This window comes from Flavobacterium sp. 120, from assembly GCF_003633605.1.
GTDB lineage: Bacteria > Bacteroidota > Bacteroidia > Flavobacteriales > Flavobacteriaceae > Flavobacterium > Flavobacterium algoritolerans.
Genome location: NZ_RBKZ01000001.1, coordinates 1,672,476 through 1,903,161 on the forward strand (window position 1 = coordinate 1,672,476; position 230,686 = coordinate 1,903,161).

The following is a 230,686-nucleotide window of genomic DNA, read 5'->3' on the forward strand; positions in this document are numbered from 1 at the left end:
GTGTGCTTTTCTATGACTGCAAGGATTTCCATCGTAATCATGGCGTACATCCATAGGAAACGTTTTATTAGGAACCTCCATAACCGCAGGTTCATTCATATCGTTCCACACTCCTTTTACTCCAATATCTGAAATTAATTCTTTGAATAATCCCGCCCACCATTCTCTTACTGCTGGATTTGTATAATCCGGAAAATTACATTCTCCTGGCCAAACTTTCCCTTTCATGTATGGACCATCAGCTCTTTTGCAGAAATAATCTTTTTCTAAAGCTTCTTTATATATAGCGTATTCTTTATCAATTTTTATTCCCGGATCAATAATAACCACTGTTTTAAAACCGTCTTCGGCTAATTCAGCCACCATTCTTTTTGGATCTGGGAAATATTCTTTGTTCCAAGTGAAACATCGAAAACCTTCCATATAATCAATATCTAAATACAGTGCATCACATGGAATTTTCAACTCTCTAAATTTAGCTGCAACTTCTTTTAAATTACTTTCCGGATAGTAACTCCACTTACATTGGTGGTATCCAAGTGCCCAAAGCGGCGGTAATTCAGGTTTTCCGGTCAAATCAGTATAGGTAGTAACAACATCTTGCATTTGTGGTCCGTAAATGAAATAGTAATTCATTTCTCCACCTTCTGCCCAATAACTCGTTACGTTTCTTCTTTCATGACAAAAATCAAAATAGGTTCTAAACGTATTATCAAAGAAAATACCATAAGATTGTTTGTTTTGTAATCCAATATAAAACGGAACTACTTTATACAACGGTTCCTGGTCTTTTTGAAAAGCATATTGATCCGTTGCAAAATTTTCCAGTCTCTTACCTTTCAAATTCATTTGGGTTGCTTTATCACCAAGTCCGTAAAAGCATTCCCCATCTTTTGAAGCCTTACTCATTTTTACGATATTTCCCCCGTATTCATAGCTTTCTTCCCAATGGAAACCCAATTCATCCTCTAAAATAATATTGTCCTCCAAATCAAAAATAGACAACCTCATATCTATTTTTTGAATTCTACATTTTACTTTACTGGTTTTTATCTGATAATAATCCTCTACTTCAGAAACCTCAAGAAAATTATATCCATGAGAATGACTTTTATCAACTGCATAAGAAAAATCGTTACTAAAATACCCTTTTGTCGTAAATCTAAACCGGATTAGACTATCTCTTAATACGGTTACTTTTAATATGACACTATTATCGGTATGAAAAAATATTGAATCTACTTCATGCTCAAAAGAAGTTATTTTTGTGGGATATAAATCGCCTTTATATTCTAATTCTGTATTTGTAATCATTTTATATGGTATTAATTTTAATCTTTTCCTAGAACTCAAACTTACAAAATTACTTTGTAAACAGTTATATATGTGGGTTTTATTCGCGAAAACGTTATAGTGTATTTTAATATAAAAATCAACTATATATAATAATGGTTTCCATTATAAATGAAAACCATTAGTTATTCTTATTTTAAAAAAAGAACCCTTTTATACTTATGAAATTTTAAAAACGGTTACACTTAATGGCGGTAAAAGCAACTCTGTCGAATAATCTCTTCCATCGTAAGGCATAGCCTCAATTGCTATTTTTTTAGCGTTAGAAACTCCGCTTCCTCCATAATTTGCAGCATCACTATTAAAAATCTCTGTCAATTTTCCTTTTTTAGGCAAACCAATTCGGTAATTAGGGCGAACAACTTGTGTGAAATTACACACTACAATTACATCCTCTTTTGGGTCATTTCCTTTACGAATAAAAGACATTACCGCATTTTGATGATCAGAATAATTAATCCATTCAAAACCTTCCGGACTAAATTGTTTTTCATGCAATGCAGGTTGTGTTTTATACAATTTATTCAAATCTGTAATCAATAGTTTTACCCCTTCATGATACGGATATTGCAACAGATGCCAATCTAAACTTCCTTCAAAATTCCACTCACTACTTTGTCCAAATTCACTTCCCATAAACAACAATTTAGTTCCGGGATGCATAAACATGTAGCCGTATAGTAATCTTAAATTCGCGAATTTCTGCCATTCATCTCCTGGCATTCTTCCCGCTATCGATTTTTTCCCATATACTACTTCGTCATGCGAAAGCGGTAACATGAAATTTTCTGAAAAGGTATAGGTCATCGAAAAAGTCAAATCATTTTGATGGTACTTTCTATACACCGTATCTTTTTGAAAATATTCTAAAGTATCGTGCATCCAACCCATCATCCATTTCATACCAAAACCTAAACCACCAACAGATGTAGGTCTGGAAACCATTGGGAACGAAGTACTTTCCTCTGCTATAGTTTGAGCACCTTCATAATTTAGATAAACGGCTTCATTGAATTCTTTCAAGAAACTAATCGTATCCAGATTTTCTCTACCTCCGTAAATATTGGGTTCCCATTCACCATCATTTCTGGAATAATCCAAATACAACATCGAGGCAACTGCATCTACTCGTAAAGCATCTGCATGATAATGATGTAGCCAAAATAATGCATTACTGATTAAAAAGGAACGAACTTCATTTCGTCCATAATTAAAAACTAAACTTTTCCAATCCGGATGATAGCCTTTTCTTCGGTCTGGATGTTCAAAAAGATTCGATCCGTCAAAAAATCCTAAACCATGGGCGTCATCTGGAAAATGAGAAGGAACCCAGTCGAGAATTACTCCAATTCCTGCTTCGTGTAATTTATCTACTAAATGCATGAATTCTTGCGGATTCCCAAAACGAGAAGTTGGCGCAAAATATCCTACCAATTGATATCCCCAAGAAGGATCGTAAGGGTATTCCATAATTGGCATAAACTCCACGTGAGTAAAACCAGTTTCTTTTACATAATTTACTAAATCTTCGGCAAATTCTACATAGGTCAAAAAACGATTTCCTTCTGTATGGCGTTTCCAAGAACCTAAATGGACTTCATAAACAGAATAAGGTTTGTCTAAACCATTATGATTTTGACGCGTTTTCATCCAGTTTTTATCTTTCCATTTATACTCTAAATCCCAAACTACTGATGCCGTATGTGGGGGTTTTTCACAATAAAAAGCAAACGGATCGGCTTTCTCTGTTATTATCCCACCATTATTGGATTGTATTTTATATTTATAGGTTGTCCCCTTTTTGATGTTTGGAATAAATCCTTCCCAAATACCGGAAGAATCCCAACGGACTTGCAACAGATGCTCTCCTTGTGTCCAAAAATTGAAATCTCCAACAACCGATACCGAATGAGCCGTAGGAGCCCAAACGGCAAAATAAACACCATCTACTCCGTCAACCGTTATAAGATGTGCGCCTAGTTTTTCGTATAGCCGGAAATGTTTCCCTGATTTGAATAAATCGATATCAAAATCGGTAAAAAGGGAATGCGAGATAACTTTACTCATATAACAATTGTATAATTCTATTTTTAGAAAAAGAATAGAATATTATTTTTAAGAAAAAACAGTTTATAAATTTATTTTATGATGTAATTATCCGGTATAACTGCTCCTTTTTTAATAACAACAATTCCGTCTTTAATGGCATATAATTCATTCGAAAAATCTTCTAAATGACTTCCTCCATTGATGTAAACATCATTACCAATTCTGCAATTTTTATCTACAAGAGCATTGTTTATAAAGCATCTTTCCCCAATACCAATCAATTGTTTATTGCTTTTAACGTCCTCATTCATATCATCAATATTCTGATAGAAATCATTCCCCATAACGTAACAATTTTGAATGATAGTTCCCTCACCTATTCTGGATCTGATACCAATAACAGAATGGTTTATTTCTTTGGCATTCAAAATACAGCCTTCGGAAATTAATGATTTATCAATCATTGTTTTTTGGAATTTTGAAGGCGGCAATAATCTTGGTCTGGTAAAAATTTTATTGTCGTTATCGAATAAATTAAATTTAGGTAAATCTTCTGTCAGTCCAATATTCGCTTCAAAAAAAGAATCAATATTACCAATATCAGTCCAATATCCTTCATATTGGTAACTTAATATCTTTTTATGACCTACCGCTTGTGGAATAATTTCTTTACCAAAATCTTTGGTTTCTTTGTTTGACATGATATCTACCAACAGTTTTTTGTTGAAGATATAAATTCCCATTGAAGCTAAATAATGCTTGCCTTCACTCTTCATTTGCTCACTCACATCCGATTCCCAGTCTGGCAATAATTCCTTAGCAGGTTTTTCAATGAAAGATTCAATACAGCTTTCGGAGTTTGTTTTTAATATTCCAAATTCAGGAGCATCTTTTGCATTTACAGGCAAAGTAGCTATTGTAATATCGGCCTCTCTCTTAATATGCTCTTCTACCATATCATTAAAATCCATTTGATACAATTGATCTCCGGAAAGAATCAAAGCATAATCAAAATCATGGTTCAGGAAATGAGGCATACACTGTCTTACAGCATCGGCCGTACCTTGAAACCAAGTTGGATTGTCTGGAGTTTGCTCTGCAGCAAGAATATCAACAAAAGCATGGCTAAAAATACTAAAATTATAAGTGTTTTTTATATGGGCATTTAAAGAAGCAGAGTTGAATTGTGTCAAAACAAACATTCTGTAAATATCTGAATTCATGCAATTTGAAATTGGAATATCGACCAATCTATATTTACCTCCTATTGGCACAGCAGGTTTAGACCTTGTTTCTGTCAATGGATATAATCTGGATCCTTGTCCTCCACCTAAAATAATTGCAATAACATTTTTCTTTTTAGCTTTCATTTTTTGTTAATTATTAAATTGTACATTTCTATATATTCCAGACAAACTCTTTCCCAAGAATGATCAGTACTCATTCCTTTTTTTATAATTTTATTTAAATGTTTTTTATCGTCATATAAATTTACTGCCCTTTGAATCGAATAACAAACATCGCCCACAGTTGCTTGGTCGTGACAAATTCCGTTTCCATCATCTCCAAAATCAATTACTGTATCTCTCAGTCCGCCTGTTCTTCTTACTACAGGTATTGTACCATATCGCAACGAGTACATTTGGTTTAAACCACAAGGTTCCACTCTTGAAGGCATTAATAAAAAATCAGAACCTGCATAAATCAAGTGAGCTAATTCCTCATTGTATCCAATAAATGTATTGTAATTGCCTTTGTAATCCGATAATAAGCCATTCAATTGATTCTCAATAGCTGTATTTCCTGAACCTAAGATTAAAATATTAATTTGTTGAAAATTTTCAGATAAAGCTAGCGCTGCAGCATGAGGCAATAAATCGCCTCCTTTTTCTTCTAATAACCTACCAATAAAACTAAAAAGTGGTTTTGTTGGATCCAAATTAAAAAGCTTGCATAATTTTTCTTTGTTTTCTTGCTTTCCTTTTTCGAAATTTTTAATCGAATAGTTTTTTTCTAACATCGCATCTTTAGCAGGATCCCAGACTTCGATATCAATTCCGTTCAAAATACCTCTGGATTTATAGCGAACCAGATTAAACAACATTTCTAAACCATTAGCCGAATAATTAATCTCATTCAGGTAATTAGGAGAAACTGTGGTAACAGCCCAAGCACATTTTATGGCTACTGCCAATGAATTGATACAATTATCCCATTCTAAAACTTTGACATGGGCCAAATCAAATTCTGGCAAATAATACAATTTATCAAAACCAAACTGCCCTTGATACAAACCATTATGAATGGTAATCATGGATGGAATATTTCGGAGTTTTTCGTATTTATGACAATACAACATCATAAATGGAATCAAACCAGTATGATGATCATGACAGTTAATTACATCCGGAACTTCATTTCTGCCTATAATCCAATCCAAAGTGGCGATTTGAAAAGATAAAAAGCGTTCAATATCATCTTGATATCCATAAACATCTTTTCTATCAAATAATTCCTGGATTTCAACCAAATACAATTCAAATCCTAACTTATCCGTTTTTTCTTTGAGAACACTAAAAGGAAAATTAAAATTCCCCAATTTCACATGTCCCCAATGAACACATTCAAAATCATTTTCTTTTTTGAATTTTGTATCATAACAAGGTATCACTACCCGCACTTGATGTCCTGCATTATTTTGATATTTTGGCAATGCACCCACAACATCAGCTAAACCGCCTACTTTAGCTACCGGGTAACACTCTGCACTGATATGAAATATTTCCATTTATGAAATTTTGGTGTTTTTAGTTAATACGAATTATTTAATATTTCCGCCTTTTATGTTAATCCCAACAAAAAACTTTATAAAAAATACTACTTTTATGTTTTTCTAAATTTACTAAAAAAATTATAATATAATTACACGCTTGAAAATTTATTGAAATGACAAAAAAAACTTCTAATCATACCCAATCATTGAAAATTCCTAGGATTATCTTATTAACCAGTAAATTAATCTCTTTTATTTCTCCAAAACTAATTACACTATTTGCTGCTAAACTCTTTACAACACCCATAAAACATAAAATTCCAAAAAGAGAATTAGAAATGGATAGCAATAGCATTCAAAAATTAATCCCAGTTCCTGCAATTAATAAAGAGGTTGTTTTGTATCAATATGGAAAAAGTGAGAAGAAAATTTTATTGGTTCACGGTTGGTCAGGACGCGGAACACAATTATTCAAAATAGCCGATGAGTTGCTTAAGGCAGGATATTCCACTATTAGTTTTGATGCACCAGCTCATGGAAAATCACCTGGAAAAACTACCATTATGGTCGATTTTATCGCTACAATTTTAGAAATAGACAAACAATTCGGACCATTTGAAGCAGCAATTGGCCATTCATTAGGAGGAATGTCCGTTTTGAATGCTATCAAAAAAGGATTAAAAGTAAATCATGCCGTAGTTATTGGCAGTGGGGATATTGTAGAAGATATTATGGATGATTTTGTAGCAAAATTAGAATTGAAACCAATAATAAGCACTCTTTTACGTTTGCATTTCGAGAAAAAATACCAAGAAAAAATGAATAGCTATTCTGCTTTTTTAGCGGCCAAAGAAATTGCTATTCCAGTTTTGGTAATCCATGATAACAATGACCCTGAAGTTCCTGTAAAGGCTGGAATTCACATTCATAAATATCTGAAAAACGGAGAGCTATTATTAACTGATGGATTAGGACATCGAAAAATTCTAGGAAATCATAAAGTAATTGAAAAAACAGTTCAATTCATTCAAAATAAATAACTGTATTACAATATTATACATAAAATAAAAAACTTAAAATCATGAAATATCCTGTAGAAAAAACCGAACAAGAATGGAAAGAACAGTTAGGAGAAGAACGCTACCGAATTCTTCGCCAAAAAGGGACTGAATACCCTCACACCGGAACCTATAATTTGCATTATGAAAAAGGAACATATTGCTGTGGTGCTTGCGGAGAGCCTTTATTCGAAAGTAACTCTAAATTTGATGCGCATTGCGGTTGGCCATCATTTGACGAATCCATTCCAGGAAAAGTACAATACATTTCCGATACGACACATGGCATGAAACGTACTGAAATTCTTTGCGCTAATTGCGGCAGCCATTTAGGGCATGTATTTGATGATGGACCTACAAAAACCGGACAACGCTATTGTGTGAACTCTTTATCTGTTGATTTTAAAGAATAAAACTATGAATTTATTTGAAAATGCTACTGATTGGACTACAAATTTAGATCCAATTCTAACCAAATATAAAGGAAGAAAACATCCCCTTGAGTATCATAATTTATATCAACTTATGGTGATGGTCGTTTTATCCGCACAGGATTCTGATGCCAATATTAATAAAATTGCCCCTATCCTATTTGAAGCATATCCTAACATGGAAAGTTTAGCTGTTTCTAATGTGGAAGCATTAATTCCGCACATTTCAAAAGTCAGGAATTTTGGAACCAAAGCCAACTGGCTTATAGAAATAGCGCAAACCATACAAAAAGATGAAAATATTCCACTTACTATGGACGGCTTAGTTGCCTTAAAAGGAATCGGACGAAAATCAGCCAATGTAATTCTTCGCGAAGCAAAAATTCCGGCAGAAGGAATTATCGCTGATTTACATGTTATTAGGGTTGCTCCCAGAATTGGATTAATCCCAGAAACTAAAGACGGAATCAAAGCCGAAAAACAGCTAATGCAAGTGTTACCAAAAGAAATTTGGGGAGAAATCGGGATGGCTATTTCATTTTTAGGAAGAGAAATTTGCCGCCCACAACCTAAATGTCCAGAATGTCCAATTAACTCCATCTGTGAATATTATAAAAATATAAAAGGGTAAAAAGCGATTCACTCTTTACCCTTTTAAATATTTTTTAATCTAATTTATTACAAAAAAGAAGGTTTCAAAGCTGGTTTTAAGCGCTTTTTAGAAGCTTGCTCATAAGCATAACCCAATCCTATTAATTGTCCCTCAGTATACGGAGTTCCGAAAAAAGATAAACCAACAGGAAGATCATAAACCATCCCATTAGGAACCGTAATATGTGGATATCCACTTGCAGCAGCAGGAGATGTCAAAGAATATCCTCCCCAACGATCGCCGTAAATCACATCAATACTACAAGCAGGTCCCATCGTTATTCCACAAATGGCAACCAGCTTATTTTCTTTAAAAACAGTATCTAAAACACCTTTACTTCCTTCAAAACTTACAGTTAATGCATCTACATATTTTTTATCATCCAATCCTTTTTTAAGGTTAGAACTCTCTAGTGTTTCTTGTTTAAAATAAGGCATTGCTTTATCTTCATTAGCAGTATTAAAATCAATGACCTCTTTTAAATTTTTTACTTTTGCATTGGCTGTAGCCAAATAATTGTTCAATCCATCTTTAAATTCGTACTGTAAAATTTCAAATTCGGCTTGACCAAAAGCATTAATTTTATCCAAATAGTCAATTTCGATAATGACAGCTCCTTGCTTTTTTAGAAGTTTAATGGCATCGTCTAAAAGTGCATTAATATATTTATTATTTCCTTGTGGCTTTTTCTCAATCCCAATGCGTTTGCCTTTCAATGCATTTACATCTAAAAAAGTGGTATAATCCTTCTGCGCTTTTCCTTTGCTTTCAAGCGTTATAGCATCATCTTGGTCAACAGCTGCCATTGCGCCTAATAAAATAGCCGCATCGGTTACAGTTCTCGCCATAGGACCAGCTGTATCTTGTGTTTTTGAAATTGGAATAATTCCAGATCGACTGACCAAACCTACAGTTGGTTTAATGCCTACAATTCCATTTACCGAAGCCGGACAAACAATAGAACCATCCGTCTCGGTTCCAACAGCAACTACACAAAGATTCGCTGACACAGCAGTTCCTGAACCCGCACTGGAACCACATGGATTATGATCTAAAATATATGGATTTTTAGTCTGACCACCTCTGCTGCTCCATCCGGAACACGATTGGGTAGAACGAAAATTCGCCCATTCACTCAAATTAGTTTTCCCAATGATTATTGCGCCGGCCTCTCTCAGTTTTTGTACTACAAAAGCATCTTTTGAAGCAATATTTCCTGCCATTGCCAAAGATCCCGCAGTTGTTTGCATTTTATCCGCTGTATCGATGTTATCTTTTATTAAAACTGGAATTCCATGTAAAGGTCCTCTGCTTTTACCAGCTTTCAACTCTTTATCCATAGCAACTGCAATAGCAACTGCGTCAGGATTGACTTCTATGACAGAATTCAATTGAGGTCCATCTTTATCAATAGCTTCAATACGTTTTAAATATAATTGTACTAATTGCTCCGAAGTATATTTTCCAGAAGCTAATTTTTCTCTTAAACTGCCGATGGTTTCTTCATCCAATTCAAAGATCGCATTGGAATCTTCAACTGATACTGAATCTTCTTCCTTTTTAGTACCAGAAGTACAGCCTGTAATCAAAAGTGTGGTAAGACCTGCAGACGCTAAAGTTGCAGTAGTTAAAAAAGATCTTCTTTTCATAGATTAATTGTTTTTTGGATAACGATTTATTAAACAATTAACTAAAGTACTTTTTTTTCACCAAATGCAATAAACTATTAAGTGGAACAAACGTTAAAGTTTAATAATTTATCAACAACTTCTTAAATATCTAAAATGAACCGTTAATTATAAACTAAACTTTATTACTTCTAAAAACAGCATTATATGATAAGTATTTATCTTCATCAAAGATGAAAATATTAAATACTTATCCTTTCAATGAACATTGCATTTCAAAAATGTTAACTCCACTATGCAGTACGCTTCGAGTAAATATTTGTAAAATATAACTATCATAGAATGAGTTATAATACAAAAATCAAATAAATGATGAGAATTCTTTATTTTTAAAACAAAAAAAACTTCAGTCAGCGTTAGCCAATTGAAGTTTTTGTACTCAGAGCGGGACTTGAACCCGCACGAACATTGCTGTTCACTGGATTTTAAGTCCAGCGTGTCTACCAATTTCACCATCCGAGCATTTTGTGGTACCTCCAGGGATCGAACCAGGGACACATGGATTTTCAGTCCATTGCTCTACCATCTGAGCTAAGGTACCAGTATACTTTTCTTATAATGAAGAAGTATGAATAAAAAACCCCGTTCGTTAGAACAGGGTCTTCAAAGAAAGGCGACGACATACTCTCCCACATAACTGCAGTACCATCTGCGCAGGCGGGCTTAACTACTCTGTTCGGGATGGGAAGAGGTGAGCCCCGCCGCAATAACCACCTTAAGAGGTTATAATTGCTTTGGGCAATTATTGTAACAATTAACAATTTATCATTGATAATTAATCACATAATATCTTAACATACTGAGATAAAGAAAAAGTATTGAAGTTCCTGAAATAAATTCAGGATAAAAGAAAGTTTCTTCTCCCGTCCCGAAAGACGGGAGAAAAGCGTACATAAGCTTACGGGTTATTAGTACTACTCGACTATGACATTACTGCCTTTACATCTATAGCCTATCAACGTGGTCATCTCCCACGACCCTTAAAAGAAATCTCATCTTGTGGTGGGTTTCGCGCTTATATGCTTTCAGCGCTTATCCCTTCCAAACGTAGCTACTCTGCGATGCCACTGGCGTGACAACAGATACACTAGAGGTTTGTCCAATTCGGTCCTCTCGTACTAGAATCAGATCCACTCAAATTTCTTGCGCCCACAGTAGATAGAGACCGAACTGTCTCACGACGTTCTGAACCCAGCTCGCGTGCCACTTTAATGGGCGAACAGCCCAACCCTTGGGACCTTCTCCAGCCCCAGGATGTGACGAGCCGACATCGAGGTGCCAAACCCCCCCGTCGATATGAGCTCTTGGGGGAGATCAGCCTGTTATCCCCGGCGTACCTTTTATCCTTTGAGCGATGGCCCTTCCATGCGGAACCACCGGATCACTATGCTCTACTTTCGTACCTGATCGACCTGTATGTCTCTCAGTCAAGCTCCCTTATGCCATTGCACTCTACGCACGGTTACCAAGCGTACTGAGGGAACCTTTAGAAGCCTCCGTTACTCTTTTGGAGGCGACCACCCCAGTCAAACTACCCACCAAGCAATGTCCCCCGCATAACGGGGTTAGGCCTCAGATAAACAAAGGGTTGTATTTCAACAATGACTCCACAACGCCTAGCGACGCCACTTCACAGTCTCCAACCTATCCTACACATCATTTATCCAAGGTCAATACTAAGCTATAGTAAAGGTGCACAGGGTCTTTTCGTCCCACTGCGGGTAAGCGGCATCTTCACCGCTACTACAATTTCACCGAGCTCATGGCTGAGACAGTGTCCAGATCGTTACACCATTCGTGCAGGTCGGAACTTACCCGACAAGGAATTTCGCTACCTTAGGACCGTTATAGTTACGGCCGCCGTTTACTGGGGCTTCAATTCAATGCTTCTCCGAAGATAACATCTCCTCTTAACCTTCCAGCACCGGGCAGGTGTCAGGCCCTATACTTCATCTTACGATTTTGCAGAGCCCTGTGTTTTTGATAAACAGTCGCCTGGACCTCTTCACTGCGGCCAGCATTGCTGCTGGCGACCCTTCTCCCGAAGTTACGGGTCTATTTTGCCTAATTCCTTAGCCATGAATCTCTCGAGCACCTTAGGATTCTCTCCTCGACTACCTGTGTCGGTTTGCGGTACGGGTACTTATTACCTGAAGTTTAGAGGTTTTTCTTGGAAGCCCTTAGGCGCACTATCTCTTTGTCCGAAGACTCCGAGTACTATCGTATTTCCCCAAGCCGCGTGGATTTGCCTGCGCAGCTTATAGGTAGGTACTTCAACGAACTATTCCGTCAGTTCGCGGCGCTTTCATCACTCCGTCACCCCATCACAGTAATAACTAGTACGGGAATATTAACCCGTTGTCCATCGACTGTCCCTTTCGGGTTCGCCTTAGGTCCCGACTAACCCACAGCTGATTAGCATAGCTGTGGAAACCTTAGTCTTTCGGTGTGCGGGTTTCTCGCCCGCATTATCGTTACTTATGCCTACATTTTCTTTTCTAACCAGTCCAGCATGCCTTACGACACACCTTCTACCCTGTTAGAATGCTCCCCTACCACTTGTAATAAATTACAAATCCATAGCTTCGGTAATATGTTTATGCCCGATTATTATCCATGCTCGTCCGCTCGACTAGTGAGCTGTTACGCACTCTTTAAATGAATGGCTGCTTCCAAGCCAACATCCTAGCTGTCTGGGCAGACAAACCTCGTTCTTTCAACTTAACATATATTTGGGGACCTTAGCTGATGGTCTGGGTTCTTTCCCTCTCGGACTTGGACCTTAGCACCCAAGCCCTCACTGTTATGAAACATTATATAGCATTCGGAGTTTGTCAGGAATTGGTAGGCGGTGAAGCCCCCGCATCCAATCAGTAGCTCTACCTCTATATAACTTTACGCATAACGCTGCACCTAAATGCATTTCGGGGAGTACGAGCTATTTCCGAGTTTGATTGGCCTTTCACCCCTACCCACAGGTCATCCGAAGACTTTTCAACGTCAACCGGTTCGGACCTCCACACTGTGTTACCAGCGCTTCATCCTGCCCATGGGTAGATCACACGGTTTCGCGTCTAACACTACTGACTAAAGCGCCCTATTCAGACTCGCTTTCGCTACGGATCCGTGGCTTAACCACTTATCCTTGCCAGCAACGTTAACTCGTAGGCTCATTATGCAAAAGGCACGCCGTCACCCCACGAAAGGGCTCCGACCGCTTGTAAGCGTATGGTTTCAGGATCTATTTCACTCCGTTATTCACGGTTCTTTTCACCTTTCCCTCACGGTACTGGTTCACTATCGGTCTCTCAGGAGTATTTAGCCTTAGCGGATGGTCCCGCCAAATTCAGACAGGGTTTCACGTGCCCCGCCCTACTCAGGATACCACTATCGTTATCTTCTATTACTTATACAGGGCTATCACCTTCTTTGGCTCTACTTTCCAGTAGATTCTAATTCTATCCGCAACAAATAACGTGGTCCTACAACCCCAACATTGCCGTAACAACATTGGTTTGGGCTAATCCGCGTTCGCTCGCCACTACTTACGGAATCACTTTTGTTTTCTTCTCCTCCGCCTACTTAGATGTTTCAGTTCAGCGGGTTTGCCCACCTATCGGTGTACTATGTCTTCAACATAGTGGGTTGCCCCATTCAGGTATTTACGGATCGTATCGTGTGTGCCAATCCCCGTAACTTTTCGCAGCTTATCACGCCTTTCATCGCCTCTGAGAGCCAAGGCATCCCCCATACGCCCTTATTTTGCTTATTGTACCAATCTCGTTAATTAAAACGAGACCGTTTCTTTTACTTGTCTAATGATAAACAAGTAAAAAATGCTTTCTACTTTTTATTATTTTCTTATCTCAATATGTCAATGAACTTTTTTCTAGTGATTAGCCCTTAGTAATTAGTGATTAGTTTTTGACTAATTACTTTTTACTCTTTACTACTCACTCGAATAGTGGAGAATAACGGAGTCGAACCGTTGACCTCCTGCGTGCAAGGCAGGCGCTCTAGCCAGCTGAGCTAATCCCCCAATCTAATTATGAATTGTGAATTATGAATTATGAATTTATATTTCATAACTCCTCAACTCTAGAATTTCTTCTTTTATTTAAGCTTTAAATAGTTGTCTCGGACAGACTCGAACTGTCGACCCCTACATTATCAGTGTAGTACTCTAACCAGCTGAGCTACGAGACACTCTTATTCTTAAATGGTATTATTTGAACTAACAGCAAGAGTAATAAAACGTTGGGATTTGTTTCCAACTTGAACTTTCGTCTTCTTTCTTTAGCGTGCATATAGCTAACACTAAAGCTCTAGAAAGGAGGTGTTCCAGCCGCACCTTCCGGTACGGCTACCTTGTTACGACTTAGCCCTAGTTACCAGTTTTACCCTAGGCAGCTCCTTGCGGTCACCGACTTCAGGCACCCCCAGCTTCCATGGCTTGACGGGCGGTGTGTACAAGGCCCGGGAACGTATTCACCGGATCATGGCTGATATCCGATTACTAGCGATTCCAGCTTCACGGAGTCGAGTTGCAGACTCCGATCCGAACTGTGACCGGTTTTATAGATTCGCTCCTGGTCACCCAGTGGCTGCTCTCTGTACCGGCCATTGTAGCACGTGTGTAGCCCAAGGCGTAAGGGCCGTGATGATTTGACGTCATCCCCACCTTCCTCTCAGTTTGCACTGGCAGTCTCGTTAGAGTTCCCGACATGACTCGCTGGCAACTAACAACAGGGGTTGCGCTCGTTATAGGACTTAACCTGACACCTCACGGCACGAGCTGACGACAACCATGCAGCACCTTGTAAATTGTCTTGCGAAAAGTCTGTTTCCAAACCGGTCAATCTACATTTAAGCCTTGGTAAGGTTCCTCGCGTATCATCGAATTAAACCACATGCTCCACCGCTTGTGCGGGCCCCCGTCAATTCCTTTGAGTTTCATTCTTGCGAACGTACTCCCCAGGTGGGATACTTATCACTTTCGCTTAGCCACTGAAATTGCTTCCAACAGCTAGTATCCATCGTTTACGGCGTGGACTACCAGGGTATCTAATCCTGTTCGCTACCCACGCTTTCGTCCATCAGCGTCAATCCATTAGTAGTAACCTGCCTTCGCAATTGGTATTCCATGTAATCTCTAAGCATTTCACCGCTACACTACATATTCTAGTTACTTCCTAATAATTCAAGTTTAGCAGTATCAATGGCCGTTCCACCGTTGAGCGATGGGCTTTCACCACTGACTTACTAAACCGCCTACGGACCCTTTAAACCCAATGATTCCGGATAACGCTTGGATCCTCCGTATTACCGCGGCTGCTGGCACGGAGTTAGCCGATCCTTATTCTTACAGTACCGTCAAGCTGGTTCACGAACCAGTGTTTCTTCCTGTACAAAAGCAGTTTACAATCCATAGGACCGTCATCCTGCACGCGGCATGGCTGGATCAGGCTTGCGCCCATTGTCCAATATTCCTCACTGCTGCCTCCCGTAGGAGTCTGGTCCGTGTCTCAGTACCAGTGTGGGGGATCTCCCTCTCAGGACCCCTACCCATCGTTGCCTTGGTAAGCCGTTACCTTACCAACTAGCTAATGGGACGCATGCTCATCTTTCACCGTTGTGACTTTAATTATAAAGTGATGCCACTCTATAATACTATGAGGTATTAATCCAAATTTCTCTGGGCTATCCCTCTGTGAAAGGTAGATTGCATACGCGTTACGCACCCGTGCGCCGGTCTCTAGTTCCGAAGAACTATACCCCTCGACTTGCATGTGTTAAGCCTGCCGCTAGCGTTCATCCTGAGCCAGGATCAAACTCTTCATCGTATATTGTGTGAGATCAGATAAATCTTCTCTCTTTGTTTATTCGACTAAATTCTAGTGGTTTTTTCAAATCTCTCGATTCTATTACTCTCATTCTTTTGTTTTGAAATCTCTTTCAAAACGGCTGTCAATTCAATATGTCTAGGAACGTGTTCTTCTTTGTTTTTCCCTTCGTTAACACTACTTAAAGTGTTTCTCGAAGCGGGTGCAAAAGTACAACTTCTTTTTTAACTGGCAAGAAAATTTTGAAGTTTTTTTTGGAAATTTTTATCTCCGTTTTACTACCGTTTTCTTATCAGCTTGTCAAGGAACTTTGCGCGATTTGCGGGGTGCAAATGTAATAAGCTCTTTCTAATCTCACAAGCTTTTCTGAATCTTTTTTTGAAAATAAATTCCCTCTCTCAATCCAGTTTACTTGTCAGTATTCTAAAGAACGTCTGCGTCATTGCGGGTGCAAAAGTAGCACCTTTATTCACTTTTACAAGCTTTTTTAAACCTTTTTTTTCATGTTTTCTTAACCTATCCTTTAACTCGCTGAAAACATGATTCTTGAATAGTAAAGTTTTTTATGATAAACTGCCTTTTAACTCCCGATGAATGGGATTTCAAATCAAAACCTCCTATTCCAATAAAGATGGGCAACTTTCAACTGCCTTTACCTTCTTTATAAAAGTATAGGGAATTCTGGTTTTTTGTCTTTTCTACAGCTCTTCGATGTGCTTTAATCCTCCAGAAGCTGCTTTCCTTACTAGTATTTCAACAGAATAGATCAATAAGTTAAATGGTTTTATACTATACCTCATATAATAACAAACTTCTCTTTTCTATTCTATCCTATATATAAGGTCCCAAAATACACATCAAAACGACAAAAAGCTCTACTTAACCAAAGTTCGCGTTAGGGATAGCAGCGAAAAGCCCACAGTCTCGCCTTTTTTGGCGGGACGAGGACTTGTAGCACATAGCCCGACTCCTTAATATAAAGAAAGGCGACTCTCCACTAAGAGAATCGCCTTTCTTTATATTAAAGAGGAACGCACAAATTGTTATGTTATTTTTTCAGCTTCTCAGCTCTGGACTCCCAGGAATCAGTTAGATTACTATAATCAACCGGTTTTGCAGGATTCTGGTTTTGCAATCTTCCGGAATCAAATGCCCGTACTAATATAGTTTCTATCAGATAGTCTTCATTAACATCGAAAGGCGCATACTTTGTTTTTAAATTAATGTCAAACATACTTGCCGCTGTGTTAGACCAAAATGCTTTCCAACCGCTTTTAAGGTTTTTCACCAACTCATAGGTTGTGGTTCCTGTTTGACGATGTATTAATTTTACCAATATTTGGCCTTGTTTACGAGAAAGCTTTTTGAGTTTAGCTTCGAACTCGTCACTCAAATAGTTTTCTACTATCTTAAAGTATCTTTTTTTCTCCTTATTTGTTTTAAGGTTTGCCATTCCTTTATTTAGATTTGACAGTCTCTCAGAAGCCAGCTTTGCATAAGGATAGGTTTTATAAACACGATTTTGAAGGATTAGGAATTGCTTTCTTGCTTCGGGATCCATTTTCTCCTTATATATTAAGACTTCCGGTAATTGGATCGTATCATTAAGAATTGATTCGTCATCTTCTAACTCATACCCCATCTTTGTGGTATCCTGAGGTATTACCTGTGCATTAACCGACAGGGTGACAAATAGACAAAACAACAGAAATTTAATTAGCTTCATATAGGAAAATTTAATTGCCAAAATTATACATTATATACACAACTGTAATGCCAAATTTATAATTTAGCAAAAAAATAATTTTATGAGTACTAAATCAATATTAAACAAGTCATCGCTTGAGTTTTTAGAAAACTATCTTAATAATGCATCACCTACCGGATATGAAAGTGGTGGACAGAAATTATGGATGGACTATTTAAAACCTTATGTGGATACTTTTATAACGGACACTTATGGTTCTGCTGTTGGAATTATAAATCCGGATGCACCTTATAAGGTAGTGATCGAAGGGCATGCTGACGAAATTTCATGGTATGTAAACTATATCACTGATGATGGATTAATCTATGTGATTAGAAACGGTGGTTCAGATCACCAAATTGCACCTTCAAAACGTGTCAATATTCATACTAAAGCAGGAATTGTAAAAGGTGTTTTTGGTTGGCCGGCTATTCATACTCGCAATAGAGGAAAAGAAGAAGTAGCAAAAGTTGACAATCTATTTATTGACATTGGTTGCGAAACAAAAGAACAGGTCGATAAAATGGGTGTTCATGTAGGTTGTGTAATTACGTATCCTGATGAATTCATGATTTTGAACGATAACAAATTTGTTTGTCGCGCAATTGACAACCGTATGGGTGGGTTCATGATTGCCGAAGTAGCTCGATTATTGCACGAAAACAAAATAAAACTTCCTTTTGGATTGTATATCACGAATTCGGTTCAGGAAGAAGTAGGTCTTCGCGGTGCCGAAATGATTACCAAAACCATCAAACCAAACGTTGCTATTGTTACTGATGTTTGTCATGACTCCACTACTCCAATGATCGAAAAGAAAATTGAAGGTGACACAAAAATTGGTAAAGGTCCTGTAGTAACGTACGCGCCTGCTGTTCAAAATAATTTGAGAGAATTAATTTTAGAAACTGCTATGGCAAAAGAAATTCCGTTCCAAAGATTGGCTTCGTCACGTGTTACGGGTACAGATACCGATGCTTTTGCTTACAGTAATGGTGGCGTGGCTTCGGCTTTGATATCCTTGCCGTTGCGTTATATGCATACCACGGTTGAAATGGTACATCGTGATGACGTTGAAAATGTGATTAAATTAATTTATGAAACCTTATTGAAATTAGAAAACGAAGAAACATTCACTTATTTCAAATAGCTTTTGGAGCTAATCCCGCTATCCGTTATAATCTTTTCCTTAAAAAAAAAGGAAAAGGATTTCCACTTTTATCGGGGCTAAAAACCGCAGTTCAAATTATGGATTGCGGTTTTTTTATTAACTTTACTTAAACAATTCTTAAAAATGCAATCAACCGCCACCACAGTTTCCGCTTATTTAGAAGAAATCCCCGAAGAAAGAAAAGATACTCTTAAAAAACTTAGAGCAACTATTCTAAAAAATATTCCAAAAGGATTTGTTGAACAAATGACATACGGCATGATTGGTTATGTTGTTCCACATTCTATTTACCCAAATGGCTATCATTGCACTCCTGAATTACCGTTACCATTTATGAGTTTTGCTTCCCAGAAAAATTTCATCGCGATATACCATATGGGTATTTATGCTAATCCTGAATTACTGAATTGGTTTGTCGCCGAATATCCAAAACACAGCACACAAAAATTAGACATGGGAAAAAGTTGCATCCGATTTAAGAAGGCAAATCAAATTCCATTTGAATTAATTGCTGAGCTCGCACAAAAAATGTCTGTTCAAGAATGGATTACTTGTTACGAATCTCAAATTATAAAATCAAAATAACCATTAACTTAAAATTAAAAATCATGAACATCATCAAGAAAATTCTTTTAGGATTATTTGGAATCATTGTTTTGGCATTATTAATTGCTTTATTTCTGCCAAAAGAATATGCGGTAGAAAGAGAAATTACAATTAACAAGTCCAAGGACAGTGTTTTCAACTATATAAAATATTTGAAAAATCAAGATAATTTTAGCGTTTGGTCTTCAAAAGATCCTGCAATGAAGAAAACATTCACCGGAACTGACGGAACCGTTGGTGCCATTGCGGGTTGGGATAGCAAAGATAAAAATGTAGGTGTTGGCGAACAGGAAATCAAAAAAATCGTTGAAGGCAAACGCATCGATTTTGAACTGCGCTTCAAAGTTCCGTTTGAATCTACCGATAATGCCTACATGATAACCGAAGCTATTTCTGCAAATCAAACCAAAGTAAAATGGGGTTTTGAAGGAAAAATGCCTTATCCAATGAATTTAATGTTGCCGATAATGAATATGGAAGAAATGCTTGGAAAAGATTTGCAAGATGGATTGAATAACCTAAAAGCAGTTTTAGAAGAATAACCGTATTTTCAATAAAAACAAAAACCGTTTCGTTTTTAAAACGAGACGGTTTTTTTATTTGCAAAAAGTATATTATCTATTGGCTAGATATTCCAATACATTTTTCTCGATTCTTTCATCTATATTGGTGATATCTGCTTTTACAAATTTCTCTCCTAAGATATTTTCGTATAATTCGATGTATCTTTCAGAAACAGTTTCAATGTATTCGTCAGTCATATTTGGAATTTGTTGTCCTTCCAATCCTTGAAAACCATTTTCGATTAACCAACGACGAACAAACTCTTTTGACAATTGCTTTTGTTCTTCACCATTATTTTGTCTTTCTTGGTATCCTTCAGCATAAAAATAACGAGAAGAATCCGGTGTGTGAATTTCGTCAATCAAGACAATTACACCTTCTTTGGTTTTACCGAATTCATATTTGGTGTCAACCAAAATCAAACCACGACTGGCAGCAATTTCAGTTCCTCTTTGAAACAAATCTCTTGTGAATTTTTCTAAAACAACATAATCTTCTTCAGAAACAATTCCTTTCGATAAAATATCCTCACGAGAAATATCAGCATCGTGCTCTCCATTATCCGCTTTGGTAGTCGGCGTAATGATAGGTTCAGGAAATTTATCGTTTTCTTTCAAATAGTCAGGCATTGTCACTCCACAAATTTCTCTTTTGCCAAGCGCATATTCACGTGCGGCATGACCTGAAACATATCCACGAATTACCATTTCTACTTTGAAAGGCTCACATAAATGACCAACAGCTACATTAGGATCAGGAGTTGCAATCAACCAGTTTGGAACAATATCCTCTGTCAATTCCATGAATTTAGTAGCAATTTGGTTAAGAATTTGACCTTTATATGGAATTCCTTTTGGTAAAACTACATCAAAAGCCGAAAGCCTGTCTGTAGCAACCATAACCAAAAGTTCATCATTGATATTATAAACTTCTCTTACTTTACCGCGGTAAACCGATTTCTGGTTTGGAAAATTAAAATTTGTAGTTGTGATTGTATTGCTCATTATAATTGTTGTGTGTGTGTGTGTTTATTTTTTGTTCCTGCAAATTTAAAACTATTTCATAGAGTTACGCAAAGAACAGAACTCTTAAATTTCATTTTTATCTCTAAAGTTATTTTTTAAGCAATGTATCGTTGAATAAATTTAAGATTCGGCTGTATTCATCAACCCAAGAATAGGTTTCTTTAAAACCATGTGCTTCCACAGGAAAACTGGATAAACTCCATTTTTTCTTGCCTAATTCGATAAACCGCTGTGACAAACGAACAATATCTTTGTACTCTACATTGTCATCTACCATTCCGTGAAGCATCAATAAATCTCCTTGTAAATTATCTGCAAAATAGATTGGTGAACTTTTTTTGTAGGCATCCGGATCTGTTTCCGGGAAATTAAGAATGTTTCCGGTATACCCATGATTGTAATGTGCCCAATCAGTTACAGAACGCAAAGCAGCACCAGAGGCAAACTCTTTAGGAGTAGTCAGCATTCCCATCAACGTTATGAAACCACCATAAGAACCTCCATAAATACCAACTCTTGACGCGTCAATTCCATGATTTTCGACTAGATATTTCTTTCCGTCTATGTGATCTGTTAAATCTTTTCCGCCCATAAAACGGTAAATTCCTGTTCTAAAATCACGCCCGTATCCATCACTTCCTCTATAATCAATATCCAAAACAGTATAACCCAAATCAACCAATAAATTATGAAACATGTATTCTCTGTGGTAAGTACTCCAATAATTATGCGCGTTTTGCAAATAACCGGCACCATGAACAAACAAGATTGCAGCTTTATTCCCATTGGCAGTTTGTGGCTTGTATAATCTGGCATTTACAGGAGTTCCATCCTGAGCTTTAAAAGTAATTACTTCCGGTTCACGCCAAGAATATCCTTTGAAACTTTCCGATGTTGAAGACGTTATCTGATTTAAATTTGTATTCTTTTTATTAGGCGCTACATACAATTCCCAAGGTTTATTTTTAAACGAATAACGCACCAATAATGTGCTTTCATCTGGAGACAAACTCACTTCATGAGCGCCATCTTTAGTTAAAATAGGTTGTAAAACGGCATTAGAAACTTCCAATTTATAGAAATTTCTGTTTCCCGGATGCGTAGTCGTTGTGGTCAAATAAAAAGACTTTTTATCTTTTGACAAACTCACGTTACGCACTTCCCAATTTCCTTTGGTCAGCTGTGTTTTCTTTTTTGACTTTAAATTGTAAGTGTACAAATGAGAATAACCGGTTTCTTCAGATTGGAAATAAACAGTTTCGTTGTCGCCCAAAAATCCTAGCGTTCCTCTTCCGTATGAATTTGAAGGGATTCCGGGTCCGCCAATCCAAGCTTCATCATGTTGATAATCTAATTCCTGGAAAGTTCCATTTTCTAAATTTAAACTGACAATCCATCGGTCTTTGTTATCCTGACTCCTGATTTCGGCAATGGCATAAGAACCATTTTCATTGTAAACAGGTTCCTGAACCACAATTAGTTTGTTCTTTTTTTCTGCAGATTTTGATTTTTCATACAACTCAAAATATTTAGGAACATCCTGGATGTGGCTTAATGATGAAAAATTTACGAAATAAACAGAATCTTTGACAATGTTATACACTCCGAATTTGGTTGCTAACAGATTATCTACTGAAACTTTCTCCTTCGTATCTTCAATTTGATTGTACCCATCGGCAGTAATGAAAAGTTCCATTTTTTCATTCTTACGTTCTGAATCTTCTATTAATCTGAAAGTCGCAAAATTACCTTTTGGATCTACTTTTAAGTTTCCAAAAGTGTTTTTTCCATAATAATACGGTTTTGGAAAATCAGATTTTGTAGTTTTTGATTTTGCTAAATTCCATTTTTTCAACGCTTCTTGATCTCTGACAAATTGGAATAATTCCTCTTGTTGACTTTTTAAAAAAGATTCTTTTTCCACAGCTGTATCTTCTCCTTTGCCTCTTCTGAAATTAGTGATTTGAATAATCGACCCTTCATTGGTATTGAACTGAAAGAGGTTTTCATTTTGTCTGAAATAAAGTATTCCAGGCACTGCACCCATTTGCAAATTAGCAATCGGACTGCTTTGTTGGTAAAGTTTTTTTGAGGTTTTGCTTTTTAAGGAATACGAAAATAATCTTCCTTTATCGATATAATAATACAAATCTGGATTGGTTGTCTTTTTCAAATCTAATTTTGAAAAAGCAGCTTCATTTGGCGATGCTAATTCGGGTTTTGATAATCCATTTTTCCAAAAATAAGTACTTGTACCCAATTCATTATTTGGATTCCAATCAAAATAAACTTTTTGACCATCTAAAGACCATCTTTCACTTTCTGGTTGCGCACCAATAAAAGCATTGCCTTTCATGATTTCTTCCAGTTTTAGCGTTTGGCTTTGGAATGTTATGGAAAACAAAATACAGATAACAAGGATTATTTTTTTATTCATTTTACTATTTTTATTAAAAAAGGGATTCTAAAATCATTTTAAAAAGTACTTATTTAAAGACTTTTAACTATTTAATATTTGCTCTGCTATATATTTTGCAACTCCTTCATTATCATTAGTTGAAATCACTTCTAAATGAGAAAGTTTATCTTTCAAACTATCCGGTGCATTTCCCATAACTAAACCTTTACCAGAAGATTTAAGCATGTTTTCATCATTATATCCATCACCAAAAGATATTGCTTCCTGAAAAACAAGATTTTCTTTTTCTAAAATTTTTGCAATCGCAACACTTTTGTCTACTGATTTGTCCATAAATTCCAAACAAAGCGGAAGACTAAAAGCATGACTGAAAAGGCCTGTATGATTTTCTAAAATTTGATCTCTTAATTCAATTAATTTCGAATGTTTTTCGTGTGTGAAGAATACTTTTATAGCGCTCAAATCTTCTAAACTATCAAAATCCACAAGCTCAGGATGATAATTTACTTCTGGTTGAAATTTATTTAGTTTTTCATTATTCTTATTCGTTTGCCAAACATTTTCTCTGAACAATACTGTTGTAATTTCAGGGTCAATATCTAAAGACAAGACCGATTTAACAGCGTCACTTTCCATATTAAAAGAAAACAGAAGTTCTTTCTCAGGAGAATGGATGCGTGCTCCATTTGAGGTAACCAAATAAAGTGGAACATTCAATCCTGCAACGATAGGCATTGCATCCAAGTGATGGCGTCCAGTTGCTACAATTATTAAATAATTTTGATTGTGGAGTTCTTGAAAAACAGTTTTGGTATATTGGGAAATTTTGTGATCTGAATTGAGTAAAGTTCCATCTAAATCACTAATTACTACTTTAATTTTTTCTTTTAAAATCATTTCTTTTCGACTGACATTTTATTAATTCCAAATTTATTGCATTTTGAAGAGATACAAAAGGAATCGATTGATTTTTATTTTAATCCGTAAAGAAAATCCATTTTTACTTTAAAATAGTGAAGCGAAAAGCAAATCATTTTTCTACTGAAAATGAACTCGCTTTCCGCTTCGTAAAAACTTTGTATCTAAGTAACTTATTTTTTCTTAATCGTTATTCTCAATCATCTTATAGGCATCAATCACTTTTTTGACTAATCTGTGACGTACAATGTCTTTGTCATCCAGATAAATGATTCCAATTCCATCAATATCTTTCAAAACCAATAAAGCTTCTTTGAGTCCGGAAATGGTTCTTCGTGGTAAATCAACTTGTCCAGGATCTCCGGTAATCATAAATTTAGCGCTTTTACCCATACGTGTTAAGAACATTTTCATTTGGGAATGTGTAGTGTTTTGTGCTTCATCCAAAATTACAAAAGCATTATCTAACGTTCTACCACGCATGAATGCCAATGGCGCTATTTGAATAATTCCCTTTAAAATATAATCTTCCAGTTTTTCGTTAGGTAACATATCGCGCAAAGCATCATACAAAGGTTGCATGTAAGGGTCTAATTTTTCTTTCATATCGCCAGGTAAAAAACCAAGGTTCTCCCCTGCTTCAACCGCTGGACGTGTCAGTATAATACGTTTAACTTGTTTTTCTTTTAATGCTTTCACGGCCATAGCAACACCGGTATACGTTTTTCCGGTTCCGGCAGGTCCTACAGCAAAAACCATATCATTCTTTTCCATGGTATCCACCAACAATTGTTGATTGGGTGTCATAGGTTTAATGATTTTTCCTCCTACTCCGTGTACTAAAATTTTATCATGTCCCAAGGCTCTTCTCTCGTCTTGACCGTCACTTAGAATAACACGTTCAATAACATTGTCATCAATAGTGTTGTAACGTGTAAAGTGAAGCATTAACCGCTGAAAACGTTTTTCGAACTCGTCTAAAACCTCTTTTTCTCCAAAAGCTTTTAAAGTTGTTCCCCGAGCGACAATCTTTAATTTTGGGTAGTATTTTTTAATTGTTTCAAGATGAGTGTCTTGAGCGCCCCAAAAGTCTTTTGGAGCGATGTCTATGAGCTCGATTATTCTTTCGTTCAAATGAGGTAGTTTTAAATTAGAATTAATTTTTTTATAAATCAATTGGCTGTCGGGTATATTTCTTGTTTTTAAATAGAAATTGTTTTTTGTTTTTCGTTTTTTGAGTTTACTATTATTAGCTTTGCACTTCTCAAATTTAATAAAATTAGGTTTACATAACACCAAATAGTTATAAACAAATTTATGTCAATAATTACCCTAACTACCGATTACGGCTTGAAAGATCACTTTGTAGGTGCGTTGAAAGGGAAAATTTTGTCTGAGTATTCCGAAGCATTAATTATTGATATTTCACACGATATTGATCCATTCAACACGGTAGAAGCAAGTTACATTATTGGAGCATCCTACGCGAGCTTTCCAAAAGGCACGGTTCATCTTGTAGGAGTGGATATGGAATCGAATAAAGAGAATCAACATATTGTGATGCAATGGAACAATCATTATTTTATTGCCGCCGATAATGGGATTTTAAGTATGCTTTCGCAAAAAATTGTTCCTCAAAAAATGGTTGCAATTAATATTCACGATCGTTTGCCAAGTGAAGCTACTGATCTTGATGTATTTGTAAAAGTTGCCTGTCACTTAGCCAAAGGCGGTTTAATGAACGTCATTGGTAAAGAAATAAATACGATTAAGCAAGTTACAAATCTGCAAGCCACAATTTCGGATGATGGGAATTCATTAAAAGGTCATGTGATTTACATTGACCATTTCGGGAATGTAATTACCAATATTTCTAAAAAATATTTTATCGAAGTTGCCAAAGGAAGGCCATATGAAATTGTTTTGAAAACTAAAAATATTAAAACAATTTTGCCCAACTATTCCGCAATTGCAAGTTCAGATAAATATCCTATCAAGTCCTACGAAGGCGAAAAATTAGCCATTTTCAACGAAGCCGGTTTTCTTGAAATTGCAATTTTCAGAAGCAATCCTTCTAAAGTAGGTTCGGCAAATAGTTTATTGGGATTGAGTTATAGAGATATTATAATTATAAAATTTGTTTAAAGTTTAAGGTTTAAAGTTGCTCAACTTTAAACGTATTGAACTTTAAACTTTAAACAAAAAAAACAATGTTTGTAAGGATAGTAAAATTGAGTTTTCATGAGGAACATATTCCTGCATTTTTAGAAAACTTTGAGTTATTGAAAGATAAAATACGAAATGCGCCCGGAAATCGTTTCTTAGAATTGTATCAGGATAAAAATAATAAAAGCATTTTCTTTACCTACAGCTATTGGGAAACCGAAACTGATTTAGAAAATTACAGAAATTCCGAACTTTTTTACGATGTTTGGACATTCACCAAGAAATTATTCAACGACAAACCAGAAGCGTGGAGCGTGGATAAAATAGTTACTTTAGAATAAAAAATAGTTTAAAGTTTAAGGTTTAAAGTTGTTGAATTGGGAACTTTAAACCTTAAACATTTGAAACTTTAAACAAAAAAATAAATGAAATCAATAGTATTACGAGAGATAAAATCCTTTTTCGGTTCGCCTATAGGTTATTTAGTTATTGCCATTTTTCTAATTATTAACGGATTGTTTCTTTGGGTTTTCGAAGGAGATTATAATATTCTGAATACCGGTTTTTCTGATTTGACTCCGTTTTTCACTTTGGCGCCCTGGATTTTGATATTCTTGATTCCTGCGGTAACCATGCGTAGTTTTTCGGATGAAAAAAAACAAGGAACATTAGAATTATTATTGACTAAACCATTAAGCATTTGGCAAATCGTAAACGGAAAATTTCTTGGCGCTTTGCTTTTAATTGTAATGGCAATTATCCCAACATTCATTTATGTAGCCGTTATTTCTAATTTAGGAATACCGGAAGGTAATCTCGATATGGGAAGCACAATTGGTTCTTATTTTGGATTATTATTCTTGATTGCTGCGTATTCAGCTATTGGAATTTTCACATCAACATTATCTGATAATCAGATTGTAGCTTTTATTGTTGCCGTATTTTTATGTTTCATCTTCTATTTTGGATTTGAAGGTTTGGCTTCTGTTGTTCCAAATGTATCTTCCATAATCGCGTCTTTAGGAATGCAAGATCATTTCAAGAGCATGAGCCGAGGCGTATTAGACACAAGAGATATTCTTTATTTTACAAGCATAACCGTTGTCTTTCTTTCATTTACTGTTTATAATCTAAAATCTTTCAAATCGTAATGACTACTTCTAAGAAAAATAACCTAAAATCAGTATTGATTATCCTTGCAATTGTAGTGCTTGCGAATGTAATAGGAAGTTCCTTTTTTCATCGTTTTGATTTAACAAAAGATAAAAGATACACGCTTTCCCCTACTTCTTTGAATATCATCAAGCAAGTACAAAATCCGTTGTCTATAAAAGTATATATGCAAGGTGATTTGCCGGCTGAATTCAAACGTTTACAACAAGAAACGAAGCAATTATTGGAAGAATTCCAAGCATACAACAAAAATATTGTTTTTGAATTCGTAGATCCTTTGGAGAACGAAGACGCCAGCATGGACAATATTAAAGATTTGTATCGAAAAGGGCTTACGCCAATAAACATAACCGTTGACGATAAAGGAAAACAATCTCAAGCAATGGTTTTTCCTTGGGCAATTGCCGTTTATGATAATAAGGAAGTTAATATTCCATTGTTGAAAAACATTATGGGAGCTACAACTACCCAAAAAGTGATTGGATCAGTTCAGCATTTGGAATACTCAATTGCCGAGGCTTTGAATAAAATTACTAAAGCAAAGCAAAAGAAAATCGCTGTTATCAAAGGAAATGGAGAATTGCAAGATATTTTGATGGCTAAATTTCTTTTGCAAGTGCGCGAAAGTTACCATATTGGCCCATTTACATTAGATTCGGTTGCCAAAAGTCCAGTAGAAAGTCTGAAAGCTTTAGAAAAATATGATTTGGCAGTTATTGCAAAACCTACCGAAACATTTACCGATGCGGAGAAGCAGGTTTTGGACCAATTTATCATCAACGGTGGAAAAACATTGTGGTTGATTGACCAAGTTACAGCAGAAATGGATAGTTTGTACGATTCATCCGGAGCCACTTTGGCCTATCCAAAAGATTTGAATTTGAATGATATGTTCTTTAAATACGGAATCCGAATCAATCCTGATTTAGTAAAAGATGAACAAGGAAGTCCCATAAAACTGGCCACCGGGGAACAGGGAAGTGCGACTCAATTTCAGGAATTCAACTGGAAATTTGCACCTCAAGTGTATTCAAACAGTTTGCATCCGATTGTGAAAAATTTAGGTGGAATCAAATTTGATTTTGCGAGTCCAATTGACACCTTAAAAAACGGAATTAAGAAAACCATTTTGTTGCAATCGTCACAATATTCGAAAAAAATAGGAACTCCAACAGAAGTCAATTTGAATATCGTTACCGAAGAAACTTCGCCTGCTGATTACCTGAACAAAGGAAAGATTCCATTATCGGTTTTATTGGAAGGCTCTTTTCATTCCATGTTTGAAAATAGAGTGTTGCCATTTGAGCAAAAAACATTTCAAGCCACAGGAAAAGAGAACAAAATGATTGTAATATCAGATGGGGATTTGATAAAAAACCAATTGGATAAAAACTTTCAACCTATAGAATTGGGCTACGACCAAAGGTCTGGAAATTTGTATGATAATAAAGATTTCCTCATAAATTGCGTGAATTATCTATTGGATGATACTGGACTTATTAACATTCGAAGCAAAGATCTTGATTTACCTTTATTGGATAAAGAAAAAGTTTATGAAAACTATACCCGAACACAAATCCTAACTATCGGGCTTCCAATTCTTATTTTAGGTCTTTTTGGAGTCGTATTTACTTTCCTTCGAAAAAGAAAATACAGCAAATAGATGTTAATAAAAAAGTTTCCAAACTAGAATAGTTTACGATATATTTGTAAAATGTATCGTATTTCTGAATTAAAGAAATACCTTAAAAAATAAAACAAAACAGATGAAATTTATAGTATCGAGTTCGTACTTATTGAAACAATTACAAGTTTTAGGTAACGTTATCAACAGCAGTAATACTTTGCCTATTTTAGATAACTTTTTATTTGATTTAGACCATAATGTGCTAACGGTTTCTGCTTCTGATTTAGAGACAACCATGTCTGCTACTTTAGGAATTGATTCAGAAAGTAAAGGAAGCGTTGCTGTCCCTGCAAAATTGCTTTTGGAAATCCTTAAAACATTCCCAGAACAGCCTTTAACTTTTACGGTTGAAGAAAACAGTACGATAGAAATCAGTTCTAATTCTGGAAAATATGCTTTAGCTTATGCTCCTGGAGACGAATTTCCAAAATCGGTAAACTTAGACGATCCATCTGTAACACTTGTTCCTGCAGATGTTTTGGCAACAGCCATAAGCAAAACTATTTTTGCTGCCGGAAACGATGATTTACGCCCGGTAATGTCTGGTGTATTCTTCCAGTTTTCGCCACAAGGATTGACTTTTGTAGCCACTGATGCTCACAAATTAGTGAAATATGCGCGTACTGATGTAACCGCTTCTCAAGTGGCTGATTTCATTATGCCAAAGAAACCTTTGAACATCTTAAAAAATATTCTTGGAACTTCAGATGCTGAAGTAAAAATTGAATATAACGATTCTAATGCTACTTTTTCTTTTGACAATTATGTTTTAATGTGCCGTTTAATTGATGGAAAATATCCAAATTACGAAGCGGTCATTCCAAAAGAGAATCCAAATAAATTAATGATAGACCGTTCTCAATTTTTGAGTTCTGTACGTCGTGTAGCTATCTTTTCGAACAAAACTACACACCAGATTCGTTTGAAAATCGCTGGTGCTGAATTGAATGTTTCTGCTGAAGATATTGACTATTCTAACAAAGCCGAAGAAAGATTGACTTGTGATTATCAAGGGGATGATATGCAAATAGGGTATAATTCTCGTTTCTTGACTGAAATGTTGACTAACTTACAATCGGATATGATTATGCTTGAAATGTCATTACCAAACAGAGCCGGAATCCTTACTCCTGTTGATGGATTAGAAGAAGGTGAAACTGTTACCATGCTTGTAATGCCAGTAATGCTGAACAGTTAACATTATATTTTTAAATTGTTATATTTTGATTTTTAAAATTGAAATATAATACTTACCATTGCATAACAAATACGCTATTAACCAAACCATTTTTATATTTAAAAAACCGTCTCGATTTATTGAGACGGTTTTTTGCTTTTATTACTTTTGTATTTTTGTCATTCCGACGAAGGATGAATCTCATATCGTAATTACATCTTCAATGATTAGCTATGATTGCTCGTGTTAGTGGGTTTGCTTCCGTTCCTCGCAAAGACAAACTGAACACTGAATACTAACTAAATCACTCCCATTTTTTTCATCAGGAACGTAGCACTTCTGTTTTTACAAATTCCGTCTCGAAGTTTGTAGTCAAAATGGAGTTCATTATTGATAATTTCTACTTCAAAACATTTATTAGTCAATATATTTGGGTATTCATTTGTAGTCAGGCAAACTTCAATATCGTGTGTAGCAATGGCTCCAACTGCTTTTTTACCAATCACTTTTTTAACTACTTCGATTGTTCCATTTCGTTTATCATCTGAATTGGTTCCGCGTAATATTTCATCTAGCAAAACAAAAGCGGGTCTGTCTTCCAGTTCATCCATAATTTGCTTTAAGCGTTTAATCTCAGCAAAAAAATACGATTCACTATCAGACAACGAATCCGATAATCGCATGGAAACTAAAACTGGTAACGGATGCACATTTGCTTGGCTGGCACAAACCGGTGAACCCATTCCTGACAATACCATATTAATTCCCAAACTTCTCAAAAATGTACTTTTTCCTGACATATTAGAGCCCGTTAAAATCATAAATGATTGCGGTTGAAAACACACATCATTCCCAATTCTGGTTTTTTCATTTAGTAATGGATGACTTAAATCTGTAAAATCAATTTCAAAATTCGTGTTCAATGTTGGATATACAAACTCCGGATTATTATAAGAAAGATTGGCCAAACTGTTCAACATTTCGAATTCACCGATAACTTCCAACCAATCTTCCAACGCCGCCCTATGGTCGTTTTTCCATTGAACTAAAGATTTTAAAACATGCAGATTAAAAAGAAAAGTTCCATTGAATACAACAGCGGTTACTAAATTCGAGATACTGTCCATTTTCGAAAATAAATCGGCTAATTGTTTGAAATGAACGCTGGCATTTTCTTTTTTAAAGGTTAGTTTTTGTTGTAAATCGATTAGTTTTTCCGACTGAAAAGACTCTTCTTCAATCTTCTGAAGCAACAAACTATATTGATGAATGGTTTTATCAATATTAGTAGAATTGGTAATTTCTATTTGAATTCGCTTTATAAATCGACCCAAAACGATTAAATTAAATACAAACAAATACGATAAAACAGAAGCAAAAATGATATTAGAAGTCACTAAATAGACAATCAAAACCCCAAGAAAAAGAAGTGGTGAAAAATAAGATATAAAAACACTTATTTTAGATAAAGGCGAACTATTAAATATACTCCACTTGAGCAAAGTCTCATAATTCGATTGACTATCATTACTTATTTTGGCGAAAGCCAAAAATTCCTGACGCCAATCTATTTTTTCAGATAATTCTTTTACTGCTTTATGATTTCTAACAATTTCGTCATTTGGTAAAAGCGTTAAAAGTTGGTTTGCCAATGTTTTTTTACCAATATAAGTAGCAGTTCTATTCAGGTTTTGGAACAAAGAATGTTCTCCGAAAATATCTAAATCATACGCATACGGATGGTGAAAATCATTGAATTCTTGTCCGTTTTCGAAAGGGATTTTATTTCTTTCCAGATAGGAAATTTCATTCTGATTGATTTCCAATAGCGCTTTATTGACTTGCTTTCGGAAAAGTAATTTGGTGTGAATGCGCATCAAGAATACAAATAATCCAAAAAGAAGCACTGACAAAACAATGAAAATAATTTCGCTGTTTTTGATGTAATAATACATGGATACCAAAAAAAATACAATAGCCAGCAATCGTAATATGCTTATACTATTGTACTTTTTATTAATTCCATTTAATACTGTTGAAAACGCTTCTTTTTTGACTTTGTATATTTCCATAATTCATTTGAATGAATGACAAATATAGCAAATTAGATCTCGGGTGAAAACCAATTTAATACACTAATCAACATGAATCGCTAAAATTGGAATATCAAAATTTGTCGCTATTTTTTTTGTCAGACTAGGTTTGAAAATCGCTTCAAAAAAACCTCTTTTATAGGTGAGCATCGTCAAGATATCAATCTCTTTATACATGATAAAGTCCAAAATTGTTTCTTTGACTTCATCGCTCGTTATCACAAAAAACTCTACAGGTTCATTAATAAATTCTTCTTCCCATTTAGCCACAGTATCTTTTGAAACATCAGAATCACTGGTTTTTACATAAAGACATTTCACTTTGGCTTTTGTTTTTTTAGCAATATCCAAAACCATTTTTAGTGCTTTTTTATCTTTGGTTCTAAAACGGGTTGTAAATCCGATGATTTCTATTTTTTTGAATTTTGCTTCAGCTGGTACACACAACATAGGGACATCAATTCCTGAGATTACAGCTCCCGCATTTGTGCCTACAAAAAAAGCATCCCATCCGGTAGCTCCAGAAGTACCCATTATTACAAAATCTATTTTGTCTTCTTTAATCGATCTTTTGATGTTAAAAAGTAAATCTCCATCCATAAGCCTGTGTGCCATTTTAATTTTATCCAGATGACGTTCTTCGGTTATGGCGCGCAATTTTGGGATTTCGTCCTTAAACATATCAAATTGGGACAACTCTAAAGAATCATAAATGACAGCATAATTTTCAGGAAAAAACTGATTGTCATATATTGGCAATTCAAATGTGTGCAATAAAACGAGTTCTCCCTGAACTATTTTTGCAAATTCTAAAGCATGGACAAAAGCATTTGTGGCGACTTCAGAAAAATCTGTTGGAAATAGAATTTTTTTCATTTTATTAAGTATTAAAATAGTTCATTTACTAAAATAAATTACTGAATTATTTTTTTCGATTCTTTAAATAATATCAAAATTAAATTCACTCGTGAATCGCCAGAATAGGCACATTGACATGAAATGCTAATTTTTTTGAAAGACTGATTTCAAATAATTTTTGAAAGAAATTTTTATGATACACATGCATTGCAATCATATTAATTTTATGTAAATCCATGAAATTTAATATTATACCTTCAACATCATCGCCTGAAATGGAATGCAAAGTAATATTGTGGTTTTTAATTAAATCATTCCAATCTTTCATGTAATCATTCTTACCATTATGATGTGGCGATTCTACACGCAAACAATCAATATGGGCCTGAAATACTTTGGCCAAAGCCATAACCCGTATAAAGGATTCAATATCTTCAGGTTTATATTCAGTAATGAAAAGTAAATTTTTTATGGGTTGGTATTTACAACGCTCAGGAATAGCCAAAACAACTGCTTTTACGTCATTCATCACTTTTGTGGCGACAGTCCCTAAAAAAGTCTCTTTTAAACCCGTCGCGCCTTTAGTACCCATGACTATAAAATCTATATTTTCATGCTTCGTAATTTTTTCGATTTCATGAATTAAATTCCCTAAAATTAAAACATGGCTAATTTTTACTTTACCCAAATTATTTTCTTCGGCAATATGCCTTAAAATGGGAACTTCATCTTTGTAGTTTTCAAAATTACTCAACTCTGTAACATCATAAATTTCATGTAAGTATTCTGAAACATTAACATAGTTCGCCTGTGGTAATTGATAAACGTGCATAGTAATAATTTCAGCATCTATAGAATCTGCCAATTTTAATGCGTAAATAAATGCATTTTTAGATACTTCTGAAAAGTCTGTTGGAAATAGAATTTTTTTCATAATATTTACTAATTTACTGCAAATCAATAATCTATATAAATTTACGAAAGAAAAAATAAAATAATATGATAATTATCAGTTTGGCTAATTTTTAACAAAAAATAAAGTTAATGGTTTAATAAGCAGGTCTTGTTGCGTTGTCAATTTTACTTACTTTTGCATAAAATTGAATAAAAATATGATACCTCAAGATTCCATAGTAGCACTGGCAACTCCTTCGGGAGCCGGAGCAATAGCCGTAATTCGAATTTCCGGCGAGGATGCCATTACTATTGGTGATTCTGTTTTTCGATCCATTAAAAACAAAAATTTACTAACACAAAAAACACATACGTTGCACTTGGGCCATATTGTGGACAATAACAAAACTTTGGATGAAGTCTTGGTGTCTATTTTTAAAGGCCCGAATTCTTATACCGGGGAAAACACGATTGAAATTTCCTGCCACGGTTCGACCTATATTCAACAACAAATTATTCAGTTATTGCTCCGAAAAGGTTGTCGCATGGCTGATGCAGGTGAATTTACGCTACGCGCATTTTTAAACGGAAAACTTGATTTATCACAAGCAGAAGCGGTTGCCGATTTAATCTCATCAGACAATGAAGCCTCGCACCAGATTGCGATGCAGCAAATGCGTGGTGGTTTTTCTAATGAAATAGCGAAACTGAGAGAAGAACTATTGAATTTTGCGTCACTAATCGAACTCGAATTAGACTTTGCTGAAGAAGATGTAGAATTTGCCGACAGAACACAATTTCATGAATTATTAAACAGAATTGAATTTGTTCTAAAACGATTAATCGATTCGTTTGCGGTGGGGAATGTCATCAAAAATGGAATTCCAGTAGCTATTGTTGGCGAACCTAATGTAGGGAAATCTACTCTTTTGAATGCTTTATTAAATGAGGAACGCGCCATCGTTTCGGAAATTGCAGGAACAACACGTGATACTATTGAAGATGAATTAGTGATTGGCGGAATCGGATTTAGATTCATCGATACGGCTGGGATTCGTGAAACTCAAGATGTGGTGGAAAGCATTGGAATCAAAAAAACGTTCGAAAAAATAGAACAAGCTCAAGTAGTCGTTTTTCTGTTTGATAGTTCGGAGTTTAAAGTTTCAGGTTTAAAGTTGAAAGTAGAATTGGAGAAAATTAAAAATCAATTTCCATTGAAACCGCTTGTAATTATTGGTAATAAAGCCGACAAACTAGAAGACAGTGAAATCCAAAATATAAAATCTGAAATTCCCGAAATCTTACTTATTTCTGCAAAAGAAAAACTGGGCGTTGAGGATTTAAAAAATCAATTGTTATCATTTGTCAACACTGGAGCATTACGTAATAATGAAACAATTATAACTAATACAAGACATTACGATTCATTACTGAAAGCTTTAGATGAAATACAAAAAGTAAAATACGGACTGGAAACCAACTTGTCCAGCGACTTGATGGCTCTGGATATTAAAGAGTCCTTATATCATTTTGGGATGATAACCGGGCAAGTAACCAATGATGAATTGCTTGGTAATATTTTTGCTAATTTCTGCATCGGAAAGTAGCAAAACAAAAAATCCCAAAACAACATCAAACAAACGAGTTAAGATATTAATAAACGATATCTTAACTCGTTTTTATTTATGCTCTGTTTTGAATACTCCCGGATTAATTTTTTAGCCTAATTTATACAAGTATAACCTAGACAATCAAAGTTATTAATAACGTCTCTTGGTTTTAAATAAGAAGCCTCAACTCGCTATATTCTGTTACAATGCTCTAAATTAAAATTGAGTTTATAATCCGGAAGTTTTTGAATGATTCATATTAATAATCGATTCAATTTTATTGCATAACTAATATTTTATATGAATAAACTGTAAAAAAACTAAAATCACATTAAAAATAATATTTTTATTTAGTAAATTTACTACTTACACAATGTAAAGCATACTTCAGGATTGACATGTATTCTAGAAAAAATAATTTTATAAACATGAATGAGCAATCAAGATTAAAAGAATTATACCGTTACAATATACTCGATACCAAACCCGAGGTAGAGTTAGATGAACTAGCAGAGATTGCATCTATTATTTGCAACACTCCTATCTCATTAATAAGTATGGTTGACAAAAAACGTACCTGGCATAAATCAAAATATGGATTCGATGTTGAAGAGGTCCTTAGAGGAGATTCATTCTGTCAGCATGCATTACACAATTCAAAAGAAGTGTTAGTGGTTGAAGATGCCCAACTAGATGAAAAGTTCAGTAAAAGTCCTTTTACGAAAGGAAATAATGCAATACGTTTTTATGCAGGAGCCCCTCTAGTTACGCCAAATGGCTATGTATTAGGCACCTTGTGTGTAGTAGATACACAACCAAAAACAATATCTGAAGTTCAAAAAAAAGCATTACAAATTCTCTCCAAAAAAGCAATGGAGTATCTTAATTCAAGAAAACTTATACTACTACAAAACAGCAACATAGAATTAAATGCACATAAACTAAAAAAATTAACAGACCTTGCTCCTTGCATCATCTACCAGCTACAAATGTCTGAAAAGGGTAAAATGAAATTTGATTTTTTAAGCGCAGGAATTAATAGTGCGCTTCCATATTTTAGCGCAAAAGTTAAAAAAGAATCTCCTGAATTTTTTTTCGATTATATACATCCCGATGACTTGCCGTACGTAAAACAAAGTATAATAGAATCCACTACTGCTCTAACTGAATGGCACATTGCCTATAGGGTAAAAATTTCTGATAATAAAACGGAATGGCATTTGGCTAGAGCCTTACCTGAAAAAACAAAAGAAAAAACTGTTATTTGGTATGGTACCATTCAAAACATAACTAGTATTATTGAGTACGAAAAGGCAATGGAGCAAATTATGTTTGATATTTCACATGTTTTAAGAAGACCAGTAGCCAATCTTTTGGGATTAACCACCATGATTGAAAATGAAAAATTTAACGAAATAAATTTTAAAGAATATGTTGGTTACATTAAAACAGTATCTGACGAACTCGATAACTTCATAAAAAAATTAAATCAAACATACAGGCAAAAAAATAAAAAAATAATTGGATACAACAGTAACTTGCCCCTAGCTGGAAAAAAATAATAAAATCTGAATAGATTATGACTGAGAAACAGTTTTAATTTATCACCAATTATTTAATGTCTACATCCTAAATATTTGACAGTAAAATCCAAACATTAATATACTTGCTTTTGAGAAGCTTATTGGATTGATAGAAAAGAATGAAAAATTAATATCATTCATTATTTAAATGCCATCAAATCTTTACTACTACAAGCTATTTATGCGTAAATTAGCAATCCTTATTACTTTTTTATAAACTAAACATTTACTATTATGAAAACTCCAGTTCTTTTTTGTTTGCTGTTTGCTTGTATAGGATTCCAAAGCTGTAAAAAAAATCAAAACGAAGAAGTCGTTAAGGCTAAACAAATCCTGGCTGAAAAACCGATAAGTGTCCAATGCTATAAAGCTTTGTATGAAAAGGATACTATAGATTTAAAAATGAACACTTTAAAAAACGGAAAAATAACCGGCGATATGGTGATGAAATTTTTTAACACACCCCAAAAAGTTGGCAAAATTGCAGGAGAATTCAGTGGAGATACATTATTTGCCAGCTATACCTTCATTCAGGGCGATAATAAAAAAGTAACATTTAAAAACCCAATGGCATTTCTAAAACGAGGTAACCAACTTATTTTAGGTAATGGAGAAATGCAAACCACTATGGGTGCAACTTATTTTGTCAAAGGCTCTCCTATAGATTTTGAACGTGTAAAATTTAAATTCACAACTATTGATTGTATCTCTGAATGATAAAACGGATAAGGGAATTCTATGTTTTTTCTGAAACAAATAATTAAACTAAACACATAAAAGTACTCTAGAAATAGAAAAAAGTTATAATTATACTTCTATTTAGTTTAGTATACAACTTATTATGTTTATTTTACTGTACTACCAGGCTATTCAATACAAGTCCGCAGGAATAAGTCCATAAAACAAACCCTTAAACGAGCTTCTTACAGTCGCTGTTTAAGGGTTTGTTTTATAAAAGGCCATACTCCTTTACGGGCTTTTCTTTACTATCCTTGACAGAGAAACTGCACACCCAAACAATCTGATTACCATAAAAATCAAATGATCAACCGCGAAAAAACAGTATCTTTAGTATATGAAAAAACATCACACTATTATTATAGCCGGAGCCGGTGGCATTGCCGAAGCTGTAGGTTTATTATTGATGGAATGGAGCGAAGTAACTCCTAGTCTTTTTATTGGTGACAGAACCCATTCAAAAGCAAAAAAAGTTGCCCAATGGATTCAAGAAGGAACTACAAAATCGGGATTTATTCAAGATTTTCACCTTGCCGAAAAAGACCTTACGGATGAAATGATAGCAATCTTACGTCAAGGAGATATCATTCTAGACTGCTTACCGGGTAGCCAGGCACCACGAATAGCACAGTTTGCCAAAGATTATAAGCTTCATTACGCCAATCTGACGGAATATGTAGCAGAAACAGCAGAAATAATAGCTTTGGCAAAAGATGCCAATACCGGGTTTATACTCCAAACGGGGTTAGCTCCTGGTTATATCGATTTACTCGCAAATGGTCTTTTTCAACAGTTTTGTACTGACTTTGAAGTAGATAAAGTTGATAAATTAGAATTTAAAGTTGGCGCACTGACCAATCATGCCGTTGCACCACATTTTTACGGATTTACTTGGAGTCCCGTGGGCGTAGCTACCGAATATATGGAAGATACCATTGTACTTAGAAACTTTATTAAAACAACCTTACCTTCTTTATCCGAAAGAAAAAACATTATTATTGATGGAATCACCTACGAAGAAGATTTGACTTCAGGAGGAGCCGCAGATTTGCCTGATGCATTATCTGGAAAGGTTTGTTCACTTGATTACAAAACCTTACGTCATCCCGGACATTATGCTTGGATACAAGAGCAAATTACTAATTTAGGAAATACTGCTGACGCAATCAAAGGTTTACAAGAAAAAATGGAAGCTGTAATTCCTCATATTGAAGATGACAAAATTGTTTTGTATGCGGCCGTAGAAGGCAAAGATGCAACTGGAATTTTGCGCAGACGAGAGATTGCAAAATGCATACTTCCACAAAAAGTGGGAAAACATCAATTGAGAGCCATCCAAACAACAACCGCAGCACCACTAGCTCAAGCAGCACAATTATTACTCGAAACTCCTCATAACGGAGTTATTTTGCAAAGCCAAATAGATTCAAAATCTTTTTTAAACGGGAATTATATTTTAAACGTTTACGGAAAAATATAAATGGTAAGGTATGGAAAAACAATATTCTGTTGCGATATATCCTTCGGAAGCAGTTATTGCTTTAGCTAAATCGATGAAAGAACAATTGGCCGAGGAAGTGGGCTGGTATAACAGTAAAAATTCTGTGGCTCATATTACGATTTGTGAATTCATAGCTACTGACGCTTCAATTGAAATTATCAAAAATAAACTAAACCTGTTATGTGATTCTTTTGAACCTTTTGAAATTTACCTGAATGATTTTGATTCATATTCCAATGGCGCTTTTGTTATTACTCCTAATGAAGATTCCAAAATCAAGCTAAAAGTGATAATGAAAAAAGTTACTCAAGCGCTTCGTTCCCTAAAAATGGAAAAAAGTAGTAATCCTCATATATCAATTGGCCGCAAACTTAAACCTGAAAATCTTGAAATAGCAAAACACTTATTTACGACAATAAACACTTCTTTTTTATGTGATACTATTGTTTTGCGAAAATTTGATGATACTATAAAACAGTTTGTAGTAACTGATTCCTTTAAATTCAACAACAATCCAAAAACAGAAGGTATACAGGGAACACTTTTTTAGGAATATTAATCACTCTTCAACCAACCTGTAATACTCATTCTGGTATTTTGGGTTAGCAAAACTTCGTGAACCAGTTCGTCACTTTTAAAGAAAACCGTTTTTCCTTGTGTAGGAGCAATTTTTTGATTGTTATCTGCTTGATGAATCAGCAATTCGCCACCGTCACTTTCTTGCCAATTGCTATTTAAATAACTAATCATAGAGTATTTTCGGCTGGGATTGTTTTTGAATTGATCCAAATGCTTTAAATAAAAATCACCCGATTCATACAACGAATAATGAAATTCATAACCCGTTATTCCTGCATAACAGCTTTGGTTCAGATAGATAATAAATGCTTCTATTTGAGCAAAAAATTCGTTTTCGAATGCGTTGTTGTGCTTTTTATCCAACCAATAAATAGAATCACTTCGTATCGCGCCATCATAAGAAACTTTCTCAGAATTGCCAATTCCTGCTTCCATCAACAGGCTTTTCTGATTCAAAACAATCAAATTTTGTTTTAGATTATTGGCCAAATTGGTACTCAAAAAATGTTCGGATATACCTACCTTATTTTCAATATAAGTAGCAATCAAAGCTTCAAAGCTATTTTCCATGTCTGTTTTATTGACTGCTTAGACGGCCAACGGGACAAGGTAGACTAATAAAAACCGTTAGAGACTGATTATGAAATAAATAAAATTATTTATTTCTAATTCATTCTTTTCATTGTAATAAATTATAAGAAAAAAGGGTTTAGAAATGAATCCAAACCCTTTTAAATACTTATAATTTACTGATAAAGCTTCCGTAAATATCCTTGAACTGATAGCCTTCGGAGAAACGGTCTTTACTCAGTTTCTTGTATTCTACCAATCCCCAAAGAATAAATTCTTTCATGAAAAATTTATCTTCTTTTTCCAATTGCGGTTGGTATTTCTTGATTAAAACTTCAAGTGGCACAATACTTCCAAGGATTCTTTCATATTCCTCATCGGAACAATCATCTAATAATTCGAAACCACTTTCAGCAAAAAACCATTCAATGATATCTGTGTAAGGTGTTTTCTCGTCTTGTTTCTCTAATTTCTCAATTTTTGGAAAATAAGCAGGGAAAAAAGTATGAATGGCATCACCTAATAAATGCTGTGCCACAGCGGCCGCTCCTTCCTGCTCTCCTTCATAAACCAATTCTACTTTACCGGTAATAGCAGGAATAATTCCCATAAAATCAGACAAACGCAAAGTAGTTTTATCTGCCCCTGACTTCAAGGCTCTTCTTTCTGCTGTGCTTAATAAATTCTCAAAAGCCGTGATACTCAATCGGGCACTCACGCCACTTTTGTTATCAATGTATTCGCTTTCTCTTGCTTCAAAACTGATTTGTTCCAATAAATCCCTTGCCAAAGAAGGAACGTAAACCATATCATTTTGTACTGCATCCAGTTTAGCTTCTTGCTCCGTAATAGTTCTCGCAATTTTTATTGTATCTGGGTAATGTGTTAAGATTTGGGAACCTATTCTGTCTTTTAATGGTGTTACAATACTGCCACGATTGGTATAATCCTCTGGGTTTGCGGTGAAAACAAATTGCATTTCCAGTGGCATTCTTAATTTGAAACCACGAATCTGAATATCTCCTTCTTGCAAAATATTAAACAACGCTACTTGAATTCTCGCCTGTAAATCAGGTAATTCGTTGATTACAAAAATACAACGATTGGCTCTTGGAATCATCCCAAAATGAATCACACGATCATCAGCATAAGATAGTTTCAAATTGGCTGCTTTTATAGGATCTACATCTCCAATTAAATCTGCAACAGTAACATCTGGTGTGGCTAATTTTTCAAAAAAACGATCGTTTCGGTGCAACCAGGAAATTGGAGTTTCATCACCTTTAATCTCAATAATATCTTTAGCAAAACGCGAAATTGGTTGTAAAGGGTCGTCATTAATTTCTGAACCAGTCACAAACGGAATGTACTCATCCAATAATTCAATCATTTTGCGTGCTAATCTTGTTTTGGCTTGACCGCGAAGACCTAATAAATTGATGTTGTGACGAGACAAAATAGCGCGTTCTAATTCAGGAATTACCGTATTCTCAAAACCGTGAACGCCTTCAAATGTTGGCTTTCCTGATTTTATTTTTTCTCTTAGGTTGGAACGCAATTCGTCCTTGATCGTTTTGCTTTCGTAACCTGATTTTTTTAATTCTCCGAGTGTTTTTATATTTTCTATTTTCATTTTTTTACTTTATTGTTATTTATGGGATCAACTGAACACTAAAATCTGAATACTGATCACTTATTTAATTCTTTTCTTTCTATTGGTTTCATAATCTTGAAAAATCATTTCGCCCAAACCTTTTAATCCGGTGTAAAACGCTTTTCCTTGATTGGCTTCTGTAAATCGATCGACAAATTGCTGTAAATACGGATCGCTGGCAATCATAAAAGTTGTTATTGGAATGTGCAATTTTCTTGCTTGTTGCGCTTGGGAATAGCATTTATCCACAATATATTCGTCGAGTCCATTACTGTTCATATAATAGGAACCATCTTTTTCACGAACACAACTTGGTTTTCCATCAGTAATCATGAAAATTTGTTTGTTCGTATTTCGTTTTCTGCGGAGAATATCCATGGCTAATTGTAAACCGGCAACCGTATTGGTATGAAAAGGCCCGACTTTTAGATACGGCAAATCTCGGATTGCAATCGTCCAAGCATCATTTCCAAAAACTAATATATCTAAAGTATCTTTTGGATAACGTGTCGTAATCAACTCAGCAAGAGCCATTGCTACTTTTTTAGCTGGTGTAATTCTATCTTCACCATACAAAATCATACTGTGACTGATGTCAATCATCAAAACCGTACTCATTTGGGATTTGAATTGGGTTTCTTCAACAACCAAATCATTTTCGGTCAACATAAAATCAGCAACTCCATTATTGATTTGGGCATTCCGTAAACTTTCGGTCAAAGAAATTCGTTCCAGTCCGTCACCAAAATGAAATTCCCGAAATTCTCCCGTATGCTCATCTCCGTTCCCGGAATGTTTCGTTTTATGATTCCCGCTTCCCGATCGTTTTAAGTTACCAAAAATGTTATCTAAAGCTTGTTGCCGAATGGCACGTTCGGTTTTGGCTGTAATACCAATTCCAGAAGTTCCATCATCTTTGAGTTCATCGCGGATGTACCCTTTTTTCTTTAAATCTTCGATAAAATCATCAATAGTATAATGTTCATCGGTGAGTTTATATTCTTTGTCCAATTCACGCAACCAGTCTATTGCTTCATCAAAATCTCCCGAAGTATGTGTAATTAATTCTTTGAAAATCCCAAAGAGCTTATCAAACGGAGACTGAAATGGGGCTTCGTATTGCTTGAAATAAAATCCTTTTTTATTGTCATTTTTCATAGACTTTAAAATTACATCATTTTAAAATGTTGTCTATACAAACGTTTATTAATTTTTAGTTAAAAACATAAAGACAAGATGTAAACTGGATTTTATTCGAAAAGAAACTAATCAAAAAATTTTCCGTCGACATAAAACCAACTTCCGTTTTCGAGTTTGAAAGTAGAAAATTCGTGATGAATTTGTTTTTGTAGTTTGTTGTCCAAGAAATAAGCTTTGAATTCCACCGTATTTTCTGTAGCAGCGACAATTTCTAATTGAAGCCATTGATTTGAAGTTGCCCAATTCAGAATTTCAGATTTCGAATAGTATTTTCGCTCTGAAATATGGGTTGTTGCCAATAGGTAATCGGCGGCATGGGTTGCGTAAGCCGAGTAGCGGGAACGCATTAATTCTAAAGCTGTTGGTGCTTTTTCAGTTCCATTAATAAATGGTTCACAACATTCATCAAAGTTTTTTGGAGAACCACAATAGCATTTTATTTTTGTCATTTTATATCAAAAACTATTAAGAGCTATACATTACACTTGTCCGTCAAGTGCAATTATCTTTTGCTGCAATTGATTCAATAGTACCTGATACTTACTAATTTCGATTAGATCTTCATCTTCTTCTGCAAAATCCAGCAGTTCATCTAAATCTTCACTGACATCAACTAATTTATTATTAGCCTCTCTCCCATTTCTACTGGCAATCAAATCAATTATTTCCTGAACACCTTTTTTTAGCTCCGCAAATTTATTGTTTTCCATCTTTAATTATTTTCTGAATCCTTAGTCTCGTTAAACTTTTTGGTAATTTGTTTTAGCTTTTCTTTGCGCAACATTTCGGCTTGTTTTACTTTGTCCTGCGCTTTATGCAACTTGTCATTGTGCTTTTTTATATTTCTTTCGTTATTTCTACCCATGTCATTTTTTTTTAAATTATCAAATTAACTATCTAATCTGAGAACTCCTGCAAAGTTCGGGTTATTTATTGAAATTCAAATTGTTTTTAATTGGAGAGTTTAACATTTTGAAAATACTCGGTTTAAACCTCTTTTCTATTGACTCTGATTATTTCTGTTTTTTTTAACAAGACATTATAATTTTTCTTAAAAATATTAGTTTTTATATAATTTTTGATGTGACAATGAATATAAACAATCATATAAGACATTTTAAAAGGCTAAAAACTAAGAATTTAACTATAATACTAAAATATTATGGTGTTCTATTATTTTTATCTATATTTATTTATTAAAAAATTAAGCTTTCTCTATCCCTCCAACTAGCACAAATGGACAATAAAAAATACCCTAAATTTATCAGTTGGTTCTTAAATAAACCGAAAACTACGGGCTTCATTACGTTCTTATTTCTCAGCTATGTTGTAGGATTTCTTGTGTATCAGCAATATCAACTTATAAAAGAAGATGAGCAAAGGGAAATGAACAATATCCTTCATATTGTTAATCAAAATTTAGAGCAATCGCTAAAAAACTGTTACACAACCACCTTAACATTAGCATTAACCATCAATGATAAAGGTATTCCTGAAAACTTTGATTATGTAGGCAAAAAGCTGATGGAATCAAATAATAGTATCAGTGCCGTACAATTGGTTCCAAACGGAGTGATAAAGTATATCTATCCTATGAAGGGTAACGAAGCAGCTATTGGTTTAAATATTTTAAGAACTCCTCATCTTAAAGAGGAAGCTTTGAAATCTGTTGCCTCTCAAAAAATGTATTTTGCCGGTCCTTTAAAACTAAAACAAGGCGGAATGGGAATTGTGGGAAGATTTCCCGTTTTTCGAAACAATATTTTTTGGGGATTTTCTGCTGTAATTATTAAGTTAGAAGATTTATTGAAATCTTCAGGAATTAATACTGTTGATGATTCAAAATATTATTTTCAGTTTTCAAAGGAAAATATAGTCACCAAAAAGGAAGTTTTTTACTTGCCAAACAAAAGTGATTTTTCTAAAAAATACAATATCTCTACAACTATTCCTGATGGAGATTGGAAATTATACTTAATATCTAAACATCAGAATTATTTTTATGCACAAATTATAATCCCTGGCATTATAGGTCTGATTTTAGCTGCGCTTTTTGGTATTTTGATTTATACTTTATTAAAAATTCCAGAAGAACTTCAGTCTCTGGTAAATATTCAAGCCACAAAACTTTTTAATTCTGAAATAAAATTTGAAGCAATTTTTGATCAGGCAGCTGTAGGAATAGCGCATATAGATTCATTTACAGGTAATTTTATTGAGATAAATAATCAATATTGTAAATTATTGGGGTATTCCGAACAAGAAATGAAAGAGAGAAATTTTCAATCGATAACACACCCAGAAGATTTAGAAGAAGATTTAATGAATTTAGAAAAACTCCGAGATGGAAAAATCAAAGAGTATTCTATGGAAAAACGATATTACACAAAAGCAGGTGCCATTATCTGGATAAATCTTACTGTATCGCCACTGTTTAAAAAAGACAAAAAAGTAACGACCCACATTTCTATAGTTGAAGATATTTCATTAAAAAAAGAAGCTCAAAAATTAATCAAAAAAAGTGAAACCCGATTCCAAAGTCTATTTGAAGATTCCCCAATCCCTTTGTGGGAAGAAGATTTCTCCGAAGTTAAAAAGTATCTTCAAAAATTAAATCTTATCAATGAAAGTCCGGAGACCGTTTCTCTTTATCTAAAAATGCATCCTGATGTGGTTCATCAATGTATTGATTTAGTAAAAATCATTGATGTCAATACAATGTGTTTGAGCCTACACAAAGTCAGCACTAAAAACGAATTGATTACTGATCTTTCACAAATCATCGATAAAGATTCGATTCCCGATTTTACAAAACAACTGATTGCCATAACACAAGGTGAAAAACAATTAATTATTGATACCAAAATAAAAAATAAAGATGGCGAATATCGTGACGTAAATTTAAGATGGAATGTAATTCAGGGATATGAAAAATCGCTGGAAAGAATCATAGTTTCCACAGAAGACATTACAGACCGAAAATTATCCGAAAACATAATTCTTTCATCGCAACAAAGAATTGAATCCTTAATAAATACTATTGATGGAATCGTTTGGGAATGTGATGCTAAAACATTTGCCTTTAATTTTATAAGTCAAAAAGCCGAAAAAATATTAGGCTATACCGCAGAAGAATGGCTGTCGAGTAAAACTTTTTGGTCAGACCATATTCATCCGGAAGACAGACAGTGGACAATCGATTATTGTACTTTAAAAACAAAAGAAAATTTAAATCATGATTTTGAATATCGGATGATTGCTAAAAATGGAGCTGTTGTCTGGTTAAGAGATATTGTAAATGTAATTTCCGAAAATGACCAAGCTCTTAGTTTGCGAGGTATAATGATTGATATTACAACTACAAAAGAAGCCGAAAAAGATTTAAATGACTCTTTCAATTTAGTAACCGAGCAAAACAAAAGACTGCTTAACTTTTCCTATATAGTATCTCACAATTTAAGATCGCATACCAGTAACATCGCGTCTATTATGTCATTGATAGAATCTTCGGAATCTGAAGAAGAAAAAGATGAGATGATTCAATTATTAAAATCTGTTTCGAATTCCTTAAACGAAACCATGATTCACCTTAACGAAGTCATAAATATAAGAACCAATATTGGTCTGGTGTCAGAATCATTAAACTTACAGCAATATTTAGAAACTGTTCAAAGAGTGCTTTCTGAACAAATAAGCTCAAAAGATGTTTCTATTTCTACCATCATGCCAGATGATGTGATGATAAATTACAATCCGGCATACCTCGAAAGTATACTTTACAACATAATTTCTAACTCTATCAGATACAGTCATCCAGAACGAAAACCCACGATAATCATTAAGTGGATAACTGATGACGAAAACAAAATCCTTCAGATTTCAGACAATGGTGTTGGGATAGATCTTGTTAAGAATGCTGATAAAATTTTTGGAATGTATAAAACATTCACTAATAATGCTGATTCAAAAGGAATAGGATTATTTATTACAAAAAATCAAATTGATGCCATGGGCGGAAATATCACTGTGGAAAGTGAACCCAATATAGGAACAACATTTAAAATCTATATCCAATGACAAAAAAAGCAATCTGGGTAATCGACGATGATGCAATTTATCAAATCATCATAAATAAAATCATTCAAAGATCTGAAATGTTTTCAACCATTACTTCTTTCAAAAATGGAAAAGAAGCAATAGATGCTTTGCATGATACAGTACATAATAAACCGGATAACACTGACGTACTTCCAGACATAATCCTATTGGATATTAATATGCCAATAATGGATGGATGGGAATTCATGGAAAAAATGGGACTGCTAAAATCTAAATTCAGCAAAAACATCATCGTATATATTGTAAGTTCTTCTATTGCCACTGAGGACAAAAACAAATCAAAAACGTATTCTGATATTTTAGGTTACTTATCTAAACCGGTCACCATGAATGATTTAGAATTAATTACTTCGAATGATTAAAAGACAGCTATTTGAATAAATAATTACTCACCTTTATTTCAATTCTCTTTTTATTTCTTCCAATGATTTATTGGTAAAGATTAATTCATCTATGATTTTTTTTCTTAAAATATCCAAATCATCATAATCAAAATACTTAGCCCAAGAAGTCAGCGTAAATAAATTACGAACTTGCTTAATTCTTTTTGTAGTTTCAAAACTAGTTCTAAGAATGGCTTTATTATCATAATTTGGATTCTTTTTATGCTGATAATTAACCGTTTTCTTCAGATAATTTGCCTCTAAATAATATAATTCATCGAGAGCATTGTCAGGATAAAAATTAGTCCAAGGTGCAAAACCTAATTTTATTTTAGAATCGGTTTCTGGTTCTAATGGTTCTAAACGCCATTTGCTGTTCGCCAATCGTCCCCAATGATTTGACAATCGATACATTCCATCTTTAGTATAAAAATATTTACTTCCTGATTTGCTGTCATATTGAAGTTCTAATCCTTTTATGCTCTCCAAAGACGCTTCGTGAAAGACACAAAAAGTATTTTTGAATGAATTGGGGTTGGGACGAAATATTTTTTCCATTAAACAAAGGTAATCAGAAAGTCTAAAATTGAACAAGACAAGTAATATTTGATTAACTTTGCCAACTAGAATTAGTAAAAATAAATTGATTATGACCAAAGCTTCTGAAGAAAGAATGTTACAAAAAGGTGTTTATACCGGAATTATGGAAAAAGATGAGAACAACAACTTTTTTTGTGGTGAATATCTTTTAGACTATAAAATGGCACAAAAACATACTGTTGGTGATTGGATTACAATAAAATCAATAATTGAAAACCCAAGCGATATCAGTTATAACAAATATCCAAAAAAATCGAAAAACTTCGATAAAGCTAATAATAAACCTCAGCAATAATATTTTTGCATGCTACTTTTTTAAGCAAAAAATAGAAATCAAATTCTTTTTTTTGAATATTTTTTTGTCACAAACTAAAAATTTAAAAAAAAGTGTACCTTTGCAAAAAATTTGTCGATTTTGAAATCAAATTACATTGATTTAATAGTAAAAGACAAGTAGTTACCTTATTTATGAAAAAAATAGTTGAATACCGCAAACTGCTAAATGTAGATAAAACTGCAGAGCTGAAAGATTTGAAAACGATTTATCGCAACGCTATGAAAGAAGCGCATCCTGACAAATTTCAGGGCGATGAAGATGGATTGAAAGCTGCAGAAGAAAACAGTAAAAAAATCATTGAAGCATACCATTTCTTGGTAAGCATCAATCCTGAAACGATTAAACAAAATTTACCAGAATATACGGAGACGATCTCAACTTCTACCATTACAGATTATAAATTTGTTGAAGGTAGATTGATTATCAACTTTTCAAATGGTAGTGTTTACGAATACATTAGTGTGCCTAAAGCGACGTATGTAAAAATGGTAAATGCTGATTCTCCTGGAAGATTTGCAAAAAGACATATCCTAAATTCTTTTACTTGGAGAAAAACAATCAACCAAGACTAGTTTTTTACAAAATCAAAAAAACAACTAAGCATCCTTCATCAGGATGCTTTTTTTATTTCACAACTCTGAGTTATTTTAATTTAACTTACTCACAAACAAATAGTTAAAATAACAAAATATACGTTTTGAATCAAAATTTAAAATTAAAGGAATCATCATTTACTTTACAAAACATCTACAAATAAAATACACGATACCTTCTAATTAAGAATGAAAAATTATAACAAAAATTTAGGTTGCAAAATAATTTGTATTTTATATTTTTTAAATACTTTTGCAACCTTAACTTAATTAACTAATTAATAATGAAAAAAATAATTTTATTACTTTCGGCTGCTGTTGTTTTAATTTCTTGTAGCAAAGTTGGCAAAGATGAATACATCATTTCGGGGACTGCAACAGGAATTGAAAATGGTAAAACAATTATCTTGGAAACACAAGATGCGAGTGGAATGATGTTACCAAAAGATACTGTAAAGGTTGAAAATGGTAAATTCGAAATGAAAGGAACCATAACAGAACCTGCTTTCTACACGATTCAATTAGAAGGAGCACAAGTAAAAATACCTTTCATATTAGAAAATGCAGAAGTAACTATCGCCATTAACAAAGACAGTATCCAAAAATCTAAAGTTTCAGGAACTTATAACAATGACGAATACGTAGCATTCAATGAAGAAATCACTAAAGTTCAAAAGAAACTTATGGATTTCCAAAATAAGAACATGAAAGCTATGGAAACTGCTCAACAAACTAAAGATACAGTTGTTATCAATAAGTTGATGCAAGAATTTTCTAAAATTCAAGAAGAAGTTGGTGTAGCTTCAAAAGCTAAATATGTAACTTATGCTGAAACACATCCTAAAGCATTCATTTCTGCTTTGATTATCCAAGGTATGTTAAATGATCCAACTGCTGATGTTGCAAAATCTGAAAAATTATACAACAGCTTAGAAGAGTCATTGAAAAAAACAAAACCAGGTATTGCTATTAAAGCTAAGCTTGCTGAATTGAAAACGCCAGCTGTAGGAGCTGCTCCAGTTGCACCAGCACCAGCTGCTGAAGCTAAATGAAGAACAGATTTTTCTGGTCCTAATCCTCAAGGGAAAACAATTTCTCTGAAAGAAAATTTAGGAAAGGTTACAATCGTTGATTTTTGGGCTTCATGGTGTGGACCTTGTAGACAAGAAAATCCAAATGTTGTAGCAATTTACAAAGAGTTACACAGCAAAGGTCTTAACATAATTGGCGTATCTTTAGATAAGGATGCCAAAGCTTGGAAAGATGCTATTGCAAAAGATAAGCTAACTTGGAATCATGTTTCAAATTTAAAATTTTGGGACGAACCAATAGCTGCTCAATATAAAGTAGAATCAATACCGGCTACTTTTATTCTGGATGCGTCCGGAAATGTAGTCGCAAAAGATTTAAGAGGTGATGCGCTTAGAGCAAAAGTTATTGAACTTCTAGCAAAATAATTGCATTTATACCTATAAAATAAAAAATCTCCCTAGTGGAGATTTTTTTATTTTATTCAATACCAATGCATTAAAAATAATAGTAAAATTAAGTGTAAAATTAGTTTGCAGAAACCAAAACTGTTTCTATATTTGCAACCGCTTACAATAAATAAGTGTTGTACTCAAAGGCTTCGGGGAGATACTCAAGCGGCCAACGAGGGCAGACTGTAAATCTGCTGTGTAAACTTCGCAGGTTCGAATCCTGCTCTCCCCACGATTGAGAATTCATTCAATCTCAAAACCCAGTAAATCTTATGATTTACTGGGTTTTTGTTTTTCTGACAACTTCAAAATATTCATTCAATCTTAAATCTTAAGGGGCAAAATCGAGACCCTAGAAAAAATTCAATTCTAGGGTCTCGCTTAATCTTCTTAAGGCTTGCAAACACTGTACTTCCAGCCTGTTCATTATGCAGTTCAAAAGATGTACATCTTGTTTGTTATTACTCAGTAATATAAATTGAATAATAATTAAAAGGTCACCACTATGAAAACAAAAATCACTTTACATTTTTATGCAAAAAGTACAAAAATGAATGTTAACGGCAATTTGCCTATTTATGTTCGGTTAACCATTAATGGCGAACGAACTGAATTTAGTTCTAAAAAATTCATAGACAAAGCGAAATGGTCACCGGAGCTAGCGAAAATGAAAGGGAACACAGAAGAAGCCCGTTCAATAAATAGTTATCTCGATATGATGAGGTCAAAGGTTTTAAGTGCCGAAATGGACTTAATTCATAAGGACGAAGATGTATCTCTCCAAAACGTACAATCGATAATTAAAGGATTGTATAAAAACCATAGAACACTTATTCCCATATTTCAGGATCATAATGACAAAATGAAAGAATTGGTGGGAAAAAAGTATGCATATGGAACTCTGCAGCGCTTTGAGGTTACTTTAAATCATATTCAAAATTTCCTGTTGTGGAAATATAATGCTTCCGATATTTTAATTAATAAGGTTGATCATGCAATGATAACCGACCTTGAATTTTATCTTAGAAGTATTAAAAACTGCGCCAACAATACAGCAGTAAAATACATCCGGAATTTTCGAAAAATCATTAAGATATGCCTGAACAATGATTGGCTGGAGAAAAATCCTTTTAGCAAATATGAAGGCAAAGTTTATGAAATCGACAAAGAGTTTTTAACAGAAGAAGAAATACAAAAGATTTATGCAAAAAAATTTATGAATACACGCTTGGAACAAGTTAGGGATATCTTTATTTTCTGCTGTTTTACCGGTTTAGCATACATCGATGTGCAGCAGTTAAGAAGTGACCATTTAGGAATAGGCATTGACGGAAATAAATGGATTTTTAAAAACCGACAAAAGACAGATACAAGATCTAAAATACCTTTACTCCCAATTGCAGAAGATTTGATTCATAAATATTCTAACCATCCTAAATGTATTAATGAGGACCGTATTTTGCCTGTACTAAGCAACCAGAAGATGAACAGCTATTTAAAAGAAATAGGAGACGTATGCGGCATCCAAAAAGAAATAACCTTTCACATGGCAAGACATTCCTTCGCAACCTCTATAACCCTAACAAATGGCGTTCCTATTGAAAGTGTGAGCAAAATGTTGGGGCATAAAAATCTACGCACGACGCAACACTACGCTAAAGTTCTCGATAGAAAAGTAAGTGACGACATGAACTTACTGCGTGAGAAATTTAGTTTACCAGTAATTAAACAAGATATAATTTAAGCAACCAAAACTTAAAAAGCATTGCAAGTAAATTGTAATGCTTTTTTTTTGAAATTCAGGTCCAAATGAGGTGTGTAATTCCCGAATTGCACACTATACTTCTTGATTCAGAGAATTGTATTGTATAGTTTTGTCACCACTTCCCCACTCCATTCCGACAAATCTCCACTAATACATCATCATGGAAAATCAAAGAACACAGCAGCGCATAAAGATGATTTACCAAATGCTTTTTGAAATGGCAACCGGTAATCTCACTTTTAGAATTATCAAAACAGATCAAAATGACGAACTCGAGAAACTGTCTGAAATACTTAACAATCTTGCAGGACAATTGCATGATATTATACTCCAATCAGGTCACGTTAACCCGCATTACAGTTATCAAAACTTGGTGCAAACAACATTTATCTTAGACGATAACTTTATTATCAACAATTTTAATACGCACGTACCAGAAGCACTATACTACGAATCTGAAGAATTATTTCAGGTTGACTTTGGAAAATTTATTGCGCCACAGTCCTTCAGTATTTGGAATCAAAAAAAGATGGAAGCTTCACTAGATGATAATTACCATAGCACTTTTCAGCTTATTTATATAACGGGTAATAATAAATTACTTCCAACTTTTTGCACCATATCACGACTGCGCTACAGTGACAAAATAATCGTAAACTCTGTTACTACCATCTTGCAAGAACTGCTGTCAGATACAAAATATGTGATAAAAACAGCGACAGAAAAACAATCCGAAGCAGTGATCATACAAAATCTTTATGATTACATATTAAATCATTTGGAGCAACCACTCCCAACCCTGAAAGAATTAGCTGTTCAGTTTGATAGTAATGAATACAGATTGAAATTTGGATTTCGCGAATTTTTCAAAACAAGTATCTATAATTTTTATCATGAAGAAAGACTAAAAAGAGCACATTTGCTGATTCAGCAAACAAAGATTCCTCTCAAGGAAATTGCCATAATGAATGGTTTTAACACCTACCTCAACTTTTATAAAGCTTTTAAAAAAAGATTTGAATATACTCCAAGTGAAGTAGATCGTGGTCCGAGTGCTGATGTTTAATTTTTAAATAGCTTAACATCAGTTTTGGATAACGAAAGTTCTGATTTGCATATCATTACAAATTTAAATGGTAGAATTTTACAAAACCAAATAAAAGCATAGTGATATGAAATATACGGAGAACATAAAAAATGGTATTGTAATTTTTGTAAGCTATAGCTATGCTTTTTTATTTATATATGCTGCAATTAGTAAAATCATCGATTTTGAAAATTTCCGAATTCAACTCGGCCAATCCCCTTTATTAAGTTCTTTTGCAGCTCTAATTGTCTGGACAATACCCGCAATTGAATTATTAATTTCAGTTTTCTTATTTTTTAAAAACCATAGATTAAAAGCGTTGTTGACTGCATACAGTCTCATGATAATGTTCACCACTTACATCTACATTATACTCAACTACTCCTCTTACATCCCCTGTTCATGTGGTGGAATCCTTGAAAAAATGGGATGGACCGAACACCTCATCTTCAATTTATTTTTTATAATAATGGCAGGGATATCCATAATATTAATTTCAAAAACAAAAGTGATGTATGCTACAATAGCTGCGACAACAATTTTAAGCATGTGTAGTATAGGACTACTTTATGTTATTTCAGATGATATTTCTCGGCACCATAATAGTTTTATACGGCAGTTTTTTCAGTCCGCTTCTTTAAACAATCAAACACAACTTACTTATAATTCTTATTATATAGCAGGAGAGGATAATGGCACTATATATTTAGGCAACACAACTAATCCTTTAAAAATAATTAGTATGGACAGTACTCTTAAAATCAATACAATAAAACGAATTACTTTAACAGATACCTCACTGCCTTTTCGCTCTGTAAGCGTAAAAATTAATCCACCATATTTTTATGTTATAGATGGAACGATTCCATGTATTTTTCGGGGAAATATTGCAGATTGGAAAGCTTCGCTCCTTTTGAAAAGCAACACTTATTTTTCACATCCGCAAATCGTTGATTCTACTACAATCGCATTCAGATCAGAAACCGAAACCGGGAAAAGTACAGTTGGTATCCTTAATTTCCAGAATAATGTGGTCAATTACGGGTACAACATAATGCAGCAACAAATAGACGGCAATTTTGACAGCGATGGATCACTACATTATGACAAAAAAACAAAACAATTCATATTCCTATACCGCTATCGGAACCAATATACAGTTGCCAATCACATGATGAAAGTCAAGTACCGCGGAAATACCATTGATACTATCTCAAAGGCACAAATTTCAATAGCAGAAGTGAAAAGCCGGGGCGAGAAAAAAATGTCTAAACCACCGCTGATAGTCAATAAAGGAAGTGCTGTGGATAATGGCCTTCTCTTTGTAAATGCAGGACTTATTGGGCGGTACGAACCCGAATCGATGTGGAATGATGCCAGTATTATTGATGTGTATAATCTAAAGAAGCGATCATACATTTCTAGTTTTTACATTTATGATGTGGATGGCTCCAAGCTCAGAAGTTTTATAGTACGAGGTAACAAATTGTATGGTATGATCGGGAGCAATATTGTCAGTTACAAGATTAGTGATAAAATTATTTCTCAAGCGAAATAGCAAACTTAAATAGTGCGTGCCGGACGCCAGGGGAAGACCGAAAACCTGTAAAAAAGAGTAGGTCGCTAATTTTAATTTTATTTATTATGAAAACAAATTTTTTAAAATTAATTATGCCTGTAGCAGTTGTATTGCTTGCCACCGGCTCTGCTTTGTCAACAAGTGCCATGAATAAAAAAGCTGATACCGCGCCGGTACAAGGCTATGTTCATGTGTTGACGGAAGATGATTGTGATGAATCCATCATGTGTTCTGACATCGAAGGTGATCTTTGTACTACAGGATCAGAACAGGTTTTTGGTAAAAATCCTGCAAACAAATGTACAGTTCGTTTGTTTAAAAACCAGTAATCGGTTTCTTTAAACAAATGCAATGCAGTCCATGATGGACTGCATTGTTTTTTATTTTCATCTGGGTGTAAAATCAGTTTCCATCCAGTAAACCGTAGGTGCGTTACTTAAGTAATAATCGAACCATTCTCTTATTTTAGTACTCAAATCCTTCCTGTTGGCGGTGTTCATTAGTACATGCCCTTCTTTGGGATAGAGGAGCATGATATGCTTTTTTCCCAATCTCCTTAACGCATTATAAAATGCAATAGACTGAAATGCATTTACCTGATTGTCTGCTTCACCTGACCAAGACAACAAAGGGGTAGTTATATCCTTGGCATGCAGCACAGGTGAGTTTTCCATATAAACGTTGGTGATTTCATAAAGCGAACCGCCCATTTGGTAGGGAAAACTTTCCATACGCCACATATTAGACATACTATTATTAGTATTATAATACAGGTAACTGCTCACCATATCACTTATCCCCGCTCCCGAAACGGCTGCGGTAAATAAATTAGTTTGTGTGATGATATAGTTCGTCTCATACCCCCCGAAAGAATGACCTATCAATCCCAGACGGTTGGCGTCTATCGCTTTTTCCTTAAGGGCAGCTTTCACTGCTGAACTGACGCATGCAACTGCCGACATCCCCACTTTTCCTTTTTCATAAACAATATCAGCTAACAAAACGAAATAACCACGCGCAGTATAATCTGTGATATTAAAGCCTCTGTTATTGGCTGTGGAAGGATTATGATACTGGTGGTATTTGTGCGATTGCTTCTGGTAAATATGCACAATCATTGGATATTTCTTTGTAGCGTCGTATCTGGCAGGATAATACAGTATTCCCTGTAAATGTTGTCCATCGGGCGCATCATAAAATATCAATTTTTCGCTTCCCCATTCAAAATGTTTTTGCTGAAGATTACTTTCAAACAAGGGAACCGATTTTGTACGACCCACTTTCTTATAATGTAAAGAGGGAGAGCAATCGTAGCTTTCAGTAGTATAGGCGTATCCATTCGCAGCTACAGCCTTTACCAATTGCCCCACCAGAAAAGCACCATCGTCCAGAAGCCGAATCCCTTTATCTTGATTGTATTCATAAAATGCCGTCGCACCGCTCACCAAATGACGCGAGCTGATAACCCATCCGGTGTTACTATCAAATCTTCCTGCCGTATATCCATTTTGATACAATTTTACGGACTGTTCATCTGTAGTTTCCACCACACGAAACACAGTTCCGCTTTCCCTGCCTTTAGTGAGCCGAAGTGCGTTTCCGTCTGGATCAAGTTTCCAAATATCGTATTGGTCGTAAACAAGCATACTAGCATCCTTGTCTTCCCATCCGGGATGTCCAAAGGGTTCTCCTGTAGCACTGTCATAAAATGAAACTCCAAGACTGCCTGTTACATTTCGATGTTTCTTTGTAAACAGATTGTATGTCCACCAATTGCCATCCCTGAAATAACCAATGTATTTTCCAGCAGGAGATGACAAAAGCTGACCATTGGCTCCCAATTGTCCCTTCAGCAACAATTCTTTTGTATTACTCTCCAAGTCCGTGATATAAAAATCACTAACAGCATTCTGCCGAAATTGAGGCTCTTCTTCCAATGGGTTGTTAGTGACGGCGAACCGTCCATTTCCCGCCAACAGCAATTTTGATTGTTCTTTGTTAGTGATCTGGAGAAACCTTCCCTTCTCCGGGAACCAGACCGCTACCCTATCCACATGATCATTACCGCCTGTCATTTCCCTTGAAGGATATAGCATCTTATCTGCGGAATTCCATACCTGTACTGAAGGAGGACTTGTCTGAATATCCTTCATTTGTAGGTTAAAGAAGATACATTTTCCCTCAGATGCAATCCGTAACGAACGCAACAATTTGCTATTGACCTGCATTGATCTCGGAAAGGCTGCTGTCTTTTCCGGTTCAAGACTAAAAAGTTCACGGCTACCGATACTGTAAAATTGGATCTGAGGATCTCTTCCCTCTGCATTAGACATCCATGCGGTCGATAATGATTTTTCGTGCCAAACAAGAGCAGAAAAAACAGACGAAGCACTTTGAGTAATTAGGGTACTGATCGGTTTATTTTCTAAATTCAGAAGAACTACAGAATTGGTATTTTCATCTTTCGTTGTACAAAGCAAGCTATTTCCAGACGGAGAAAGTTCCCATTGGTTAACACTGACAATAGTTTTAACCCATTCACCTGTGGGTTTGCGTATTTCTAAATACTTATGTTTTCTTTCATCATAACGTTCCAGAAGCAAGTACTTTTGGTTACCCGAAAACGTATAAGCAGAAACTCCTTCAAAAGATTGCATCTTGCCATTTTGGAGATAAATCAACTTAAAGTTTTTTTCTATATCAAGGCACGCAAACACTTGTTTTCCATTAAACTGCCCCTGTTTTGATTTAGGAAATACGAAACGCTTTCGCGTGCTGGTATTGGCTACAAAAAGTGTATCAGAACCGTTTTCATAACGCATGTAAAAACTGACCCAATCCCCTTTATCCGAAAGGGTATTCACTGACAGTGTACCCCAAAGTGGATAATCTTCTGCACGCAGTATTTGCTTTTGTTTACCCTGCCCCGTTACGAGGCAGCTAACGAAACAACAAAAATAAACCGTTAGGCGGCAGAAATCCAAAATAACACCCCGCCACATATCAGTAACCGGGATTTTGAGGCAAAAGATTGGGGTTAACCAATAATTCGGTTTCAGGTAATGGCAACAGACTGTCTGTAACCTCCCATCCGGGTTTTACCACTGATAATACCGCATTAACAGTCCCGTAGCGTTTAAGATCAAAGAAGCGGTGGCCATATTCAGTAAACAGTTCCACCCTGCGTTCGCGTAACACAGCATCGATAATCGCTATATCAGTTACCGCTGTGGTATTAACAAGTCCTGCTGCAGTACGAATTACGTTTAGGTCTTCTTTTGCTCCAATCAACTCTCCTTGTCTTGCTCGGGCTTCTGCACGTATCAAATACTGTTCACTAAGGCGTAAAACAACGGAATACTCAACCGAAGTACCCGAATTACCCTTAGTTTTATACTTGTCAGCATGATACCAAGTACTACTTGCTTTTGTAACCGCCTTTGTCCAAGTGCTTTTTCGCAAATCTCCCGCTTCAAATGCTGACATCAGCGAAGGCGACAGTGCAACCAATGGCGGTGGTCCCGCAGTAAAAATAAATGTCGTGGCTTCGTCAGTATTCTGTCCGGCCACACCCGGCATAAATTGCCAGATAGTTGTCGTGGACTGCTTTTTAAAGGTTGCAGCGAGATTGGGTACCGGTCGATACAAATCAGTATGGTTTAATACTGCCGAGGCCTCGTTGGCTGCTTCCGCCCAATTACCATTATACAAATATACCCTAGCTAATAGTGCCCTTGCGGCAAAACGATTCGGGCGAACACGATCAACGCTGATATAAGCTTCTGGAAGCAATGTGGAAGCTTCTTCAAGGTCGGCAATAAGTTTTGGATATAAATCCATAACGGACATCTTTGTGGCCTTACTGTTTATCCTGTAATCGGTACTGGTGATATAAGGTGTAGCTCCATAAAGCTGTACTAAATATAAATGCACCAATGACCTCGCAAACAATGCTTCACCGCGAAGCTGATCTCTATCAGTTTGTAAGAGAGCAGTAGATTTCTGTATACCCTCCAGTACCGCATTGCTACCATAAATTTGGCTGTAACTAGTATTCCATAACGTTGAAACATCTCCAAAAGAAGGAAGCAATGCATTAGCATAAAAAAAAGAAATCCCTTTGGTATCATCACCAAAATAATCCAGCTCGTCTGAATAAGCACCAATCGCAACAGACACTCCCGAAGAAGTCCCGCTGAAGATACCCGTTTTGCGCATCTTGGCATATACTTCTACCATGGCAGCGTTAGCACTCATTTTGTCCTCAAAAACGGCGGAGGCTGTCAATTGTGTAGGAGGTAAATCCACCGTTACATAATCATCACAACTGCTAAAAGTTAAAAATGTTAGAGCACAAACAAAACTTCTGGAGACAGCCTTTTGAGAGCCTGCCTCTATATAATTCCATAAATTCATAATAGTAGTCATTAAAGGTTAAAAAGTAAGTTGTACACCCGCACTAAGCATGCGCAACGGTGGAAGAAATCCTGTCGTTTTAAACTCAGGATCTGTTCCTTCATAAGGCGTAAAAGTCAATAGGTTTTGACCTTCTACATACAAACGACATTGCAGTTGTCCGATCCAGTTTTGTGGCAGATCGTATGACAGTGATACATTTTTCAACCTGATGTAGGACGCATCGGTAACCACGCCGTCACTCGCTTGGAAATTGTTGAAGGCTTTACCAGCATCAGAATTGGAATTGGTAGTGTACATCTGATAGGGTGTTATATCCCCAGCCTTCTGCCAGCGGTCTGTAACCGATACCGGTTGGTTTGATAATAATCCCGGACGTGCAAAAATATAATCGGTACTGTAATTTTGCTGTTTTACAAACTGAAAAAGGAAATCCAGCCTTAAACGCTGATAGCGCAACTGATTTTGCAACCCTCCGTAAAATGATGGATTGAAGTCGACTATGGTTTTCTTATCTTTCTCAGCCGTCAATACTCCGTCACCGTTTACATCTTCAAAAGTATAAGCTCCTGTCTCTGGATTGATACCCGTGTAGTGATACAACAATTTTATGTTTATTGGCTCTCCTATTACGAACTGATTTCTATAAGTAGAAGCTGCAAGGTTTGGGAACGATACCAACTTATTTTTCATAAAGGAAATATTGAAATCGGTAGTCCAGGAGAAATCCTTCTTTTGTAAATTAACAGTGCGCAAACTCAGTTCTGTACCGGAGTTGACAACAGTTGCATCAAGATTGGCTTGTATAGAAGTAAACCCCGTGGTACCCGGCAGTGGGACTCCTACCAACTGGTTCGATGAGCGATTATCATACCATGCCCAAGTGAGGAAAATACGATCTTTGAGAAAACCTGTTTCTAGTGCAATTTCCAGTTTTCTATTGGTTTCCCAGCCAAAATCAGGATTATATAACCGTGTGGGTTGAATACCCGTGATACCTTGATACCCATTTGAAGTGGTGCTGTAAGTATCCAAAAACTGGTAGTCTCCAATTTGGTCACTGCCCGTTGTTCCATAACTGACTCTTAGTTTTCCAAAACTTAAGATACTGTTATTTGTAAAGAAGGCTTCCCGAGAAAACAGCCATGCAGCGCCCACAGCTCCAAAAGTAGCAAACTGTTTTCCGGGACCAAATCGGCTTGAACCATCACGACGCCCGGTTAAGTTCACAATATAGCGGTCTTTATAAGTATAGTTTGCCCTTGCAAAGAAGGCCTGATATTTGTATTGCGATGCATCATCCGCCGCGACATAAACGGCACTTGCAGCTGCAAGTGTATTCAACAGACTGTTGCTTGTAAAACCATCTGCAAATAATAGCAACTGATTACCTTCTTGCTGTTGGAACGTTCCTCCAACCAAGACGGCAATCTTTGAATCATTCCATTGCCTGTTGAAATCCAATTGAGGCTCTATACTGTAGGACTGACGGTTATTGGTATTGCGATACAGTGAAGAGTAACTGCTGCCATATCCCAGTGAGGGGTTATTTAGGGTCGAAGGATTGGTTCTTCGCTCATTGTGACGCAAATCAGTAAAGCCAAAAGCGGTGCGAAACTCCAATCCTTCCACAATACGGTAGGACAACTGTGAATTAGCAATCAAACTTTGTGATTTCGCTAGATAAGAAGCGTACAATAATCGCAGTGGGTTATTCCAACTCCCATTTTCCCAATTCAATTTTCCTTCTGCGTCATACAAGGCTGGCGCATTGGGTGCAAGAATGCGGGAATCACGTGTCAAATCTGTTGCTGGTAGATCATTACCCTGCATAGTATATCCTACTGAAAAATTAGCACGAAAACGTTCGTCTTCTGAGGCATGGCTAAAGCTTCCTCGTACACTTGTTCTGTTGAAATTAAAATCTCCCGGGAAAACCGTAGTTTCTTTATGGTAGTTGGCTCCGAGATAAAACTGGTTGCGCTGGCTTCCTCCTGTTACACTAGTCTGTACATCGGTCAACTCAGATGTGCCACCAGTGAGTTCCCGCTGCCAATCGGTATAACGGGTTGGACTCCAAGTTCCATTCACATCGTAAGCACTTGTAGGGAATGTTGTGATACCGTCATTGGCAAAAGCCTCCTTTCGCATTTCCAAATATTGTTGTGTATGCATCAAATCCATAAAACGGGTAACAGTTCCAGTTCCACGGGACACATTGGCGGTATATTGTGTTTTTCCCTGCTTTCCTTTTTTAGTGGTAATAAGCACAACACCATTGGCACCACGAGAGCCATAAATGGCTGTAGCATCGGCATCTTTTAGAATTTCAATACTCTCTATCTCGGTTGGACTGATAATGCTGAGTGGACTTGCTGATCGCGGCAGTACACCAGTAGTATTGCTGTTACCAATGACTTCCGAAGCAAACGGAACACCATCTACAATGTATAATGGTTCGTTTCCCCCAGCACGCAGACTATTCTGTCCTCGTATCTGGATATCAAAACCGCCTCCCGCAACGCCTGTTGTCTGGGTTACGTTTACTCCTGCCATCCTGCCCTGCATAGTAGCAAGTACATTGGTTACAGGTTGTTTTTCTATGTCCTTTGCTGTGATTTTCGCAATACTTCCGGTGCGCTCGCTTTCTTTAACGGAATAATAACCCGCATTAATTTTCACTTCCTGCAGTTGGGTAGCATCCTCTTGTAGGTGTACGCTGACTACTGTGCGTCCCGCTATAGGAATATTTAATGTGGTATACCCTACGAAAGAAAATACAAGAATATCAGTGGCCGTGGCCGTTATACTATATTTACCTTGATAATCCGTGATGGTGGCTGTTGATTTTCCCTGAACCGATACAGTAACACCAGGCAGTACACCCTGACTGTCACGTACAGTTCCGATAATTACAATAGATTGTGTCATCCCGAGCGCAGTCGAGGGAATTACTTTATGACTTTCGATTTTTGACTTTACGACACATATCGAACCGTAAGAAAATAGTGGTGTAAAAATAAGGTAGACCCATAGAAAAATAGGAATCCACCATTTACCCTTGTAAAATGAAAATTTATTCATAATATTGGTTTGGTTAATTAAGACGTTAGTTTTTGTTTAGCTATTGGTCCTCTATGCAGTTGTCGAGACGGTTAGAGGACCTTTTTTTGTTTTGTTTTTAATAGCCTGCGCTGAAATACTAATTCAAAATAAAGAAACAGCGCAAACATTAAGTAAGTAGTATTTTGTATTTATTTCATAGGCATGCGGGTTTTAGCGGTTAAAACTGCTGCGAGACTATGAAAAAGGATGAAGAAGTGCTAAGAATCTAAGGAAAGTATTGTGCCTATTGAAAATAAAAAGGCATGGAACTCAGCATAAACGTCTCTGGTACTTGGCATACCTACCACGAATAAGTGAGCCCACGCCTATAGACGTGAGCATCTTACTTATCATCTCGTGGTTTTAAACTGCCAAGTTTCGAGCCGAGATTCAAAGCGAATGCTTCAAATGTTTTATATGAAGAATCGCAAATATATGTATTCAAAAGCAAATATAGTAAAAACATATTGAATATGGACTATAGTCCATTGATAAAGATTAGAATTATATGGCTCTTTGTAAATATGATAAGTGAAATAGATAAATATATAATTCAGCGCGTTAGAGAGATTAGGGAGTCACAAGGGTTAACCCAAATGGATCTATCTCTTAGACTTGGCAAAGGTGTTGGTTTTATTGGCGACATTGAAGCCCCTTCTAAAAAAGCAAAATATAATGTCAAACATTTAAATGACATTGCCAAAATATTTGGTTGTTCTCCCAAAGAATTTTGGCCAAATAAACCACTATAATATGAAGATGCCGAGAAGCATCTTTTTTATTTTTAGAAAACTCCCGAATTGCATATTGAATTTCCGGAATTGCATAACGCATAGAAAATAAAAAGCATATTTTGAACTTAATTAAAGATTCAAAATATGAAATGGTATGAAATTATAGGACTAATTCTGGTATGGGTTTTAGGTCTTTATGTATCAGGGAAGTTTTATAAGCACTCGAAGAATAGGCATTATAATAATAGCTGGAAGAATAGGAAAAATAATCTATCTTAGTCACCACATAGGGATAATCTAGTTAAATATTCAGATTTTTACGGAATACCTGTTCCTTTCACCCCATTGAATTTATACTTATAGGGTTTTACAAATTTTCTTTAATTGTAATTAGTATGATTTGCCAATGATGGTATAATTCAAATAACTTGCTTTTCATTACGAAAATAGAGGTAATCTTATAATAATCCTAACTGATAGGAAACAAAAAAACCTATCAAATTAATGATAGGTTTATAATGTAAATGCTTTTAAATTTGTCTACTCAAATAACAGTAATTTACTTTTTTTCTGAGCTTTTGGAAGGTTTCAGCGATGGTGTATTGCCAGGTGTGCTTTTATTATCATGCTGACGTCGGTCAGGTTTACCTGTTGAATCTGCTATTCTTTTTGGTCCTGGTTTAAGTGCCATAATTTAAAAAATTTAGTTGGTTAAATATCTCAAATATAGTCAATTTTTAGATAGGAAAATACATATTAATCAATTCTCTTTGCTGTTAGCTGTTAGCTTTGATATACTTCTCTGTAGTTCCAGGCCACTTATGTCCCGCTAGCTCCTTAACTTGTTCCAAAGGCTGTTTCTTTTCATTTAACCAGTTACAAATAACACTCATATGGATGGTTTTGGGGTTGAGGTTCTTATCTGATACAAAGGCTTTAAGGGCTGAATTATTGCGTGGATAATGTCAGCGGTGATGGGTTTACCTCGATGGCGCAAAATTGCATTCGGTGACTATCATATACAACACCTACTATATCTCAAAATGCAAGAGTCCTTTTTATAAAAACACTAGAGTACATATGTTTTACCATTTAAATTTAAGTATTCAATTCTCGAATCACAAACTATACTGTTTGTGGCTAACTCGATAAAATTAAAGGTTTGGGGTCTTGATCACATCTGCAATCACAATGCAGTGGTATGAAATTATTATATCTATACTCGTTACAATTGCTGGTGACTGCATCCGGACTAAAATCTACGAGCATAAAAGAGCTGGTATAAAAACTGTAGTAGAAAAAGTAGAAAAAAAAATATTATAAGATTTTTTAAGGTCACCTGTTCCTGTAGACCTTTTGAATTAATACTTATAGGGTTCTGCAAACCTTCTCTATACCAGCTACACCTTGATAAAAAAATTTCAACATAAACAACGTGCGAGTACATTTTTCAATATTACGAAAATAAATGTAGTTTATTTATTTTCGTAATAATTTCTTACTTTTAACCAATAAAAAAAGCCCTCACTAGAAGGCTTTAGTTTTTTGACTTACAAGATTATTTCTATATGGTTTGTGTTTAACAGCTTATTTGTTCCATATAGAATTCCCCTAATTAACTTACTCTAACATCAACATTTACTAATGAAACCAACTCTATTGGTAATAGAGCAGGAAATTTAGATAATATACTTGAATATAAATCGACATCTGATTTTGGTGAAGTCACAGTTAATATTAAAGCAAATTTAACTTTTAAATCTTCTAATCTTGAACCTCTCCCCAAAGCATGAATATGAAAAGATGGATTTCTTATACCATTAGTTTGTTTCACTATTTTTCTAGTATCTAAAGTATCCCATTTTAAATCATTCCGTAGATCAGATTCTGTTTTAAATTGCTTTTTAGGAGAATTTGTTACAGGAAACTTACTCTTTGTCCAGCCTAAGGAAGTAAGGACTTTCGCTCTTTCGGGATCTAAATCAATATCAACAGTTTCGCTTTTTTTAAGAACATTATCAATTAAAGAATTATTTACATTTTTAAAAATGTATTTGTTTTTATTAGGAAAGAATGCTACTTCAATTGTTGAAGATGTATAATCATCAGGACTCAAATGATCTACATCAGTTAAAACAGCCAGTGTCCATTTAAAAGAAGTCGATCCTTTACTAATAGAGTTATCCCAAGGAATCGCAAATTCCGCATATTTCCCTGTATCTAGTTGCCCTTGATATATAACTGTATATGACTTATCTATACAATTTACTATATCATCAATATCTTCAGAAACAATTCCATGTCCCATTTCGTTGGTATGTAAACTAGATTTTTCTGTTGTAGAATGAATAATTAATGCCTTTGCAATTAAAGCGTTAATATTACCTTTAGATTCACCAATTAGTCTACCGGCAACAGAAGCTACTATTGGGCTTGAGAAACTAGTGCCAGCACTTAATACTTTTTTTCCATCAACATCAGATATCAAATGGATTGGATTGTTATCACAACCTCCAAAAGCTACAATATCTGGCTTCATTTTACTACCCTCTCTACCTGGCCCAATACTACTATAAGGCGCTCTAATTTCTTTGCCATCTTTTTTTGTATATGCACCTACTGCCAAGCAATTAACAGAATCCGAAGGAGATTGAATTCTATCATAACCAACTACTTCTCCATCGTTACCAACAGCTATACAAAATAAAATGCCATGTTCGTAACTTAATAAATCACAAGAATAAGTAAATCTGGAAATGTTATCATCTAAAATAGGTCCACTTGGACCTAGACTTAAATTATAAACAGAAATATCTTTGTTTAATGGTACAATTTTTTCTATCGCATCTATCGCATCATATAAATCGGGATCAGTTGTTTCTGACGAAAGCACTCCAAAACTTTTAACAGAAACATAAGGTTCAGCGATTACATCTGTTGATTTATATTTATTTAATGCCCCATATAAAACTACTCCAGATACCTGAGAACCATGATCTAGATATTCACTTATCGGATTTCCAGACACAGGAAATTCAGATTCTACATAATTAACTAAATATGGATTAGAAATATTGACTCCTCCATCAATAACTCCAATTACAATTGGAGACTTTTTTATAAATACAGGAGCTTTAGGTCCGTTACTAGCAGAAAATGTTCTACCATAACTTGGCAATTCTCTAACTTTTAATGGATGAATTGTTCGCAATGGATTATAGCCTGAAATAGATTTCAAAATTTCCCTATTACCGTCAAAGCTAATAAAAGTTACACCACTATGATATTGTTTGTACTTTATACTCTCTATATTTACTCCAAATGCATTAATCTTTTCCAAAAAATGCGAAAGACTAGTGTTTCTATCAATATCAAATGGGTGCAAAACAGCTTCAAGTTTTCCACCACTCCAATCACTTGAAACTCCTAAAATTTGATCGTCCGATTCCAACAAACCAAAAGAAGATATTTTTCTAATATCATCTTGAAAACCTTTAGTTAAAGAACTTACTCTTGAATTTAAGTGATTTTCTAATCTTTCCAGACTGCCTTCAGTAGCTCTTACAAAATACATTTTTGAGTTATTTTTATCTGAATTTTGGGAATTATCTTTTTTAGATCTCCAAACTCTTGACCCAATCTCCTGTATTCCAAATTTTTCAGTACCGTTATTATCAAATAATGATGTTGGGTAATACGATTTTGCGGTAAATTCGGGATGAACAACGAAGCTCAATATTATTTCATTTGGCATTCGCAATGAATCAGGTAATTTCTTTATGATTGATCTAGTAGTAGAAATATCTCTAAGTAAATTATCTTTAGCATCTTCATAAGTATAAGGTATTGATTTTTCACCAAAACCACTTTTTTTTGTTACAGCATGAGAATAAACTTCTCCATTATATAATATTGGTCTTCTATTATTTGTATTTTCACTCATGGTTTTTTGTTTTTGAAATATGATGATTCACCCCACTTATACTTAATCCTGTTAACTCAGATAGTTCACGCATTGTTAGTGCGCTCCCTAGTAAGTCTTTAGCAATTACACAAAATTTTGCTCTTAATTTTTTATCATTTTGAAAATCTTCAATTTCATTGAATAATGAATTTAAAGGTTTTTCGTCTCTTAATATAAAACGCCTTTTTACATTATTTGCATATTTACACAAATCAGCTGCACTCTTACCTTCAAACATTTCAGATATTGGTTTTAATATATCTGCTGAAGTTCCATTTAAAATTAAAAAGTCTTTTAATTCGTCCTCAAGAATTGTAAGTCTCAAATCTTTTTCAGGCATTGGGAAATTAAGAGTATGGTCGAATCTTCTCCATATTGCTTTATCCAATAACTCTGGATGATTTGTTGTTGCAATAAAAATTGAAGAAATTGGCCAATCTTCAAGTTCCATTAATAATATATTTACAACCCTTTTTATTTCTCCTAAATCAGTATTATCATCCCTTTTTTTAGCAATTGCATCAAATTCATCGAAAAGTAATACTGATGCACTTTGCTTTGCATACTGAAGTACTCTTTTAAGGTTTGAACCAGTTTTACCCATCAAACTAGACATACTAGAAGATAAGTCTAAAACAATTAAATTTTTATTTAAAACTGATGCTATATGTTTTGCCAACATTGTTTTTCCAGTTCCCGGTTGCCCAATTAGCAAAAGACTTGTAGAAGGCTTTATATTATTTTCAATAAGAATATCAATTTTATTTCTTTCATCAATAAAACCATTAACCCTGTCCATTAAATTAGCAGGAAGAATTGGCAAAACATTTAATTCTGCATCAGGCTCATAAATAATTGCCATTTCCAGTTTAGAATCACCATCAATTGGAATTGGAGAAGTTCCAGCACTTCTTATATTCGCACCTCCTGTTAAAGAATAAGAACTAAGAGTATTTTTAATATTGTCAAACATTTCAGGACTATCATTCTTAACAGATCGAGCTAAACTCAAAGCTGCTAATTCAACTCTTTTTGTTTCTCCAATTAATCCTGCGTGTATCAAATCAATGATTATTTTTTTCTCTGTAGGTTTCAATTTTTTTGTTTTATGTATTATACATTCATATACTGCAAAACAAAAATACTTATTAAATAACATATCGAAGCTATTTTTTTCTGTTTTTTTATATTTAACTCAAAAACAGAAAAATATATTTAAAACAATACTAATATTTTTTTTGACATACCCGATAGCGCGGCTCCCCTGCTGACGCGAGCGCCTCGTCTCGCTCGTACACAATTCTAACTAAATTTTCAGCATATGGTTTACCAATTTCTTTTAAGACAAACTATGTTCGTTATAAAACATCATAAATATTATTTTATTCTATTTGAAATACAGTAAACAATGCGTAGCGTATTGCAAATAGAATAGTTATAAAGTTTACTAATTCAAAATAAAGTAAATGACACCGGATTTATTACTGGTGATTGAATTAAGTTTACAAGACGATGTAAATAAATTATTTCAAAAAAAAGCATCCATAGGAATAGAATTATCTAAATTGTTTTTGATGGATGTGTCAGGAATGCTTCTTAAATATTCTACAAAATTTACAGTTTCATAGATAACTTTAGCTCCGACATTCCAAGTAGGATAACCCCAAATAAGTGTTTTAACTATGTAATTATTTTTAATTAATTGAACAACTTCAGCTTTTGTTTTTTTTGCTCCATTTTTAAAATTGCTGTCGTCGATCACTTCGTGTAACATTACATCTGTAATTCTCTGTTGTGCATCTTTCCATACACCTGTAATGTAATAATGACTTGATTTACTCATGATTTTTTGTGTTTTATTAATTCTTATTTCTTTTCGAGTTTTTCATTATCCTGTACACATAATCTTTTTTGTACTACTTAAAAGGCTCTCCACAAATAGCTGACCAATCTTCCCAAATACTGGCAACACATCTTTCTAATTCAGTGTTCAGTTTTTTACATACATTTTGAACTTCAATCCGGACTATCTCTGGAGTTTTAGTAGGATGATATAATGTAGTATTGGGAAAGTAAATTATTTTACAAGTATTTCCTTCTATTTGGTCTTTATAACCTAATACAAACATTTCTTTTTTGAATTCCACATGTTTGGATGAAATGTCATAACTAACTATTGATGCCATATTATTTTAAATTTATTATTCAGCCCGTTCATATTTTACGCAATTAATGCAAACAATTAAATTTAATCTTCCCAGCCACATAGTGTTAGTCTGTAGCTCTGAGCTTGAGAAAGTGATGTTTTTACTTTTTCATGCTTACAGACTGTCAACCCTCGACAATTTTCAGTATAATGGTATTTCTTTGCTCCCCTTGGCCCGCAGATGTAAACTTTAGTCTCTACTGGGTGAAAAGAAGTCAGAGAAATAAAAAGAGCGATAATAATAGATTTCATTTTAATTATTTTGATATTAATAGTATTAATTCACTTGTAGATTGTATTCATTTCCGTCCTTGTCAACCACTTTTAGTTTACCATAATCAATCCATTCTGCTGTGATCTCAATTTCTCCTCCAGTAATATTGGTTAGTATACCGGCACCGCATTTCCCTTCTATGTTAATGTTTCCATATACCGAATCTCCGACAGCATTATATCCACTTACATCATAATTATACTCGTAATGTCCTGATTTACCAGTTCGGTATTCATATTGACGATGTGCATCACTATGATACGTTTTTGCTTCTTCAGGTGTAATCGTTTTTCGATCATCCGGTTGGATAACCTCCTTATAAAATGTATTGATTTTTTGAGGAGGCTTTTCTTTTTTACAGCTAATGATTCCCAAAGCCATCATTATAATTAATATTCTAAGATTGCTAAGCATTTTCATTTATGGAGTTAAAATAAATATTGATATGAAATGGTTACTTTTTATTGACGATTTGTATCTATTATAAAATCTTTAATAATTGCATTCAGATTATAGGGTAGGTTCGCAGTTTTAATTTCAAAATATTTTATTTTTATTTCTATAAACCATTTAAACCAATAGGCCCTGATTACTTTTTCTTCATAAGACCTGTTTATATTCGGGTTTATTCAAAGATAAAACCATTAAAATTCAACTCCTTACGGTAAACCGTAATCCGACTCATTATTTTATTTGAGCCATAAAAAAAGCCCCCGAAGGAGCTAAAATGCGAATAGTAAATGAGGGTATGCTACGAGTAAAACTTTAAATAATTCCTAAATCCTTGGCTATAGCCACAAGATGTACAGTATTATTTGCTTTGAAATAAATTTTGAGTTTATTGATATGTTTTTCAATAGAACTTTTACTGTTAGGACTAATGCCTTCTTTTTTAAATTCCGCTTCTATATTTTCTTGAGATATTCCTATGGAGAGATACTTGATTAACTGCACGTCATAATTGTCTATTTCACTTGTAGTCTTATCTTGAAGCAGATACAACAATTCAGGAGAAATGTTTTCTGGTTCATTATTGTAGGTTTTTTGAATGGCTTTTTTTAGGTCGTATATTGTGTTTCTTCCTTTTATTACATAGCCATCTATATTAAGCTCGTCAAATAGTAATTTGACACGATGTGCTCTGTCTTCAATCGAAAAAACAATTATTTTAATGTTAGGACACTGCTTTTTAACTGCAGCTATTAATTCTTCACCCGAATTGAGTTGGTTCAATTGGTGATCCGCCTTAAAGGACAAATCAGAAATAAGCAGTTGAAAAGGAGCACCGTCTAAATGTGCTTTTTTAACCTTTAACAAAGCTTCATCACAATATTTTGCGTATTGAATTTCAAGAACATCTAGTTCATTTAGTATCTGGGCAGCACCCAAATCATTAAAATCAATATCATCCGCAATTAAAACTTTTGTAAACATATTTATATATTATTTTGGAACTAAAATTTTAGCTTTGAAACCTTTATTGGTTTGAGAATCAAAAGTAAGTATTCCATTTACCGTATGAATACGGTTTTCCGCATTCTGGAGACCATTTTTTAAAATTAGTTTTTCTGAAAAACCAATTCCATTATCTGAATAGTCAATTTTAAGAGAATTTTGTTCCATATCAAAACCAATGACCACAAAACTGGCTTGACTGTATTTTTTCATATTAACCATAAGTTCTTGTAATACTCTTTGTATAGCGATCTTTTTCTCCGTTTGAACTTTTGACCAATCTATTGGGGTACCATTTTTAATAATAACTTCGGTACTACTACTTTTATAGTTATTGAGCATTTGTTTTAAATTTTGTTCAAAACGTTCTCCTGTTTCTATAGGACTATTCGCTTTAGAAAAATTTCGTGTTCTAACATATATTTTATCAAGATTATCTAAAAGAGTTTCTTTTTTTATCGGATTCTGTAAATCTTGAGTTCCAGCAAAAGTCATGGCATAAAAAACATCATTAGCCAATTCATCATGGAGTTCTTTAGAAATTCGGGTTTCGGTACTATAACTTGCCTCTAAACGTTCTCGTTTGGTTTTACTTTTATAGTAATTGATTATAAGTACAATCCCGCCAAGTAGTGCAAAAAACCCAAAAAATAACAAGTACTTTTGGTTCTTTTGCGTTTCAAGTTCCAAAAGGGTTTCCGCTCTTTGTCCCTTATATTTGATGCTTTCCAGAATGGCTTTTCTAGAATCATATCGAATTTTAGCAAATTGATTTTTAGCATTACTACGTACTTTTTTAATACTATCGTTTAGATTTATAAATAATCTGGCGTAACTATTTTCTCCTTTTCCTTGATTATGTGACATTAAAAATGCCAAGGCTTCCAATCGTTCGTCAATACTTTGATGTTTCGTTGCTTGATCATAAGCATGTAGTGCAAATCCTTTTGATTTTTGATAATCTTTATTTTGATAGTAATCCGCTAAATGCAAATAGCTTTCAATACTTCCATAGGAATCGTTAATTCTAGTTCTGATGGCTAAAGCCTGATTCATTAATGCTAGTCCCTTTGGGATCTGATTGTCTTTATAATAAGCAAATCCTAGATTGTCAATAATTCTCGCTTTTTTATTCTGTAGTGTATCTAAAATGGCAGACTTTAAAAATGGCTCTAAGAGTACTATTGCTTTTCTGTACTTTTTTTGTTCCATATAAACTGTAGCAATATTATTGAGAACAGCCACTCTAGCTACAGAATCTTTGACAGTTTTTAAAACTGTACTATAATAACGAACGGCGTCATCGTAATTTTTTAGTTCTTTTGCTGCAATTCCAAATAAATTATTTGCCGCCACCTGATATTGTGCATCATTGTTTATGTACGGTAAAGCTTCGGTTAAAGTTTCTTCACTGCTGTAATAATCGCCATAGGTCTGTTGGATTTGTGCCATTCCAACTAGATTATAGGCGATATATGCGCTGCTGCCCTCCTCTTTAAATAATTCTGTAGATTTTAAATAATAATAGAAAGCACTATCCAGTTTATTATCCCTACTAAAGGAATCACCTAATTCTGAATATTTCTGGGCTACAATTTCTTTTTGGCTTTCTTGTTTTTTAGAAGTATCAATACCTGTTTTTACACTCTTTTGACAAGATCCGATGGAAAGCAAAAGCACTACAATAAAAAACGGGGAACGCAACATATAAAGTTTCTTTCCCCGAAATTAGTATTTAATTGCAAATTAATGCACCTTATTATGGTTTTTTTGGTGGTGTTATAATAATTACTTCATCGCCAGGGCCATCACTAGCCATAGGACTACTTGTATTAGACAAGGGACTAGTATAACTTTGATTGAATTTCTGATCTGTTTTTTGAACTCCAAAATCTTTTGCTTGAGCACTTGTACTATCAATCGCATCCGCATCACATGATACCATAACTAAGCCCGATACTGCAATAGCAGCTATAAAAAATATTTTTTTCATTACTTTAATTGTTAAAAATTTGACATAGGTTTGGCCGTTCGATATCTTTAATCGAATAATTAGTAAAGGCCAAACCATTAAAATGAGAACAGTTTTTTTTGTTTTCGGGAAGTAAAGTGGGCTAGTACGGAATCGTTTAATTATACTTCCCGGAATAAAAATTCTGTTCTGTATAGCCTCACTTTTATAGAAGTAGTTTTGTACATTTGTCCGTATCGCGAAATAGAACAAGAACTAATTCTGAAGCAAAGTAATGACGCTTCTGCAGTAAAATTGATGCGGAATTCCTATGATTCCCAGCAATGCCGAGGATTCCTGAAAATTCCTAAAAATTCCTTTAAGCTTATGGTGAAAAATACTTTAGAAGATTATAAAGCAGCAGTTAAATTGAAGTATGAGATTGAAAAGGTTGGCACCCATTACAGTTTTTTGCTAAATCCTTCTCGTGCCAAATTGAGGAAATTGTGTGGCGAGTTATTTAAGAATAATGCTAGCGTTGATGATTTAAAAAGCTTTTCTGCTTTTTTTCAATTTGATTTTATTTTAAATTGCTCCAACAAATTGAAAGACCAAACAGATAAATTCAGGCCTATTGAGACATTTTTCAAAGGAGAGACTGATTTAACTGATATTGAAGCAGTTAATATTGCAGCAATACTAGTCGATTTTAATCCGCGACCTTACCTGAAATTCTCAAGACAGGAGGCTTTTAAAAAAGAGAATATCATCATTAATAGTATTGAAAGTCTAGATAAAGAAGATGTTGCTGGAGCATCTACGATTATTAAAAATAATAACATTAGTCCCTACCAAGCAATTCAACCATCATCCTTGAAAAATAAAGAATTACGTATTTTTCAAAAAAGGCTACTTATTCCTGGACTGATAGTAGTTACAATGTTGTGTGGTTTTGGATACGTTTTTTTACCCAAAAAAGAGTGCATGCAATGGCAAAAAGACCATTTTGAAGCAGTTGATTGTGAAACCAAAGCAGTTGGTATTGTAAACTTGTATTCAACCATGCCTCTAAATAAAAATATGCTGAATTTTAGAAAAATTGAAATTTGTGATACCACAACCTTTTTTAAGCATAATAAACCAATATTGTGGTATTGTAAAACTGGAGATCATCTGGATTTTTTTAATGGACCGGGCTTTAACCCTGAAAATGAAAAACCTTTAAAACCGATTACCCAGTATATGATTGATAAATATATTAAGTAAACCAGATAGTGCACGTTTGCTGTACGTACAAGTTCACCCTGCTGGCGCGAGAGTCTCGCTCGTGCCCACAACGTAAACATGACTCCCCCTGCTCCCCGAGGTCTCCCGACCTCGAACCAGGGTCTTTTATCCGAAACCGAACATTACAGATCAAAACTGACAATTTAGCTACGAAACATAAGTACTGTAGTTATGCGGATGTATAATCTTCAAAAAATAATTAAAAAATTATAGAATATACGGTTAAATAGTAATCAACTTATAGGATGTACTCCTACCGCTTCCTTCTTGTTCAATAATACCTTTACCCATTAAATCTTGAATATCTCTAAGGGAGGTATCAGTAGAAACTTTAGTGATTTTGGCATATTTAGAAACAGTCAGTTTACCAAAAAAAACATCAAGAAGCAGTTGAAGTATTTTTTGTTGACGTGGGTTAAAGTTGGTAGTACGGTGAGTTTCCCAGAATTGAGCACGCTTTAAGATTGCAGCAATAGTTTCATCGGTCTGTGCCATAGAACGCAACAAACAATCAAGAAACCATTCCAACCAGTCAGTAATATCCAAATCACCTTTTTGTGTACTTTCCAATATAGCATAATACGTATCACGTTCAGCTTGAATTTGAGCGGACATCGAATAAAATCGTTGTTTACTTTGGTCGGCACGAGCAAGTTGCATATCGGTTATAGCTCTTGTGATACGTCCATTACCATCATCAAATGGATGTATAGTAACAAACCACAAATGGGCAAAAGCGGCCTTTAATACAGGATCAATATCTTGATTTGAATTAAACCAATCTAAAAAAACATTCATTTCTGTAGGTACTTTATCTGCGCTTGGTGCTTCAAAATGTATAGTTTCTTTTCCCATTGGACCAGAAGTAACCTGCATGGCATCATCTCTCCAGGCTGCGGTTTTTATTTTATACATGCCACTTCGCCCGGTCGGAAAAAGAGCAGCATGCCATCCAAACAAACGATCATCACTTAAAGGTTCTTCATAGCGTTGTGTAGCATCCAATAGCATTTCTACAACACCTTCTACATGGCGTTCCGCAGGAACAGCACCGGCTATTTCAATACCTAAACGTCTTGCAATGGAAGAACGAACCTGTTCTGGATTTAATTGCTCTCCTTCAATTTCGCTCGACTTTAGTACGTCCAAAGTCAATGTTTTAAGCACTGTTTCCTCTTGCAATCGAAATCCAAGTCCTTGCATCATTCCAAGTATTTTGCCTTGCCTATGTCTAACAGTTCCTAGCAAGGGTGTAATTACATCTGCATCCCAAGTGAATTTTGGCCAATCATTTTTTTGATGAATATACATATTTACCGCATTTTTGCGGTAAATATAGGGCTTATTTACCGCAAACAAAAAAATATGCGGTGATTACTTTCATTTATCACCGCAATTTTGCGGTAAATATAAGGCTTATTTACCGCATTAGTATCAAAAAACAAAGTATGCAATTCGGGAATCGAGCATCTCAAGAGCTAGCCAATAGATTTACCACCAGAGCAGAGTGCTTAGCACGGATTGCTGAGTCTCAATACGAAAATCCATTCGATGATTTTCGGTATTTAAACAGTAAGGCTTGAAATTGAAGCTCATGAATACCAAAAAACAATAATAAATCACGAATATATTTTCTTTACTTTCTTCCTCACATAAAACAACAATAGCAACAACTTATCCTCTACCCGCCCTTATATTTTTATCCAAAAAATCACGGTAAGGATTTTAGCGTTGGCCGTTAGGGAGTGACCCCGGAGCCGAGTGTGAAACACGAGCGGCTGGGGTCGCGATAGGAAAATGCGTCCGATGTTTTTTGGGATAAAAATATTCAGGCTTGATTTTTTGTTTCTTTTGTATCAAGACAAAAGAAAAACAATCTCGATCATCTCCGATGGTGGGAAATTACATTACTTGACTATTGCCATTTAACTTAAACAATTATCATAGACGCTAAAAAAAATCAAATTATTACCACTATGCAATTCGGGAATTTTACTATGCAATTCGGGAATTGCACAAATAAACATTTGCTAAAATGCAGACGTCCAGATAGATTTGCTAACCAAAAATATAATAATGGACAGCATTTAAATCATTAATTAGAAGTGAATCAAATGAAAAACTACTCAAATTCGGTAATGGCAGAATTAGAAAGTCAATTAAAAATAACCCATTCCACTGAGGATAACCTAGTACACTGTACACAGCAGGCTATTAAAGCAACAATAGCAAGCCTAGAGCAATTGAAATCGTTTTTCAAAAAACATAGTTTTACAAGCAAATCAGAAGAAATAGAATTTTTCAAGGATATTAAGCCACAATTGGCAAGTAAATTAATTTTCTACAATGAAATCTATAATATTGAGATCAGCAAGCCATCCGGTTCTGATAAAACCATCCGGAAACATTACAATAAAGAATTAAGCAAACTAAAAAGCTTCTTTGATGAAAATTTGGAATTTTATAAATACTATCGTACAGGAAATACATGTTTGGACAAAAAATATTTTCTGCGAAGAAAGCACGACATTAGGATGACTTTGGACAGCTCCTATTTTCAATCGGATTATGATTTCGCAACTTCACATGATTTTAAAGTAGCCAAAATAATAGCCAATGATAATATTCAGGTATATTTAGAATCCAATCTCAAAAAACATCAAAATGGAATTCAAGACAAACAACATACGGAGGCAAATCATAAAGGACTCAGGTGGACAGGTTCTAAAGTAGCTCTGGTTGAACTAATGTATGCACTACATGCTGAAGGGGTGCTAAATAATGGTAATCTAAGCTTAAATGAAATTGCTAAAAATATCGAATCAGCATTCAATTTAGATATCGGACAATTCAATAGAATCTATTTAGAAATTAGGAATAGAAAGACAATGGAGAGAACTAATTTTCTAAATTCGCTCAAAGACAACTTAAGAAAACGCATGGAAGAAGCGGATGAAAAATAAAAGGCCACTCTTTATAAAAAGAGCAGCCTTTTATGGAAACAGTTTCTGGATTTAGCTAATGAATTTTGTCAGTTTGACAATCAAAATCGATTCAAACCTCTGAACCTCAAAAAAACTATTCATTCTCTGCAATACCGGTAATCAATGACATTACGATTGCTTTTTCAAGACTCTCAGTTGAACCTTCAGTTCCTCCTGCGATATTTCCAACCAACAAATCCCACTCTGGATCGGTATTTTTCTTAGGTCGTTGTATTATCTCATAAACAGAATACCTTGCTATAGAAGTGGTAGTCAGGATAATTTTTTTATCCGATAGGGAAAAGGTACTATTCTCAGAAATTGCATTCTCATAAGTGACTACAAAATCATAGATTACTGCATAATCAGATTCCGTTTTACAAAGTAATAGCAGAGAATTTACAAAAGTATTAAAACTAATTTTGGCTTCATTGCCAGCTAGTGAGTTATTAATAATTCCGGGAGCACAATTATCGATATTAGACAGAATGTAATTAACCCGGCCATTGGACTTAAACGAATAATTTATACCGGCTAAGGCAGTAAAAGACTCGTTTTCATTTGCAAGCATAGTAACGCGATCCGCTACATTAGCAACACTACTACTCAAACTATCCTCAGCATAATAAACAGCATACAATTCGGCGTGCAATTGTCCAGCAATATCATACGGATTTGCATTATTTACAGGCAATACTGTACTACCTTTCTTTGTAATTAAACGACTGGATGATTTAGAAACGCGAGCATTAGTGTCTGATACTGCTACATCAGGAGATTCACTACAAGAAATAAAAAATGGAATTACGATTAAACATAAATAAATAAATTTCATAAAGATTAATTTTTAAAATGGTACTGATTACTTTTTTCGTCAGTTCATTTCGCCCGGGGTAATTTGAACAATGTGGTGTTTACAACTAGCAAACGGTTATGAATTCGAAGCAAAACTACTCGTCCAATTCAAGCCCAACAAGCCATTATCTATGCAATTCCCGAATTGATGATGTGTAATTCCCGAATTACACACACTATAATTTATTGCAAATAGTAAACTATCAGCTCTCTAGCATTCAGTTTCGTTTTAACCAGTTTATTTAACAATTGATTAATATTAATATAATTTTAGCTACATTTATTTCAAAAAATTAAGCACAACTTACGTGCTTTTTATATGCGTTACTATATATGAAAAACAGGAAAAAGTTATATTTAATTCTAATTTTAGTAGTGCTATCTCAAAAAAACATTGCACAGCATAGTGACTTCAAAATTCCTGACAGTCTCAACAATAAAGACTATTCATATTTTAGTAATGGAGTTCTCGTAAATAAAAAACAAAAACACAAAGCAATTCTTTATGCTAAGTCGTGGTTGTCAAAATCAAAGTCGGAACAAAATTGGAATCAAATGGCACTGGCTTATAAAGCTATTATGTACAATGCAGATAAGGCACAACTGCTCTCCTATTCTGATAGCGTCCTTGTAGCAGCAAAGAAATCGAAAGATGTTGCTTTGATAGGAACTGCATATCTAACAAAAGGTATAGTATATTATGATCGTAAGGAACACACAAAAGCTTTGGATAACTATTTAATAGCCGATAAATACATTTCACAGACAGATGATAGTTATGCAATACATAAAGTAAAATATGCTATTGCTCAAACTAAATATTACTTAGGATTTTATCATGAAGCCATTGCACTACTCAAAGAATGTATTAAGTACTACGAATCAGAAAATGATCGAGCGTACTTGAATTCAATTCACTCCCTGGGACTTTGTTATAATAAGGTAAACAACTATAAATTATCATCTTATTACAATAAGTTGGGGCTGGAAGAAAGCAAAAAACTGGAAAACAGCGAAATGGACGTCTATTTTAATCATTCAGAAGGCATAAATCACTATTTTAAAAAAGAATATACGCAAGCCATTGCTACATTAAACAAGATTCTACCGGGACTAAAAAATAAAAATGATTTTGCAAACGAAGCAGTAGCAAACTTCTATATCGGTAAAAGCTATTGGGATTTAAAGCAGTATAATCGAGCATTACCGTTTCTTTTGAAAGTCGACAAGATTTTTGTGGAAGAAAAATACACAAGACCCGATTTAAGAGAAAACTTTGAATTATTGATTGACTTTTATAAAAATCAAAATAACATTGCTTTGGAATTAGTGTACACAAAAAGACTAACAGAAGTGGATATTATTCTCATTAAAAATTACAAATACCTGTCAAGAAAAATATTCAAGGTGTACGATACTAAAAAATTGCAATTGCATAATTTGGAATTAGAGAAATCCACGGGATCTAAAAATCAAATAATTTACATACTAACTGTATTATTTTCAACTATTATAGCTTTCTTGGCTATCAGGCATTATAGAAGCAAAAAGTATTATCGTCAAAAATTTGAAGAGTTAATGGAATCTAGTACTGATACAAAAAAGGCAACATCTATTAACTATAGCAATGTGAATGAAGGTTTAGACATCAATCCAGAAGTCATTGCAATGATTCTAAAAAATCTGGAAAAGTTTGAAAAAAATAGAAAATACTTGGAGAAAGACATGAACTTATCCCGTCTTGCTGCACTACTTAATACCAATTCAAAATATGCCGGCAAAGTTATTCACAAATACAGAGGTCAAAAAATCATTGATTATATCAGCGATCTGAAATTAAATCACATCATAACCTTACTTAAAAACGAGAATAAATACCGATTATATACCAATGAGGCATTAGGTGAAGAAGCTGGTTTTAGCTCTACTCAAAATTTTACAAGAGCGTTCAAAAAGCATACAAAAATTTCTCCAACGTACTTCATTCAAGAACTGCAAAAACCAATTTAATAGTTTATAATAAACATTTTAAACTTTTTTCTGTCACAACTTGTGAAACGCTTGTGATATAAAACAAATCAAAACGATCACCATCGTAATAGTAAAAATAAGCATGCATTTACAAGCTCCTCACCGCCCTTAAATAAAAAGCATCGAAAAACAACGAAGAAGTGAAGTGTCAGCAGTCCGCGAGTTGAGGACGAAGGACGAACGGCTCGGGCTGCGGACTGGAACTTCGAGGTAGTTTTCAAGCATTTTATTTTCAGGCTTGATTTTTTTGTTACTTTTTTCATCAAGGAAAAAAGTAAAAATCATCTTCTTCATTAAAAACGTTTTGTGGTCGAAATTCACGAACTCCAATAAATTATTAACTCGTGAGTAATCAAGACAAAATAAAAAGATCTCCTTCAAGATATAAAATAGTACGTACAACAAAACGCTCTTATAAACCCTCTTCGGATCGCCCTTATATTTTTCGACCAGAAAATCACGGTTAGTATTTCAGCGCTGGCCGTAGGGAGTGACCCCCGAGTTGAGTGCTTAGCACGAACGGCTGGGGTCGCGATAGGAAAATACGTCCGATGATTTTTGGTGTAAAAATATTCAGGATTGAAATCGAAGATTCATGAATACCAAAAAACAATAATAAACAATGAATAATTTTTTGTTACTTTTTTCATCAAGGAAAAAAGTAAAGATTTCCTTCAAATAAAAAATCAGTACCAACATAAACGGACTTCTTATAACCGCCCTTATATTTTATTAAAAAAAAGTCAATATCCACAACCACTTCAAAATAAAAACCATTTTTTCTGTCACAACTTGTGAACCACTTGTGATATAAAACAAATCAAAACAAACACTTTTGTGCCATAACAAACTAAAACATAAGTTATGGCGCTTGAAAACAACAGTTCAGCGAACTTCACTAAAAACAGAATGTATCGCGAACAATTAATTACAATGGAAGACTTAAACGAATTTCGCAGTCTTCTTCTTAATGATTTAAAATCAATCATTCAATCCAAACCATTACAGCAGAAACAATGGCTCAAATCCAATGAAGTCCGAAAGCTGCTAAATATTTCGCCAGGTACTTTACAAAACCTTAGAATTAACGGAACATTGACATATACCAAAATTGGCGGTATTATGTATTATGATCATACTGATATCGAAAAACTTTTAAACGGAAATAAAGTGAATGCCCTTCCTACCCTTTTCAAGTAAAGTCATTGCTAGGAACGAAGTAATCTAATTCCTTTTCACCACTCACTGTCATCTCGAGCGCAGTCGAGAGATACTACTCACTTTTCACTACTCACCATCATCTCGAGCGCAGACGAGAGACACTATTCACTAATAAAATGAATTACATAAAACACCTAACCGGCTTTTTTGAAAAAGTAGCTGTAGATAAAGCGCTCAATCCAACACACGTAAGTTTATACATGTCGTTATTTCAATTCTGGAATTGCAATCGTTTCAAAAATCCAATCAGTATCTCTCGGGATGAGTTAATGCGAATTAGTAAAATCAGTTCGAAAGCTACCTATCATAAATGCCTTAAAAACTTGCATTCATTAGGCTACATTAACTACGAGCCATCATACAATCCATTCAAAGGTAGCCATGTCTACCTCTTCAATTTTTCAGACGATTTAAAACCAATCCCAAAAAGCGAAAAAATAACAATACCAAAAAACGAACCTGCTTTTGAACTAGTCGATGAACAAGCTGTGGACAAGTCCTGTACTACTAATGAGACAGGATCTGAACAAGCACTGGTATCTTATATAAACAATACAAACATACCAAACATTTCAAACGATTTAAAGTGTGCAAACGAAGACAAGCAAGTACAAAATTTTGAAATTGAAGATAATATTTTAAAAAATGTTGATACAGAACAAAAAGAAAAAAGTTTCGCCAAAAAAGAAAAGTATGTAACTACAAGCGTATCATCCCGAGCGTGTCATCTCGAGCGCAGTCGAGAGACGAACGTCGATAAGCCAACAATTGAAAAAGTAAAATTCTATTTCCTTGAAAACAATTTTCCGGAAATCGAAGCCAATAAATTTTTCAATTATTTCTCCAGCAACGGCTGGCTTGTGGGTGGAAAAACACCCATGATCGATTGGCAAGCCGCAGCACAAAATTGGATATTAAACGCACCAAATTTCAAATACAATACGGAAACAGCACCGGAAAACCGTGCAAAACACCTCAACACCGGAATAGACAAAGACTACTCGGAACCACTTTAAGCTGAATTCATTTCAGGTTCTTGTCATACTGAGCTTATCCAAGGACGGATTATCGTCACTTCCAGTGATTTTTAAGTTTTTTACTTAAAAATTGTATCGAGAAGCTCTCCAAAAACTAAAAAGCACTAAAATGGAAACAGAAATAAAAACCCATTACAATTATTCAGAGATAATTGTTTGGCTCGAAAAAAAAGGAGTGGAACTTTACGGCAATCATTTCAAAATCCTTGAAACTGATTATCTAATAATCTACAAACTCATCGCCTATTTTCTAAAAGATGAGCAAACCTGTTTTCAATATGGAATCAACCTCAATAAGGGTATTCTCCTTTCTGGCCCAGTCGGTTGTGGTAAAACGGCATTAATGAATATAATGAAACACCTCACAAAAACAGAGCATAAATTTTCGGTAAAACCATGCCGAGACATCAGCTTTGAATTTATACAGGAGGGTTACGAGGTAATCCACAAATACAGCAAAGATTTGAAATTAAAAGGTGGACAGCCCGTAGCTCTCAGGTATTGTTTCGATGATCTTGGTGTGGAGCAAAATCTAAAATATTTCGGAAACGAATGCAACGTAATGGCAGAAATTCTATTAAGCCGGTACGACATTTTCACAACAAAAAAAATCCAAACCCACATAACTACAAATCTCTCAGCAAGTGAAATCGAAACCCACTATGGAAACCGTGTTAGAAGCAGATTGAGAGAATTATGCAATTTGATAGCGTATGATAGACATGCAACAGACAAACGAAAATAAATTACATAACTATTCACCGTCATCCTGAGCGAAGACGAAGGACACCACTCACTATTCACCACTCACAACAACAAAAATGAAAAAAACCAACAATTTCTGGAACTGGTTCTTTGACAACCAATTCACCATCAAAAATATACTAAAAGAACCCCTTGAAAACCAAGAATCAATCTGCTATTGGATAAAACAAAACCTCAACTATTATTGTTATGATATTGATTTCATTCTGGTCTTGCCAAATAATGATAATAAAATCGATTTCATAATCACTGCAAATGGGAATCCGGAATTCTTCAAACAGGTAATAGCTCTAGTTGACAGCGCACCAATATTGAAAGGATGGAAATTCACGGCTTTTATTACAACGGATGAAACTATTGAGAAAAGACTGAACAGACTCGATCAGCATTATATTATTCATGACATCAAGCTGAAAGAGGATTTATCAGAATACATTCCAATCAATCTGGAGAGTTGCCCTACAATACAGACAATTCACATCCATCTAAAAAACTATACAATCCGCTGCAGCAACAAAACAATTTGGCAATCGATATATTATATTTTCGAAGAAATTTTAGGAGATCTTTTTTTATACGAAACTATACATTTTGTTCAAGAGACACAAACCATTGAACAGGAAATACTGCTAATTAATTTGTATGAACTACAACGATATAACGATAACTTCAACATAAAACAAAACCAACCAGCTAAAATCTAATTTTTTAGGATTGAAAAAATAGTAATTTATTCAAAAAAATAAAATATTAAATAGCACTAGAAGTGGGTACTATAACATCATTGGATGCCACGATTATTTACATTTTAACAATTAAAAGACTATATTTTAATTCAAAACAAAAGGGAATAAACTCCAAATTAGATATTTATTTTCTTCATATGTGGAAAACCGTAAAGAATAGTTTTTTATTGGGTGTAGGTTTGGTCTGATTAAAATAATACAAATGGTATGTTCAAAAAATTATAGCCGAATCTGTCTATAAACAAGAACTTTCATAACAAATATAAATATGGAGCCCAGAAACCATTAAAAACGGGGAGTAACCGAAAAGCCTTATGAGTAGGACCAAATCAAACTTTTTTACATGAAAAATAAATCAACAGCAGCAATTTTAGCTTTCTTTTTAGGCGGTATCGGCGTTCATCGTTTTTACCTTGGACAAGGTGGTCTTGGAATACTATACCTTATATTCTGTTGGACATTCATACCAGCCATAATAGCTTTCGTTGACTTCATTATTTTCTTGACAATGGATGAAGATAAGTTTAATGCTAAATATAATCAAGGCAAAGTACTTAGTGCAACAAGAAATGTCAATACTGCTGAAGAATTAGAAAAATTGCATGGATTAATGGAAAAAGGAATAATAACTGGAGAAGAATTTCAGATTAAAAAAGCAAAATTACTATAGATCTATTTCTGCGATAAATTAAAAATTATCTCATTAAAATGCTATACGGAAGAACTTTATTACGAGTTACTCTTCGCATAGCTTAATTTTTATAAATTTCTAAAAATGCTGCGATAATACTGAGATCCCTACATAAATAAATATTTTTCTTGCGTTTTACGGTTTCCCGTAAAGAGGCTGGTTTTAATCAATGTAGATTTGAAAAATATCAACAATTAAATTTAATCTAGAATTATACTTGTAAATTTTATGTTTAAAAAAACTTTTTCCTTTGACGGTAGAATAAGAAGAACTGAATATGGCTTAAGCCTAATTTTCTACTTTATAACTGTTTCATTAGTAAATGTAGTTGTTGAGCAATCTCACGGTGATGGCAAAATATTTATTTTAGCTTATATCCCTGCACTGTGGTTCTTATGGGCACAAGGCGCTAAGAGATGTCATGACATGGACAAAAGTGGATGGTTCCAAATAATTCCATTTTATGTCCTATGGATGTTATTTATTGAAGGAGATTCCTTTTTAAACAAATACGGCGGAAATCCAAAACTAGAAAGAACAACGCAACATAATATTAGTGTAGTTAAAAGTTCAGACCCCGTACAACTAATAATACCGGTCATATATAATGATTCAACAATACAAAACAATGTTACTAACATGGAAGTTCGAAATGTAAACTATAGTAATTTCCAAGATGTACTGCGTCAACTACGAAACATACCTTTTGTTAAAAGTTTAAATAATACCCTGTTAGATTCTACCGGGTCTATTGTAATAACGCATGATAATACTACACAATATCTTTCTAATGAATTTAAAAAAACTATAGAAGGTATTAATATAGTAGACGTAAGTGAAGGAATTATTATTATTAAAATAAAATAACCCCAATGAACAAACTATTTCGATTCTTGATGCTGGCCCTGCTCTTAACTACCATTAGTTGTAATGATAAATACGATCTCTTTGAAGATTCTTTATTAGAATACTCTAAATCTGACTCCAAGATAACTACAGATGAATTTGGCAAATTAACTGATCTTATAAAACCTTTTGAAAACGAAAGAAAATTTAAAAAATTTTTTACAAATGGAAATTTTGATGAAACAAAATTGATTTCATTTTTAGAGAAAAAGGGCGAAAAAGTTGATAAAATGACTGACACTAATGAGTCTAAAGATTATTTTGTAAATGTTTATATAGAAAATTCAGGTAGTATGAATGGCTATGTGCAAGGAAACACTCAATTTAAAGGAGCAATTCGTGATTTATTAGTAATGCTAAAGTATTATTATGATGAAAAGAACTTAAAAATAAATTTTATCAATTCTGCCATTTATCCTACTAATATTGAAGGTAATATCGTGAATTTTTCAAAATCTCTTAATACAAAAACATTCAAAGTAGGCGACACTTATTCAAGCAATTTGAATAACATTTTCAAACAAATATTAACAAAAACATCTCAAAACACAATTTCAATTCTTTTATCAGATTGCATTTATTCTATAGAAGGAAATAAAACAGAGGATTTACTAAGTGACCAAAAAAGTTTAACCAAAGATGCTTTTTTGACAAAATTCAAAAACAAAGAGCTTTTGGCTACAACTATTGTGAAATTGAACTCGTCATTTAATGGCACCTATTATGACAAAGACAATAAAAAAACACAATTAAATAATATATCTAGGCCCTATTATATGAGTATAATTGGAAGTGAAAAAGCGATGACGAAATTTAATTCAAATATTGAGCTATCAAAAAACAAAGTAGAAGGATTTGAGAATAAATACAACTTAACATTAAAAGACTATTCTAAAGAAGTTTATTATTCTGTAATAAATACTAAAGAAGATTCGGGCAGATATAAACCTGATAGAGAATACAAAAATAATGGAGCAGTGCAGGGCATTGAAGACGTAGACATAAATAGTAGAAATAGCTCAAGTTTTATTTTTTCAGTTGCCTTAGACTTAAGTAAAGTGCCTATCGAAGATAGTTATGTTTCTGATAAATCTAATTATAGTATTAGAGAAGGTGATTATAAGATAAAAGGCATCTATAAGTATGACAAAAAAAATGTTGGAGCTTCTTCAGTAAATATGATTGCAAAAGCAAATGTAAAACCAACTCATTATATCGTATTTGAATCGACTAAACCAAATTTCACAAATTTAACTTTCACTTTAAGCAAACAAATACCAAGGTGGGTTTATGCTACCAGCACTAATGATGATACTGATATTTTAAAAAGTCCTAATAGGACATTTGGACTTAAATACTTGATTGAAGGAATTAGTGAAGCCTACGAAACAGAATCAAAAAGTAACAACTATCTAGAACTAACCATTAACATTAAAAAATAATTATGAACGATTTTTTCGCAACCTTATATGATGGATTCCATCCTCTAGATTTATTTTATATAGAAAATTTTTCCGATGATATGTATAATTCAGGAATCTTTTCAATAATAGGAGTTATCATGCTTTCCACTTCATTAATACTTATGGCAAGCTATTACTATTTCATTTCTAATTATAATGGATTTTTCAAAAAAAGGTTTTGGCTTATTTGGATTTTGGTAATTGGTTTAGTGAACTTTATTTCGGCGTACTATTATAGTGTTATTGCAATGGAAGATTTTTATTCTACATCCTCAGATGGTAGTCCTTACACGACTGAACATATCAATTTCTCAATGGTAAACTTGTTGTGGTCTGTAATTTTCAGTTTCTTATTTTCAATAGTATTAAAATTCAAAAGTGTTCAAGCAAGCAAAACACCTTTTTAAAAAATAAATTATGGCAAAATTATATGTATTTGGAATTGGCGGAACAGGTTCAAGAGTGATTAAATCGCTTGTAATGCTTTTGGCTACTGGTGTAGAAATTAATCAATATGAAGTGGTTCCAATTATTATTGATCCTGATGAAGCTAATGGTGACGTTACACGTACAATCGATATTTTAAAAAACTACCAAAACATTCACAGTAAGTTGAGTTTTACTGATGCAGATAAAAATCAATTCTACAAAACTAAAATTTCTAACATTACCCAAAACTTTAGACTTACATTAAGTGATGTTAAAAACGATAGATTTAAAGATTATATTGAATACAGTGGATTAGACGACAATAATAAAGCTCTAATAAATTTATTATTTTCCGAAGAAAACTTAAACTCTGATATGGAGGTAGGTTTCAAAGGGAATCCAAATATCGGAAGCGTAGTCCTAAACCAATTCAGACAATCTGAAGACTTTCTCAAATTTGCATCATCTTTCAATCAAGATGATAGGATTTTTATCATAAGCTCAATTTTTGGCGGTACTGGAGCTGCTGGATTTCCATTATTAGTAAAAAACATAAGAGGAGCAGATCATAATTTGCCAACATGGAAATATCTTCAGGATGCACCTATAGGTGCTATCACAATGCTTCCTTATTTTGGGGTGGCTCCAGATGCAGATAGTAAAATTGATAAATCGACTTTTATCTCAAAAACAAAAGCCGCTTTATCGTATTACGAAGAAAACATTAGTGGTAATAATTCAGTTAATGCTTTATATTATTTAGGTGATGACTTAACAAAAGACTATCCAAATGTGGAGGGTTCTGTTAACCAAAAAAATGATGCCCATTTCCTTGAGGTTGTTGCAGCACTTTCTATAATTGATTTTGCTAAAACAGAATCATCCAATTTAAACAATTATGAAGGAAAAGCAGAAAATCCAATCTATAAAGAATATGGAATTAAATCTAATTCTCAATCTGTAATTTATGAGAATCTAGGAGATCTAACTCAAATACTTCTAAAAAAACCATTAACTCAGTATACTCAATTTTTACTTTATCTCAATAATAAAATCCAAGATAGTTCGGATCAAAATTGGGCAAAAAATTTAAATATCACTACCCTTTTAACACAACCATTCTATAGTAATTATTTAAAAAAATTCAATCAATATTATTTGGAATGGTTGAATGAAATGAATTACAATCAAAGAGGTTTCTCTCCTTTGAACTTAGATGTGAATGACACCAATTTATTTGATATGGTAAAAGGTGTTACACCTAATATTGGATGGTTAGAATCCGGTGGAAAGAACTATAATAGGTATAATTATATGCTTTCTAAACAAGATAAAACAACAAGTAATAATGGATCATCTGAACAACAGTTTATGGATTTGTTTTACACTACAACAGAAGCTTTAGTAACAGAAAAATATAAATTTTAAGTAAAATGGCAAAAGTATTTAGATTCCATGATGGCAGCAATAATATTGAAGATTGGCAAACATCAACTGCCTATGGTAAAAATGCCATAGAAGCAATTCAAGATCCTAACGGATCTTCTGCAAATAAAGAAATCACTTCCATACCTAGTCCTTTTGCGAGAATAGATCTGGTTAAAACTGCATTTGAAAACTTAGTCGATACAAATCAAGTTGATGGTAAAACTATTTTCCATAAGATGGTTTCAGATTGTTTTGATGTTGGTGAAATTTTCTTTAACATCGATACCTTAAAAGAAAAAGTAAATATCATAATTTGGGATAAAACCAATGATTTAAATAAGTTATTACAATCTCCAAACAAGAAACATCAATTACTAGGAGAAACACTTAAACTGTATTTAGAGCAAGACGCAAAAGCCTACAATTTTGATAAAATTGAAAGACTTTATCTCTTAAATTATAAATTAGGCGAAAATGAACTCAATATTATTGGAGGTACATCACCTGCAAGTTTATTTTTTACTTCTGCGAATAAATTAAATGTAGATATTAGATTTGGAACTGATATTGTTTTTGATGATCTGTATCAGCCATTATACAAGAGGGATTTTAATTACGTTAAATTTATTTTCGGTATTCGAAAATTCATGCCAAGATTTAATCCGCTTTTTAAAGCTGTAGATGATTATTTGCAAATGAATTATACAATGCTAACTCATGATCAAAGAAACATTTTAAACAATTACACTTTAGAAAATTTCAATACGGAATTTGAAAAACTAACTACTGGCTCAGATGGAAGTATTGTTGAAATCTTAGACTTTCCACTCCGCAAGAAGACTGAGCGTCCATCAAATATTCAAGATAATAGTGGTTTTGTTATTGATTCCAAAAAATGTAAAGACGGTATAAAACCCTTAGTGCTGCCAATTGATGATTTTTCTGAAAAAATAATTTATACTACTGCTCTTTGGGACAAAAAAAATAGAGCAGAGGTATTTGATGATAAACCATTAAAAGAAAGAAAGCTCCCTTTCTCTAATTCAATTTATCCCTACTTAACTATTAGTGATCTATTGGAGCCTTATATTATCAGAACAATTTATCCAATTCATAAAGAAAAATTCTTCGATGGTAACTTTTCGTTAAATTCCGGTGAGATTTCTAAAGGTTTTTTGTTACCGATCAAAAAAGAATATTTTGACTATTTTAATATTGAAGATTTACAAGGAGTTACAGCAGATGGAAAAAAAACACTAGAAATAAAACAAGCTTCAACAGGCGGAGTCCATGTTACGCTTCGAATTCCAATTCAAGATAAAAAATACGTAACCTATGAAAGAACCTATTATCCACCAGCGAATGAATACCAAATTACAGAGCCTGATTTAAACAGAAATCGAGGTGCGATAATTGAAAATCAATTTGGATTGACCTTATTCCCTTTTATAAAATTAGCTGATGACAGACAGAACTTCTATAGAGTAGCCTTTATGGATAGAGATATTCTTGAGCACAATAAGAATAACAAATATGTACTTCAGTTCTATAAAAACGACCAAAATAAAGAAGTAAAAGAAAAAGCTGCAAAACAAAGAAGTGAAAAATCAATTGATTTTATTTCAACAAAATATTATGTAATTGAAGAAGGTTTTGATTATATCGAAGTAAAAAACAACTGGGCAAATGGTATAATAATTCCATTATTTAAGACTTTACCTCAAGGTTCTTCTGAATTTACTTTTGCGGTCGATTTTGGCACTACAAACACACATATTGAATATCGTAAAGATAATGGTGATCCAAAACCTTTTGAAATAAATGAAAATGATCTTCAGACTGCAACTTTATATGATTCAAAAAACCCAGCGACAATAAAATCTATAAATGCGGTAAGAGCTAATAATTTAACTGATTTAATTTTTCAAGAATTTATACCCCAGGAGCTAAATAAAAATTCTGAATTTCACTTTCCCCAAAGGACTATTATAAATTCAAAAAAGCACTTGGATTTAAATAAGGATACCTACGCTTTATCGGATTTTAACATTCCTTTTGTTTATGAAAAATATGTAATCCCAGACAGCTCGTGTATAAGAACAAATCTAAAATGGTCAGACTACACTACTAATCCAAATGAAATTAAAGTAATCGATGCCTATTTTGAAAACCTTTTGTTCTTAATTCGAAATAAAACATTGTTAAATGGAGGAGATTTGAATCGTACAAAACTGATTTGGCTTTATCCTTCAAGCATGTCAATGTATAGAATAAGACTTCTTGAAAGTAAATGGAATGAGCTATTTAAAAAATATATTAATACATCCATTGCTCCTGAAAAAATTTCAGAATCTATTGCTCCGTTCTATTACTATAATACACATCTTGGGGTAAATGCTTTAGCTAACCCAGTAGTGTCTATCGACATCGGAGGAGGAACAACGGATGTTGTAGTATATACTAATAACAATTCTGAACTTTTAACTTCTTTCCGTTTTGCGGCAAACGCCATATTTGGCGATGCTTTTGGCAGATCATCAAAAATAAATGGGTTCATTCTAAAATATATAGATCAAATTAAACATTTGTTAGAGTCAAACAATCAGTATGATTTACTAAAAGTACTTGATGCTGTAAAAAAGGATGGGAAATCTGAAGATATTATCGCGTTTTTCTTTTCAATTGAAAAAAACAAAAAAATAATTGATAATAATATTCCAATTTCATTTAGCAAGGATCTAAAACTGAATGGTGACTTTAAAATTGTGTTCCTTCTTTTTTACACTTCGATTATTTATCATATCGCCAAACTAATGAAGTCAAAAAAATTAAACCATCCACGATATATAACCTTTAGCGGTACAGGTTCTAAAATAATAAACATTGCAGATAGTAGTGATAAATTAAATGCATTAACTGAATTAACTCAGCTTATTTTTAAACAGGTATTTGAAGAGAACTTAGTCTCAAAAATAGAATTAAAACAAGATGAAAATCCAAAAGAAATTAGCTGCAAAGGAGCTTTAATGTTTCCGCATAGCGAAAAAACTAATATCGAAGTTATTAAATCAGTATTGCTGGGTTCGAAAGAAGAAATGTTAATTCCTGATACTTCAAAGTCCTACAATCAAATTGATTCAAAAATAGAAAATGATGTTATTGAAGAATACAACAATTTTATAGATTGGTTTTTTACTCTAAATAAAGAATTAAGTTTTAAAAATAATTTTGGGATAAATCAAACTCATTTGGAAGCTTATAAAGAGTGCCTTAAGGAAAATGCATTAGATAATTTGAAAATTGCTTTACAAGAGAAGAAAAAAGAGTTAAAAGGTGATTTAGATGAAAATATTGATGAAACATTATTCTTCTATCCACTAATTGGCGGAATAAATCATCTCGTTTATAATATCCATTCAGAATTAAACAGTCAAACAGTATGAGAAAAATTTATATAATAATTCTATTGGTATTTGGTACAACCAATATTAATGCCCAAAATAGAGAATCAGCTGATGTAAACAGTATAATTGATTATGTTACTTGCGTATGCGTAAATGATGCATTACCTGATAATAGAAAAATCGATTGTGACAATGAGCAATTAACTTTAAGTACTATCCCTGTAGAAGAGAAAAGTACAGTCGATTTATTTAATGAGTTTCAAAAACTAAAAGAAAAGACAAAAACTAGCGACAATTTACAATTCTTTACTAATGACGTTTTTAATGATAAAAAACAATATGGTAAAATATATGCCTTTGCGGATAGAAGAAAAGGCAATAGAATTGAGGATTTAAAATCAAAAATAGAAAAATTTATTCAAAATAAAGGAACGAATGAAACTGGACCAGATGTAAATTCGGATGTGAATACTAATACAGAAACATCCGGAAATAATGGAAATGACAATTCACAATCTAACTTAACAGTTGATGATGAGGTAAGAAATAATACAACTCCTCCTCCATCTTCATCTTTTTTTAGTTATAATTTATGGACAATAGTATTAACAGTACTTTTTATTGTAACTATTATTTCACTTTTTATTTTAAATAGAAGAATATCAGGACTTGAAAAGGATCTGAAAAATGAGATTGGGAAATTAAAAAACGGAAAAAATACGATGCCAATAAATAATTTATCAATTGATTATTCATCAAAAATTAGAAATCTGGAAAACAGTATTAATAATATTGAATCTCAATTGCAAAATTCAATACAAAAAAATCTTTCAAACAACATAGTAACTGATAGTAGTATTCCAAAAATAAATAATGAGATCAAATTAGAAGTTCCGCCAAAACCCATTCAAGAAGTATTCTATATGGCTACACCCGATCAAAATAACTTTGATATAAGCAGTCTTTCAAATACTTTCAAACCTACCCAATCCTTATATGAGTTTAAAGTAGACAATTACGATAAATCAAAAGCTTCCTTTACGTTTTACTCTGATGAAATAGGAATTCGAGATGCAGTAAACTATCCACATACGTACTTAGATCCTGTATGTGAATCACAAAATGCATTAAATCAAAATGCCAAAAGTATCAATACAATTAAGCCAGGTATTGCAGAAAAAAGAAACGATAAATGGGTCGTAACAACAAAAGCTAAAATTAAATACGAATAGATATGCATGATTACATTATAGGCGCACTGATATTAATTATTGTTGTTGCACAGATACTAGTGGCATTAACCACTTCTAAAAAAATAGCACTTTTCAAAACTATTTTACCCAATGCAAATGAATTTGAAACGGTAAAAGTCTTTATCCCTGAAGATCAGATAAAAACGATAACAACAAGTGAAATACTGAACAATATAAGTAGTTACAGTGGTTTATCTTCATCTATAAAAATAGTACCGAAAAAAAATATAAGTGAGGGAAAAAATCTAAAAATTCAAAATATTATTGAAAGTATTAAAAATAAAAAGAACAATGACACATTAATAATTAATGATGAGTTTGATTCAGATTTATTTGGTGAAACAATTACTATAGAGGACACAAAAGAAGGAATGATTTGGATGGTAAAAGGTAATTTAGAAGAGAAAATTTCCAAAAAACAAGTATATCAGTATGAAGATTTGGGATGGTCTAAACTGAAGGACAAAAAATACGTGTCTTAAAAACAAATAAAAATCATGGAACAAAAATATATTGAAGTTACCTTAATAAAATCAACTGGTGAATCGAATGTCATTTTCGATAAAGTTCTGAACTCTGTAAACACCTATTTAATAAGAAATAAAGGAGCAGTAAGTGACTTTAATTTAATAAAAGATGTTGTAGAAAGAAATACTGATGCTGTTGATGAAGAAATTAACACATTGCTGCCAATCCCTCTATATTTAGGACTGATGGGGACTATGTTAGGAATAGTCGTAGGACTGTTCGCTATGCCAAGTATTAGCGATGAGAATTTTGAAAAAGCAATTGACATACTAATTGGTGGGGTAAAAATTGCAATGATTGCTAGTTTTACCGGTCTTTTACTCACCGTATTACTTTCTGGATGGAAGTATAAAGGAGCAAAATCACAGGCTGAAAGTCTTAAAAATGATTTCTTTACTTGGATTCAAACACACCTTTTACCTGTTTTATCACAAAACACCACTTCAAGTATTTATTCATTACAAGCTAATTTATTAAAATTCAATGATACCTTTTCTACTAATGTAGTTAGTTTTAATGGAGTGTTAAGTAAAATCCTGGAATCTTTTGACAGCCAGGTTAATTTAATGAATGAGCTTAAAGACGTTGATGTTGCACAATTAGCAAAAATTAATGTTACCGTTTTGCAAGAATTAAGAACGAGTACTAAAGAATTTGAAAAATTTAATACGTACTTACATCAGGTAAATTCTTTTGTAGACAATGCTCAAAAATTAAATTTTCAGATAGGCAATCAATTAGAAAGAACACAATCTATAGAATTAGTTGCTGAAGCAATTGGTACAAATATTACTGCAAATAGAGAAATCATTACCATCTTACAATCAGAATTACAAGAAGTTTCCAATAGAAAACAATTTGTTTCTGATGCGGTCATAGATGTAGATAACTCAATTACGAAAAGTTTAGAAAAACTAAAAGAACATATTGATGCTCAAATGGAATCAATTAGAAATATTACGATAAAGGAAGAAAGCTTTTTAGAGAATTTGTTGGGGAACGATAGAGGGAATCTAAATGAACTTAAAAAATTAGGTAAATTAGAAAAAACGATGTCAAATATTGGAAAATCAACCACCACGCAAAATGAGAAATTAGATAAATTAGGGGACAGCGTGATGGAATTAACAGAAGTCTTAAAAAATCAAAAACAAATTGATTTCCAGTTACCTAAAAATATCAAGTATCTTTCTCTTGCCTTTTTCGGATCTGGAGCTACTATTGGAATTGGATACTGTTTATGGTCAATTTATAAATTATTGGTTAATTAGTTATGTCAAAAAAAACAAATTTTTTCTGGGCTAGTTATGCCGATTTAATGACCAGTTTATTTTTTATTATGCTTGTTTTATTTGTTTTAACTATTGCTATGATGAAGAGACAGCAGAAGGCAACTGTTGAGCAATTAAAAAGAATTGTTGAAATTCAGAACTCTGTAAAAGAATTGGACAGCCGTTATTTTTACTATCAGGATGAGTACAAGCGGTTTTCCTTAAAAGAACAAATTCAATTTGCTGCTAAATCTAGTGTAATACCAGTAAAAAATGAAGCATACTTATTAGAAGTTGGTAAAAACATTGAAAGCTTAATCAAGAGGTTAAAGACAAAATATAGTAATCAAAATATAAAATACATGATAATTATTGAAGGTATGGCTTCTAATTTTGTGTACTCCAAAAATGACGAATTAAGTTACCTGAGAGCATTATCACTATATAAATTGTGGCAGAAAAATAACATCTATTTTGATCCCGCTTTTTGTGAACTACAAATAGCAGGCAGTGGTGTGCGAGGTGTTGGAAGACATACAGGCAATAAAGAATATAAAAACCAACAATTTTTGATTCAAATTATTCCAAAAATAGGAAAAATAGAAAATTAATATGAGAAAAATTTTATTTAGTGTTTTGACAATTATCTTGTCTATGCTTTTTGTTGACTGTAATGGTTGTTCTCGGTCTGGAAGAAATAATTCAAGAGAACAGCACTCTCAAACATCCTCTTCTCTTAGACATGGCAAAACGATGATTGTAATGTCGGAAGAACAGGGTATATACAAAATTCCTGTTGAGATTAATGGCAGTGACATGAATTTTATTTTTGACACAGGTGCATCTGATATTACTATTTCAAATGTAGAGGCAATGTACTTATATAAACAAGGTAAACTTTCAACAGAGGATATCTTAGGGTCACAACAATATCAAATTGCAGATGGTAGTATAGCCGAAGGAACAATAATAAATCTGCGAACCGTAAAATTAGGAAATAGAACCTTAAAGAATGTAAAAGCTTCAATTGTTCATAATAATGAAGCTCCTTTATTACTAGGACAATCAGCTTTGGCTCAATTCGGAAAAGTGTCAATTGATTATAAAAAAAATGAAATCACTTTTGAATAAAGTCAATAGAATAACATTCCTGTTTCTTTTATTTTGCACTACTACTCTATTTTCGCAAGTTAAACTAGTGTCATGGAATATTCAAAATTTTGGAAAATCAAAATCTGAAATTGAAATAAATTTCATTGCAAATACTTTAAAGAACTACGACATTATTGCCATACAGGAAGTTGTAGCTGGTTATGGTGGCGCACAAGCCGTAGCCAAACTGGCCGATGAATTGAATCGCAAAGGAAGTAAATGGGATTATGTAATAAGTGATCCTACATCCAGTAGTGCCTATAAGACGGAACGTTATGCTTTTATTTGGAAGACAGCCAATCTAAAGAAAATTGGGAGAGCCTGGTTAGAAAAAAAATATCATTTAGAAATCGATAGAGAACCCTTCTATTGCACCTTCGAATATAAAAAAAATAAATTTACAGTAGTTAATTTCCATGCAATTACCAAAAGCAAACAACCTGAAACTGAAATAAAATATTTTAAATTTTTACCTGGAGAATATCCCAACCTAAATTTGATATTTGCGGGCGATTTCAACTGTCCACAATCACATACGGTATTCATCCCTTTAAGGAAAATGGGCTACCAGTCAATTCTGGTCAACCAGAAAACTTCGTTGAAACAAGAAATCAAAAAGGGTAAATACCTGGCTTCCGAATATGACAATATGTTTTACAACACCGCCAAAATCAATAGAATTGATAAAGGAATAATTTCTTTTTACAAGAATTTTGGTTCTTTAAAAGAGGCGAGAATGATTTCGGACCATATCCCTATCTGGTTTGAGTTTTCTTTAAACTAAGATTCGCTTTGATCTAATATAAAACAGCGTTTAACAGGAGACAAAAAGTAGTTTTCATTTAAATCATTATGGAAAAATCATTAAAAATAATACTGGCGACACTGCTCCTTCTCTGCCTTCTCGACATGCCTTACGGCTTCTACCAATTTGTTCGTTTCGCAGCAACAGTTGGTTTTGCTTATCTAGCTTATTCAGCAAATGAAAAAAACAGAAAAAATGAGGTGTTTGTCTATATCGTCTTAGCCATTTTATTTCAGCCATTTATCAAGATAGCATTAGGAAGAACAATTTGGAATATAGTGGATTTGATTGTTGGTATAGGATTAATGATTTCCGTTTTTACTGTAGTAAACAAATCAAAAATTGATAAATTTTAATACTTTGTTTTGTACACAAATCCATTAGACATTTTTTTAAAATAAGTAGATTTAGCATTTTTGTTGTATGTCTTTTTTGTTTTGTCAGTCGCAATTAGGGACAGCTAAATAATTGTTATGCGATCAAATCAATTATGCTCCTTACGGATTCCCGTAAAGCAGTCACAAAACTTTACAGTATCATTGTTGCTAAAGAATATTCGCACTTAAAAATGTTGTTTATAGTATATAAATCAACAATTTTTTTATCTTTAAACCAGATTAATAGTCTAACCAATTTAATGATCAACCAAAACCCCGAACAAATCGCCAGAGATAATATCGACAAACAGTTGATCGCTTGCGGGTGGATTATTCAGGATAAAAAAAGAATCAACTTAGCCGCTGGTTTGGGAATTGCCATTCGCGAATACCAAACGGATATTGGCCCAGCGGATTACGTTTTGTTTGTTGACAAAAATGCGGTTGGAATTATTGAAGCCAAACGAGAAGAAGAAGGCATTCATTTGACTTCTGTTGAAGAACAATCTTCTCAGTATGCCAATGCAAAACTCCGATTATTAAACAACGATCCTTTGCCGTTTGTGTATGAAAGCACAGGTGAAGTGACACGTTTTACCGATTATAGAGATCCAAAACCACGTTCTCGAAATGTATTTACCTTTCACCGTCCAGAAACATTTTTGCAATGGTCGAAAGAAACCAAAACTTTACGAGCGCGTTTACATGATATTCCTGTTCTGCCTATTGACGGTTTGCGAGATTGTCAAATTACTGCAATTACCAATTTAGAGCAATCTTTCAAAGAGCAAAAACCAAAAGCCTTGATCCAAATGGCGACGGGTTCCGGCAAAACCTTTACAGCGATTTCATTTGTGTATCGCTTACTGAAATATGCCAAAGCCAAACGGATACTCTTTTTGGTGGATACCAAAAACTTAGGAGAACAAGCCGAAGGCGAATTCCGTTCCTATACGGCCAGTGAAGACAACCGTTTGTTTACGGAATTGTATGGCGTAACCCGTTTGAGTAGTTCGTTTATTCCTAACGACAGTCAAGTGTATATTAGTACGATTCAACGGATGTATTCTATTTTGAAAGAAACTGACTTAGACGAAAGTGCCGAGGAAGAAAACCCGAACGAACGCACATTCGAAGTCAAAACGGCTGTTCCAGTGGGTTATAACGAAAAAGTGCCCATTGAGTTCTTTGACTTTGTAGTTATTGACGAATGCCATCGCAGTATTTACAATTTATGGAAACAAGTATTAGACTATTTTGATGTCTTTCAAATTGGATTAACCGCAACGCCAGACAATAGAACATTTGGTTATTTTAATCAAAACTTGGTTTGTGATTATGGTTATGAAAAAGCCGTAATTGATGGTGTTTTAGTTCCCTACAATGTGTTTACTGTAGAAACCCAAATCACCAAAGAAGGCAGCGTCATCAAACTGGGCGAAAAAGTTGACAAACGAAAAAGACTTACTCGTAAGAAATTCTGGGAAGCCATAGATGAAGACGAAGTTTATTCGGGCAAGCAATTAGACAATGACATTGTAAACCCAAGTACCATTCGCACCATTATCAGAGCAGTCAAAGACAATTTACCCGCCATGTTCCCCGACCGTGTCGATGAAAAAGGTGTTTTTGAAGTGCCTAAACTATTGATATTTGCCAAAACCGATTCTCATGCCGAGGACATTATCGAAATGGTACGCGAGGAATTTGGAGAAGAAAATAAATTCTGTAAAAAAATAACCTATAAAAGTGAGGAAGACCCTAAATCAGTCTTGCAGCAATTTCGTAACGATTATTACCCACGTATTGCGGTAACGGTCGATATGATTGCTACCGGAACGGATATTCGTCCGCTTGAAGTCTTGTTGTTTATGCGTGATGTAAAAAGCCGTTCGTATTACGAACAAATGAAAGGGCGCGGTACCAGAACCTGCTCTGTAGAAGAATTGAAAGCCAAAGGAACACCTTCGGCAAAATTTAGTAAAGACCATTTTGTAATTATTGATGCCATTGGTGTCGAAAATTCTCAAAAAACAGATAGCCGACCTTTAGAAAAAGCACCTGGTGTTTCCCTGAAAGAGGTGCTGGCTAATGTGGCTATGGGAAACACCTCCGAAGATATGTTGACTACCCTTGCCAATCGCTTGATTCGTCTAGAACGCCAACTTTCCGAGAAAGACAAACTCAAGTTTGCCGAGCAAGCCAATGGTTTTACGATTAATCATATTGTGAAACAATTGCTGCATGCCTACGATCCTGATGCTATCGAAAAAGTAGAACACGAAACCAAAGGCGCTATGCGAGGATTTCCTCCAATAGAAATTGATGCGGCTATAGCCAAAGGCAAAAAGCAGTTGATTGATGATGCCGTTGCCGTTTTTCATAATCCTGATTTGCGTGATTTCATTGTAGATATCCGCAAACAATACGACCAAATTATAGATGTGGTGAATATGGATACGATTACCAATATAGGTTGGGTAAAAGACCAAGACGAAGCGGCAACTAAAACAATAACCGATTTTAAAAATTGGATAGAAAGTCACAAAGACGAAATTACGGCTTTACAAATTTTCTACGCCCAGGACTACCGCCACCGTACTTTTACATATAAAATGATAAAAGACCTGAGCGAAAAACTAAAAACAGAAAAACCATTATTGGCACCATTAGCCGTTTGGCGTGCTTATGAACAACTGGAAAAAACCAATGGCTCGACGAAAAGCGAATTGATAGCTTTGGTTTCCTTAATACGCCGCGTTGTGGGTATAGACAGTATTGTAACGAGCTATGACAAAACAGTAGACAAGAATTTTCAGGATTGGGTGTTTAAGAAACAAGCGGGAACTTTAAAATTTACCGAACCCCAAATGCAATGGTTGCGGATGATGAAAGACTATGTAGCCAATAGTTTTAGTATAGACAGAGACGATTTTGATCTAAGCCCTTTTAATGCCGAAGGCGGATTAAGCAAAATGTGGCAGTTGTTTGGTGAAGAAATGGATGTGATTATTAATGAATTAAATGAAGTGTTAGCGGCTTAAAAAAATACAATATTTATGATAACAAATGAAATTATTAGTGGATTAATTGGTTTAATCGCAGGTGCAGGAATATCTATTCCTATCACGATTACAATTACTAAATCAAATTTAAATAAAGTTAAACAAAAAAAGATTAAAACAGGCGGTGGTGATGTTACTGGAAGAGATAAGTTTACTAGATAATTTCATATGGATTTTAACAATGTAAGACAAGAAAACATAAATTCTGAAGGAGGAGATGTTGTAGGCCGGGATAAAATAGACAATCGTACAATATTTAATAATCATATTAGACCTGCGAATCAATACATGCAGGATTTGATTAGTAAATTCAAAGAAGATGAAAAAAATAATTGTCGAATAACAGATATAATTGATAATCTAAATCATTATAGTGTAAATATTGACGATGATGAAGTTTTTGATTTACAATATAAATTAGAAGCTGGTGGACGTAGTTCAGAATATAAAAGAGCGGCTTTATTAAAAGAAAGAATTTCAAAAAAAATTAAATTAAATGAGCAAAGTGAAGCTGCACAGGAAATTTATGCTTACGTTCTTTCTCAAATATGTTCAGATTTTCATCTTTACGTAAAACCACATTTATCAGAAAATACAATTCCAAATATCAATATATTGATTGACGAAAAGGTTATTAAGCCTGCTATGGAAACATTAGGAGAAAACGTTTTACGTTTATTAAAGGATGATATTAATGGAATGATATATTTTTTAACTGGAAACTGTCACATAAAATGGGTATAATATGCTAATATATAATCAAGCCTACGATTTATACCATACAATTTTTAGAATGGTGTTGATATCTTCGAAGCTTTCAAAACCGGTAGAAGTAGATAAGTTGAGGATTTTGGATTTTTATTTTGTTTATCCAACAGAACTCCTAGACATTAAAAAGCCAACTTGGTTTAGAAAATATGAAAAGTTTTTAAAGCCAGAAATAAATAAATATGATACCATTAGAAATCCTAAAAGAATATTTTATAGAATGAATACAATTCAATCACAAGCTATAAAAGTTTTAGTTGCTTACGGATATTTTGAAAATGAATCATTTGAAAAAGGCTCAATAGTAAAAACAAATAAAATATTGCCTTCTGAACTATTAACTAAAATTGAAGAGGCAAATGAAAAAAATTTTAATATCATATCCTTGCTTGCTGGACCACTATCCGATATTGATTTATATGGTCATTTAGGTTTAAAAGAAAGAACAGGTTTAATAGAATTTAGATATGATACAATATAATCCCTCCTTAAAATTAAACAAGCTTTTAATTTTTACAAATGACGGAAAAATAGCTTACAATCAATCATTTCATGATGGTGTCAATATAATTCGCGGGCATAATAGCTCAGGGAAATCAACAATAGCAAATTTTATATTTTATGTATTAGGTGGTGATTTTAATAAATGGACTGCAAAGGCTTTTAGATGTAAAGAAGTTATTGCTGAGATTGAAATTAATTCGGCGAAGATTACTTTGAAACGAAGCATATCTGATAGAGGGATGCAACCAATGTCATTGTTTTGGGGAAATTATGAAGAATCTAAAATTGCTGGAAGTGAAAACTGGGAAATATATCCATACAAAAGATCGGAAACAAAAAAGAGCTTTTCTAATGCTTTGTTTGTCGCTTTAGGTTTTCCGGAATTACGAGGTGATGTAGATAGCAATATTACAATGCATCAAATTTTAAGATTGATATACATAGATCAAAAAAGCTTAACGGGAGACTTACTTCTCACAGATAATTTTGATTCCTCTATAACGAGAACAACTGTTGCAGATTTAATGTTAGGAGTATATGATGACTCATTATATGCTGATAAGCTTTCATTACGGGAAAACGCAAAAACTTTTGAGATAAGTAACAAACAATTTGAAGGAATACAAAAAATATTTTCTTCTACTGGTGCCGAAACAGACTTTAATGTAATTAATGCTTCGATAGCTCACAACTTAGAAGAATTAAGGAGAATTGAAGATGTGATTAATAAGGATGAGGATGAAAATTATAGTGTTGAAATTGATAAGGTAGAGAAAGATAATATTGAAATTTTAAAAAAAGAATTACTTGCAGAAAAAAGAAATTATTCTGAAATACTTGAGCAAATAGAATATTATGAATATGAAGTACTAGATTCAAATGAATTCATTTTAAGTTTACAAAAAAGAAATGAGGCCATTGACGAGTCATTAGTAACTAGAGAATTATTAGGTGTTATTGATATTACACATTGTCCTCATTGTTTGAATGTATTAACATCTGTTGAAAATGAAGATGACTGCAAGCTATGTAAACAAAGATTGCCAGAAGACACTATTAAGTCGCATCATAAAAAAATGCAACAAGAACTAGATAATCAAATTAGGGAATCAAAAATGCTACTAAAAGATAAAGAGAGCACTCTTCAGCAATTAAAATCAGAAGTACCATCGTCAGTTAATAAAATCAGAAGTATACAAAATGAGGTAGATGAGTTATTAAATCATTATAAAAGTAAACGAAATAGAAATTTAGATTCACTCATAGAAAAAAAAGGCGAACTAAAATCTAAAAATCAATTTCTAATTCAGCAGCAAAAAGCTATAACTCAAATTGATGTTTTAAAGAAAGAATTAAAAATATTGACAGATAATATTAATAATTTAAAAGCATCAATTAATACAAAAGAAAATGCTCAGAAAACAAAATTACTGCAAGCCTATCATGATATCCAATCGTTTACATTAAAGATTTTAAAAAGTGATCTAGGACGACAAAGAGAGTTTTCTAATGCTAGAAAAGTTGAATTGGATTTTGCTAGAAACACTTATTCTTTAGATGGTCAAAATAATTTTTCAGAAAGTTCAAACGTATATTTAAAAAACAGTATTCGTTTTGCAATCTTCTTTGCTTCACTAAAACACCCGTTCTTAAGATTTCCAAGGTTCATTTTGTGTGACAATATAGAAGATAAAGGAATGCAAGCAGATAGAAGTAAAAGTTTCCAGAGAGAGATTGTTAGATTATCTCAAGATTCAAATGTTCAGCATCAAATAATACTAACAACATCCATGGTAGATGAAGAATTAAACATGACTAATTTGTGCGTTGGTGATTTTTATAATGAAGATAATAAAACTTTACAGAATTTAGATGGTTAAGAAAATATTAGTATCACCAAAATGGGAACAAAAGACTCTAGGAGAAGTCTGTGAAATAAAAAGCGGTAAAAATCAATCCAAAGTTATCAATCCAAATGGGAAATATCCAATTTATGGAAGTAGTGGAATCTTTGGATATGCAGATGAATATATTTGTGATGAAAACACAACTATTATAGGACGAAAAGGAACTATAAATAGCCCAATTTATGTAACTACAAAGTTTTGGAATGTTGATACTGCTTTTGGTCTATGTGTAAAAGAAAACTTGAATAGCAAATTTTTATACTATTTCTGTTTAAGTTTTAATTTTAAAAAATTAGATAAGAGTACCACAATACCAAGTCTTTCAAAAGGAGATTTACTTGCTATTGAACTACCAATACCCCCACTCGAAACGCAAACCTTCATTGTTTCCAAAATAGAAGAACTTTTTAGCGAGTTAGACAAAGGCATCGAGGATTTAAAAACAGCACAACTGCAACTTAAAACCTATCGACAAAGTGTGTTGAAATGGGCTTTTGAAGGAAAATTGACGAATAAAAAGTTTAAGGAAGGAGAATTGCCGAAGAGCTGGGATTCGGTCAAAATTGAATTTCTTTTATTTGATACAAAAAAAGGAATGAGCACTGGACCATTTGGTACAATGTTAAAAAAATACGAGCATCAAAAAGATGGAATTCCAGTTTTAGGTATTGAAAATATTGGAGAAGGTGTTTTTCAACTCCCTAACAAAATATTTATAACTTCTGAAAAAGCAAAAGAATTAAAAAACTTTGTAGTTATTGAAAATGATATAATAATCTCTCGTTCTGGGACTGTTGGGGAAATTTGTTTGCTTCCTAAAAAAATGGAAAATTCAATTATATCAACAAATCTTATCCGTGTAAGGCTAAATCAAAAAATTATAAATCCTAAATACTTTGTTTATTTATTTCAAGGAGGTAAGGTAAGGCAAGAAGTATTTGATCTTTGTAAAGGTTCATCAAGAGCATTTCTAAATCAAACAATTTTAAAATCACTTAATTTTCCATATTGCGAAATAAATGAACAAAACAGAGTAATTCAAGAAATAGAAAGTCGTTTGAGTGTAGCAGATAAAATGGAAGAAAATATTACCCAAAGTTTGCAGCAAGCAGAGGCATTGAGACAAAGTATATTGAAAAAGGCATTTAGTGGGGAGTTAGTTTAAAAAAATATAGAAATTATGATTGATGAGATGATTCGTTGTAAAGACCTTACTGCTTCAAATGAAATTGAAAGCCTTCACGAGTGGTTCTATAAATGTCCACCACAAGGAAAGGTAAAACATTGGAAAGATGGAAGAAGTGCCAAAGAAACAGCTAAACACTGGGCACATACTATCCCTCAACCATTTAAAGATTTATTAGTATCAAAACAGTTGAAATATATGCTTTGCTCTCCTGAATATGTGTCAACATTTGACACCAATGGAGGAAATGGCAGGAATCACGATTTATTGATTTTAGCAAAAGATAAGGACTCTAAAAAAGTTGTTATTTCTATAGAATCAAAAGTTGATGAATCGTTTGGAGATACTGTTGCAAAAACGATAGCAAGTGCTAAAAAAGCAAAAGACAAAAACAACAAGTCTAAAGCATCAGAAAGAGTTAATGAACTGAGAGAGGGTCTTTTTGGTGAGAGAAATGATAATCAATTAGATTTGAGGTATCAATTGTTAACTGCTGTAGCTGGAACAATAGCCGAAGCAAAAAAACAGGGAGCTAATTCTGCTTATTTTTTAGTTCAAACTTTTGTTTCTGATGAGATTAATGACAATAAGCACAAACAAAATCAAAAGGATTTAAATGATTTTTTGAGTGTTTTTACCAAAGAAAATTATTCTAAAATTGAAAACAAAGATTTGTTAGGACCTTTTAAAATAGAAACTAATAATGAGTATTTATCAAGTGACATTGATTTGTGGATTGGGAAATATGAGATTGAAATATAAAAAAATTAGAATATTTTAATAAGGAAAGAGGATTTTAAAAAAGTCGTTTAGTGGGAAGTTGGTTTAACATTAATAATAAGAAAATTGATAGAAGCAAATTTTAAATTTCATCCTATAGGGCAAGGATGTTTTTATACAGGTAAAATTGAACTTCACAATACTAATGAAACAGAATTTAATTTTGTTTATGATTGTGGTACAGACTCAAAAAAAGTGTTCTTAAACAACGCAATCGATTTATATAAAGAAACTTTAACAAATAAAACCCTTGATTTATTGATAATTTCTCATTTTGATCAAGATCATGTAAATGGGGTTGTTAATTTACTCGATGGTATAAAATGTAAACGTTTGATTATTCCATATTATACCCCTATTGAACGTTTGTTATTATTTACTACATTAATTGAAGAGGATGAACAATATAGATTAATGCTACAAAGTCCAATTAACTTTTTTAGTAATGACCGTTTTAATATTGACGAAATCATTATAATTGGTAGCCCTGCGGATGAAAATGGAATACTTACTAATGAAAGCCCTAATGACATACCTCCTAAAGAATTCGATGAAATTAATTTTAACGATTTAAAAAATATTGAATTTACTGCAGAATATCTATCTGATATAGAAAAGTCTAATGTGATTTCTAAAATTGAACTTCTAGAAGGTAAGCTAAAAAACATTCAAAAATTAAAATTTTTAAATCTTCTTAATAGTGTAAAAATCAACTTTTGGGAGTTTGTTTTTTATTTAAAAAAACATGAGAATTACATCTTAATTAATAAGTTCCAAAAAGATGTAAATCTAATTTTAGTCAAAGAAAATATAACATTATTTGATATGTTTGATGAAGATTTTGTTATACAATTAAAAAAAGCTTATCGTCAACATTTCGGTCAAAATTTAAATAACACATCATTAGTTACTTATCATGGTGCATTAGTTAATTTTAAAAAACACTACCATTATTTTTCAAGATTTATTAATTATTGTGATGGATATTCTGAAAATTGTTTAGGAACATTACTTACTGGTGATATTGATATTAAAAGCAAACTACAAACTAAAAAAATAATTGATTTTTATCTGGGATATATTCCTCGTGTTTGTTTTTTTCAGGTGCCCCATCATGGAGCGAAAGCAAATTGGAATTTTAATGTTAATAATGGATTAAATTCTTTTTGTAATTACATTGTGAATCATGGACTAGGTAGAATTCATCACCCGTCAGTTGATGTGATTCAATATATTAAAACAAATTGTCCAGTAGGTAATATACATCTTAACAATGAAGCTCAGGATTTTGAATATGGGTTTCATATATTCAAATAATATTCAATAAGTATATGTACATAATAAGATAGGGTATGTTGAAAATGACAATTGCAATGACTTGGTTAAAAAATAAATTATGAAAACATTTGATAAAAAATTCTGGATAATTTTTTTTCCATTTATTGTTATTATTTTAATGATATTATACTTTCCATATTGGATTAGGGATAAATTATTTTTTTATGACTTCAATGATATGGGGCAAATTGGAGACACGTTTGGAGGTATAATGAGCCCATTTATTGGTATTGCTGGCGCAATACTTACTTTTCTTGCTTTCTGGGTACAATTTAAAGCTAATGAACAACAAAAAGACGATTTAAAAGATCAAAAAAAAAGAGACTACTTAGAAAGATTTGAAGATCGTTTTTTTGAAATGATTAATATTCATCGAGAGAATATTAATCAGTCCAAATATTCAAAATATGACCCAGAAAGTGGTAAAATTTCATCTTCAGAAAATAGAAAGGTTTTTAAACTTATTTTTCAAGAATTTAAAGAATGTCTTTATGATGTTAGAAGATTTTCTAATTCAAACAATCCTGAAGACTACTTACATCCAACATATCACAAAAAAGTTAAAAATAGAATTAAGCAAATTAATCCCTCAATAAATCTTATTGAATTCATTACTATAGATATTGCTTACAGTATTCTTTTTTATGGAGTAAGTGAAGAAGGAGAAATAATATTAAGACCAATTTTTCAAAATAAATATAATAATAATTATTACTTTAAATTAATAAAATATATACAACTTAAACCTAAAAGAGAAAATAAAGAATTATATAAAAAATGGGAAGAAATACAAAAACTAAATCATGAAGAGCGGTCTTTTATTTTAGATGAAATTTATAATTATAATAAAGGAACAAATCCTATTAAAGAAATTTCTGAAAAGTCAACGTTTTTTATGCCGCTAGCAAAATACTCTAAATATTATGGAGGTCATCAACATAGGTTAAGTCATTATTTTAGACATCTATTTCAAAGCTTCAAATATTTAAGTAGCCAAGACATATTGGACAAAAAAAATAAATATTTCTATGGTAAAATTTTCAGAGCTCAAATTTCAACACATGAGCAAGCAATTATATTTATAAATAGCATTACACGTTTAGGTTATAACTGGGAATATACATCTAAATATGAAAATATAAACAAATTATCTGGTGAAAAGTTGAAACAAAAAGAGGAAGAATTAAAATTCATCACATATTATCAACTAATAAAGAACTTACCAGGAACACATTTAATTGGAATAAAACATAAGGATTATTATCCTAATGTGAAATTTGAAATAGAGAATAACTAAAATTATAAAATGGACATATCACCAGACAAACAAAACATTGATAGAGTGTTTTCTAACACAACTTATTATATTGATTTTTACCAAAGACAATACAAGTGGAATGAAGAGCCGGTTAAAAGATTATTAGAGGATGTTTTTTATAAATTTAATGAAGAATATAAAAAACATAAAGATTCTGATATTCCTTTAGATCAATTAATTTCTAAATACTCTTGGTATTATTTAAACACTTATGTAACTAATTTAGTTGATGGTAAAATCTTTATAGTTGATGGTCAACAAAGGTTAACAACTATAACGCTAATTTTGATTAAATTAAAACATCTAGCTGAAAGTAATAAGTCAGATTTAACTGACTGGGTTAAAAATAAAATTACAGGACATTCTGGATTTAAAAGAGAATTTTGGATGAATCATGAAGTTCATAAGACAAGTATGCAAGGGTTATTGGATGGTATTTCTTATGATACAATTGATACTTCGAGTGGAATTACTGCTCAAAACATGGTGTCAAACTATCAAATAATATCCAAATGGTTAGATGCAGAATTCTTGAGTGATGTGCATAAATTAGAATCTTTTATCTTCTTTTTCTTAAATAGATTAGTATTGATAAACCTATCTGTTGAACAAACAGAAGTACCCATGGTTTTTGAAGTAATTAATGACAGAGGTGTAAAACTAAAACCGTATGAAATTTTAAAGGGTAAATTATTAGGGCAAATCGAAAAAGATGAATTACTCACTCTAAAACTTAATGAAATTTGGGAAGAACAAGTCAATAAAATTAATATTTATAAAGATGATGAAATTGATGAATTTTTCACTTACTTTTTAAAAGGAAAACTTGCTGACACCAGAGGTCTCGCTCAAAAATTTGATAAAGATTATCACAGGGTTATGTTTGATGATGAATATGATAAAGTTTTAAAACTTAAACATAATCCGAAGGTAGTTAAGAAATTTATACTCAATGATTTTATCTATTATACTAATTTATATCAAAAAGTATTTGAGTATGCAGTAACATACAATGAAAAACAGCCTTACACATTTTACAACAATCTAATCGACATGAATACACAGTGGCTTTTAATCATGTCTGCTTGTAAATTGAATGATGTTGATGAAGATGAAAAAATATATGCAGTTTGCAGACAATTAGATAGAATGTTTTGTTTGTTACAACTACAAAGAAGTTATAATAGTAATGCATTTGCAACTGTTATTTATAAAATAAGTTCTGAAATCCGAAATCAAACAGTATTAAAAATATATGAGGTATTTGAATCTAATTTACTACAACTTATTTCAGATTATAGAGGAGTAAATGTTGATGATATTATTAACTATTCATTTTTTAAAGAAACAGGTATCGAATTAGAAAAAAGGTTTAAAAGATACTTTTTTGCAAGAATAGAGAAATTTATTGCTGACAATACTAAAATGAATATGAAGCATAATTTTTATGACTTAATACAAAACACAGGCTCTAAAAATGGTTTTCATGTTGAACATATTTTATCGTACAACAAAGAAAATTTAAATTTATTCGATAATGATGAAGAACTATTTGAAAGAGAGCGAAACAGATTAGGAGGATTATTAATTTTAAAAGGTGCAGATAATATTTCAAGTAACAATGAAACCTATAAAAAGAAATTAAAGTCATATGCGAATACTCTTTATTGGAACGAAACTTTGAGAGAAGATACTTATAAGTCAAAGTTAGACTTTACAAAAATGATAAATAATTATGATTTAAAGTTTAGACATATCGAACAATTTGGGAGAGAAGAATTAGAGGAACGTCACAAACTTTTGTTTGATTTAATTAAAATAATCTGGAACTAAAATGAGCAAAGAAAATTCGGCCAATACCTCGAGTATAGTAAGTAAAGTATGGGCATTTTGCCAAACCCTTAGAGACGATGGTGTGGGCTATGGCGACTACTTAGAGCAATTAACCTATTTGTTATTCCTAAAAATGGCAGACGAATACAGCAAACCACCATACAATAGAGAAATGCCTATTCCTGCTGAATTCGCTTGGAAAACCTTGACTACCAAAAGCGGAACAGAGTTGGAGTCGCATTACAATATTATGTTGCGTGAATTAGCTAAAGAAAAAGGTATCTTGGGGCAAATTTTTGTAAAGAGCCAAAACAAGATACAAGATCCTGCCAAGTTGTACAAACTCATTGCGCTCATCAATGCTGAGAATTGGATCTTGATGGGCGTGAAAGACAAAGGCGATATTTATGAGGGTTTATTAGAGAAAAATGCCGAGGATACTAAAAGTGGTGCAGGTCAGTACTTCACCCCTCGCCCATTAATCAAAGCGATGGTCGAATGTTTGCGTCCGGAACCGCTAAAAACGATTGCAGATCCAGCTTGTGGCACCGGAGGATTTTTCCTTGCCGCTTATGATTGGATGGTTGATAATCGTGATTTAGACAAAGAAGCTAAACAGTTCCTGAAGTACGAAACCTTTTTCGGTAATGAGATTGTCGCCAGTACAAGACGATTGGCATTGATGAATTTGTTTTTGCACAACATTGGCGATATAGATTCGGACAACTTTATTTCTCCCAACGATTCCTTGATTACAGATTCGGGTACGCGTTACGATTACATCTTAGCGAATCCTCCTTTTGGTAAAAAGAGCAGCATGACCTTTACCAATCAAGACGGCGAACAAGAGAAGGAAGATCTAACCTATAACCGTCAGGATTTTTGGGTTACTACGAGCAACAAACAGTTGAACTTTGTGCAACATATTCGTACCATGCTTAAAACAACCGGAATGGCAGCCGTAGTATTGCCGGATAATGTTTTGTTTGAAGGTGGTGTGGGTGAAACGGTCCGTAAAAAGTTGTTAGAAACTACAGACTTGCACACCATATTGCGATTGCCAACAGGTATTTTCTATGCCAATGGTGTAAAAGCCAACGTTTTGTTTTTTGATGGAAAACCATCCAGCAAAGATGTTTGGACAAAAGAAACTTGGGTATATGATTACAGAACAAACGTGCATCATACCCTAAAGAAAAATCCTTTAAAACTAAGTGATTTAAAAGATTTTATAAAATTGTACAACCCTGAAAATAGACACAAACGCACTGAAAATTACAATGCAGCAACCAACCCCGAAGGGCGCTGGAGAAAATTTACGTACGAGGAAATCATCGCTAGAGACAAAACGAGTTTAGACATAACTTGGCTAAAAGACAAATCATTAGCAGATTTAGATAATCTACCCGACCCTGATGTTTTGGCTTTGGAAATCGTGGAGAATATAGAAGCGAGCTTGGATAGTTTTAGAGCGATTATAGCTAGTTTAAAGTAAATATGGATACTAATATGTTTTTTAATATTATTTCTTCGGTGTGTTTAGTACTTGCAACTGTTCTTACCTACAGAAACTTTATCGTGCTTAAAACGATGGAAAATGAAAATCACTTTTATAAGCATAAAATGGACAATGCTCAATCATTGTTGTTGGGCATTATGAAGCTAATGGATGATTATCAGAACATCTTAAGTGACTTTCATGAGAGTGAAAAGTTAAATAAACTTGACTCCATAAAAGAAAAGGAAATAGACATCCAAATTGATCAAGTAACTGAGGTCTTTAGAAAAACTATTATTCAACATTCTTTGTTTTTACCTCAAAACATTCTTGATTTGATTGAAAAATTTTATGACGGATTATTTGATGAAGAAAACAAAGCAAAAGATAACTCAGATGTCGATAAATATATAGATACTAAGCTGGAAGAAATTGAGAATTTAGCGTATAAAATTAGAGAAGATTTAGGTATTGAAAAACTAAATATTGGTCTAAAAAAAAGAATTAGGTCAAATATAAAAAAGAGTTGAAAATAAATAAAGATTATCTTCATCTTTAATTTCAAATCCTAAGACATTAATAATATTCAAAACCTGATTTATGATTACATTTTTATGACTTAAACAATTTTAGATAAAACTTGTAGTGAAATAAAAATCCAATATTGCTCAGATCTACATCTTGAATTCCCAAATAAAAAAAGCATATTCTTCAAAGCCCAATAAAACCAACCTCTCCGAAGTCTCTGACTTCGGTTTTTCCTTTATATGCATAGCCTTCACTTATATCTAACGCTTAATTTTTAAATCATTAATATCCCTTTTCAACTCCAAAAACATATCTGTCACACTTGCCATTTCCGTTAATTCCTGTTTTTCATCTGTGAGTCCAATGTTGCAAACGAATTCCCAAATCTCAAGAATATCAGAAACCTTGACTTCATAAACCGGGTAAAAACTATTGTCTGATTCCACAAACAGTACATTTTTTTTGTTTTTATTCAAGCGCTTATAGACCATACCTTCACTTTTGGTTATCAGTATGTAAGTCTTGCCATCCTTGACATCTCCCAACTTTTCAATGTACTTCCCTACGATGATACTGCCATCCTCATGCGGTGGCATAGAATCTCCTTCAACCGGAAATCCCCTATGCTTTCCGGGTCCCAAAAAAGGCAATGAAATTTGCTGTAGACTTTCAATATATTCCGGATCGGCATACCCATTCAAATACCCGGCTTTTACTTTTTGCGTAACGACTTCTATAAAGTTATCTCCCTTATTATCTACCGTAATTGGCAACACCAATCTGTTATTTTCCAATTGCAACAAATCGTCCAAAGGAATTTTCCGTATATCCACAGATAGCAACAGATCTATACTGATGTGATAGTAATGCGCTATCTTCTTCAATATTTCATACGGGGCTTCCGAGGTTCCGTCTTCATATTTAACATACCTGCCCCTGGTTATCCCTAACGATTCCGCCAGCTTTTCCTGCGAAATTTTATGTTGCACCCTAAGGTTCCTGATGTTGTCGGAAAATAAAGACATAGGTATTTTGTTATAATTTGTAACAACAAATATAGTCAAATTTGTTATCATCTGTACTAATTTTGTAACGTATAAAAAAGAAAAGAAGATGGAAAGAGCAATTGTACACATGGATTTGGATACTTTTTTTGTATCCTGCGAAAGACTGGGAAATTCAAAACTGGAGGGAATCCCTTTGATTATTGGTGGCGGGGATCGTGGCGTTGTCGCTTCCTGTTCCTATGAGGCCCGAACTTTCGGAGTGCGTTCTGCGATGCCTATTAAAATGGCCCTTAGGCTCTGCCCACAGGCAAAAGTAATGAAAGGTGATATGGAATTATACTCTAGATTATCACATGACGTTACGGAGGTAATCCAAGTGAACGCCCCAGTGGTTGAAAAAGCCAGCATCGATGAATTTTACCTCGATATTACCGGTATGGATAAATTCTATGGGGGCTACAAATGGACTAACGAACTGGCGCATTCCGTTACCAAAGAAACAGGATTACCCATCAGCTTTGCGTTATCGATAAACAAAACCGTTTCTAAAATTGGTACCGGCGAAGCCAAACCCAAAGGAAACTTAGAAATACCCGAAAATAAGGTACGGTCTTTCTTAAATCCACTTTCGATTCAAAAAATCCCCATGGTGGGCGATGTGACTTTTCAGTTGTTATCGCGAATTGGAATCCGTACCATTCAGACGCTTTCAGAAATGCCTGCCGAAGTATTGCAACGAATGATTGGCAAGAATGGCATCGACATTTGGAAGAAAGCTAATGGTATCGATAACAATCCGGTGGAGCCCTATACGGAAAGGAAATCCATTTCAACGGAGCATACTTTTAGTCAGGATACCATCGACATTCCAAAATTAAAATCGATACTGATTGGAATGGTAGAAAAATTAGCATTCCAATTACGTTCCGAAGAATGGCTGACTTCCACTGTAGTGATCAAAATTAGATATTCCAATTTCGACACCGAAACCAAACAATGCAAAGTCCCCTATACCTCAGCTGATCACACGCTGACCAAAACAGTTACCGATTTATTTGATAAAGTATACCAACGTCGCATGCGACTCCGTTTAATCGGAATTCGTTTCAGTGGGTTGGTTCGTGGCACGTATCAAATTAACTTATTTGAAGATACCGAAGAAATGCTGTCTTTGTATCAAGCCATGGACAAAATGAAAACACGCTATGGATTTGATGCAGTAATGCGGTGTGCCGGAGCAACATTCAAACCGAATAACAAATCCGAAATTTTAAAACGCAAATCATAATCCATGTACCTTAACTGCCATTCTTTTCATTCCCTGCGCTACGGCACCATTCCGCTGTTGGATCTTATCCAGCAGGCTGTTGTTTGTGGGGTTAAGACAATGGCATTAACGGACATCAACACGGTTACTGGTATCTATGATTTTACAAAAGCTTGTAACGAAGTTGGGATTAAACCACTCGTCGGAATAGAATTTCGTTGCAACCATCAATTGCGCTATATCGGTTTGGCTAAAAATGCCGATGGGCTTGCTGAAATGAACCGCTTTCTGACCAACCATAATTTTGAAGGTACTGCCTTGCCCTTAGTCGCACCATCATTTAAGGACGTATGCATTATTTATCCTTTCGAAAATAAGCCAGTAGAATTAAAAGACCATGAATATATCGGGATTGCGCCCGATCAGCTTCCCAAATTATTTCTACCGGAATGGAATACTTTGCTTGACAAAATGGTGATTTTGCAATCCGTTACCTTCAGAACTAAAAGAGAATTCAACCTGCATAAAATCCTGAGAGCTATTGATACCAATGTTATCTTGTCTAAATTGACTGTGGACGATTATTGCAAAACATCTGAAGTAATGATTCCTTTGGAAGAACTGCTTTCGAAATTTGAAGAGTATCCACAGATTATCGAAAACACACAAAAGCTGATGGATCAGTGTCATTTTGAATTTGACTTCAAAACGCCCAAAAACAAAAAATACTATTCCGGAAGTAAGGAAAGCGACATGGAACTTCTAACGAAGTTAGCACACGAAGGATTAATCAAAAAGTACGGTGCCGATAATCCGCAAGCGTTAGCAAGAGTCGAAAAGGAATTAAAGGTGATTGATAAATTGGAATTCAGTGGCTATTTCCTGATTACGTGGGATATCATTCAATACAGCATGAGTCAGGGATTTTTACATATCGGTCGAGGTAGCGGTGCCAACAGTATCGTGAGTTATTGTCTAGGAATAACGGACATCTGCCCTATTGAATTGGATTTGTATTTTGAACGGTTCCTCAATGTGAACCGCAAGAGTCCTCCCGATTTTGACATTGACTGGTCCTGGAAAGAACGCGATACCATTCTCCGATATATTTTTGATACTTATGGTGCCGATCATGTGGCTTTTTGTGGAACTAATGTGGAATTTAAGTACCGCTCCATATTTCGGGAAGTGGGTAAGGTTTTCGGTTTGCCAAAGGAAGAATTAGATGCATTAGCTAAAAACCCAATGGCGTTACATGATAAAAACCAAATCGTAAAGCTAGTGCAGGAATACGGCATGTTACTCGAAAAATACCCCAACCAACGCAGCATGCATTCTTGTGGTATCTTGATTTCAGAAGAACCTATTACCAATTACACACCATTAGAAATGCCGCCAAAAGGGTTTCCAATAGTGTTGTTCGATATGCACATTGCAGAGGATATTGGTTTTGAAAAGTTTGATATCCTAAGCCAGCGAGGGATTGGTCATATCGATGACAGTGTGAAGTTGATTGAGAAAAATCAGGGGATTAAAGTCGATATCCGAGATACCGCTATATCAAAAAATGAGGCGAAGGCGAATCATTTTCTAAGCCACGGAAAAACCATTGGATGCTTTTATATCGAAAGCCCCGCCATGCGTGGCTTGTTGCGCCGACTGAAATGTGATAATTATAAGACTCTCGTAGCTGCCTCATCCATAATCCGTCCGGGTGTCGCCCAATCGGGTATGATGAAAGAATACATTTTCAGGCACAACCATCCGGATCGTTTTGAATATTTTCATGACGTTTTTAAGGAACAACTCGGAGAAACATATGGGGTGATGGTCTATCAGGAAGACGTAATCAAGATTGCTTTGCATTATGCAGGACTTCCCGCAGCCGATGGTGATATTCTGCGACGTGCCATGAGTGGGAAAGGACGCTCCAAAGCAGCATTGCAAAAAGTAAAAGACAATTACTTTGCCTGCTGTGCCCAAAAAGGACATCCGGTAAAGTTGAGCGAAGAAATATACAGACAAATCGAATCTTTCGCTGGCTACTCTTTTTGTAAGGCGCACTCCGCATCTTATGCTGTCGAGAGTTATCAAAGCCTTTACCTAAAGGTCTACTACCCTATTGAATTCATGGTAGCCGTGATCAATAATCAAGGTGGTTTTTACCGTACCGAAGTATATGTTCATGAAGCCAAAATGTCGGGTGCAACCATTCAGAATCCTTGTGTCAATAAGAGCGATTATGAAACTACGGTATACGGTATCGACGTCTATCTCGGTTTCATGCATTTGGAAGGGTTGGAAAGTAGACTAGCGCATTTTATAGTTAAAGAACGTCAGGAACGGGGCGAATTCAACTCGTTGGAAGATTTTATCAACCGCATTCCAATAGGTATTGAAGGGATACAGATTTTGATTTTTATCGGAGCATTCCGCTTTACAGCGAAAACAAAAAATCAATTGCTGGTGATTGCCAGACTTATTCTGGTCAACTTCAAACCCAAAAACAGAAACCTAATGCTGATACAAGAACCAATCAAGGAATATACGTTACCAGTATTGGAACGCTCTCCTTTTGAAGATGCTTTTGATGAAATCGAACTACTGAGTTTTCCGGTTTCCTGTACTCCTTTCGATTTATTGCAGACAAAATATCGAGGGGACGTAATGGCGAAAGATTTATTAAAGCACCATAAAAAAACGGTGAAGATGCTCGCCTATCTCATTTCCAGAAAGCACGTGCCCACCAAAATGGGTGCCATGTATTTTGGAACTTGGGTCGACATCGAAGGCGAATATTTTGACACGGCACATTTTACTAAAAGTCTTAAAGAATATCCGTTCCAAGGCGGTGGCTGTTACTTGCTATTAGGAACTGTAGAAGTGGATTACCACTTTCCTACTATTACCATTTCCAAAATGGCAAAAATGCCGTTCATCCCGGATCCAAGATATTCAAACACTTCTGATAGGCAATATAAAGTGCACGAACAGATTCGGGAAGATGTCAGCATGACCTATCGAGCTCCATATCCTCAGGAACATGAAATTAACTTGCCAAGGCACAAAATGGAGGTGGGCGCAAAAAAAGAGTCTGTTTGAATATTTTAGAAAATGAGACTGCAATGCTTTCAACTTTTACACAAGAATAACAATACAATTTACGTTATATACCAAATGAAAAAACAGGAATACGCAATAGTAGACATAGAAACCACAGGCGGTAATGCCAGTGGCAGCCGCATTACAGAAATTGCCATTATTATCCATAACGGAACTAGTATAATCGACCGTTGGGAAACGCTCGTCAACCCAGAAAAGGAAATACCGCTTGCCATTTTTTCGCTAACCGGAATTAACAATGAAATGGTACGGGACGCACCCATTTTTGATGCCATTTCTGAAAAAGTTTTAGAAATGCTTACCGGACGTATTTTCGTTGCCCATAATGTGAACTTTGATTATTCGTTTGTTCGGCACCAACTCGAAGCAAGCGGATTCAAATGGACTGCACCAAAATTGTGTACCGTTCGCGCCGCTAGAAAGATTAAGTCCGGACTAGCTTCATACAGCTTAGGCAGACTTTGCCAATCCTTAGATATTCCTTTGACAAACCAACACCGGGCAGGCGGTGATGCAGATGCCACAGCCATCCTATTTTCTCGTTTGCTGGAATGGGACGTTGAAGGAGTAATTGAAAAAATGATGAAAAAAACTTCTCAAGACCAACGCTTGCCTCCCAACCTACCGCCTGCTGATTTTGAGCAGTTACCGGAAAAAGCAGGGGTATATTATTTTTACGATCAGACAAGAAAAGTCATTTACGTAGGAAAGGCAATCAACTTAAAAAAACGGGTGGCCTCCCATTTCAGTGGTCATAATATCACGCCACAAAGGCAAAACTTTCTGAGAGACATACATGGTATTTCCTTTGAAGTCTGTGCTACCGAATTAATGGCGCTATTGCTGGAATGTACTGAAATTAAGAAACTGTGGCCCACCTACAACAGGGCATTAAAACGCTTTGACCCTAAATATGGACTGTATGAGTATGAAGCCCGCAGCGGTTACCGATATTTGGCCATTGGAAAGCTGGGCAAATTTCAGACGTGCATTGAATCTTTCAATAGTTTATACAAAGGCATCAATGTATTGCGCAGCTTATCCGAACAATTTGGTATTGATAATCGATTCTGCAATTACGGCATGGACGACCATGGAGAATTTATCCCTAAACCGGACCGGAACGATTTACCTGACATGGAACAACACAACGAACAAGTCGAAAACGCTATTGATTTTTTAGTAAAAAACAGACCCAGCTTTGCCATTATAGACAAAGGAAGATCTCCCGAAGAACGCAGTTGCATTTGGGTAGAAAACGGTCACTTTTATGGCATGGGATATATTGCTTCGGATGTTGGAATTACAGATCCCTCTGAGATAAAAGATCATGTCACTACTCATAAAAGCAATCAATACAGTGTGGATTTAATCCTTGCGTATGCAGAGAAATATCCCGGTAAAGTACTTTTTAAACAGAACCAGAAGGAATGATAGTTTATCGCAACTGCATCTAAATATTTACGAGAAGTGGTGGTAGCGGAAAAAAATTTATTGACATTCCGGAAACGAAACTTGCACTGTTTTTTACTCAACATATTGTATCTTTAATTGTAATTTTTAAAGAAGTATATTTTATGGAAACCATCGAATTAACTAGAAAAGAATTATACGATATAGTATGGTCAACAACACTTACAAAGTTGACACAGCAATATGCATATACGAATGACGGAATAAAGAAATTGTGCAAACAATTTGAAATCCCAATGCCTGATGCTAGTTACTGGTCCAAACTCAAATTCAATAAAAAGTTCAAAAAAGAAAAACTGAATCCAGTCTTTGGTGGAGTTGATAAAATCGTTTTAACGATAAGGAAAGAAGGTAATCCAATTAATGTGGACCAAACACCGTTAACCGTAAGAACCAAAGAAATTGAGAATGATCCTAATGCACCTTTAATTGTTCCTAATAAAATCATAAAACCAGATATTCTGACCATACAAACCAAACAATATTGGCAAGGCAAAATTTCTTTCACTTCATATCGCGAGGACAATCGAATTACATACCCAATTAGAGTTGAAAAAAACAATCGGGAAAGAGCATTACGATTTATGGATACGTTTACGAAATTAATTAGATATAGAGGACATATAATTTCTAAAGAATATAGTGATACAGGAGTACTTATAGATGGAATTTTTATTGAAATAGATTTAAGAGAAGCATCTAAAAGAGTCCCGGCAAAACCTCCTTATAGCGGTACAACATTAGAACCGATAGGCGAATTTATTTTCAAAATAGGTAAATACTCTTGTGAAAAAGAATGGAGAGATGGCAAAGTGAAAATTGAAGAACACTTGGCAAGAATTGTAGCAAAACTTGAAATCGAAGCCCAAAAAGAAAAAGAATGGAAAGAGCGTTCTCGAATAGCGAATTTAAAACGAGAAGAAGAGGAAAAACGTAAAGCAGAAATTAAAAAACGTAGGGACGACGAAGTGGAAAAATTCAATAGATTAGTTAAACTTTCAGAACAATATGACAAAACCCTCATAATTAGACAATATATCGAAGCTGTAAAACAAAAGGCAATCAATACCAATAATCTAACTCCTGAAATACTAGAATGGATTGATTGGGCAACTAACAAAGCTGATTGGGTTGATCCATTAATCAATAAACCGGATGATATTTTAGATTCGTAAATTACGTACTGAAAAGACATGTTGTGTTCCATAGTTTTAAATTTGAGTTGCTACACCAATTCTTTAACTTAAATCAATGTAAACATGAACCGGGAAAAAATCACAATTCTGTTTGTAATAAATACAGCCACAAGCAATCAAAAAGGACTATGTCCAATCAATTGCAGAATAACACTAAACAAAGCACGAAAACAATTTGCTACTGGACTTTTAGTAAATCCAAACTACTGGGAAAACAAACTCCAAAAAGTAACTATTCAAGAAGCAAACCACAAATACATAAACGCTCAATTAGAGCGAATTCAAGTCAAGATTTACAACATTGCTTTGGTATTTCAACTTCAGGGAATAGAATGGAAACTAGATGATATTTTTAATGAATACAAAGGAATACCACTCAAAAAGGAAGAATATATGTTGTCATGTTACAGGAAATATGTTGCAAGAATCCAAAAATTGGTAGGTATAGAGATAAAAGAAAACACCTATGAAAAATTCGTTTATGTTGGAAACCACTTAGAAGCATTTATAAAATGGAACTTCAAAAAATCAGATTTCCCTCTAAAGGAATTAAACTTGCGGTTTCTCGACGATTTCGATTACTATCTAAAGACAGAAAAACACATTAAGCAAATCACGATTAATAAAATTATTCAAAGGCTAAGAACACCTATAAAACAAGCTATTTCGGAAGGTTATTTAGATAGGGACCCATTTATATTATACAAATCAAAAAAGGTACACAAAGAGGTTATATTCCTTACTACAAAAGAACTTAAAATCATTGAAGAATCGGCATTCCAACCAAAAAGATTATCCATAATTCAGGACTTATTTGTTTTCTGTTGCTACACAGGACTAGCCTTTAATGAAATGGCACATCTTAAAACAAAAAATATCCAAATAGGTTTCGACAACATGAATTGGATCCAGATGAAGCGAGAAAAAACTCAACGTCAAATCTCCATTCCATTACTTCCAAAAGCACAAGAAATCATCGATAAATATTCATTGGTTACTAATTACATATTCCCTGCGGTAAGCAATCAAAAATTCAATGCCTACCTAAAAGAAATTGCCATAATTACAGAAATAGATAAAAGAATTACACACCACACGGCCAGAAAAACATTTGCCTCCACTGTTTTACTATATAATGATGTCCCAATGGAAATCGTGTCAGAATTATTAGGTCATTCCAACATGACAATCACTCAAGAAAGCTATGGAAAAGTGGTTCAAAAGAAAGTAAGCGAGGAAATGCAAAAATTAAAATTAAGAATAGATAACGTTTAAAAATATTTTCGCTGCAAAACAAAGGATAAAAACACTGTTACGAAATAATCTTTTTTTGGAGTAAAATAGTAAAATGATTGGTGTCCATATATTACTAAAATTCACCATCTAATTCTTAATGTGAGGTTTCATCGCTTCTCAGCATGTAATAAACTAACAGTCTGATGTTTCATACTCACTTCTTATCTAATAACACAGTTGATTTTGAGAACTACTTAAGTACTTATAATTCCGCTTTTAAGTTATTTTCACCCTTTACGGTTTCCCGTAAGGATTTAATTTGACAACCTATTAATTTTACGTCTTTATGTAACATTATATTCTGTAAACAAAGTATTAATTTACTGTTGATTATTTTAGAAATAACAAAAGATAAAAAATGGACACCAATAAGTACATTTGATTATTGTGGAAGTAATGTTAATCTGCTTCCTTAATATTTATATCAGAATAGGCATAAAATAAAAAGTATATCGATTTTTTTATCCGTCACATTTTGTCGGACTAAAATAATACTTTAGCATAATTAAAAAATAAACCTATGGCAAAAGTAATATTTTACAAACGCTATCTATACATCGTTGATCGATTAAAATCGGTTCCTAGTAATTTTCAGGATTTACATAAACTGGTGATGACTAAACTTGAAAATGAGGATTTGAGTGCTAATTTTGAATTTTCAGCTCGTACTTTCGATAGAGATAAAAAAGACATACTGGATTTGTTCGGTATTCTTATCCAGTACAATCGAAAAGATAAGGTGTATTATATAGATGAAGACGTTGAAGATCCTTCAGTATCAAGAATGATGGAGGCATTTTCCATTCATCAGGCACTTAAAGAAGGAAATAAAATCGCGCCAAGTATTTATTTGGAAAACAGAAAATCTTCAGGAACTCACCTTATAAATGGCATTTTACATGCTATTCAAAACAATTTACAAATCACATTTACCCATACCAAATTTTGGGAAATGGAAATCAGCAAAAGAACGGTAAAACCGATAGCGATAAAAGAATCCCAACACCGCTGGTACCTGATAGCGGAGGACAATAGAGATGACAGAGTGAAAAATTTCGGATTTGACCGAATTTCGGATTTAAAAATTTTGGATGACAAATTTAAACCCATCGTTTTCAACGTGGAAAAAGATTACCAGCACGCCTTCGGGATTGAAACGTATGAGCCGGCGCAAAAAGTGATTTTAGAATTTTCTTGGCAACAGGGCAATTACATCAAATCGTTTCCGCTACATGCTTCACAAAAAATCATTTCTGATACAGATGATGCCTTGAAAATTGAATTGTACATCCACCCTACCACTGATATTGTCATGGAGTTGATGAAATATGGTTCAGAAGTTAAAGTTTTTGAACCCAAATCGCTTCAAAAGAAAATTAAAGACCGAATAGTAGAAATGACACAACTATATCAATAATAATGGAATCTCAACTCCGACTTACAATAACTTTCACACATATAATATTTGTAAAACAAATTTTATTAACCTGTGCCAAGAACATAGTATTCCACTGAATCACTACATGCCGTGAGCCTACGCCAAGACTTATGCTGAGGAGATTATAAAAAAAAGATCAGTTTAAAAAATATTTATAAAAAACAAAAACCTATGGAACAACAAAAAACATTTGGAGAGATTATCAAACCTTATTCGTTTACAATTCCTGATTATCAAAGAGCTTACTCGTGGGGTGAAAAGCAACTTATCCCTTTTATGAATGACATTTTAGAGTATTATGATAGAACTGACGATGATAAATCAGATGACAAAAACTATTATCTCGGTCATTATATTTTAGAAGGAAAAATTGGATCCAATGAATATGAAATAATAGACGGGCAACAGCGTATCAGTACTGTTTATTTATTTTTGTTAGTATGTAAACATCTGAAAAAAGATTGTGAATACTACAAACAGATTAATTTATCACCTGTCTCTTATGACAAAGAGGGATTAAATATTATTATTAATATTCTAGAAGCAAGTGGTGGAAATATAAATAAAAAGCTAACAGAATTATTAGACAATACGAGCACAAAGACAATGTCTTTCATAAGAATGATAGAAGCTGTCAAGTTATTTATTGATGCTTTTTCGGGAGAAAAAAAGTTACCAAAATTGGAAATTGATAAGATTGATAAATACATAGATGTAATAGACAAAGCTCATTGTTCTGTTGCATGCTACAATGACAAAGCGGTCGCTTCTCAGATTTTTGAATTACATAATACGCGAGGGATAGCACTTTCTGAGACAGAAAAAGTAAAAGCTCTGTTAATGAAGAATGTTTATATTAATTCAGAAAATCCTAATGCAGAAATCGAAAAGATTCAAAATGCTTTTGCAGGCATTTTTGAAATGGAAGAAAAAGCAAGTGATGTATGGCTACGTGGTGACTTATCATTAGACAATATTTTAATGTATCATTTACAAGCTGTTGAAGACGGTTATAAAAATGAAAATTTTAGTTTACCACAATGGGGGGCTGGAGATAATGGTTCTTTTGAATATGTTAAAAAAGCTTTATTAGAAAAAAGGGACAAGAGTGAAATTGTTAATTATGCAATAAATGTTGCTGAGCAATTTGAGAAATCAATGGATATCCTTGTAAATAAAATACCAAAAGCTGATTCAGAAAACCATCTAATTGGTGATGTTTTGCTATTAGATAAAAGCCGAAGTATTATATTCTTGCTTCGAGCTTTCAGATCTGGAAATCCAATTGAAAATAAACTAATCGAGCGTTGGGAAAATTTTCTAATTTGTTATGAAATAATATATTGGAATGGTTATTATTACAATGCAAAAGCATACCGAAGTAAATTTCAAAGTATTTATAAATCAATTGAAAACGGTTCAAACTTGACTAAATGCAACGATTTGCTATCTCGCTTTTATAAGGGAGAAAAAAACTTTTCATATCATTGGGAGCATTTAGGAAATAATACAAATAAGTTGTTTGAAGTAGAGAAAAAGAAATGGATTAAACATGCATATGGTTGGAACAAAACTGCCTATTTTTTATATAAATATGAAATAGAACATGGAGCAAATTACCAAATTATAAGAAAGAAAATTTATAAAAATGATTCTATTTCAATAGACCATATCGTTGCTAGAAGTATCGAATGGAAAGATCTAGGGATTGAAAATTATTCTGAAAACAAAGAACAAGCGGATGTAATATGGAAAGAAATTACGAGTGTTATTAATGGTATTGGAAATCTATCTTTATCTACATCAAGTGCCAATTCGTCTGATTCAAATGGATTGCCAAGTAAGCATTTAAATTCTTTCGAAAAATTTGGGTTGGTCAAAACTGTTGAACAAGTGAAATTTTGGAATAAACCGGAAGAATTTGCTTCTAAAATTTCAGAAAGAAGTGAATCCATTCGAACTTTTATTAACGATAAAATCATAAACAAAAAAGATATTTGGAATTAGATTTTTCAACACTTTTTAAATTCATTTCTAAAAAACCTTTGTCAAAGTTCAAACTTTCACAAAGGTTTTTTTATGTCTTTTCTCAAGCTAAAAACTAAGAATGAAAACTTTTTCCACGGCCGTCTTTTGGCACTCTCCCCATTTAGATTTGCGATTAACAATCAAAACAAAATTAGTATGAAAATTTTATTTTTGGGCAGTACAGATACAGGATTTGCAAACGCTATTAGAAGCTCGAAACCGATTTTATTGTTGTTTTTTATTTTTATTATAGGTTGCAAGAACAAACCAGCAAATAAAACGATTCAAATTGAATTTGCGAAACCAGTGAATGGCTTTAGGGCTAAAATTTATTGGACACCACAGTACATCATAACTAATCTTGACGAAAAAGAAAGGAAATGGGTAGTTGGGAAAGCAATTTTAGAATTAGAAAGAATTGCAGACAAAGTGAAGTATAGAATAGATTATAATCTTTCGATAGGCACTCTCGTTGATTCTGATTTTAAAAAATCTGTTTATGAAAGTTTTATGAATCACGATCTTCCGGGAGTTATAACTGTCCAAAATAAAACAGAAAAAGGAATTATAAATAAAGAGGATGCTCTCTTTTATGAAAGAAATGAAGCGTTCTTTTTCTTTAAGGATGTGAATTTTGATGGCAAAGATGATTTATTGATTGTTGAAGAAAGCTTAGAAGCTAATGATAAAAACAAAGTACATCGTGTTTATGAATTTCAAGATAACGAACTAGTAGAATTTCAATATTTTCCTTCTCTTGTTTTTACTTACAGCAGAAATTATATCGGAAAAATCGATTATAGTAAAAAAGAAATTAGTGTTAGTTCGTATTACTCTTGTTGTGAGTACGATATTGATTTTTATAGACTTGATGGCAATACCACGAATAAGTTTATTCTTTATAAAAAAGAAAAAATCAATTTGAACAAACCGATTATCACAAAATATTACAAAGAGTAATTCTATCGTCAGTCAGGCGGAATTCGATACTGATTTTATTTCCACCGCCGTCTTTTGGCACACTCTCCATTTAGATTTGCGCTATAAATGATTTACTTAAAAAAATTTCAGTGATGAAAATTTTCAAACCTTAACTATAAATAATCAAATAAAAAATGAATTCAAACGAAATTAAAATTATCGGAGTTGGTGGAGGCGCACATAATGTATTGATTTCTATTTCGTTAAATGCTATCGAAAATGTAGATTACATCGATTGCAATACAGATAACAATAGTTTGAAAAATAGTCAACTGGAAAATAAACTACAGATAGGAGTTGCGATGACTAAGGGCATCGGAGCTAACGGAAATGTTGAACTAGGAAGGCTTTCGGCAATAGAAAGTAAAGATCAAATAGAACAATTGTTTGACAAAAATTCAAAAACGGCAATTTTTATTGCTGCTTTGGGAGGCGGAACTGGAACTGGAGCAACTCCGGTAATGGTAGAAATAGCTAAAGAAAGAGGATTATTTACAATAGTTATTACTCTTATTCCATTCGAATTCGAAGGTGAAACACGATACAAAACAGCGCAAAAAGCAGTTGCTGAACTCCAAAAAAAAGCTGATTTTATTTTGGTAATTGATAATAATAAAATCCGTCAAGCCTTTGGGAACTTTGGTCTTAAATCAGGATTCGGAAAAGCGGATAGGGCAATTGGACAATTTATTAAAATGTTGATACCAACATATTCATCGCAAATTGGTAGCATTGGAATAAAAAACATACTAGGAAAAATACAACAAGGTAGCTCTGTTTTTTTTGGATTTGGAGAAGCGGAAGGCAAATTTAGGGATCGAAAAGCAATTGAAGATGTTTTGAAAAACGCTTTATCTGACAGAGACGACATTGATGGAGTTCAGCATGTGTTTTTGCATATTAGTTTTGGTGATACCTTAATCTCAAATGATGAGATTGCACAAATCAATAATTCTGTTTTACAAAATGCTGGTAGTAATGCCACGATTATAATATCGTCTGACTACAATAGTAGCCTTGGCGACTCACTTTCAGTTGTACTTATCGCTTACTGATGTTTAAAACTACGTAACTAATTTAATTGTAACAATCAAAACTAATATTATGGATAATGTATTTTATGAGAAAAAAGAGCACCAAATCTTGTTTTGGTTATTGAGCAATGCTGAGTTTACCGCTATTTTGATCTATTTGATAACCCGCAAAGAACATCAAAATTTGCAGGTAATAAACTATAACCAATCAATTGAGATTTGGAATGATCACTTGACAATTGTTATTCTATTATCTGTAGGAATTCAAAACAGAGAATATCTGGATATTCGGAACAACCGGAATTTGCATTTCATTACATTTTCGGGCTTCTATGCAGATGAATCTATATTTAAAGATGTTTACATCAAGATTATCGATCTAAAAGAATGGTTTAATGAAATAATGAAACGCTCGAAAAACGAAGAGATAAAAAGATTGTATGAATTGAGTAAATTGAAAATTAGTATGGTTCAGGAATAACAGATTGAATAACTAAGAGAAAACTGCGAACGTAAACTTGAAAATATTTAAATACCACAATACATTCGTCATCACGTGCAATCAAGCGGTCTCTCTCCGGTCGTTCTCTTTGTTCCGTTCGGCAGCTCCAGTCAGTAAACCTTACCTTTTCATAAGAACCTTTTGGTAAATAAGCAATTTATTATTTCAGTTCATTAGTTAGGTTTCCCTCCATTCCGCAGACACTTCACAGCACTAAAAAAAACAGTAGCTTGAAAATAAGCAGCTGTTTTTTTGCACTGTTGCGTTCCTCATCTTCACACGTTCACTTCCTGCGTTCGACAGGGCTATTACATCCACAATACCGCTTCATTCCGTTGCACTCCGCAGGCTCTGTTCCACTGCATTCCAGCAGTATCATGTCTGTCGCCCTTTACTTTTTCAGCGGTTGCTCCTTCGCACAGCCATCGGGGTTGGCGCCGTTCCGTAAAAACGTCACTTTGCCCTAAATCAAGGAACGCCTTCGGCTGTCTTATGTTTTTTCCCCGCCGTTTCACGCTCTTTCTCCTTCATTTTGCGTCTCGTACCTCGCCAGCTGCAATTCTCGGCTTCAGGTGGCTGTTCGATTGCCGCAACCCCGCCACTGCGCTCCTCGTCTTGTCCGAAAAGGACAAGACTGCGGTGCTTGGGGGTGTTTGATTGCCGTTTTCATAATAACGTCCCCCAAAGAACCTCAGCAAGACGATGGTGCAATTTCTTGAAAAGAAAAAGAAAAAAATCCAGCAAACATAGCATCCTTTCCTCACTTTCAGTCGGTCGATCCTCCCTCCATTTTCGTTCGTCATTTCTGCTGTTTTAGTGGCTTTCTTTTTTTCTCTTTTTTCTTTTCAAAAAATTAATGTTTAATTTTTAATACCAATCCACCATGCCGAATTTCATTATTAAAACACACCAAAAAAATGCAGTTTACAGAGCAAACCAAATCTTTATACTCAATAAAGGGATGAATAGCGGAAAGCCTCAAAAAGAACCTTTTACAAATAGTTTTGTAATCCTTTTTCAAGACGAAAAAGATGCTGAAACAGTGTATTGGTTAGCTTATAGTTTGTGGAAATCTAAGTTTTGGTACCAATCTTTAGTTGGGTCCGTAATTCCATTTTTACGACTTCCTGACTTCAAGAATGAGTTTTATCCAAAAGCGAGTTTTATGATGCAAGAACATGATGAACATATTAAAAATGTTGCCGCTCTCAAACTTTTAGAGCAAAAGGAAAAGCAATTTCATGAAAATATAAATCTTATAAATGACTTACGTAGAGTCATTTTACACCGGTATTTCCGGAAATAATTATAAACTGAAAGCTATTAAAAATGAAACTTTTTATTTTATACCAAACCGATAATTGGAAAAGCAAAGCTTCTAGAATATGCTTTGGAGTTTTTGACACTAGAGCTAAAGCGAATGAAAGCGCAAAATGGCAGGAGCTTAGCAACTGTAATTCTAAAGTTGTTGTTCTGGAGATAACATTGAATATTTTTGAAGAAATCTAAAACCAAAAAAGCCCATTCCTTGCGGAATGGGCTCAGTATGATCTAATTCAAAGGTCACCACAACTGGAATTAGACTATTTTTTGTGCTTCTTAATGAAAAATTTGAGAATCAAAGATATTGTAAAACTAACAAACGCACCAACAGAAGCTAGCACAACCGTTTTTAAAACATCTTCCGAATGCAAATTCGGTAATACACTTAAAAATGTACCGCCAGCGGTACCCATAAATGTATGATTACTTGCCTGCATTACTTCTCTCCTCCGTTGTCGTCAATTGGCTAACTGCAGATAGAACACCTCCCGCCACAGCCAAATAACCTCCTACCGTAGTTATCAGAACTGGCAATGCAATTGGTGCAGCTAAAATAGTTCCTCCGACAGCTGCCAATGCCAAACCAATATTTCGAAGCACTTTGAAAAATTTTGGTGTTGGAGTTTTCACTCTTTTTATAATATTCATAATTAGATTTTTAAGATGAAACAATCAATCCTATACTTTCTCTGGTCTCTAATGATTTATAGACTAAATCTTTTAACTTTTTAAAAGATTTTCGAGACATTAAACCTAAACCAGGTCCAGAAATTTTAGTTACTGTAGCAATACATCCATTTAATTCTTTTTGAGCATTATTGGCAGGATGAAATAAAATCAAACTTCTATTTTCTACATCCAAAATCTCCAAATGCCACTGGAATTTTTTACTATATCGCTTTTTTATAAAATATTTCCCTTCTGGAATGCAGGAAACCTTCGTTTCGTTATCCTTCCAAGGTAATTCAATGGTATTACAAATGAATTTACCCTCGCATTCGAGTTTCCCATTAGTTCCATCGGGGAAATAAGTTCTGGTTATCCTGATAACCATTATACGCCACTATCTACTTTCACAATTGATAATGGGTTGTAAGAGCCATTTTTTAATGGATACATTTGCCCATTCACCTCTTGGTAAAACTCAATACCCAAAGCCAAAAACAAAGGCTTTGTACTTGCCGGAGTAACCGGATTGGAATGGTTTATAGCTTCCGACGGGTTTATATCCCAAGGTACAATGTCACTTTCTGAATTTGAAACTACAAAAGTTTCTGCTTCAAAATCAATTTCTGCCCCAGCTGAAATAACTTTAAAATGGGTAGTTCCACTTGGTGCAGCAATCATTTTCGATGGGATAAATGAAACTAAATCAACAATAATATCACCAGCAACACGATCAATTGATGCAACAAAAGGAGCAAATAAACTGGTGCCTAGTTTACCTCTAATATTGAATTCAAACCCCGCTAAAAGTTCCGCTTCACCATCAAGAACATTTCGCAATCCTCTCACACTTACAGCGTCAGCTTGAATAACTTTAATCATTTGTTGCGTCAATCGACTTACCATTCTTCCATCAGCTGAATTTATTAAAACAGCTCTCAATGCCGTTCTTAAAATTTTACCGGCCTTCCCTGCTCTACCAAATTCGGATCCGTTCTCACGCGTTCTTTGAAACGCTGGATCATTGGCAATTCTATTGGCGTCAATACCGCCTTTTTCTCTTGCCAAATGACCATCTTGCGTTTTGTAAAAAGTAATATCTCCGATTGTACCTTTTAATTTGATTATGCCTTTCTGTCTTGCCATAATTCCTTAACTTTTTTGATTAATAATCGTTTTCATATTTCACTTTCATTTCGATAATCGTTGCAACTAAATCCCAAATGATTTAAACAAAGTTTCAGGTATTAAAATCACAATTCAAACACAAGACATTAGAAACCAAATAAAAACATATAAAATCGACTAAAATAACATGCGATATTTATCAGAAATTATTTAGATTTGTAATAACTCCCAAAGGTTAGGCAAACCCTAGTCAAAGGCATAGTTAAAGCATTAAAACTTAAAAAAGTGATACCAAGCAACACGAGGGTATGTATATATCCAAAAGACGTGCAGCGCATCATGGGAAAAGAATATGCTCAGGCAAGATTATATTTATTGAAGATAAAAAAACATCTAAATAAAGAACCTTATCAGTTAATCGCGATAGAGGAATTTTGTGAGTATACAGGGCTTAAAATCGAACATGTGGTGCGATGTATAGTTGGATAACAATTGAACAGCTAAAAGTCTGTAATCCCTTCGAAACCAATCAAAACTAGTTCAAAATTTAGTATGATTTTCAAGGTAATAATTTGGTAACATTCTCAATAATCATTAAATTTACATCATAAGATTAGATGTTTTTTGCAGTTCAGATGCAAAATCGAGACCCTGTTTTTCAAAATAACACAATGCGTTATATATCAACGGATTAGCAAGATGGTTCGAATCCTGCTCTCCCCACTAAAACGTTTCAAGCAATTGAAACGTTTTTTTTTGCAAACAATTTAGCAGGTTCTCCCGAAGCTTCGGGACTGCTCTCCCCACGAAAACTCTTCAAGCAATTGAAGAGTTTTTTATTTACACTAATTGATACTCTTATCACACTTAGGATATAGTTGATTCAAAAAAATCCCATCTCATTTTATCTGAGATGGGATTTTAAAATATAATTTTTAGCTTCTTTATTCTAAAATAAAACTCACTGTCACATTAGCCGTAATATTGATCTCTCCTACCGCTAACGTTTCTCTTGGAGCACTAGCATCACTACTTTCCATTGTTTTCATTGCTGCATACATCGGTTGCGGATAATAGGTTTGTGAATTATCAGATATAGTCATGGCACGCCCTACTTTTTGTCCTAAAACAGAAACATAATCTTCGGCTTTCAATTTTGCATCTTTCATCGCTAATTTTCTAGCTTCAGATTGATATTGTGCTAATTTTGAAGATTGGAATGTTACCGCATCAATTCTATTAATTCCTTGATCTACCAAACCTTCCATCAATTCATCATATTTAGATAAATCTCTCAATAGAATTTCAATTGTTTGAGTAGCATTATAACTGTGTTTCTTTTTTTCATAATCGTATTGTGGATTCAATGAAACACGTTGCGTCTTATAATCTGCCGGCGCCAAATTCATTTTTTTGATAAACTTTAGAACAGCATCTATCTTTTCATCATTTTGTTTTTTTACATCTTTGGCATTATTCCCTTTTGTTTCAACTGTTACTGCTATTGTAGCCTGATCCGGAATAACTTTTACTTTTCCTTCTCCACTTACATTTATTTGAGGAACTTGCTTAATTTCTTGTCCATAAGACATCGAAATAAATAGAACAGACAGAATTAATAGTGCTTTTTTCATTTTTATATAATTTAATTGTTTGTACTAATTCCTTTTCAAAAGTTGTGCCATTATAATTTTCCCATTTTTTCCATCACGAAAAGAATGACTATTGGAATAGCTAATAATATCACCATTAAAGTATGATCTACTAACAAAGTAGGTTCTTTTAGTAAAGTAATCAAATAACCTCCTACAGCACCTCCAAAATGGGCAGTATGACCAATATTATCATTCTTAGCCTTCATTCCGTAAATAGAATACAATAAATAAAGGATTCCAAAAATGTATGCAGGCATTGGAATAACAAAAAAGATTCCCAACATCATGTCTGGCTGCAATAATATTGCCGAATATAAAACTCCCGTTACTGCTCCAGATGCTCCTACAGCTCTGTAACCATAATCATTTTTATGAAAAACCATGGTCAGTAAACTTCCAAAAATCAAACTCCCGAAATAAACCAATATAAAGGAAAAATCACCCAAATAACTTATGACAACCGGAGCAAAAAACCAAAGTGTCAGCATATTAAAAATCAAATGGGTCATATCTGCATGAAGAAAACCAGAGGATAACATCCTAATTTGTTCTCCTGAACGAATACTTCCAACATGGAACTCATATTTTCTAAAAAAAGAAAGGTCATTAAACCCTTTGTAACTAATTAAAACATTTACTACAATTATTGCTATTAAAACGGTATTCATAAAGTATATTTATTGTGAATTGTAAAGATAGTCATTCTCAAATACCGATACAGTAAGCTGTCAAAATTTATATCAGTCTATATTTTTGGCTTATATTTGCAAGAAAAATAACGGCATGCAATTTCTTGTTTTTATCTTAACTTTTCCGTTTTTATGGATTATTTCCATTCTCCCATTCCGGATTTTCTATTGGTTTTCTGACTTCATCTATGTAATTGTTTATTATATCATTGGCTACCGCAAAAAAACTGTAAAGGAAAATTTAGCTCTGGCATTACCTCATCTTAGTGACAAGGAACGTCTTGTAATCGAGAAAAAATCGTACCACCATTTGTGTGATATGTTTTTGGAAATGATTAAAACGATGACTATTTCAGCTGATGAGATGAATAAAAGATTTGTGATTACCAATATCGAATTGGTAAAAGAATTCGAGAATAAAAACAAAAGCACCGTTTTATTAGCCTCTCATTATGCGAGTTGGGAGTGGTTATTATCTTTCAATGCAAAAACAAATTTTAAAGGAATAGGCGTTTATAAAAAAATTGCCAATAAATATTTTGATAAACTAATACGAGACATTCGATCCAAATACAACGCTGAATTAGTAGAAACTAAAAAAGCGATTCCGTTGATGGCCGAAAACCAAAAAAATGGAATTCTCAGCATGTACGGACTTGCCAGCGATCAATCTCCTAAATTAAACAGAGCTTTTCATTGGGATAAATTCATGGGTGTAGAAGTTCCCGTTCATACAGGTGCCGAAATGCTTGCCAAAAAATACGATTTGACTGTTCTTTTTGTAAAAGTAAAAAAAGTAAAAAGAGGTTTTTATGAAGCTACTTTTGTTCCCATTACAGATAATCCCAGATCAATTCCTGATTTTGAAATTACCAACACCTTTTTACGAGAAGTAGAAAAACAAATTCTGGAAGCTCCTGAATATTATTTCTGGACGCATAAAAGATGGAAACACAGGAGATAATAATTAGTGTTTTCAGTAAAAATAAAAATCCCACATTATAAATGCTATTGTTTATAATGTGGGATTTTTTAGTTTATTAAAGCTTCAACTTTTATATAGAAAACCAGTTTTTTACTAATTCATCCTCTAAAGGTTGCGCGTTCTTATTTACAAATTCATTAGTCGCCGAATTATAATCATAATCCAAAGCCCATGTTTTATGGTTTTCAGCCAATGCTTTTATTCCGTTACAAACAAATTCAATTTCAGCATTTGTAGTTGTAGGATGAATCGACATTCTAATCCAACCCGGTTTTCTGATTAGATCTCCAAGACTAATTTCATCAATTAATTTATGGGATGTTTCTTGATCTACGTGTAATAAAAAGTGACCGTAAGTTCCAGCACAACTGCAACCGCCACGAGTTTGAATTCCGAATTTATCATTCAGTAATTTCACGCCTAAGTTAAAATGCAAATCTTCCACAAAGAAAGAAATCACTCCTAACCTATCATGATGTTGTCCAGCAAGAATTTTAATATTGGAAATAGTTCCTAATTCTGAGAAAATATAATCCACTATTTCGTGCTCTCTTTTCAAGATATTTTCAATTCCCATTTGCTCTTTCAACTGAATCGCCAATGCTGTTTTAATTACCTGAAGAAAACCCGGAGTACCGCCATCTTCCCTATCTTCGATATTATCAATGTACTTATGTTCTCCCCAAGGATTCGTCCAACTTACCGTTCCTCCACCCGGATTATCAGGAACTAAATTTTGATATAATTTTTTATTAAAAACTAAAACGCCACAAGTCCCGGGTCCGCCAAGGAATTTATGCGGTGAAAAGAAAATGGCATCCAAATAACTTTCGGCATCTTCAGGATGCATATCAATTTTTACATAAGGACCTGAACAAGCAAAGTCTACGAAACAAAGTCCGTTGTTTTGATGCATTATTTTTGCCACTTCATGATACGGAGTTCTAATTCCCGTAACATTCGAACACGATGTAATCGAAGCAATTTTAAAAGGTCTTTCTTTATATTTTTCCAATAATAATTCCAGGTTTTCTATGCTGAACAATCCATCTTCCGAAGAAGGAATAACCTCAACATCGGCAATAGTTTCTAGCCAAGACGTTTGATTAGAATGGTGTTCCATGTGCGAAATAAAAACAATTGGTTTCTTTTCGGCTGGAATAGTGATGAAATTTTTTAAGTTTTCGGGTACTTTTAAACCTAAGATTCGTTGGAATTTATTCACAACTCCAGTCATTCCAGTACCATCGGTAATCAGAACATCGTCAGCACTTGCATTCACATGATGTTTAATAATGTGACGCGCCTGATGATACGCTTTAGTCATTGCAGTCCCGGAAACCGTAGTTTCTGTATGGGTATTGGCCACAAAAGGACCAAATTGATTCATTAATTTTTCTTCAATAGGACGATACAAACGACCACTGGCTGTCCAATCCGTGTAAATAATTTGTTTGTGACCGTAAGGAGATTCAAACCCTTGATCTATTCCGATTATGTTATCGCGAAACTGCTGAAAGTATTGCTCTAATTGTGTTGGCGCTTCTTTGGTAATCATTGTATGTCTAATTTGAGTTCAAAGATATTGATTTTTACTAAATAGTCTTTTTCAAATTTTGTTAATACTGATTTTTAAATAAATTTATAAACATGGTCTAAATGTAAAGTAGCTGACAAACTGTGATTTTCATTCGGTTTATATTTGATTAACGAATTAAAAAACATTTTAGCCATGAAAAAAATTGTTTTTCTACTACCTATTTTCTTGCTTTTTATTTCTTGTGAAGTTGAAGGCGATTTGACCCGTGATGCTGAGTTAAGCACTCCAATTCCTGATAATACTCCTCCTGTGGCTACCGGTAATTTCATGCCAACCTCAGGAATTAAAGTTACCGGTTCAGCTAAAATTTATTTGAATGGAAATCAAAATGAAGTTCGATTGGAAGATTTCAGTGTTTCCAGTGGTCCCGATTTGAAAGTATACCTGTCTAAAAATGCCACACCTACAGATTTTGTGAATCTGGGAAATTTGACATCTTCCACAGTGTATGCAATTCCAACTCAGGTTAATGTTTCTGCCTATAAATATGTACTGATTCACTGTCAACAATACAGTCATCTTTTTGCAGTGGCGCAATTATCTCAAAATTAAAATCTGATTTATGAAAAAACTACTGCTAATCATCGCTATTGGAATATGCTCTAACTCGTTTGCGCAAGGCTGCAGCGATGCCGGAATTTGTTCCATAGGAAACGGTTTTCAAACTACAGATAAGGAATTAAAAAACGGAATTGAAGTAGGAAGTATTTTTGGTGCAGGCGAAGCTGATGTCACTTATTTTTCACCTTACATCACCTATACCAGAACTATAAACGAACGATTGTCGTTAAGTTCTAAAATCACATATTCCGTTGCTAGTGGAAGCTTTGGCCAACGAGGTGCTTTTGGTGATGCCTATTTGATAGGAAATTACAATTGGAAACCAAAAACAAATACACAATGGAGTTCACTTGTGGGTTTTAAAATACCTTTTACGAGTTCAAATCTGAAAATAAATGAGTTTTCTCTTCCTTTAGACTATCAATCCAGTTTAGGAACTTTTGATTTGATTGCAGGATTGAATCTTAACTATAAAAAATGGGATTTTAATACGGCAGTCCAAATTCCCGTTTTCAATAACAATAAAAATTCGTATTTCAAGGAGTTTTCTGATACGGATGATTTTCCTTCCACTAATTTATTCGAAAGAAAATCAGATGCTTTGTTTCGAACAACATATACGTTTCAAACTTCTAATAAAAAGTTCACTTTTAAACCCAATATATTATTCATTTATCATCTAGGAGAAGATAGTTTTGAGAATGCTTTTGGAAATAGAGAAACGATACAAAACTCTGATGGATTGACCATTAACGGAAATATAATTGGTGCGTATGCCATTAATACTAAAAACAGTATCGAATTATCTTTAGCCACACCATTTGTAGTTCGAGAAGTTCGCCCTGACGGATTAACTCGGGAATTCACCGCAGGAATAATTTACAAAGTGTCTTTTTAAAAGATAAATCAGAAATTTCACTTTCGAAAACACATAAAAAAATGCCCAAGAAATTTTCTTGGGCATTCTGCTTTTGATAATTATTTACGATTATAAATCAAATCCTAATGAGAATTGCAGCACTCTGTTTTGAGCTTTACCTTCATCGTATAAATCTCCTAAACCTAAATGATAGCGCACTCCTAAACTAATACCTGAATCCGTTTTAAATCCTCCTCCAAAGTTCATTCCCCAATCAAAATTATTAGGATCATATTCTTGTGAACCGCTAAAAAGTCCATCGTATTCTTCTTTGTGCGAAACTGCTAATCCAATTTGTGGACCCGCTTCCAAAAAGAAATTTTTAGAAGGATACGCTTTTAGCATTAATGGTAAGTTTATGTAATCTAATTTTTGGGTAAAAGTCCCACTGCTATTTGTTATTTCGTATCCTTGTTGCGAATACATTAATTCAGGTTGAATAGAAAAGCTTTCGCTAATAAAGGACTCGCCATAAACTCCTATATGAAAACCATGTCGTTGCTCCGTTTCTCCATCTCCGTCAAAACTTACGGCTGCTAAATTATAACCTCCTTTTATTCCTCCATTCGATTTAGGAATAGTATTGTCCTGTGCATTCATTGATGTTATTACACCAAAGAGTAAAGCTATTGTTATCTGTTTTATTTTCATCTTTTTTGTTTTTGATTAATCAAATTCTACTTTTATTTCCCTCCATTGGCACGAAGATCTGCAATACATTGCGCATCTAATTGTGGAGCTGCACCACCTGAAACCATATTAGAAATACCGCCTCCTGTTTCTGAAGACCAATACATTAAACATGTTTTTTCAATACAATGTTTTGGATGTTCTGCATCTTCGTGATTGCTTTGCAAGGCTGTACCAAGATTTGTCAATCCTAATATATGTCCAAATTCATGGGTAATAACTGTTGTTTCTAATAAACTTCTGTTTGGTTCAAATGGACTGTCACTCAAACTATGAATAGTTTGTTCGTAAATAACAAAAGAAGTATTTCTATAAGCCGTTCCAAGAATAACTGATGTATCAGTGTCTTTTGAAGATTTCCCATCAGTGAAAAATGCCCAAACCGCTATTTGATCCGAAGTGTTGTATTTTGTTCTGTTCGCATCTTCAATACTTACAATCTCCTCATTCGTATAAGGCGAAACCCCTGGAGATGGTATGGAACGTTTTATAACACTAATGCCGTTTGGTTTATATGTTCTTGCTGTAAGAAAGTTTACAAAATTATTGATAGCAGTACTGCTTGGTTCAAAACCCGCTACATACACCACTTCAATAACCATACTTTTGAACTTTTTATCAGATAACAAATCGTTCGAAGAACTTCCCGTTTGCTGTTTATTCGTGTTGGGATTTACTGCAACTGGATTATCTAAAGGATCATCTTCTTTTGAACAGGATGCTACTGAGAGGAACAAACCAATCGTTAGTAGAGAAATTACTTTTTTCATTATTATATTTATTATTAAGTTTATTTATATAAGAACAGCTACACTATTTTAGGCAGCTGTTCTTACTAAACTACCAACTTAAATCCAGCTATATTTGTTTCAATACTAATGTTACTGCTGCATTAGTAGAGCTTTGTAATGTGATTGTCGAAGCAGTAAAACTTGTTACTTTCCATGAATTATTCAATAAAGTAAATGAAGCATTCCCTGAAAAATTTAGTTTTAGAAAAACATCTAATTCCGAGCTTACCGCATAAGTTCCATTTACAGTTGTATTCACAAGATTTACAGCAGTTATCGATAAATTATTTGCAAAATCAATCGTGAAATCTTTATAACTCGTTGCTGAATTTACTCCTGCATTTATATAGGAATCTACCTTAAACTTTCCATTAACTAAAATCGTTTCTAACTTTTTTCCGTTTTGAACAGCTGCTGCTATCGCTGCTTCTGTTTTTAAAGATGCACTGATGGCTGCTTGCAATTCAGCGTCACTGGAAATCGTCATTTTTGTTCCGTCCGCAATTGTCACTGAAATTGGATAGTTTACTGAAAATAATTCCGTGCTACTTACATTAGACATATACGCATATAATTGTTGTTCGGATGTGATGACAACACTTCCTGTTTGTTGTAAACTTAAATTATACGTTAAAATTGTAATTGGGAAGCTGATATTTACTGAAGAAATAGCATCTTGACTAGAAGCTTCTGCTGATGTACATGCATTAAGAATCGCATTATACTCTGTTTGATTATTAACAGTCACCTCTGTATAATTACTTAATTTAACTTTTAAAGGAAATTGTAATACAACAGTATCTTGATCATTGTTAAGCTGTCCAAAAATAGAAATAACTTGTTGATAGTCTAATTGACTTAGAATAGAAACCTGAACACCGTTAACTTTTGCAGTAGCTGGCAATACAATAGAGGAACAAGATGCTCCATCCAAGAAATCGTCAAATGAACCATCGTACATCGAAGTACGTTTCAGGTTAGTTGTTGTAGTTGAATTAGCCGAATTCGTATTTGGATTTTCTCCTTGTACGTCATCAATTTCACTTTGGCATGATGTAAAACCTAAGATAGCCATCAATGCAATTCCTGTAACAATTTTTAATTTTTTCATAATTTTCAAATTTAATGTATTTTTATATTTACAAGCGATGTTTTTAGCGCCTTTCTATTAGTAAGACAACTACGCTTATTTTTACCCTACGGAAATTTTAAAAAAAATATAAAATTTTACAAATTAATTTATAAAATACTACAAATCAATAAATTAAAATTTAAAATATTTTTCATAAAAAAGCAATTATAATTTACACAACTGCTTTTTGAAAAAATAATTTACATTTACAACCTACAAAAAATGAATTAACACTCCATGAGCGACGAAAAAAGTACCCTTTGCGAAGAAAATCACTTTAGAGACTTTTACTTAAAGCACGTGCAATCAGCAAATAATTTTGCGTATTACAAATGTGGTGATGATGAAGCTGCATTAGATTTGGTGCAAGATGCGTTTACCAAAATTTGGGAGAATTGTTCCAAAATTGATTTTAGTAAAGTCAAAACCTATTTGTTTACCAGCATTAATAATTTATTCCTGAATAACATAAAGCATCAAAAAGTGGTATTGAGGTATGCTAAAGATGCGCCTAACTTAGATACGAATAATCAAAGCCCCGAATATTTATTCGAAGAAGAAGAATTCAAACAAAAACTCACAAAAGCAATCGCATCATTAAGCCAAGTGCAACGAGAAGTATTTTTATTGAATCGAATAGAGGGAAAAAAGTACCGGGAAATAGCTGAATTACTCGATATTTCTCAAAAGACGGTAGAAAAACGAATGTCTGGAGCACTCCAAATTTTAAAAGCTCAAATAGAAAATATATAATTAATCATTTAGCTGTAGGGTAATTTAAAAGTTAGTTGTCTTATAAACATAGAGATATAAAATGAAAAACGAAAAAGAGATATTAAAATGGTTAAATAATGAGCTTTCAAGCCAAGAAATTGAAGATTTAAAACAATCTGAAGATTTGCAAACACTTGAAAAGATTGCTCATTATGCATCACAATTGGAAGCTCCAAAAGTAGATGCGCACGCTGCTTTGGAAGCTTTTAAAGCCCGAAACCATTCTAAAAAGAAAACAAAAGTAAGAACTTTAAACTTCAAAACATTTTATAGAGTAGCCGCAGTTCTTGCCGTTATGTTAACCTCTGCTTATTTCTTGTTTTTTAATAACATTACCTCTTTTGAAACCAAAATAGCGCAAACAAAATCAGTAACGTTACCAGATAATTCTGAAGTAATATTAAACTCTGCTTCAAAATTAAGTTTTAATGAAAAAAAATGGGCCGACAAAAGAGCTTTAACGTTAGAAGGAGAAGCTTTTTTCAAAGTTCAGAAAGGGCAAACTTTTAGTGTAAACACAACTGCGGGAGTTGTTACCGTTTTAGGGACGCAATTTAACGTAAAAGAACGCAAAAACTATTTTGAAGTAAATTGTTACGAAGGTTTAGTGAGTGTAACATATAATAACGAAACCATTAAACTACCTCCCGGAAAAACCTTCCGAGTTATAAATGGAATTATCGAAAATGTTGAAGATTTTAACGCTCAAAATCCTTCGTGGATTCAACAAGAATCAAGCTTTAATAAGATTCCTTTAGATCAGGTTATTGCAGAATTAGAACGTCAATACGATATAAAAATTAAAGTGGAAGGTGTTGATACTTCAAAATTGTTTACGGGAAGTTTTACACATACTGATAAAGAAATAGCACTTCAAGCAGTAACAATTCCGCTTAAATTAAGTTACAAGATTCAAGGCAAAACCATTATATTTTACAACTATGGTGTTAAATAAATGGCTGATTTTTCTGTTACTTTGTATTGGCAGTATTTGTTACGGACAAAATACAACTAAAAAAACACCTTTAAGTGCCGTTATTATTTCCCTAGAAAAACAATTTAATATCAAGTTTTCGTACGCAGTTGAAGATGTAGCCACAATTAAAATTGACAAACCGAATACTACTTTTACATTACAAGAAACAATTGATTATCTAAACTCGAAAACACTTTTAAACTTTAAAGCTTTAGACGATCGCTATGTTACCGTTTCTGTTTTAAACAAAACAATATCGGTTTGCGGAGCTGTTTTATCCGATGAAAAAAAATCTCGTTTAGTTGGCGCTTCTGTACTGGTAAACAACGTTGGAAGAAGCACAATCACAGATGAAAACGGTAAATTTAGCTTCACAAATATTCCAATAGATGCAACGCTTACTGTTTCTTATGTGGGTTTTGAATCCAGACAATTTTCGGCTAACGAATTGTTTTCGGCACAAAATAATTGCAAAGAAATTGTCCTTTCTACAAAAAACGAAGAATTGAATCAGGTTTTGATAAATGTTTATTTAACGCCCGGATTACAAAAATACCTGGATGGAAGCACCGTTTTAAACACTAAAAAATTCGGTATTCTTCCCGGATTAATCGAACCTGACATTTTGCAATCTGTTCAAGCGCTTCCCGGTGTAGAAAGTACCAATGAAAGCATCGCTAATATCAACGTGCGCGGTGGAACTAACGATCAGAATTTAGTGCTTTGGGACAATATCAAAATGTATCATTCCGGTCATTTCTTCGGGCTAATATCTGCTTACAATCCCAATCTTACCAACAAAGTTATCGTCAGTAAAAACGGAACAAGCTCTGAATACAGTGATGGCGTTTCCAGTACAATTAATATGTACACGAAAGATCTAGTTACCAATACCTTTTCTGGTGGCGCAGGAATTAACTCCATTAGCGCCGATGCTTTTTTAGAAATTCCAATAACTAAAAAATTAGAATTACATATTTCAGGACGTCGCTCAATTACTGATTTGTTTAAATCGCCTACGTACACAAAATACTTTGATCGTAGTTTTCAAGACACTGAAATCAATGCGGATAGCGACCGGCACGATACGTCTTCTGATTTCTACTTTTATGATTATACTGCTAAATTACTTTTTGATTTGAATGAAAAACATCAATTTAGAGTAAATATTATTGGTATCAATAACGCTTTGGATTATTCGGAACGTCTCACAAATTCAAACGAAACCCAATCCAAAACCAGTACTTTATCCCAGAAAAATATTGGTTACGGCGGAAATTGGAAAGCACAATGGAATTCAAAATTAAGTTCAAACTTCATTACTTACTTTTCCAGATACAATATTGATGCTAACGATTACAGGGTAGAAACGGATCAGCGCTTGACAGAAGCCAATGAAGTACAGGAAACTGGAGTAAAATTAAATACCTATTACAAAACAAATCACAACCTAAATTTCTTGTTTGGATACCAATTCAATGAAACGGGAATGTTAAACCAAACCACCGTTAGCGCTCCGTTTTATTCCAGTACTAAAAAAGATGTTTTATTAAATCACGCCTTATTTTCTGAGGTGGAATACAATAAAAACAATACGTATTTAAGAGTTGGAATGCGTTTGAATTATTTTCAAAAATTCGAAAAGCTTTTGATCGAGCCAAGAATAAACATTCGACAAAAATTATCAGATCAATTTGCTTTAAAATTAGAAGGAGAATTCAAAAATCAATCCACTACGCAAATCGTGGATTTTGAAGATGATTTTTTAGGTGTCGAAAAAAGACGTTGGGTTTTAGTAAACGATAAAGACATTCCGATTGCGACGAGCAAACAAGGTTCTTTTGGTGTCGAATTCAATAAAAATAAACTAAATATTGAAGCTACAGGATTTTATAAGATAGTTGACGGCATCACAGCTTCTAATCAGGGTTTCTACAACAGCTTTCAGTTTAATAATGCAAATGGAAGTTACACCGCCAAAGGTTTTGAATTTTTGGCCAATAAAACAGCGCGTCAATACAGCGTTTGGGTAAGTTATACGTTTAGTACAAATGACTATGAATTTGATACTTTTACGCCTTCTACTTTTCCTAATAATGTAGATATAAGACATTCTGTATCGCTCGGTTTTTATTACGATATTCTTAAAAACCTAAAAATAGCGGTTGGTGGTATTTGGAGAAATGGTCAGCCGTATACAAAACCAATTGATGGAAATGAAACCGTTCAAAACGGAAATAACACCATGGTAAATTATGATTCACCAAACAGTGAAAACCTAGATAATTTCATGCGATTGGATGCTTCTTTAAATTATAATTTCAATCTATCTGAATCTATTAAAGCTTCGTTTACTGCCGGAGTAATTAATGCTACCAATCAAGATAATGATATCAATCGCTATTACAAAGTCAATCCAAATGACTCTAATGATGCTATTCAAGTAGATAATAAATCGCTGGGCTTAACGCCAAATGTAAGCTTTAGAGTGAATTTTTAATTCCAATTTTACTATATTCTAAAAAATAAAACCCTTTCAAAATAGAATTTGAAAGGGTTGTTTTTATATATGAATGCGAAATTATATTCCGGCAATTGCTTTTATTTCGTCAATGATTCGTAATGCCAAAGCATCTGCTTTTTCTTGTGAAGCCGCTTCAGTATAAATACGAATAATAGGTTCAGTATTCGATTTTCTTAAATGAACCCAATTTTCAGCAAAATCAATTTTCACACCGTCAATAGTGGTTATATCTTCATTTTTGTATTTCTCCGTCATGGCAACTAGAATCGCATCAACATCAATTTGTGGTGTCAATTCGATTTTGTTTTTGCTCATATAATATTCCGGATACGAAGCACGCAAAGCAGAAACTGTCATTTTTTTGTTGGCCAAATGCGTTAAAAACAACGCTACTCCCACCAAACTATCACGACCATAATGCAATTCAGGATAAATGATTCCACCGTTTCCTTCACCACCTATCACAGCATTATTCTTTTTCATCAATTCCACTACATTTACCTCTCCTACTGCACTGGCTTCATAGCTTCCGTTATGTGCATTTGTAACATCACGCAACGCACGGGAAGACGACATATTAGAAACCGTATTCCCCGGTGTTTTACTCAATACATAATCGGCGCAAGCCACTAAAGTATATTCTTCGCCAAACATTTCACCGTCTTCGCAAATGAAAGCCAAACGATCCACATCAGGGTCAACTACGATTCCTAAATCAGCTTTTTCTTTTACTACCAATTCTGAAATATCAGTCAAATGTTCTTTCAATGGTTCTGGATTATGAGGAAAATGTCCGTTTGGCTCACAGTATAATTCTACTACTTCAACGCCCATTAATTCCAGTAATCTTGGGATAATAATTCCTCCAGAAGAGTTTACACCATCAACAACCACTTTAAATTTAGCTGCTTTTACTGCATCAACATCTACCAAAGGCAAATTCAAGACTTCATCAATATGAATATCCATGTATGCATCGTTAATCATAATGGTTCCCAAATCATCCACATCCGAGAAATCGAAAGCTTCCGCTTCTGCAATTTCAAGAATTTTTAGTCCTTCTTCACCATTCAGGAATTCTCCTTTTTCGTTCAATAATTTCAAAGCATTCCATTGTTTTGGATTGTGCGAAGCAGTGAGGATAATTCCGCCTTCGGCTTTTTCTAACGGAACGGCCACTTCAACAGTTGGCGTTGTCGAAAGCCCCAAATCAATCACATCAATTCCTAAACCAATTAAAGTATTTACCACCAAATTGTGAATCATTGGTCCCGAAATACGGGCATCACGACCTACAACAACAGTAATTTTTTCTTTTCCAATATATTTTTTCAACCAAGTTCCATACGCCGAAGCAAATTTAACTGCATCAACAGGTGTCAGGTTATAACCTACTTTACCTCCTATTGTTCCACGAATTCCCGATATTGATTTTATTAAAGTCATTGATTAATATTTTAATTTTTGAATTATAAATTTTAAATTGCTCACAAATATAATAATTGACGGTTTATAAAAGTCATTTAGAATTCAAAATTCACCATTTAAATTCCTAAATTAGGCGAATGAATTTTCTAGCACACATCTATCTTTCCGGTGACAATGATTTAATCAAAATTGGCAATTTTATGGCCGATGGAATTCGTGGAAAACATTTTGAAAGTTATCCTTTAGAAATTCAAAAAGGAATCATTCTGCACCGCGCCATTGATACTTTTACCGATGCTCATCCCATTTTTAGAAAAAGTACTAAACGCCTTCATGAAAAATACCATCATTACGCAGGTGTAATTGTGGATGTTTTTTACGATCATTTTTTGGCTAAAAACTGGAACACATATTCTGATGAAAAACTGGATGATTTTGTAGCACGATTTTATCAATCCCTGCACGATAACCATATTAATCTTTCGGAAAGAACCAAGGGAATGATGCCTTACATGATTGAACACAACTGGCTGGTGAGTTATCAAACCGTTGAAGGAATTAACCGGATTTTGACGCAAATGGATCAACGTACCAAAAACGAATCTAAAATGCGATTTGCCACTAATGAACTTTCTGAATTTTATCCTGAATTTGAAGAGGAATTCACCAATTTCTTTCAAGAATTAATCCTATTTTCGAATACTAAAATAATCACTTTATGAAAAAAATACTTTTTCTGCTTGCCTTTGCCGTTTTAGGTTGTAAATCGAATGAAAAAACTGTTGAACCAACAGGTTTAGTAACTTCAAAAGCTATGGTAGTTTCAGCCCGTGAAGAAGCCTCTCAAATTGGAGTTGAAATCATGAAAAAAGGCGGAAACGCTTTTGATGCGATGGTTGCCACGGAACTGGCATTAGCAGTTTCACATCCACAGGCAGGAAATATTGGCGGTGGCGGTTTCATGGTTTTCAGAAAAGCAAATGGTGAAACTGGAGCTATCGATTACAGAGAAAAAGCACCTTTAGCAGCGTCTAAAGATATGTTTTTGGATGAAAAAGGAAATGTAATGGAAGGCAAAAGTAGAGAAACTGCTTTGGCATCCGGAATTCCGGGTACCATTGCAGGAATATTTGAAGTGCATAAAAAATACGGTTCTTTACCCATAAGCGAAATTCTGAAACCTGTAATTGCCTTGGCCGAAAGAGGTGTTGTTGTCACAAAATTTCAAGCCGAAAGTTTGGCTTATTACAGAGCTTCCTTTATCAAAAGCAATGGCAAGAATAGTTTGTTTTCTAGAGCATATAAAGAGAATGACACTATAAAATATTCAGCATTAGCAGCAACATTAAAACGAATTGCACAAAACGGTCGTGAGGAGTTTTACAAAGGAGAAACGGCTCAAAAATTAGTTGCTTTTCTTGCCAAAAAAGGCGGAAATGCCACATTAGAAGATTTGAACAGTTATAATGCAAAATGGAGAACTCCAATTACTTTTCAGTATAAAAATTTAAAAATCACTTCTATGTCACCTCCAAGCAGTGGCGGAATTTGTTTGAATCAAATCATGAAAATGATTGAGCCTTTCAACCTTTCACAAATGGGACACAACAGCGTAAAAACGATTCAAGTAATTACAGAAGCTGAACGAAGAGCCTATGCCGACAGGAATTACTTTTTAGGTGATCCAGATTTTGTAAAACTTCCTATAAAAGAATTACTAAGTCCATCCTATTTAGAAAAAAGAATGAATGATTTTTCATTCGATACAGCTTCAAAATCCTCGGATATTGCCCATGGAACAATCAAAGGATATGAAAGCAACCAAACTACGCATTATTCTATTGTAGATTCAAAAGGAAATGCAGTTTCGGCAACGACCACTTTAAATGATAATTATGGTTCTAAAATATATTGCGACGAATTGGGTTTCTTTTTGAATAATCAAATGGATGATTTCAGTGCCAAACCAGGAGTTCCAAACTTATATGGATTGACTGGAAGTGAAGCTAACAGCATTGCTCCCGGAAAAAGAATGTTGAGTTCCATGACACCAACGATTGTAGAAAAAGACAATAAACTGTTCATGGTTGTAGGTACGCCGGGAGGTTCCACCATTATCACATCGGTTTTACAAACGATATTGAATGTGTATGAATTTGATATGAGCATGCAAGAAGCGGTAAATGCGCCACGTTTTCATCATCAGTGGCTACCGGATGAAATTACTTTTGAACCGAATTCATTTGATAAAGAATTATTAACTAATTTGAAGAAAAAAGGATATTTAATCAATGAAAAAAACAAAGAAATCATTGGCGAAGTCGACGCGGTTTTGATTCTTCCAAATGGAAAATTGGAAGGTGGCGCAGACAAAAGAGGTGATAACAAAGCCGTTGGTTTTTAAATTTTACTATTCGAATGAAAAAAATTATTATTCTATTGAGTGTTTTTTCTATTGGTTGTAAAACCCAAAATGTAATGGTTCAACCCACTGGACTTGTTGCCAATGACGCAATGGTTGTTTCGGCACGTGAAGAAGCTTCAAAAATTGGAGTTGAAATCATGAAAAAAGGCGGAAATGCTTTTGATGCTATGGTGGCAACCGAATTGGCTCTTGCAGTTGCTTACCCGTTTGCAGGAAATCTTGGAGGTGGCGGTTTTATGGTGTACCGAAAATCAAACGGTGAAATTGGTTCTTTGGATTACCGAGAAAAAGCGCCATTAGCTGCAACTAAAGATATGTTTCTAGACGAAAAAGGAAATGTTATAAAAGGAAAAAGTACCGAATCTTCTCTTGCTATTGGAGTTCCCGGAACGATTGCCGGTGTTTTTGCAGTACATGAAAAATTGGGTTCCTTGCCGATTGAAGAAATTCTGAAACCTGTAATTGAACTGGCCGAAAGAGGTGTCATTGTTACCAAAAAACAAGAAGACCGATTGGCTGCTTATCGAGCCAAAATCATAAAAGTAAATGGTGATAAAACGTTATTTGCAACTGCATTTAAAGAAAATGATGTTATAAAATATCCTGCGCTGGCAGCTACATTGAAAAGGATTTCAAAAAATGGCAGAGATGAATTTTACAAAGGGAAAACTGCTGAAATATTAGTTAAATATCTTCAGGAAAAAGGAGCAATAATCACCTTGGAAGATTTGGCTAAATACGAAGCCAAATGGAGAACGCCACTCACATTTGATTACAAAGATTTAAAGGTAATTTCTATGCCTCCACCCAGCAGTGGCGGAATTTGTCTGGCTGAAATTTTCAAAATGATAGCGCCTTTCGACCTGGCTAAAATGGGACATAATTCAACAGAAGCCATTCAAGTTATCGTAGAAGCCGAAAGAAGAGCCTATGCAGACAGAAGTTATTATCTGGGCGATCCTGATTTTGTAAAAATTCCTTTGAAAGCCTTAATGGATGATGAATATTTGAAACAAAGAATGTCGAATTTTAGTTTTGAAAAAGCCACTTTATCATCGGATATAAAGGAAGGAAAAGTAAATTATAATGAAAGTACCGAGACCACCCATTATTCAATTGTGGATCAGTTTGGTAATGCGGTTTCGTCAACTACAACATTAAACGACGGTTATGGTTCTAAATATTACTGTGATGAATTAGGCTTTTTCCTAAACAATGAAATGGATGATTTCAGTGCCAAACCAGGTGAACCTAATATGTTTGGATTAGTGGGAAATGAAGCCAACAGTATTGCACCACAAAAACGAATGTTGAGTTCCATGACGCCAACTATTGTAGAGAAAAACGGAAAATTATTTATGGTTGTGGGTTCTCCGGGCGGTTCTACAATTATCACATCGGTATTGCAAACTATATTAAATGTTTACGAGTATCGTTTGAGTATGCAGGAAGCCGTAAATGCGCCTCGTTTTCATCACCAATGGTTACCGGATTTAATCACTTTTGAACCCAATACTTTCGATACAAAAACCTTTGAAAACTTGAAATCAAAAGGATATATCATTAATGAAAAAACAACACCCGTAATAGGAAAAGTAGATGCTATTTTGGTTTTACCAAATAAAAAACTCGAAGGTGGCGCTGATTTTAGAGGAGACGATAAAGCGGTTGGATTTTAAAAAAATAGCAATTCATGAACTTTATACTTGCCTTAGAAACCGCTTTTACAGCAAATAAAAATCCTGAAAATGCTTTTGCAATGGCAAAATACATGAAGAATAACTTTCCGTTTTTTGGAATAAAAACCGAGGAACGAAGACGTATTTTCAAGGAAATTTGGAAAGAAAACAAGCCAGATGTTTCAGCAAACGCAAGAGTTATTGCACTAAATTTATATTCGAAAAAAGAACGGGAATTTCATTATTGTGCGATTGAAATTTTGATAAAAGAACTCAAAGGAAATTATATAAAAGAAGATATTCAACTGATTGAAAAACTGATACTAAATAACTCTTGGTGAGACAGCGTCGATACTATTGCTAAGTACATTTTGGGTGAATATCTTTTGGAATTTCCATTAGAAACCAAAAATGTAATAGAACGATTTTCAAATTCAGAAAATATGTGGTTAAACCGAAGTGCTATTTTATTTCAATTGGGTTACAAACAAAAAACGAATACTGATTTTTTATTTTCAGAATGTCTTAAACAAGCTCATTCTAAGGAATTTTTTATTCAAAAAGCAATTGGCTGGGCGTTACGGGAATATGCAAAGTCAAATCCCGAAATTGTGAGACAGTTTGTAAAAAACAGTAATTTAAAACCATTAAGCACAAAAGAAGCGTTGAAAAATATTTGTTGAAATTAAAATAATAGTAGTTTTGCACCCCTTTTAAAAATTATCATGTTCAAAAAATATATTTCGAAATTAGAAACCATAATAGCTTTTGCGCAATCTATGTTGACGCCAAAGCAGTTTATATTTTTATCAGCGGTTTTGGTTGGTATTTCTGCCGCTTTTGCTGTTATCGTTTTAAAAACTTTTGCGCACTGGGTCTTTTCTTTTGCTACCTATGTCAGTGGAATTTTAAAATTGGGATTCATCAATAGTATTTTGCCGATAATTGGTATTCTGCTTACTGTTTTTGTTGTCAAAAGAGTTTTAGGAGGAACTATCCAAAAAGGAACTTCACAAATTTTATATGCTGTTGCAAAAAAAGCGAGTATTATCCCCAAAAAACAAATGTATGCCCAAATCGTCACAAGTTCCCTGACAGTTGGTTTAGGAGGTTCTGCAGGTTTAGAAAGCCCGATTGTAATTACTGGTGCTGCTTTTGGTTCGAATTATGCCCAAAAATATAAATTAAGCTATAAAGACCGAACGCTACTTATCGGTTGTGGTGTTGCTGCTGGAATTGCTGCTGCTTTTAATGCGCCAATTGCCGGAGTTTTATTTGCCATCGAAGTACTGTTGGTTGATGTTAGTATTGCAGCATTTACACCCATTATGATTGCAGCTGCAACAGGTGCTTTAGTTTCAGTAATTGCATTAGATGAAGAAATTTTGCTTTCGTTCAAGCAACAACAAAGTTTCGATTATCATAACATTATTTTCTATGTTCTTTTAGGTTTGTTTACCGGATTTATTTCAGTTTATTATTCCCGTAATTTTCAGAAAGTAGAACATTTTTTCGCAAGACTTAAATTATCACCTTATAAAAAAGCGTTGTTTGGTTCTTCTATTTTAGCTATTCTTATTTTTATTTTTCCGACGCTTTTTGGTGAAGGTTACGAAAGCATTAAAACATTATCTGACAATGATCCAGGGAAATTATTGGAAAACACATTGTTTAGCGGTTTGCGAGATAATAGTTGGGCTTTATTAGTATTTGTAGGTTTGACCATGATGTTGAAAGTATTTGCAACTGGAATTACTTTAGGCAGCGGTGGAAATGGAGGGAATTTTGCTCCTTCCCTATTTTTGGGATCTTATGTTGGTTTCTTTTTCTCTAAATTTTTAAATCTGACAGGACTTACTAAATTACCTGTCAGTAATTTTACTTTGGTTGGAATGGCCGGAATTTTAAGTGGTTTGTTTCATGCTCCTTTGACTGCGATATTCTTAATTGCTGAAATTACAGGAGGATATAACTTGATGATTCCTTTGATGATTGTGGCTTCCATTAGTTTTGCGATTTCAAAACGATTTGAAAAACATTCTATGGATGTTAAGAATTTAGCCAAAAAAGGGCATGCTTTTACCAGCAATAAAGACACTAATATCCTTTCGACTTTAGAGACGACTTCCATAATTCAAACGGATTATTTAACGGTTTCCCCTGATGAGAATTTAGAAAGACTGGTAGATTTAATTTCGCATTCCAATCAAGTGATTTTTGCAGTGGTTGATACTGAAAAAAACTTATTGGGTATTGTTCACTTTAATGATATTCGAGAAATAATATTCAATACATACCGAGTAAAATATACTTTGGTTAGAGAAATAATGATAGAACCTACAGAAATCATTTCTCCTGATGACAGCATGGAAATGGTCATGAATAAATTCGAAAAATCGAAAAAAGCCTTCTTACCCGTTCTTAATGACGGAAGATATTATGGTTTTATTTCTAAATCTGTGGCGCTGGAAGCCTATAGAACAAAACTAAAATCAATGACGATAGAATAATTTTAATATCGGATAGTGTTAAATTGTAAAATATCCGATAATAAGAAGTATCTTTGTGGTTATGTGGAAGATAGACCTAAACTATAGAGAAGAATTTCAAACAACTTTTGAAAGATTGTATGAAAAAAAGCAAGTTCTGCAAACCAGCAGACCATTGCCAAATATCGCTTTGCATAAAATCAGAGAAAGCCTTTCCATTGAATGGACCTATAACTCTAATAGTATTGAAGGAAATACAATGAGCCTTCGGGAGACACAAATGGTCATTCAAGAAGGTATTACCATTAAAGGTAAATCGCTTAGAGAACATTTTGAAACTCACAATCATGATAAAGCCATTGACTATTTATATTCTATTGTAAATGAAGATTATAATTTAAGGAGTATAGATATTTTGTCTTTGCATGGTTTCGTTTTACGTTCTATAGAAGATGACTTTGCGGGACGCATTCGTAATGGAGGTGTACGCATTACTGGCGCTAATTTCACACCGCCAAATGCAAATAAAGTTTCGGATTTATTGGATGAACTAATTGATTTTATCAATACAAATCCATTAGAGCTTAATGATATTGAACTAGCAACCGTCTTTCATCATAAATTAGTTTGGATACATCCTTTCTTTGATGGAAATGGTCGTACGGTTCGATTGGCAATGAATTTATTACTGATGCGTTCCGGTTTTCCGCCTGCTATAATTTTAAAAAATGACAGAAAGAAATACTACGAAGCATTGAATAAAGCAAATGGTGGTAATTATCAAAAATTAACCCTGCTGATGTGCCAATCTCTTGAGAGAACACTGAATATTTACATTAATGCATTGCCAGGAAATGACAAAGAATATGTAGCAATTTCAAATTTAGTTCAAGAACCTAATATGCCTTACGGCCAAGAATACATAAGTTTATTGGCTAGAACAGGAAAGATTGATGCCTACAAAGAAGGTCGGAACTGGCTTACAACCAGAGAGGCCGTCGAGGATTACATGGCAACCAGAAAAAGAAAACGCTAACTACAATTAGCGTTTTTTATATCCTAATTTAACATAAACTTCTAAAGTGTTCTATTGAAAGAATAAATCAAAATGGTAACTTTGCTTTTTTGCAAAAATTATGCTAGACAAAGACAATACCATTGAAGTTCAAGGCGCTCGCGTTCATAACTTAAAAAACATAGATATTTCCATTCCTCGTGAAAAACTGGTTGTAATTACCGGTCTTTCAGGTTCTGGGAAATCCTCCTTAGCTTTCGATACGATTTATGCCGAAGGGCAACGCCGTTATGTAGAAACTTTTTCTGCTTATGCGCGTCAATTTCTAGGTGGTTTGGAACGTCCCGATGTGGATAAAATCGACGGACTTTCGCCAGTAATTGCTATTGAACAAAAAACAACCAGTAAAAGCCCGCGTTCCACTGTGGGAACTATCACTGAAATTTATGATTTCCTGCGTTTGTTATACGCTCGTGGTGCTGATGCATACAGCTACAATACAGGTGAAAAAATGGTTTCCTATTCTGATGAGCAAATCAAGGATTTGATTATTCATGATTTTAAAGCAAAACGAATCAATATTTTAGCGCCAGTTATTCGCGCTAGAAAAGGACATTATGCCGAGCTTTTCCAACAAATTGCCAAGCAAGGTTTCCTAAAAGTTCGCGTAAACGGCGATGTTCTGGATATTACTTTAGGGATGAAATTAGACCGTTATAAAACCCACGATATAGAAATTGTTGTGGATCGAATGGTGATTGAAGATACGCCAGATAACGAAAAACGTTTGACTGAAAGTATCAATACTGCCATGCATCACGGAGAGAATGTATTGATGGTTTTAGACCAAGATTCTAATGAAGTGCGTTTTTTTAGTCGGAATTTGATGTGTCCTTCTACCGGAATTTCATACCAGAATCCCGAACCAAATTTATTCTCTTTCAACTCTCCAAAAGGGGCTTGTGATCATTGCAACGGTTTGGGAACGGTAAACGAAATCAACACTAAAAAAATCATTCCAAACCCGAAATTATCGATAAAAGCGGGTGGTTTTGTTCCTTTGGGCGAATATAAATCCTCTTGGATTTTTAAGCAATTGGAAATTATTGGAGAAAAATATGGTTTCAAATTGACGGATGCTGTGGAAACCATTCCAGCGGAAGCAATGGAAATGATTTTGAATGGCGGAAAAGAAAAATTCACCATCAATTCCAAAGATTTAGGCGTCGCCAGAGAATACAAAATTGATTTTGAAGGGATTTCGCATTTCATAAAAAACCAACATGACGAAAGCGGTTCAACAACTATAAAACGTTGGGCAAAGGAATTCATGGACGAAATAAAATGTCCGGTTTGTGAAGGTTCCCGTTTGAAAAAAGAAGCGCTATTCTTTAAAATCAATGAAAAAAATATTACCGAATTGTGCGATATGGACATTTCGGATTTAACCGCTTGGTTTCTTGATTTAGAAAACCATTTATCCGATAAACAAAAAATTATCGCTACTGAAGTAATCAAAGAGATTAAGGACCGATTAAATTTTTTGATGAATGTCGGTTTAGATTATTTGGCTTTAAGCCGAAGCTCCAAATCACTTTCGGGTGGTGAAGCACAACGCATCCGTTTGGCTACCCAAATTGGTTCGCAGTTGGTTGGTGTTTTGTATATTCTGGATGAGCCAAGTATTGGTTTACACCAAAGAGACAACGATAAACTGATTCATTCTTTGGAACAATTACGCAATATTGGAAACTCTGTAATTGTGGTGGAACACGATAAAGACATGATTGAACGTGCAGATTATGTGATTGACATTGGACCAAAAGCAGGAAAATATGGAGGTGAAATCATCAGCAAAGGAACGCCTGCGGAAATTCTGAAACATCATACTATTACAGCGATGTATATGAACGGCGAAATGAAAATCGAGGTTCCTACAAAGCGCCGTGAGGGAAATGGAAAATTTCTAAAACTGACTGGAGCAACAGGAAACAACCTGAAAAATGTTTCGATAGAATTACCTTTAGGTAAAATGATTTGCGTAACCGGAGTTTCGGGAAGTGGAAAATCGACGTTGATTAATGAAACGCTCTACCCAATTTTGAACGCGTATTATTTTAATGGTGTCAAGAAACCGCAACCGTATAAAAAAATAGAAGGATTGGAACATATCGATAAAGTGATTGATATTGACCAGAGTCCGATTGGGAGAACACCACGAAGTAATCCGGCTACATATACCGAAGTTTTTACCGAAATTAGAAATCTGTTTACAATGACTTCTGAAAGTATGATTCGCGGATATAAAGCGGGACGATTTAGTTTTAATGTAAAAGGCGGACGTTGCGAAACCTGTGAAGGTTCTGGTGTGCGAACGATTGAAATGAACTTTTTGCCAGACGTTTATGTAGAATGTGAAACCTGCCAAGGGAAACGTTTTAACAGAGAAACACTGGAGATTCGATATAAAGGAAAATCAATTTCGGATGTGTTAAATATGACCGTTGATGAAGCGGTTCCGTTTTTTGAAATGATTCCGAAAATTTACAGAAAAATAAAAACCATTCAGGATGTTGGTTTGGGCTATATTACACTTGGCCAACAAAGCACGACACTTTCCGGTGGAGAAGCGCAACGTATCAAACTGGCAGGAGAATTATCTAAAAAAGATACCGGAAATACGTTTTATATTCTGGACGAACCTACAACGGGATTGCATTTTGAAGACATTCGAGTGTTGATGGAAGTCATTAATAAACTGGTTGATAAAGGAAATACGATCTTGATTATCGAGCATAATATGGACGTGATAAAACTGGCCGATTACATTATAGACATTGGACCTGAAGGAGGAAAAGGCGGCGGACAACTTATTGCCAAAGGAACTCCCGAAGAAATTATAAAAATTAAGAAGAGCTATACGGCGCAGTTTTTGAAAAAAGAGTTACTTTAATTCCCCTCCTTTGGAGGGGTGCCTGGAGGGCGGGGTGTTTTTTTTTATTTACTTTCATTTTCGCTACAATTAACATTTTTCTGTAAATTAAGTAAAAAAAAGTCCCTACCATTAATGACAATACATCCAAAGGAGTGGAATAAAAACAAATTCTATGGAAAACAATAGAGAAATAACAGCCTATATAAACACCCAGCCCATTTATAGAAATTTTATTGTAGACTTACCCTATAACATCAAACTAAAAGCTAGATCTCGAGCATTGCGTAAAGCAGGTGTGCTATCAGAAGTCATTTTTTGGTTGCAAGTACATAAAGGGATATTCTGGAAAATAGATTTTGACAGACAAAGAATCATTGGCAATTATATTGTAGATTTTTATGTAAAAACTCTAGGATTAGTAGTCGAAATTGACGGTTCGAGCCACGACAACAAAGAAGAGTACGATCAAAAAAGAGAAGATTATCTCGTTTCTTTAGGATTAAAAGTTTATAAAATTTCGGATTTAAGGGTAAAACATGATTTGAATAATGTGATGGAGGAACTAGAAAAAGATATTGTTGTAGAATTTGGAAATAAAGAGGCTATTAGCTGAAATTTAGATAATAAAACCACCCCACCCTTCGGGCACCCCTCCAAGTGAGGGGAAAAGCTTAATGACAACCAAGTGCAAAAGGAACTTCATGTAGAAATTATAAAAATTAAGAAGAGTTATATGGTGCAGTTTTTGAAAAAAGAATTACTTTAGTATTAAGAGTATTAGCCCAGATAGCAGTAAAAATCCTTATGAGACGGGGTTCGGCGATTAAGATTGAAACGAATAACTGGAATTAGCTCCAAAAAAAAAATAAGATTATAAAATAGAGAATATGAGATTAGAAGATTTTGATAATGATGAGGATAAAGTAATCCAAGACCGACTGAAAAGAAAGACGTGGAACGAGATTAGAACTAATGACAGTTGGGCGATTTTTAAAATTATGGCCGAATTTGTAAACGGGTATGAAAGCATGGGACGCATAGGTCCGTGCGTGAGTATTTTTGGATCTGCCAGAACGAAACCCGAAGATCCTAATTATTTATTGGCAGAAAAAATTGCCTACAAAATAAGTAAAGCCGGCTACGGTGTGATTACCGGTGGTGGGCCGGGAATTATGGAAGCAGGCAATAAAGGCGCACATTTGGGTGGAGGAACATCGGTGGGATTGAATATTGAATTGCCTTTTGAGCAACATTTCAACCCGTATATTGACAGCGATAAAAACTTGAATTTTGATTATTTCTTCGTTCGAAAAGTAATGTTTGTCAAATATTCCCAAGGATTTGTGGTGATGCCAGGAGGTTTTGGAACCATGGATGAGTTGTTTGAAGCGATTACTTTGATTCAAACAAAAAAAATTGCAAAATTCCCTATTATATTGGTTGGAACCAGTTTTTGGTCGGGATTAATTGAATGGATAAAAACAGTTTTAATAGAAAAAGAACATACCGTAAGTGCCGAAGATTTGAATTTATTCAAAATTGTGGATACTGAAGATGAAGTGGTTGATGTGCTGGATAAGTTCTATAAAAAATACGATTTAACCCCTAATTTTTAACAAAAAAGCTGTCTAATCAACAGCTTTTTTTATGTTAATTAGACTGTTTTTATAGTGTTTTATTCTAAAAAAAAGTATATTTATTTTTTTAATAAATTAATACTTGAATTTGAACTCATTCTTTAAAATTACGTTTTATGCTCTTGTTTTATTACTTTCAGTAAAGCAATATGCACAACATCATTCTGATATAACGGCTGAGTTAAATACGGAAAATAAAACGTTGAATATTCTACAACAAATTACTTTTTTTAATCAGTCAAACGATACGTTAACCTCGATTGTACTGAACGATTGGAATAATGCTTTTTCTACTAAAAATACTCCTTTAGCCAAACGTTTTTCTGATGAGTTTTATAGAGGTTTTCACTTAGCGAAAGAAGAAGAGCGCGGAAGCACGAAAAATGTAATCATTTTAGACGCAAATAAATTGGTTTTGTCATGGGAAAGACCAGATAGAAATCCTGATTTGATTGAAATTAAATTAAGCCAAAATTTACTTCCGAATCAAAAAATTGTTTTGCAGCTGACTTATCTAACTAAAATTCCAAGCGATAAATTCACAAAATACGGATACAATAATAACGGAATTATACACCTTAAAAACTGGTTTCTTACGCCAGCCCGTTATGAAAACCATGATTTTATACGCTACAGCAATACCAATTTAGATGATATTGCCAATGCTTATTCAAGTTTTGAAATTGATTTAAAAACACCTAAAAACTTCGAAGCTATTTCTGATTTAAAAAGCAGTAAATCAAGTGTTAATGACCCTTTTATAAATTATAAGTTATCGGGAAATAACAGGGCCGATTTCAATCTTATCATAGAGCCAAAAACCCATTTTGAAAGTTATACAAATAGTGCTGTTGAAGTACTGACCGATTTAAGAAACAATAAATTAGATAATATTCAAAAAGCGATTGTAATCGATCGAATTGTGAATTTTGCAAACGATTTAATTGGAAAATATCCACATGAAAAGATTATTGTTTCTCAAACGGATTATGAAAGAAATCCTTTTTATGGCTTGAATCAGCTTCCTTCTTTTATAAGTCCCTTTTCAGATGAATTTCTTTTTGAAATTAAATTTCTGAAAACCTATCTGAATGAATATTTAAAAACAAGTTTACAATTAGACCCCCGAAAAGACAACTGGATATATGATGGTTTGCAAGTCTATGCCATGATGAAGTATATGGATGAAAATCACCCAAATACTAAAATGATGGGAAGTGTGTCTAACCTCCGACTATTGAAGAGTTATAATATTGCCAATATTGGTTTTAATGATCAGTATAGTTATTTCTATATGCTGATGGCTCGAAAAAATCTGGATCAAGCACTTGGAGATCCAAAAAACACGTTGATAAAATTCAATGAACAAATAGCCAGTAAATATCGTTCCGGATTAAGCATTCGATTTTTAGATGATTATTTACAAAATGATGCTGTACCTGCCAGTATCAAACAATTTTACAATCAAAATCAGATCAAACAAGTTTCCAGAACTGATTTTGAAACTATATTAAAATCAAATACTGAGAAAGACATTAATTGGTTTTTTAATACCATTATTAACTCCAGAGCTATTATTGACTATAAATTTTCCAGCGTTAAAAAAACCAAAGACAGCATCACTTTTTCTGTAATAAACAAAACAGAAACTCCTATTCCCATCCCTGTTTATGGTACAAAAAAAGGCGAAGTAGTTTTTAAACAATGGCTGGATATTGAAGAATGCGACAGTACTTTTACGTTTCCGAGAAATGGTGCAGATAAAATTATTTTAAATTTAAAGAATGAAGTCCCTGAATATAATTTAAGAAATAACTGGAAAAAACTAGATGGTTTTTTTCCGAATAACCGTCCGGTTAAGTTTGTATTTTTAAAAGATTTAGAAGATCCTTATTACAATCAAGTTTTATACGTTCCGTCTATATATTATAATTTATACGACGGAATAACTCCCGGAATACGATTGCATAATAAAACTATTTTAGACAAGCCATTCACATTTGACATCAATCCATCCTACTCTACTAAATCTAATAATTTATCTGGATTAGTTTCATTTGCAGTCAATCAGAATTATCGAAACAGCACACTTTATAATGTAAAATATTCTGTTAGCGGTTCTTACTTTCATTATGCGCAAGATGCTTCTTACCTGAGAATAAATCCTATGGTTCAATTGCGAATTCGGGAGCCTAATTTCAGAGACAACAGAAAACAACTGATTCTTTTGCGACAAGTTATCGTAAACAAGGAAAAAAGTGCTTTTACAATGGACAATGCCCCATCTAATTATTCCATTTTTGATGCACGCTATGTAAATACAAAAACCGAAGTAACGAATCATTTCAATTTTAGTTCTGATATTCAGATTTCGGGGAAATTTGGAAAAGTAAACGGAGAAATAGAATATCGAAAGCTTTTTGAGAACAATCGTCAAATTAATTTGCGATTCTATGCAGGTAGTTTTTTATACAACAAAACCGAATCTGATTTTTTTAGTTTCGCATCAGACCGACCTACCGATTATTTGTTTGATTATAATTATTTTGGACGTTCAGAAAGCACAGGTTTTTACAGTCAACAATTCATAATGGCAGAAGGCGGTTTTAAATCAAAAATGGATACTCCGTATGCTAATAGATGGATTACCAGTTTAAACGCAAGTGTGAGCGTATGGAACTGGATAGAAATTTATGGAGATGTCGGTTTTATTAAAAATAAAAGCCAAAATGCAAAGTTTTTATACGACAGCGGTATTCGCTTGAACCTTGTAACAGATTACTTTGAGCTGTATTTTCCTGTATATTCGAATAATGGATGGGAAATAGCGCAAAATAATTATAACGAGAAAGTACGATTTATAGTTACTTTTTCGCCTAAAACATTAATCAATCTTTTTAATCGAAAATGGTTCTAATCCAATATAATTTTCATTATTCATTAAACTATTCTCATTAAAATGAATTTAAAATTACATATAACAAAAAAATAAAGTTCTTTTTATTAGAATAAATTGCAATAATTAAATTATATTTTTTTTAATGAATTATGAAAATAGCTAGTTTTTAAGTAAATTTGCCCCACAAAGTTATACTTTTCAATTATGATAAAAGAAAAAACCAATACTACATTGACATTTGAAGATTTCAAAATCGAGGTACTGAATGACTATAAGTTAGCTATAATCAGTAGAGAATGCAGTCTTTTAGGACGTAAAGAAGTATTGACTGGAAAGGCTAAATTTGGCATTTTTGGTGATGGAAAAGAAGTACCACAATTAGCCATGGCAAAAGCCTTTAAAAATGGTGACTTCCGTTCCGGGTATTATCGTGATCAAACTTTTATGATGGCTATTGGAGAATTAACCGTGCAACAATTTTTTGCAGGTTTATATGGTCATACCGATGTTGAACAAGAGCCAATGTCAGCAGGAAGACAAATGGGCGGTCACTTTGCCACTCATAGTTTAAACGAAGACGGAACTTGGAAAAACTTAACAAAACAAAAAAACTCAAGTGCTGATATTTCTCCAACGGCTGGACAAATGCCACGATTATTAGGACTTGCTCAAGCTTCAAAAATATACAGACAAGTTTCAGGAATACCAAATGCGGCTAATTTTTCTAATGAAGGAAATGAGATTGCATGGGGAACAATAGGAAATGCAAGTACATCTGAAGGTTTATTTTTTGAAACCATAAATGCTGCAGGTGTATTACAAGTGCCTATGGTTATGAGCGTTTGGGACGATGAGTATGGAATTTCTGTACATGCAAAACACCAAACTACTAAAGAAAATATCTCTGAGATTTTAAAAGGGTACCAAAGGGAAAATGGCAGCAATGGCTATGAAATACTGAAAGTAAAAGGTTGGGATTATGCTGACTTAATTGCTACTTATGAAAAAGCTGCTGATATTGCCCGTGAAAACCACATTCCTGTTTTAATTCACGTAAATGAATTGACACAACCACAAGGACATTCCAGTTCAGGTTCTCATGAAAGATATAAAGATGCAAATCGTTTGGCATGGGAAAGAGATTTTGATTGTATCCGCCAAATGAAATTATGGATGATTGCTATCAATATTGCGTCACCAGAAGAAATTGATGCTATTGATGCTCAAGCCAAAAAAGATGTTTTAGAAGGTAAAAAAGCTGCCTGGAATGCATTTATTGAACCTATTATTGAAGAGCAAAAACAACTGGTGGGATTATTAGAAAAAATAGCTGAAACCAGTAAAAATAAAGATAGAATTTTACAATTCACATCTGATTTAAATAGTATTAAATCACCGTTGAAAAAGGAAATTCTAGTTACAGCACGTAAAGTTTTACGCTTAATCCTAAATGAAAACGGTAAAGAAGAATTGTCACAATGGATCAGTTCTTATACTAAAACTACGCAGGAAAAATTTAGCAGTAACTTATTTTCAGAAACAGATTTAAATGTCTTTTCTGTAGAAAAAGTACTTCCGGTATATCCAGAAAATGCCAAAGAAGACACGGATGGCCGAATGATTTTACGTGATAACTTTGATGCTATTTTTACAAAATATCCTGAAACATTAATTTTTGGTGAAGATGCCGGAAATATTGGTGACGTAAATCAAGGTTTAGAAGGAATGCAGGAAAAATATGGAGAATTACGTGTTGCCGATGTGGGAATTCGTGAAGCTACCATATTAGGTCAAGGAATTGGAATGGCATTAAGAGGCTTACGCCCAATTGCTGAAATTCAATATTTAGATTATTTATTGTACGCAATACAAATCATGAGTGATGATTTAGCAACACTAAGATACCGTACTGTTGGAAAACAAAAAGCGCCATTAATCATTCGTACCCGTGGTCATCGTTTAGAAGGAATCTGGCATTCCGGTTCTCCTATGGGAATGATCATAAATGCCATACGAGGAATTCATGTGTTAGTTCCAAGAAACATGACTCAAGCAGCAGGATTTTATAACAGTTTGTTAGAATGTGATGAACCCGCATTAGTAATCGAATGCTTGAATGGTTACCGATTGAAAGAAAAAATGCCGTTGAACTATGGCGAATTCAAAACTCCAATTGGTGTTGTGGAAACGTTGAAAGAAGGTGCTGATATTACATTAGTTTCATACGGTTCAACATTGCGTTTAGTGCAACAAGCAGCAAATGAGCTTCTTGAAGTAGGTATTGATTGTGAGATTATCGATTTACAGTCTTTACTACCATTTGACATCAACCAAGATGTGGTAAAAAGTATTGCTAAAACAAATCGCTTACTCGTTATTGACGAAGATGTTCCAGGCGGAGCTTCAGCTTATATTTTACAACAAATAATTGAGCAACAAGACGCCTATAACTATTTAGACAGTAAACCGCAAACCTTAACTGCAAAAGCACACAGACCTGCTTATGGAACAGACGGAGACTATTTCTCGAAACCTTCTGCAGAGGATATTTTTGAAAAAGTCTATGCAATGATGAACGAAGTTAATCCTTCGAAATATCCAAATTTGTATTAAGAACTAATATTATAAATTAAAATCCCAATCTTTACGATTGGGATTTTTTTTAAAAAATAGTAAACCAATTTTCTCTTTTAAAGATTTAAAACAGTAAATTGTAAATCAATTAATTGGCTAATAACCATAAAACATAAAATATGAAAAAAGCATCATTGTTTTTAGGAATCCTATCACTACTTGCGATTGTTTCCTGCAAGAAAAAAGAAGAAACTCCAGTTCCAGCAACACAAACAGAAACTTCAAGTGAGACAACTACAACTGTCACTACCGAAGCGAAAGATAGCACATCTATAAAAGTAGCTACCGATGGTGTAAGTGTGACTACAAAAGATGGAAAAACTAAAACCAGCGTAGAACTTTCCGGTGGTGAAGCAAAAGTGGAGATCAAAAAGTAATATCCCATTATTATGTCGACAAAGTATTAGAATGCCAATATGAAATTTCATATTGGCATTTTTTTTAGAAACATTTTTCACAATTAAAAGTTATAATACTACCTAAATTTTTATGTTGCCATTTTTTATTTTAAATTTAAGAATTATAAAAAATTAATACAAATTATGACCGCACTGGAAACTATCTTAAAAGACATCCAAAATGTAAAAGTGATAGACAAATCAATAGATTACGACCAATACATCCTATTGGATTTATCGATACAAAATGAAAACTTTACAAAACGGACTATTGAAACTGCAAATGATTTTGAAAAATATATCGAAAACTATTTAGACGAAAACAATGCAAAAGTTGCTTTTGGTGGTTATAATGAAATTAGAAATCTCTACAAACGCAGTGATATTTTCAACGATTCTAAAACTGAGGAACGAAATATCCATATCGGTTTAGATTTATGGATTAAAGCAGGAACTCCAGTATTAGCGGCACTTGATGGATTTATTCATAGTTTTAATTACAATACTGGTGTAGGAGATTATGGTCCAACGATTATCTTAGAACATAAAATAGAAAATCAGCGTTTTTATACTTTATACGGCCATCTTTCGTTAGAAAGTATCAGCGATATTGAAATTGGTGATATTTTCGAAAAAGGACAACAAATAGCGACTTTAGGAGATGCTTCTGTGAATGGAGATTATGCACCTCATTTACATTTTCAGATCATAGAAGAAATTTCACAAACATTTGGTGATTATCCCGGAGTTTGCAGTGAAAATGACTTGAAACATTATTTAAAGAACTGTCCAGACCCGAATATCTTATTAAAAATTATATAAATATGAAAAAAATAATTATTGTATTCAGTATTCTTCTGCTCATTGGATGTAAATCAAAAAAAGTTGTTACAACTGCTGAACCGGAGAAAGCTAAAATTGAAAAACTTGGTTTATCCGAAGTTAATGAAAGCCAAAAGAACAAAGCCTATGAATTAGGAAAGAGAGTTTTAATGACTTGTAATACTTCTAAATTCAAGCCTTTCAACCAAAGTGAAGCAACAGAATCTGTCATCAAGAATACGACAGAGGAAAGATTGACAAAAACCTGTACCAGATTCCGTCAGTATTATGGGACTTTTATTGATCTTCAATTAGTTGAGATTTACAAAAACAATTTTGACGGAACAACAATTTTTCGCTACAAAGCATTGTATTCAAAGAAAGTAGCCAATAAAGAACTTCGTGTTTCTATGAATCAAGAAAATAAAGTTTCCTCAATTAAATCATTGGATTGGGTCACTCCTTTTTCGATGAATTAATTTTTTGATAAAAACAATCCCGAGTATAAACCCTTTTATGCCCCAGAAAGCCTCTTTAATCTAAATTTAGATTAAAGAGGCTTTACTAATTTGTCCCACACTGATTTATTATGAAAAAAGATACTGTTTATCAACATCTTTGATAATGTAAACAAATAAGCTGTCTCATTATTGACTCTTTTCGACCAAAATCAACTCTTTTATACGATTATATAGCGTAATTGGGTTTAAAGCGACTACCTTCACAAAATCTCAACTTATCGTAGAGCAACTAAATAGCCAATATGCAATATAAAAATAAACCTATAGATAACCGTGAGTTAACAAAATCCCAATCACACATCATAGTTGAAATTATACAGTATATACCAAATGCTGTTTTAAGCAGAACCATAATTAAAAAAACTACCGGAAACATAACTGCTTTATCATTTGATGCTGGCGAAGAATTATCGGAAAGAACATCACCTTTTGATAATTATGTACAAATAATTGACGGAACAGCCGAGATTTTTATCAATGAAATAAAACACCTGCTTAAATTAGGAGAAGGAATAATAATTCCGGCTCACTCCACACATTCCTTTAATGCAAATGTGCAATTCAAAATGATTTCAACAACTATAAAAAGTGGGTACGAAAATTAATTATGCTTTATGAAAGCACAGCCTTATTTATGTCATCCAAAAAAAATAATACGCTATTTTTCACTGTTTTAATATTTAAAACTACGATTTAAGCGAATAATAGATGGATATCCTTCTAATAAATTATTCATTAGAATATATAATGTAACTTTAACCTGAAAAAAAAATAATTTTTCTAAACTGTAAACGAAATATCTTTGAAACTATACATAAAATACATGGTAAGTAATCGCTGTAAGATGGCGGTAAAAGAAGAATTAAAAAAACTTGGACTACACTTCATGGTTGTAGATTTAGGTGAAGTTGAAATCATGGAAAATATCTCTATGGACCAGAGGCAACTTTTAAAAAGAGCACTTTTGGACTCCGGACTTGAATTAATGGATGATAAAAAATCCATGCTGATCGAAAAGATAAAAAATGTAATTATCCAGATGGTTCACCATTCAACAGAGAATATAAAAATTAATTTTTCTGATTATCTGAGTCAACAATTAAATCACGACTATACCTACCTCTCCAACTTATTTTCGGAAGTGCAAGGAACTACAATCGAGCAATTTATAATTTCACACAAAACTGAACGTATAAAAGAACTGATTATTTATGGTGAATTAAACATCACTGAAATAGCCTGGAAAATGAACTACAGTAGTGTGGCACATTTATCCAGCCAATTTAAAAAAGTTACCGGCCTCTCACCTTCCCATTTTAAACAATTGAAAGATAAAAGACGTAACCCAATTGAAGAAATTGGTAATTTAAAATAGAAAAAAATCAAGTCAATTTTATAAATAAATATAGAAACTATAAAAACTCAAGAATCACAATACGCCAGAAGTCTTATTGAAGCTAGTTTGGACCCGTTAATTACAATAAATCCTGAAGGAAAAATTACGGATGTAAATGAAGCTACAGTAAATATTACGGGGCTGAATCGCGATCGTTTAATTAATTCTGATTTTTTCAATTATTTCACCGAAAAGCAAAAAGCACGTGAAGTGTATCAGGAAGTGTATGAAAAAGGTTCTGTTTCAGATTCCCCGCTTACACTGAAGCATAAAGACGGTAAATTGACAGATGTATTATTCAATGGTTCTGTTTATAAAGATGATCTGGGAAGTGTATTAGGAGTCGTAATTGTTGCCCGCGATATTGCTGAGCAAAAATGGGCTTTAGATTTACGGGTTGCCAATAAAGAGCTTGCTTTTCAAAACGATGAAAAAGAAAAAAGGGCAGCTGAACTGGTAATTGCCAATAAAGAGCTTGCTTTTCAAAATGATGAGAAAGAAAAAAGAGCTAATGAATTAATCATTGCTAATAAAGAGCTTCTATTTCAAAATGATGAGAAAGAGAAACGAGCGGCTGAACTTGCAATTGCCAATAAAGAGCTTGCTTTTCAAAACGATGAGAAAGAAAAAAGAGCTAATGAATTAATCATTGCCAATAAAGAGCTTCTATTTCAAAATGATGAAAAAGACAACCGTGAAGCTGAATTAGTTGTAGCCAATAAAGAGCTTGCTTTTCAAAATGATGAAAAAGAAAAACGAGCGGCTGAATTAGTGATTGCCAATAAAGAACTTCTATTTCAAAACCAAGAAAAGGAAAAACAACAAATTGCCAATAAAAAACTGGAAGAACTTAGTTACGCAGCAAAATTAGCTTCGCAATATTCTCTCAGTTTGATTGAAGCTAGTCGGGATCCATTGGTAACTATAAATACCAAAGGTAAAATTACGGATATGAATGAGGCATTGGTAAACATTACGGGTATGACGCGTAATGAGCTTACAGATTCTGATTTTTTCGATTATTTTACAGAGCAACAAAAAGCCCGTGAAGTATATCAAGAAGTATTCGAGAAAGGTTCCGTAGCTGATTCTCCGCTTACACTTCGCCACAAAGATGGCAAGCTGACGGATGTATTATTCAATGGTTCCGTTTATAAAGATGATAAAGGAGATGTACTTGGAGTTGTCATTGTTGCCAGAGATGTAACAGAACAAAAAAGAATTGCTACGGAGCTGGTAGAAGCACGGGTTTTTGCTGAATTAGCCACCGAAATTGCACAAGAAGCCAAAATAAATGCCGAAAGTGCTACCATTATAGCGGAAAATGCAGTAAAAGCAAAACAGCAATTTTTGTCTAATATGAGCCATGAAATTCGTACACCGATGAATGCAATCATCGGATTTACTAAAGTGGTTTTAAAAACAGAATTGACGCCTAAACAGAAAGAATATTTAAACGCAATTAAAATGAGTGGCGATGCCTTAATCGTACTTATTAATGATATCCTTGATTTAGCAAAAGTTGATGCCGGTAAGATGACATTTGAGAAAACACCATTCAAAATGAAATCTTCCATATTAGCGATGCTTCATTTGTTTGAAACAAAAATTCAAGAAAAAAATTTAAAATTAATTACGGAATATGACAGTAAAATTCCTGATGTTCTTGTAGGTGACCCCGTTCGTTTACACCAAATTATTTTAAACTTGGTGAGTAATGCCGTGAAATTTACCTCTAAAGGAAAGATTACGGTAAGTGTTCATTTATTGCATGAGGATGATGATAAAGTAATTATTGAATTTGCGGTAATTGACACAGGAATAGGCATTCCCGAAGAAAAAATTGGAAAAATATTTGAAAATTTTCAACAAGCGTCCAGTGGTACTTCAAGACTATATGGCGGAACAGGATTAGGACTTGCCATAGTGAAACAATTAGTGGAACCACAAGGAGGTAGTATTCGTGTAAGAAGTACTGTAAATGAAGGGTCTACGTTTAGTTTTACATTGAGTTTTCAAAAAACAAATGCTGATGCTGAATTAGAGAATGAACTGCTAGAATTAGATACTGAAATAAAAAACATAAAAGTATTAGTTGTTGAGGATATTCCTCTTAATCAACTATTAATGAAAACATTACTGGATGATTTTGGATTTTCCAGAGATATTGCTGAAAATGGTAAAATAGCCATCGAGAAATTAAAAGAAAACGAATACGATATCATTCTAATGGACTTACAAATGCCAGAAATGAATGGATTTGAAGCTACAGAATACATTCGTAAAACAATGAATTCTAAAATTCCTATAATCGCTTTAACTGCTGACGTTACAACCGTAGATTTGGCTAAATGCAAAGCAGTAGGAATGAATGATTATCTGGCAAAACCAGTTAATGAAAGGCTGTTGTACAGTAAGATTGTTGGAATATTAAAAAAACCAAAACTTGAAAAACTTAGTGCTAAGCTTAATGAGAATATAGAAGAGAATAGCGTCAAGGAGGAAAAAATTAAATGTATTGATTTGATTTATTTAAATCAACGAACAAAATCAAATCCAGCGTTAATGATGGAAATGATTTCATTGTATTTAACACAAACTCCACCGTTAATTAATACCATTAAACAAAGTTTAGAAGATAAAAACTGGCAATTATTGGGTGCTGCAGCGCATAAAATGATTCCGTCTTTTGCCATAATGGGCATGAATCCAAACTTTGAAAATATGGCAAAAAAAATTCAGGAATTTGCAATTGCGCACGAAAAAATGGAAGGAATAGATGACTTAGTCCTGCAACTTGAAGAAATTTGTTTACAAGCATGCCAAGAATTACAAGAAGAATTTAATATAATCAAAAATACCATATAATGAAAAATGATACTAAAATAAAGATATTCCTAGTAGATGATGACGCCTTGTTTTTAAAATCTTTAGAAATTGAATTTTTAGAAAATGCTGATTTTACAGTGGAAACTTATTCTACTGGAGAGCTGTGCATCGCTAATATAAATAACAATCCAGATGTAGTAATTTTAGATTATCAACTTGATGGTATAGTTGCAAATGCAATGAACGGAATTGAAACATTAGATAAAATAAAAGCTTTCAATCCAGAAATTCCAGTAATAATGTTGTCCTCCCAAGATAAAATTGAAGTTGCCATAAACTGTATGCATCATAAAGCTGTGGACTATGTGGTGAAAAGCGAAACTGCTTTTGTTCGCTTACAAAAAATAATCACTTCTGTTTTTAAATATCAAAAAATGGAAAAGCAATTAAATTGGTACATGGATAGAATGTAGTATTTTTTAAAGTGTGAATGATATAACTTTTATTGACAATTATGTAACACTTTTAGAGTCAAACAGAAATACATTTGCTTTGTAATTAATTCAAGTACAAATACTTGAATTAATAAAACCTCAAAGCATTTCTATTTTTATCAAGTAGACTTTGAAAGTTAAACATAAAAATAAATTACAATATCAATCTTTAAAAAATAAAATTATGAATCTTAAAAGAATCTTTGGAGCATTACTTACCGCACTTGGAATAGGTGGTCTTATTTATACTGCAATAGTATTTGCTGGAACATCAGGCGACATGACAGATGTTAAATCATTAATTATTTACGGCGTACTGGGTATTATTTTCTTCGTTTCTGGAATCAGTTTGGTTCGTACAACAAAAGACGAATCATAAAAATATACTAGTACTTAGTTCATTTTGATTGAAATACAATTTTAGCGGATCTCTATTAAATTATTGGTTACACTAAAATACCTGTATCTTTATACAATGTGAAGCTATTTTATAGCCAAACAAAACAGTCAAATTTGTTTTAAAGGTCCAATACACTATATAACTTTCCTTGTTTTTTCGGATTCAAAGAAAGTTATTTTTCGTTTTACTTGGTCACAAATAAGTAATTTTCAAATTCTTTGGACTTTTTTAAACGTAACTTTTTCCTTGTTAAAAACATTAATTCATCCATTTTAAAACTCACAAACACTTCATTTCATAGCCATTAATTTAATTTTTAATCATTTACAAGATTTAAATTATTAAATATAACTATCTTTATATCAGTATTTTAAAATGGAATAACTATTGTAAATCTAGACTGTTTCAAGATGAAAAATATAGCGCAATTATTAGCTTTATTAGGCAATGAAAAAGACTTTTTACTGAATCATGTCTGTAAAACAATTTCGAAAGATCAAATTCATTTACCCAATCCTTCGCATATAGATACCGTTTTTTTACAAAGCAATCGAAACGCACAAACGATTAGAAGTTTGACACAATTGTACCATCATGGTCGACTTTCGGATACTGGTTATATTTCGATTTTACCTGTAGACCAAGGAATTGAACATACTGCGGGAAGTTCTTTTTCTCCAAATCCTATTTATTTTGACCCCGAAAATATTGTGAAACTAGCCATTGAAGCGGGCTGTAATGCGGTGGCTTCCACAATGGGAGGACTGGCAATGTTATCCAGAAAATATGCCCATAAAATTCCGTTTGTTGTAAAAATCAATCACAATGAACTCCTAACCTATCCCAATAAATACGATCAAATCATGTTTGGGAGTGTTCGAGATGCTTGGAATATGGGAGCTGTAGCTGTGGGCGCAACTGTTTACTTTGGCTCAGCCGAATCAGACAGGCAAATTATAGAAGTGGCAAAAGCTTTTGAAGAAGCGCATAATTTAGGTATGGCAACTATTCTTTGGTGTTACGCAAGAAATGATGTATTTATTAAAAACGGTGTCGATTATAATACCGCTGCTGATATTACCGGTCAAGCCAATTACTTGGGAGTCTCTATCCAAGCAGATATTATTAAACAAAAGCTACCTACTAATAACGGTGGTTTTACGGCAATACAATTTGCCAAAACAAATCCAGATATGTATACAAAATTAGCCTCAAATCATCCTATAGATTTATGCCGCTATCAAGTAATGAACTGTTTTTCCGGGCGTGTCAGCATGATTAATTCCGGAGGTGAATCTAAAGGTGAAACTGATTTGGCCGAAGCCATAAAAACTGCCGTCATAAACAAACGAGCTGGTGGTAGCGGAATGATAATGGGTCGAAAAGCTTTCCAACGCCCCTTTGGCGAAGGTGTAAAACTGATACAAGCTGTTCAGGAAATTTACCTGGCTAAAGAAGTTTCTATTGCTTAAACATAGATTAATCAATTGATTAAAACTTCAATACTAAATCAAAAAACACTGATTACATAGCTTTTATACTCCAATAAGGTGTGAATCATGTAACTTATTTTTACAATCTTATAATACTTTTAGAGCGAAATCAAATGACCTTTGTACTATCATGATACTTTATTAATTGTTGCACACCGTTTGAATATTAAAAAAAAAACGTGTACAAAGTCTTAAAAAAAGTAGCGGTAATTAAATATTAAATATAGAAAATATGAAACCACAAATTGGAATTACACAAGAGCATTTAAAAAATAGCATTTCTATCCTATCGTCAATTTTAGCGAATGAAATGACACTGTATATTAAATTAAGAAAATTTCATTGGAATGTTTCTGGCGAAAGTTTTATGGAGTTTCACAAATTATTTGAAGGTCAATATATACAACTGGAAGCTTCAATAGATGAAATTGCAGAACGCATCAGCAAATTAGGTGGAAAAACTATTGGAACGATGAAAGAGTTTTCAGATTTAAGCATCATCAAAGAATCGCCTAATCATTATCCATCTCAAAAAGAAATGGTTAAAGAATTACTGGAAGATCATGAAACAGTTATTGTTCATCTTCGAAAAGATGTTGATACAAGTGCTGAAGAAAATAAAGATGCCGGAACTGCTGATTTCCTTACAGGTTTGATGGAAGCACACGAAACAATGGCTTGGACACTAAGAAGATATTTAGAATAATAAAAATATAAAAACATGGAAAATTCAGAAAACGAAGTTTATTCAGCTTCAAAAAGTCATTGCAGAGTTGGTAAAATAACTCCTAAAAAAATAGAAGAAGATAAATCTACCACAACAGTAGATTCATAAAAATAGTAAGGTTAGGTTGGTTTTTTTTAGGTTTGGTTAAGGGCTATTGTTTTTACAATAGCCCTTTTTGGTATTATAATTATTGCTTTTCTAAGCAGGAATTATTTCAATTTTCATTCAAATTAATAGGATTAAAAACCCTACTTAAAACATGTAAATTATATAATCTTTACCTAAAGTAATGTAATGTTTTTTTAGATTAAATAACTGAACTTTAAATAATTGTAATTCATTAATTATAATAATAGTTACGTCAAATAACGCTAAAAAAACAATTATGAAAACAACAAAGAAATTAGGCATTTGGATGGATCATTCCATGGCTCATTTAATGGAATTTACTTCCAAGCATTTTGAAATAGAAACCATTGAATCAGAACTTAGCAATCAGGAAAAAATTGCAAGTTTAGCAAAATCCGAAAATTCAAATTTTAGTAAAGAGAGAAAACAACTTTTTGAGTACTATAAAAAAATTGGCGAAGCCATAAAAAATTATAAACGCGTAATTCTCTTTGGACCTACTGATGCAAAAATAGAACTCTTTGATCTTTTGAGTGAAGACACCCGTTTTTTAAAAATTAAATTCGAGATTAAAGACACTGATAAAATGGACGTAAATCAGCAACATAATTTTGTTAAAGAATACTTTTCAAGAGCATAGCTCAACCTTTATACCATTATATATCAACTTAAAAACTTTTAAAAATGAAAACAAGAACTATAGGAATCGTTATGATTATTTTAGGAATAATTATGTTGTTGTATACTAGTTTTAATTATGTAACAACTGAAAAAGTAGTTGACATAGGACCAATTCAAATTAACAAAGAAGTTAATCATCCCGTAAAATGGTCTCCAATTATAGGAATTATACTTGCTGTAGGCGGTGTTGTTTTGATAGTTGCAGGTACTAAAAAAGAAGCTTAATTCTGATGCTAAAATTTCAATTTATTGAATGTGTGAATAATGCAACTTTAAAAAATAGTTATATAACACATTTATCGGCATTCATAATGACCTTTGCAAAGCAGGTAATCTAAAATAAATGTAGTACAGTATAATCTAGTTTAATCACTGTTAAAATAGAATAAGATGAATAAAGAGAAATCAATTGTGGTATTAAATAATCTTATTGAAATCAATAATGATAGAATTCAGGTTTATGAAACTGCAACAATAGTAACAGAAGAAAGTGATTTGAAAAATTTGTTTTCTGAATTCCAAAAAACAAGTGAAATTTTTAAATCAGAACTGGCAGAAGAAGTTCAAAAAATGGGCGGAATTCCTGTGGATGTGATTAAAAAAAACAACTTTTTTGTGAAGCTTTGGATGAATTTCAAGGCAAAACTTGTCGATAAAGACAGAGAAGATATTTTAAACACTCTTGAATATAAAGAATTTGTAGCCATAAAAAGTTATAAAGAAACCTTGACCGATAATTTTGATCATCTTACCGTTGAGCTTCTTATCATCCTTAAATCACAACAACTTTTATTAACTGCGCATCATGATAAGGTGAAAAAGTTAGGAGATTTAATGTTGTCTTAAAGCAAACCATTTCTTCTAATTCACTTTAAGTCAATACTTAATTCGCATTTATAAAAAACACAATGACCAATGAATAGTATAGTAACAGCCAAAAAAGAAAGCATAATAACGTACTTGAAAGAAACTTTCAATGATGTAGGCAACATTACATTATTTGCAGCGCGTTTTTTCAAAGAAGTGATCAAACCTCCTTATGAAATCAAGGAGTTTATGAAACAATGTTACGTTATTGGGTATAAATCTTTGCCATTAGTAACCATCACAGGATTTATAATGGGCTTAGTGCTTACACTGCAATCGAGACCTACATTGGCTAAGTTTGGTGCAGAATCCTGGTTGCCAAGTATGGTTGCTCTTTCTTTAATACGGGAAATAGCGCCCGTAATTACCGCTTTGATTTGTGCCGGTAAAGTTTCATCCGGTATTGGTGCTGAATTAGGGTCCATGAAAGTGACGGAACAAATAGATGCGATGGAGGTTTCAGCAATAAATCCGTATAAATATTTAGTCGTTACAAGGATTTTAGCCACTACACTTATGATTCCGCTTTTAGTGATTTATGCAGATGGTATTGGGATTATCGGAGGATATGTGGGAATAAATATTCATAGTGATGTTAATTTATACCGTTACATCTCACAAGTTTTAGAATCCATTACATTTTTAGATATTTTTCCGGCGACTATGAAAACTTTTTTCTTTGGTTTCTTTATTGGAATGATTGGCTGTTATAAAGGATTTAATGCGGCTAATGGAACTGAAAGTGTTGGGAAAGCGGCTAATTCTGCTGTAGTTACTGCTTCGCTAACAATATTTATTATTGATATGCTTGCCGTACAATTAACTGATTTATTTTTCTAAAATGATACAAGAAACAACAACAATAGCTCCTGCTCCTATTTCTAAAACGAATAGTCCAGTTATAGAAATAAAAGAACTTTATAAATCCTTCGGCAAAAACGAGGTTTTAAAAGGAGTTACTTTCTCTGTCAATAAAGGTGAAAATTTAGTAGTCTTAGGAAAATCAGGTTCCGGGAAATCAATAACCATAAAATGTTTAGTTGGTTTAGTGGTTGCTGATGAAGGCGAAATAAATGTATTTGGTACCGATATCACAAAAATAGATACCACTGAACTTAATGAAATCAGAGTTCGAATAGGTTTTCTTTTTCAAAATGCAGCGCTGTATGATTCCATGAGTGTTCGAGAAAATCTAGGATTTACATTGAAACGACACGCCAAAGATTTATCTGCCGAAGAATTAGAAAATCAAATAAAAGACGTTTTGGAAAGTGTAGGCTTGGCTGAGGCAATTGATAAAATGCCTTCGGAATTATCAGGAGGAATGCGAAAAAGAATTGGTCTCGCAAGAACCCTTATTCTAAAACCCGAAATCATATTATATGATGAACCTACCACTGGATTAGACACAATAACATCAAGAGAAATCAGCGAATTATTATTAGAAATTCAAAAAAAGCATAAAACATCTTCGATTATTATTACTCATGATATGGCTTGTGCAAAACACACTGCTGATCGGCTTGTGATTCTAAAAGATGGTGTAATACATACCGAAGGAACATACGAAGAATTAGAAAAAAGTGATGACGAATGGGTTCGTTCTTTTTTCATATAACCAATAAAAAAATATAAAATGAATAAAGAATCTGGATACCAATGGAAATTAGGAATGTTTGTAATTATAGGGTTAGTACTTTTTGTTACAACAATATATTTTGTTGGAAAGCAGAAAAATTTATTTGGCTCTACATTTGAATTGAATTCGAAATTTAATTCGGTGAACGGACTTGAAGTAGGCAATAATGTTCGTTTTTCCGGTATCAATATCGGTACGGTGGAAGAAATTGAATTTCTTACGGATACTTCTGTGGTAATTAAATTAATCATAAAAGAAGAAGTTCGTAAATACATCAAGAAAGATGCTATTGCGAGCATTAGTTCTGATGGTTTAATGGGCGATAAAGTGCTTACCATATCCTCCGGGAAAAACTCTAATGTAATTGTAGAAAACAACGATAATATAGCTTCAAAGCAAGCTATAGAAATGGATGATTTAATGGTCAGCGTAAAAAAGAGTGTCGATAATGCCGGCGTTATTACAGCTCAACTTGCCCAGTTCAGTTACAGCATGAATAACGGAAATGGCGCTTTATCTAAATTAGTATCCGATGAGGAATTTGGAAACAGTATAAAAAACATGGTTTCTAATCTTGAAAACAGTTCAAATGAATTTCAAAAATTTACTTTCAAGATGAATAATGGAAAAGGAGCGTTGTCAAAATTAGTCAGTGATGAGAAAATGGGTCGAATGATTGATTCTACCCTAACAAATGTAAAAACAGGAACCGAAGGACTCAATGAAGTTATAGAAGCTGCAAAACATAATTTTCTGTTGAGAGGCTATTTCAATAAAAAGAAAAAAGCAGAAGATAAAAAACTGGAAGAGCTCGAAGATCAGGAAGAAATAGAAATGAAAAAGGAATTAAATATTGGGGCAAAATTTGATACTATAAAATAGTCTTTAAATAGCAATAGCTTAATATATTTCTCGAAAATACATCAAATTAAGAAAATACTTATTATTTTATCCTTATAAGTGAGAATTCTACAACTTTATAGTAAAGTTGTATAACATTTGATTTGTAGGCGCAAAGTATCTTTACAATACTATAAATATTTTGAACCCCTAAATTAAAATGAAAATGAAAAAAATGAAATTTATTCTGTCTTTCATCATGCTTGGATTACTAATCTATTCCTGTAACAATGATGATACCAATGCCAGTTATCCTTATGCCGTGAGACTGACTGACGCTCCAGGTCCTTATGAAGAAGTAAATGTAGACATACAAGGTGTGGAAGTTATAGGAGATGACGGTAAAATTGTAGCACTTAATGTAGAAAAAGGTATTTATAACTTACTAGAATTTTCTAATGGTGTCGATACATTAATCGCAACAGATTCACTTGAAATTTCTTCAGTGAAACAAATAAGACTTATTTTAGGTGCTGATAATACAGTAGTTCTTGATGGTGTAAGTTATCCTTTGAGCACGCCAAGTGCAGAACAAAGCGGATTGAAGCTTCAAGTTAACCAAACACTTCAAGAAGGAATATTGTACACTGTTCTTTTGGATTTTGATGCCAATAAATCGGTGGTTAAATTAGGAAATGGCGGATATCAATTGAAACCGGTTATTAGAACAATAGAAAAAGCAATTAGCGGTTCTATAAAAGGTAAAATTACTCCAATAGGAACAATGGCTGTAGTTGAAGCAACTTCATCAACAGCTGTAAGTTATACGAGCAATGTAAATGAAAATGGTGATTTCTTAGTGATGGGACTTCCTCCTGGAACGTATACCATTACTATCACTCCTGCTCTACCATTATTACCAGTAACAAAAACTGATATAGTTGTTACAGCTGGTCTTACCACTGACATAGGATCTTTTATTATCTTATAAAAATAGTTGTACAAAATGCCCTTTTCTAATTAAAAATGGTATTTACAAACAACTCAATGCCTCTAAAATCATTAAAAACATCATACTATTAAAGGATGTTTTTAATGATTTTTATTTTTTAAATTCAAATAAAAAGTGCTTCTAAAAATAACCTTAAAATTGAAATCATCATGAAAACAGAAAAAGAACTTAATGACGCTATTCTTGAAATTACAATGAAAATACGGAATGACTATCCTGAATTATCTAAATATTTATCAGAGATGCCTGTAACTATTCCGGACGTTACAAATCCTGAAATAAATATTAAAATACTAACGGATTATTACAAATCATTGGAAGACCTATTAAAAAAATACGTTCCAAATCATATTCACGATTCAAATTAACAAAAATGGTTATTTGATATAAATACCAAAAAAAGCTATTTAATTATTCCATAAGAAATAATTTATTGATTCCTTTTTTTACAAAATCAGTGAATATAACAAACTATTCATAAAGTTATGTAACTGATTTAATCCATAAACGCGCCAACTTTGTAAAGTGAAAACTATTTCGCGTACAATACACACAAAAAAATGAATTCAATAGAACTTACAGGAAATTGGGAAGAGCAAAAAGGAAAATTAAAACAAAAATTTGCTGCTTTGACCGAGAATGATTTACTCTTTACAGAAGGTAAAAAAGAAGAAATGCTGAGAAAACTCCAAATTAAATTGGGGAAAACCAAAGAAGAAATTCTTAAAATTATACAGTCTATCTAATATTTTTTTTTCAAAAAAACCTTATTTACCCCTATTACTACATTGCCCACTTTTAAAACCGTTGCATAATTCAAACTAGCAACATTAAATGCTACTAGTTTGAATTATAAAATGGTTAAACGGAAGTTTTCTAATCCCATCAAAAAATTTAATAGTAAACTATATAAAATGAAAAAGACACTTTTTACCCTTGCAATAACAACTTTCATGGCTGGAACCGTTTTAACAGGTTGTCAAAATACTTCTAAAAAAGAAGAAGCTGCTCAAGATAATGTAGAAGACGCAAGAGAAAATCTTGATGATGCAAAAGAAGAATTATCAGATGCTAGAAAAGTAGCAACAGAAGATGAATGGAATGCATTCAAAGCAAGTACTAATGCTACAATTGCTGAAAATGAAATGAGAATAGCGGAGATGAAAGCCAGTATGAAAAAAACCGGAAAATCAATCGATGAGGAATATGCTGAAAAAATTGATATTTTAGAACAAAAAAATAATGATATAAAAGTTAAGATTGAAACCTATAAAAATGACACCAGCAATGATTGGGAATCTTTTAAACAGGAATACAATCGCGATATGGATGAACTTGGCCAGGCATTGAAAAACCTCACAGTAGACAACAAATAGTAAATTAAAAAGACGAGTTATACAACTCGTCTTTTTTTTGTCTAATTATTTTTTGATTAAAAAAAACAACTAGAAAATATTTGACAATAAATCGTTTAAGGTGTGAATAATGTAAACTTAACCAAAAGTATTGTAACAAAGTAAGGGCGTAAGATGCTGATATTTGTAGTATAATAATTCTATAACAAAAACAATTAAAATGAAAAATTCAAAAAAACTGATTTTTGCTTCATTAGTCATAACATTCATGACTTTAACTAATGCAAATGCACAAGACAGCGCTTCAAAATTTGGTGTAAAAGGAGGCGTAAATTTCTCTAATTTATATACTGAAGACGTTGATGACAACAATGTGTTAACAGGTTTTAATGTTGGTTTTTTTGCCAAATTGCCTATTTCGAATAATATCGCTTTGCAACCTGAAATCTCTTACACTGGAAAGGGAGCTGAACTAGTTTACAATAACTCTTTGGTGAGTGGAACTGCTCAATTTAAATTAGATTATATCGAAGTACCACTTTTATTGGTAGTTAATGTGACCAAGAATTTTAATATTCATGCAGGTCCTTATGCAGCTTATATGGTGAGTGCTAAAACGACTAATAAATCAGATAGTGGTAGTTATAATTTTGAAGATAATATTGACACGGATGATTTCAACAAGTTTGATGCAGGTCTTGCCGGTGGTGTTGGGATTGATTTAGAACCAGTTAGTTTTGGAGTACGTTACAATTATGGATTGACTAAAATTGGAAAAGAAGACTCATCAACTAGCTTTAGCTCTCCAGATGCTAAAAATAGCGTCCTGAGTTTCTACGCTGCTTTTGCTTTTTAATTAGTTTTAAAAAAGCAAAACTAATTTTACCATAAAACACTGTAAAACAAAACAATACATATATTTTTTATATGTAACTTTACTAAATTTAATCAAAAAATAATCGTTAAAAATTAAAAATCATGAGCAATTTACTTTACACTATCGCAGTAATTTTAGTCCTTTTTTGGGCAATTGGTTTCTTTGCATACAGCGTAGGATCAATTATCCATATCCTTCTTGTTATCGCAGTTATTGCAGTTATATTGAGAATTATACAAGGCCGAAAAATCTAATACATCTACTTATTAATTGACCTACAAAAATAAATTGAATACAAATATAAATCATTAAAAACTAGAAATCATGAGCAATCTTCTTTACACAATCGCAGTTATTTTAGTCATTTTTTGGGCTATTGGATTCTTTGCATTCAGCGTAGGATCAATTATACACGTACTTCTTGTTATTGCAGTTATTGCAATACTATTTAGACTTATACAAGGTAGGGGTATCTAAATCAAATAATAAAACAATAAAACAATAAAATAAATAATTATGAAAGCAGATAAAATAATATTAGGAGTTTTAGGAGGCGTAGCCGTTGGAGCATTATTAGGAGTATTGTTTGCACCTGAAAAAGGGGACAAAACAAGAAAAAAAATCATGGACAAGAGCAACGATTATGCTGATGAATTAAAAGATAAATTAGATACTTTATTGGGAACAATCAATAAAAAGTATGAGAAAATTTGGAGTGAAGGCGAAAATTTAATCGCTGAAGGAAAATCAAAATTTGGTGATGCAAAGCATGAAGGTGAAACTTTACTTGCTGAAGGGAAATCAAAATTTTATGATGTAAAAAACGAAATTAAAAACACAAGTATCTAAAAAGACACTTCGATTTTAAAATTTCACAAGTAACTACGCTTACAAATTATCCCATGGAAAACACAGCAACAACAATAGAAATGCTTTTTGAGAAAGCAGAGGATTATACTAGAACAACAGTAGAATTGGTGAAGTTAAATGCAGTAGATAAAACTGCTGATGTCATGTCCTCGCTTCTTTCTCGATTAACCGTTTCTATTGTTTTTGTAATGTTTGCATTTCTTGTAAACATTGGTCTTTCCTTATGGATAGGCGAATTATTAGGTAAAGTATATTATGGTTTTTTTATAGTATCCAGTGCTTATTTTCTGATTTCAATAGTGTTATACATTTATAAAGATCAATGGCTTAAAATGCCAATCAGCAATTTTATCATTGTCAAAATGCTTAAAAAAAGTTAATATGAAAACCATTAACGAGACAGATACTCTTAAGGAAACGATACACTTGCTTAAAATAAAACAAGCTAACGAATTAGTACATCTTAAAGACCAGTATTATCATACGTATGAAAGTTTGAAACCTTTGAATATAATCAAAAATGCTTTTGGCCAATTGGCTACCTCATCTGATTTTAAAGGAAATATACTTAGTAATGTTATTGGTATATCAACCGGTTATTTGACTAAAAAAGTTTTGCTGGGATCAACCCATAATCCAATCAAAAGAATATTAGGGACATTACTACAATTTGTAATTACTAATGTTGTTACCAAACATTCAGATACTTCAAAATCATAACTCTTACATTTTAGTTTTGAATTGATTTCTTCTAATGTAATAATCATCGATAATTCGATAAATCTGTTATAAACCATTTATTTGTTCTTTTTTAAATAAGCTCAAAACAAAAGTTCTAACCTGGAGATTTATTTTATTTAGATTATATCTTTTGACAATTAATTTGAACAGAGCATGGAAAAAAGATTCAAAAAAGAAGCGCTAATAATAGTAAATAGAGCACTTGCTTTTCAAAACTTAGAAAAAGAAAAACGAGCTACAGCACTAATTATGGCCAATAATGAACTTGCTTTTCAAAACTTAGAAAAGGAAAAACGTGCCGCTGAATTGATAATTGCCAATAAAGAGCTTAAGTTTCAAAATCAAGAAAAAGAAAAACGCGCCGCAGAACTAATAATTGCCAATAAAGAACTTGCGTTTCAAAATCAAGAAAAAGAAAAACGAGCTGCTGAATTGATTATTGCCAATAAAGAACTTCTTTTTCAGAATAAAGAAAAAGAAAACCGAGCTGCTGAATTGATTATTGCCAATGAAGAACTTGTTTTTCAAAATCAAGAAAAAGAAAACCGAGCTGCTGAATTGATTATCGCCAATGAAGAACTTGCGTTTCAAAATCAAGAGAAAGAAAACCGAGCTGCTGAATTAATTGCTGCTAATCTAGAGCTTAAAAAAGCCGAAGAATACCAAATTGAATACATCAAAGGACTGGAGGAAATGATGTTTATGACTTCCCACAAAGTGAGACAGCCCATTGCTAATATTTTAGGTTTGTCCTATTTGCTGCATCATCAATCTGTAAATTCACCAGATGATCTAAAAGAATCTTTAGATTTCATCAAGCAATCTGCTTTGAGTCTTGACACGTTTACCAAAGAACTTACCCAATTCATTTTTAATTTGGGAGAAAAAGGAAAATTGTGTTTAAATAAAACCGCTTCCGATATTACAATTTAATAAGACATACTACCCTAAAAAGGGTGCCAATTTAAAATAACAGGGTTTAACTTTTTCATTAAAGTTGAACCCTTTTTTTATGTTTCTGCACTATTTAATGGGAGTCTTTAACTTAAAAACTGTTTAAGCTACAATATGTTTTAGATTAAACTTTTTAAGCATTCCTAAGTTTTTGAAGAACAGAATTAAATAGAGTGATACCTTTTTAACATATTTAAAATTCCAAGTAATTGATTATCAATTTAAAATTAAAAATTTAACTTTTCGAATAAGTGAATTTTACAACTTCCATTTTTAATTGTGTAACAGCAACAGTCAATAACAAAACAATCTTTGCTGTACAAAATACTTAATCCCCTAAATCAATAAAATGAAAACTAAAAACTTACTATTAACATTTGCAATATTGTTTATTGCATTAATTTCAGGCTGTGCGGAAGACGATTTTATAGCTCCCGAAGGTATATGCCCTGTTGTTCAATCTACAACTCCGGTTAATGGAGCTTTAGCCGTTCCTTTTAGACAACTGATTTCTGCAACATTCAATGAAGAGATGGATGCAGCAACAATCAATCAATCCACATTTATCATTACTAAAGCCGATGGTTCTACCATTACAGGTACAGTAACCTATAGTGGAACTACTGCTACATTTACTCCTAGCAGTCCTCTTACTCCAAATACTACTTACAGTGCTAGAATTAAAACTGGAGTTAAGGATGTAATGGGTAATGCACTTCAAGCTGATTATGTTTGGACATTTAGTACAGGAATGCTTATTGTTCCTATGGTGAGTACTACTGACCCATTAAACAATGCCGTAAACATTACTCTAAATAAAACGATAACTGCCACTTTTAGTGTACCAATGAATCCTTTGACGTTAAACAGTTCAACTTTTACGGTAAAACAAGGAACAAATACGGTTGCTGGAGTAATTACTTATTCTGGGTCTACAGTATCTTTTACACCTACAAATTTGTTAACCGCTAACACCGTTTATACTGTTACAATAACAACTGGAGCTGAAAGCACACTAGACACTCCATTAGCTGCTAATTATGTATGGAATTTCACTACAGCAGTAGCACCTACAGTAACGAGTACAGACCCACTTAATAATGCTACAGGAGTTAATCTAAATAAAACTGTTACAGCAACATTCAGTGTTCCTATGGATCCTTTAACAATAAACACAACAACTTTTACTTTGAAACAAGGTACAACAGTAATTCCCGGCGTTGTTACTTACACTGGTGGAAATACGGCTTCATTTAACCCTGTAAATTCATTAGACCCAGGACTTACTTATACTGCTACTATCACAACTGGTGCTAAAAACACTGTTGGTATTCCATTAGCGAATAACTATGTGTGGAATTTCACCACAGTGAACTCAGCGACACCGGCCCCTATAGTTACAAGCGGGTTGTTTTTTGGAGTTTTTGGAGGTAATGCAGGAATCACAAACCAAGGATTATTATCTGTAGTAGATGGAACAATAGGTACAACTGCTGCGTCATCTTTAGTGACAGGTTTTACAGATGGTACTAGTGGTGATGTTTATACCGTAACCCCTTTAAATAACGGAGTTGTAACGGATGGTATTTTTACGGATGCTCCTGCTCCAGGAAATACTACCAAAGCAGCAACTGCATTAGCGGGATTAAATGCCGCAAGAGATCTTTACAATAGCATCTCCCCTGCCTCAATGCCAGGTGGCGTTGCTAATCCGGGTGCTGGTGAATTAGGTGGATTAACATTAGCTCCTGGTATCTATACAGCTTCAAGCTCTTTTACTATAACTAACGGAAATCTTACCTTAAATGCAAATGGTGATCCCAATGCAAAATGGTACTTTCAAGCACCTTCTACTTTAACAGTAGGTGATTCAATGCCAAGCAGTGTTACTTTTTTAAACGGTGTTGGAAATCCTAATAATGTGTATTGGTATGTTGGTACTGCAGCAGTTATTAACTACGCTGGTGGTGGAGTTATGGTTGGAAACATTATCGCCAATTCTGGTGTGACTTTATCTTCCCCTGCTAACAGCACTAATCCCTTTTTAACAGTACTAAATGGTAGAGCGATTTCTCTAGTAGCTTCAGTTACTATGGTAAATACAGTTATAAATGTGCCAAATTAGGTATTTGACAAAACAACTATTGGAATCAAACATTTCATCCCGTCTTAGGACGGGATATATTTAAAATGAATCAAACAAAACAAATAACATGGACAATATAAATAATTTCAAAAAAGGATTACGCCAAGCTTGGTCACCTAATAACTTACCACTAAAAAGCCTTTTAGTAGTCTCATTGACGTGGTTAAGCGTGCAAACACCAATACAGGCACAAGAAGTTCAAGCGGTTAAATATGCTAAACCTTCTTGGTACTTTGGACTTGCTGGTGGTGCTAATTTTAATTTTTACGAAGGTTCTACTAATCAGTTGAATGCTGGTTTTACGCCTCCGGCTACTTTTCATGAAGGAAATGGTACTGGGCTTTTTATTGCTCCACTTTTAGAATACCGTCCTGCTGATTCAAGATGGGGTGTAATGTTACAAGCAGGATATGATAGCCGCAAAGGTGCTTTTGACCAAGTAAAAACAGCATGCGACTGTCCTGCTGATTTATCTACTGACTTAAGTTACATCACAGTGGAACCAAGCGTACGTTTTGCTCCTTTTAAATCTAATTTTTATCTTTATGGAGGTCCACGATTGGCTTTCAATATGGACAAATCATTTACCTATCAATTAGGTATTAATCCAGCTTTCCCTGATCAAGCTCCTTCTCCTGCAGTAACGGGTGAATTTAGCGAGATAGAGAAAACTATTTTGTCAATGCAAATTGGTGCAGGATATGATATTCCGCTTTCTTCAGATAGCAACAAAACACAATTTGTATTGTCTCCTTTTATTTCTTTCCAACCTTATTTTGGTCAAAATCCACGTGCAACAGAAACTTGGAATATAACTACAATTAGAGCGGGAGTTGCCCTTAAATTGGGACAAGGAAAAAACATTCAAGAAGCAACAGATATGGCTAAAGACCGTGAAGTGCAGTTTTCTGTAAACTCTCCTAGCAATGTTCCCGGAGAAAGAAGAATGACTGAAATTTTCCCGCTTAGAAACTATGTTTTCTTTAATGAAGGATCAACAGAGATTCCAAATCGTTATGTTTTATTGACGAAAAATCAAGTGAAAGACTTCAAAGAAGATCAATTGGAAACATTTGCTCCAAAAAATTTATCAGATCGTTCTAAACGTCAAATGACTGTTTATTATAATGTACTGAACATCCTTGGAGATCGCATGCAAAAAAATCCTTCATCGACAATTACTTTGGTGGGTTCCTCTAACAATGGCAATACAGATGGTCTTACTATGGCAGAATCTGTTAAAACCTATTTGGTAAATATATTTGCAATAAATCCAACCAGAATTACCACTAAAGGTCAAAATAAACCAAATATCCCATCAGAGCAACCAGGAGCAACATTAGAATTGGTTTTGCTACGTGAAGGAGATCGCAGAGTTTCTATCGAAAGTAACTCTACTGATCTATTGATGGAATTTCAAAGTGGTCCTGATGCGCCATTAAAACCAGTACAGATTGTTGCCTCACAAGAAGCACCAGTTGAAAGTTATGTAACCTTCAACAATAAAGGAGCTGGCGAAGCATTATCATCTTGGTCATTACAAATAACTGACGAACAAGGAAAAGTACAATCTTTTGGACCTTATACTCAAGATGAGGTAAGCATTCCTGGAAAAACAATTTTAGGTAGCCGTCCAGAAAGAGATTATAAAGTAAAAATGATTGGCCAGACTAAAAGTGGTAAAATTGTAGAAAAAGAAACTCCGGTTCACATGGTACTTTGGACTCCTGCAAAAATGGAAGAAGGGATGCGATATAGTATTATCTATGAATTCAATACTTCTAAAGCGATTTCATTGTATGAAAAATACCTAACTGAGGTAGTTACGCCTAAAATTCCTGTTGGAGCAACCGTAATTATCAAAGGTCATACGGATATTATTGGTGAAGAAGTATACAATCAGGACTTGTCATTAGCTCGTGCAAATGATGTAAAAAATATTCTTCAGAGCAGTTTAACTAAAGCAGGTAGAAACGATGTTAAATTCGATGTATCAGGTTATGGTGAAAATGAAAATAATTCTCCGTTTGACAACAAAACTCCCGAAGAACGTTTTTACAATCGTACCGTAATAATTGATATTATTCCTGCCGTTAAATAAGTCGAGATAATAGAATACCATCTAATAAATTATAAAAGAGGATAGAAACTTAAAAGTCTATGCTCTTTTTTTATCTAAAATTGAGAAACCATTTCCGAATGTAATCTAATGAGAATCAATCCTGAATTATTCCTGGTGTTTCTATATCAGAAATAAATCACATCAAATTATTCTATATTCCTTTTTTAAAACCTAAATTTTAACAAAAAAATTATTATTTTTACTACTCACTTTATGTAGATATGACCCCAAACGAAAAAACCCTCATTAAGTTTTATACTGCTTTTGCCAATGCCGATGCTTCAACTATGTGTGAATGCTACCATTCTAAAATTGAGTTTCGTGATCCTGCTTTTGGTTTATTAAAAGAAAAGGATGTTTGCCAAATGTGGAAAATGCTTATTGAAAAAAGTAAAGGAAATATAAAAATTGAGTTTTCAGATATAAAAGCAGATGAATACGTTGGTTCCGCGCAATGGATAGCTACCTACAATTTTAGTAAAACCAATAGAAAAGTAGTAAATGTTATTCGCGCACAGTTTCAGTTTAAAGACGGATTGATCAAAAAACACACTGATGATTTCGACATCTGGAAATGGTCCAAACAAGCTTTTGGAATTACAGGATATTTATTAGGTTGGACTGGTTTTTTTCAACATAAAATACAGCAACAAGCACTGCTATCATTGAAAAAATACAAAGAAACTAAAAATGCTAATTGAAACTTTAAAAACACTATTCAACCGAGATTTAAATCAGCTAAAAACTGAAATTGACTCGTACCAAAACGAAAGCGATATTTGGAAAATTCAAAAAGGCATCGCTAATTCAGCCGGAAATCTATGCTTGCATTTAGTGGGAAATCTAAATACTTACATTGGCGCCGAATTTGGAAAGACAGGCTATATAAGAAACAGACCATTAGAGTTTTCACTGAAAGATATTCCAAGAGCAGAATTGTTATCAACAATCGAAGAAACCATTGTCGTTGTTGACAATGCATTAAATACAATATCAGAAGAAGAATTAAAAAAGGAATATCCTCTTTTAGTTTTCGAAAACAAGACTTCTACTGAGTTTATGCTTGTCCATTTGACCACGCACCTAGCCTATCATTTGGGACAAATTAATTACCACAGACGATTATTGGAAACTTAAAACATTCGCAATAATTGGCAATTTAGTAGCTTGTTACACGTTTTAGGTTGATACTTAAATCGTTTATAAAGTAAGGAAGAGTAAGGAATAACGCTTATAATACAACAATTATATGTCAGAATCTTCTAAAAAACCCATTCCATTTCAATCCAACAGGAGATTTTCTGTGTTAGAAATTCTTCAGTTTATCGTATTGGCGGCTTTAATTCTGTACTTTGGCAAAACATTATTTATTCCGTTAAGCTTTTCATTACTTATCAGCTTCATTCTGTACCCCATCTGTAAATGGATGGAAACAAAAGGAATTAACAAAGGAATTGCAATTATTATTTCCATTTTAGGGGTAACACTTTTGGTAGGAGCCATAATTTATCTATTATTCGCACAGTTTTCAGAGTTTCTTCACGAATGGCAATCTTTAAGAACCAAACTAACCGAAACAATAAACCAATTGAGTATTTTTATTTCGGAACGATTTGACATTAGTTTGCAAAAACAAACAGAATTTATCAATAATACGCTCAACAACTCCGGTTCACAAGCTTTTTCAATAGTACGAAACACCGCTTATTCCCTGTCTGAATCTGTATTTTTCTTATTAATGATTCCTGTTTTCTCGGCATTAATACTTTTCCACCGCCAGATGTTATCGAATGCCTTATATGAACTTTTCCCTCCCGAAAGAAAAAAAACCATTCACGAAATCCTCGTCGAAACCATTCATGCGTATTACAATTTCATCAAAGGAATGCTGCTGGTCTATTTAATAGTTGGATTATTAAACAGTATCGGACTATTGATTATCGGAGTACCACACCCATTTCTGTTTGGTTTTATAGCCTCAATCCTTACTTTTATTCCGTATGTAGGAATCATGATATCGTCGCTCTTGCCCATTGCAGTTTCTTGGATAACGTACAATTCGATTTGGTATCCGTTAGCCGTCATTGCTGTTTTTTCTGTTGTTCAAGCACTCGAAGCCTATATTATATTTCCTTTCGCTGTGGGAAGCCGTTTAAAAATAAACACACTTGTCATCATTATTGTAGTAATCGTGGGAGGCATTTTATGGGGCGCTGCAGGAATGATTCTCTTCATTCCGTTCATCAGTATCATAAAATTGATTGCCGACCGCACACCTAGTTTAAAGACACTATCCGTTTTATTGGGAGATGGCGAACAAAAGAAAACTACGAAATAATCTATTTCAAAAGAGCAAAATCAAACTTCCAATCCAACTCATTTTTATACCACAATTGCCCCTGTGAAACTTCCAGTGGACAGTCAAAATTATTGGTATAAAGTGCTCCGGTTCCTAATCCCTGAGGCATCAAATTGTGCTGTAAAAAGGTCCATTGCGCAATAGCATTGAGTCCAATATTACTCTCCAAAGCTGAGGTAATCCACCATCCAATTTTGTGCTTTTCAGCCAATGAAATCCATTCTTGAGTGCCTCGAAAACCGCCTATAAAACTAGGCTTCAAAATGATGTATTGCGGCTTGATTTTCTCTAATAATTGTTCCTTTTCTGCCAAAGTAAACACACCAATCAACTCCTCATCCAAAGCAATAGGAAAAGGTGTGGTTTTACACAGTTCTGCCATACTGTCAGTGTGATTTTTTTGTATCGGTTGCTCGATACTATGCAATTTAAATTCAGATAGTTGCGTTAATTTATCTAAAGCTAAATTTTCATTAAAAGCACCGTTAGCATCAACCCGAATTTCGACTTGCTCCGGAGTGAAATGTTCCCGAATAAATCGCAATAATTGCAGTTCTTTATCGAAATCTATCGCACCTATTTTGAGTTTAATACATCGGAAACCTTGCGCTAGTTTTTCTTCGATTTGCTGCTTCATAAACGACTCCTCGCCCATCCAAACCAAACCGTTTATCAAGATGGATTTTGTGCCATTTGTAAAGTCCGAAGAAAACAACAAAAAAGGGCTTTCACTCTCCAAAGATTGGAACGCCATTTCCACTCCAAACTGTATCGAAGGAAACTCCATTAAAGCTTCCCAAAGTTGGTCTTTTCCTAAGTGAATAGTATCGCAAGTCCATTGTAATTTTTCTTCATAATCCGAACGATCATCAATACTCAATCCGCGAAGGATTCCGCATTCTCCTATTCCTTTTTTACCATCTTGCTCCAAGACGATAAACCAAGTTTCTTTTTCGGTCATAACGCCACGGGAAGTTCCTGATGGTCGTTTGAAATCCAGAATGTATTTGTGATATGTTGCTTTCAAGAAATTATGAGTTATGAGTTATTTTAATCTTGCAAACTTGCATTTAACTAATTATATCAAAACTTAATCCACCAACTTTAAAATTCTTTCAAAATCACGGGAAGTTATTCCTGCCTTTTTGAAAGTAGCAAAATCTTGTTTTATTTTTTGAGTCCAACTCAAACTATCCGTAACGTTTTGAGATTGATACTCTTTATAAATAGCTTTTGCTGAGGCATAATTATCATTTAATAAATAGGCATGTGCCAAATTCATCTTTATCAACAACTCCGTATCATCGAGTTTTTCGCCTTCTTTCAGGAATTTAATCGCTTTTCCGTATTGTTTCGTCAGTACATAACTACTTCCTATCGCATTGTAATCCAAAGCGGTTGCTTTTCCATCATTGATAATTGTTGTCAGTTTCAAGATGGCTTCGCCTTGTTTTCCTTGTTTTGCTAATACAGCGGCTTGCTTGCGCAAATCATCATAAACACTTTTTGAAAGACTGGTTTCCCCAAAACAACTGTTACCAAAATCCTTAAACACTTTAGCACGCTCTACAGCCAATAATTTTTGAAATTCCTTAAGCTTGTACTTGGATTGGATTTTATCAAGAATACAAACACAAAAATCATCTGAATTGGTCATTTTTTGAGCCAAATTAGATGTTTTACATTGATCGATGATTGCTTTTCTGTTTTCAAGCGTCCAGCCACGACTGAGTTTATTATCGACCCACGGCACAACTTCAAGAATAATTTTTTGGTTCATGATCCAGTTTTTACTTTCGAAACCAAACCATAAATTCCCAGAATTGGATTGCATACAAGCCGATTTCTCTGTAGAAAGTCGTTTGGCATCTTTACTGACTGGCGTATCCTGAAGTAAGCACGCATTATCCGTTTTTCCGTTTTCTTTGTATTTTGCAGCCAAGTCGGCACTGGAAAAAACAGCATACTTACATTTGTCGTCACCAGAAATTTTAGACAAAATAAAAACCGCTCCTGCTGAACCCTGACTAATTCCCGTAGGATCTGGAATGGCTTTTAAAACAGAAACTAAACTACCCGCCATTTGCTGATTTTTATCCAAAAGCGTTATTCTATAAACGACCTCGGTAGTTCCTTCAGGAAAATCTTGGGTTTTTATGATGATTCTGTCTCTGGCTGAAACCGTTATTTCTTCGGTTGTAGCGCGGGTTTTATCCCAATAGCCGTCTTTTTGAGAGAAAACAGATTGAAATGAAATAATTGTTACTACTATTAAAGCTATTTTTTGAATGTTCATTTTCTTGATTAACGTTTTTTAGCCCAGATTACTTCACTTAATTTTTATTTACATAGGGGTTCATTGAACTTCGTTTGCAGTGAAAATACTTTTTATCAGCCTTTTTCGGCTGATAAAAAGATTACTTCACCATACTTTTATTTTAGTAGAGTTCAGTGAATTTCATTTGCAACGAATAGCTGGAGATTGCTTCGGAAAACTCACAATAACTAATTACAATTCGATGGAACTTCCTATTTCCAGTAACATCAAATCTTTTCCTTTGTTGAAGAATTTACGAATGGATTCCTCGTGGTCGATTTCGATATACCCAAAAGTGTCATAATGATACCCTAGAATTTTATCGCAATCCAAGAAATCAGAAGCAATAATGGCATCTTCGACATCCATTGTGAAATTATCGCCTATCGGCAGAATAGCCAAGTCGAGTTTGGTACGCATAGGAATGAGTTTCATATCCATAGAAAGTGCCGTATCGCCTGCAATATATACGTTTTTATGTTCGCCTTCGATGACAAAACCACCCGGATTTCCTCCGTAACTACCATCAGGAAAGGAACTGGAATGAATGGCATTTACATATTTCAGTTTCCCAAAATCGAAATTCCAACTTCCACCGTGATTCATAGGATGCGACTGAAAGCCTTTTTGAGAATAATAACCTGCAATTTCAGCATTGGAAACAATTACTGCATTGGCTCTTTTGGCAATTGCCTCGACATCGAGAATATGATCTCCGTGGGCGTGCGTCACCAAAATATAATCCGCTTTTAAGGTGTCAATGTCAATGTGTGCTGCGTTTGGATTAGCCGAAATATAAGGATCAACAATGATGTGTTTGCCTCCAACTTCTATCCCTAATGATGCGTGGCCGTAAAATGTTATTTTCATTTTTTTTAATTTAAAAATTGAATGATTGAAAGATTCCGTATTCGATTATTATTTTATCTCCCGCCTAAAAATGTATTCACAATGATATCCGAAAAAAAGTAAATCATACCTAACGACAATAAAACCGAAAGTGCAAAAGTACTCAATGCCAGTTTTTTTAATTCAGGATCTAATTCCTTAGGGTTTTGATTTTTATAGACGGTAATTAAATGTTTAGTTAAAGGGATGTACGCCAATAAAAATAAGTATTGATCAAAATGAAAGTCGTCTAAAATTGCAAAAATCAACACCATAACCATCGCAGTTACAATCAAAAAATAATGATATATTTTTGCTTTGGCTCCGCCAATTTTTACGACAATCGTATTTTTATTAGACTTCCTATCTGAGGCTTCATCACGCATATTATTCAGATTCAAAACACCGACGCTCAATAATCCAATAGCAACCGCAGGTAAAACCAATTCAAAATCCAATTGTTTGGAGTATAAAAAATTCACCCCTAAAGTACTTACCAATCCGAAAAATACAAAGACAAATACATCGCCAAATCCACGGTAACCATAAGCTGTATTCCCAACTGTATAGCGAATTGCAGAAATAATTGAAAGAATTCCCAATACTAAATAGAACAAGGAAAACCATAAATTTGTATCTCTAAACGCATAATAAATCAACAACATCGCTGAAAGCAATGTCAATGCCGAAGTAATTATAATCGCGCGTTTCATGGCCTGTGGAGTAATCACACCACTTTGTATCGCACGTTTTGGACCTACCCGATCCTCGTTATCCGTTCCTTTCATGCCGTCACCGTAATCATTGGCAAAATTAGACAGTATTTGCAATCCTAAAGTTGTTAAAATAGCAAAGCCAAACAATCGCCAGTTAAAGACTTCTGTTGGCGTTAATATATCATCTGTTGGGTGTGCCAAAGCATACATACTACCAACTATTATTCCAGAAACCGATAAGGGTAATGTACGTAATCGTGCGGCTTCAATCCAATGTTTCATGTTTTTTTATTTAAAAGTTGAAGTTTAAAACTTAGGATTCAAAGTATATAAAACTTTAAACCTCAAACTTTAAACCATTTTTTTTACATCCAATTACTATCGGAAGTTTCTATTTGATACAACCAAAGGTTGACTTGTTGTTTTATGACTGAATAATCCCCTAACTGAAAAGCGATATCTCCTCCTGCTGTATGCAATGTTACAGAACCTATATTCAACTTTTTATGCCAAAAAAGCTGGGAAGTTGTAATCGCCTGTATTTTACTGGGCTCAATAATATCGTTGCTTACATCCCAAGCACCACTTTGCTTTATTATAAAATTCTCGTTGATGAACAATCGGTTATTTTTAAATTTAAAATATTGGATTAATCCAATAAAAATCACATAAACCGGCACTACATAACTGTATTCAAAAACGATAGGTTCAATCCAATACCCAATCGCCAAAAATCCGAACAAAGGTAGTCCTATTGAAAGGAAAACAGAAAAAACAAGTTTACGAAAATTAGGCTGAAGCATTAATCCTTTTTCAGGAATTTTATGAAACAACAATTTCAATATCGAATCTCTCTCGGTTTCACTACAGCCCGGAATTTCTATTACCGACTTGCGTTCTTCTTTTTCTCCGCTTGTCGCTTGTTTGATTTTCAGTTCTAAAATTCCCATTTTCTTTTGGAAATAATTCCTTTTAACGGTCGTAATCTGAACTTTTTCAGGCTTGATAATAGTGCTTTTTGTGTTTAACAACCCAAAAGACAACAACAAAGAGCCTTTTTGTCGGGTTATTTTATAATCATAATATTTGAAAACGATTCGGATTACATTTACAACCAAAACAATCCCAAACAAAAACACTATCGATATTAAAATCGTCTGAAAGACTAAATTTTCATCAATGTAAGAGCCTACTTTCTCTTTGTAAACATTATTCTCGTCTCCAAAGTTTTGCAAATTCTCATAAATCGTACTAAAGAAAATAAGCAACAAGGCGATACTTCTCTCATAGTTAGACGTTATTCCAACTTTCAACAAACTCAAAAAACTTATTTTAATAAAAGGATGTGTCGCTTCAAATAGTTTTTGCTCAGTTTCCTCCAATGAAATTTCTTCAGTTCCAATTGCATGCTGTGTTTCTTCATTTTCCAACAAACGGAATTTCAACTCCAAAGCCAATTCATGCGAAATCGCTTTGATAGCGCCTTCTTTTTTATTGCTTCCGGCAGTATCTACATCCAATTCATAAACACCAATTAACTTTTGAATAAAAGACTGATTGATATTTACCTGTTGGATTTTACGAAGCTGAATCGCTGTTTTGGTTTTATTGAAAACGCCATCTGTAATGATAAATTCTTCATTTTCGGCATCCAAAAAGAAAGTAAAATTCAGATATTTCAAATAAGAAACAACTCCAATACTCACAAAGACAGTTGCCATCCCAAGGAAAAAATACAATTTATTAACCTCGTCAAACTTGAAAATCCAAATCACAATCATAGGCCACAACGCTCTGGCGTATTGCTGAAGCGTGTAAAAAAACATCACCAAAATCCCTATTGAAGATTGCCTTTGCGGCTGACTAAAATCGGCTCCCATTACAATTGCTTTTGTATTTTACCCATCAACAATTGTTTGATATTTTCGGCTTGCTCTTTTTCGATTCCCGGAATTTCAATATCACTTGAACTTCCTCCGGCAGTAAAAATTTCAATTTTGGCAAGACCAAAATAACGTGAAATTAATCCTTCATGCAAAGCCACATGTTGCACTCTATTATAAGGAATTACAATAGTTTTTGTAGCGATAATCCCGTGTCTGAAAAGAACATCGTGTTCCCGGAATGCAAATCCTTTTTTCTTGAATCCAATAATCGAAAACACGACTAACAAAATCGAAAACACAGGAATTACTATTCCCAAAATCAACCAGACTCTTCCTGAAAACAATTCCGGTTTAAGCATGGAAAATAATATTGGAACTAGAATTAGTAGTGCTATAATTCTCACCAGACTAATCAAAACCACATTAATATATTTAGGATGTAAATTCGTAAAAGTGACTTCCTCAAATTTTGGAAGTTGGCGCGTATCAATCGTTTCGTTTGTGAAATTTTCCATTTTTTTATTTTGTTTCAGGTTTAAAGTTTCAAGTTTCAAGTTCTACACTTGAAACCTAAAACATTAAACTTTTTACGGCAACCATTTTTTCTCGAAATTCGGTTTTCTTTTCTCCAAGAATGCGTTTCTTCCTTCTTTAGCTTCTTCGGTCATATACGCAAGTCTAGTAGCTTCACCAGCAAAAACCTGTTGTCCTACCATCCCATCATCGGTAAGATTCATGGCAAACTTTAGCATTTTAATCGCCATTGGTGATTTTTGCAAAATTTCCTGCGCCCATTCATATGCCGTATCTTCTAATTCAGCATGCGGAATCACAGCATTCACCATTCCCATATCCATTGCATCCTGAGCCGAATAATTACGTCCCAAGAAGAAAATTTCGCGTGCTTTTTTCTGTCCCACCATTTTGGCTAAATAAGCAGAACCATATCCGCCGTCAAAACTCGTTACATCAGCATCCGTTTGTTTGAAAATAGCGTGTTCTTTACTTGCCAAAGTCAAATCGCAAACCACATGCAAACTGTGTCCTCCACCTACAGCCCAACCTGGAACCACAGCGATAACTACTTTTGGCATGAATCGGATTAAACGTTGTACTTCTAAGATATTCAAACGGTGCTGTCCGTCATCGCCCACATATCCTTGATGCCCGCGCGCGTTTTGATCGCCACCGCTGCAAAAAGAATACACGCCATCTTTAGACGAAGGCCCTTCGGCAGAAAGTAAAACGACACCAATGGACGTATCTTCCTGTGCATCATAGAATGCATTATACAATTCGGCAGTCGTTTTCGGACGGAACGCATTGCGTACATCCGGTCTGTTGAATGCAATTCTGGCAACGCCATTGCATTTCTTATAAGTGATATCTTCGTATTCTTTGGCAGTGATCCAATCCATTACAATTGATTTAAATTATTTTAGTGTAAAAATAAATCATTTTTTACATTTTATCTATTCTATTTAGATAAGCTTATGGTAATCCTTCTCTGATTAAAGGCTTTAAAACGTTAAAAAAGAATTAAAAAAAAGCATTTTAACAGTAGGTAATTCAAATTATTTTTAATTTTAAATCAAGCTAATCAGATGAATACAAATTGTTTATCTTGATTAATTATTGATTCTTCACTGATTTATTAACCTAAAAAAAGAATGTATTGAATGCAATTAAAAATGTTGTCGCTCCTTTTTCTACGGTAATAACTTATAAAAATATATTCAAAGCCCCGATAAACGAGCTAATGTTACAAGCATTTGCCCCAGCAGTAAAAAATAAAAAGTAACACCTACGGTTAAATAAAGATTTATTTTTCTTGTCCTTGCAAAAGTGAGACATTAATAAAAAATTGTTTTAGAAAATTATCTTCCTATATATAGAAAACCAGCGGCCTTATCGTGAAATTATTTCTTAACTCGTAAGCAAGTGATTGTACATTTAAAGACAAACTATTCTTTAAAGTAATTTACGCTTAAGTTAATATTTTTAAAATAGTATAGAACATACTATTGTTCATTATAGGTGGATAAATATACTTTAAAAGTAAAATTAAATTTATTTTATTTTAATGCTGCTAGAATTTAATATTCTAAAACAGTATTAAAAAGAGAAAGACTAACCGTTATGATTAGTCTTTCTTTTTTTTAAATAAATAAATAAATAAATAAAGATTGTTCAACTATATTTTTTTTCTAAACCATTTAGAAATTAAGCTACATTAAGAATCTCCTCTTAACTAAATTTCCTTAATCTCTTAATGGTTACAAAAGAATAAACATCAATATTGTTAGTATTTTTTATTCCTTAACCAAGTAAATTCCGTCTTCCTTGATTTCTATTAATTTCTCTCGATACAAAGCGCCAATAGCTTTCTTGAAAGTTTTCTTACTCATTTTTAAAACCGTTTTAATGTCTTCCGGATGTGAATTATCAGTCAATCGCAAGAACCCTCTGCTGGCTCTTAATTCGTCAAGAATTTTCTCCGCATTCGGCTCTATGCTTTGATATCCTTGAATTTGTAACGAAACATCTATTTTATTATCCGGACGAATCGTTTTGATATAGCCTCGCATGCGGTCTCCCGTACGAATCGCATCATCATAGACTTCATCTTTGTACAACAACCCTTTGTACTTTTCGTTGATAATTACGTTAATTCCTAATTCAGTGATATGAGAAACAATCAAATCTACCTCTTCCCCTTTTTCAACCGTTAAGTGATCATTTTTTAAAAACTGATTCAATTTACTGGAAGCCACCAAACGATTGGTTTTCTCGTCCATATAAAGGTACACCAAGTAGCGTTTCCCTTTTTCCATAGGACGCGCCTGCTCTTTAAACGGAACCAAAATATCTTTTTCCATTCCCCAATCCATAAAAGCACCAATTTGATTGGTATAATTTACACGCAAAAGTGCAAATTCATTCAATAATATATAAGGCTCTAATGTCGTGGCAACGGGTCTTTCTTCGTGGTCTAGATACACAAAAACAATCAACTCCTCACCTATTTCAAATTCGTTTGGCACGTATTTGTTAGGTAACAGAATATCATGTATTCCTTCAGGATCTTGTTCTGGATTTCCCAGAAACAAACCCACTTTGGTATCGCGTAAAATGGTAAGCGTATTGTATTTTCCTATTTCAATCATTTTCTTTCAATTTCTAAAGCGCAAAGGTACGAAGTTTGAAAATAGTAAATTAAGAAACCGTCCACAAAAAAATAACCCCAAAATCCGATGGCTATTTTCTTTATTAGGAGCATCGCTTTCTGTTCTTTCATCACGAGTTGTCCCGCTGTCCGCAGTATTCACGCCAAAAAGCGCGGGATACTTGCTCCCATCGGGGCTAGATTAGAACGTTTTGTTTTTCAAAATTTCGAACATTATAAGAGTAAACAAATCCTAAAATCCTGTTTCGCTTATACTTTGTTTTTCTTTTTTACTAACTTTGAGAAAACTAAAAAAACCAATTAATGAAACCAACCTCAATCCTCTGTTTGTTCTTACTACTATTCATTTCTCATACCAATTACGCACAAACCACAGTCGATGATCCCGAAATAAAGAAAATGGTTGCCGAAGTAAAATCGGAAAACATGGAAGCTACAGTTCGTAAACTCGTATCTTTTGGAACCCGACATACTTTAAGTGACACAAAAAGCAACACGCGCGGTATTGGCGCGGCGCAACGCTGGGTAAAATCAGAATTTGATAAATATGCTTTGGCATCAAATGGAAGACTGACTTCTGTGATTGATTTTTTCACCATCAAAGCTGATGGAAGACGTATTGCAACCGACAGTCAATTGGGTAATGTAATGGCGACCTTAAAAGGAACTGAGCCTACAGATGACCGTGTATTGATCATAAGTGGCCATTTAGATTCTCGTGCTTCAGATGTTATGGATGCTAAATCAGACGCACCAGGTGCAAATGATGATGCTTCCGGAGTAGCCGCCATGATGGAACTTGCCCGAATAATGAGCCAAAGAGAATTTCCTTTTACCTTAATTTTTGTGGCGGTTGTTGGTGAAGAGCAAGGATTGTACGGGGCTAAGCATTTAGCAGATGTTGCCAAAGATGGAAAATGGAATGTAATTGCGATGATTAATAATGACATGATTGGAAATAGTTTATCCAGCGGAACTTTATTGAGAGATAATACTAAAGTTCGCGTTTTCAGCGAAACAATTCCATTCTTAGAAACAGAAGCGGAGTCAAAAATGCGCAAATCAACCAATCGTGATAATGACAGCCCATCCAGACAATTAGCCCGATACATCAAAACGGTTACTAATCAATATGTAGAACAATTAGACATTAATTTAGTGTATCGTAACGACCGTTTCTTACGTGGTGGTGATCACACTCCTTTCAGTCAAAATGGATTTACAGCCATTCGTTTTTGTGAAATGAACGAAAACTACGATCACCAACATCAAAATGTTCGAAAAGAAAATAACATTCAGTACGGTGATTTGGCTGAATTTATGGACTTTGAATACATGAAGAAAGTAACGTGTTCTAACTTGGCTACGTTCAGTAATTTGGCTTGGTCTCCAAAAGCACCAACAAACGTAGGAATTGAAGTAAAGGATTTGACTAATTTTTCTACTTTAGCATGGACTGCTCCTGAGGGAAAATCAGTTTATGGATATAACATTCTGATTAGAGAAACATCATCACAACATTGGGAAAAAGCAATTTTTGTAAAAGACACAAAAGCCGAAATCCCATATTCTAAAGATAATTTTTTCTTTGCTGTTCAAACAGTTGATGCATTAGGACATTCCAGTTTACCGGTTTTCCCAATACCAATTCGTTAAAAAGCGTTCAATACTAAACAAAAAAGCGTTTGCCGAGGCAAACGCTTTTTTTATGGATACTATTTACAAATTAAATATTAATTGTAAACACTCTCTTTTTTGAAGTGAACTGTCAGTAAATAATAAACGACCACTCTGTATTTATTTTTGTTAGAACGACCGTATTTTTCCATAACTGCATCCAGTGCTGCATCTAAATCCGGTCCATCTGCAAGTCCTAATTTCTTGATTAGAAAATTATTTTTTACCGTATCTAACTCGGCTTGCTGACTTCCGGCTACCGTTGCAGAATCATCATTATAAATTGACGGACCACAACCAATAGTTACTTTTGTCAACAAATCCATATCTGGATTTACACCACATTTGTCTTTCAAATCGGCAGCATACTTTACAATTAATTCGTCTCTTGCACTCATAAATAAAAGTTTAATATTTGATTAATAGATTTTTATATTCTCAAATTTAAACATTTAATCGTGCCTTTTAACGGACACCTGAAAATAATTAGACCAATTCTTTAAAATATTGCAGTAAAATGCTGTCATTTTCCAAAGTGGGTGTGAAAATTTCCAAAATACTTGGCTTTTCATTTTGAGCATATAAAGCAGTCAAACTTGTTGCTAAACTTGCTTCATCGCTGGCAATATTATATTCAAAACCATACATTTTAGCCAAATGTTCCGCAGTTAAACAATGGGAAGTTTCAAAGAATGTATTAAAAACAGGACTTTCTTCATGTCCTGGTAAAATCCTGAATATTCCTCCGCCTCCATTATTGATTAGAATAATCTTGAAGTTTTTCGGGATATAATTGTTCCATAATGCATTGCTATCGTACAAAAATCCAATATCTCCCGTTATGAAAACGGTTTGTTTTTCATCTCGTCCATATGACGAGACAGCCGCGCCAATAGCAGTAGAAGTACTTCCATCGATTCCACTGGTACCGCGATTGCAATATACTTCAATTGAAGGATGAACGTCTATTAATTGCGCATAGCGAATTGCTGAACTATTGCTGATTTGTAATTGAGTGTTCGTTGGCAAACACTGAATCACTTTTTCGAAAACTTTAAAATCCGAAAAAGGAATTTTATCTAAATAAATATCACTTTTTAGCTTTCGCAACGCTTTCACAGCGTCCAATTGCTTGAAATAATTACTTTCTGTTGCGTTTGTAAGTGGTAGAAATACATCAAAAAACACATTTGGATTTACCTCAAAATGGTTGGTCAAAGCACCAAAAGTGTCATACGCTCTCCAAGAATCAATATGCCAATGGTGCTTTGGCTTGTATTTTCTCAAAAAAGCTTTGATTCGTTTCGAAACAATCATTCCGCCAAAAGTCACTAAAATTTCCGGACGAAAATTTTCAAAATCGTCATGCGTAAAAGGCGTAATTATAGTGTCGATGTTGCTTATAAAAGTATCGTGATGCAAATTAGAAGTCGTTTCGGTCAAAACTACAACCGACTCATCTTTCGCAAAAGAATCTATTATTTTTTCATTGATGGTATTCGGTTCATTTACACCAACTAAAATCATTTTTTTGGTGGAATTGTTCCAAATTGTTGCAAATTCCGAAACGTCTTCGATGGAAATTGTCTGAGTTACATTTGCGGAAGCGATAGTATTCACTTCAACTGAAAGTTCTGAAACGGTTTCATACAAAGGCTCTTCAAAAGGCGCATTGATGTGAACGGGACCTTTTTGCGCGATTGCCGTATTGATGGCTTCGTTGATTTTTAAATCATTTGTAGCTGAAACGTCTTCTTGCAAATTAGCATTGTACAAAGAATGGTTTTCGAATACATTTTCCTGTCTAATCGTTTGTCCGTCGCCAATATCAATTTTGCTTTGCGGTCTGTCTGCCGAAATCACTATTAAAGGAATCTGGCTGTAAAATGCTTCCGCAAAAGCCGGATAATAATTCAATAAAGCAGAACCGGAAGTACACACCAAAACCACTGGTTGTTTCGTTTGTTGTGCTATTCCCAATGCAAAAAAAGCAGCCGCACGCTCATCAGCAATACTATAACATTGAAAGGCTGGATTACTCACAAAACCTATTGTTAACGGTGCATTTCTAGAACCCGGAGAAATAATTATGGTGGTGATTCCTTTGGACAAACAAATTTCAATAATGCTTTGTGCTAAAGGTATTTTGGGGTAAATCATTGTTTTAGTTTCAAAGTAACAAAGATACAAAGATGTAAAGGTTTTTCTCTAATCTTAAATAGTTTTCTTAAATTTGAAGGAAAATAAATTCTATATGGAAATCAAAATAAGACCGGCTGTTTTTACCGATTTAGATACAATATTGGAAATCATCAATCACCAAATACTTCACAGTACTTCGATTTATGATTATGAGCCACGAGATTTTGAAACCCATAAATTGTGGTTTGAGGATAAATTGGCTCAAGATTTACCTGTAATTGTAGCCGAAACTGAAAATGGAACCATTGGATATGCTACTTATGGCTCATTTCGTCATAAAATAGGTTATCGTTTTACAGTGGAACATTCTGTTTATGTAGCCGAAGAATTTTTAGGAAAAGGGGTTGGGAAATTATTATTAGCTGAACTGATTCAATTGGCAAAAAAACAAAAATACCACACTATGATTGGTGTTATTGACTCCGAAAATAAAGGAAGCATCGCTTTTCATAAAAAATATGGTTTTGAAACCGTGGGCGTTATTAAAGAATCCGGCTATAAATTCGATCGTTGGCTCAGTTCCGTTTTCATGCAATTGATATTAGAATAATTGAAGTTGAACTAGAATTTGGTTCGTTTTTTTCAATATGTTTGGCTTTATAACTTTATGACTTCAAGACTTGAGACTTTATAGTATATTTGCACAACTAAAAATTTCATGGACTATACCTTACTTTCATCGCCTTTACAGGGATTTACCGACTTTCGTTTTAGAAATGCCCAAAACAAAATTTTTGGAGGAATTGATACGTTTTACTCACCTTACATTCGCTTAAACGGAAAAATGGTTATCAAACCGTCCTACGAACGAGACCTGCTTCCGGAGAACAATCTTGATTTAGAGGTGATTCCGCAAGTGATAACAAACGATGCCGATGAATTTTTATTTGTGGCCAAGTATGTCCGAGAATTGGGCTATAAAGAATTAAACTGGAATTTAGGCTGTCCATATCCTATGGTGACTAAATCTGGTATGGGCTCCGGTCTAATCAGTAATCCAGAAAAAATCAATAACATTCTTCACAGAGCACATACTGAATCAGATATTATTGTATCTATGAAAATGCGTTTGGGTTATGAAAACAGTGAAGAAATTCTTGACGTTTTACCTATTTTAGATACGTATCCTATTAAAAATATTGCAATTCATGCGCGCATTGGGAAACAACTGTATAAAGGTGGCGTAAATCTGGATGCGTTTCAGCTATGTGTTGATAACACCAAGCATAAACTGTATTACAATGGTGATATTACTTCGGTGGCTAAATTTCATGAAATGCAACAACGCTTTCCTACTATTGACCATTGGATGATTGGCCGAGGATTAATTTCGGATCCTTTTTTACCAAGTATGATAAAAAACAATACTTCAGAATATCCTGCCAATAAAATGGAATTATTCAGTGCGTTTCACGATACTTTGTATGCTATTTATAGTGAATCTCTTTCGGGTTCAACACATATTTTATTGAAAATGTACCATTTATGGGAATATTTTTCGGCTACGTTTTCAAATCCGCATAAGGTTTTGAAAAAAATAAAAAAAGCGCAAAGCATCCGAAATTACGAAGCCGCTGTCGCAGAAATTTTCAAAAACGAAAAGTTTTAATTAAAAATAAACCATTAAGAAATTAAGAAAAATTAAGCTCTGATTCTTAATGTAACTTAATTTCTTAATGGTTCAAATTTTAGAAAATATTCGACACTTACTCATACCATAAAAAAAAAAGAGATTTTCATTTGACTGAAAATCTCTTTTAAAATATTTTACTTTTTTAAAATCAGTAAATTACGCTTTGATCCAATTCAATACTTCAGGATCTGTTACCAAAGTTTTTGGGGAAATCACTTTTTCTAATTCTCCTTTTTCGTTGATTAGGTATTTTTGAAAATTCCATTCCACAGTTGAATCTTTCAATCCGTTTTTTGATTTTTGAGTCAAAAACTGATAGATAGCAGCCATATCATCACCTTTTACAGAAACTTTGTCCATCATAGGAAAAGTTACTCCGTAATTCAGTTGGCAGAAAGTAGCAATTTCTTCATTTGTTCCCGGTTCTTGAGAAGCAAAATTATTCGCAGGAAAACCTACAATCACTAATCCTTTGTCTTTGTATTCTTTATAAACAGCTTCAAGATCTTTGTATTGTGGCGTCAATCCACATTTTGAAGCAGTATTTACAATCATGATTTTTTTACCTTTCAAAGAAGCAAAATCAAAACTGTTTCCAGATAAATCTTCTACTTTGAACTGATAAATTGTTTCTTTAGCTATTGATGCGTTGCTCATTTTGGTTTCAGTTTTTTTAGGTTGCGCCTGATTTTGACAGCTAAATAAGATTAAAGCAAATGTGGCAATAAATACTAGATTTTTCATATTTAAAATTTTTTATAAAAATAGACAATTATTTGTCTCATTAAAATTTATTTTCGTTAAACACACGTTAAAAAACAAAGAAGCCTGACATTGTGAAAATGCCAGACTTCCAAACAAATAAACAACAAATCTTCAATGCGTATTAAAATGTATAGGTAATTTTCCCTTTCATAAAAAAAGGTGTTCCGGGAGTAAAATGAATCTCTTCGACACTTTCTGGTTCATTTTGCAACCTTGATTCTGTTGCAAACTGTGTTTCATTCCATTCTGTATCAAAAATATTCTCAACTGCTATTCCGAAATTGATATTCTTATATTGATAATTAACATTTAAATCGGATATAAAATAACCTTTGGCAACAATAGAATTATCTTCATTTGCCGGGCGATTTTTTAAATAACGATACCGTATTCCTCCTGAAAAACCATTCACTTTCTGGAAACTTAGTCCTCCAGTCGTGGTGAAATCTGGCGCTAACGGAATGTAATTCTGACCTTTTGGTTCATCAATACTTCTGGCATAAGTATAATTTGCATCAGCATCAAAATACAACCAATCGTTCAACTGATAACGCAACCCAAGCTCTGCTCCCATGCGTTTTGATTTTCCGCTTGGCTCAATGATTCCGGCATCTCCCACGTAAACAAATTCCTGCTCCAAAAATAAATACCACAAAGCGGAATTCACGATTAACTTAGGAAATGGTTTCCAGATGGTACCAATATCCGTTCCTATTGCGGTTGGTAAAATTTGTTTTCCACTGTTTTGAACGACCACTCGAGCATCATTCGAATGGAAACCCATTCCTGATTTTATAAAAAACTGCAAATTGTTATTTTGCGAATAAATGAAATTCAGTTTTGGAGAAAATTTAACTTTAGATTCCGATTGTGTTTTGTAATTCTCAGTCAACTTATCTTGGTAATTGAATTTGAAATAATCCAATCGAATGGCCGGATTAATCATCAATTTTCCAAAATTGAATTCTGAATTCAAGTACGAAAACAAATTAGATTCATCAATATCTCCTAATTTTATATTTTCTAAAACTGTTCTTCTGTTCAAAGTATGAGAAAGTTCCGTATCTTTAGTAGCATCTGCACGAAAACCTCCACCAAACTGTAACAAAACATCTACATCATTTAATTTCGTTTTCTTATTCAACTCGGCATTCATTCCATAAATATCCCTGTTTTCTTTCTGTTTAATTTGATCTCCATTTATTGGATCTTCCAGGAAGAAAGTAAAATTCGAATACAATTCAAATTGATAATTTGAATAAAAAGCATTGGCTTTCAAGAACGTATTTTCATCAATTGGTTTACTCAAACTTGCACTGAAGTTTGTTCGGGATGTATTTCCTCCTTCGGTATCATCAACGGAACCAAATCTAGAAATCGTTCCATTATCAATCAGCCGTTGCGGAATTTGACCCGAAGCATCCCATTTGCTTGAAAAGCGAGAAGCCAAGATTGAAAACTTGCTATTGTCACTTAAAATAGCTGAATATTTTCCTAACAGATTGACCCTATTGAAATTTTGGGGGGAATCAAAAGGACCATCTGTTAGAATATATTCTGTGGCAATGTAGGCGCTTTGTGTTTTTTGGTTGCCCAAAAGATTAAACAATCCTACTGTTCTCATGGTGTTGAATTGCCCTATTTCGATACCAATACTACTTTTTTCTATTTTATCTTTAGTTTGGAAAGCAACGTATCCTGCCGTTGCAAAATCCCCTTTACTGGCATAATACGTTCCTTTTCCAAAATCTATTTTTTCTACCGTTTCCGGAATTACAAAATGCAAATCGGCGTAGCCCTGACCATGTGCATGAGAAACCATATTTACTGGCATTCCATCTACTGAAATGGCAATATCTGTTCCATGATCGATATCAAAACCTCTAAGAAAAATTTGCTCCGCTTTTCCTCCACCGGCATGTTGCCCGATGAATAATCCAGGTACTTTTCGCAAAATTTCTTGCGAAGAATTTACCGGAGTGGTTTGCAAATCTATTTTAGAAATTACATTCATAGCCGAAAGTTTCGGTTGGATTACTATTTCATTCAATCTAAAAATATCATCTTCCAGAATGATTATGTCATCCGAAGAAACAATGGTGAAGTTTGACTTTTTATATCCTAGCGCCGTTATTTTTATAACGTCTCCCAAAACTGTTTTATCTAAGCTAAACAATCCAAATTCATTTGTATGCGCATGACTTTCAGAATTTGTATTCACTAAGTAGGCGTTTTCAACAGGATTACCATCGCTATCCAATACTTTTCCTTTTTGGATTTGGCCATAGGAAGACAACCCAAAAAGGGTGATCATCACTAAAATAATATTTTTCATACGCTATAATTGATTTACCTTTTTGTCAAAATTAGGTCCCAATTCATACAAGCTGGACAGTAATTCTTCCTTAATAGGTTTCGCTTTAAGCGCTAAATTATTTGATTTATATATCATTGCTAAGTGGTATTGTACCTTTGGTTCAAAGGATTTTCCAACCACATGATTCTGAGCAATTTCTAATGCTTTTTTATTTTCGCCTACATTTAGGTATGCCCAAGCCAATAAGTCATAGGAATCTGCAGTGGGTCTGTGCTCTACTTCTATTTTGGCAATTTCTAATGCTTTTGAAGCTGTTTTTTTGTCATCAGCATAAATCAAAGCATTGTATTTGTTGTACATCGCGCCATAATTATTTTTCTCCATCATAGAAAAATAAGCGTTTCTATTTCTTACTTCATTGGTTTTATCTCCTTTAAATTGGGCAATTTGAGATTTCAACAAATAAAAATCTGGAGTATTATGAGTAACAGCTATAGCATCAATAATTCTATTTGCCTCATTTATATTTCTTTCTTTAGAGAAAACTATCCAAGCAATTCCTTTTAAAGCATAGGAATAATTAGGATCTAATGCTAATGTTTTTAGGAAACTGTCATACGATTCCTGAATTCTTCCCGCATGACCATAAAAATCTCCAAGGTTTGAATAAGACCAAATTTTAAGTCCTTTGTTATCGTCTTTTTCAGCAATATCTCTCGCTTTTTCCATGAAAGTTATGGCTGTATCCAAATCTCCTTTGTGATCGTTCCATTTTGCCAAGCGAATCAAATAATCAAAACTATTCATGTCTCTAATGGCGTTCAGATTTTTAACCGCTTCCGGATAATTTCCTAATTCCATTTGAACGTCGAACAATAATTTTTGGGTTTCTTTTTTTCCTTCGCCTATTGCTAATGCTTTATTAGCTAACTCCAACGCTTCTTTGAAACGGTGTTGTGAAATGTAATTTCTTGCTAATGATCGAATCGTTGATACTCTGGAATAATCATACGCTTCGTTTGATTTTGTCAATAATTCTTCCGTTTTATATAGGTTTTTAATATTTCCTGTATATTCGAAAAGCATGTTGTAATTTGATGCTAATTGACTTAAATAACTGATTTGGTTTGGAGCTGCATCAAATTTTTTCTGCCAAAAATCAATTTCTTTGTATGCAAAAGTCAGTGATTTATTTTCCTTTAAAGTCAAATATTTATTATAGTCTTCAGCCTTTGTAATTTGTTCTGATTTAGTCTCGCAACCGAATATAAATAGGATTGTGAAAACTAAAAATGATATTGTTTTTAAAGTTTTCATACTCTAATTGTTTTGTTTGTTTGTTTGTTTGTTTGTTGTAATAAAAAAAACAGAGCGAAAATTGTTGCAAGCGCTCTGTTTTTTTTTAGAAAATATTACCAAGCAGAAGCTAAGTAAGGGAAAGTTGTACCAAATGCTTTATCATTTGCATTTACATTATCTTTAGTAAGACCTGGGTTAGAAGTACCAGCTGAACCACCAAAAATTAATAATAATTCAACATCAATTACATCATCTGCCAAAGCTCTACCAGTTAAGATATTAGTTCCGTCAAAGAAAGTTGTTTTTGCTGTTTTAGAAACTCCTAATACATCTGTAGCCAAAAGACCTGTAAGCTGAGCAGCTGTTTGTCCTAAAGCATTAGTAGTATATGCAGAATTCAAAGCTAATAATCTAGATTGAAAAATAGGTTGATATTTAGCTCCCATTGCCGAAGGAATTGCAGCATTAAAATCATCTTTAGGTTGCCCTGAAGCAACGAATACAGTATTGATTGCCGGTCTTGCCATTTGATCTTGCTGAACATAAGTTCCTGAAAAATCTAGGCTTACAGAACCACCGTTTGAATCGTCATTATCACAATTTACTGAAACAACTGCAGCTACTAGCGCGATTGTTATAATTTTGAATTTATTTGTTTTACTCATGATCTTTATATTTTAAGTGTTTTGGAAATCGTAAATATTCGATTTCATGTTTTTACTTTTTTAATAAAATAATTATTGTTTTTTCTTAGTTTCAGCCCAAACATTTATTGTGCTTGAAGAACCTAGCATTGTTTTTGGAACTTCTACTACAATTGACATTACATTAGTTCCTGCAAATGTATCAACACCCGGATTATTAAATCCTGAAGCAGTTCCTCCAAGAATTGCTTTAAATTGACCTAAATCAAAGAAGAAAGGATCGTCTCTTGGTCCTGCGAAAAATTTCATTCCGTTTTGTTCAGCAGTTAAAGCTGTTGCGCCATAAGTAGAAATTGTAACATTTCCTGTAGCAGCAGTCGTTTTAACTGTACTTGATGTTCCTGTAGTTCCCGGAGCAACTGGTCCGAAGAAATACATTTTGTCATCTCTCTTGATTGCTTGAATCACTAAGTCTTCAACATTGTCACCTGTGTTATCAATATTGATCTCAACCATTACATTTTCTTTAAATGTAGCTGCACCTGTAGCATTAGGACTTAACAATCCTTGAGTGTTTACTGCAAATACTAAATTACTTGTGTTTTGACCTTGAAAGGCGTACACATCAGTAATATCACCCGCATCTCCAGACATTGTAGCCGGAGCATCTATGTGATCCGCTGCTACTAATATTAAGCCCGAAATCGCCACTAGCGATAGACCTAAAATCATTTTTGTTTTTTTCATTTTGTTATAAATTAAAAGGTTATAAAGGCATTTACGGGAAAGTGTTTCTTTTGGTTTTAAAAATCTTAATAAAAAATCAATTAAATATTTAAATAATTGATAATCAATTACTTAAATACTTAAATAAAATATAATTATTTTAGTTTTAATTTTTTTATTATCTTGACAATCATTAAATCAATCATTTCTAAATAAGATTGTATAAGTTTGTATAAGTAAAATAGTAAGATATGAGTCAAGAAGAGTTATTAGTATTAATTTATAAGAAAGACGAAAGGGCATTTACACATCTATATGATATGTATTCCAAAAGTTTATTTTCGGTTATAAATGTTCTCGTAAAAAACAGAGAAGAAGCAGAAGACGTGCTTCAGGAAGTATTTGTAAAAATTTGGAAGAATATAGATTCTTACCATGAGAGCAAAGGAAGATTCTACACTTGGATCCTGAATATTGCCAGAAACACTTCTATAGATAAACTGCGTTCAAAAAATTTTAATAACAGTCAAAAAAACCTTTCTACAGATAATTTCGTAAATCACTTTGAAGACAGTTCTAAACTAGTCGACAAAATGGATACTATTGGATTGCAAGAGTTTGTAAAAAGACTAAAACCAAAATGTATTCAAATAATAGATTTACTGTTTTTTAAAGGCTATACCCAACAAGAAGCTTCTGATGAATTGGCAATTCCTTTGGGAACAGTAAAAACACAAAATAGAAATTGTATTAATGACTTAAGAAATTATTTGAAAGTATAATGGAAACAAAAGAATATATAGAATCAGGTATCCTGGAGCTTTATGTTTACGGTTTACTAAGTGAACCCGAAAACGAACAAGTAAGCACCATGGCGAAAAACAGCCCGGAAATTAACGACGAAATTATAGCGATAGAAAAAGCCATTGTTGCTTTATCATCCAGCTTTTCACCGTTTCATTCAGTGGCTAATTATGAAAAAATTAAAGCTAAACTGGAACTCAAACATGCTAAAGTAATCGAGTTACAGCCTACCAGCAATTGGTCACAATATGTTGGTTGGGCAGCAGCAATTCTATTATTGGTTGGTATTGGATATCAATACAATCAATTAGATGAAACTACTACGCAAGTAGCCAATACTGAAGTTGAGAAAGCTAAATTAGAGAAAGAATTTAATGTCTTAAAATTAAAAAACACGGCTAACGAAACGAGTTTAGCGGTTGTAAGAGACACTAAAAATACTGTTGTAGCACTTGGTGGACAAGTAGTTGCTCCAGAATCTTTTGCAAAAGTATATTGGAATCAAGATACTAAAGTAGTCTATATTGATGCTGCGGGTTTACCGGAGCCACCAGAAGGAATGGTTTATCAGGTTTGGGCATTAAAATTAAGCCCGTTGACTCCTACAAGCATTGGATTATTGGAAAACTTTGATGCAAATGAGCAAAAATTATTTGCTGTGAATAATGCTAATGAAGCAGAAGCTTTTGGAATCACACTTGAGCCAAAAGGTGGAAGCTTAACTCCTACAATGGAACAATTATATACATTAGGAAAAGTGTAAATCATCTCTTTTTCTGTAATACTAAAAAAGGTTCAACTTTACAGTTGAACCTTTTTTTATGGAAATAACTCAAGAACTATTTCAAGCAATTATATTCATTAGAGAAAATCATCGTACCCAATACCAAATAATTCCCGGATTTGAATTGCCACAACAACCTAACCATGGTGCAGGACTAAAACCATTAGTTGAAACTAAAGTTCCCCACCAATCACCGTTAGCATCATTACTTGTCGTAATAGCTCCTTGTGAACCCGGAGAATACCATGGCATTATTTGTTCTATTCCACTTCCTTGATAAGACCAAGAATCAAATTTTGTATTTAAAGTAATATCTGTTTGAGTATTATTAGTATTTACAAAACTATATGCTTGATTTGCTGTCCAAATTCCTCCCCATCGCCCTCGTGTTGTTGCATCTATCATATATTGAAAACCACTGCTGCTCTTTTTAATATAATCTGCATAAGCAATGATGGAATATTGTCCGTTAATCGTTGGAGCCGTTTCATTTCTTAAAATAGCATTATTCCCATCCCAACCTGAACCATTATTATTACACATTATCAACGTCCAGCCACCGCCGTCGGTAGTCATATCAGCATAAATCTGAAAAGGAGTTCCTCCATTTATATTTGGATTTGTAATCCAATACAATCCATCTGCAGCGCTTGGATAATCGGCTTTTATTTGTAAAGCATTCACTCCCGCTGATGCTGCTGATAATCCATCGTTAGATTTAGTAGAAACTGCCTGACCGTATTTAGTCAATGAATTGCTTGTGGCCAATGCCCCATTTTTATTAATATAATTAAAATCAGTAGCCGAAATTTGACCATTATTTGTTAAAACAGAAACTGCATTTACTGTTAAAGTAGCACTTATGGAATCCCCAAAATAAGTCGCATCCCCTGCTTGACTAGCCGTGATTGTAGTGCTTCCTGCTCCTACAATTGTTACAGTTGTTCCACTGATGGTTGCTACAGCAGTATTACTACTTGCATAAGTAATAGCACCAGTGCTAACACTAGTTGGTGGTGTAATTATATAAGAACCATCAAAATACGTTTTTATTTGTGAATTAAAATTGCTTAAATTGGGATTGTTCAGTACGGTTACAGTCACACTATTGGAAACAGAACAGCCTTCATTAGCAGAGTAACCAGTAACTTGATACGTGGTCGTTTCTGTTGGGCTCAATGTTAATGTTTCGCCGGCTACCATTGGTTGTCCATAAATATTGTAGTAAGAAGCAGTACTTTTTTCAATCGCTTCTCTATTTGAATCAGATAATACAGAATTGAAAACAAATATATCAGCCACATCAGCATCTGAAGGTTCACTTTCATTAATCCTTAAACCATTTGGTCCAGTAGATCCTCCATTTGTATTAACCGTTTTAGAAATCCCGTTTTCAAAAATTGTTGAAGCACTACCAGTTCCTGTTGCTGTATATACAAATGGATTGTTGTCTGCTGATATCCCACCAGGTTGAGAAACCCAACCATCAAAATAAGCTTGACTTTTACTTCCATTCCACCAACCTAACAACCAGTTATTGTTATTAGCATTTAGAACTCGACCCCTACTCGGACCTGTTTGTTTTGCGGCATATACTACTGTATATGGAGGTGTAAAATTTACATTATTTTTTATGTTTTGTCCGGTGTTAAATCTTAAAATAGGTTTATTATTCAATCCATTATAAACATAAAGTGGTTGTGCACCAACAGAAGATGGAATCATATCATTTCCATTCCCGGATTGATCGTAAAGTTTAACACAGTAACCTGCCGAAACACCCAGCCAAGTACTAATTGAAGCTGTATCTAAATCAGTATTTATAAATCCAAAATCAGCTTCCGCATTGTCACTATCGCGCCTCAAGCGAACCGCAAATCCAGTATAATCAGATCGTAGTAAACGAAGACCAACCGCTAGCTTACAGGTTGGAACTTGATCCAAAGGTGTAGTCAAACCTGTACCCCACAAATAAGTACTGGCCCCAGAAGCAGTCAGTGTAATTGAATCTCCTGAATTAAGACTAGCTGATGCTGGAGTAATAGTAACTGTAGACAAAGTCTCAACTATCACAGCACCCGAAACAGCACTGGTAACTGGCAATCCTAACAATCCTGAAACAACAACATAATAATACGTAGTGCCATTAACTGTAGTTGGCGGAATAAAAGTAGCTCCAGTAGCACCCGCTATTAAAGTTCCTCCGCTTGTACTGGAACTAGAATTACTGTACCATTGATAAGTTAGATTTTGCCCCGAAGCCTGAACAGTCAAAGGGGTTGCCGTTGTTCCTACACATTCTAAATGAGTTGAAGAGGAAGGATTAATCACTATTGCTGTAGTGCACAAAGTCATGGCAATTCCATAATAAGTGCCTTGATTGCATTCTAATGACAGTCGAATAGTAGGAACATTTAAAGCTGAAAATCCTATTGCTTCGCTTTGTAATATCGATCCTCCACTATTACCACCATCGTAATTGCCTATAAATACTTGAGTTAAGTTATCGGTTTGAGTGCTAATGGACAAAACCATAGCTTGATTAACCGGAGCCAGAGATTCAGCAGTTGTTTTTGGGATTCCATCTTTCCATATTGCAAGCGGATAAACATTAGAATGAAATGTAGTACCTCCAGATTCCAATATACCTCCTATTCTGGGACTTCCCTCTAGAATGGTATGATAACTCGGCCAATTCATACTTTCTGACTTTATCACCGATGTGATACTGGCTAAACTTAATAATCCAGAATAAACTAGCCCTTTATTTCCTGAAAAATCGATAGCTACTCTAGTTCCAATGTATTTAAAAGTGCCATTAAATACAATTTTGGGTTGAACGTTATTATCTGTTTTAATCAAATTCCTTCCATTCCCACTTTGGTCATACCAAATAGTTACAAAAGCATCATTTGAACCTACAAAAGCCAGTAAGGTTGTTGTATCTAAATCTCCATTACTATCAAAACCAATATCCTGTGTGGCATTATCAGTACTGCGACGAACTTGTATCGCACTGCCAACATAAGAAGTACTTAATTTCCTCAAACTATAGGCAACTGCTGCAGGTGTGCCGCCAGTCAGTCCTAAATTGTCTAAAGTATTTTGTGCATAACCCTCTAAAGTGGCAACGATCAAAAAAAAGAAAAATATTTTTTTATAAAACTTCATGATATAACTGTATTAGAAGCTATTTATTAATAAAAATAATCAAATTGAATTCTATCGTTTACCGATAATGTGTATGATCCATTATTAGCAGGAATATAAGTTAATGTAGTTCCTGTCCAGCTATATGCTGAGTTACTAATTCGAATACCATTCACATACATTTTTACTTTACTATTTGTCGATGGTGTTTGCGACAAAGTAAAATTTATTACAGCTGCAGTTGCAGTAAATTCATCTGCTATCTCTCTCACAGGGACAGCCCCAGTTGAAACAGTTCCATCCGCCATTAAATATTGAGACGCGGTACCACTTGGTATTTTATATCCTGCTGCAGTTAAATTACCACTTGTTTTAACATCTGTAATAGCACTAAAAGAACCACTTCCATCAGAGCCTAATTGAATCGTATTAGATGCAGTTACGATTGCATTTGCACCAATGGCAACTGAATTTGTAATTCCATCAGAACCAACATCTGCATTATTACCAATAGCTGTATTTTGTGAACCTGAAATATTATTTAACAAAGTTGAACCTCCAATGGAAACATTATTCCCACCAGAAACATTATTAGACAGTGCTATATATCCAAGTGCAGTATTTCCATTTCCGTTATCATTCAATGCTAAAGCTCCTCTACCTATTCCGGTATTTGCGTAACCAGCATTACTTTCTAAAGCTCCAAGTCCAATTGCTGTATTTGAGTTTTCATTAAACTTACCTCTTCCGACAGTAACTCCATTAATAGTCGCATCTGAGCTAAAAACTTTAGTCCCAGAAATAGTTTGGTTCGTAGTTAAATCAACAAAATTAGTACTTGTATTTGCACTTATAGTTGCAATAGCATCAGTTACAAATTCAGTTGTAGCAATTTGTGTAGTAGAAATTCCTGCTGTAGCAGTTGGTGCCAATGGTGCTCCTGTAAAGGTTGGTGATTCCAAAGGTGCTTTTAGATCTAAATCTGTATTCGAAGCTTTTGTATCCAATGCCGTTTGAGTTGCTGAAGAAACTGGTTTGTTTGCATCACTTGTATTGTCTACATCTCCTAATCCAACCATTACTGCTGTCACTCCAGAAACTGTTCCAGTAAATGTTGGTGATTCCAAAGGTGCTTTTAAATCTAAATCTGCATTCGAAGCTTTTGTATCCAATGCCGTTTGCGTCGCTGCAGAAACTGGTTTATTTACATCACTTGTATTGTCCACATCTCCTAATCCAACCATTAGTGCTGTCACTCCAGAAACAGTTCCAGTAAATGTTGGTGATTCCAAAGGTGCTTTTAAATCTAAATCTGCATTCGAAGCTTTTGTATCCAATGCCGTTTGAGTTGCTGAAGAAACTGGTTTGTTTACATCACTTGTATTGTCTACATCTCCTAATCCAACCATTACCGCTGTCACTCCAGAAACTGTCCCAGTAAATGTTGGTGATTCCAAAGGCGCTTTTAGATCTAAATCTGCATTCGAAGCTTTTGTATCCAATGCCGTTTGCGTCGCTGCAGAAACTGGTTTGTTTACATCACTTATATTGTCTACATCTCCTAATCCAACCATTACCGCTGTCACTCCAGAAACTGTCCCAGAAAATGTTGGAGAGTCCAAAGGTGCTTTTAAATCTAAATCTGCATTCGAAGCTTTTGTATCCAATGCCGTTTGCGTCGCTGCAGAAACTGGTTTGTTTACATCACTTGTATTATCTACATCTCCTAATCCAACCATTACCGCTGTCACTCCAGAAACTGTTCCGGTAAATGTTGGTGATTCCAAAGGCGCTTTTAGGTCTAATAAAGTTTGGCTTAAAGTGATTGATGCTGCTAGATTTGTGGCTAAAGTCGTTTCGGCAGTAGTTGCTCTATTTGTTTCTGTAGTAATTGCAGTTGCATTTATTCCTTCCGCTAAAGTTGCTCTGTTGGTTTCAGTCACCAAATTTGCAGCGATAGTATTTTCAGCAGTTGTTGCTCTGGTAATTTCAGTTGCTAAAGCTGTTGAATTCGATAAAGCACTCGCATCAACGTAGGTTTTTGTCGCTTTTTCTGTTGGGAATTTAACATCTGAATTCGTTGCAAATGTTCCATCAGTACTTTTATTTGCTGTAGCTTCTTTAGTAGCTTCAACTGTTATGGCACGAGTTATTTCAGTGGCTAGATTCGTGGATAAAGTTGTTTCTGCAGTAGTAGCTCTAGTTGTTTCTGTCGTAATTGCAGTTGCATTTACTCCTTCGGCTAAAGTTGCTCTGTTGGTTTCAGTCACCAAATTCGCAGCTATAGTATTTTCAGCAGTAGTTGCTCTGGTCACTTCAGTAGCCAAAGCTGTTGAATTGGATGAAGCACTCGCATCAACATAAGTTTTTGTTGCTTTTTCTGTTGGGAATTTCACATCTGAATTCGTTGCAAATGTTCCATCAGTACTTTTATTTGCTGTAGCTTCTTTTGTGGCTTCTGCTGTTGTAGCACGAGTTATTTCAGTGGCTAGATTCGTAGCTAAAATTGTTTCTGCAGTAGTTGCTCTGGTGGTTTCTGTCGTAATTGCAGTTGCATTTATTCCTTCCGCCAAAGTTGCTCTGTTGGTTTCTGTAACCAAATTCGAAGCGATAGCATTTTCAGCAGTTGTTGCTCTGGTAACTTCAGTTGCCAAAGCGGTTGAGTTTGATGAAGCGCTAGCATCAACATAGGTTTTTGTTGCTTTTTCTGTTGGGAATTTAACATCTGAATTTGTTGCAAAAGTTCCATCAGTACTTTTATTTGCCGAAGCTTCTTTTGTCGCTTCTACAGTTGTAGCACGAGTTATTTCAGTGGATAGATTTGTGGCTAAAGTCGTTTCAGCAGTAGTTGCTCTATTTGTTTCTGTCGTAATTGCAGTTGCATTTATTCCTTCCGCTAAAGTTGCTCTGTTAGTTTCAGCAACCAAATTCGCAGCGACAGCATTTTCCGCAGTAGTTGCTCTGGTTGTTTCTGTTGTAATTGCAGTTGCATTAACTCCTTCGGCTAAAGTTGCTCTGTTGGTTTCAGCAACCAAATTCGAAGCGATAGCATTTTCAGCAGTAGTTGCTCTGGTAACTTCAGTTGCCAAAGCGGTTGAACTTGATGAAGCACTAGCATCAACATAGGTTTTTGTCGCTTTTTCTGTTGGGAATTTCACATCGGAATTCGTTGTAAATGTTCCATCAGTGCTTTTATTTGCTGTAGCTTCTTTTGTTGATTCTGCTGTTGTGGCACGAGTTATTTCAGTAGCTAGATTCGTTGTTAAAGTTGTTTCAGCCGTGGTTGCTCTATTGGTTTCAGTCACCAAATTCGCAGCGATACCATTTTCAGCAGTAGTTGCTCTATTTATTTCTGTCGTAATTGCAGTTACATTTACTCCTTCGGCTAAAGTTGCTCTGTTGGTTTCTGTAACCAAATTTGCCGCGATAGTATTTTCAGCAGTTGTAGCTCTAGTTACTTCAGTTGCCAAAGCTGTAGAATTCGATGAAGCACTCGCATCAACGTAGGTTTTTGTTGCTTTTTCTGTTGGAAATTTCACATCTGAATTCGTTGTAAATGTTCCATCAGTACTCTTATTTGCTGAAGCTTCTTTGGTAGCTTCGGCTGTAGTGGCACGAGTTATTTCAGTGGATAGATTCGTGGCTAAAGTTGTTTCTGCAGTAGTTGCTCTGTTGGTTTCTGTAGTAATTGCAGTTGCATTTATTCCTTCCGCTAAAGTTGCTCTGTTGGTTTCAGAAACCAAATTCGTAGCGATAGTATTTTCAGCAGTAGTTGCTCTTGCAACTTCAGTTGCTAAAGCGGTTGAACTTGATGAAGCACTAGCATCAACATAGGTTTTTGTCGCTTTTTCTGTTGGGAATTTCACATCTGAATTCGTTGCAAAGGTTCCATCAGTACTTTTATTTGCCGAAGCTTCTTTTGTCGCTTCTGCAGTTGTGGCACGAGTTATTTCAGTGGTTAGATTCGTAGCTAAAGTTGTTTCAGCCGTAGTTGCTCTGGTTGTTTCTGTAGTAATTGCTGTTGCATTTACTCCTTCCGCTAAAGTTGCTCTGTTGGTTTCAGTAACCAAATTCGCAGCGATAGTATTTTCAGCAGTAGTTGCTCTTGCAACTTCAGTTGCCAAAGCAATTGAATTCAATGAAGCACTCGCATCAACATAGGTTTTTGTTGCTTTTTCTGTTGGGAATTTTACATCTGAATTCGTTGCAAATGTTCCATCAGTACTTTTATTTGCTGAAGCTTCTTTTGTCGCTTCTGCTGTTGTGGCACGAGTTATTTCAGTAGCTAGATTCGTTGTTAAAGTTGTTTCAGCCGTGGTTGCTCTATTGGTTTCAGTCACCAAATTCGAAGCGATACCATTTTCAGCAGTTGTAGCTCTGGTTACTTCAGTTGCTAAAGCTGTTGAATTGGATGAAGCACTCGCATCAACATAGGTCTTAACTGATTTTACACTTGGGAATTTAATATCCGAATTTCCATCAGTAATTATGTTAGTACTTTTATTTGCCGAAGCTTCTTTTAAATCCAGTGCTAATTTTGAAGCGTCACTAATTGGTTTATTCAAATCTGTCGTGTTATCCACATTCTCTAGTCCTAAATTAGTTTTTGTACCAAGAACTGTAGTTGCATTTGTACCTCCATTTTCAATTGCTACCACACCGGTAACATTAACAGCATTTATTGCCGAGTAAGCAAAAGGAACATAATTGAATGGTTGTTTACTAATTTCCGTAAATGAAGAACAGTCTCCACTAACATTTATACCAACTACCAAACTCTTATCAAGTGAATCCCATGAAATTTTATCAAATGAAGTGGCGTATCCTGAAGTTTGCGTTCCGGTTCCTATAATTAGGTTAACCATTCCGTAAGAATCAGTTTTAGTTCTAATAACTTCCTGATATTCAATATTTGAAAACTCATCAATAAATTTAAACTGCATGCAAATATCCTTGCTGGCCAATGGCAAATTAGAATTATTTAAATCTGATGTTTTAACTCCATTAGGGTTCAAAATTACAGCTTGATACGTTATTCCATTGGTTTGCGCAAAACTCTTAGCGCACAAAAAAAATATAAAAAGTAAAATTATTTTTTTCATGATTAAATTGATTTATAGTGAAATGAATTCAAAATCCGGTTCGATTAGTGTTAAGTGGTAACTTTTTTTTGACAGCAATAAAGCTATCTAAGTTTTATAAAATTAAAGCCAATACTAAATTCTTATGCCGTTCTTCCTTTTCTTAAATACGTCGTAGACCCAATGAATCCTGATTGAATTAAATAATCAAGATTTTTTGAGGAATTATTACAACACGAAAAAAAGGAATAGCATCTAACATCATTAAATGAGTTAGCTACACCTAAATAATACGAATTAGTAAAGAAATCAAAAGGAGTTAAATTTGATTTTCCAAAAGCGGCGTCACAAGCATATTGGGTAAAATTCTTTTCTATTCTGCGGTAAACTTCTTTAGAAAAAACTTGATATGTTGCAATAAGAGTAATAAACAAAAAGTATTTTTTTATCATAGTTTAATGATTTTAGTGAAATAACTAAAGCTTGGAGTATTTAGTCGAACTAGATATTCGGAGACTGGTAATAAAGGAAGTACAATAGTCAGAATCATATTGTCTGCTTTTTTCTTTTGTTCAAATACCAAGCGTCCGCTTAAATCAAAAACGTTGATATTTATTTCTTCGGTAATGACTTTTGAAAATTCAAAGCTCACCGTCTGAACAAATGGATTAGGGAATGTTGTTGCGGTGATCACTTCAGTTGGGTTTGAAGCAATGTATTTGCCCCAAAAACTTTGTTGAAATCCCTGCATGACAACATAATTATTACTGGAAGTTCCTGATATACTTTGTTGACCAATAGTTTGGGTAACTACTATTCCATCTGGTAATTTTTTAGATGTACCCTGTGAAGATAGCATTTGATGATGTAAAACTTGTCCGTGAAAGGTGACGGTAAAAAATATAAGTAAGTACCTCATAAAATTTATTTTAAACAATATTAAACTAAATTAATGTATTTCGTCGATAAAAAATGCCGTTAAACGAAAATACAAGTAATTAGTAAGAACTTTTCAGTTATTAGTAACTCTAAAATCGGAATAAGAAGAAAAGAAAAGCTTCAAATGGGTCCATAAACCCATGCTGTTTTCAACTAAATGGTTTTTAACAATAACCTATTCTTGATTAGAAATGTGTTATTTTTCAGTTTTTAGTAACTTAATAATTCAGCTTTAAATTAAAAACTGTAATTTTAAACGTATAAAAATTAAACAAAAATGCTTTCAAATTTATTTTTCATTATTACTGGTATTATTGGTTTTATAACCACTTTTTTAATTTTTACAAATTATAAATCCAATAGAATAATGAACCTATACATCATTCTATTAATACTTATAATTTCATTACGTTTCTTCTTATCTGGTTTTACCTATTTTATTTTCGATCCATCCTTTAGAAATACTTATTTTAAATATTCAAACCTATCATTAGTCGTAATTCCTATTTGCTATCTGTATTTTAAAAATTTGTCTGAGAATAGAAAGAAAATCAACTCCAAGGAGCTCTTGCATTTTATCTTTCCTGTATCTTTTTTTCTGTTTATAATTAATCGCAATCATTTCTATTTTGATTCTGAAAGGACAGGAGTTATTTTATATGGACTATTTTTTATTTTTGCAATAGTCTATGTTATTTTATGTTTTCGAATACTAAAGACTAAAATTTGGACCCGAAAAGGTGAAATCAAAGTAATTCAAAAGCAAAATAAATTAATTAACAACTGGACACTATTTTTATTTAGTGCTCTTGTACTCACAATATCCAGACTTTTTATATCAATCATCATAGAAATATATTTCGATGAAAGTATCAAAGGACACAGTTACCAATGGATATCGGCTATGATTTGGTTAACCATTTTATTCAAAATATTAATTTCTCCTGAAATTCTTTATGGATATAATGTGTTACACCAAAAGATCAATGAGAATAAAAACAACAATTTAGTATTGAATGATATTTGGAAAATGACTCCTGATATTGAATTAAATAATAGCCAACATTTAATTCTTAAAGAAAAAATAGATCAAAACATTATTAACTACATCAAGGAAATTGAAAGCATATCATTGAAATTTGAATTGTTCAGAAATGCAAATTTGACAATAACTGATTTAGCTAACAGCTTACAAATTCCCAAAAGCCATATTTCGTATTTATTTAAATACCACTCGACAATTTCTTTTTCTGAATATAAAAAAGTAATTCGCATACATGATGCCATCAAACACATTGAGTTAAACTACTTAAAAAATAACACTTTAGATTCCTTATCAAAAAAGGTTGGATTTACTTCATACAATCCGTTTTTTACAAGTTTCAAAGAAATTGCAGGTGTATCTCCATTGGAATATTATAAAATGAATAGAACAGAATTTGAGGAATAAAAAAAGGTTCAACTTATAAAGTTGAACCTTTTTTATGATGAAATAATTAAATCTTATTTCTTATAATACTTCTTGTATTTTGGATACGAAATAGCTCCAAATAAAGTTATTCCTCCAAGAGAATACCAGATCCAACTCAATGAATGCGCTTCTCCACTTGCGTACGAATGCAATCCTACCAAGTGAAAATTCACACCATAATAGGTGAATAAAATAGATATAAAAGCAAACATACTCATCAAATTGAAAATCCATTTTCCTCGTAAAGAAGGAACAAATCGAGCATGAATTACAAAAGCATAGACCATAATACTGATCAAGGCCCAAGTTTCTTTTGGATCCCATCCCCAATAACGTCCCCAACTCTCATTGGCCCATTGTCCGCCCAGGAAGTTTCCAATAGTCAACATAATCAACCCTATCGTTAATGCTAACTCATTGATATAAGTGATTTCCTGAATATTCAAATCCATTTTGGCTTTGTTTTTTTCATTGGTAAACAAAATCAGCAACAATGAAACTGCTCCTAAAATAAATCCTAATGCAAACGGACCATAACTAGCTACAATTACTGCAACGTGAATCATCAACCAATACGAATTTAAAACTGGTTGCAGATTTGCAATCTCCGGATCAATCCAGTTTAGATTTGCAGCCCAAAGAATCATTGCAGTTACAAAAGCTGATGAAGCCACAGTAAGTTTTGATTTTCTGTCGAAAGCCAAACCAAAAAACATGGTAGCCCAAGCAATATATATAATCGATTCATACGCATTACTCCAAGGTGCGTGACCGGAAATATACCAACGGGCAATTAAGCCTACAGTATGCAATGCAAATAATAATCCTATAATAATATGCATTGTATTTACTGTTATAGCTAATACTTTGCGCTCTTTGAAGATTTGCAAAATCGTAAAAAACAACATCAAAATCGCCGCTAAAACATACCAATAAAAAAGTTTATTGAAAACATCATATTTATTATACAGCACTTCTGATGTAATTCTTTCTTCACTTGGTCTCACTTTACTGCCAAAACGTTTTTGGAAACCATTCATACTTTCCAGTAATTCATCGGCAGTTTTATAATCATTAGAAACAGAAGCATTAGCCAATGAACCAAAATACAATGGCAGTACGTTTTTAGTATACGTAGCTTCCATTCCTTTCAATCCCGATTCGTTCAATTCTAAGTAAGAAATCCATTTATTATTTTTATCCTCCGGAATAGGGAAAATTTTTAATATTCGACCGCTTAACGCAGATTCCATCAAATTTACTCTTTTATCTGTTTCGATAAAATCCTTTTCAAATTGATTGGGGTTAGCCGATTTAAATGATTCTTCTAAATATTTAGAAAGTTTATAATTCCCTTTAGCATCAAAGAAAGCTACAAAAGGTGCAAATTTAGCTTTCTTATCAACACCGATTATTTGTCTTAAACTGTCGTTACCTCTTCTTAAATGAATGATTGGAATCTCTATCCAATAACTCGCATACTGAGTTATGGATAAGAAAACTTGGTCTGAATTCATATCATTATAAGAATCGCTTTGACTTACTTTTCGCAACAATTCTGATGAAAACGTATTGATAGGTTTCATTCTACCACCACCGTCTTGAATTACAAGTCTACCAAATTTTGCAGCATGTACTTCTGGAACTTTATATTTAGTAATCAAAGCATTCAGTTCGTCTTGACTGAATACTTTTTTAGTGTGATTGGCATGTGTTGCAGGTGTAGCCTCGGCTTCTGTATGAGCGTGACCTTCATGATCTGCGTGATTGTGTTCTTGTTCTTGCGCGAAACTATTGAAACTGAACAACAAAATCAGAATCGTCAAGAGTTTAGATTTCTTCATTTTTACAACTTCTAATTTGCGTTTAATATCCGCAAAACGAGAATATTTAGTAAACATAATCGCCATCATTGCAAAATACAACATAAAATAACCGCTATACGTAATTGCAGTTCCCCAGAAATCGTGGTTTACAGATAATATTGTTCCTTTTTCATCAGGATCGAAACCCGATTGGAAAAAGCGATATCCATCATAATCCAAAACGTTATTCATAAATATTCTGGCATCAAATGATTCTTTGTCTTGAACAGTAACTTTACTCTCAAATGAAGAATAACTTTTCTCTGTTCCTGGGTATTTCTGCGCAATAAAATCATTCAATTTTATCTTGAATGGCAAAACGTAGGCTTTACTTCCGTAGAAAAAAGTATAATCGATTTTTCCTATTTTCACTGTTTTAGAATCTCCTAATTTACCTTTGGAACCAAGTACTGTAACTGTCTTTTCTTGACCTTCGGCAGAGATTTTTACAGTTAATGCATCTTCATGATTCTTTGCTTTGAAATCATTATCCGATTCATAATCAACAACACCTTTTACCGCAGGATCAGGAAATACAAATCGCATTTCGCCGATAGAATACAGCGAACGCATCATCAATGGTTGTGCATTATCCTTAGTGACTTTACCCTGTAATTTATCAGCCATTCTCATGAAGTTTCCTTCAAAAGGCGTTTGAATCGTATAGGCACTTCCTGTTGTATTGATATTTATGGCTCCATCAGTATATTTATTTAAAGCAAATAATACATTATGAATATTTTGAACTTCACCGTCTTTCAAAAAATGCTCGTGACGACCTCCGTCTCCGGCTTCTACAATTTTTAAAAATACAGTCCCATTAGGATTTGGTTTAATGTATTCTTTGGCACCCATGATGAAGTTTTCATATTCTACTTCAAATGGTGTATCTGCAAATTTACCTGAAATACTGAAATCATTGTTCGTCGCAGGAGAAAGCAATACTTGTTTTTCAAAAACCCTGCGTTTCATTTCTCCTTTATATTCCCCGTCTGCAAAAACAGTCAGGAACGTTTTATCTGAAAAAACTTGATTTTCAGCAGCGCCTTCGCGAATAGGCATCATCCCTTCATAACTGATGTAACGGGTTACAAATGCACCGGCAATAATGAAGATAAAAGATAAATGGAGTAATAAAGTAGCCCATTTTTCTTTTTTCAATAACTGATAACGCTTGATATTTCCAATGAAATTAATCATGAAAAATACATGTATGGCCTCAAACCACCATGAGTTATAAATTAAAATTTTTGCTGTGTCGGTATTGTATTTGCTTTCGATAAAAGTTCCAGTAGCCATGGAAACCGCATATACAATAAATAAAAAAGCCATTAATCGAGTAGAAAACAAAAAAGAAAATATTTTTTTATCCATTTTTAAGGGATTATGTTTTTATAAAAGTGCCACAAAAGTACTTAAAAATGTTGACTTCTATATTCGCACATTTGTTAATTTAATCCAAAATTAAGTAGCTTCATTTTTTGGAATAAAAGTATATTTTAATTGGAGTTACAGTTTATTAGCCAATCCAAAATTGAATAAAACTCTTAATATTTTTTTGCTAATTTTGTCAAATGACTAAAGTAATTATTATTGGTTCAGGAAATGTAGCACAACATTTGATTGCAGCATTTCAAAATTCCCAAAAAATGGGAGCTGAAATCGAATTGGTTCAAGTTTTTTCAAGACAAATAGGAAGCGTCTCTCACCTACTCGATTTAAGTCAGATTACAAATGATTTAGATGCTTTAGCTGAAGCTGATTTGTATATTATTGCGGTTTCTGATGATGCCATTGCTGCCATTTCCTCGCAACTTCCTTTCAAAAATCGCTTGGTGGTCCATACCTCGGGAAGTGTTCCTTTGAATGTTTTGGATGACAATAATCGAAAAGGTGTTTTCTATCCTTTACAGACTTTTACTAAAAACAAGCCAGTAGATTTCAGAACTATTCCAATATGTTTAGAAAGTGAAAATGCAACCGATTATCAATTATTGGATAAAGTGGCCAAATCAATTTCTGATAAAATATTCGCTATCAACTCCGAACAAAGAAAAGCCTTGCATGTTGCAGCGGTTTTTGTCAATAATTTCACGAATCATTTGTACCAAATAGGTCAGGAAATTTGTCAGGAGCATCAGGTTCCTTTTGAAATTTTAAACCCTTTAATTACAGAAACAGCTCAAAAAATAATGTTACTTTCGCCGTCAGAAGCTCAAACTGGACCGGCTAAACGCAATGATACTGCAACTATCGAAGCACATGAAGCTTTTTTATCCGATGGAAACCACCTCGCAATTTATAAAACACTAACACAATCTATACAACATAATGGCAAGAAGTTATAAAGAAATAATGAATGATATTACTACGTTTATATTTGACGTAGACGGCGTACTTACTGACAGTTCTGTTTTTGTAACCAATGAAGGGGAAATTCTTCGTACCATGAATATTCGTGATGGTTATGCTATGAAAGCTGCCGTAGAAAGCGGCTATAATGTTTGTATTATTTCGGGAGGAAGCAACGAAGGTGTGCGCGTTAGATTACGTAATCTGGGAATTACAGATATTCATTTAGGGATACCAAACAAAGTAGAAACATTTGATGAATATACCGATGTTTACAATATCAATCCAGAACACGTTTTGTACATGGGCGATGATATTCCTGATTATCACGTGATGAAATTAGTAGGATTACCCGCTTGTCCACAAGATGCAAGCCCGGAAATCAAAGCTATTTCAAGATATATTTCACACAAAAACGGAGGAAAAGGAGCTGCTCGTGATGTTATCGAACAAGTGATGAAAGCGCAAGGAAAATGGATGGCTCATTTTGATGGGAAACATGATTAATTAGTAATCAGTCGTCAGTTTTTAGTAATCAGTTGCAATGATTATTAAAAAGTAATTTAGTTCTTTTTTTTTCTGAACACTGAATTTTACATAAACCATAAGAACTGACCCCTGAATACTAGATCCTCTAATCTGAATACTGAACACTGAACACTGAACACTAAATATGAAGTTCCTTAAACTAATCCGATACCAGAACCTATTGATGCTTGCTTTTATGCAGCTTATTTTCCGGTATGTTTTTTTTAAATTTCAGAATATTCCTTTGGCATTAGCTGATTGGCAATATGGATTATTGGTTTTATCAACCATTTTTATCGCTGCGGGTGGATATGTCATCAATAATATTTTTGATCAAAACACAGATACTATAAACAAACCGAACAATGTAATTGTAGGCAAAACCATTTCTGAAACCAATGCCTATAATATATACATTGGGCTTACTGTTACTGGTGTAGCTATTGGCTTTTATTTATCAAATGTTATAGTAAAACCGGGCTTTGCGTCTATTTTTATTCTAATTGCCGCGACGCTTTATTTGTATGCTACAAGTCTGAAACAAATGATGATTATTGGTAATGTTATTGTGGCATTGTTGCTTTCTTTTAGTGTGATTATCATTGGGATTTTTGATTTATTTCCAACGATTCATGAAGGAAACCAACAGCAATTGGGAGTTGTTTTTTCTATTCTTTTAGATTACGCCCTATTCACTTTCTTTCTTAATTTTATGAGAGAAATTGTTAAAGATCTAGAAGATGTTGATGGTGATTACAACCAAGGAATGAACACATTGCCAATTGCAATAGGCAAATCCAGAACTGCAAAAATAGTTTTTGGACTGAGCTTTATTCCTATCCTTTTTATGGTGTATTACATCAATAAATACCTACTTGAGTTAGTGTTTACAACTGTATATTTATTGCTTTTTGTCGTGGGACCATTGTTTTATTTCACCGTAAAAATTTGGACTGCAAAATCCAAAAAAGAGTTTCATGCGCTGAGTTTGCTGTTAAAATGGATTCTGTTATTTGGAATTCTGTCTGTTGTTGTTATAAGTTTAAATATAAAATACAATGCTTAAAAATAAATTAAAAAAATACACTTTAATTCTGGCTTCGGGTTCACCAAGACGCCAGCAATTCTTCAAGGATTTAGACTTGGATTTTGAAATTCGATTGAAAGAAATTGAAGAAATTTATCCTCCAGAATTGAAAGCAGAAGAAATCACTAATTATTTAGCTGTATTGAAAGCAAGCGCTTTTGAAGGAGAGTTAAAATCGAATGAAATTCTGGTAACCAGCGATACCATCGTTTGGCATAACAATACCGCTTTGGGTAAACCAAAAAATGAGCAAGATGCCTTTGAAATCTTAAAATCATTATCAAATACAACGCACGAAGTAATCACTTCTGTTTGTTTTAAAACCAATGAAAAAGCGGATGTAATGCACGAAGTTACCAAAGTTACTTTCAATGAATTAAGCGACGAATCGATTCGTTATTATTTAGACAACTACAAACCTTATGATAAAGCCGGAGCCTATGGTATCCAGGAATGGATTGGTTTTATCGGCGTTTCAAAAATTGAAGGTTCCTATGCAAATGTGATGGGAATGCCTACGGATAAAGTATATGAATATTTAAGTAAATTAGCATAATTAAATTATGGATATGGCCTTTTTTCAAGAATACACAAGAGAACTGATTGCAACTGGAATTCTGGGAATTTTGCTGATATTATTCCGTATTCTTTCTACAAAACTGGTTCGAAGCTATGCAAAATCGAATCAAACGCTGGAACACAGAACCAATTTAGTGATTAAATACATTCATTTATTCATCAATATTTTGGTGGTTATTGCCTTAATAATCATTTGGGGAGTTCAGACCAAAGATATTTTTATTGCACTCTCGTCTATCACAACTGTTGTGGGTGTTGCGATGTTTGCCCAATGGTCAATTTTGAGTAACATCACATCTGGTGTTATTTTGTTTTTTTCTTTTCCGTTTAAAATTGGTGACGTAATAAAAATCCATGATAAAGATTTCCCCATTGAAGCAGAGATTGAGGATATTGGAGCTTTTCATGTGTATTTAAAAACTATCGATGGAGAAAAAATCATTTACCCTAATAATCTGCTCTTGCAAAAAGGGATTTCGATACTGAAAGACCATTTTGATGATAAAGAATTCATGGATTAATCAGCATTTTATAAAAATATAATTATCAATTCATTCTATTTTGCAAATCGATTGATTAAAAGTGATAATTTTACAACTATTGATGAGAAATATATAATACTTTAATTTCTTTAATTCTTCATATTTGTCAATTAAAAACAGTACGATTCAGGATTGAATGGTAAATGCGTTATTTAAAAAATAAGAAAATATGAATGACATCTTAAAATTTCCGTTTTATGCCAAACTAACCCTGGTTTTATTGGGTTTAATAGCGCTTACTTTTATATTTTATATCGGTCAGGATATTTTGGTTCCCATAATGATGTCGTTTTTATTTGCTATTTTATTGTATCCTATCGTTCAATTTTTTAAATCAAAACTCTATTTTCCGCATGTTTTGGCGGTAATGTTGGCAGTAATTTTATTTGTGTTGATTTTCATTGGACTCTTTGTTTTTCTATCATTTCAAATTAGTGATTTTGCAGCTGATTTTGATAAAATTGAAAAAAACATCAACATTCATCTCCGAAATATTCAAGGATTTATCAGAGACAATTTTCATTTAAGTTCTTGGGAACAGAAGCAATATATTGATACCGCTACTGAGGATTCCATGGAAAAAGGAAAAGAGTTGATTGGTACTACTTTAATGTCGTTTACGGATACTTTGGTAAATTTGACATTGATACCTATTTATACTTTTTTAATTCTTTTATACAGAACTCATTTTTTACTGTTTTTATCCAAGTTGTTCAAAAAAGAAAACCATGAACAATTGAAAGATATCTTGACAAACATAAGAGTGGCCATCAACAGTTACATCGTGGGTTTAATCATTGAAATGATTTTAGTCTCAACAATGACAACACTTGGATTTATGGTTATAGGTGTGAAATACGCTATTTTGCTGGGAATTATAACCGGAATCTTAAATCTGATTCCTTATATAGGAATACTTTTTGCAGGAGTGCTAAGTATTGTGGCTTCGCTAACTGGTTCTCCGGATTTATCTATAATTGTTGGTGTAATTGTGATTACCATAATTGTTCAGTTAATTGATAATAACATTCTAGTTCCTTTGATTGTAAGTTCCAAAGTAGAAATAAATGCGTTTGTATCGATTATTGGAATTATCATAGGTGGCGCAATTGCGGGAGTTTCCGGTATGTTTTTAGCACTTCCAATTCTCGCGGTCCTTAAAGTAATTTTTGATAGAATTGAATTTTTAGAACCTTGGGGATACCTGATGGGAGATCATTTACCAAAAACGTATACCTGGCATAATATTAAATTACCGTTGTTTGATTCTGAATCAACACCAAAGAAAACTATCATCAAAACCGATATTGTAGTTCCGGTTTTTACTGAAACAACAACTGAAAAAGAAGCTAATAAAACCAATGAATAGTTTCTAAAATAGTATATTCGACTATTCAAATTCTGAATTATGTTAATTCGAACTCATACTAAAAGATTTTTTCTTTTGTTTCGTTAACAATGTTTAAAATTATTTTTTTATCATGTTTAA

Annotated in this window: 193 protein-coding genes, 5 tRNA genes, 3 rRNA genes and 3 pseudogenes (1 of these 204 running past the window's edge); 133 read left to right on the top strand and 71 right to left on the bottom strand. The window is 33.7% G+C overall.

Going from position 1 to position 230,686, the window contains the following annotated elements; genetic code table 11:
- From C8C87_RS07185 to C8C87_RS07200, 4 genes are all read right to left on the bottom strand, one after another.
- Positions 1–1,314, bottom strand: the 5' portion of a protein-coding gene (locus C8C87_RS07185) for a glycoside hydrolase family 31 protein (RefSeq protein ID WP_121342109.1). It extends 1,086 nt beyond the left edge of the window; only the first 1,314 of its 2,400 coding nucleotides appear in the window; it begins with the start codon at positions 1,312–1,314; its stop codon lies beyond the left edge, outside the window.
- 198 nt (positions 1,315–1,512) lie between these two features.
- The gene (gene glgB / locus C8C87_RS07190) at positions 1,513–3,420 is read right to left on the bottom strand and encodes a 1,4-alpha-glucan branching protein GlgB (protein WP_099715426.1); all 1,908 of its coding nucleotides are present in this window, start codon (positions 3,418–3,420) and stop codon (positions 1,513–1,515) included.
- 71 nt (positions 3,421–3,491) lie between these two features.
- Positions 3,492–4,772 carry a glucose-1-phosphate adenylyltransferase gene (locus C8C87_RS07195; protein WP_121342110.1) on the bottom strand — a complete coding sequence of 427 codons (1,281 nt, stop codon included), beginning with the start codon at positions 4,770–4,772 and terminating at the stop codon, positions 3,492–3,494.
- Complete coding sequence (locus C8C87_RS07200) at positions 4,769–6,190, bottom strand: glycogen synthase (protein ID WP_121342111.1); 1,422 nt, start codon at positions 6,188–6,190, stop codon at positions 4,769–4,771. Before C8C87_RS07200 ends, C8C87_RS07195 begins: the two co-directional genes overlap by 4 nt.
- Positions 6,191–6,348: 158 nt before the next feature.
- Between C8C87_RS07200 and C8C87_RS07205 the strand changes: the two genes are divergently transcribed.
- Genes C8C87_RS07205 through nth form a run of 3 tightly spaced genes read left to right on the top strand, consistent with a single transcriptional unit; the run spans position 6,349 to position 8,295 of the window.
- Positions 6,349–7,215, top strand: coding sequence for an alpha/beta fold hydrolase (locus tag C8C87_RS07205; protein WP_121342112.1), 867 nt, complete (start codon positions 6,349–6,351; stop codon positions 7,213–7,215).
- Between the two features lie 41 nt (positions 7,216–7,256).
- Entirely contained in the window at positions 7,257–7,646 is a 390-nt protein-coding gene (gene msrB / locus C8C87_RS07210; protein WP_099715422.1) for a peptide-methionine (R)-S-oxide reductase MsrB, read from the top strand.
- A gap of 4 nt (positions 7,647–7,650) precedes the next feature.
- Entirely contained in the window at positions 7,651–8,295 is a 645-nt protein-coding gene (gene nth, locus C8C87_RS07215) for an endonuclease III (protein ID WP_121343320.1), read from the top strand.
- Positions 8,296–8,342: 47 nt separating this feature from the next.
- Here the strand turns inward: nth and C8C87_RS07220 are convergent, their stop codons facing one another.
- The 9 genes from C8C87_RS07220 to C8C87_RS07260 all read right to left on the bottom strand — a co-directional run bounded on the left by C8C87_RS07220 (position 8,343) and on the right by C8C87_RS07260 (position 17,573).
- Positions 8,343–9,965, bottom strand: a complete 1,623-nt coding sequence (locus tag C8C87_RS07220; protein ID WP_121342113.1) for an amidase — start codon at positions 9,963–9,965, stop codon at positions 8,343–8,345.
- Positions 9,966–10,380: 415 nt separating this feature from the next.
- Positions 10,381–10,466, bottom strand: a tRNA-Leu gene (locus C8C87_RS07225).
- 6 nt (positions 10,467–10,472) lie between these two features.
- Positions 10,473–10,545: transfer RNA gene (locus C8C87_RS07230), tRNA-Phe, on the bottom strand.
- 67 nt (positions 10,546–10,612) lie between these two features.
- Positions 10,613–10,722, bottom strand: a 5S ribosomal RNA gene (rrf, locus tag C8C87_RS07235).
- Between the two features lie 170 nt (positions 10,723–10,892).
- Positions 10,893–13,776 (bottom strand): 23S ribosomal RNA (locus C8C87_RS07240).
- Positions 13,777–13,969: 193 nt separating this feature from the next.
- Positions 13,970–14,043, bottom strand: a tRNA-Ala gene (locus tag C8C87_RS07245).
- A 93-nt stretch (positions 14,044–14,136) separates the two neighbouring features.
- Positions 14,137–14,210, bottom strand: a tRNA-Ile gene (locus C8C87_RS07250).
- 123 nt (positions 14,211–14,333) lie between these two features.
- A 16S ribosomal RNA gene (locus C8C87_RS07255) occupies positions 14,334–15,847 on the bottom strand.
- Together the 16S, 23S and 5S rRNA genes with 4 tRNA genes alongside form the textbook arrangement of a ribosomal RNA operon.
- Before the next feature lie 1,048 nt (positions 15,848–16,895).
- Positions 16,896–17,573: a DUF4294 domain-containing protein gene (locus C8C87_RS07260; protein ID WP_121342114.1), complete on the bottom strand. Its 678-nt coding sequence runs from the start codon at positions 17,571–17,573 to the stop codon at positions 16,896–16,898.
- 82 nt (positions 17,574–17,655) lie between these two features.
- On the opposite strand from C8C87_RS07260, the gene C8C87_RS07265 reads away from it, so the two are divergent.
- The 3 genes from C8C87_RS07265 (at position 17,656) to C8C87_RS07275 (ending at position 19,913) form a co-directional block, all read left to right on the top strand.
- The gene (locus tag C8C87_RS07265; RefSeq protein WP_121342115.1) at positions 17,656–18,744 is read left to right on the top strand and encodes a M42 family metallopeptidase; all 1,089 of its coding nucleotides are present in this window, start codon (positions 17,656–17,658) and stop codon (positions 18,742–18,744) included.
- 144 nt (positions 18,745–18,888) lie between these two features.
- On the top strand, positions 18,889–19,350 hold the full coding sequence (locus tag C8C87_RS07270; protein ID WP_121342116.1) for a DUF1801 domain-containing protein: 462 nt from the start codon (positions 18,889–18,891) through the stop codon (positions 19,348–19,350).
- A 23-nt stretch (positions 19,351–19,373) separates the two neighbouring features.
- Complete coding sequence (locus tag C8C87_RS07275; RefSeq protein ID WP_121343321.1) at positions 19,374–19,913, top strand: SRPBCC family protein; 540 nt, start codon at positions 19,374–19,376, stop codon at positions 19,911–19,913.
- A 72-nt stretch (positions 19,914–19,985) separates the two neighbouring features.
- On the opposite strand, the gene C8C87_RS07280 is transcribed toward C8C87_RS07275, so the two are convergent.
- The 4 genes from C8C87_RS07280 to C8C87_RS07295 form a co-directional block, all read right to left on the bottom strand.
- Positions 19,986–20,939, bottom strand: a complete 954-nt coding sequence (locus C8C87_RS07280) for a phosphoribosylaminoimidazolesuccinocarboxamide synthase (RefSeq protein WP_121342117.1) — start codon at positions 20,937–20,939, stop codon at positions 19,986–19,988.
- 109 nt (positions 20,940–21,048) lie between these two features.
- On the bottom strand, positions 21,049–23,397 hold the full coding sequence (locus C8C87_RS07285; RefSeq protein ID WP_121342118.1) for a prolyl oligopeptidase family serine peptidase: 2,349 nt from the start codon (positions 23,395–23,397) through the stop codon (positions 21,049–21,051).
- 63 nt (positions 23,398–23,460) lie between these two features.
- Entirely contained in the window at positions 23,461–24,276 is an 816-nt protein-coding gene (locus C8C87_RS07290; protein WP_121342119.1) for a Cof-type HAD-IIB family hydrolase, read from the bottom strand.
- A gap of 204 nt (positions 24,277–24,480) precedes the next feature.
- The gene (locus tag C8C87_RS07295) at positions 24,481–25,431 is read right to left on the bottom strand and encodes a PhoH family protein (RefSeq protein WP_099716327.1); all 951 of its coding nucleotides are present in this window, start codon (positions 25,429–25,431) and stop codon (positions 24,481–24,483) included.
- A 183-nt stretch (positions 25,432–25,614) separates the two neighbouring features.
- Here C8C87_RS07295 and C8C87_RS07300 point away from each other — a divergent pair, with 183 nt between their 5' ends.
- The 5 genes from C8C87_RS07300 (at position 25,615) to dnaN (ending at position 30,521) form a co-directional block, all read left to right on the top strand.
- Positions 25,615–26,442 carry an S-adenosyl-l-methionine hydroxide adenosyltransferase family protein gene (locus C8C87_RS07300; RefSeq protein WP_099715413.1) on the top strand — a complete coding sequence of 276 codons (828 nt, stop codon included), beginning with the start codon at positions 25,615–25,617 and terminating at the stop codon, positions 26,440–26,442.
- A 65-nt stretch (positions 26,443–26,507) separates the two neighbouring features.
- A complete protein-coding gene (locus C8C87_RS07305; protein ID WP_121342120.1) occupies positions 26,508–26,804 on the top strand; it encodes a putative quinol monooxygenase in 297 nt (98 codons plus the stop codon).
- Between the two features lie 84 nt (positions 26,805–26,888).
- Positions 26,889–27,614 carry a gliding motility-associated ABC transporter permease subunit GldF gene (gene gldF, locus C8C87_RS07310; protein WP_121342121.1) on the top strand — a complete coding sequence of 242 codons (726 nt, stop codon included), beginning with the start codon at positions 26,889–26,891 and terminating at the stop codon, positions 27,612–27,614.
- Positions 27,614–29,299: a gliding motility-associated ABC transporter substrate-binding protein GldG gene (gldG, locus tag C8C87_RS07315; protein ID WP_121342122.1), complete on the top strand. Its 1,686-nt coding sequence runs from the start codon at positions 27,614–27,616 to the stop codon at positions 29,297–29,299. Before gldF ends, gldG begins: the two co-directional genes overlap by 1 nt.
- 103 nt (positions 29,300–29,402) lie before the next feature.
- Complete coding sequence (gene dnaN, locus C8C87_RS07320; protein ID WP_099715409.1) at positions 29,403–30,521, top strand: DNA polymerase III subunit beta; 1,119 nt, start codon at positions 29,403–29,405, stop codon at positions 30,519–30,521.
- 278 nt (positions 30,522–30,799) lie between these two features.
- Here the strand turns inward: dnaN and C8C87_RS07325 are convergent, their stop codons facing one another.
- The 3 genes from C8C87_RS07325 to C8C87_RS07335 all read right to left on the bottom strand — a co-directional run bounded on the left by C8C87_RS07325 (position 30,800) and on the right by C8C87_RS07335 (position 34,385).
- Positions 30,800–32,572 carry a DNA mismatch repair protein gene (locus tag C8C87_RS07325; protein WP_121342123.1) on the bottom strand — a complete coding sequence of 591 codons (1,773 nt, stop codon included), beginning with the start codon at positions 32,570–32,572 and terminating at the stop codon, positions 30,800–30,802.
- A 63-nt stretch (positions 32,573–32,635) separates the two neighbouring features.
- Positions 32,636–33,469 (bottom strand): universal stress protein, encoded by an 834-nt coding sequence (locus C8C87_RS07330; protein ID WP_121342124.1) that lies wholly within the window; start codon positions 33,467–33,469, stop codon positions 32,636–32,638.
- Between the two features lie 85 nt (positions 33,470–33,554).
- Entirely contained in the window at positions 33,555–34,385 is an 831-nt protein-coding gene (locus tag C8C87_RS07335) for a universal stress protein (RefSeq protein WP_121342125.1), read from the bottom strand.
- A gap of 178 nt (positions 34,386–34,563) precedes the next feature.
- Between C8C87_RS07335 and mnmE the strand changes: the two genes are divergently transcribed.
- From mnmE to C8C87_RS07360, 5 genes are all read left to right on the top strand, one after another.
- Entirely contained in the window at positions 34,564–35,952 is a 1,389-nt protein-coding gene (gene mnmE, locus C8C87_RS07340) for a tRNA uridine-5-carboxymethylaminomethyl(34) synthesis GTPase MnmE (protein ID WP_121342126.1), read from the top strand.
- A 431-nt stretch (positions 35,953–36,383) separates the two neighbouring features.
- A complete protein-coding gene (locus C8C87_RS07345; protein WP_158589733.1) occupies positions 36,384–37,517 on the top strand; it encodes a GAF domain-containing protein in 1,134 nt (377 codons plus the stop codon).
- 255 nt (positions 37,518–37,772) lie between these two features.
- Positions 37,773–38,255 carry a hypothetical protein gene (locus C8C87_RS07350; protein ID WP_099715360.1) on the top strand — a complete coding sequence of 161 codons (483 nt, stop codon included), beginning with the start codon at positions 37,773–37,775 and terminating at the stop codon, positions 38,253–38,255.
- A gap of 358 nt (positions 38,256–38,613) precedes the next feature.
- Complete coding sequence (locus C8C87_RS07355; protein ID WP_121342128.1) at positions 38,614–39,756, top strand: saccharopine dehydrogenase family protein; 1,143 nt, start codon at positions 38,614–38,616, stop codon at positions 39,754–39,756.
- A 10-nt stretch (positions 39,757–39,766) separates the two neighbouring features.
- Entirely contained in the window at positions 39,767–40,327 is a 561-nt protein-coding gene (locus C8C87_RS07360) for a 2'-5' RNA ligase family protein (RefSeq protein WP_121342129.1), read from the top strand.
- 5 nt (positions 40,328–40,332) lie between these two features.
- Here the strand turns inward: C8C87_RS07360 and C8C87_RS07365 are convergent, their stop codons facing one another.
- From C8C87_RS07365 to C8C87_RS15840, 6 genes are all read right to left on the bottom strand, one after another.
- On the bottom strand, positions 40,333–40,926 hold the full coding sequence (locus tag C8C87_RS07365; RefSeq protein ID WP_099715357.1) for a 2OG-Fe(II) oxygenase family protein: 594 nt from the start codon (positions 40,924–40,926) through the stop codon (positions 40,333–40,335).
- 169 nt (positions 40,927–41,095) lie between these two features.
- Complete coding sequence (locus C8C87_RS07370; RefSeq protein WP_121342130.1) at positions 41,096–42,559, bottom strand: AAA family ATPase; 1,464 nt, start codon at positions 42,557–42,559, stop codon at positions 41,096–41,098.
- 60 nt (positions 42,560–42,619) lie between these two features.
- Positions 42,620–43,738 carry a VWA domain-containing protein gene (locus tag C8C87_RS07375; RefSeq protein WP_121342131.1) on the bottom strand — a complete coding sequence of 373 codons (1,119 nt, stop codon included), beginning with the start codon at positions 43,736–43,738 and terminating at the stop codon, positions 42,620–42,622.
- Between the two features lie 107 nt (positions 43,739–43,845).
- Complete coding sequence (locus tag C8C87_RS07380; protein WP_121342132.1) at positions 43,846–44,229, bottom strand: YchJ family protein; 384 nt, start codon at positions 44,227–44,229, stop codon at positions 43,846–43,848.
- 30 nt (positions 44,230–44,259) lie between these two features.
- Positions 44,260–44,490 carry a hypothetical protein gene (locus C8C87_RS07385; RefSeq protein ID WP_121342133.1) on the bottom strand — a complete coding sequence of 77 codons (231 nt, stop codon included), beginning with the start codon at positions 44,488–44,490 and terminating at the stop codon, positions 44,260–44,262.
- Positions 44,491–44,492: 2 nt separating this feature from the next.
- Complete coding sequence (locus C8C87_RS15840) at positions 44,493–44,645, bottom strand: hypothetical protein (RefSeq protein ID WP_099715352.1); 153 nt, start codon at positions 44,643–44,645, stop codon at positions 44,493–44,495.
- 371 nt (positions 44,646–45,016) lie between these two features.
- On the opposite strand from C8C87_RS15840, the gene C8C87_RS07390 reads away from it, so the two are divergent.
- On the top strand, positions 45,017–47,857 hold the full coding sequence (locus tag C8C87_RS07390; RefSeq protein WP_121342134.1) for a PAS domain S-box protein: 2,841 nt from the start codon (positions 45,017–45,019) through the stop codon (positions 47,855–47,857).
- On the top strand, positions 47,854–48,261 hold the full coding sequence (locus C8C87_RS07395; RefSeq protein ID WP_099715350.1) for a response regulator: 408 nt from the start codon (positions 47,854–47,856) through the stop codon (positions 48,259–48,261). The genes C8C87_RS07390 and C8C87_RS07395 overlap by 4 nt, the downstream gene beginning before the upstream one ends.
- 33 nt (positions 48,262–48,294) lie before the next feature.
- Here the strand turns inward: C8C87_RS07395 and C8C87_RS07400 are convergent, their stop codons facing one another.
- The gene (locus C8C87_RS07400; protein WP_121342135.1) at positions 48,295–48,840 is read right to left on the bottom strand and encodes a hypothetical protein; all 546 of its coding nucleotides are present in this window, start codon (positions 48,838–48,840) and stop codon (positions 48,295–48,297) included.
- Positions 48,841–48,931: 91 nt separating this feature from the next.
- On the opposite strand from C8C87_RS07400, the gene C8C87_RS07405 reads away from it, so the two are divergent.
- The 9 genes and pseudogenes from C8C87_RS07405 (at position 48,932) to C8C87_RS07445 (ending at position 56,053) form a co-directional block, all read left to right on the top strand.
- The gene (locus C8C87_RS07405; RefSeq protein WP_035672083.1) at positions 48,932–49,177 is read left to right on the top strand and encodes a hypothetical protein; all 246 of its coding nucleotides are present in this window, start codon (positions 48,932–48,934) and stop codon (positions 49,175–49,177) included.
- 173 nt (positions 49,178–49,350) lie between these two features.
- The gene (locus C8C87_RS07410; RefSeq protein ID WP_099715348.1) at positions 49,351–49,791 is read left to right on the top strand and encodes a KTSC domain-containing protein; all 441 of its coding nucleotides are present in this window, start codon (positions 49,351–49,353) and stop codon (positions 49,789–49,791) included.
- Positions 49,792–50,096: 305 nt separating this feature from the next.
- A complete protein-coding gene (locus tag C8C87_RS07415; protein ID WP_099715347.1) occupies positions 50,097–50,864 on the top strand; it encodes a DUF4369 domain-containing protein in 768 nt (255 codons plus the stop codon).
- 18 nt (positions 50,865–50,882) lie between these two features.
- A pseudogene (locus tag C8C87_RS15975) lies at positions 50,883–51,269 on the top strand (TlpA family protein disulfide reductase); the annotation flags it as partial.
- A gap of 175 nt (positions 51,270–51,444) precedes the next feature.
- Positions 51,445–51,525: transfer RNA gene (locus C8C87_RS07425), tRNA-Tyr, on the top strand.
- 273 nt (positions 51,526–51,798) lie between these two features.
- Positions 51,799–53,037: a site-specific integrase gene (locus C8C87_RS07430; protein ID WP_121342136.1), complete on the top strand. Its 1,239-nt coding sequence runs from the start codon at positions 51,799–51,801 to the stop codon at positions 53,035–53,037.
- A gap of 181 nt (positions 53,038–53,218) precedes the next feature.
- On the top strand, positions 53,219–54,124 hold the full coding sequence (locus tag C8C87_RS07435) for an AraC family transcriptional regulator (RefSeq protein ID WP_121342137.1): 906 nt from the start codon (positions 53,219–53,221) through the stop codon (positions 54,122–54,124).
- Between the two features lie 106 nt (positions 54,125–54,230).
- Positions 54,231–55,703, top strand: a complete 1,473-nt coding sequence (locus tag C8C87_RS07440; RefSeq protein ID WP_121342138.1) for a MauE/DoxX family redox-associated membrane protein — start codon at positions 54,231–54,233, stop codon at positions 55,701–55,703.
- Positions 55,704–55,789: 86 nt separating this feature from the next.
- Positions 55,790–56,053 (top strand): DUF6520 family protein, encoded by a 264-nt coding sequence (locus C8C87_RS07445; protein ID WP_121342139.1) that lies wholly within the window; start codon positions 55,790–55,792, stop codon positions 56,051–56,053.
- 57 nt (positions 56,054–56,110) lie between these two features.
- Here C8C87_RS07445 and C8C87_RS07450 read toward each other — a convergent pair whose 3' ends face one another.
- The 3 genes from C8C87_RS07450 to C8C87_RS07460 are packed head-to-tail and all read right to left on the bottom strand — an operon-like array spanning position 56,111 to position 63,224.
- Positions 56,111–58,726, bottom strand: coding sequence for a prolyl oligopeptidase family serine peptidase (locus tag C8C87_RS07450; protein WP_121342140.1), 2,616 nt, complete (start codon positions 58,724–58,726; stop codon positions 56,111–56,113).
- A gap of 1 nt (position 58,727) precedes the next feature.
- On the bottom strand, positions 58,728–60,140 hold the full coding sequence (locus C8C87_RS07455; RefSeq protein ID WP_121342141.1) for a RagB/SusD family nutrient uptake outer membrane protein: 1,413 nt from the start codon (positions 60,138–60,140) through the stop codon (positions 58,728–58,730).
- A gap of 18 nt (positions 60,141–60,158) precedes the next feature.
- Positions 60,159–63,224 (bottom strand): SusC/RagA family TonB-linked outer membrane protein, encoded by a 3,066-nt coding sequence (locus C8C87_RS07460; protein WP_121342142.1) that lies wholly within the window; start codon positions 63,222–63,224, stop codon positions 60,159–60,161.
- A 494-nt stretch (positions 63,225–63,718) separates the two neighbouring features.
- Here C8C87_RS07460 and C8C87_RS07465 point away from each other — a divergent pair, with 494 nt between their 5' ends.
- Positions 63,719–63,997: a helix-turn-helix domain-containing protein gene (locus C8C87_RS07465; RefSeq protein ID WP_233550014.1), complete on the top strand. Its 279-nt coding sequence runs from the start codon at positions 63,719–63,721 to the stop codon at positions 63,995–63,997.
- A gap of 1,597 nt (positions 63,998–65,594) precedes the next feature.
- On the opposite strand, the gene C8C87_RS07475 is transcribed toward C8C87_RS07465, so the two are convergent.
- From C8C87_RS07475 to C8C87_RS07515, 8 genes are all read right to left on the bottom strand, one after another.
- Positions 65,595–67,922 carry a S8 family peptidase gene (locus C8C87_RS07475; RefSeq protein WP_121342143.1) on the bottom strand — a complete coding sequence of 776 codons (2,328 nt, stop codon included), beginning with the start codon at positions 67,920–67,922 and terminating at the stop codon, positions 65,595–65,597.
- On the bottom strand, positions 67,915–69,039 hold the full coding sequence (locus C8C87_RS07480; protein ID WP_158589734.1) for an AAA family ATPase: 1,125 nt from the start codon (positions 69,037–69,039) through the stop codon (positions 67,915–67,917). Before C8C87_RS07480 ends, C8C87_RS07475 begins: the two co-directional genes overlap by 8 nt.
- Before the next feature lie 432 nt (positions 69,040–69,471).
- A complete protein-coding gene (locus tag C8C87_RS07485) occupies positions 69,472–69,786 on the bottom strand; it encodes a DUF3892 domain-containing protein (RefSeq protein WP_121342145.1) in 315 nt (104 codons plus the stop codon).
- Between the two features lie 73 nt (positions 69,787–69,859).
- On the bottom strand, positions 69,860–70,129 hold the full coding sequence (locus C8C87_RS07490) for a hypothetical protein (RefSeq protein WP_121342146.1): 270 nt from the start codon (positions 70,127–70,129) through the stop codon (positions 69,860–69,862).
- Positions 70,130–70,426: 297 nt separating this feature from the next.
- Complete coding sequence (locus C8C87_RS07500; protein WP_233550015.1) at positions 70,427–70,843, bottom strand: hypothetical protein; 417 nt, start codon at positions 70,841–70,843, stop codon at positions 70,427–70,429.
- 345 nt (positions 70,844–71,188) lie between these two features.
- Entirely contained in the window at positions 71,189–71,857 is a 669-nt protein-coding gene (locus tag C8C87_RS07505; RefSeq protein WP_121342148.1) for a response regulator transcription factor, read from the bottom strand.
- Between the two features lie 9 nt (positions 71,858–71,866).
- A complete protein-coding gene (locus C8C87_RS07510) occupies positions 71,867–73,585 on the bottom strand; it encodes a hypothetical protein (RefSeq protein WP_121342149.1) in 1,719 nt (572 codons plus the stop codon).
- A 52-nt stretch (positions 73,586–73,637) separates the two neighbouring features.
- Positions 73,638–73,871 carry a hypothetical protein gene (locus C8C87_RS07515; RefSeq protein WP_147402360.1) on the bottom strand — a complete coding sequence of 78 codons (234 nt, stop codon included), beginning with the start codon at positions 73,869–73,871 and terminating at the stop codon, positions 73,638–73,640.
- A gap of 345 nt (positions 73,872–74,216) precedes the next feature.
- On the opposite strand from C8C87_RS07515, the gene C8C87_RS07520 reads away from it, so the two are divergent.
- Positions 74,217–75,095 carry a hypothetical protein gene (locus C8C87_RS07520; protein WP_147402361.1) on the top strand — a complete coding sequence of 293 codons (879 nt, stop codon included), beginning with the start codon at positions 74,217–74,219 and terminating at the stop codon, positions 75,093–75,095.
- A 243-nt stretch (positions 75,096–75,338) separates the two neighbouring features.
- Here C8C87_RS07520 and C8C87_RS07525 read toward each other — a convergent pair whose 3' ends face one another.
- The gene (locus C8C87_RS07525) at positions 75,339–76,427 is read right to left on the bottom strand and encodes a Fic family protein (protein WP_121342152.1); all 1,089 of its coding nucleotides are present in this window, start codon (positions 76,425–76,427) and stop codon (positions 75,339–75,341) included.
- Between the two features lie 803 nt (positions 76,428–77,230).
- On the opposite strand from C8C87_RS07525, the gene C8C87_RS07530 reads away from it, so the two are divergent.
- Positions 77,231–78,079: an RteC domain-containing protein gene (locus C8C87_RS07530; RefSeq protein ID WP_121342153.1), complete on the top strand. Its 849-nt coding sequence runs from the start codon at positions 77,231–77,233 to the stop codon at positions 78,077–78,079.
- A 115-nt stretch (positions 78,080–78,194) separates the two neighbouring features.
- Here C8C87_RS07530 and C8C87_RS07535 read toward each other — a convergent pair whose 3' ends face one another.
- Complete coding sequence (locus C8C87_RS07535) at positions 78,195–78,794, bottom strand: hypothetical protein (protein ID WP_147402362.1); 600 nt, start codon at positions 78,792–78,794, stop codon at positions 78,195–78,197.
- A gap of 494 nt (positions 78,795–79,288) precedes the next feature.
- On the opposite strand from C8C87_RS07535, the gene C8C87_RS07540 reads away from it, so the two are divergent.
- The 30 genes from C8C87_RS07540 to C8C87_RS07680 all read left to right on the top strand — a co-directional run bounded on the left by C8C87_RS07540 (position 79,289) and on the right by C8C87_RS07680 (position 113,189).
- Positions 79,289–80,965 carry a helix-turn-helix domain-containing protein gene (locus C8C87_RS07540; RefSeq protein WP_121342155.1) on the top strand — a complete coding sequence of 559 codons (1,677 nt, stop codon included), beginning with the start codon at positions 79,289–79,291 and terminating at the stop codon, positions 80,963–80,965.
- 885 nt (positions 80,966–81,850) lie between these two features.
- The gene (locus C8C87_RS07545; RefSeq protein ID WP_199716372.1) at positions 81,851–82,186 is read left to right on the top strand and encodes a helix-turn-helix domain-containing protein; all 336 of its coding nucleotides are present in this window, start codon (positions 81,851–81,853) and stop codon (positions 82,184–82,186) included.
- 137 nt (positions 82,187–82,323) lie between these two features.
- The gene (locus tag C8C87_RS07550; RefSeq protein WP_121342156.1) at positions 82,324–83,223 is read left to right on the top strand and encodes a transcriptional regulator; all 900 of its coding nucleotides are present in this window, start codon (positions 82,324–82,326) and stop codon (positions 83,221–83,223) included.
- 130 nt (positions 83,224–83,353) lie between these two features.
- Complete coding sequence (locus C8C87_RS07555) at positions 83,354–83,989, top strand: ATPase (protein ID WP_121343325.1); 636 nt, start codon at positions 83,354–83,356, stop codon at positions 83,987–83,989.
- A 76-nt stretch (positions 83,990–84,065) separates the two neighbouring features.
- On the top strand, positions 84,066–84,713 hold the full coding sequence (locus tag C8C87_RS07560; RefSeq protein ID WP_121342157.1) for a hypothetical protein: 648 nt from the start codon (positions 84,066–84,068) through the stop codon (positions 84,711–84,713).
- A 385-nt stretch (positions 84,714–85,098) separates the two neighbouring features.
- Complete coding sequence (locus C8C87_RS07565; protein WP_121342158.1) at positions 85,099–85,425, top strand: NINE protein; 327 nt, start codon at positions 85,099–85,101, stop codon at positions 85,423–85,425.
- 249 nt (positions 85,426–85,674) lie between these two features.
- Positions 85,675–86,313 (top strand): DUF805 domain-containing protein, encoded by a 639-nt coding sequence (locus C8C87_RS07570; protein WP_121342159.1) that lies wholly within the window; start codon positions 85,675–85,677, stop codon positions 86,311–86,313.
- Positions 86,314–86,318: 5 nt separating this feature from the next.
- A complete protein-coding gene (locus tag C8C87_RS07575; protein ID WP_147402363.1) occupies positions 86,319–87,794 on the top strand; it encodes a hypothetical protein in 1,476 nt (491 codons plus the stop codon).
- 2 nt (positions 87,795–87,796) lie between these two features.
- A complete protein-coding gene (locus tag C8C87_RS07580) occupies positions 87,797–88,222 on the top strand; it encodes a hypothetical protein (protein ID WP_121342161.1) in 426 nt (141 codons plus the stop codon).
- 10 nt (positions 88,223–88,232) lie between these two features.
- Entirely contained in the window at positions 88,233–89,672 is a 1,440-nt protein-coding gene (locus C8C87_RS07585; protein ID WP_199716373.1) for a hypothetical protein, read from the top strand.
- A 5-nt stretch (positions 89,673–89,677) separates the two neighbouring features.
- Complete coding sequence (locus C8C87_RS07590; RefSeq protein ID WP_121342163.1) at positions 89,678–93,115, top strand: hypothetical protein; 3,438 nt, start codon at positions 89,678–89,680, stop codon at positions 93,113–93,115.
- Positions 93,112–94,308 (top strand): hypothetical protein, encoded by a 1,197-nt coding sequence (locus C8C87_RS07595; RefSeq protein ID WP_121342164.1) that lies wholly within the window; start codon positions 93,112–93,114, stop codon positions 94,306–94,308. Before C8C87_RS07590 ends, C8C87_RS07595 begins: the two co-directional genes overlap by 4 nt.
- A 2-nt stretch (positions 94,309–94,310) precedes the next feature.
- Positions 94,311–94,811 carry a hypothetical protein gene (locus tag C8C87_RS07600; protein WP_121342165.1) on the top strand — a complete coding sequence of 167 codons (501 nt, stop codon included), beginning with the start codon at positions 94,311–94,313 and terminating at the stop codon, positions 94,809–94,811.
- 15 nt (positions 94,812–94,826) lie between these two features.
- On the top strand, positions 94,827–96,128 hold the full coding sequence (locus tag C8C87_RS07605) for a hypothetical protein (protein WP_121342166.1): 1,302 nt from the start codon (positions 94,827–94,829) through the stop codon (positions 96,126–96,128).
- A gap of 2 nt (positions 96,129–96,130) precedes the next feature.
- Positions 96,131–96,739, top strand: coding sequence for a hypothetical protein (locus C8C87_RS07610; protein ID WP_121342167.1), 609 nt, complete (start codon positions 96,131–96,133; stop codon positions 96,737–96,739).
- A 1-nt stretch (position 96,740) separates the two neighbouring features.
- Positions 96,741–97,259: a TIGR02281 family clan AA aspartic protease gene (locus C8C87_RS07615; protein WP_121342168.1), complete on the top strand. Its 519-nt coding sequence runs from the start codon at positions 96,741–96,743 to the stop codon at positions 97,257–97,259.
- Complete coding sequence (locus C8C87_RS07620; RefSeq protein WP_121343326.1) at positions 97,240–98,064, top strand: endonuclease/exonuclease/phosphatase family protein; 825 nt, start codon at positions 97,240–97,242, stop codon at positions 98,062–98,064. The genes C8C87_RS07615 and C8C87_RS07620 overlap by 20 nt, the downstream gene beginning before the upstream one ends.
- A 68-nt stretch (positions 98,065–98,132) precedes the next feature.
- Entirely contained in the window at positions 98,133–98,441 is a 309-nt protein-coding gene (locus tag C8C87_RS07625; protein ID WP_121342169.1) for a DUF6804 family protein, read from the top strand.
- Positions 98,442–98,722: 281 nt separating this feature from the next.
- Positions 98,723–101,506 (top strand): DEAD/DEAH box helicase family protein, encoded by a 2,784-nt coding sequence (locus tag C8C87_RS07630; RefSeq protein WP_121343327.1) that lies wholly within the window; start codon positions 98,723–98,725, stop codon positions 101,504–101,506.
- Between the two features lie 15 nt (positions 101,507–101,521).
- Positions 101,522–101,689, top strand: coding sequence for a hypothetical protein (locus C8C87_RS15795; RefSeq protein ID WP_158589735.1), 168 nt, complete (start codon positions 101,522–101,524; stop codon positions 101,687–101,689).
- Positions 101,690–101,695: 6 nt separating this feature from the next.
- Positions 101,696–102,271 carry an ABC-three component system protein gene (locus tag C8C87_RS07635; RefSeq protein WP_121342170.1) on the top strand — a complete coding sequence of 192 codons (576 nt, stop codon included), beginning with the start codon at positions 101,696–101,698 and terminating at the stop codon, positions 102,269–102,271.
- A gap of 1 nt (position 102,272) precedes the next feature.
- Positions 102,273–102,776, top strand: coding sequence for an ABC-three component system middle component 5 (locus C8C87_RS07640; protein WP_121342171.1), 504 nt, complete (start codon positions 102,273–102,275; stop codon positions 102,774–102,776).
- Positions 102,763–104,679 carry a hypothetical protein gene (locus C8C87_RS07645; RefSeq protein WP_121342172.1) on the top strand — a complete coding sequence of 639 codons (1,917 nt, stop codon included), beginning with the start codon at positions 102,763–102,765 and terminating at the stop codon, positions 104,677–104,679. Before C8C87_RS07640 ends, C8C87_RS07645 begins: the two co-directional genes overlap by 14 nt.
- Positions 104,672–105,871 (top strand): restriction endonuclease subunit S, encoded by a 1,200-nt coding sequence (locus C8C87_RS07650; RefSeq protein WP_121342173.1) that lies wholly within the window; start codon positions 104,672–104,674, stop codon positions 105,869–105,871. The genes C8C87_RS07645 and C8C87_RS07650 overlap by 8 nt, the downstream gene beginning before the upstream one ends.
- A 15-nt stretch (positions 105,872–105,886) precedes the next feature.
- Complete coding sequence (locus C8C87_RS07655) at positions 105,887–106,654, top strand: hypothetical protein (RefSeq protein WP_121342174.1); 768 nt, start codon at positions 105,887–105,889, stop codon at positions 106,652–106,654.
- A gap of 84 nt (positions 106,655–106,738) precedes the next feature.
- Positions 106,739–107,989, top strand: a complete 1,251-nt coding sequence (locus C8C87_RS07660; RefSeq protein WP_158589736.1) for an MBL fold metallo-hydrolase — start codon at positions 106,739–106,741, stop codon at positions 107,987–107,989.
- Positions 107,990–108,068: 79 nt separating this feature from the next.
- Complete coding sequence (locus tag C8C87_RS07665; RefSeq protein WP_121342176.1) at positions 108,069–109,307, top strand: putative phage abortive infection protein; 1,239 nt, start codon at positions 108,069–108,071, stop codon at positions 109,305–109,307.
- A 9-nt stretch (positions 109,308–109,316) separates the two neighbouring features.
- Positions 109,317–111,161, top strand: a complete 1,845-nt coding sequence (locus C8C87_RS07670) for a DUF262 domain-containing protein (protein ID WP_121342177.1) — start codon at positions 109,317–109,319, stop codon at positions 111,159–111,161.
- 1 nt (position 111,162) lies between these two features.
- Positions 111,163–112,656 carry a class I SAM-dependent DNA methyltransferase gene (locus tag C8C87_RS07675; RefSeq protein WP_121342178.1) on the top strand — a complete coding sequence of 498 codons (1,494 nt, stop codon included), beginning with the start codon at positions 111,163–111,165 and terminating at the stop codon, positions 112,654–112,656.
- A 95-nt stretch (positions 112,657–112,751) separates the two neighbouring features.
- Positions 112,752–113,189: a hypothetical protein gene (locus C8C87_RS07680; protein ID WP_147402364.1), complete on the top strand. Its 438-nt coding sequence runs from the start codon at positions 112,752–112,754 to the stop codon at positions 113,187–113,189.
- A gap of 258 nt (positions 113,190–113,447) precedes the next feature.
- On the opposite strand, the gene C8C87_RS07685 is transcribed toward C8C87_RS07680, so the two are convergent.
- The gene (locus C8C87_RS07685) at positions 113,448–114,212 is read right to left on the bottom strand and encodes a LexA family transcriptional regulator (protein ID WP_121343328.1); all 765 of its coding nucleotides are present in this window, start codon (positions 114,210–114,212) and stop codon (positions 113,448–113,450) included.
- An 88-nt stretch (positions 114,213–114,300) separates the two neighbouring features.
- Here C8C87_RS07685 and dinB point away from each other — a divergent pair, with 88 nt between their 5' ends.
- From dinB to C8C87_RS07745, 12 genes are all read left to right on the top strand, one after another.
- The gene (gene dinB / locus C8C87_RS07690; protein ID WP_121342180.1) at positions 114,301–115,482 is read left to right on the top strand and encodes a DNA polymerase IV; all 1,182 of its coding nucleotides are present in this window, start codon (positions 114,301–114,303) and stop codon (positions 115,480–115,482) included.
- Between the two features lie 3 nt (positions 115,483–115,485).
- Entirely contained in the window at positions 115,486–118,563 is a 3,078-nt protein-coding gene (locus C8C87_RS07695; protein WP_121342181.1) for a DNA polymerase III subunit alpha, read from the top strand.
- A 75-nt stretch (positions 118,564–118,638) separates the two neighbouring features.
- Positions 118,639–120,018, top strand: coding sequence for an exonuclease domain-containing protein (locus tag C8C87_RS07700; protein WP_121342182.1), 1,380 nt, complete (start codon positions 118,639–118,641; stop codon positions 120,016–120,018).
- 143 nt (positions 120,019–120,161) lie between these two features.
- A complete protein-coding gene (locus C8C87_RS07705) occupies positions 120,162–121,232 on the top strand; it encodes a hypothetical protein (RefSeq protein WP_121342183.1) in 1,071 nt (356 codons plus the stop codon).
- Positions 121,233–121,316: 84 nt separating this feature from the next.
- Complete coding sequence (locus C8C87_RS07710; RefSeq protein WP_121342184.1) at positions 121,317–122,528, top strand: site-specific integrase; 1,212 nt, start codon at positions 121,317–121,319, stop codon at positions 122,526–122,528.
- A 541-nt stretch (positions 122,529–123,069) separates the two neighbouring features.
- Positions 123,070–123,966 (top strand): YafY family protein, encoded by an 897-nt coding sequence (locus tag C8C87_RS07715; protein ID WP_121342185.1) that lies wholly within the window; start codon positions 123,070–123,072, stop codon positions 123,964–123,966.
- Positions 123,967–124,158: 192 nt separating this feature from the next.
- The gene (locus C8C87_RS07720) at positions 124,159–125,994 is read left to right on the top strand and encodes a DUF262 domain-containing protein (protein WP_121342186.1); all 1,836 of its coding nucleotides are present in this window, start codon (positions 124,159–124,161) and stop codon (positions 125,992–125,994) included.
- Between the two features lie 177 nt (positions 125,995–126,171).
- Positions 126,172–126,975: a hypothetical protein gene (locus C8C87_RS07725; protein WP_121342187.1), complete on the top strand. Its 804-nt coding sequence runs from the start codon at positions 126,172–126,174 to the stop codon at positions 126,973–126,975.
- A gap of 155 nt (positions 126,976–127,130) precedes the next feature.
- Positions 127,131–128,051: a hypothetical protein gene (locus C8C87_RS07730; protein ID WP_121342188.1), complete on the top strand. Its 921-nt coding sequence runs from the start codon at positions 127,131–127,133 to the stop codon at positions 128,049–128,051.
- A gap of 49 nt (positions 128,052–128,100) precedes the next feature.
- Entirely contained in the window at positions 128,101–128,511 is a 411-nt protein-coding gene (locus C8C87_RS07735) for a hypothetical protein (RefSeq protein WP_121342189.1), read from the top strand.
- 904 nt (positions 128,512–129,415) lie between these two features.
- On the top strand, positions 129,416–129,838 hold the full coding sequence (locus tag C8C87_RS07740; protein WP_121342190.1) for a hypothetical protein: 423 nt from the start codon (positions 129,416–129,418) through the stop codon (positions 129,836–129,838).
- Between the two features lie 23 nt (positions 129,839–129,861).
- The gene (locus tag C8C87_RS07745) at positions 129,862–130,041 is read left to right on the top strand and encodes a hypothetical protein (protein WP_121342191.1); all 180 of its coding nucleotides are present in this window, start codon (positions 129,862–129,864) and stop codon (positions 130,039–130,041) included.
- 237 nt (positions 130,042–130,278) lie between these two features.
- Here C8C87_RS07745 and C8C87_RS07755 read toward each other — a convergent pair whose 3' ends face one another.
- The 5 genes from C8C87_RS07755 to C8C87_RS07780 form a co-directional block, all read right to left on the bottom strand.
- A complete protein-coding gene (locus C8C87_RS07755) occupies positions 130,279–130,503 on the bottom strand; it encodes a hypothetical protein (protein WP_091169212.1) in 225 nt (74 codons plus the stop codon).
- Between the two features lie 10 nt (positions 130,504–130,513).
- Entirely contained in the window at positions 130,514–130,909 is a 396-nt protein-coding gene (locus C8C87_RS07760; protein ID WP_121342192.1) for a DUF5675 family protein, read from the bottom strand.
- A complete protein-coding gene (locus C8C87_RS07765) occupies positions 130,909–131,667 on the bottom strand; it encodes a hypothetical protein (protein ID WP_121342193.1) in 759 nt (252 codons plus the stop codon). Before C8C87_RS07765 ends, C8C87_RS07760 begins: the two co-directional genes overlap by 1 nt.
- Before the next feature lie 926 nt (positions 131,668–132,593).
- On the bottom strand, positions 132,594–133,283 hold the full coding sequence (locus tag C8C87_RS07775) for an SIMPL domain-containing protein (RefSeq protein WP_121342194.1): 690 nt from the start codon (positions 133,281–133,283) through the stop codon (positions 132,594–132,596).
- Between the two features lie 50 nt (positions 133,284–133,333).
- Entirely contained in the window at positions 133,334–133,972 is a 639-nt protein-coding gene (locus C8C87_RS07780; RefSeq protein ID WP_099715345.1) for a rhomboid family intramembrane serine protease, read from the bottom strand.
- A 115-nt stretch (positions 133,973–134,087) separates the two neighbouring features.
- Between C8C87_RS07780 and C8C87_RS07785 the strand changes: the two genes are divergently transcribed.
- Complete coding sequence (locus C8C87_RS07785; RefSeq protein WP_121342195.1) at positions 134,088–134,957, top strand: lysophospholipid acyltransferase family protein; 870 nt, start codon at positions 134,088–134,090, stop codon at positions 134,955–134,957.
- A 91-nt stretch (positions 134,958–135,048) separates the two neighbouring features.
- Here C8C87_RS07785 and C8C87_RS07790 read toward each other — a convergent pair whose 3' ends face one another.
- On the bottom strand, positions 135,049–136,536 hold the full coding sequence (locus C8C87_RS07790; protein ID WP_121342196.1) for an aminotransferase class V-fold PLP-dependent enzyme: 1,488 nt from the start codon (positions 136,534–136,536) through the stop codon (positions 135,049–135,051).
- 174 nt (positions 136,537–136,710) lie between these two features.
- Between C8C87_RS07790 and C8C87_RS07795 the strand changes: the two genes are divergently transcribed.
- The gene (locus tag C8C87_RS07795) at positions 136,711–137,130 is read left to right on the top strand and encodes a DM13 domain-containing protein (RefSeq protein WP_121343329.1); all 420 of its coding nucleotides are present in this window, start codon (positions 136,711–136,713) and stop codon (positions 137,128–137,130) included.
- Positions 137,131–137,140: 10 nt separating this feature from the next.
- Positions 137,141–138,037 carry a hypothetical protein gene (locus C8C87_RS07800; RefSeq protein WP_121342197.1) on the top strand — a complete coding sequence of 299 codons (897 nt, stop codon included), beginning with the start codon at positions 137,141–137,143 and terminating at the stop codon, positions 138,035–138,037.
- A gap of 90 nt (positions 138,038–138,127) precedes the next feature.
- On the opposite strand, the gene C8C87_RS07805 is transcribed toward C8C87_RS07800, so the two are convergent.
- The 3 genes from C8C87_RS07805 to C8C87_RS07815 all read right to left on the bottom strand — a co-directional run bounded on the left by C8C87_RS07805 (position 138,128) and on the right by C8C87_RS07815 (position 140,650).
- On the bottom strand, positions 138,128–138,709 hold the full coding sequence (locus C8C87_RS07805; protein ID WP_099715341.1) for a porin family protein: 582 nt from the start codon (positions 138,707–138,709) through the stop codon (positions 138,128–138,130).
- A gap of 32 nt (positions 138,710–138,741) precedes the next feature.
- Positions 138,742–139,518 (bottom strand): membrane metalloprotease, encoded by a 777-nt coding sequence (locus C8C87_RS07810; protein WP_099715340.1) that lies wholly within the window; start codon positions 139,516–139,518, stop codon positions 138,742–138,744.
- A gap of 88 nt (positions 139,519–139,606) precedes the next feature.
- Positions 139,607–140,650 carry a hypothetical protein gene (locus C8C87_RS07815; protein WP_099715339.1) on the bottom strand — a complete coding sequence of 348 codons (1,044 nt, stop codon included), beginning with the start codon at positions 140,648–140,650 and terminating at the stop codon, positions 139,607–139,609.
- Positions 140,651–140,908: 258 nt separating this feature from the next.
- On the opposite strand from C8C87_RS07815, the gene C8C87_RS07820 reads away from it, so the two are divergent.
- From C8C87_RS07820 to C8C87_RS07830, 3 genes are all read left to right on the top strand, one after another.
- Entirely contained in the window at positions 140,909–141,424 is a 516-nt protein-coding gene (locus C8C87_RS07820; RefSeq protein ID WP_121342198.1) for an RNA polymerase sigma factor, read from the top strand.
- 61 nt (positions 141,425–141,485) lie between these two features.
- Positions 141,486–142,400 carry a FecR family protein gene (locus C8C87_RS07825; protein WP_121342199.1) on the top strand — a complete coding sequence of 305 codons (915 nt, stop codon included), beginning with the start codon at positions 141,486–141,488 and terminating at the stop codon, positions 142,398–142,400.
- Positions 142,387–144,921 carry a carboxypeptidase-like regulatory domain-containing protein gene (locus C8C87_RS07830; protein ID WP_121342200.1) on the top strand — a complete coding sequence of 845 codons (2,535 nt, stop codon included), beginning with the start codon at positions 142,387–142,389 and terminating at the stop codon, positions 144,919–144,921. Before C8C87_RS07825 ends, C8C87_RS07830 begins: the two co-directional genes overlap by 14 nt.
- Before the next feature lie 81 nt (positions 144,922–145,002).
- Here C8C87_RS07830 and glmM read toward each other — a convergent pair whose 3' ends face one another.
- Positions 145,003–146,391, bottom strand: coding sequence for a phosphoglucosamine mutase (glmM, locus tag C8C87_RS07835; RefSeq protein WP_121342201.1), 1,389 nt, complete (start codon positions 146,389–146,391; stop codon positions 145,003–145,005).
- Positions 146,392–146,510: 119 nt separating this feature from the next.
- Between glmM and C8C87_RS07840 the strand changes: the two genes are divergently transcribed.
- From C8C87_RS07840 to C8C87_RS08055, 43 genes and pseudogenes are all read left to right on the top strand, one after another.
- Positions 146,511–147,095, top strand: coding sequence for an ACP phosphodiesterase (locus C8C87_RS07840; protein WP_121342202.1), 585 nt, complete (start codon positions 146,511–146,513; stop codon positions 147,093–147,095).
- A complete protein-coding gene (gene ggt, locus C8C87_RS07845) occupies positions 147,092–148,777 on the top strand; it encodes a gamma-glutamyltransferase (protein ID WP_121342203.1) in 1,686 nt (561 codons plus the stop codon). The genes C8C87_RS07840 and ggt (C8C87_RS07845) overlap by 4 nt, the downstream gene beginning before the upstream one ends.
- Before the next feature lie 14 nt (positions 148,778–148,791).
- The gene (ggt, locus tag C8C87_RS07850; RefSeq protein WP_121342204.1) at positions 148,792–150,477 is read left to right on the top strand and encodes a gamma-glutamyltransferase; all 1,686 of its coding nucleotides are present in this window, start codon (positions 148,792–148,794) and stop codon (positions 150,475–150,477) included.
- A 14-nt stretch (positions 150,478–150,491) separates the two neighbouring features.
- Positions 150,492–151,160 (top strand): annotated as a pseudogene (locus C8C87_RS15900) (DNA alkylation repair protein).
- 42 nt (positions 151,161–151,202) lie between these two features.
- On the top strand, positions 151,203–152,987 hold the full coding sequence (locus tag C8C87_RS07865; protein WP_121342207.1) for a chloride channel protein: 1,785 nt from the start codon (positions 151,203–151,205) through the stop codon (positions 152,985–152,987).
- Between the two features lie 61 nt (positions 152,988–153,048).
- Complete coding sequence (locus tag C8C87_RS07870) at positions 153,049–154,002, top strand: Fic family protein (RefSeq protein WP_099715329.1); 954 nt, start codon at positions 153,049–153,051, stop codon at positions 154,000–154,002.
- Positions 154,003–154,102: 100 nt separating this feature from the next.
- A complete protein-coding gene (gene uvrA, locus C8C87_RS07875; protein WP_121342208.1) occupies positions 154,103–156,934 on the top strand; it encodes an excinuclease ABC subunit UvrA in 2,832 nt (943 codons plus the stop codon).
- 154 nt (positions 156,935–157,088) lie between these two features.
- Positions 157,089–157,529 (top strand): endonuclease domain-containing protein, encoded by a 441-nt coding sequence (locus C8C87_RS07880; RefSeq protein WP_121342209.1) that lies wholly within the window; start codon positions 157,089–157,091, stop codon positions 157,527–157,529.
- Between the two features lie 274 nt (positions 157,530–157,803).
- Positions 157,804–158,532 (top strand): TIGR00730 family Rossman fold protein, encoded by a 729-nt coding sequence (locus tag C8C87_RS07885; RefSeq protein ID WP_099715326.1) that lies wholly within the window; start codon positions 157,804–157,806, stop codon positions 158,530–158,532.
- 190 nt (positions 158,533–158,722) lie between these two features.
- Positions 158,723–161,470, top strand: a complete 2,748-nt coding sequence (locus tag C8C87_RS07890; protein WP_121343330.1) for an aminopeptidase — start codon at positions 158,723–158,725, stop codon at positions 161,468–161,470.
- Between the two features lie 186 nt (positions 161,471–161,656).
- Entirely contained in the window at positions 161,657–164,065 is a 2,409-nt protein-coding gene (locus tag C8C87_RS07895) for a thiamine pyrophosphate-dependent enzyme (RefSeq protein WP_099715325.1), read from the top strand.
- Between the two features lie 140 nt (positions 164,066–164,205).
- Positions 164,206–164,463, top strand: a complete 258-nt coding sequence (locus C8C87_RS07900) for a hypothetical protein (protein WP_099715324.1) — start codon at positions 164,206–164,208, stop codon at positions 164,461–164,463.
- A gap of 165 nt (positions 164,464–164,628) precedes the next feature.
- Positions 164,629–165,306: a peptidoglycan DD-metalloendopeptidase family protein gene (locus C8C87_RS07905; RefSeq protein WP_121342210.1), complete on the top strand. Its 678-nt coding sequence runs from the start codon at positions 164,629–164,631 to the stop codon at positions 165,304–165,306.
- 2 nt (positions 165,307–165,308) lie between these two features.
- Positions 165,309–165,785 carry a hypothetical protein gene (locus C8C87_RS07910; protein ID WP_099715322.1) on the top strand — a complete coding sequence of 159 codons (477 nt, stop codon included), beginning with the start codon at positions 165,309–165,311 and terminating at the stop codon, positions 165,783–165,785.
- Positions 165,786–166,069: 284 nt separating this feature from the next.
- Entirely contained in the window at positions 166,070–166,432 is a 363-nt protein-coding gene (locus tag C8C87_RS07915; protein ID WP_099715321.1) for a cupin domain-containing protein, read from the top strand.
- A gap of 218 nt (positions 166,433–166,650) precedes the next feature.
- A complete protein-coding gene (locus C8C87_RS07920) occupies positions 166,651–167,202 on the top strand; it encodes an AraC family transcriptional regulator (protein WP_099715320.1) in 552 nt (183 codons plus the stop codon).
- A gap of 54 nt (positions 167,203–167,256) precedes the next feature.
- Positions 167,257–170,091: pseudogene (locus C8C87_RS07925) on the top strand (PAS domain S-box protein); the annotation flags it as partial.
- Positions 170,091–170,525, top strand: coding sequence for a response regulator (locus tag C8C87_RS07930; RefSeq protein ID WP_099715318.1), 435 nt, complete (start codon positions 170,091–170,093; stop codon positions 170,523–170,525). The pseudogene C8C87_RS07925 and the gene C8C87_RS07930, both read left to right, overlap by 1 nt.
- 205 nt (positions 170,526–170,730) lie before the next feature.
- On the top strand, positions 170,731–170,925 hold the full coding sequence (locus tag C8C87_RS07935) for a hypothetical protein (protein WP_099716318.1): 195 nt from the start codon (positions 170,731–170,733) through the stop codon (positions 170,923–170,925).
- A 431-nt stretch (positions 170,926–171,356) separates the two neighbouring features.
- Positions 171,357–172,418: a class I fructose-bisphosphate aldolase gene (locus tag C8C87_RS07940; RefSeq protein WP_121342212.1), complete on the top strand. Its 1,062-nt coding sequence runs from the start codon at positions 171,357–171,359 to the stop codon at positions 172,416–172,418.
- 253 nt (positions 172,419–172,671) lie between these two features.
- Positions 172,672–173,145, top strand: coding sequence for a Dps family protein (locus tag C8C87_RS07945; RefSeq protein WP_121342213.1), 474 nt, complete (start codon positions 172,672–172,674; stop codon positions 173,143–173,145).
- 406 nt (positions 173,146–173,551) lie between these two features.
- Positions 173,552–173,935: a hypothetical protein gene (locus C8C87_RS07950; protein WP_121342214.1), complete on the top strand. Its 384-nt coding sequence runs from the start codon at positions 173,552–173,554 to the stop codon at positions 173,933–173,935.
- Between the two features lie 44 nt (positions 173,936–173,979).
- Positions 173,980–174,201, top strand: a complete 222-nt coding sequence (locus tag C8C87_RS07955) for a hypothetical protein (RefSeq protein ID WP_121342215.1) — start codon at positions 173,980–173,982, stop codon at positions 174,199–174,201.
- Positions 174,202–174,366: 165 nt separating this feature from the next.
- A complete protein-coding gene (locus tag C8C87_RS07960; RefSeq protein WP_121342216.1) occupies positions 174,367–174,822 on the top strand; it encodes a PA2169 family four-helix-bundle protein in 456 nt (151 codons plus the stop codon).
- A gap of 102 nt (positions 174,823–174,924) precedes the next feature.
- A complete protein-coding gene (locus C8C87_RS07965) occupies positions 174,925–175,683 on the top strand; it encodes an ABC transporter permease (protein WP_099716317.1) in 759 nt (252 codons plus the stop codon).
- A gap of 1 nt (position 175,684) precedes the next feature.
- Positions 175,685–176,461, top strand: coding sequence for an ABC transporter ATP-binding protein (locus tag C8C87_RS07970; protein WP_121342217.1), 777 nt, complete (start codon positions 175,685–175,687; stop codon positions 176,459–176,461).
- A gap of 18 nt (positions 176,462–176,479) precedes the next feature.
- Positions 176,480–177,364, top strand: a complete 885-nt coding sequence (locus C8C87_RS07975; protein ID WP_121342218.1) for an MlaD family protein — start codon at positions 176,480–176,482, stop codon at positions 177,362–177,364.
- A gap of 184 nt (positions 177,365–177,548) precedes the next feature.
- On the top strand, positions 177,549–178,313 hold the full coding sequence (locus tag C8C87_RS07980; protein ID WP_158589738.1) for a DUF4382 domain-containing protein: 765 nt from the start codon (positions 177,549–177,551) through the stop codon (positions 178,311–178,313).
- Positions 178,314–178,483: 170 nt separating this feature from the next.
- Positions 178,484–178,702, top strand: coding sequence for a hypothetical protein (locus C8C87_RS07985; protein WP_121342220.1), 219 nt, complete (start codon positions 178,484–178,486; stop codon positions 178,700–178,702).
- A 192-nt stretch (positions 178,703–178,894) separates the two neighbouring features.
- Complete coding sequence (locus tag C8C87_RS07990) at positions 178,895–179,080, top strand: CsbD family protein (protein WP_099715308.1); 186 nt, start codon at positions 178,895–178,897, stop codon at positions 179,078–179,080.
- Between the two features lie 168 nt (positions 179,081–179,248).
- Positions 179,249–179,710: a hypothetical protein gene (locus C8C87_RS07995; RefSeq protein ID WP_147402365.1), complete on the top strand. Its 462-nt coding sequence runs from the start codon at positions 179,249–179,251 to the stop codon at positions 179,708–179,710.
- Positions 179,711–179,909: 199 nt separating this feature from the next.
- Positions 179,910–180,545 carry a porin family protein gene (locus tag C8C87_RS08000; protein ID WP_099715306.1) on the top strand — a complete coding sequence of 212 codons (636 nt, stop codon included), beginning with the start codon at positions 179,910–179,912 and terminating at the stop codon, positions 180,543–180,545.
- 122 nt (positions 180,546–180,667) lie between these two features.
- A complete protein-coding gene (locus tag C8C87_RS08005; protein WP_121342222.1) occupies positions 180,668–180,820 on the top strand; it encodes a lmo0937 family membrane protein in 153 nt (50 codons plus the stop codon).
- Positions 180,821–180,890: 70 nt separating this feature from the next.
- Positions 180,891–181,043, top strand: coding sequence for a lmo0937 family membrane protein (locus C8C87_RS08010; RefSeq protein ID WP_121342223.1), 153 nt, complete (start codon positions 180,891–180,893; stop codon positions 181,041–181,043).
- A 39-nt stretch (positions 181,044–181,082) separates the two neighbouring features.
- A complete protein-coding gene (locus C8C87_RS08015) occupies positions 181,083–181,415 on the top strand; it encodes a YtxH domain-containing protein (protein WP_099715305.1) in 333 nt (110 codons plus the stop codon).
- 53 nt (positions 181,416–181,468) lie between these two features.
- A complete protein-coding gene (locus C8C87_RS08020) occupies positions 181,469–181,816 on the top strand; it encodes a hypothetical protein (RefSeq protein WP_121342224.1) in 348 nt (115 codons plus the stop codon).
- A gap of 1 nt (position 181,817) precedes the next feature.
- Positions 181,818–182,156 carry a hypothetical protein gene (locus C8C87_RS08025; RefSeq protein WP_121342225.1) on the top strand — a complete coding sequence of 113 codons (339 nt, stop codon included), beginning with the start codon at positions 181,818–181,820 and terminating at the stop codon, positions 182,154–182,156.
- Positions 182,157–182,330: 174 nt separating this feature from the next.
- Positions 182,331–183,110 (top strand): diguanylate cyclase, encoded by a 780-nt coding sequence (locus tag C8C87_RS15845; RefSeq protein WP_233550017.1) that lies wholly within the window; start codon positions 182,331–182,333, stop codon positions 183,108–183,110.
- 370 nt (positions 183,111–183,480) lie between these two features.
- A complete protein-coding gene (locus C8C87_RS08035) occupies positions 183,481–185,256 on the top strand; it encodes an Ig-like domain-containing protein (protein ID WP_121342226.1) in 1,776 nt (591 codons plus the stop codon).
- An 88-nt stretch (positions 185,257–185,344) separates the two neighbouring features.
- The gene (locus tag C8C87_RS08040) at positions 185,345–187,378 is read left to right on the top strand and encodes an OmpA family protein (RefSeq protein ID WP_121342227.1); all 2,034 of its coding nucleotides are present in this window, start codon (positions 185,345–185,347) and stop codon (positions 187,376–187,378) included.
- 242 nt (positions 187,379–187,620) lie between these two features.
- Positions 187,621–188,100, top strand: a complete 480-nt coding sequence (locus C8C87_RS08045; protein ID WP_121342228.1) for a nuclear transport factor 2 family protein — start codon at positions 187,621–187,623, stop codon at positions 188,098–188,100.
- Positions 188,090–188,536 carry a DUF1572 family protein gene (locus C8C87_RS08050; RefSeq protein ID WP_121342229.1) on the top strand — a complete coding sequence of 149 codons (447 nt, stop codon included), beginning with the start codon at positions 188,090–188,092 and terminating at the stop codon, positions 188,534–188,536. The genes C8C87_RS08045 and C8C87_RS08050 overlap by 11 nt, the downstream gene beginning before the upstream one ends.
- Before the next feature lie 112 nt (positions 188,537–188,648).
- Complete coding sequence (locus C8C87_RS08055) at positions 188,649–189,737, top strand: AI-2E family transporter (protein ID WP_121342230.1); 1,089 nt, start codon at positions 188,649–188,651, stop codon at positions 189,735–189,737.
- 1 nt (position 189,738) lies between these two features.
- On the opposite strand, the gene C8C87_RS08060 is transcribed toward C8C87_RS08055, so the two are convergent.
- The 8 genes from C8C87_RS08060 to C8C87_RS08095 all read right to left on the bottom strand — a co-directional run bounded on the left by C8C87_RS08060 (position 189,739) and on the right by C8C87_RS08095 (position 198,732).
- The gene (locus C8C87_RS08060; protein ID WP_121342231.1) at positions 189,739–190,785 is read right to left on the bottom strand and encodes an o-succinylbenzoate synthase; all 1,047 of its coding nucleotides are present in this window, start codon (positions 190,783–190,785) and stop codon (positions 189,739–189,741) included.
- Positions 190,786–190,848: 63 nt separating this feature from the next.
- Positions 190,849–192,054 (bottom strand): M48 family metallopeptidase, encoded by a 1,206-nt coding sequence (locus tag C8C87_RS08065; RefSeq protein WP_121342232.1) that lies wholly within the window; start codon positions 192,052–192,054, stop codon positions 190,849–190,851.
- Between the two features lie 213 nt (positions 192,055–192,267).
- On the bottom strand, positions 192,268–192,945 hold the full coding sequence (locus C8C87_RS08070; protein WP_121342233.1) for a metal-dependent hydrolase: 678 nt from the start codon (positions 192,943–192,945) through the stop codon (positions 192,268–192,270).
- Between the two features lie 53 nt (positions 192,946–192,998).
- Positions 192,999–193,961: a 1,4-dihydroxy-2-naphthoate octaprenyltransferase gene (menA, locus tag C8C87_RS08075; RefSeq protein ID WP_121342234.1), complete on the bottom strand. Its 963-nt coding sequence runs from the start codon at positions 193,959–193,961 to the stop codon at positions 192,999–193,001.
- 83 nt (positions 193,962–194,044) lie between these two features.
- Entirely contained in the window at positions 194,045–195,559 is a 1,515-nt protein-coding gene (locus C8C87_RS08080) for a PH domain-containing protein (protein ID WP_121342235.1), read from the bottom strand.
- On the bottom strand, positions 195,559–196,080 hold the full coding sequence (locus tag C8C87_RS08085; RefSeq protein WP_121343331.1) for a PH domain-containing protein: 522 nt from the start codon (positions 196,078–196,080) through the stop codon (positions 195,559–195,561). The genes C8C87_RS08080 and C8C87_RS08085 overlap by 1 nt, the downstream gene beginning before the upstream one ends.
- A 72-nt stretch (positions 196,081–196,152) precedes the next feature.
- Entirely contained in the window at positions 196,153–196,983 is an 831-nt protein-coding gene (locus C8C87_RS08090) for a 1,4-dihydroxy-2-naphthoyl-CoA synthase (protein ID WP_091170323.1), read from the bottom strand.
- An 894-nt stretch (positions 196,984–197,877) separates the two neighbouring features.
- Entirely contained in the window at positions 197,878–198,732 is an 855-nt protein-coding gene (locus C8C87_RS08095; RefSeq protein WP_121342236.1) for a S1 RNA-binding domain-containing protein, read from the bottom strand.
- A gap of 323 nt (positions 198,733–199,055) precedes the next feature.
- Between C8C87_RS08095 and C8C87_RS08100 the strand changes: the two genes are divergently transcribed.
- Entirely contained in the window at positions 199,056–200,408 is a 1,353-nt protein-coding gene (locus tag C8C87_RS08100; RefSeq protein WP_121342237.1) for a M28 family metallopeptidase, read from the top strand.
- 77 nt (positions 200,409–200,485) lie between these two features.
- Here the strand turns inward: C8C87_RS08100 and C8C87_RS08105 are convergent, their stop codons facing one another.
- The gene (locus tag C8C87_RS08105; RefSeq protein WP_099715289.1) at positions 200,486–200,827 is read right to left on the bottom strand and encodes a DUF2853 family protein; all 342 of its coding nucleotides are present in this window, start codon (positions 200,825–200,827) and stop codon (positions 200,486–200,488) included.
- A gap of 88 nt (positions 200,828–200,915) precedes the next feature.
- Positions 200,916–202,589: a 2-succinyl-5-enolpyruvyl-6-hydroxy-3-cyclohexene-1-carboxylic-acid synthase gene (menD, locus tag C8C87_RS08110; protein ID WP_121342238.1), complete on the bottom strand. Its 1,674-nt coding sequence runs from the start codon at positions 202,587–202,589 to the stop codon at positions 200,916–200,918.
- Between the two features lie 94 nt (positions 202,590–202,683).
- Here menD and C8C87_RS08115 point away from each other — a divergent pair, with 94 nt between their 5' ends.
- Complete coding sequence (locus tag C8C87_RS08115; RefSeq protein WP_121342239.1) at positions 202,684–203,181, top strand: GNAT family N-acetyltransferase; 498 nt, start codon at positions 202,684–202,686, stop codon at positions 203,179–203,181.
- A gap of 108 nt (positions 203,182–203,289) precedes the next feature.
- Positions 203,290–204,240, top strand: a complete 951-nt coding sequence (locus C8C87_RS08120) for a tRNA-dihydrouridine synthase (RefSeq protein WP_121342240.1) — start codon at positions 203,290–203,292, stop codon at positions 204,238–204,240.
- Positions 204,241–204,420: 180 nt separating this feature from the next.
- On the opposite strand, the gene C8C87_RS08125 is transcribed toward C8C87_RS08120, so the two are convergent.
- The 5 genes from C8C87_RS08125 to C8C87_RS08145 form a co-directional block, all read right to left on the bottom strand.
- Positions 204,421–204,921, bottom strand: a complete 501-nt coding sequence (locus tag C8C87_RS08125) for a glutathione peroxidase (RefSeq protein WP_369800966.1) — start codon at positions 204,919–204,921, stop codon at positions 204,421–204,423.
- A 229-nt stretch (positions 204,922–205,150) separates the two neighbouring features.
- Complete coding sequence (locus tag C8C87_RS08130; RefSeq protein ID WP_121342241.1) at positions 205,151–207,364, bottom strand: TonB-dependent receptor; 2,214 nt, start codon at positions 207,362–207,364, stop codon at positions 205,151–205,153.
- A 3-nt stretch (positions 207,365–207,367) separates the two neighbouring features.
- Complete coding sequence (locus tag C8C87_RS08135; protein WP_099715283.1) at positions 207,368–208,663, bottom strand: tetratricopeptide repeat protein; 1,296 nt, start codon at positions 208,661–208,663, stop codon at positions 207,368–207,370.
- 95 nt (positions 208,664–208,758) lie between these two features.
- A complete protein-coding gene (locus C8C87_RS08140) occupies positions 208,759–209,310 on the bottom strand; it encodes a DUF4331 family protein (RefSeq protein WP_099715282.1) in 552 nt (183 codons plus the stop codon).
- 72 nt (positions 209,311–209,382) lie between these two features.
- Entirely contained in the window at positions 209,383–210,036 is a 654-nt protein-coding gene (locus tag C8C87_RS08145) for a DUF4331 family protein (RefSeq protein ID WP_099715281.1), read from the bottom strand.
- A gap of 230 nt (positions 210,037–210,266) precedes the next feature.
- Here C8C87_RS08145 and C8C87_RS08150 point away from each other — a divergent pair, with 230 nt between their 5' ends.
- The gene (locus tag C8C87_RS08150; RefSeq protein ID WP_099715280.1) at positions 210,267–210,797 is read left to right on the top strand and encodes an RNA polymerase sigma factor; all 531 of its coding nucleotides are present in this window, start codon (positions 210,267–210,269) and stop codon (positions 210,795–210,797) included.
- Complete coding sequence (locus C8C87_RS08155) at positions 210,797–211,582, top strand: anti-sigma factor domain-containing protein (RefSeq protein ID WP_099715279.1); 786 nt, start codon at positions 210,797–210,799, stop codon at positions 211,580–211,582. Before C8C87_RS08150 ends, C8C87_RS08155 begins: the two co-directional genes overlap by 1 nt.
- Positions 211,583–211,690: 108 nt before the next feature.
- Here the strand turns inward: C8C87_RS08155 and C8C87_RS08160 are convergent, their stop codons facing one another.
- The 4 genes from C8C87_RS08160 to C8C87_RS08175 form a co-directional block, all read right to left on the bottom strand.
- Positions 211,691–214,774 carry a fibrinogen-like YCDxxxxGGGW domain-containing protein gene (locus tag C8C87_RS08160; RefSeq protein WP_121342242.1) on the bottom strand — a complete coding sequence of 1,028 codons (3,084 nt, stop codon included), beginning with the start codon at positions 214,772–214,774 and terminating at the stop codon, positions 211,691–211,693.
- Positions 214,775–214,800: 26 nt separating this feature from the next.
- On the bottom strand, positions 214,801–219,855 hold the full coding sequence (locus C8C87_RS08165; protein ID WP_121342243.1) for a hypothetical protein: 5,055 nt from the start codon (positions 219,853–219,855) through the stop codon (positions 214,801–214,803).
- A 122-nt stretch (positions 219,856–219,977) separates the two neighbouring features.
- Positions 219,978–220,286, bottom strand: coding sequence for a hypothetical protein (locus tag C8C87_RS08170; RefSeq protein WP_121342244.1), 309 nt, complete (start codon positions 220,284–220,286; stop codon positions 219,978–219,980).
- Positions 220,283–220,753, bottom strand: coding sequence for a T9SS type A sorting domain-containing protein (locus C8C87_RS08175; protein WP_121342245.1), 471 nt, complete (start codon positions 220,751–220,753; stop codon positions 220,283–220,285). The genes C8C87_RS08170 and C8C87_RS08175 overlap by 4 nt, the downstream gene beginning before the upstream one ends.
- Before the next feature lie 924 nt (positions 220,754–221,677).
- On the opposite strand from C8C87_RS08175, the gene C8C87_RS15780 reads away from it, so the two are divergent.
- Complete coding sequence (locus C8C87_RS15780) at positions 221,678–222,223, top strand: AraC family transcriptional regulator (RefSeq protein ID WP_147402366.1); 546 nt, start codon at positions 221,678–221,680, stop codon at positions 222,221–222,223.
- Between the two features lie 53 nt (positions 222,224–222,276).
- Here C8C87_RS15780 and ccsA read toward each other — a convergent pair whose 3' ends face one another.
- The gene (gene ccsA / locus C8C87_RS08185; protein WP_121342247.1) at positions 222,277–225,483 is read right to left on the bottom strand and encodes a cytochrome c biogenesis protein CcsA; all 3,207 of its coding nucleotides are present in this window, start codon (positions 225,481–225,483) and stop codon (positions 222,277–222,279) included.
- A gap of 200 nt (positions 225,484–225,683) precedes the next feature.
- Here ccsA and C8C87_RS08190 point away from each other — a divergent pair, with 200 nt between their 5' ends.
- From C8C87_RS08190 to C8C87_RS08215, 6 genes are all read left to right on the top strand, one after another.
- The gene (locus C8C87_RS08190; RefSeq protein ID WP_121342248.1) at positions 225,684–226,457 is read left to right on the top strand and encodes a Rossmann-like and DUF2520 domain-containing protein; all 774 of its coding nucleotides are present in this window, start codon (positions 225,684–225,686) and stop codon (positions 226,455–226,457) included.
- Complete coding sequence (locus C8C87_RS08195) at positions 226,441–226,968, top strand: HAD family hydrolase (RefSeq protein WP_099715271.1); 528 nt, start codon at positions 226,441–226,443, stop codon at positions 226,966–226,968. Before C8C87_RS08190 ends, C8C87_RS08195 begins: the two co-directional genes overlap by 17 nt.
- A 166-nt stretch (positions 226,969–227,134) precedes the next feature.
- Complete coding sequence (locus C8C87_RS08200) at positions 227,135–228,055, top strand: geranylgeranylglycerol-phosphate geranylgeranyltransferase (protein ID WP_121342249.1); 921 nt, start codon at positions 227,135–227,137, stop codon at positions 228,053–228,055.
- Positions 228,048–228,632 carry a Maf-like protein gene (locus C8C87_RS08205; protein WP_121342250.1) on the top strand — a complete coding sequence of 195 codons (585 nt, stop codon included), beginning with the start codon at positions 228,048–228,050 and terminating at the stop codon, positions 228,630–228,632. The genes C8C87_RS08200 and C8C87_RS08205 overlap by 8 nt, the downstream gene beginning before the upstream one ends.
- Before the next feature lie 13 nt (positions 228,633–228,645).
- Positions 228,646–229,176 carry a mechanosensitive ion channel domain-containing protein gene (locus C8C87_RS08210; RefSeq protein ID WP_099716316.1) on the top strand — a complete coding sequence of 177 codons (531 nt, stop codon included), beginning with the start codon at positions 228,646–228,648 and terminating at the stop codon, positions 229,174–229,176.
- Between the two features lie 190 nt (positions 229,177–229,366).
- Positions 229,367–230,566 (top strand): AI-2E family transporter, encoded by a 1,200-nt coding sequence (locus C8C87_RS08215; RefSeq protein ID WP_121342251.1) that lies wholly within the window; start codon positions 229,367–229,369, stop codon positions 230,564–230,566.
- Positions 230,567–230,686: the final 120 nt, after the last annotated feature.

Coding starts and splice junctions, on each gene's coding strand:
- glgB (WP_099715426.1), bottom strand. CDS start 3,420: ATGAGTAAAGTTATCTCGCATTCCCTTTTTACCGATTTTGATATCGAT.
- C8C87_RS07195 (WP_121342110.1), bottom strand. CDS start 4,772: ATGAAAGCTAAAAAGAAAAATGTTATTGCAATTATTTTAGGTGGAGGA.
- C8C87_RS07200 (WP_121342111.1), bottom strand. CDS start 6,190: ATGGAAATATTTCATATCAGTGCAGAGTGTTACCCGGTAGCTAAAGTA.
- C8C87_RS07205 (WP_121342112.1), top strand. CDS start 6,349: ATGACAAAAAAAACTTCTAATCATACCCAATCATTGAAAATTCCTAGG.
- msrB (WP_099715422.1), top strand. CDS start 7,257: ATGAAATATCCTGTAGAAAAAACCGAACAAGAATGGAAAGAACAGTTA.
- nth (WP_121343320.1), top strand. CDS start 7,651: ATGAATTTATTTGAAAATGCTACTGATTGGACTACAAATTTAGATCCA.
- C8C87_RS07220 (WP_121342113.1), bottom strand. CDS start 9,965: ATGAAAAGAAGATCTTTTTTAACTACTGCAACTTTAGCGTCTGCAGGT.
- C8C87_RS07260 (WP_121342114.1), bottom strand. CDS start 17,573: ATGAAGCTAATTAAATTTCTGTTGTTTTGTCTATTTGTCACCCTGTCG.
- C8C87_RS07265 (WP_121342115.1), top strand. CDS start 17,656: ATGAGTACTAAATCAATATTAAACAAGTCATCGCTTGAGTTTTTAGAA.
- C8C87_RS07270 (WP_121342116.1), top strand. CDS start 18,889: ATGCAATCAACCGCCACCACAGTTTCCGCTTATTTAGAAGAAATCCCC.
- C8C87_RS07275 (WP_121343321.1), top strand. CDS start 19,374: ATGAACATCATCAAGAAAATTCTTTTAGGATTATTTGGAATCATTGTT.
- C8C87_RS07280 (WP_121342117.1), bottom strand. CDS start 20,939: ATGAGCAATACAATCACAACTACAAATTTTAATTTTCCAAACCAGAAA.
- C8C87_RS07285 (WP_121342118.1), bottom strand. CDS start 23,397: ATGAATAAAAAAATAATCCTTGTTATCTGTATTTTGTTTTCCATAACA.
- C8C87_RS07290 (WP_121342119.1), bottom strand. CDS start 24,276: ATGATTTTAAAAGAAAAAATTAAAGTAGTAATTAGTGATTTAGATGGA.
- C8C87_RS07300 (WP_099715413.1), top strand. CDS start 25,615: ATGTCAATAATTACCCTAACTACCGATTACGGCTTGAAAGATCACTTT.
- C8C87_RS07305 (WP_121342120.1), top strand. CDS start 26,508: ATGTTTGTAAGGATAGTAAAATTGAGTTTTCATGAGGAACATATTCCT.
- gldF (WP_121342121.1), top strand. CDS start 26,889: ATGAAATCAATAGTATTACGAGAGATAAAATCCTTTTTCGGTTCGCCT.
- gldG (WP_121342122.1), top strand. CDS start 27,614: ATGACTACTTCTAAGAAAAATAACCTAAAATCAGTATTGATTATCCTT.
- dnaN (WP_099715409.1), top strand. CDS start 29,403: ATGAAATTTATAGTATCGAGTTCGTACTTATTGAAACAATTACAAGTT.
- C8C87_RS07325 (WP_121342123.1), bottom strand. CDS start 32,572: ATGGAAATATACAAAGTCAAAAAAGAAGCGTTTTCAACAGTATTAAAT.
- C8C87_RS07330 (WP_121342124.1), bottom strand. CDS start 33,469: ATGAAAAAAATTCTATTTCCAACAGATTTTTCTGAAGTCGCCACAAAT.
- C8C87_RS07335 (WP_121342125.1), bottom strand. CDS start 34,385: ATGAAAAAAATTCTATTTCCAACAGACTTTTCAGAAGTATCTAAAAAT.
- mnmE (WP_121342126.1), top strand. CDS start 34,564: ATGATACCTCAAGATTCCATAGTAGCACTGGCAACTCCTTCGGGAGCC.
- C8C87_RS07345 (WP_158589733.1), top strand. CDS start 36,384: ATGAATGAGCAATCAAGATTAAAAGAATTATACCGTTACAATATACTC.
- C8C87_RS07350 (WP_099715360.1), top strand. CDS start 37,773: ATGAAAACTCCAGTTCTTTTTTGTTTGCTGTTTGCTTGTATAGGATTC.
- C8C87_RS07355 (WP_121342128.1), top strand. CDS start 38,614: ATGAAAAAACATCACACTATTATTATAGCCGGAGCCGGTGGCATTGCC.
- C8C87_RS07360 (WP_121342129.1), top strand. CDS start 39,767: ATGGAAAAACAATATTCTGTTGCGATATATCCTTCGGAAGCAGTTATT.
- C8C87_RS07365 (WP_099715357.1), bottom strand. CDS start 40,926: ATGGAAAATAGCTTTGAAGCTTTGATTGCTACTTATATTGAAAATAAG.
- C8C87_RS07370 (WP_121342130.1), bottom strand. CDS start 42,559: ATGAAAATAGAAAATATAAAAACACTCGGAGAATTAAAAAAATCAGGT.
- C8C87_RS07375 (WP_121342131.1), bottom strand. CDS start 43,738: ATGAAAAATGACAATAAAAAAGGATTTTATTTCAAGCAATACGAAGCC.
- C8C87_RS07380 (WP_121342132.1), bottom strand. CDS start 44,229: ATGACAAAAATAAAATGCTATTGTGGTTCTCCAAAAAACTTTGATGAA.
- C8C87_RS07385 (WP_121342133.1), bottom strand. CDS start 44,490: ATGGAAAACAATAAATTTGCGGAGCTAAAAAAAGGTGTTCAGGAAATA.
- C8C87_RS15840 (WP_099715352.1), bottom strand. CDS start 44,645: ATGGGTAGAAATAACGAAAGAAATATAAAAAAGCACAATGACAAGTTG.
- C8C87_RS07390 (WP_121342134.1), top strand. CDS start 45,017: ATGGACAATAAAAAATACCCTAAATTTATCAGTTGGTTCTTAAATAAA.
- C8C87_RS07395 (WP_099715350.1), top strand. CDS start 47,854: ATGACAAAAAAAGCAATCTGGGTAATCGACGATGATGCAATTTATCAA.
- C8C87_RS07400 (WP_121342135.1), bottom strand. CDS start 48,840: ATGGAAAAAATATTTCGTCCCAACCCCAATTCATTCAAAAATACTTTT.
- C8C87_RS07405 (WP_035672083.1), top strand. CDS start 48,932: ATGACCAAAGCTTCTGAAGAAAGAATGTTACAAAAAGGTGTTTATACC.
- C8C87_RS07410 (WP_099715348.1), top strand. CDS start 49,351: ATGAAAAAAATAGTTGAATACCGCAAACTGCTAAATGTAGATAAAACT.
- C8C87_RS07415 (WP_099715347.1), top strand. CDS start 50,097: ATGAAAAAAATAATTTTATTACTTTCGGCTGCTGTTGTTTTAATTTCT.
- C8C87_RS07430 (WP_121342136.1), top strand. CDS start 51,799: ATGAAAACAAAAATCACTTTACATTTTTATGCAAAAAGTACAAAAATG.
- C8C87_RS07435 (WP_121342137.1), top strand. CDS start 53,219: ATGGAAAATCAAAGAACACAGCAGCGCATAAAGATGATTTACCAAATG.
- C8C87_RS07440 (WP_121342138.1), top strand. CDS start 54,231: ATGAAATATACGGAGAACATAAAAAATGGTATTGTAATTTTTGTAAGC.
- C8C87_RS07445 (WP_121342139.1), top strand. CDS start 55,790: ATGAAAACAAATTTTTTAAAATTAATTATGCCTGTAGCAGTTGTATTG.
- C8C87_RS07450 (WP_121342140.1), bottom strand. CDS start 58,726: ATGTGGCGGGGTGTTATTTTGGATTTCTGCCGCCTAACGGTTTATTTT.
- C8C87_RS07455 (WP_121342141.1), bottom strand. CDS start 60,140: ATGAATTTATGGAATTATATAGAGGCAGGCTCTCAAAAGGCTGTCTCC.
- C8C87_RS07460 (WP_121342142.1), bottom strand. CDS start 63,224: ATGAATAAATTTTCATTTTACAAGGGTAAATGGTGGATTCCTATTTTT.
- C8C87_RS07465 (WP_233550014.1), top strand. CDS start 63,719: ATGGACTATAGTCCATTGATAAAGATTAGAATTATATGGCTCTTTGTA.
- C8C87_RS07475 (WP_121342143.1), bottom strand. CDS start 67,922: ATGAGTGAAAATACAAATAATAGAAGACCAATATTATATAATGGAGAA.
- C8C87_RS07485 (WP_121342145.1), bottom strand. CDS start 69,786: ATGAGTAAATCAAGTCATTATTACATTACAGGTGTATGGAAAGATGCA.
- C8C87_RS07490 (WP_121342146.1), bottom strand. CDS start 70,129: ATGGCATCAATAGTTAGTTATGACATTTCATCCAAACATGTGGAATTC.
- C8C87_RS07500 (WP_233550015.1), bottom strand. CDS start 70,843: ATGAAAATGCTTAGCAATCTTAGAATATTAATTATAATGATGGCTTTG.
- C8C87_RS07505 (WP_121342148.1), bottom strand. CDS start 71,857: ATGTTTACAAAAGTTTTAATTGCGGATGATATTGATTTTAATGATTTG.
- C8C87_RS07510 (WP_121342149.1), bottom strand. CDS start 73,585: ATGTTGCGTTCCCCGTTTTTTATTGTAGTGCTTTTGCTTTCCATCGGA.
- C8C87_RS07515 (WP_147402360.1), bottom strand. CDS start 73,871: ATGAAAAAAATATTTTTTATAGCTGCTATTGCAGTATCGGGCTTAGTT.
- C8C87_RS07520 (WP_147402361.1), top strand. CDS start 74,217: ATGGTGAAAAATACTTTAGAAGATTATAAAGCAGCAGTTAAATTGAAG.
- C8C87_RS07525 (WP_121342152.1), bottom strand. CDS start 76,427: ATGTATATTCATCAAAAAAATGATTGGCCAAAATTCACTTGGGATGCA.
- C8C87_RS07530 (WP_121342153.1), top strand. CDS start 77,231: ATGAAAAACTACTCAAATTCGGTAATGGCAGAATTAGAAAGTCAATTA.
- C8C87_RS07540 (WP_121342155.1), top strand. CDS start 79,289: ATGAAAAACAGGAAAAAGTTATATTTAATTCTAATTTTAGTAGTGCTA.
- C8C87_RS07545 (WP_199716372.1), top strand. CDS start 81,851: ATGGCGCTTGAAAACAACAGTTCAGCGAACTTCACTAAAAACAGAATG.
- C8C87_RS07550 (WP_121342156.1), top strand. CDS start 82,324: ATGAATTACATAAAACACCTAACCGGCTTTTTTGAAAAAGTAGCTGTA.
- C8C87_RS07555 (WP_121343325.1), top strand. CDS start 83,354: ATGGAAACAGAAATAAAAACCCATTACAATTATTCAGAGATAATTGTT.
- C8C87_RS07560 (WP_121342157.1), top strand. CDS start 84,066: ATGAAAAAAACCAACAATTTCTGGAACTGGTTCTTTGACAACCAATTC.
- C8C87_RS07565 (WP_121342158.1), top strand. CDS start 85,099: ATGAAAAATAAATCAACAGCAGCAATTTTAGCTTTCTTTTTAGGCGGT.
- C8C87_RS07570 (WP_121342159.1), top strand. CDS start 85,675: ATGTTTAAAAAAACTTTTTCCTTTGACGGTAGAATAAGAAGAACTGAA.
- C8C87_RS07575 (WP_147402363.1), top strand. CDS start 86,319: ATGAACAAACTATTTCGATTCTTGATGCTGGCCCTGCTCTTAACTACC.
- C8C87_RS07580 (WP_121342161.1), top strand. CDS start 87,797: ATGAACGATTTTTTCGCAACCTTATATGATGGATTCCATCCTCTAGAT.
- C8C87_RS07585 (WP_199716373.1), top strand. CDS start 88,233: ATGGCAAAATTATATGTATTTGGAATTGGCGGAACAGGTTCAAGAGTG.
- C8C87_RS07590 (WP_121342163.1), top strand. CDS start 89,678: ATGGCAAAAGTATTTAGATTCCATGATGGCAGCAATAATATTGAAGAT.
- C8C87_RS07595 (WP_121342164.1), top strand. CDS start 93,112: ATGAGAAAAATTTATATAATAATTCTATTGGTATTTGGTACAACCAAT.
- C8C87_RS07600 (WP_121342165.1), top strand. CDS start 94,311: ATGCATGATTACATTATAGGCGCACTGATATTAATTATTGTTGTTGCA.
- C8C87_RS07605 (WP_121342166.1), top strand. CDS start 94,827: ATGGAACAAAAATATATTGAAGTTACCTTAATAAAATCAACTGGTGAA.
- C8C87_RS07610 (WP_121342167.1), top strand. CDS start 96,131: ATGTCAAAAAAAACAAATTTTTTCTGGGCTAGTTATGCCGATTTAATG.
- C8C87_RS07615 (WP_121342168.1), top strand. CDS start 96,741: ATGAGAAAAATTTTATTTAGTGTTTTGACAATTATCTTGTCTATGCTT.
- C8C87_RS07620 (WP_121343326.1), top strand. CDS start 97,240: ATGAAATCACTTTTGAATAAAGTCAATAGAATAACATTCCTGTTTCTT.
- C8C87_RS07625 (WP_121342169.1), top strand. CDS start 98,133: ATGGAAAAATCATTAAAAATAATACTGGCGACACTGCTCCTTCTCTGC.
- C8C87_RS07630 (WP_121343327.1), top strand. CDS start 98,723: ATGATCAACCAAAACCCCGAACAAATCGCCAGAGATAATATCGACAAA.
- C8C87_RS15795 (WP_158589735.1), top strand. CDS start 101,522: ATGATAACAAATGAAATTATTAGTGGATTAATTGGTTTAATCGCAGGT.
- C8C87_RS07635 (WP_121342170.1), top strand. CDS start 101,696: ATGGATTTTAACAATGTAAGACAAGAAAACATAAATTCTGAAGGAGGA.
- C8C87_RS07640 (WP_121342171.1), top strand. CDS start 102,273: ATGCTAATATATAATCAAGCCTACGATTTATACCATACAATTTTTAGA.
- C8C87_RS07645 (WP_121342172.1), top strand. CDS start 102,763: ATGATACAATATAATCCCTCCTTAAAATTAAACAAGCTTTTAATTTTT.
- C8C87_RS07650 (WP_121342173.1), top strand. CDS start 104,672: ATGGTTAAGAAAATATTAGTATCACCAAAATGGGAACAAAAGACTCTA.
- C8C87_RS07655 (WP_121342174.1), top strand. CDS start 105,887: ATGATTGATGAGATGATTCGTTGTAAAGACCTTACTGCTTCAAATGAA.
- C8C87_RS07665 (WP_121342176.1), top strand. CDS start 108,069: ATGAAAACATTTGATAAAAAATTCTGGATAATTTTTTTTCCATTTATT.
- C8C87_RS07670 (WP_121342177.1), top strand. CDS start 109,317: ATGGACATATCACCAGACAAACAAAACATTGATAGAGTGTTTTCTAAC.
- C8C87_RS07675 (WP_121342178.1), top strand. CDS start 111,163: ATGAGCAAAGAAAATTCGGCCAATACCTCGAGTATAGTAAGTAAAGTA.
- C8C87_RS07680 (WP_147402364.1), top strand. CDS start 112,752: ATGGAAAATGAAAATCACTTTTATAAGCATAAAATGGACAATGCTCAA.
- C8C87_RS07685 (WP_121343328.1), bottom strand. CDS start 114,212: ATGTCTTTATTTTCCGACAACATCAGGAACCTTAGGGTGCAACATAAA.
- dinB (WP_121342180.1), top strand. CDS start 114,301: ATGGAAAGAGCAATTGTACACATGGATTTGGATACTTTTTTTGTATCC.
- C8C87_RS07695 (WP_121342181.1), top strand. CDS start 115,486: ATGTACCTTAACTGCCATTCTTTTCATTCCCTGCGCTACGGCACCATT.
- C8C87_RS07700 (WP_121342182.1), top strand. CDS start 118,639: ATGAAAAAACAGGAATACGCAATAGTAGACATAGAAACCACAGGCGGT.
- C8C87_RS07705 (WP_121342183.1), top strand. CDS start 120,162: ATGGAAACCATCGAATTAACTAGAAAAGAATTATACGATATAGTATGG.
- C8C87_RS07710 (WP_121342184.1), top strand. CDS start 121,317: ATGAACCGGGAAAAAATCACAATTCTGTTTGTAATAAATACAGCCACA.
- C8C87_RS07715 (WP_121342185.1), top strand. CDS start 123,070: ATGGCAAAAGTAATATTTTACAAACGCTATCTATACATCGTTGATCGA.
- C8C87_RS07720 (WP_121342186.1), top strand. CDS start 124,159: ATGGAACAACAAAAAACATTTGGAGAGATTATCAAACCTTATTCGTTT.
- C8C87_RS07725 (WP_121342187.1), top strand. CDS start 126,172: ATGAAAATTTTATTTTTGGGCAGTACAGATACAGGATTTGCAAACGCT.
- C8C87_RS07730 (WP_121342188.1), top strand. CDS start 127,131: ATGAATTCAAACGAAATTAAAATTATCGGAGTTGGTGGAGGCGCACAT.
- C8C87_RS07735 (WP_121342189.1), top strand. CDS start 128,101: ATGGATAATGTATTTTATGAGAAAAAAGAGCACCAAATCTTGTTTTGG.
- C8C87_RS07740 (WP_121342190.1), top strand. CDS start 129,416: ATGCCGAATTTCATTATTAAAACACACCAAAAAAATGCAGTTTACAGA.
- C8C87_RS07745 (WP_121342191.1), top strand. CDS start 129,862: ATGAAACTTTTTATTTTATACCAAACCGATAATTGGAAAAGCAAAGCT.
- C8C87_RS07755 (WP_091169212.1), bottom strand. CDS start 130,503: ATGAATATTATAAAAAGAGTGAAAACTCCAACACCAAAATTTTTCAAA.
- C8C87_RS07760 (WP_121342192.1), bottom strand. CDS start 130,909: ATGGTTATCAGGATAACCAGAACTTATTTCCCCGATGGAACTAATGGG.
- C8C87_RS07765 (WP_121342193.1), bottom strand. CDS start 131,667: ATGGCAAGACAGAAAGGCATAATCAAATTAAAAGGTACAATCGGAGAT.
- C8C87_RS07775 (WP_121342194.1), bottom strand. CDS start 133,283: ATGAAAAAAGCACTATTAATTCTGTCTGTTCTATTTATTTCGATGTCT.
- C8C87_RS07780 (WP_099715345.1), bottom strand. CDS start 133,972: ATGAATACCGTTTTAATAGCAATAATTGTAGTAAATGTTTTAATTAGT.
- C8C87_RS07785 (WP_121342195.1), top strand. CDS start 134,088: ATGCAATTTCTTGTTTTTATCTTAACTTTTCCGTTTTTATGGATTATT.
- C8C87_RS07790 (WP_121342196.1), bottom strand. CDS start 136,536: ATGATTACCAAAGAAGCGCCAACACAATTAGAGCAATACTTTCAGCAG.
- C8C87_RS07795 (WP_121343329.1), top strand. CDS start 136,711: ATGAAAAAAATTGTTTTTCTACTACCTATTTTCTTGCTTTTTATTTCT.
- C8C87_RS07800 (WP_121342197.1), top strand. CDS start 137,141: ATGAAAAAACTACTGCTAATCATCGCTATTGGAATATGCTCTAACTCG.
- C8C87_RS07805 (WP_099715341.1), bottom strand. CDS start 138,709: ATGAAAATAAAACAGATAACAATAGCTTTACTCTTTGGTGTAATAACA.
- C8C87_RS07810 (WP_099715340.1), bottom strand. CDS start 139,518: ATGAAAAAAGTAATTTCTCTACTAACGATTGGTTTGTTCCTCTCAGTA.
- C8C87_RS07815 (WP_099715339.1), bottom strand. CDS start 140,650: ATGAAAAAATTAAAAATTGTTACAGGAATTGCATTGATGGCTATCTTA.
- C8C87_RS07820 (WP_121342198.1), top strand. CDS start 140,909: ATGAGCGACGAAAAAAGTACCCTTTGCGAAGAAAATCACTTTAGAGAC.
- C8C87_RS07825 (WP_121342199.1), top strand. CDS start 141,486: ATGAAAAACGAAAAAGAGATATTAAAATGGTTAAATAATGAGCTTTCA.
- C8C87_RS07830 (WP_121342200.1), top strand. CDS start 142,387: ATGGTGTTAAATAAATGGCTGATTTTTCTGTTACTTTGTATTGGCAGT.
- glmM (WP_121342201.1), bottom strand. CDS start 146,391: ATGACTTTAATAAAATCAATATCGGGAATTCGTGGAACAATAGGAGGT.
- C8C87_RS07840 (WP_121342202.1), top strand. CDS start 146,511: ATGAATTTTCTAGCACACATCTATCTTTCCGGTGACAATGATTTAATC.
- ggt (WP_121342203.1), top strand. CDS start 147,092: ATGAAAAAAATACTTTTTCTGCTTGCCTTTGCCGTTTTAGGTTGTAAA.
- ggt (WP_121342204.1), top strand. CDS start 148,792: ATGAAAAAAATTATTATTCTATTGAGTGTTTTTTCTATTGGTTGTAAA.
- C8C87_RS07865 (WP_121342207.1), top strand. CDS start 151,203: ATGTTCAAAAAATATATTTCGAAATTAGAAACCATAATAGCTTTTGCG.
- C8C87_RS07870 (WP_099715329.1), top strand. CDS start 153,049: ATGTGGAAGATAGACCTAAACTATAGAGAAGAATTTCAAACAACTTTT.
- uvrA (WP_121342208.1), top strand. CDS start 154,103: ATGCTAGACAAAGACAATACCATTGAAGTTCAAGGCGCTCGCGTTCAT.
- C8C87_RS07880 (WP_121342209.1), top strand. CDS start 157,089: ATGGAAAACAATAGAGAAATAACAGCCTATATAAACACCCAGCCCATT.
- C8C87_RS07885 (WP_099715326.1), top strand. CDS start 157,804: ATGAGATTAGAAGATTTTGATAATGATGAGGATAAAGTAATCCAAGAC.
- C8C87_RS07895 (WP_099715325.1), top strand. CDS start 161,657: ATGATAAAAGAAAAAACCAATACTACATTGACATTTGAAGATTTCAAA.
- C8C87_RS07900 (WP_099715324.1), top strand. CDS start 164,206: ATGAAAAAAGCATCATTGTTTTTAGGAATCCTATCACTACTTGCGATT.
- C8C87_RS07905 (WP_121342210.1), top strand. CDS start 164,629: ATGACCGCACTGGAAACTATCTTAAAAGACATCCAAAATGTAAAAGTG.
- C8C87_RS07910 (WP_099715322.1), top strand. CDS start 165,309: ATGAAAAAAATAATTATTGTATTCAGTATTCTTCTGCTCATTGGATGT.
- C8C87_RS07915 (WP_099715321.1), top strand. CDS start 166,070: ATGCAATATAAAAATAAACCTATAGATAACCGTGAGTTAACAAAATCC.
- C8C87_RS07920 (WP_099715320.1), top strand. CDS start 166,651: ATGGTAAGTAATCGCTGTAAGATGGCGGTAAAAGAAGAATTAAAAAAA.
- C8C87_RS07930 (WP_099715318.1), top strand. CDS start 170,091: ATGAAAAATGATACTAAAATAAAGATATTCCTAGTAGATGATGACGCC.
- C8C87_RS07935 (WP_099716318.1), top strand. CDS start 170,731: ATGAATCTTAAAAGAATCTTTGGAGCATTACTTACCGCACTTGGAATA.
- C8C87_RS07940 (WP_121342212.1), top strand. CDS start 171,357: ATGAAAAATATAGCGCAATTATTAGCTTTATTAGGCAATGAAAAAGAC.
- C8C87_RS07945 (WP_121342213.1), top strand. CDS start 172,672: ATGAAACCACAAATTGGAATTACACAAGAGCATTTAAAAAATAGCATT.
- C8C87_RS07950 (WP_121342214.1), top strand. CDS start 173,552: ATGAAAACAACAAAGAAATTAGGCATTTGGATGGATCATTCCATGGCT.
- C8C87_RS07955 (WP_121342215.1), top strand. CDS start 173,980: ATGAAAACAAGAACTATAGGAATCGTTATGATTATTTTAGGAATAATT.
- C8C87_RS07960 (WP_121342216.1), top strand. CDS start 174,367: ATGAATAAAGAGAAATCAATTGTGGTATTAAATAATCTTATTGAAATC.
- C8C87_RS07970 (WP_121342217.1), top strand. CDS start 175,685: ATGATACAAGAAACAACAACAATAGCTCCTGCTCCTATTTCTAAAACG.
- C8C87_RS07975 (WP_121342218.1), top strand. CDS start 176,480: ATGAATAAAGAATCTGGATACCAATGGAAATTAGGAATGTTTGTAATT.
- C8C87_RS07980 (WP_158589738.1), top strand. CDS start 177,549: ATGAAAAAAATGAAATTTATTCTGTCTTTCATCATGCTTGGATTACTA.
- C8C87_RS07985 (WP_121342220.1), top strand. CDS start 178,484: ATGAAAACAGAAAAAGAACTTAATGACGCTATTCTTGAAATTACAATG.
- C8C87_RS07990 (WP_099715308.1), top strand. CDS start 178,895: ATGAATTCAATAGAACTTACAGGAAATTGGGAAGAGCAAAAAGGAAAA.
- C8C87_RS07995 (WP_147402365.1), top strand. CDS start 179,249: ATGAAAAAGACACTTTTTACCCTTGCAATAACAACTTTCATGGCTGGA.
- C8C87_RS08000 (WP_099715306.1), top strand. CDS start 179,910: ATGAAAAATTCAAAAAAACTGATTTTTGCTTCATTAGTCATAACATTC.
- C8C87_RS08005 (WP_121342222.1), top strand. CDS start 180,668: ATGAGCAATTTACTTTACACTATCGCAGTAATTTTAGTCCTTTTTTGG.
- C8C87_RS08010 (WP_121342223.1), top strand. CDS start 180,891: ATGAGCAATCTTCTTTACACAATCGCAGTTATTTTAGTCATTTTTTGG.
- C8C87_RS08015 (WP_099715305.1), top strand. CDS start 181,083: ATGAAAGCAGATAAAATAATATTAGGAGTTTTAGGAGGCGTAGCCGTT.
- C8C87_RS08020 (WP_121342224.1), top strand. CDS start 181,469: ATGGAAAACACAGCAACAACAATAGAAATGCTTTTTGAGAAAGCAGAG.
- C8C87_RS08025 (WP_121342225.1), top strand. CDS start 181,818: ATGAAAACCATTAACGAGACAGATACTCTTAAGGAAACGATACACTTG.
- C8C87_RS15845 (WP_233550017.1), top strand. CDS start 182,331: ATGGAAAAAAGATTCAAAAAAGAAGCGCTAATAATAGTAAATAGAGCA.
- C8C87_RS08035 (WP_121342226.1), top strand. CDS start 183,481: ATGAAAACTAAAAACTTACTATTAACATTTGCAATATTGTTTATTGCA.
- C8C87_RS08040 (WP_121342227.1), top strand. CDS start 185,345: ATGGACAATATAAATAATTTCAAAAAAGGATTACGCCAAGCTTGGTCA.
- C8C87_RS08045 (WP_121342228.1), top strand. CDS start 187,621: ATGACCCCAAACGAAAAAACCCTCATTAAGTTTTATACTGCTTTTGCC.
- C8C87_RS08050 (WP_121342229.1), top strand. CDS start 188,090: ATGCTAATTGAAACTTTAAAAACACTATTCAACCGAGATTTAAATCAG.
- C8C87_RS08055 (WP_121342230.1), top strand. CDS start 188,649: ATGTCAGAATCTTCTAAAAAACCCATTCCATTTCAATCCAACAGGAGA.
- C8C87_RS08065 (WP_121342232.1), bottom strand. CDS start 192,054: ATGAACATTCAAAAAATAGCTTTAATAGTAGTAACAATTATTTCATTT.
- C8C87_RS08070 (WP_121342233.1), bottom strand. CDS start 192,945: ATGAAAATAACATTTTACGGCCACGCATCATTAGGGATAGAAGTTGGA.
- menA (WP_121342234.1), bottom strand. CDS start 193,961: ATGAAACATTGGATTGAAGCCGCACGATTACGTACATTACCCTTATCG.
- C8C87_RS08080 (WP_121342235.1), bottom strand. CDS start 195,559: ATGGGAGCCGATTTTAGTCAGCCGCAAAGGCAATCTTCAATAGGGATT.
- C8C87_RS08085 (WP_121343331.1), bottom strand. CDS start 196,080: ATGGAAAATTTCACAAACGAAACGATTGATACGCGCCAACTTCCAAAA.
- C8C87_RS08090 (WP_091170323.1), bottom strand. CDS start 196,983: ATGGATTGGATCACTGCCAAAGAATACGAAGATATCACTTATAAGAAA.
- C8C87_RS08095 (WP_121342236.1), bottom strand. CDS start 198,732: ATGATTGAAATAGGAAAATACAATACGCTTACCATTTTACGCGATACC.
- C8C87_RS08100 (WP_121342237.1), top strand. CDS start 199,056: ATGAAACCAACCTCAATCCTCTGTTTGTTCTTACTACTATTCATTTCT.
- C8C87_RS08105 (WP_099715289.1), bottom strand. CDS start 200,827: ATGAGTGCAAGAGACGAATTAATTGTAAAGTATGCTGCCGATTTGAAA.
- menD (WP_121342238.1), bottom strand. CDS start 202,589: ATGATTTACCCCAAAATACCTTTAGCACAAAGCATTATTGAAATTTGT.
- C8C87_RS08115 (WP_121342239.1), top strand. CDS start 202,684: ATGGAAATCAAAATAAGACCGGCTGTTTTTACCGATTTAGATACAATA.
- C8C87_RS08120 (WP_121342240.1), top strand. CDS start 203,290: ATGGACTATACCTTACTTTCATCGCCTTTACAGGGATTTACCGACTTT.
- C8C87_RS08125 (WP_369800966.1), bottom strand. CDS start 204,921: ATGAGCAACGCATCAATAGCTAAAGAAACAATTTATCAGTTCAAAGTA.
- C8C87_RS08130 (WP_121342241.1), bottom strand. CDS start 207,364: ATGAAAAATATTATTTTAGTGATGATCACCCTTTTTGGGTTGTCTTCC.
- C8C87_RS08135 (WP_099715283.1), bottom strand. CDS start 208,663: ATGAAAACTTTAAAAACAATATCATTTTTAGTTTTCACAATCCTATTT.
- C8C87_RS08140 (WP_099715282.1), bottom strand. CDS start 209,310: ATGAGTAAAACAAATAAATTCAAAATTATAACAATCGCGCTAGTAGCT.
- C8C87_RS08145 (WP_099715281.1), bottom strand. CDS start 210,036: ATGAAAAAAACAAAAATGATTTTAGGTCTATCGCTAGTGGCGATTTCG.
- C8C87_RS08150 (WP_099715280.1), top strand. CDS start 210,267: ATGAGTCAAGAAGAGTTATTAGTATTAATTTATAAGAAAGACGAAAGG.
- C8C87_RS08155 (WP_099715279.1), top strand. CDS start 210,797: ATGGAAACAAAAGAATATATAGAATCAGGTATCCTGGAGCTTTATGTT.
- C8C87_RS08160 (WP_121342242.1), bottom strand. CDS start 214,774: ATGAAGTTTTATAAAAAAATATTTTTCTTTTTTTTGATCGTTGCCACT.
- C8C87_RS08165 (WP_121342243.1), bottom strand. CDS start 219,855: ATGAAAAAAATAATTTTACTTTTTATATTTTTTTTGTGCGCTAAGAGT.
- C8C87_RS08170 (WP_121342244.1), bottom strand. CDS start 220,286: ATGATAAAAAAATACTTTTTGTTTATTACTCTTATTGCAACATATCAA.
- C8C87_RS08175 (WP_121342245.1), bottom strand. CDS start 220,753: ATGAGGTACTTACTTATATTTTTTACCGTCACCTTTCACGGACAAGTT.
- C8C87_RS15780 (WP_147402366.1), top strand. CDS start 221,678: ATGATTTGGTTAACCATTTTATTCAAAATATTAATTTCTCCTGAAATT.
- ccsA (WP_121342247.1), bottom strand. CDS start 225,483: ATGGATAAAAAAATATTTTCTTTTTTGTTTTCTACTCGATTAATGGCT.
- C8C87_RS08190 (WP_121342248.1), top strand. CDS start 225,684: ATGACTAAAGTAATTATTATTGGTTCAGGAAATGTAGCACAACATTTG.
- C8C87_RS08195 (WP_099715271.1), top strand. CDS start 226,441: ATGGCAAGAAGTTATAAAGAAATAATGAATGATATTACTACGTTTATA.
- C8C87_RS08200 (WP_121342249.1), top strand. CDS start 227,135: ATGAAGTTCCTTAAACTAATCCGATACCAGAACCTATTGATGCTTGCT.
- C8C87_RS08205 (WP_121342250.1), top strand. CDS start 228,048: ATGCTTAAAAATAAATTAAAAAAATACACTTTAATTCTGGCTTCGGGT.
- C8C87_RS08210 (WP_099716316.1), top strand. CDS start 228,646: ATGGCCTTTTTTCAAGAATACACAAGAGAACTGATTGCAACTGGAATT.
- C8C87_RS08215 (WP_121342251.1), top strand. CDS start 229,367: ATGAATGACATCTTAAAATTTCCGTTTTATGCCAAACTAACCCTGGTT.